This is a genomic window from Parasphingorhabdus halotolerans (assembly GCF_012516475.1).
GTDB lineage: Bacteria > Pseudomonadota > Alphaproteobacteria > Sphingomonadales > Sphingomonadaceae > Parasphingorhabdus > Parasphingorhabdus halotolerans.
This window is the reverse complement of record NZ_CP051217.1, coordinates 3,020,687-3,251,372: the sequence shown is the minus strand read 5'-3', so window position 1 is coordinate 3,251,372 and position 230,686 is coordinate 3,020,687. Positions and strand designations below refer to the sequence as shown.

The following is a 230,686-nucleotide window of genomic DNA, read 5'->3' as shown; positions in this document are numbered from 1 at the left end:
GCCGCCTCTTTGCGGTTTCAGAAAGAAGACTATCGCGCCGAAGCAGACAGCCAGCGCGAGAAAAGCGAAGAGCAGCGCAATATTGGCTACCTGCCAATATAATAGCCCCAGCGAACCGGCGATGGCGAGCACAAGAACAGCAGCGCGCAGCCGCGTTTCGGTTGCCGACTTTTTGGTGCTCGGGCTCAGGAGCGATATATCTTCACGCGCTTTAGTGGCCATTAGCGATTAAACCTGTCTTCATTTTGGCTCGTCGAGAGCAATAGCAATACCCATTTTTCGGAGCCTCGCCTTGCGTTTTCTGGCAATCCACCACCGCCAGCCGAATGAACTTGTTACATAGCCAACGCTTCCAAACACGACTCCCAGAACGACAAAGCCCAAAAAGGTAACGCCGACTTCCATACCAAACCATTGCATCCATTCGCCGGCACTGCTGCCCATCTTATTTTCAAGACCGCTATCGACGGTGATTTTATCAATCCGCAAAACGAATTTTCCGATCTGGTTGGCGATGGCAAACCAGAATGGATAAGTGAAGGGGTTTGTGATCAATGTCGTAACCGCCGCGATCGGCACATTGGCCCGGATTGGTAACGCCAGAAATAACGCAACAAATGTCTGGCCGCCAAAGGGAACGATGAAACCGGCCAGCATACCCAGCGCCACGCCGCGAGGAACCGAACGGCGGTTGAAACGCCATAAATCCGTGAGCAAAAACCTATGGGCAATCGGTTTCAAATATTTGTTTTTTGCCATACCGGCGCGCGTTGGCATCTTACTCTCAAACCAGCGGGCAAAACGCACAATGGCTTTCGCAGCAAATTCCTTGTCGCGAACATCTAATTTCGGATCATCCATGTTCGCGCATCAACCGGCCTTGCTGCCGTTTCCAGTCCCGGTCTTTCTCCGTGGCGCGCTTGTCCGGCGCTTTCTTGCCCTTGGCCAGCGCGAGTTCTATTTTCGCCCGGCCTTTGCTATTGAAGTAAATCGATAGCGGCACAATAGTCATGCCCTTGCGCATAACAGCGCCATAGAATTTGTTAATTTCGCGGCGGCTCAACAGCAATTTGCGCGGCCGTGTGGGCACATGATTGTGCCGGTTGCCATGGCTCCATTCAGGGATATTGGCATTGACCAGCCAGACCTCGTCATCTTTCACTTCGGCATAGCTTTCGGCAATCGTGCCCGCCCCGAAGCGCAGCGATTTCACCTCCGTGCCCGTCAGCATCAGCCCTGCTTCAAATTTCTCGTCGATAAAATAATCATAGCGCGCGCGCCGGTTCTCGGCGACGACTTTCTGTTTATCAAATTCTATCGGGCGCGGTTTTGCCATTAGCTTTGGACCATCAAATCAGTCCTGCGCCCTCAAGCGCCGCATCCACAGCTTTGCGGCTGGCTTCAGATGGCGGCGTCATCGGCAGACGCAGATCTGTCGGGAAGCCTTCGATCACCCTCGACAAGGCGTATTTAACCGGACCGGGAGACGCATCGGAGAATAGCGCTTTATGGAGCGGGTAAAGCACATCATTGAGTTCACGCGCCTTGGCATAGTCACCCGCTGCGCACGCCGCCTGAAACTCTGCGCACAGTTTTGGCGCAACATTGGCCGTCACTGAAATACAGCCCGAGGCGCCCGAGGCATTAGAGGCCAGCGACAATTCATCGACGCCGGACAACAGGCAAAAGTCATCTGCGCACGCCAGACGGTGATCAGTAAACCGATCTATCTGACCGCTCGCGTCCTTGATCGCCACCACAGTCGGGATCTTGGAGAGCGCTGCGACGGTGGCCGGCTGGATATCGGTCACCGTTCTGGCAGGAACATTATAGAGTACTAGCGGCAAATCATTTTTCTCGGTCAGCGTGGTAAAATGCGCGGTGATGCCTTCCTGATTCGGGCGATTATAATATGGCGCCACAACCAGCCCCGCTGCTGCCCCGCATTTCTTGGAAAAATTCAAATGCAGCAAAGCGTTGGTCGTATCATTGGAACCACATCCGGCAATTACCGGCACACGCCCAGCGGCCTGCTCAATGCAGACTTCAATCACGCGGTGGTGCTCGGCATTGGACAATGTAGACGCTTCGCCGGTCGTCCCGCACGGCACCAGTGCACTGCTTCCCTGCTCGATTTGCCAGTCAACCAACGCACGGAATTTCTTCTCCGCAAACGATCCATCGTAAAATGGAGTCACCAGAGCGGGAATTGAACCAGAAAACATCGAATAAACCTTTATGTTTGAGCCGGAAATTGGCAAAGCAATCTTCGAAGCACAATAGTCATGAACAGCTACATAGTTGTTCATTCAGCGCCTGATAAGGAGCCTACCCCCAAAATGTCCAGCATGGTATCAAGATTTATCCCAAAGGCCCAAAATATGGCAACCGCTTCGGTGTCATTGCGTATCGCATCCCGCATCACAATTGCGGCTCTTTTATTGACCCCTGCCGCGTGCATGGCGGCTGAACAGCTCGGGTGGCAAGAAAGCGGCGGAAGCGATTTATCCGATCCGACAGGCGGCAATGCCCAGCTCGCTCTCCAGCGCTGGCGCGTACTCACGGGTTCTGACAATTATTCGTTTGAAGATTATGCCGGTTTCCTCGTCACCTATCCAGGATGGCCGGACGACACCCGGATGCAGCGCAATGCCGAACAGGCGATAAACATCAACAGCTTCTCGCCAGACCGGGTTATTGCCTTCTTCAGCCGCTTTGAACCAATCACCAACGCTGGAGCCGCGAAATTTGCCGTGGCGCTGCAAGCCAAAGGTGATAGCGCGACCGCCAACCAATGGGCCAAAAACGCATGGCGCGGCGGGACATTGACCGATGAGGATGAAGCGGCCTTGATCAGCCGGTTCAGCTCTGCGCTGACCATTGATGATCATGATACGCGGATGGACGCGCTGCTGTGGGCGCGCGCGACCCGCGACGCTGCGCGCCAGATCAGCTTCACTTCCGGTACGCGCCGTCCGGTCTTCGAAGCCCGCCTTGCCCAGCTGACAGAATCTCCAAGCGCCAATGCGCTGGCCAGTGCCGTGGGGGCGATCGCCAACGACGATGCTGGCTATCTTGCCGATCGTGCACGCTATTTGCGCAACCAGGGGCAAAGCGCTTCAGCACGGCAATTGCTCGCCAACCGCCCGGAACTGCGCGTCAAACCGGTCATGCCCGAAACATGGTTTGAGGCCATGTTGCTCAACGCCGAGGCGGCGCAAAACGATAATCAATGGTCTACCGCCTATAATATCGCATCAAAACTTGATGATGCTTACGCAACACCCACCGACATCGCCAAAGAGAACAGCCGGGTTCGCGACAAATATTCCGATCTCGCATGGATCGCGGGAACATCTGCATTGAATGGCCTGCGCCAGCCGGACAAAGCGATTGGCATGTTTGACCGCTATGCGCGCTCATACGATTCGCCCAATATCCGCTCGAAAGGCTATTATTGGGCCGGCCGCGCGGCTGCCGAAGCGGGCCAATCCTCTGAAGCAAATGCCTATTTTGAAAAAGCCGCCCAATTTCCCGCCTATTTCTACGGTCAACTCGCCCATGAACGGCTCGGCCGGGCACTACCAAAATTCAATCGTACTCACCCGGTGGAAATAACGGATCAGGATCGACGCGACTTTGACAATCAACCGCTGGTGGTCGCAGCAAGATCATCAGCCCGCAGCGCGCCGTGGAAAGAGCAAATTCGCTTTTATCGGGCATTGGCTTTTAATGCCAAGACACCCAAGGATTATGCACTGATCAGCGATTTGTCGGCCCGCATTGGTCAGCGCGATATGGGCGTAATTGCCGGGATCAGTAGCATTGGTGCGGTCGAAACCGTTGATGATTCTACGTTGTTTCCCACGCTCCCGGTTCCCTTCGGTTACGAGAATAGCTGGACCACAATCCACGCGATTACCCGTCAGGAAAGCCAGTTTGCCCAAGGCGCGATCAGCCATGCAGGCGCTCGCGGACTGATGCAGCTGATGCCCGGCACCGCGCGCGAACAGGCCGGCAAAAACGGTCTCAGCTATAATATCTCGGCGCTCACCGATGATCCGCAGTATAATATCAAGCTGGGCAGCGGTTATTTTGAGCGTATGCTGGACTATTATGGAGGCTCGCACCCGCTTGCCGTTGCGGCCTATAACGCTGGCCCCGGCAACGTAAACAAATGGCTCCGCGCCAACGGCGACCCGCGCATGGGCGGCATCGACTGGGTGAAATGGATTGAAGACATCCCGATTTCCGAGACCCGCAACTATGTCAAACGCGTGCTGGAAAATGCGGTGGTCTACGACACACTCAACCCGCGCGGCCCGAAATGGCAAACCGATACGCCACTGACCCGCTATATCGGGAAGAATTATAAGGGGTAGCGGATGCTAGACGACTGCTGCAAATGGCAGCAGGTTTGAGGGAAAACGCGCGTTCATTCTTGGATACAGAGATAAAATTGCGATGCCGGCGGGGGTCTCATGCCACTGACCTATGAGGGCGCTTAAGTCGCATAAATCGGCAAGGACAGTCGATATCAAGTGGTGCAAATTTGTAACACGGCGAGTGAATATCCCGACATTCTTATTTTATGCGGCAGACCGTTGGAACCATCGTACCGGTCGTCGCGTTAGCACCATTCATCCGTGAACGGGCCGGTTATTTGCGGCGGTTCATCGGAGAGCAAGCCCCGTGAAGTATCGGGCATTTCCCCCGGTTGTCGCAGTATGACAACCAATAGTAGTAAATGGAGTTTAATAATGAAGTCCCCCTAATTCTGACCCTTCTGGCCGGTAGCATGATTGTGCCTGCAGCCGCTCAGGCGCAGGAGACATCCCCGTTCACAGGCCCTCGCGCCGAAATTCTTCTCGGTTATGATACGCTGCGCTCAGGCAGCGATACGGACATCGACACAAATAATGACGGCATATTCGAGGATAACGGTATCGACCAGTCTGTCGACGGCTTGGCCTATGGCTTTGGTCTCGGCTATGATTTTGACGCTGGCCCAGTCGTATTCGGCATTGAAGGCGAATATATGGATTCTACCGGCGAGCAAGAATCTGACGAGGGTCTGTCTGCGCCTTTTGGTTACCGGATCAATCTGAAGCGCGATCTATATGTTGGTGCCCGCATCGGTGCCCAGGTTGCGCCTACCACGCTGCTCTATGCCAAAGGTGGTTATACCAACACCGCAGTGGAATCGCGTTTTCAGGACAATCTTGCGGCCGACGGCGTGAACTTCAATTTTGATGATAGCCAGCAGGTCGACGGTTATCGTATCGGCGCAGGCGTCGAGCAGTTGATCGGACTCGGACTTGCCGGAATTGGTTCCAGCGGTTTCGTGAAACTGGAATACCGCTATTCCAACTATAGCTCGCTGAAATTCAACGACACATTGTTCAATGGAAATAATGAAATTGGTGTCGATCTCGATCGCCACCAGATCATGGCTGGAATCGGCTTCCGCTTCTAGAAAGGCCACAACTTGAATATTGAGCGCGTCGGCCGAAAGGCTGGCGCGCTTTTTTTGGCACCTGGCGCAGCGATTGACGCGAACCTAAAGGTTCCAGAACCTCTTTATCACCTGATGAGATATCGCAGGCGAAATTATGTTTTGAGCTTATCGCACATCCTATAGTGACCGGCAGGGCAACGCCCGATCCCTAATCTTTTGCCTTATAACCAAATGCCTTTTTCGCCTGCTTCAGAATCTCCGGATCAAGCTCGGGCAATTCCTCCGGCAAGGCCGCTTCCAGCGTATCGGCGATATGGGTCATCGCCGCAATCCGGGCCGATTTCTTGTCGTTGCCGTCGATCACCTGCCAGGGCGCCCAGCGGGTGTCCGTATATTTGAACATGTCCGCCATCGCATCAAGATATTCGCCACGTTTCTCTCTGTTACGGAAATCCTCTTCTGTGATTTTCCAGCTTTTATGGGGGGTGTCGAGGCGCCGGGCGAAGCGCTCGTCCTGCTCTTCCTGTGTCACATGGAAAAACAGCTTTACCAAATTCGTGCCGCCATCTTTTTGCTGTGCCTCAAATTCATTGATCTCGTCGTATCCGCGTTTCCAGTCCGCATCGGTACAAAAGCCTTCCACACGTTCGACCAGCACGCGACCATACCAGCTGCGATCAAACACGGCGATTTCACGGCTGCCCGGTAATTTCTGCCAGAATCGCCACAGGAAATGGCGATCTTTTTCCTCTTTGGTCGGCGCGCCGATCGGCCAGACATCAAAATACCGCGGATCCCATTCGGAGGTCATCCGGCGAATCGAACCGCCCTTCCCAGCCGCATCCCAGCCTTCGCAGACAATGATTGATCGACTGCCATGAATGATATGCTTGAAATGCACATGCGCGAGCCGCTCCTGCAGTGCCTTGAGGGATTCGTCATAATCACCGTCAAATTTGGTGCCGGATTCATAATCTTTCAGGTCAATAGTCATGGACCGATAGTAACCGAAAATTCAGAAAACAGCCAACGAGTTAACCGTGATTATCAGTCTTCGAAAATTAACGCCGCAATCCGTTCTGGATCCTGCATCGGCATGAAATGCGTCAGTTCCGGAATGTAGATGTCCACACCGTTTGCAAAACTGCTGGCCAGCTCCGGCGGTGTCGGTGAGGAGGCGAAATCGAACACGCCATCCTGTTTGATTTGCGGTGCACGGAGCACTTTTACCGGTTGCTCGATCGTATTGATCAATGGCCAGGGATCAATCGATGCACTTGTTGCATAAACCGAAGCCTCGGTTTGCGGCGGACAAGCAAGCTGGTAGCCTCCTTCTCCATCAGCGAGCAGTCCATATTCGCAATAATCGCGCAGCACCGCAGTGTCCCACAGGCTGTAGGGCGGCGGTCCTTGAAACGGTCAAACATCTCGTCCGGCGCTGCCCAGCTGTTGCGGCGCTTTGAAACCATATGGTTTGTCGCGCTGTAATCCGGCGGGTTTTGATAAGCCTCGCGGTTCATGATCACCGGATCAACGAGAACCAGCCGCGCTATCTGATCGGGAAGCGCAGCGGCGGTTTGCACCAGACAATGCCCGCCCATGCTGTGGCCTGCGGCAACGGCAAATTTGATGCCGAGAGATTGCACCAGTTCGGTTGTGGCACCGGCGATGATTGCCCAATCGGTGATTTCGGGTTTGGCACTGCGGCCGTGACCAAGCTGGTCGACCGCTACGACGTGTGTCTCCTTGGGAAAGGCAGCGACCACCTTATCCCAGCAGCGCGCGTGAAAACCCGTGGCATGGAGCAACAGGATTGACGGCCCCTCTCCTGCCTCGCCCCATTCGAAATAGCAGAGGTCGCCTTGAAGCGACGCGAAGTCCTTTTGTTCAGGTTGCGACATAAAAACTCCGTTCGTGCTGAGCCTGTCGAAGCACCGGTTCGCGCACCATGTGTCCTTCGACAAGCTCAGGACGAACGGTGGCCCCGATATTCACCCTTCTTTCGGCGGCTCGACAACGCGAATATGCAGCTCGCGCAATTGCTTTTGCGAGACACCACTTGGCGCGCTCATCATCAGGTCTTCGGCTTTCTGGTTCATCGGGAACAGCACGACTTCGCGGATGTTGGGTTCGTTCGCGAGCAGCATCACGATCCGGTCCACACCCGGAGCCGAACCACCATGCGGCGGCGCGCCATATTTCAGCGCGTTAATCATTCCGGAAAATTCCGTGTCGACCTGCTCCTTGGTGTAACCGGCAATTTCAAACGCTTTATACATGATATCGGGCCGGTGATTCCGGATCGCGCCGGAACTGAGCTCAATGCCATTGCAGACAATATCATATTGCCAGGCGAGAATATCGAGCGGGTCTTTATTCTCCAGCGCGTCCAGTTCGCCCTGCGGCATCGAGAACGGGTTGTGCGAGAAATCAAGTTTCTTGAGTTCCTCATCATATTCAAACATCGGATAATCGACGACCCAGCAGAATTTGAATGCGTTTTCGTCGATCAGATCCAGTTGTACTGCCGTGCGGGTCCGCGCCACACCGGCCAGTTTCGCGGCATCCGCTTCTTTGCCCGCTGCAAAAAACACACCATCATCGGGACCACAGCCGAGGTCTGCGAGCAGCTTTGCCGTGCCTTCTTCCCCGTGGTTCTTGGCAATCGGCCCGCCAGCCGCGCCGTCCTTCATGTTGATATAACCCAGACCCGCAAAGCCTTCGCCCCGCGCCCAATCATTCATCGCATCGAAAAACTTGCGGCTCTTCTTGCCCGCTTCCGGCGCGACAAAAGCCCGCACGGTTCCGCCCGTTGAAGTGATTTTGTCAAACAGTCCGAAGCCCGAACCTTTGAAATGCTCCGACACATCCTGAATGATGATCGGGTTGCGCAGATCAGGTTTATCCGAGCCGTATTTCAGCATGGATTCTTTATACGGAATGCGCGGAAATTCACCGGCTGGAGTCACGCTGCGCCCATCGGCAAATTCTTCAAACACACCGGCCAGAACCGGCTCAAGCGCCTGAAACACATCTTCCTGCGTGACAAAGCTCATTTCCAGGTCGAGCTGATAAAACTCACCGGGAGAGCGATCCGCCCGCGCATCTTCATCACGGAAACAGGGCGCAATCTGGAAATAGCGGTCAAAACCGGCGACCATCAGCATCTGCTTGAACATCTGCGGGGCCTGCGGCAGCGCATAGAATTTGCCCGGATGGACACGGCTTGGCACCAGATAATCGCGCGCGCCTTCAGGAGAGGAAGCCGTCAGGATCGGTGTCTGAAATTCGGTAAAGCCCTGCTCCACCATGCGATTACGCAGGCTGCTGATGACCTTGGAACGCAGCATCATATTGGCATGAACTTTTTCGCGGCGCAGATCGAGGAAGCGATAGCGCAGGCGGATATCTTCGGGATATTCCTGCTCGCCAAACACCGGCATCGGCAATTCCTCCGCTGGCCCTTGCATATCGACGGTATCTGCAACCAGCTCTATTTCGCCCGTTGGCAGATTGGTGTTGATCGTTTCATCCGACCGCGCGGTCACTTTACCGGTCACGGTAATCACCGATTCCTTGCGCGCGCCGTCGAGCAGCTTGAACGCGTCACTACCCTGTTCGCTAACAATCTGGGTCAGACCAAAATGATCGCGCAGATCGACGAACAGCAAATTGCCATGATCGCGTTTGTTATGGATCCAGCCAGACAGACGGGCTTCGTGGCCAACATCCGATTGGCGGAGCTGCGAACAATTATGGGTGCGATATGCGTGCATGATGGGCCTTCAAATCTCAGAAAATATCTAATTGTTAAGTCCTGCGCGTAACACAGGGGAAGCGCGCATTTGTCAAGGGTAGAGATAGGAAGAGCGGTACTTTCCACCCGCTCACCCTGAGCCCGTCGAAGGGTGGTTGTTTACGAGATGCTGCGACAAGCTCGGCATGAGCGGGGGTCGATCCTGCGTGGTAATTAAATCAAACCCAGTTTCACCAGTTCATCGTTGGCAAAAACCTGCCGCTCGGCCGGATCAGGCATCACTTGCGCCTGCGCCCAGCGCCAGTTGGCATAATCCTGCTCATAATCCCGCTTCACCCGGCGTTCGTCGAGATTATTGGTTTTCCCCCAGTGGCGCGTGAACGGGACACCGGCATCATCCAGCGCCTCAACAACTTTCTTGTACCCGCTATGGCTGCTTTCGACATTCGGCCCGTCAAAATCAATCACAACATTGTCCTCCCACCGCGCCGGTGCCAGCAAGCCTTGGGCTTTGTGAACGAACCGCAACGTCACCACCGTCCCACCGCCGCCTTTCCGGAAACTGTCGATAATCAAATCGAAAGCCTCACTGAGAAGGGACCGCTCGATCGTCACTGAACCGTTGAACAGATTGGCGATTGGTGTATGTTCTTCGGTTGTATTGCCCCACGTCGCTATGCGTTCCGGATCATCCACATCCTGATCTTTAGGATATCCGCGCTCCATCGCGACCTGCAATATCTCGGCCTTAAAGAACTCGCTTTCCGCCATCAGATTACCGAGCAATGTCAGTGCATCATAGCCCGCGCCCATTTGCGATGGTGTTGGCGGTTTAATGTCAGGGTTGAATGGCCGCTTGTACAGAAACCGCAACAAAGCATTTTTCCCAAATGGATCAAAGGGATTGAGGATGATTTGCTGAAAATAGGGCTCTTCATTCAACCCGAATTCGCGTGAAAATTTCGTGAACTCGCCCCGGCAGAGCCAATCAATATGCTCGCGCTCAATCTTGGTCGCTTTCTGGATGTTCTGCACCATATAGATAGGATCAGTTTCAATCAGCAGCGCGGTAATGAATCCCATCGCCCCGACATGCACCTGACAGGCGGCAAAAATCCGGTCATCGCGGATTATCTCCGACCCGGTTTGCGTAATAAACTCATCCGACAGAACCGCCTTGTCCGGCGCGATCCAAAATATGCGTTCCGGCGTGACCAACTGGACCGCCCGGACATGATCCTGGATGCCGCCTGATTTCCAGACACTACCGTGGGTTCCCGTAGCGCAGGCGCCGGCAAAGCTCTGGCCGTTGCTTGCTCCGCCGGTGCGCAGTGAACGACCCAATTGCTCAGCACTTTCATAGACTTCATCAACCGTCGCGCCGCATTGCACGAGTAGCAGCGCCTCCGGCGGTATCTCGCAATCCGGGTGCACGGCATCCGCGTCCAGTTTAAACGTCCTGTTGAGCCGCAAAGTTTCTACCAGCCAGCCGTCTTCGACAATATTTATCGGCGCCGGTGACCATCCCGCGCCGATTGGACGCACTGGAATGTTATATTGCTTCGCTTCCTTAAGAAGTTCCAACACGGTTTCGGCAACGCTCTTCAGATAGGCGCGTCCGCCGGATTCTTCACCGTTGGCGATTTCCAGTCGTTCCTTGACGTTACACGCGGCAGTCTTGTGATAATTGGTCCAGATTTGTTGCCCGAGGCGGGTGAGTTTTGCCACTATGCGTCCCCCACATCGCTATCACCGGCATAGCAGCGATAGGCTATGCTGATGGTCCGTACGAAACCGAAGGTGACCAGGCAGATCAGCACGGCCTTTCCGGTCATGAAAAAGCGCATGTCATTTATCCCTAGACCATCACAATCATCAACCTGGATGGAGCGCCCGCGACGCGACGCAAAACCCCAGGCCAATATGGTTATCTCGATTGTTTTTCCGCCAATTGGTCTTGGGTCAGCGATTGCCAGATAGGCATCGCCCCACGTTGCCATTATCTGGCCTATCAACAAGATGGCGAGAACCACTGCCAGAACCAGTGTCCAAAATACCATGCTTTTTCCCCACTTTGAATCGAAATCGATGACGCGCCCATGAAATGTTTGCGAGGTGAGCCGCCCGATGTATAGGATAAAAATGCACATTCATCCCTTACTGACCGAAAGTCAGGACATAGCCGACATTTGCGAACGCTTTAGCAAAGCCGATTTTGTCGCGGTTGACACAGAATTCATGCGGGAAAATACCTATTGGCCGATCCTCTGCCTGATCCAGATTTCCGACGGCAAGGAAGCGGCAGCAATCGACCCGCTGGCGAAGGGCCTTGATCTCCAGCCGTTGCTTGATTTGCTGGTCAATAATGAAGATGTTCTCAAAATCTTCCACGCCGGCGGGCAAGACGTCGAGATCATCCACAATATGACCGGCAAGACGCCGCATCCGATTTTCGATACCCAAATCGCCGCCATGGCGCTCGGCCCCAGCGAACAGATTGGCTATGCCAATCTCGTCGATAGCTGGCTTGGCATCACCCTCGATAAAGGCGCGCGCTTTACTGACTGGTCGCGGCGACCATTGGATGCGCGCCAGATAAAATATGCGATTGGCGATGTCACCCATCTGGCCGAGATTTTTCCGATGATGCTCGAAAAACTCAAAGAAACCGGGCGGGGCATGTGGATTAATGCGGAGATGGAAAAGCTCGCCGATCCGGATAATTATGTTAACGATCCTGAAATCGCCTGGCGGCGGGTGAAATCACAGGGCCGCAATCTGGAAGTGCTCGGGCGACTCAAGGCCCTGGCATCCTGGCGCGAGCAAGAAGCGCAATCGAAGGATCTCCCGCGCGGCCGGATAATGCGCGATGAAACACTCGCGGATATCGCTGCTCATCCCCCTAAAGATCAGGCAAAATTGGGTCAGGTACGCGGACTATCCAATGGCTGGAAGAGCAATGATATTGGCGAGCGGCTAATGGAGACGCTGGCTGGCGCCAAACCATTGGACCGGAGCGAACTACCCTCCAGAAATGATCGTCGCCCCAAATCCGGCAAAGCAAGTGCACTGGTTGCAGATTTACTCAAGCTGCTGCTCAAAATACGGTCTGCGGAGCTGAATGTGGCATCAAAACTATTGGCACGGGCCGATGACCTTGACCGTATCGTCGCTGGCGAGCGTGATGGCGTTCAGCTTCTGGAAGGCTGGCGGCTGGATGAATTTGGCCGCGATGCTATTGATCTCATTGAGGGGCGGGTGAGTTTCACCGTTATGGACGGTAAGCTAAAAATGACCCACCAACCGGAAGTTGAAAACGAGGACGATTAAGGTCAAACCCAAGTAGCCGGCTATTTTGTAGTCACCATCACCGCTTCCAAATCAAGATAACTGGCGAGTTGTGCGTGTCTCTTCGCCACCGAATCGCCATAAAGCTCAACAAGCTCCTTGGCCAAGCTTAGCTCCAATTTTCTACCAACCCGACGCAAGCGGGTGTGCTCCAGCGGATTGCGTGTGCCGCCGCTGAGCCGCTGGGCCAAACGCATGGCCATCCCCCAGCATATTGCGCGCCGTGTCGCTTCTTCACTCGCGAGTTTTCCGCCGCCCGGGAATACACTGGTTCCACCGCCAAAGCTGGTAAAAAGCGCTTGCCCGAGCATCTCGCGTTCGGGACCGGTTATGCCAACCCAGTTTCCGTGCAAACCAATTTCCAGTCCACGTTCAGCCCTGAAATTGGGGTTCGCGCGCCATGCGACGTCGCCAAGATTGCACGCAGCCTGTCGGATCCGGTGCCATTCTGGCGGGTCATCCGAGAAAATATCCGCAATCCATTTACCCAGCAATTTGCTATTGGCCGGAAAGCGCGCCTGCGCAGCGCCTGAATCTTCTGTCGCCAGCAAAAGAGGGTCGCGCTTGGCTTCCGCTTCGCTGATTTTATGAAACAACATGCCTTCGCGCACGCCATAGGCCGATACGATCATCTCGCTGCTATCAAGATATCGCACAATGAATGCGAGCAACCAGGCGGCATCGTCAAGCGTCGGGATACGCGATGTGGAAAGCCCTGGCACAGCCTTCAACTTGGCCTTGTCGAGCCGTGCCAGCTTGCTTACCAGTCGCCGCGCGCGATGCGGTTGCATTTCATAATGATGGATGACGGGCAGCGGGTAACCGCTTGTGTGCATATCGAGCCGGGCCAGTGATCGCCACGAACCGCCGACGAGATAAAAGGGAAGCCCCTTCTCTGCCGAGTCCCATCCGGTCTTCTTCAGCATTTTCCGCACTTGTCGCTTGAGCTTGTCTTTGCCTTTTGCGCGCAAATCAGCAACACGTAGAACACCAAGCGGAAAGCTGTGCTTTTCAAGAACTATGCCATCTTTTACCATTGCAAGCTCAAGGCTGCCGCCGCCAAGATCCCCAACGATACCGTTCGCGCCAGGAATTCCGGACAAAACACCCAGCCCTGCCAATTCAGCCTCTTCTTCCCCTTGGAGTACCAGCGTTTCAAACCCGACTTTTTTGGCGGCTTTCAAAAGCTCCTTGCCATTGGTTGCATCGCGCACGGCAGCTGTTGCAAACGCAATTGTTTCTTCCACCTGCATTTCGGCGCAAAGACGGCAAAATCTTTTCAACGCGCCAATCGCCAAAGCCATGGAGTCTTCTGCAATATCTCCGGTCGTGGCGAGATTCCTGCCCAGACCCGCCATAACTTTTTCATTGAATAATATGGCCGGTACGCGCGCAGGTCCCTGATAAACCACCAGCCGGATTGAATTGGATCCGATATCAATGATCGCGGTGCGCCGGTTAACGTAAGGCGTTTGATGTGCGATCAAATCTCTGGCGCGGTGCTCCATCAAAATGCCGTCAGACCTTTTTCTTGCGGCGACGCAAGCTGAGACGCGGAACCGCGTTGCTCTTCTTGAGCGCCTTGCCTCGCCCGGAAAGAGAGGGATTGGTCATAAAATAGCGGTGCAGATTAAACGGGTTATCCGAAGGCACCACGCGCGTGTAACTGCCATCAGAATTAAGCTCCCAGCTCTGTTCGTCATCGATGAGATTGGCGACCATCACCTGATCGAGAATTTGGTCATGGACGGTTTTATTCTCGATCGGCATCATATATTCAACCCGCCGATCCAGATTGCGCGGCATCCAGTCCGCCGATGAAATATAGAGCTTCGCGCCGTCATTAGGCAAATCCCGGCCATTGCCAAAAGCCCAAATTCTACTGTGCTCGAGGAAACGCCCGACCACTGACTTTACCCGGATGTTATCAGACATGCCCGGAACGCCGGGCCGCAAGCAACATATTCCACGAATTACCAAATCAATCTCGACACCGGCATCGCTCGCCGCATAAAGCTTTTCGATCAAGGCCGGATCAACCAGCGAGTTCATTTTTGCCCAGATCATTCCGGGTTTGCCGGCCCGTTCGCTGGCAATTTCCTGATCAATCAACGCCATAATATCGTTGCGCAAATAACGCGGTGACATCGAAATCATCTCGAGCTTTTCCGGCTCGACATAACCGGTGATATAATTGAATAACTGCGCCGCATCGCGGGCCGCTTTCGGGTCCGCAGTAAAGAAGCTCAGATCGGTATAAATTTTCGCGGTAATCGGGTGATAATTGCCGGTGCCAAAGTGGCAGTAGGTGCGATATCCTTCCGCTTCCTTGCGCACGACCATCGATATTTTGGCATGGGTTTTCCATTCGATAAAGCCATAGACCACCTGCACGCCTGCACGCTCCAACTCGCTGGCCCACACCAAATTTTGTTCTTCGTCAAATCGTGCCTTTAACTCGACGATGGCGGTAACCGATTTACCCGCTTCCGCCGCATCAATCAGCGCACGGATAACCGCTGATTGCTTGCCAGCGCGATAGAGCGTTTGTTTGATCGCCACCACATCAGGGTCTGCAGCCGCCTGCCGCAAAAATTCGATAACCACTTCAAAGGATTCATAAGGGTGATGCACCAATATGTCCTTGTCGCGGATCGCTGCAAAACAATCACCTCCATGTTCCCTGATCCGTTCCGGAAAGCGCGGACTATAGGGGACGAATTTGAGATCGGGGCGATCTTCCTCAACCAGCCGCTCAAGATCACCCAGGCCAACCAGACCATCAATCCGGCTTTCCGCAGTTCCCGCATCAAGCAAATGCTCCCGTAACATCGTAGTGACGGGTTCCGATAAATCCGGTCCGATTTCCAGCCTGATTACATCGCCCCGACGGCGGCGTTTTATCGCACTACGGAAGTAGCGTACGAGGTCTTCTGCCTCTTCCTCGACTTCAATATCACTATCTCGAATGATCCGGAACAGCCCGCCGCTGGAAACTTCATAGCCGGGGAACAGCAAATCGGAATGATATCGAATGACCGACTCGACAGATACATATGTCGCAATGTCGCCGGGCATTCTGATGAAGCGCGGCAATCCGGACGGGATCATCACCAATTCTCTGATACCGCGCTTGTCGGATTTGCGAACAAGATCGAAAACCAGACTGAGTCCCTTGTTTGGAATAAACGGGAACGGGTGGGCCGGGTCTAAAGCTTGCGGCGTCAGGACTGGAAAAATCTGGTCAATAAAGTGGCGACGAAGCCAGGTTCGATCGGTTTCATCAAGCACATCAACCGACTGAACAAAAATATCTTCTTTCGCCAATAGTCCGGTCAGCTCATTCCAGACTTTCTGCTGATTATTCAATAATTTATCGGCCTGTGTTGCGATTGCTTGCAACTGCTGCACCGCAGTTAATCCATCCGCTGAACGCTCCTCGATATTCTGCCGATATTGACCGACCAGTCCGGCAAAGCGAACCATGAAAAACTCATCGAGATTATTGCCCGAGATTGAGAGAAAACGCAGGCGCTCAAGCAGCGGGTGCGAGCTATTCTGAGCCTCTTCAATCACCCGCTCGTTAAAGCCGAGCCAACTCAGTTCACGATTAAAATAGCGTTCCGACCCGTCTGCCAATTGCGCATCACCAAGAAACGGCACGCCATTCCCGCCCTCATTGTCAGCAAGACTGTTTCTTTCTGATGCCAGATTATCCATAGGATTCTCTCAAATGTCCGGTCCTTCGCCGGATTGTTGTTCCGCGAGTGCAGCCCGTGCCACCGCCAGCGTTACGGGTTTTTTCTGCTCTATAGCAATATTATCCATTTTAGCGGCCAAAAGTTCAACAAATCGGTAACTGCGTTGCATTCTCTTGGCCAGATAAGCCAGCGCGTCCTCGGAGATCGAAAGCCCGCGCCGGACAAAATATTGCTGCATCAGGCCCGCTATCATTTCTTCATCCGGCGGCCCCAACTCCAGCAAAAGCGAAGAAGCCAGACGTGATTTTAAATCGGGGAGTACGATGCCCCATTCAGAAACAGGCATTCGCGAAGTCAGCAATAGCGGCTTATGCTCCTCGCGCGCGCGATTCCACAGATGGAAAATAACTTCATCTTCCCTCGAGTCAGCATCATCCATTATGTATCCGCCGCTGTCGTTGGAAAAGCTCTCAAGAATAGCAGATTTACCAGAAGACTGCGGTCCGACCAAAATCGCCGTCATATGTGGCCAAGCTTGCCAGTTTTCCAGTTGATTGCAAACCGCGATATTCGCAGCGGTAACTAGAAAGCCGCTATTCTCCGCCTTCGGGGTTGTATCCAGAGGAAGCGCTATCTGGCTCACTGTTGGGGATCGCCACTCCCGGAATTATCGCTTCCTGCTGGTGGATTGGCCGGCGTTGAACCGCCACCGCGCGTAATTCGCAAAGCACCGGCGCCTTGCTGCACCTGCCAACCACGTGAACGCAGCGCCGCAGCGAGCGTTGCCAAATCACCATTGTAGTTCACGCGCATTACCGAAACACCGCCCAGCGCCAAGCTGGAGGTAGATGCTGAAGAAACGCCCGGGACAGAACGCACCGATGATTCGCCGCGTCCAACAGCCCCGACGTCTGGAGTATTAAACTGTACAGACACTGTTATCGCACCGGCACTGGAGGGCGCAACTTCGCCGCCATCGCTGACGCCATCAGACGACTGCCTTGTGTCACTGGCCCCTGCTGCCGGGCTTGGTGCTTCGGTAGCAATTTCTGCTTCAATCTGCTGTTCCAGCGCTTCAAGATCGAGCGGGTCTTCAATAATCAATGACCGGTCTGTTTTCAAAACACCCCGCGACAAGGCGCTGGTATAAACTCTGTCCAACCGCACAATCGCCTGATCCATCATCTCGGGGATAGCATCGCTGGATTTTACTTTTAGCGTAAAACTGTCGATAAATTTATTGTCGGGCCCATAGCGCGCGGTGAATTTTCCGGTCACCGGGCCGCCCGGATATTCGCGTTGCAGACGCACAATCGGAACAATCACATCGGCCGCCCCGAATTGATCCAGTATCGTGCGCCACCAGCGCCTGTCCCTGCGGTCAGCCTGACCAGCGGTCAAAACCAGCGATTCGCTGTCCGAGCCATAGGGACGCACATAATCAATCGCGCTGTCGCCTGCACGAAAGCGCGCCCAAGCTTTTTGCCACTCGGTTTTATTCTCGAAAACTTGCGGGGACCCGCCACTCCACATGATCGGCAGGACCAAAAGTGGCGGTGAACGCAGGCGGCGTCCGCCGACGCCCAATATGGAACCGGCGCGTGCACGGTCGAACATCACGCCGAGCGTGGCAATATAGCGTTTAGGGCCAATTTGTTCTTTTTCCACGATGATCGCAGAAACCATATTGTTCAGCGCGCTATCCGGCAATCCGGTGGTTTTTCCGCCTTGGGTTCGCGCGTAAAGCATGATCCACGCTTTTCTCTGCGCTTCTTCCCAACCTTTTTTTCGGGCGTCAAAGGCATCATCGCCCTGCACATCCACTTCAACGCCCATGATTTCAAAATCACCGGAGCTCGCAAGTGGTGCAACGCCGCGTTCTCCGCCTTCCAACTGGGCATAGACCACCGCGCCTGCCGCTACGGCGAGCACTGCAAATATCGCTACAATCCGGATTTTTAAATTGGCCAAAAATTTCATTTGCGCTCTTTTGACGATTATGACGTGGAAATCCACCCGTGAGTTGTCTAATCGCCTATTTTATGAGTGAAAAGAAAAATGAGCCCGAATCGTACACTTATGCGAAAGCCGGTGTTTCGATTGAGGCAGGTAACGCATTGGTCAAAGCAATAGCGCCCTTGGCCAAAGCAACGGCGCGTGCTGGTGCTAATGCTGAACTCGGCGGATTTGGCGGGTTTTTTGATTTAAAGGCAGCCGGTTATGATGATCCTCTGTTAGTTGCTGCCAATGACGGCGTGGGAACAAAACTCAAGCTGGCGATCGACCATGACCGCCATGACAGCGTGGGTATCGATCTGGTCGCCATGTGCGTCAATGATCTGATCGTGCAGGGCGCGGAGCCATTATTTTTCCTTGATTATTTTGCGACTGGAAAACTCGAAAATGGCGTGGCCGAGCGGGTCGTTGCGGGCATAGCCGAAGGCTGCAAAATGTCCGGCTGCGCGTTGATTGGCGGCGAAACAGCGGAAATGCCGGGCATGTATGCTGAAGGTGATTATGATCTGGCGGGTTTTTGCGTCGGCGCAGTAGAGCGCGAAAAAGCGGTGACGGGCGCAAAGCTGGAAGCAGGCGATGTTCTGCTTGGCCTTGCCTCCTCAGGCATTCATTCCAACGGCTACTCGCTGGTCCGGCGTCTGGCAGAAGATAAAGACTGGAAACTCAATCGCCCTGCCCTTTTTGATCCGGAAATTCTTTTGATTGAAGCCTTGATTGCGCCGACGCGAATCTATGTGAAATCGCTGCTGCCGCTCATGCAGTCCGGTCGGATTAAAGCGCTTGCCCATATTACCGGCGGCGGACTGCTGGAGAATATCCCGCGCGTCTTGCCCGAAGGCGTTCATGCCCATGTTGATGCAGGAAGTTGGGAGCAACCACGCCTGATGGCCTTTCTCCAGGCGCAGGGTAATATCGAGCCGGAAGAAATGGCGCGCACGTTTAACTGCGGCATCGGTATGGTACTTGCAGTATCACCCGATGAAGCTGCGTTGGTTAAAGCCGATCTGGAAGACTCTGGAGAAACGGTCTATCAGATTGGCGACATTCGTGAGGGCGCGAAAGGCTGTACCGTTTCAGGCAATGCCGATACCTGGTCGGCGATGAGCGACTGGACCGCGACGCATGACGGCTAGCATCGGATGACGCCCAAAGCCAAAATCGCCATCCTGATCTCAGGGCGCGGTTCCAACATGGCGGCTTTGATTTATGCGGCCAAGGCCGAAAGCTGCCCCTATGAAGTCGTTCTGGTGGCGTCCAATGCTGCCAGCGCGCGGGGTCTGGAACTTGCCGAGGCAGAAGATATCGCGACTTTTTCTCATCCTCACAAGGGCCTGTCTCGCGAAGATCATGACGAGATCATGCACCAGGCGGTGATTAACTCCGGCGCGGAATATATCGTGCTCGCCGGTTATATGCGTATTCTCAGCGATGCGTTTGTCTCCAAATGGCAGGATCGGATGCTCAATATTCATCCTAGCTTGCTGCCCAAATACAAAGGTCTCGACACCTACGCGCGGGCGATAGAGGCAGGCGATAAAGTCGCAGGATGCAGCGTCCATCTGGTCACACCGGAACTGGACGATGGACCGGTGCTGGCGCAAACCGAAGTCGCGATATTGCCGGGGGATAACGCCGACCGTCTTGCCAGCCGGGTATTAATTGCGGAACACCAGCTTTATCCCAATACGCTGGCGAAATATGTAACGCGGGAAGCCGATCCCGACTGGATACTGGAGCAAGTGCGCCGGCGGGCACTGGCGTTGACAGAAACCCATGAGCGGATGAGTTTCGGGTCGCCGGGCTGGCGCGTCGGTAGCGAAAAAACCGGCAAATATTTTGCCTATTTCACCCAAAAACTGCACGGCGAGGCCAGCGTTGGGTTGCTTGTCAAAACAACCGGCTTTGATGAGCAATCGGCCCTTCTGGAAGCCGATCCCGAGCTATATTATCTCCCTAAATTCTATGGCAAGGGCGGCTGGATCGCCATTCGTCTCGACATTGGCCGGACCGATTGGGATCATGTTGGCGACTGGCTAGCGAAAAGTTGGCGGATGGTCGCGCCGAAGCGATTGACCAAAATAATAGATATCGCTGATCAATTTTAGAAAAAAGAACATCGCGGAACGTTAATATAAGCAGCGAGGAGGAGGGAGGATTGCCGCTAATATCATCAGGCTTGCGACCCAGATATTAAGTCTGTTCCGCGATGCTTCTTATAGATAGATCAAACAGATTAGACCGGCCATACGGTACTAGGACCGTATGCCTACATCCCCGCTTCCACCGCGATGCGCACCATATCCGCAGCGCTGGGTACATTAAGTCGTTTCATCAATATCGACCGATGCATTTTGATCGTCCGTTCGCTCAAATTAAGCTCGTAGGCGATCTGTTTGTTTAGGAAGCCTTTTGCGATGAAATTCAGAACTTCACGTTGGCGTTTTGATAAATCTTTGACGATCGACACCGCGCGCATTCGCCTTGCTTTAACAAGACTAGGGCCATCGCTCTCCATTTCCACCTGCGAACCAAGGAAATATTCCAGCTCGCCATCATCATCAAACAGCGGGGCCACCAGTACCGCATTTTGAAACGGTGTGCCGTCTTTTTTATAATTCAGGATTTCAACCAGCACGGACTTTCGCTCGCGCACGCCGCGGCGAATTTCTTCGGTAAGCCACGGTTCGGTGGCCTCTCCGGCAAGAAACCGGCAGTTCCGCCCGATAATAAAATCGGCATCATAACCGGTAAGCGCGCTAAATGCTTCGTTGGAGGCAATGATCGGATTATCGGGCAACCGCGGATTGCTGATGACCGAAGCAATCGGGCTATTCTCGATAAGCTTGCGGACAGCGGCCTTGGGCAATCCCACCTCGGATATCTTACGGGGGTCTTCGCTTCGGGAGGTTTCGGTTTCCGACATGCTTGCAACTTAGTCGATTAGAGAGACACAAGGCAAGCTATGCCGCTCGCTTAATTTTACCAGGAGCTTCAACGGCCGATCCAATACACGTCTTGCGGTCTTATCGCCTTCCCATATCATCCAGCCCCGCCAAACGGGAAAATGCTACCCGATGTTGCGCTCAACGACCACCCAGCCGCCGGTCACAATCGCCAGAAGTTTGCCGGTTTCACTATCCATGAACCGCGACTCGATAGCGGCGGTTCGTTTCGAACGATTGTTCACCCGGCTCTCGACCCGCACCACTTTGCCAGCCCGGATCGGGCGCAAATAGCGGGTGTGAAAATCCGTGGTCGAATAGGCTTCGGGCGTTGTGCTGGTCGACCAGAACGCAAAACTTTGCGCAACATCGGCTACCACCACCGTAATGCCGCCCTGAACAAAGCCATCAACGTGGCAAAGTTCCTGCTCAACCGTCCATTCCAGATCAAATTCGCCCACAGCAACCCGGGTAAACCGCATATATTTATCAAAACCCATCCGACGCGTAAACGGAGGCGCGCCATCGCTCATTTCGGGATGATCGATTATCGATTGAATCATGGGTATGGGATCGTGGGTCATGGTGATGCCATATCAGGATTTATTGCTGCAAGGGAGACCGCTTGAAATCGGGAATAACGATTAGCGGAAAATCACCGATTAGCTGCGCGAAACAAAGGACGCCAAGAATGAGATAACCGCCGTTCAGGTATCGCCCCGATTGTGGACATTCAAAGCCGATTTAACTTACCGAAAAGCCGCTGTTCAAATTACTCGCTAATTAGTAAACGGTCGCCGCAATTTGTCACCGTAATCTCAAATATCCTAAGATATTCGCTAGATTTTTGAAAGTGTGCCCGAAGCAATAATAGGCGTAGTTGGTGCTTTGTAAGGCGCGCCGTCCGGATCTTCAATGGTTATCGCGAGCACGGAACCGGCGTCGATAAAGCCGCTATAATTGGGGTCGATTTGCAGGCTGCCGTCCCGATCAGTTGGCAACACTCCGAGCGCACGCGGTGTGCCATCGGCGGGAACGACCCATAATACAGGTGCACCGTTACCAGGTTCGATTCCCTGAATAATAACATGTAACTGGCCACTATCCTCATCATACCGGGTCGCGACCGACAGGCCTTCCTGTTCGCCGGTAAGTTGGGCAATAAGTTGCGGAGCCACCACCTGTTGTTGCGGCCGACTTTCCGTCACGACAACCGGCGAAGGTCTGACCAGCAAAGCCAGGGCGAGCGACGCGGCAACCGTGCCGCCGACAATTGCAGCCGCACGCCAGCGCTTCAAGCGGTCAATAAGCGAATGATCGACGACTTCGTCTGTGGCATCGCTCTGATCGCTTCCATCACGTCTCACATCAAGCCGCGCTTCGATTGCTTGCAAAATTCGATCTGGAGCCTGCTGCTCGGGAACATGGTCAAACAGCGGTGCCAGATGCGCTTCCCATTTCTCGACTGTCTGTGCAAACGCACGATCAGAAAGACGTAAACGCAATGTTTCCGCCAAGTCATCGCCTTCAATCAGTCCAAGCACCAGTTCCGCCGCGAGCAGATCGCGATCATCAAGATCTTTTGGCAGATCAATCATCTTCAAGGCACTTTTTTAGGTTCATCAATCCTCGTCTGATGCGGCTCTTCATCGTGCTGAGCGGGACACCATTCTGCTTGGCAAGTTCGTCATAGGTGAACCCGCCAAAAAATGCCGATCGAATCGGCTTGTTCTGTTCATCACCCAATTGTTCCAGACAGTGCATGATTCGAGCCTTCTGCTGTTTCTCTTCAATTACAGCATCACCCAAAGGCGAATCATCGGCAATGATATCAATCACAGCTTCTTCATTAAATCGCTCGTTGCCGTATTTCCGTCGCCAGTCGATCGCGGCATTGCGAGCGATGACCGAGAGCCAGGAAATCGGGCTATAAGTCCCGGCCTGATATTGATCAGCACGGTGCCAGATTTTTATAAACACTTCCTGAAGGACATCCTCCGCAGCCGACCTATCACCACAGATACGAAGCGAAATGCCAAATAGTTTCGCAGAGGTTAGTTCGTAAAGTTCCGCCAGCGCCGCTCGGTCCCGGTTCGCGACACCTGCCATGACATCAAGCAAATGTTCTTTGCTTTGCCCTGCATTTTTTTTGGCATACTCATCCACACTCATGGACACTAGATGAGAGTAAAATCTCTGGCCTGCAACCGTTTATTATCTACGGTGATTTCTGAACCTTCAACATCGAGAAGCCTGTTTTCGGGATGAAGCGGTCATTGGCAATATTAAAGCTGTCGTTCCGTTTCCCGCCCACTAGCCGCTGTCCAATGCCATCCTAATGCCCCACCTATCAACTTTGCATGGCAAACCCTGTCACCGCGCCATGTAAATCTCTCCTTTCCTACATTTTACCATATCGGTTATTATACAATCAAATACTAACCTAATGTGGAACCTCATATGAATCAACCCGCAGCAGCCGGAGCTATACCCGACTACGAACCCGTTCCCACCAATGGCCGCCATGATGGCTGGACCGCCAACAGGCAAAGGCGTTTTCTGGAAACTTTATCGGAAACCGGATGTGTCGACCACGCCAGTCGGCAGGCAGGAATGTCGGCGCAGTCCGCCTATCGCTTCCGGTTGAAGCCCGAGGCTGATAATTTTCTTAATGCGTGGAATGATGCGCTGCGCTTGGCGAGTACGCGGCTGACCTCGGTTGCTTTTGATCGTGCGCTCAATGGGGTGTGCGAAGAGACGATCAAGGATGGCGAGGTGGTTTCTACCAAACGGCGTTATTCGGACAAGCTGCTGATGTTCCTGCTCAGCCACAGCGATGCGCTGCGCTATGGCAATCTTTCCGGCGTGCAGATTGGCGGGGTGCAGATTGACCCGATGGCCATCTCGCGCAACCGGATGCCAGCGCTGCTGGACGCGATCAAACCGGAAGTGCGCACGGGGTTTGGCGATGATGGTGATATGGCAGCCGATGACAATGACGATCCGGTTTAGGCCAGTGACATTTTCCTTCGAACCAAGAACGTCGTTGCGAGGAGCGGAGCGCAGCGTGGCAATGGCGGACACCCCTTTAATTCTGTGGCTTACGCGATGTTGGGAACGCTTCTTGCTACGCGCGGGCGCGGGCGCGCGCACGAACAGGACTTACTTTCCTAAACTTTGTAATTTTATTACGCGCCTTTTTGATGCGCAAAAGCATTCGCCTTTGCTTCGGCACCAGCCACGGATGTGGACGCGCAGCGAGCGTGAGCGAGCAAAATCAGGCCACGACGCCCTCAACGACCGACTTGGCATTATCCACCCGGATCGCCGCGCCGTTGATGAATTTGCTTTCGTCCGACGCGAGGAAAAGCACGGTGTTGGCGATATCATCCGGTTCGCCCAAAGCGCTTGCTGCTGGCCCTTCGCTATTGGGCCGCAGGTCGTCGCGGCCCATCATCTTCGGGCCAATTTGTTCTACCATCGGCGTCAAAATTCCCGCCGGATGGACGCTGTTGCAGCGGATATTATAACCATTATTCGCACTGTGGACCGCAACGCTGCGGGTCAGGCTTTCCACCGCGCCTTTTGCTGCGGCATAGGCGACCACCACCGGTTCGCCCTGCACCGAAGCGATGGAGGCCATGTTGATAATCGACCCGCCGCCCGATGCTTTCATTGCTGGAACCGCATATTTGCAGCCAAAGAATGTGCCATCGGCGCTCACCGCCATGACGAAGCGCCATTCTTCAGCGGTTTGCGACTCAATAGTGCCGGGCTCGACGACACCGGCATTGTTGACCAGCACATCCAGTTTGCCATGGCGCGTGACCACATCGGCGATCAGATCTTCCCAGCCCTGCTCATCGCGCACATCCTGGACATGGAACTCTGCTGCATCACCGATTTCAGCCGCGACACGGTTTCCATTATCTTCGTCCATATCCGTAAGTATTACAGTCGCCCCTTCTCGGGCAAACATCCGCGCATCGGCCTCACCCAGCCCCTTGGCTGCACCTGTTATTATTGCCACTTTGCCTTCGAGCCTGCCCATGCTTATCCTTCCGGTCGATGTCCTGATGAAGAAGCTAGTCTCGCTTCGAAAGAATGACACTGGCAAAAAGAGGGAGTGGAGAATGTATACACTGGAAGCGCTATCGGCACGCGAAGAAATCCGCGATGTGCTGCACCGCTATTGCAAGGGCATCGACCGGCGCGACTGGGCGCTGGTCCGCTCGTGCTTTGCTGACGATCATGTGCATAAGCATGGCGACTATAGCGGGCCGCCGGATGAATTTATCGGCTTTGCCAGCGACGTATTAAAGTGCATTCCCGGCACGCATCATTCGATTTCAAATGTTCACATTAACCTGTCGGAAGATGGACAAACCGCAGAAACCGAGGCCAATTTTGTCGCCTATCACTACATCGAACCGGGAAACCCGGATTTTGCAGCCTGTGAAACACAAGGCAAAGCAACCGACTGGATCGTAGCCGGGCGCTATTGCGATACGCTAAAAAAACGCGAAGGAAGCTGGATTATCGTCCGCCGCGAAGCGGTCCATGACTGGGAACGCGCCAGCGAAGCCAGCAGCGCGGCGGTCACAAGTTGACTGGAATCATCCCCCCGACTTAAGCCGGGGCGGCGCGGATTGCTTACCCGACGATCTCGTCTTTGCTAAAGAAATGCGCAATTTCGATTTCGGCATTTTCATCGCTGTCCGAACCGTGGACGCTATTTGCTTCAATGCTTTCGGCGAATTCGGCGCGGATCGTGCCTGGCGCAGCATCCTTTGGATTGGTCGCGCCCATGATGTCACGGTTACGCTGCATCGCATTTTCGCCTTCGAGTACCTGAACAACAACCGGTCCGCTGATCATGAAGTCAACCAGTTCGCCAAAGAAAGGACGTTCTTTATGAACGGCGTAAAAGCCTTCCGCCTGATCGCGGGTCATATGAATGCGCTTGGAAGCAATTACACGCAGACCCGCTTCTTCAAGCTTGGCGGTGATCGCGCCGGTCAGATTGCGGCGGGTTGCGTCTGGTTTAATGATCGAAAATGTCCGTGTACCGGCCATGATATTGCTCCGTGAATAAGGGGATAAAATTGAGTTGCGCCGCCCTTAGCGAGTGCATTGCATTGCCGCAAGTTTTTTGGTGGTCTCAGCCGTTCCCGCCAGCAATCACCGTCACCTGTGTGCCGCCGCTGCCATCGTCGGTGGCTGACACATTGACTCCGCTCTCCCTATCCTTGTTGGCTGCGCTAATCATCTTCATTGCGCCGGTGTTGACCTCGGCTTTGACCTCAAGACCTTTGGATTTGACCTGATCCTTGTAAAAATCGATCACTTTGTCTTTGTCGGCATCGGTTTTGAACGTGAGCATCGCGCCGGTAGACCCTTCGCCTGAACCCGTCATGCTGCTTTGAATTTCTGCGCCCGGATATAGCTTGAGGCCCATGGGAAGCGAACCCCTGGCTTTCTCGCCGCCGGAAATGCGGACTTCGCCTTTGTCGGTTTTAATGGTGACTTCGCTATCGCCATCATCGCCTTTGACCGAATAGCTGGCTTTGCCGCCATCACCGTCGTCAAAGGTGCCGGAAGCGACCTCATCGTCATTACTGCCGCAAGAAACGGCGAGGAGTGCGAGGGGTAGGATAAGATATTTGCGCATGCGAAAGGCTCCATCAAGCTATGGCGCGACCGGTGAACAGAATTATCTGCAAAAGCGGAAAAGAGCAAATCTAGGATAATATCATAATTGAAACGGCGAAAACTCAGGGGCCTTCGACCCAGCGACCACCATCTTGTTTCCAGTAGCGCGGCGTAGCATCGTCATTGGTTGTCAGATTGCGCCATGCCGTTCGAGCGTTGTCTATATGATCTGGCGTGAAGAGATAGAACACCCGTTCAAATGCCAATGCTTCATCGCGCCATATGCCGTCCGCCAACGCGATGTAAGTGGCCCCGTTAGCCGCTGCACAATCATCAGAAATCAATATCGGTTGCGCGCTTTCCTCTTCGCTACCGGCAAGACCATGCGCCAGAAAACTCTCCGGCTTCGATTGCCAAAGCGCCGCACTGATTTTTTCAATCTGATCGAAGTCCGCCGACACCACGAGCAGTCGCGAGTCACCGTCCAGCGTCTTTTGCGCGATCATTGGCAATAGTCTATCCGCCGGATCGCGGGTCAAATGATAAAAATCGACCTGCAACGATCAATCCGCTTTATTGTTCGTGATGGTCAATAATATACTGGTTGAGCAACCGCACACCAAAGCCTGTCGCTCCTTTGTCCCACAAGGGCCCAGCCTTATCCGCCCACACCATGCCAGCAATATCGAGATGAGACCATTTCACACCGTCTTTGATAAACCGCTTGAGAAACTGGGCTGCGGTAATCGATCCGGCACCCTTGCCACCAATATTTTGCATATCGGCGATGGGAGAATTGATCATCTTGTCATAGGCTGAGCTAAGCGGGAAACGCCATAGCGGATCACCTGATTTTTTGCCCGCTTCGAGCAAATCTTCAGCCAAGTCATCGTCATTGCAGAAGCAACCGGCATGCTGGTCACCCAGCGAAATAATAATAGCGCCGGTCAATGTTGCGAGATTGATCACAACCTCCGGCTTATATATTTCCTGTGTCCAGTGGAGCGCATCACAAAGAACGAGGCGGCCTTCAGCGTCGGTGTTCAAAACCTCAATCGTTTGTCCGCTCATGCTTGTAACAATATCGCCTGGACGCTGCGCATTACCATCAGGCATATTCTCGACGAGACCGCAAACGCCCACAACATGCGCCTTTGCCTTGCGGCTGGCGAGCGCTTTCATGGTACCAGCAACAGCGCCAGCACCGCCCATATCAAATTTCATATCGCCCATTCCCGGGCCCGGCTTCAGCGAAATTCCGCCAGTATCAAAAGTTACGCCTTTGCCGACGAGCGCCAATGGTGTCTTCTGCTTGCCATCGGTCCCGTCCCAGCGCATCGCAAGAAGCCGCGGTGGCCTTACGGATCCCTGCGAAACACCAAGCAGCGCGCCCATGCCGAGCTTTTCCATTTCTTCCTGACCAAGAACCTGAAATTCAACGCCCAGATCTTTGAGTTCCTCGCAACGCGCTACAAAGCTTTCGGGATAGATGACATTAGCAGGTTCGGAAACCAATTCGCGGGTAAGCGAAACGCCTTCCGCAACAGCAGCAAGATCCGTCCAGGCCTTGGCCGACTCCATATCCGTATCCAGCACGGTGATAGTTTCCAACGTCGGTTTGGTATTCTCCGGCATGGTGGTGCGATATTTGTCAATCCGCCAACTGCGCAGTTTTGCACCAAACATGAAACGTGCCAGATCGTCCTTATTCAGATCCAGCGGGTCAATGGCCAGATGCCTGGCACCGGATGTCAAAATCTTTGCCACGGTTGCGCCACCTGCCGCTTCCAAATTCGCAGACTTGCCCTTGCCAGTGCCGGCCAAAATGACACGCAAAGTTTCACCAGATTCGCTGACGAATGTCTCGAAAATCTCACCGGCCTTGCCTTCAAAGCGCGCCGCTTTGGCCGCTGTCCGAATCAATTCCGATTGCTCCAATCTAATATCCGCATCATCAAGACCATCTTTTTTAATGGCGTAAGCTATGGCATCGATTTTAGCGGGCCGTTTGCTGGCAAATTTAATATTCATGAAAAACGAGTCCTTTTGATTTTTGATTGGAGCGGCACATTACGGATAGGCCTGTCTTAAATCTTGGCTAATCCCTTAAAGATCGGTCAGTTTTTTGCAATCATCTTATAGCTGCCAATGCTTCTATCCATCCTCTGTTCATCTATTTGTGCCAAAGAAAATTTGCAGCCGCGTTATTCTAGTGCAATAGCGGACGGCAGTCGATATCAACCAGCCGACAAAGGGGTCGATATTGTTTTACGTTGGGGCCAAAAGGTAGGTTAAGCCAGTCGATGAAATCTTCAATCGCTCTGATGGCTTTGGCTGCAACAATTGCCCTGCCCTCAACCGGCAATGCGACATCGGCGCAAGATATTGCCGATCCAGCGATCGAGAAAAAAGACGAGATCGAATTCAGCGCGGATACGCTGGATTATGATTTTGAAAACGATATCGTTACCGCCAATGGCAGTGTGAAGCTTGACCGCGAGGGTTATACGCTACGGGCTGATCAAGTTGTCTGGAACCGCAAAACCGGAGCGGTTACGGCGGCGGGCAATGTCAGAACCATCAGTCCGGAAGGTGATGTCGCATATGGCGACAATATTACGCTAACCGACACGCTACGCGACGGTGTCGTCGATAATCTTCTGCTTGTTCTGGAGGATGGCAGCCGTCTTGCTGCACGCAAAGGCGAGCGCTTTGCGGATGGTTCTCTTGCGCTCGACAATGCGGCCTACACGGCTTGCGCGGTTACAAGCGAAGATGGCTGCCCGAAAGACCCAAGCTGGCAGATCAAGGCGGTGAAAGTAAAATATGATCCGATAAAAAAGCGGGTTAGCTACGAAGGCGCGCGGATTGAGATTTTCGGACTGCCCGTTATACCGCTTCCTGGCCTGTCACATCCGGTAAGCAACGAAAATCGCAGCGGGATTTTGGTCCCGGATATCAAATTTAGTTCAGCGAACGGGGCTTCTCTTGCTGTGCCCTATTATTTCAACATTGCGCCAAATCAAGACGCCACTGTGACGACACAGGTTTTTTCCGATGTTGCTCCGATGATAAACGGCACCTACCGTTATCTTGACGAGAAAGGCGCGTTCCAGTTCACAGGCTACGCCACATATAGTTCGCGCATCCCAACCGGTTCAGCTGGGCCTCTGCCGAATTCGACAAGAGATTTTCGGGGCTATTTCGCTACGAGCGGCCGATTCCGGCTGAATGAAAAATGGACAGTGTCCCAATCGGCGCGAATCGTTTCTGATCGTACCTTCTTGCGCCGCTATGACATTAGTGATGACGACAGCTTGCGATCAACGATCAATGCTGAGCGGTTTAGCGACAGCAGCTATTTGTCGATCGCAGGCTGGGCATTCCAAACGCTACGTTCGAATGACCCGCAAAACCGCGTTCCGATTGCATTGCCAGTGATCGATTATCGCAAGCGGTTTGCTGAGCCGGCACTCGGCGGGCGCCTTCAACTACAAGCAAACAGTCTGGCCATCGAACGCGTGGAGGGGCAAGATACACAGCGTGCATTTGCTTCAGCGAGATGGGATTTGCGCAAACTGACTAACATGGGACAGGAGATTACCTTTACCGGGTTCGCTCGGGGAGACGTTTATCACAGTAGCAATAACGCGCTTAATGAAACCGCAATTTATCGTGGCAATGGCGGATGGCAAACGCGGGGTATTGCAACGGCCGCGATCGATGTGAAATGGCCCTTTGTCGGCGAGGCTTTTGGCGGCACCCAAACGATAACCCCACGTTTGCAAATTGTTGCAACACCTGGTCTTAAAAACATCTCTTTACCCAATGAAGACGCAAGAGCTGTAGATTTGGAAGACAGCAATCTGTTCGCTCTGAACCGTTTCCCGGGTTATGACCGCTATGAGGATAACGTCAGGGCGACTTATGGCATCGAGTGGAATCTGGATCGCCCCAATCTGAGTATCAACAGCATCGTTGGGCAAAGCTATAGACTAGCGAACAATAGCAATATTGTACCCGATGGCACCGGTCTGTCGGAGCGCTTTTCGGATATCGTTGGCCGAACCAATGTCGGCTTCAAGGATATCGTAAAATTCACCCACCGCTTTCGGCTGGACAAGCAAAATCTGGCAGTTCGCCGAAACGAGATTGATGCGACAGTCGGCACGCGCAGTACCTATGCGCAAGTAGGTTATTTGCGACTCAACAGAAATATCGGCTCCCAGATTGAGGATTTGCGCGACCGCGAAGAAGTGCGGGTAGGCGGACGATATCAAGTCGATAAATACTGGTCAGTATTTGGATCCGCAATAATTGATCTAACCGATCGTAGTGAAGACCCCATCTCGGTCGCTGATGGTTACAACCCTGTGCGTCATAGATTGGGCGTAGCCTACGACGATGGATGTCTGTCGCTTGGCGTCACTTGGAGATATGACTATGAGGATACCGGTGACGCACAGAGAGGCAGTACTTTTCTGTTCCGGCTAGCGCTCCGCAATTTGGGTGTGTAAGGCTGTCGCCAACGTGCACAGATCACTCATCTTAGGTTCAGCACGATATTGATAATCGGCAAAGCAATATTGGCGTTAAGGTTTGAAAAGAAACAAAAAATGAAATTGAAGAATAAGCATAAGCTGTCAAAGATTCCAAAACTGGCTCTCGTCATTTTGGCGGCGACATTGGCCGCAACACCCTCTTCCAGCCAGACAGTTGCTGACAGCGCAGTACCTAATACCGGATTGAACATCCCGGAAGAATTAACAATTTTTGGCAAAAATGATCCCAATGTTCGGCGGGCAACTGCAGTGGTCAATGGCGATATTATTACCGGTACCGATGTTGGACAAAGACTGGCACTAATTGTAGCTGCCAATGGGGGTGAAGTATCTGAAGAAGAACAGCAGCGACTGCGGTTACAGATATTGCGCAATCTTATCGACGAGACATTGCAAATTCAGGAAGCCGAAGCGAACGAAATTACAATCAGCCCTGAAGAGGTAGAATCCACGTACCGTCAGGTCGCGCAGCAGAATTTCAAACAAGATATTGGCGGGTTTGAAACCTTTTTGCGGTCCAAGGGGTCGTCAGCAAATACATTGAAACAGCAAATTAAAGGCGAGCTTGCTTGGAGCCGATTGCTCCGGCGCAACATCCAACCTTTCATCAATGTCGGCGATGAGGAAGTAAACGCTATTATTGAACGACTAAACGCTTCCAAAGGCACATCGGAATATCGCATCGGCGAAATTTATATGTCAGCCTCGCAGGAAACCGCCGAGCAAGTGGCAGTTAATATGCGGAAGATTCTGGAACAAATTCGTGGAGGTGGTTCTTTCGTAGCCTATGCCCGACAGTTTTCCGAAGCTTCCACCGCAGCAACCGGCGGCGATCTGGGATGGGTTCGCCCTGCCCAGTTGCCGCAAAGTTTGGCAGAAGCGGCTGTTCAGATGCAAGTCGGGCAGGTTGTCGGCCCAGTGTCGGTGCCAGGGGGCTTTTCAATATTATATCTTATTGACCAACGGCAAATTCTGACGGCTGATGCGCGAGACGCCTTGCTGAGCTTGAAGCAGCTTTCCATTGCTTTCCCCGAAGGCACGACCGAGCAACAGGCGACAACTAAAGCAAGCCAGTTTGCTTCAGCTACAGAAGGTATTAAGGGATGCGGCGCTGCAAACGAAGTCGCGGCAAGCATCGGCGCGGCGGTGGTTGACAATGACCAGGTGCGGCTCCGCGACCTGCCCGCTGCCCTTCAGGATACGATCGCAAACCTGCCCATTGGACAAGCCAGCGCGCCCTTTGGATCGATTACCGACGGTGTGCGAGTCCTGATATTATGCGGCCGGGACGATCCTCAAACAGCCAACGCCCCGTCTTTTGATCAAATCATGTCGCAGCTCGAAAACGAGCGGGTTAACAAACGCGCGCAAATATATCTGCGCGATCTTCGCCGTGACGCCATTATAGAATATAATTGATGGTTCAAGGGGCAGACAAACCCTTCGCAATTTCTTGTGGTGACCCGGCGGGAGTCGGTCCTGAAATAATCGGAAAAAGCTGGAAGCAGCGAGAGACTCAAGCTTTGCGTCCCTTTTTTGTTGCCGGGAATATCGCTGATTTTGAGAATTTGGACGGCGTTCAAGCGCAAAAAATAGAAGTCCCGGCAGAGGCTGCTGACATATTCGGAACCGCGCTACCGGTGTTTCATATCCACGACGCCGACGCCGCTATCCCCGGTGAGCCAACTCTCGAAGGCGCGCAATGTGCACTCCATGCTTTAGAAGTGGCTTGCGGGTTAGCGAGATCAGGCGATGCTGGTGCGGTCGTAACGGCACCCGTATCCAAATCGCAACTATATCAGATAGGTTTTCGTTATCCTGGTCAAACGGAGTTTGTGTCCGAACACTGCGGTATTTCCCGCGAGAATGCCGTTATGATGCTCGCCGGCCCATCTCTTCGCGTTATTCCGATGACGACCCATATCGCGTTCAAGGAAGTGCCGGGACAACTAACGCATCAACTCATAGTTGCACGCGCCAAAGCTGCAGAAAAGGCAATGACCCGAAACTTCGGTATTGATAACCCTCGCATTGCGGTTGCCGGCCTTAATCCCCACGCCGGTGAAAATGGTAATCTGGGTGATGAGGAGCGCACAATAATGCAGCCCGCTATTGATGAGCTTCGTGCCGATGGCATGGATATTACCGATCCGTTGCCCGCTGACACCATGTTTCACGAACAAGCCCGTGCCAGATATGATGTCGCGCTCTGCCCTTATCATGACCAGGCACTGGTGCCGATGAAAACGCTGCATTTCTTTGATGGCGTAAATATGACGCTTGGCCTGCCAATCGTCCGGACATCGCCTGATCACGGGACGGCCTTTAATATAGCTGGCCAGGGTGTTGCTGACCCCCGATCCATGATTGCCGCGATCCAGATGGCTGCGGTGGCCGTCGCCAATCGCAAGTTACACGACAATTGAGCACCGATCATTGAGCAACCCGCCAAAGCTGCCACCGCTGCGTGAGGTGATCAAAAAACACGGCCTTTCGGCGAACAAGGCGCTTGGGCAGAATTTTTTGTTCGACACGCAATTGCTGTCGCGTATCGCAGCTGTTCCCGGTGATCTGGCAGGGGAAGATGTATTCGAGGTTGGTCCGGGACCCGGCGGTTTAACGCAGGCATTGTTGCAAGCGGGAGCGGCGGTGACGGCGGTCGAACGGGATGAAAGATGCCTGCCAGCGCTGGCGGAACTCGGCGAATATTTTCCGGATCAACTGAAGATCATCAGCGATGATGCCCTTGCGATCAATACCGACAATCTGTTCGACAAACCTTTTCATATCGTTTCCAACCTTCCCTATAATGTTGGTTCAGCCTTGTTGATCAAGTGGCTGTCTCAACCCAAATGGCCGCCGAAATGGCAATCGCTGACCTTGATGTTTCAGCGCGAAGTGGCGGACCGTATCGTCGCTTCCGAAGGGAGCAATGCTTATGGTCGGCTTTCGATCCTCGCCCAGTGGCGTTGCGAAGCCAGACTGGCGATAAATGTTCATAGATCCGCTTTTACGCCGCCTCCCAAAGTCATGTCCGCGATTGTTCATTTAACGCCCAAGGAACAACCTCAAGGTGTTGATCCGGCTTTGTTGGAACGGCTTACGCAAACGGCATTTCACCAGCGGCGGAAAATGCTGCGACAAAGTCTCAAGGGCTTCTCCGGTGCCACTGAGGCGCTTGCGACAGTCGGCATTGATAGTTCGAGGAGACCCGAGACGGTTAGCGTTGCAGAGTTCGTCGCCTTGGCTCGACAACTCTCTTAACCAGCCGCCTTCAACTTCCGACGATATGCATGAAGCAAGGGTTCGGTATAACCGCTAGGCTGCTCGATGCCTTTGAACACCAAATCGCGCGCAGCCTGAAATGCCAAGCTGCCCTTTGGATCAGAAGCCATCGGACGATAGAGTGGATCAGCGGCATTCTGTCCATCCACTTTCGCAGCCATCCGCAACAGAGCCGCATCAACTTGCTCTGCCGAGCAAACACCATGCAGCATCCAGTTCGCCATATGCTGGGAGGAAATCCGCAAAGTCGCGCGATCTTCCATCAAACCGACGTCGTTGATGTCCGGCACTTTCGAGCACCCGATGCCTTGATCGATCCAGCGCACAACGTAGCCCAATATGCCCTGCGCATTATTGTCGAGTTCACGCTCAATTTCTTCAACCGACCAATTATGGCCATCGGCAAAGGGAATTGTCAGTAGCTTGTCGAGCGAGGCAATCCCCTCGCCAGCGACTTCGTTCTGCCGCGCGAACACGTCTAGTCGGTGATAATGAATAGCGTGGAGCGTCGCCGCTGTTGGGCTGGGCACCCACGCGGTATTCGCTCCGGTCATCGGATGACCGATTTTCTGTTCCATCATGTCGGCCATCATATCGGGCGCAGCCCACATGCCTTTGCCGATCTGAGCCTTGCCGGACATGCCGCAAGCCAGACCGATGGCAACGTTGCGCTGCTCATAGGCCGCAATCCAATCGCTGCTTTTGATATCAGCTTTGGCCAACATCGCGCCGCCCTGCATTGAGGTGTGGATTTCATCCCCGGTGCGGTCGAGGAAACCGGTGTTGATAAATACAATCCGGTGTTTCACGGCATGGATACAAGCGGCGAGATTGGCGGAGGTCCGTCGTTCTTCATCCATCACACCGACTTTAATGGTGTTCCGATCCAGTCCGAGCAGGTCTTCCACAGCATCAAACAGGTCGTTGGTGAACGCGCATTCCTCTGGCCCGTGCATTTTCGGTTTCACAATATAGATCGAACCGGCCCGGCTGTTGCGGAGTTCGCCGAGTCCTTTTATGTCGTGCATCGCGATCAAACTGGTGAACACGCCATCGAGCAAACCTTCAGGAGCCTCTGATCCATCAGTCAGCAACACCGCCGGATTGGTCATCAAATGTCCAACATTGCGAACAAACATCAAACTGCGTCCCGCTAGTGTCGCGGCATTGCCATCCCGATCCTTATATTCACGGTCCGGATTGGCTTTGCGCGAAATGGTCTTGCCGCCTTTGTCAAAAGATGCATCCAGATCACCGCGCATCAGGCCAAGCCAGTTGGTATAAGCCAAAGTCTTATCCTCGGCATCTACCGCCGCGACCGAATCTTCCATGTCGATAATCGTGGTGAGCGCCGCTTCCAAAAGTACGTCGGCAATTCCCGACGGATCGTCCCGGCCAATAGGATGTTCAGGATCGAATATAACTTCAACATGCAGTCCGTTATGGCGGAACAAACGTCCATTTGCGCTGGTACCGACATATTGAGACTCATCAGCAATCGCGATGCCGTCCGACGGATCGCCCAGATCTTCCCATTTCTGACCATCTGTAAGCGGGACAATCTCATCAAGGACCGCCTTGGCCGCTTTGACAACATGCGCGCCACGCTCCGGATCATATCCACCCGGCTTGGCGGGCGGCGCATCCAGCGCATCGGTACCGTAAAATGCATCATAAAGGCTGCCCCAACGGGCATTGGCAGCATTCAGCACAAATCGGTCATTCAGCGATGGCACTACCAATTGCGGGCCAGCCATTGTCGCGATTTCAGGATCGACATTTTCGGTGGTAATCGAAAAAGGCGCTGGTTCTTCGACCAGATAACCAATTTCCCTGAGATACGTCTGATATTCATTCTGATCAATGGACTGTCCCCGGCGCTCTTTGTGCCAGTTATCAATTTGCGTTTGGAGTTTCTCGCGCTTGGCCAACAGTTCGGCATTTCGCGGAGCAAATTTCCCAAGAAGCTGGGCGAAACCGGTCCAGAACTTTTCGCTATCCACTCCAGTTCCCGGCAAAGCCCGGTCATTGATAAAATCAAACAATTCGCTGGCAATCTGAATTCCATTTTGCGCGATATATTCGGACATTAAACTTCCTCTTTCAAAAATAACGATCCGCCGCGCCTCATAGGCACGCCGGAAATAAAAACTGTTCCGGGGAGGAATCGCTGCCGTCTATGGCCGCTCTTTTTTACGCTGTAAATGACAAGCAATCGAAAAATCGGCGGTGTAATTTTATTACAAAGTTTAGGAAGTTTAGCCCTATCCGTGCGCGCCCGCGCCCACGCGCGCGTTGCAAGAAGCGTTCCCAACATTGGGATTATCTTATATTTCCAGTAAGTTATGGGTAAAATCATGATCATATTACCGGTATATCAAATCCGGATATCAGTAGGACAGCGCTTTTTATGTCCGGCGTAGCTTGTAATATCCGGGGTGGCGAAAATGGTATCCTTTGCTATCAGATGCGGATGACACATGGCACTTCAACATTTCGCGAACAATTAGAAGAAGCGGCTAGCTTGCCCCTGCTGGACCGGACGCTGAGTTGGTCAGGGGTCAATAGCGGCACGACCAATCTTGCGGGCATTAAAACCGTTGCCGGAATGCTGGCAGATGCGTTCTCCGCCTTACCCGGTGATGTCTCCCTGGTTGATCCATCCCCTGTTGAAGCCGTGCGCACCGACGGCACAATTGATCAAGTTGAACGCGGACAACATCTGGTGGCATCAATCCGCCCTGATGCGCCGACGCGAATTCTACTGACCGGCCATATGGATACGGTTTTTCCCGCTGACCACGGTTTTCAGAAAATCACTGAGCTGGAACCCGGCATTTTGAACGGCCCTGGACTTGCCGACATGAAAGGCGGAATTTCGGTCATGCTGGGCGCACTGCAATTGCTGGAACAAAGCGATGTCGCAGATCGGATAGGCTATGACATCATGATCAATAGCGATGAAGAAGTTGGATCCGGTTCATCAGCGGCACTTATCGAACAACTAGCTAAGGGAAAGACAGCCGCCCTCACCTACGAACCTGCCCTGCCCGATGGGACTTTGGCAGGGGAGCGCGGCGGGAGCGGGAATTTCTCAATCATTTTCATTGGCAAAAGCGCGCATGCCGGACGCAATCCTGATGAAGGGCGCAACGCATTGATTGCTGCGGCCGACATGGCCTTGCGGTTAAAAGCGATCCACCGTGAAGGCCTAAGTGTAAATCCTGCGAAGATTGATGGTGGCGGCCCCAATAATGCCGTTCCCGATCATTGCATATTGCGGGTGAACTTTCGCCCTAAATCTTTGGAAGATCAAGCGGAAGCCCAGATGAGACTGGATCAGCTGATACCCGCTATCGCCAAAGAACATGATCTGGATGTCCATTGTCACGGCGGTTTTGGTCGCCCCCCCAAACCGATTGATCCACAGGCGCAAAAACTTTTCGGATTGGTCAAGCAGTGCGGTGCAGAACTGGGGCTCGACATAAACTGGCGGGGCACCGGCGGCGTTTGTGACGGTAACAACATCGCGGCTTGCGGCGTTCCCGTGGTCGATACTATGGGCGTCCGCGGTGGAGCTATTCACAGCTCGGACGAATTTCTGATTGTCGACAGTCTGGTCGAACGGACACAATTATCGGCGCTGACCATCATGCGGATCGCTGAACGAGGGGGTTTATGAGTTATAGAATACGCGCGGCGCGATTGGATGATCTGCAGCATATTTATGAAATGGCGAAGCTGACGGGTGGTGGTTTTACAAACCTGCCTGCTGACAAGCAGTCCCTGACAGCGAAACTCGAGCGTTCGCAGCGCGCTTATGACCGGACCAATGATGAACATGGCAACGACCTGTTCGTTATGGTTCTGGAAAATATTGAAACCGGCGTAGTTCGAGGGACATCCCAGCTTTTTACCAAAGTGGGACAAAGCTGGCCGTTTTATTCCTATCGCCTCAGCACCCTATCGCAAACCAGCAAGGAACTGGACCGGACATTCAGCGCGCAAATGCTATCGCTGGTAACCGATCTGGAAGGCTCCAGCGAAGTGGGCGGACTATTTCTGCACCCCAATGAACGTGCTGGCGGACTCGGCATGTTGTTGGCGCGGAGTCGCTATCTGTTTATCAAGGAACATCGTCAGCGTTTTGGCGACAAGATTTTTGCCGAGTTACGCGGCGTGATAGACGAAGCCGGGGGTTCTCCCTTCTGGGACGGGCTCGCCGGTCGATTCTTTGGCATGAACTTTCAGGATGCCGACTATTTCAATGCCATTCACGGCAATCAATTCATCGCCGACCTTATGCCGAAACATCCGATTTACACTGCGATGCTCAGTGAGACTGCGCGGGCCGCAATCGGTGTGCCTCATCCCAATGGCCGCGCTGCGATGCGGATGCTGGAGAACGAGAATTTTTCTTATGACGGCTATGTCGATATTTTTGACGGCGGACCGACGATGATAGCAAAAACCAATGATGTGACGAGCATCAGAAAGTCCAAACTGGCCGTGATTACCGGGATCGATGAAGGCACGGAAAAATCCATTATTTCGCGCGGCAATCTCGGTGAATTTCAGGCAACATATGCGATGATCAGCGAAAATGGTGAAGGCGTTACTATTGATGCCGAAGCGGCCAGCAACATTGGCCTCTCGGTGGGAGATGAAATCCGGTATATCGCGCGATGAGCAAGCCAGTGGAAATCAACTTCGACGGCATTATCGGGCCTAGTCATAACTACGCAGGCCTGAGCCTCGGCAATATCGCATCGTCCACCAATGCCGGGGAAACCGCCTATCCGCGCGAGGCTGCGCTGCAAGGCATTGCGAAGATGCGGCACAATATGGATTTGGGACTGGCGCAGGGCTTTTTTATGCCGCTGGATCGACCGAATACCGGTTGGCTGGACAAACTGGGAACCAGCATCGCTGAAGCGGAGCCTCATATCCGCGCTGCTGCCTTTTCGGCCTCATCGATGTGGGCCGCGAATGCTGCCACTGTTTCACCGACTCCCGACAGCATTGACGGGAAATGCCACTTGACGGTCGCAAACCTGCAAACCATGCCGCACCGCAGCCACGAATGGCCAGGGACTTTTGCGCAACTGCAATTGGCTTTTGCGGACCAGAACTATTTCGCAGTTCACTCTCCGGTGCCGTCGCCTTTTGGCGATGAAGGGGCCGCAAATCATATGCGCTTGTGCAATACCCACGATCAGGCCGGGCTTGAGATTTTCGTTTACGGAAAAGCTGGCGGTCCCTTCCCTGCGCGACAGCATATAGAGGCCAGCAAAGCCATCGCCCGGACTCATGGCCTGGATGAGAATAAAGTCATTTTTGCTCAACAGTCCGAGACAGCAATTGCCGCAGGCGCGTTTCACAATGATGTGGTCGCTGTCGCAAATGAGCGCGTGCTCTTTACCCATGAACAAGCCTTTGCTGAACCTGATGTGCTTTATGCGGAGATTCTCTCAAAACTCCCCGAAGCGGAAATCATCATCGTTCCCGCCAGCAAAGTCAGCCTGGCCGATGCGATCGAATCTTATCTTTTTAATGCACAATTGGTCACCTTGCCTGATGATGGCGGTATGGCGCTGATCTTGCCAACAGAGGCCCAGGGTAACGCTGCAGTGTGGAGCTATTTGCGGGAATTGGTTGCCGGAAATGGACCCATCAGCAAAATATGCCCGGTCGATGTACGCCAATCCATGGCCAATGGTGGCGGTCCCGCTTGCTTGCGTCTACGCGTCGTTGCCGACCCGGAAACAGTCAATCAAAAATTTATAGCCACACACGAAAAACTCGATAAAATTTCGGCGGTTGTAGAAAAATACTGGCCCGGGAGCATTTCCCCCACCCAGTTAACATCAGTTGATCTGCTCAATGAAATCCACGAAGCACGCAGCCAGCTTTTGGCAGCATGCGGACTTTCCAAATTGGCTAGTTAACAACTAACCCAAAGCTGTCGGATTAACTTACAGTTTACCATATTTCACTTGAAGAAATCGCGGTTTTCAAGGGTTGGCACGACCCTTGCGGTATTTAGCACATGTGGAAGAAAATCCGACGCCTGTTCATTATCAAAACCAAGTTTGAGGCCTTCCTCATCACCTACGCACTTGCCACCGGTGCCATTGCCCGCGGTGAAGATTATATCGTGCAATATCCGGGATATGGCGGCGTCCTGCTGTTTCTGGCGTGTACCGGCTCGGTGTTCATGGCCGGGGCAAAAATGATCGAAGCGATTGATTATCACAAAACTTATGGACGTGATTATTAACGGTCAGATGTAAGAAAAGTAGGACGCTTCTGTTGCCCGGTGCGCCCAAAACCGCTGAATTCCCTTCTGTTGCCCGGTGGGTTCAACCGCGCATTAGCTTTCTAACTTATGATCTTGCGATCAATGGGTTAGGCAGCAATAGCGAGTGCTTCATTATCGTTTGCACTTATAGTTTGCGAGCAATCACGGCATACTCAGGCCGGGCAAAAATAATGCTTTTGAACACACGTCGATCCTGGTTCGGCCCCTTCAATTACTTCGCCGAAACGAAATAGATGGTGGAGCCGCCGGGTACTGCCCCCGGGTCCGCTGTGTCTATTGCACATCACAATTTATCACCATAGTCCGCAGAAACGAACAGTCTCTATATAGGCGCAAAATCCTGAATGAACAGTGAGCAGACACAAAAAAGGGCTAACCGGTATCCGGTTAGCCCTCCTCTAGTTCCCCAAAAAGGGAATTCCAGATATTGTTGGCTTACTCGGTAGCAGCTTCAGCAGGTGCAGCAGCTTCGTCTGCAGGAGCAGCTTCAGCAGTTGCTGCGTCTGCAGCAGGAGCAGCTTCTTCGGTAGCCATGGCATCAGCAGCCATCGCATCTTCAGCAGGTGCAACTTCTTCAGCAGCAACTTCTTCGGTCGCAGCTTCTTCAGCAGGAGCACCACAAGCACTAAGTGCCAGAACAGCAGCTGCAGAAGCAGCCAGAACAGTAAATTTACGCATCTTGATTTCCCTAGAATATTCTAAAAGGCCGAATCAACATTCGGCTGGCGGGCCTATAGAGCGACTAAACGGAGAAGTATCACAAAAAATTCATAAAAATGCTATATCACTGTTTTTACATATTTTTTTGCTCTTCGGACCGCTCTCCGTTAAGCAAATCGCAAAATAAAAGGACCAACCGGTTACCCGGTTGGCCCTCCTCTAGTTCCCCAACAGGGAAATCTTTAGCTACTGCGCAAGAACGCCTTCTTCTTCGTCAGCTTTCTCTTCCAGAACGTCCGCCTTGTCTTCCATCGCAGCCGCTTTATCCTCCAAAGCTTCTTCGCCAGCTTCGGTCGTGGCGTTATCAGCGGCTTCGTCAAGACGATCCGCTTCCATTTCGGCTTTCTGTGCTTCCACTTCGGTTGCAGTTTCTGCGCCGCTTGTGTCTTCCTGCGCGCAAGCGCTCAGTGCCAGAGCAGCTGCTGTCGCGGTGAAAATTGTCAATTTACGCATTATATTTTCCCTCATTCCCAGATGAAGGGACAAAAAAAATGCCCCTCTGGGATGTTCAACCCACTGATGGTGTGTCGGTTCCCAAGGGGGCAAATAAAATTTATAAATATTTAATAAATCAGGATTTTTTTAACTCATCCCGAATTTCCGTCAGCAAATCAATTTCACTTGGGCCAGCGTCAGCCTCTTCGGCTTTCTTCATGACTTTATTGGCATAGCGCACAATCATGAAAATGATGAAAGCCAAAATCACAAAATTGATGACAACAGTCAAAAATTGACCCCAGCCGAGCATTGGAACCCCGGCTGCCTTAAGCGCAGCATAGTCGGTCGCGTTGACACCGTCTGGAACAGCACCAAGAAGAATGAACATGTTCGAAAAGTCTGGTGTACCGGCGATCGCGCTCACGAGTGGCATAATCACATCTTCGGTCAGCGAGGTGGTGATGGTCGCAAATGCTGCACCAATGATAACCGCAACGGCCAGATCGAGGACATTCCCCTTTAGAATAAAGTCTTTAAATTCACTCAACATGATTAGCTTCCCTTCCGAATTTAATATAGGGCTGACGAAATGCCTGAAAAGCCGTGCCTTGTCGAGAGAAGTGATTGCAATTGCGTGCTTTGACACCTATTTTTACATCGGTGGCAGTGAAACGCTGCGATGATGGAGGAAATTCAGATCATGCTTAATAGAATAGCGAAATTCTTGCTGGTTCCAGCAATTGCCTTGAGCTTGAGCGCGTGCGGTATCAACAGCGTCCCAACGGCCGAAGAAAATGCCAAAGCCAAATGGGCTGACGTAGAAAGCACCTATCAGCGGCGGGCCGATTTGATCCCCAATCTCGTCGAAACCGTCAAAGGCTTCGCAGCGCAGGAGCAAGACACTTTAACAGCCGTCGTTGAAGCGCGCGCAAAAGCAACATCTATTCAGGTCAGCGCCGATGATCTGGGCGATGCTGCCAAGGTTCAGGAATATGCCGCAGCGCAGGGTGCGCTTTCACAAGGCTTGGGTCGCTTACTGGCTACGGTGGAAGCTTACCCCGAACTGAAATCCAACGAGAATTTTCTGGCGTTGCAAAGCCAGTTGGAAGGGACCGAAAACAGGATCAACGTGGCCCGGCGCGATTACAACGAAGCGGTCCGCCAATATAACACCACCATCCGAACTTTCCCGGATATCATCGGCGCAAAAATCATTCATGGCGCAGAGCCGATGGAACCATTTGCGGCAACCACCGAAGGCGCTGAAGAAGCTCCGTCTGTGAAGTTTTAAATCTGGTGGTAGACATTGTTCGCAGACCATTTGAATTTTTGATAGCCGGGTTGGTTTTCGCGCTGGTCGCGATCACCAGTCCGGTGTCTGCGCAAAACTTCCCTGCCCTTACCGGCCGCGTTGTCGATCAGGCAAATATTCTGGATCCGGCTCAGGAAGCTGCGCTCACATCCCAACTGGAAGCTCTGGAAACCCAGTCGAACCGGCAATTGGTCGTTGCCACAGTCAACAGCCTCGATGGCTATGACATTGCCGATTATGGCTATCAACTGGGCCGGACGTGGGGCATTGGCCAGGACGGCGTGGGTGAAACTGAGAAGGATAATGGCGTAATTTTGCTGGTCGCTCCCAATGACCGCAAAGTACGCATCGAAGTGGGTTACGGGTTGGAAGGCATCTTAACTGACGCTCTGTCGAGCAATATCATTCAGAGCGATATTCTGCCGCGTTTTCGCGATGGTGATATGCCGGCAGGGATATTGGCGGGTGTAGATCGTATTGCCACGCAGATCACCTTGCCCGAAGATGAGGCTCTCGCCATTGCCCAGCAAGCGTCTACCTACCAAAATAGTGCGGACAGCGGAGGAGGATTCCTCGCCATCTTCTGGATCATTGTCATCCTATGGATTATCATTTCCTCAATCCGTTCGGCACGGCGCGGCGGCAAGCGTTATCGCGGTGGCGCTGGTCCGGTTGTCATATGGGGCGGTAGTGATTGGGGCAGCGGTAGCAGTAGTGGTTCCAGTTGGGGCGGCGGTGGCGGCTTCAGCGGTGGCGGCGGCTTTAGCGGCGGAGGCGGCAGCTTCGGCGGCGGCGGCGCTTCAGGGGGCTGGTAATGACAAAAGTGAACCAACTTTCCGAAGCTGACCATAAGCTCGTAACCGCAGCGGTGCGGGAAGCTGAGAAAACGACCGACGGTGAAATCGTAACGATCATTACCGGGCTTTCGGACAAATATCATGATGCCGGCCTGCATTGGGCCGTTGGTATATTGTTCCTGTTCCTCTCATCATTGGCCATCGTTCCAGGTTTTTACCAAAACTTACTGAGCAGCTGGTTTAGTGGCTGGGGGCATGATTTTACCGCTCCCGAGCTTATGTCGATTGTGTTCATAATCAGCGTGATTGTGTTTCTGGCGATGCGGTTTCTATTCGCATGGATGCCACTTAGATTAGCTGTTACGCCCAAGAGCACGAAGCAGCGGCGAGTGAGAAAGCGGGCGATTGATTATTTCAAAGTCGGGGCAGAACACCGCACGGTGGGCCTGACCGGTATTTTAATCTATGTTTCTCTCGGCGAACATCGCGCTGAAATTGTTGCCGATGAGGCAATAGTCAACAAAGTGGCTCCGGAAGTCTGGGGCGAAGCAATGGTTGCATTAATCGACGAAATACGTGCCGGTCGCCCAGGCGAAGGCATGGCTGCCGCTGTTCGTCACGTTGGCGCAGTCCTTCAGGAACATTTTCCAAAATCGCATGAAAATCCTAATGAACTGCCTGATCGGCTGATCGAACTGTAAACACTCCAAATTGCGTTGGTCTCGATCATGATCGAGGGAAGGGTTTCTGATGTCTCGGCTACGCTCCACAAGAACGGAACATCTATGACCGACAAAATAGAAGTCATGTGGGAAGGTCGTTTCATTACCGCGAAACGCGAAGGCAAATGGGAATATGTGTCCCGCAGCCGAGGCATCCGCGCTGCGGTTATTCTCGCTATCGACGACGATCACGTGCTGCTGGTCGAGCAATTCCGCGTTCCGTTAGGCAAAAACTGCATCGAGCTTCCTGCTGGCCTTGTCGGCGATCATGATGATGTCGCTGGCGAGGATGCTTCCATAGCTGCAATCCGCGAGTTGGAAGAAGAAACCGGTTATCACGCCGAAGTCATGGAAGACTGCGGAGAATTTTATTCTTCGCCCGGCATGGTTTCAGAGAGTTTTTCCCTGTTCAAGGCGGGCAAACTCGCAAAAGTGAGCGAAGGCGGCGGTGTAGAGGGCGAGAATATCACCGTTCACCGTGTCGCATTGAATCGGCTGGATGAATTTATCGCAGAGAAACGTCGGGAAGGTGCCGGAATTGACGTAAAGCTGTTGTTACTGCTTGGCCCCTACAATATTTGAGGTAGAAGAACCTACTTGAAGTTATCAGCATAGGCCTGAAGTTTGAGCGTTTTATGCGGCGTGGAAACAAACGCATAGTCGATGCCATATTTATCTGCATAGGCCTTGGCAGCCTCGGCATTCGGGAACTGCAACTGCACCTGGCGCTGGGTATCTCCAGACCCTGCCCAGCCGGTCAAAGGATCAGCTTTGCGCGCTTCCGATGGCTCAAATTCCAAAACCCATTTATCCGTCAGCGCCCTGCCGGATTGCATCGCATTCATCGGATTTTGATATATTCGCGCAGCCATTTGCCAGTTCCTTCGATATAATTTGCGCTAATAAGCGCGGGAGATAGCAAATTCAACTGCTTCAGTCATCGCCGCCCGAGCGTTTCCAGCCGGAAAAGCGCCCAGAGCATCGATCGCCCGCTGGCCGTAATGTCGAGCACGGGACATAGTGTCGTCAATCGCTCCGGTTTGTTTAAGCAATTCGGTTGCATGGAACAAATCGTCGTTCGATGATTTATGACCGATAATCGCATCTTTCCAGAATTTCCGATCCTCTTCGGTCCCGCGCGCATAGGCCAGAATAACGGGCAAAGTGACTTTACCCTCACGAAAATCATCGCCGGCATCCTTGCCCATTGTTTCGCTATCGGACGAATAATCAATCGCATCATCCACCAGTTGAAAAGCGATACCCAGATTACGGCCATAGCTATCAAGCGCTAGTTCTACTTCCTCGTCGCGCTCGGCAACGACAGCCGAAATCCGGCTCGCGGCGGCAAACAACGCTGCTGTTTTTGCACCGATAATATCGAGATAACGATCTTCGCTGGTGTCAATTTTGCGCTGGGCTGTAAGCTGGTTTACCTCACCCTCGGCGATAACGGCCGAGGCGTGGGAAAGGATTTTCAAGACTTTCAAGGATCCGTCTTCGACCATGAGCTCGAACGACCGGCTGAATAGAAAATCGCCCACCAGCACCGTTGCAGGATTTCCGAATATCAAATTCGCAGCGGTCTTGCCGCGCCGCAAATCGGATCCATCAACCACATCATCATGCAGCAAGGTAGCGGTGTGGATAAATTCCACAGCGGCAGCCAGTTTGAAATGGCGATAACCGCTATAGTCGATCAATTTTGCCGCAGCCAAAGTCAGCATGGGCCGCAGGCGTTTGCCGCCGCCAGCGATCAGATGGCCTGCCAGTTCCGGTATCAACGGTATTTCCGACTGCATCCGGTCCAGAATCACGCTGTTGACCTGATTCATATCACTAACGACAAGCGCCATTAGCGGTTCCAGCGAAGGGGCTGAATCTCGCCCCAGATGATGTACAGTCGCAGACATGTTGCGCCCGATGTGGCAAGGGATTAGGGATAAGGCAAGTGAAATCAAAACCGTATCAGTTGCGCTTTGCGAAACTTGCGGCAAAGCGACAAGGCGAGCCGACATGGACGAAAAACTGGAACAATATCGCGAAAGTATCAACAATATCGACGCGGCTTTGGTGTTCATGCTCGCAGAGCGTTTCAAGATCACACAGGCGGTTGGCGAATATAAAGCTGAAAATAGCCTTCCCCCGCCGATCCGAACCGTGAGAAAGAACAAATCGCCCGGCTGCGTCAGCTCGCCAGTGATGCCAATCTTGATCCCGAGTTTTCGGAAAAATTCCTACGGTTCATTATCGATGAAGTGATCCGCCATCATGAGCAAATCAGGGGCGGGGTGGAATAGATTTCAAACGATTGGCCCGATTGCCAATAGTTATACCCAAATGTCCTGATACCGTTCGGGCAATAAGGCTACGAATAATGGGAAGTCTCGCGAAATGGTGGATTGCGAGATCTCGGATGAGAGGCAACAAGCTGCTGTTTGACTGATATAATGGCGTAAATAATCTACTCAACATTTGATAAAGCCCGATGTGAAACGAACGCGACCGTTTGTATCGCTTGGCAACATTCTCCAGCGTTGACTCAACGTCTAATGCTTCCGCCAATGCTGCCGCATCGATCAGCGCCATGTTTGCACCCTGGCCCAACTGCGGACTAGTGCAATGCCAGCTATCGCCGACATGGAATACACGCCGATGGCTACTAGCCCGCCCGGTGCGGTGCACATAAACCGCCATGGTCAACTCTTCCATTGACAGTATTTGTGAAACAAAAGGTTCCGCTTCCGGCCACAAATTGCAATATTCCTTACGGAATTTTTCAATGCCCATGTTTCGTATTTGGCGCACCATTTCCGGTCTCTCGGACCAGAATATTGCGACCCCTTGGTTGCCTGTGGCAGGATTAACTCCAACTGGCATAATTCCCGCCATCTTGCTGGCGCGATAATAACGCTGATCTAGGGCGCGTGGTATAATGCTATGGTTTTCAGGCAAATCAACTGTTGTCCAAAATGCTCCGAATTTTAGTTCTGTCTGCGATCCTTGCCTTAGAACACTGTAGGCACCGCTTGCATCGATCAATAGATCAAAAATCAGGTTATGGTCACCATTCGAAAAATGCGGACTTATCCCCCCTTCCGATTCTTCGACGCCCAACATCTCGTGTCCTACCATGATAGGAATGCCGCGTTCTTTTACGGCGTCCATCAGTATGTCAAAAAGACTGGAGCGATGAATGCCCAATGCACAAACTCCGGCACCTGTATTGGCATATTGCATATCCAGTGCGCGGCGATTGCGGGGAACTGAAAGACCATGCAAGCGATCTACCGGTCCTGCCAAAACCTTGGTTTTATTCAACAGACCAAGAGATTCGAGAACATGCTGACCTGATGGCTGAATGAGCAAGCCTGAGCCAACGGGTTTTGGCGTGGAAAACCGTTCAAATAGAGTAACTTCATTCCCCTGCCGAGACAAAAACAACGCCGAAGCAAGCCCGCCCGGCCCGCAACCGATTACCGCAACTTTCTGACTTTTAAGAGGCAATCTTTACCCAATCATTCCACGATAATAAATCTAGTCACGCAGAGAAAACCTCCGATTTCGGTAACGACAGCCGCACGAGCAGCCCGCCCAAATCCTCGCTCTCTTCCAGCGAAACAGTGCCTTCGTAAATTTCTGCAACGTCGCGAACGATTGCCAGCCCAAGGCCGGTGCCGGGTTTGCCGGTATCCAGTCGCGCACCGCGATCAAATATCCGCTGACGTTCTTCCTCGGGGATGCCCATGCCATCATCCTCAATCAGCAATTCGACAAATTTATCGCCAGATTCTACGGTAACAAATACACTGCCGCCGCCATATTTTGCAGCATTCTCGACCAGATTGCCGATCATCTCGTCCAGATCCTGTCGCTCGACCGAAACCACAGCATCCGCATCCCCGTCAATATCTATGCGGACGTGTTTGTAAAGCCGGCCAACTGCGCGTTCGACCGCTTGCAGGCTGGGCCAAACCTTCGCCCGGCTATGCGCGTGGCCACGGCGGCCCACTGCCCTTGCCCGTGCCAGATGATGATCAACCTGCCGCCGCATAACACCAGATTCACGGATCACCGTATCAGCTAGATCATCAGCTTTTGCGGTTGCGCTGTTCATGATGACAGTCAGCGGAGTTTTTAGAGCATGCGCCAGATTACCGGCATGGCGGCGAGCTTCCTCCGCCTGTTTCTCGTTGTGGTCGAGAAGCTGGTTGAGTTCATCGACCATAGGAGTGACCTCAATCGGCATCGGCTCGCTGACCCTTTTCTGCTGGCCGGTGCGCATCTCGGCGATGGCTTTGCGAATTTTACGTAGCGGCCAGAGACCGTAGAGGGTTTGCAAGGCAGCCATCGCGATCAATCCCAGTGCCAGCAGCAAGAAACTGTTGATCAATATCGAACGAATTTCAGAGGTCTGTGCATCCAAACCATCGCGGCTTTGCGCTACCTGAAATAGCCATTTCGTTGAAGAATCGGGTAAAATTATTGTCCGCTCCAATATCCGCAACTTCTCTTCGGGAAACTGCTCGCTATCGTAGATATGGGTTTCCGGATCGTCGTGCATATTGCCCGATTTCAGGGTACGGTCCCACAGCGAACGGGACGGGAAATCGTCGTGGTCCTTGCCGCTAATCTGCCAATAAAGCCCGCTGTTGGGTTCGAGAAACCGTTGGTCGCCAAGCGGACGATTAAGAAACACCTCGCCATCTGGACCAATTTCCGCTGATGCGATCATCGCGGTCAACACATATTCTAGCTGGTTATCAAAATTGCGGGTGACAGCATCGACCAGCACCCGGTCCAGCGCAAAACCGCCGCCGAGCAACAATACTGCAATCCAGGCCGCCGCAATGCCGATCATCCGGCGGCTCAATGAACCGGTTGTCTGGGTACCTAAACGAGATTTCTGTGGAGATGGCGTAACATCGTCCGGTAAGTCTATTTTGCTATTTTCATTCAGCTGTCGGGATCCTCAAGACTATATCCTAGCCCCCGGATAGTGGAGATGACTTCTGCACCCAGCTTTTTGCGGATGCGAGTTACAAAAACCTCGATCGTATTGGAATCACGATCAAAATCCTGATCGTAAATATGCTCAATCAGTTCGGTTCGCGACACCACCTTGCCTTTGTGATGCATAAGATAGGATAGTAGCTTATACTCTTGGGCTGTCAGCTTCACCGGGCTGCCATCGAGCGTTACCTTGCCCGAACGCGTGTCCAGACGAACATCGCCTGCGGTCAGCTCGGATGAGGCATTGCCAGAAGCGCGACGGATAAGCGCACGCAACCGGGCGATCAGCTCTTCGGTCTGGAATGGTTTTGCGAGATAATCATCGGCACCAGCATCGAGCCCGGCAACTTTGTCAGACCAGCTATCACGCGCGGTCAACACCAACACTGGAAAATTCCGTTCTTCCTTGCGCCAGCGATCAAGCACAGTCAGTCCGTCAATCTCGGGAAGGCCCAGATCAAGGATCACGGCATCATAATCTTCGGTCGAACCCATGAAGTGGCCATCTTCGCCATCGGTCGAAAGATCGATAGCATAGCCATTGGCCTCCAACGTCGCTTTGAGCTGCTGGCCCAATGTCGGTTCATCTTCAACGATCAAAACGCGCATACGTTAACTCCGGAAAACCTGATTTCTAATGCCAATGGTATATCAGCATCATGAAAACGCACAATGATTAAAGGGAATGCATCCCGAAAGATGCGAAGGAAATAGACGATCAGCGTTGATTGATAATTGCGCCCGTACGGCCATCAACATCCACAAAAACAACACGGCCATCACGAATGAACTTCAATCGGTAGACTTGCGCTGTAGAATCGAATTCAGGACCAAGATACTGGCTGCCGGCCATTTTCGGCAGAATATTATTCTCTATCGAGCGTATCGACTTGATCTTGCCGGACATCATCAATGCTCGCGCATCATTCTGCTCGTTGCGCCGTTCCGCCTCAGCGCTTGGCACCGGCAGAATTGCAATCACAAGAGCCACGAGCGGCAGAAAGGTAATTTGTTTCAACATCTACATTGGCTCTAGCTATGTGCCTTTTAACATCAGGTGAATGGATAGTTCAGTCCGCAGCTCACTTGTTTAACGAACCATTTCATAGGTGATGCTGAGGTTAATCGTTGTGCCGACCTGACCGACCGAAATGGGCAAATCCTGCACAGCATCGGCTACCATGCCCCTCATCTGCGGCATTGGTCCTTGCGACACATTGCTTAGCCCCTCGGAAATTGACAGCACGCGTACACCGGCATAGCCCTCCGCATTTGCATAGCTTAACGCCTGCATTCGCGCATTGGCAAGCGCCCGTTCCCGGGCAAGCTTCTTGAGCTCGCTATCATCGTCGACAGAAAAATATGGGCCGTTCAGGTTAGTCGCACCGCCCTGGCTGACCAATGCATCAAGGATCATTCCCAATTTTTCGATATCCCGCACCGTTGCGCTAACCTGATTGGAAACACGATAGCCAACAAATCGATTCTGCTCGCTCGCCCGGTCATACTGGTAGTCTGCATTCAAGCTGATGCCCGTCGTCTGAATGTCTTTGTCCTCGATTCCCAATGATTTGAGCTTGTCGATGACTGTTTTGGCCATGCGGCTATTGTCACGCAGAGCCTGCGTCGCGGTTGGCGCTTTGGTTTCAACACCGGTGCTGAACGATGCGGTATCAGGGGCGCTGTTTACCTGCTCTGATACACTCAACTCAATCACCGGGTTTTGCGCCACAATTTGCACGTCTGCGGCGTGTAATGACGCAACAGGTGCCGCTGCCAATGCGGCGGCCAGAAAGAGTTTTCGATAAATCATAATGTTAACTTCCGTTTTTCAGATGCGCTAACTAGCAGCGGTTCTCTGAACCTCAGATATATAAGACCGCCGTAACTGTTCGGTTATCCCGCCGGGCTTTCCGTCGCCGATCATATGACCATCAATTGAGACAACTGGCATGATGAGCAAGGTCGAAGAAGAAACAAAAGCCTCCGCCGCGTCATAAGCTTCCGCAACCGAGAAGGCGCGCTCCTGTATGGACAGCCCCTGCGCCCCAGCTCGCTCAAACAGTTCAATCCGCGTGACACCCGGTAGCACGCGGTGGTCCAGTTGATGGGAAATCAGAACGCCGTCCTTGGTGATGATATGCGCGTTTTGCGATGTACCTTCCGTCACCATTGCGTCTCGCGTCATCCATGCGTCATCGGCACCGGCATCCCGTGCCTCCATTTTCATCAGCGACGCATAGAGAAGCTGCGTTGTTTTTATATCGCAACGACCCCATCGCATGTCCGGCCGAGTGACTATTCTCATACCCCGCTCGGCCATTGGATTATCAATCAACGCTCGTTCCTGAGTGAAAGCAAATACCGTTGATTTGATATCCGCTGATGGCCAACGATAATCGCGCTCGGGCACTGCGCCGCGTGATATCTGGAGATAAACCAAGCCTTCATCCAGCGCATTCCGCGAGACCAACCCGAGGCAAATCGCGCTCCAGCCCTCATCGGCATTGATCGACAGTTCTCCCAGTGAGCGCATCAGACGCTGCTCATGTCGTTCCATATCGATCAGGCAACCGCCAATCACGGAGATGACTTCGTAAACAGCATCCGAAAACAGCAAGCCGCGATCGAATACGGAGACCTTGGCATCATTCTCAGTTACATAATTACCATTGAGATAAATCAATCGCACCTGCAGACCCTTTTTCCAAAACAAGATATCAAAGGCATAACTTACCCTCCGTCAAATGCTTTTTATCCGACGTCTTATGTCACTCCGGGCTTGAGCCCTAGGCCGGTTCGCCCTAACGCGCTGGATATGTCACAACCACCGATCCTCGCTTATGAAAACCTTTCGCTTCATCAGGGAGAGGGCTGGCTGTTCAAGGACCTTGATCTGCATATCGGCCCACGTGACCGCCTGGCGTTGATTGGCCGCAATGGAGCAGGCAAAACAACATTGCTGAAACTGATTGCAAACCAGATCGAGGCCGACAAGGGCCAGCGGATGATCCAGCCGGGCACCAACATCGTCTATCTCGAGCAGGAACCGGACTTCACACCCTATAAAACGCTGCTCGAATTTGCGATCTCCGGTAGCGATAGGCCGGCTGAACATGATGTGGAAGCGATTGCCGATCAGCTGGGTACCGACCTTTCCATTCTCGCCGCTAAAGCCAGCGGCGGCGAAAAACGGCGGGCGGCGATCTGCCGGGCGCTCGCTTCCGAGCCGGATCTGCTGTTGCTCGATGAACCCACCAATCACCTCGACCTTGGCGCGATCGAATGGCTGGAACAATGGCTCTCCCGCTATAAAGGCGCGTTCATCACGATCTCGCACGACCGGACTTTTCTCACGCGATTGACCAGACAAACCATCTGGCTCGACCGCGGCGGGTTGCGGCGACAAGAGGTTGGTTTTGGCGGCTATGATGCATGGATGGAAAAAATCTATGCCGATGAAGCAAAAGACGCCAACCGGATCGATGCCAAATTGAAACTCGAAGCGCGCTGGCTCGAGCGCGGCGTTACGGCGCGACGCAAGCGCAATCAGGGGCGGTTGACAAAGCTGTGGGAAATGCGCGCCGCGCGGGCGGCAATGATTGGTCCGGCTGGTACGGCAAACCTGAAAGCCCAAAGCGATGACAGCCGCACCAAATCGGTCATCACAGCCGAACATATCGCCAAATCATTCGGACAAGGGGAAGAGAATCGCACCATCATTCGCGATTTCTCCCTGCGTATCCAGCGCGGCGACCGCATCGGTATCGTCGGAGCCAACGGCGCGGGCAAAACGACGCTGCTCAAAATGCTGACCGGTGAACTGGAACCGGACAGTGGAACGGTCACCCTCGCCAAAACCCTCAACGGCGTGTTTATCGACCAACAGCGCAGTCTGCTCTCACCGGAAAAAACCGTTCGCGATGTGCTGGCTGACGGCAGCGACTGGGTCGAAGTGCGCGGGGTGAAAAAGCATATTCAGGGCTATCTCAAGGAGTTCCTGTTTGCGCCGGGTCTTATCGATGCCAAAGTCGGAACATTTTCCGGTGGCGAACAATCGCGGCTGTTGCTGGCGCGCGAATTTGCGCGGATGTCCAATTTGCTGGTGCTTGACGAGCCGACCAATGACCTTGATCTCGAAACACTTGATCTGCTGCAGGAAGTCATCGGGGATTATGAGGGCACCGTCCTTCTGGTCAGCCATGATCGCGACTTCCTTGATCGAACGGTCACGGTCACTCTCGGGCTGGATGGCAGCGGCACTGTGGATATTATCGCGGGTGGTTATGCTGAGTGGGAAGAGAAGCGGAAAGCAGAAAAAGGGGAAAGCCGGAACGACCGGAAAACAGCCAAATCGAGCGGAAATAATACCGCCGGACAGCCAGCACCACGCTCTGCCACACCGGCTAAAAAACTGAGTTATAAAGACCAGCGCGATTATGATCTGCTTCCCGCCCGCATCGCAAAAATCGAACAGCGTATCGCCGAAATAGAAACCGCGTTGTCGGATACCAATCTCTATACCAATGACCATGCAAAGTTTACAATGTTAACACAGGAAAACACGGCGCTCATTGAAGAAAAAGACACCGCCGAAATGCGCTGGCTGGAGCTTGCCGAGGAAGTCGAGGCCTTGGAAGCGGCGAAGAATTAGAATTGTGCCATCCCGAGCAAAGTAAATGTGAAGTTTACAATGGTTACAGTGTCCGAAGGCACAAAATCGAGGGTTTCAGAGCAAGCTTGCTGGACCGTGGGCGGTCAAAACAGATATGCAAATTGTCAAAGAGCCGATGCTGCTTTTAGATCAGCCGAGGCATTGTAGCAAAGCAGTACTGCAACACTCAGCAACGATAGCCAACAGGGTCGCACTCCCGGTTTTTCCCTAACCACCCCTTAACTATATTTCGCTACAGAAAACCGATGGAACTGTGGGGATATAATAATTGCGCTTGAGCGTTAAATCATTGGCCATGCTGTTGCGGTTTCTGGCGCTTTGCATCAGCGCCTGTTTTGCCGTGCCTGCCGCCGCTCAGTCCTGCTCTCCGGCGGGGGCACAAGGCGCGGCACCGGCGAGTTGGCAGAGCTATTGCTGGATCGACTTTACCAGCTATAATGACACAACTGCGCGGTCAGCTTCAGGGCAAAATTTCTCCTTCCCGCTGGCCGACGGCTCGATCCTGAAATTCAACCTGAAAACCACCACCACATCGGCAAGCGGCGCAATCGCGACGACCGCACCTAGCTGGAGCGGCGCGGCGGTTGGCAATACTTCTTTTCTCAATATTCCGGGCAGACCGATCCTCTATAATGTCAATAATGGCGCAACCGTGACCTTCGCGATAACCGGTATCACAGTCACGCCGCCGCCCGGCGTTGCCTCGATTACCGATTATGCGTTCGTGATTGCCGATGCCGAATCGACCGACAATGCCGAATATCTCGATTACACCACCAATGGTCAACCGTGGGTATTGCTCGATACCGTCGCCCCGATCAGCGGCACCCGTTATCCGGTTTTAACCGGTGTCGGCACCACCAATATGCGATCTGCGGGCGGCGGGCAGCCGAGCCATATCGGCGCGCATATTGTCGGGACCAACAAGCCCACGGCTGTAACGGCGGTGATGAAATCTGGCGGGCTCGAGGGCATCATGTTCGCCGTCCGCTTTGCCTCAATCAAACTGAACAAAGTGATACAGGGCGCACGCATCAATGCCGCCGACCAGTTTAAATTCGATATCAAATCGACATCTTCGGGACAGGTCCTGGCAACCGGAACCACCACGGGTACCGGCAACGGGCCGTTTACTGCCGCCGTGATCGCGACCGCATCAGGCATTCCTGTTACGCTGACCGAGGCGATGGCGTCCGGCAGCAGCAGCGCCTTATCCCGCTATCGCGGTTCGCTCACCTGCACCAATGCTACAGCCGGATCACCGACCACCATGCCAACCAATGTCATTACCAGCAGCTACAATTTCGGCGCGCTAGCTTTTGGCGATGTTGTCGCATGTGTCTTTACAAACGCTGCCTATCCGCATGTCACCCTGTCCAAGGCACTGGCGGCAAGTGGGCGGATATTCAACACAGATCAATTCACCGTTCGGGTAAAGGAGGGTGCCACCACTGTAATCGCCAGCCAGACCACCACCGGAACCGGAGCAACTATAACCAATGGCTCGACCGGTCCGGTACAACTGACCAGCGGCACCAGCTACCGCCTCGACGAGATTGCCGCAGGGTCGACCACCTTGTCACGATATACGCCTGCGCTCAGCTGCACCAACGCCAATACTGGTTCGAGCAGCAGTCTGCCGACGACGCTGGATACGGGATTTTCGCTCGCGGTTGGCGATGTTGTATCCTGCGTCATCACCAACACCCGCGACGGCGCAAATGCATTCATCAAGATCGCCAAGACATCCCAGGTGATTTCGGACGGTTTAAACGCCAGCAATCCCAAGGCCATTCCCGGTGCCATTGTCCGATATAATATCACTGTTACCAATGAGGGCGATGCGCCAGTCGATGCTGATAGCATCTTTATTTATGATGTGCTTCCGGCAAACATGACTTATTCAGTCGCGCCTTTTGCGACTTTTACCGATGGACCTACACCGAGTGGTCTGACCAGCCCGCAGCTGCCCGCTAGCCGTGTCCGCTTTTCAAGCCAGCCGGGTGGAGGCACGCCGTTTACCTATACCCCGACAGGCACGTTTGATTCTACCGTCACCGGTATCAGGTTCCGCCCCACAGGGACAATGTCGGCCTCCAATGGTGTCAACCATCCCAGTTTTACTGTCAGTTTCCAGATGCGCGCAAATTGATCTGCAAATTTACAGGCATGCGTTTTCTCTAACCCGGCAACCGATAAAAATCTCCCAGCCGGTCCAGCGCGATCTTCAGCACCAGCTTCCCTGACCGTGCAGGCCAGCCCAAGTTCTTCTCTGCGGCGGGCACCCCCTCACCACCGCAAATAATCCGCCACGCGATATCGGAAAGATCGTTGCCGAGATGGTGCAGCGCTTTGTCAAACCGGTCTTTGGCGACAATTTGTGCTTCCGTCGCGTTGAGCAATTCCGGCGCGGAGCGGCGGGATCCGCTTATCGGAGCCACATCCCAACTCATCGTGATGCTCGGTGCAAGGTTCGCCCGTTCCCAATCGTTGCGCAGTTTCTCGCCCGCATCAAACTGCCGATCACTCAAATGTCCCCGCGCGTGGAGCCAGCCCAGAGGCGATTCCGCCAAGTTGACCGTGACACTGCGCGGGGGCGTTTTGCACTGGCCAGTCCGCCGCCTGTCCTCTCCATCTTGCGGTAGCGGCTTCTCGACCAGGATGCGCGGATCGATATGCTTGGCTTTTTTGGATGGCCGCATGAAATCTCCTTTGATTGCTTCAAAAACACCCTTGCCATTGCGGATAATATGTAGGAAAGAATAAACCATATAGGTTGGAGAATATATTATGATTAGCCGTATCCGGGAAGCGCGCAAGGCCAAATCGCTGACGCTGGACGATGTGGCCAAACGCTGCAAACCGCCAACTACCGCGCAAACCATTGGCCGATTGGAAACTGGGACGCGCACCTTGTCGCTCGATTGGCTGAACCGCATTGCTGATGCGCTTGGTGTTGACAGCGCTGCCTTGCTCGCTCTTCCCGATCAAAATGAACTGCCAGTCGCGGCTGTGCTTGATCACAAAGGCGCGCATGCGCTGGAACGAACGGATAGCATTATGCAGCCGGTGATTGAACCGCAGATGATTGCCATGCGGGTGAAAAGCAGCATCGGCGATTACCGCTCCGGCGATGATGTGTGGCTTTCCCGCAAAACACCTGAGCAATATAGTACTGCGCTTAATCAGGATGTTCTGGTGCCGCGTCCTGCCGGGCGGTTTCTGTTCGGCCGCTTGATTGGCCGCGAAGGCGACAAGTTACAATTATTGCCGCTGGGCAGCGGCGCGAGGCAGCAAATCATTAAAGACCCGGAGTGGATCGGCGTTGCGGTGCGCCTGGTAAGGGAACTTTAGGCGCTGGACGCTAGACAGCAACCATGCCCCGCCCTTTAAACATCCTGACACTTGCGACATTATTCCCCAATGCCTCCGCGCCCAATTTCGGGATATTTGTGGAGCGGCAAACGGCAGAGCTTGCGAGCCGCGCGGAGGCGGATGTTACCGTGGTCAACCCCGTCGGACTGCCACCTTGGCCGATATCGCAACTGGCGCAATATTCCGCTCTCGCGGGGTTACCGGAACACGAAGAATGGAACGGCCTGAACGTCCACCGCCCGAACTTCACGCTCGTTCCAAAAGTCGGTGGATCACGAAACCCAAAGGCGATTGCTGCTGCCGTTTTACCCCTGCTAAAGCACCTGCATGGCAAGCAGCCATTTGATCTGATTGATGCTGAATTTTTCTATCCCGACGGCCCCGCTGCGATGCGCCTTTCCCAGGCGCTGGACATTCCCTTTACAATCAAAGCCCGTGGCGCGGATATCCATCACTGGGGCGTGGACCCTAAATGCCGGGCGCAAATCCTTGAAGCTGCCAACCAAGCATCTGCGCTGCTCGCAGTGTCGCAAGCGCTGAAGCAGGACATGATCAACCTCGGGATGGATGGTGACAAGATCGCGTTACATTATACCGGCCTTGATCAGCAGAAATTCAAGCCGGTCGATCGCGCTGCTGCGAAGGCAAAACTTGATGTTGCGGGGCCATTGTTTATCTGCGCTGGTGCCCTCATTAAACGCAAAAATCAGGCGCTAGCAATCGAAGCGCTGACAGCATTTCCAGGCGCCACCTTGTTAATCGCTGGCAAGGGCGAAGAAGAAGCGTCCTACCGCGCACTGGCCGCCAAGCTCGATGTTGCGGAGCGGGTGCGCTTCCTCGGCAGCGTGCCTCATGATGAACTGCCCGCCCTGGTCGCCGCGTCGGATATTGCCGTTCTGGTCTCGAAGTCGGAAGGCTTGGCTAACGCCTGGGTAGAGGCGCTCTCGTGCGGCACGCCGATCATTATCAGTGAGGCTGGCGGAGCGCGGGAGCTAGTGCGATCTGACATCGCGGGGCGGATTGTGGCGCAGGATGTCGGAGCCATAATCGGCGCGATCAGGAGCGTGTTGGCAGCGCCGCCGTCACAGGGTGATGTCCGGGCAACGGTGAGTCATTTCAGCTGGCAAAATAATGGGGATCAGTTGCTGGAAATTTTCCGCAAGGTCACCACCGCATTCTAACGCAGCGGCATAAGCGCAGCAATAATCCAGCGTTCCTCCGCTCGCAAAAGACCCCATGTTCTCGCAGCAGCACGGCTATCCATGACCTCCATGCCCAGTCCCGCCGCATCCGCTTCCCGCCGAAAAGACGCTGGCGGCTGCAACATCGCCGAGCCGCTACCAAACAACAGAAATTCCGGCTTGGGCGAAAGCTTGAGCGCTTCCAATATCGGCGCTAACGCCAGTGCACTGAAGACAGGCGTTGTCCAAGGGAGCGCTTGTTCCGGTGACAGCAACAGGCCGTCATCAAAGCGCTCGTCCCCAACCTTAAATCCGTTTGCCGTAAACCCGGTGACGACCGGCCCGTGAAATTCAACGTCTTTGCGCAGATCCACGTTCAGCGCCTAACCGACCTGCTCTGGCCCACCAACTTGTTCCGCCTTATCATTGCCAGAGTCTGACGGAACAAAAGTGTCAGGCCCGACCTTGAGCCAGATAAGGATCGGTGCGGCCATATAGACCGAGCTGTAGGTACCGACAAATACGCCAAAGAACATCGCGACTGCAAAGCCGAAGATCACGTCGGGGCCAAAGAATATCAATCCCGCGAGCGCGATCAACATGGTCAAGCTGGTCATCACAGTCCGCGCCAAGGTCTCGTTTACGGAGAGATCAAGCAGCGCGATAATATCCATTTTGCGGTATTTTTTGAGATTCTCGCGAATGCGGTCAAATACGACGATCGTATCATTGAGCGAATAACCGATAATCGTCAGCAGCGCGGCCACAATGTTCAGGTTAAACTCCATCTGGGTCAATGCAAATAGCCCGAACGTGAGCGCAACATCATGCACCAGCGCGAACAGGGCACCGACGCCAAATTGCCACTCAAACCGGACCCAGATATAGATGGAAATCGCGATGATCGCGGCCAGTAGCGAGAACGCGCCTTTCTCAAACAGCTCGGATGATACTTTGCCGGAAACCGATTCCACGCCATCAATCCGCACGTCAGAATGGGTTGATTTGAGCAATTCGACGATCTTTGCAGTCATCTCGTTGGCGGCTTCCGGACGGCTCTCCGCCTCGGCCGGCAGGCGCATTCGAATAGAAATTTCATTCGGCTGGCCAAATCGCTGAATTGTTGCCTCGCCGTATCCGAGGCCTCCAATACTATCGCGCAACTCGCTAATCGGGGCGGTTTCGCTTTGCGTAAAGGTTGCCTGGATCATCTGGCCACCGATAAAATCGACGCCAAAATTAAGGCCGCGCGCACCGACGAGAGCGATGGATGCAATGATCGTCAATATGCTGAATGCCATGGCGATATTCCGCCATTTCAGAAAAGCAAAATTGGTATCGTCCGGCACAAGTTTCAATAGTTTCATATCAGATCACCAATTCCTGAGGACGTGCCCGGCGCACCCAGAGCGCCACCAGCATCCGCGTTACAACCACTGCTGTGAACACCGATGAGATAATGCCGATCATCAAAACGACGGCGAAGCCTTTGACCGGGCCGGAGCCAAAGATGAACAGCAGCAAACCGGCAATCACATTCGTAATATTAGCGTCAAAAATAGCGCGGGACGCTTCTTTATAACCCACTTCAATAGCCTGCAGGACACGCCGCCCGCGTTTTCGCTCTTCCCGTATGCGCTCGTTAATCAGCACGTTTGCATCGACTGCAGCACCCACGGTAAGCACAAATCCGGCGATGCCAGGCAGCGTCAACGTCGCGTTAAACAGCGCCATGACCCCGACAATGATGAACAGGTTCAATGCGAGTGCGATATTCGCATAGACGCCAAAGCGGCCATAGGTGATAATCATGAAGCTGAGCACGGCAACCGTCGCAATGATCGCGGCAATCATGCCCTTGCGGATGGAATCAGCGCCTAAATCCGGCCCGACTGTCCGTTCCTCGACAATTTTCAGTTCAACCGGAAGGGCACCAGAGCGGAGCGCAATCGCCAATTGGTTTGCGCTATCCACGGTAAAGTTTCCGGATATTTGCGCCGAGCCACCCAAAATAGGCTCATTAATATTGGGTGCGGATAAAACCTCGCCATCCAAGATGATCGCAAACGGTCGACCAACATTATTCTGGGTCAACCGCGCAAATTTTGCACCGCCTTCGCTATCAAACGTAATGTTGACCACAGGAGCGTTTGTCTGCTGGTCAAAGCCCTGCCCCGCGTCCGTCAGCTTGTCTCCTGTAATGCCGCCCAGCCGCTTCACCGCGATATTGGGGAGACCGGATGGATTGTCGGGATATGGGAAAATCTGGCTACCAACCGGAGGGCGGCCTTCTGCGATCGCATTGGGATCAGCCTCAAAATCAACCAGCTTAAACTCCAGCTTGGCCGTTTTACCGAGTAGCTCTTTCAACGCCTGCGGATCATCAAGGCCCGGAACCTGCACCACAATCCGCGTATCGCCTTGCCTGATAATGGTAGGCTCGCGCGTGCCGAGTGCGTCAATCCGGCGGCGGATAACATCGGTCGCCGTCTCCATCGCGTTTTCAACTGCAGTGCTCAGGCCTGCATCGGTTTGCGTCAAAACAAACCTCGTGTCATCGCGGATTTCGATTTCCCAATCGCGCTGGCCGGTCAAGCCAGCACCGGTCGTCAGCGGAAGAATAGCCTCGCGCGCCGCGTCAACCTGGGTGGAATCGCGGACCATGAATGATAACACGCCGTCTTTGCGGGAAATATCTCCAATGCCGATACGCGGACTAGCGCGGCGCATTTCTGCCCGCATGGATTCTTCCATTGTTTCCAATCGGGTTTTGCCAACGTCAGAAGGATCTGCTTCCAGCAAAATATGGCTGCCGCCCTGCAAATCGAGCCCGAGATTAATCGTTTCCTCTGGCAGGAAAGACGGCCAATATTTTATAGCGCTTGCCGGTAGCAGACTGGGTATCGACATTAATACGCCAAATGCCAGCAGCAGGGAGATGGAAATAACTTTCCAGCGCGGGAAATCTAACATCGCAAAACTATCCGTTTCCTTGTTTCAACGCTTTTGAGCGCTTAGTCGTTCGCTGGTTTGCCGCTTCCGCGCGGGATCACATCAGAAAGCGTCGCCTTGACCGCTTTTACGCGCACGCCAGTGGCAATCTCGACCTCGACATATTCATCATCAACCTTCACGGCCTTACCCAATAGTCCGCCACCAGTGACAACCTGATCATTTTTCTGAACAGCGGAAATTTTTCCTTGATGTTCTTTCATTTTTTTCTGCTGTGGACGAATGAGCAGAAAATAAAATACCGCAAATATCAGTACCAGGGGCATGACCGTTACAAGAAAACCGCCCGCGCCCCCTGCCCCGGCAGCCGATGCGGAAATTAAAAGTGACGTCATAACCGAATATCCTCAAAGTCCTGATCTGGATTCCAGATCATGTAATGGCCCAAAACCGGAATAAACCAGCCCTCGCTCTTTGCAGCGCGCGCCTATCACGCACCCTGCAGGAAAGCAATCGATTCGGGCTTGTCCCCCGCGTTCCCAAGCAGATGGGTATCGCGCAACCCGGCATCAAGGCATTGCTGAATTTCTAACCCAAAATCGAGCACGAAATTCAACCAGCCAAACCGCTTGCCAAGCCCAAGGCCCAAGCATATATGCAGCGCCTCGGATGGCTTTGGCCAACCGAACGGTCGGGACGTAGCGCAGCCTGGTAGCGCATCACACTGGGGGTGTGGGGGTCGGAGGTTCGAATCCTCTCGTCCCGACCAATTTTTCAATGACTTAGCGAGCACGCCCCAACTTAAACCCGGTTTTAGGTTGAGTTTTAGGTTGAGGAATTTTTTCGCAAATTATTCGAGCATCATGCAGCTTTTTCCAGCTTTTGGACCTCCAAAAGCGTTTCAACTACCAAGGCAGGTGGCAACCAATCTTTGCTAGCCAGGCGGGCAATGCCAAAATAGCGGCAGGCCCTGGCGACGTGTCCTATCTTCTCTGCATGCTGCAATACACGTAATTTGCGCTGTACTTCGCGCTCGCCTTCTTTGGTCATACGATCATCTCCTTCCTGCATCAGGAATTTAAAAAAGATGTCTCACGAGTCCCTACATATCTACCCGCAAGCAATATGGTGCGGAAGAGAAGATACGGATCGTGCTGGAAGGTTTGCGCGGTGATGATACGATCGCCGAGCTGTGCCGCCGTGAGGGTATCGCGCAGGGCGTATATTACAAACGGTCGAAGGATTTCATGGCGCTGATTGCAATATATGGTCCCTTTTGAATCGAGAGCTTTTCATGTCGCTCGACAACGAGGTCTGGTTTTTTAGATATCTCTTCACATATGATTTCTTTCCGTTCTATCGTGATTTTCCACGCGAAGGGTGATCTGGACTTTCCTCAACTCCGCAACATTGCGTATCGCGCTCTAATCATCTGATCTGCAATTGTCATATTGATGTTGCCAACTGTTTCCCCTTTAAACCGGCGGGTCGGTTTCTGGTCGGCGCTATTCTCGGCATTTTTCAGTATCGCATATATTATCGCCCAGTTGGCGGAATGGGCAGGCATTCTGGGATCGGCGGGCGGTCCGGAAAGTAGCAGTACCGCAACCGGAATTGTCCTGCTGCTTACGCCATCGCTGTTCCTGGGTTCCGCCTTCCTCATCCTCATGATCAGTGTCCACCATGTTGCGGCTCCGGCGCGGAAAATATTCGGCCATATCGCGGTAGCTTTCGCGACGGCCTATGTCGTGCTTACCGGGCTCGTCTATTATGTTCAGTTGACGTTTGTTGCACCCCGGATATCAGCGGGCCGGATTGATGGAATCGAGATGTTTCTATTCACCCCGTTCGATTCCTTTCTCTATTCGGTCGATCTAATGGGATATAACTTCATGAGCCTGTCGACCCTGTTCGCTGCACAGATTTTTACGGGCGATGGATTGCCAAAACTCATCAGATTCTTTCTATTCGCCAATGGTCTGTTGCTGCCCTTTCTGGCGCTTCAGATATATTATCATCCGCTAATCTGGGGCGGGTCGCTTTGGGCGATCACCTTTCCGGGCGCCACAATATGTCTGGCATTATTTTTCCGGCGTCTTGGCATAACAACCGAAGCCTGAATGACCATAACGACGCTAATGCTGCCAACTACGCAACATTGCGTATCGCGCCGGTTCGCGTGGATGGGCAAACTCGCGGCATGACCTGGAAAACAATTCGCCTCGAACTCGCCCGGACCGCTGACTATCCCAGCGGCTCCAACGCCCATGCCTATGTGTTTCGCGTACCACTGGATGATGATGGCTTCATCGAACCGAAAAAGCTGAAAGAAGCTGAGAAACGCCCGGTTGTGCGGCGCTTCTGGCGCGGTGAGCCGGACCAGAGCGGCGTTGTGATTGCGACGGAAAACGGCTGGGCATTTTCCTATAAAGTCGGTGATGATGATGACGAAACCATATTCCGACTGAAAGATCATCCGCTGAAAATCGGTGAATATATTACCATCACCGAAACCGATGGCAGTGCACTCCCGTTCAAGGTGATCAGTTGCCACGAATGATTTCCGCGTTCCAATTAGGGAGAGTTACAATGCCCGTTAGCCAGTCTTTTTCAAAATATCTTATGGCAGGGCGGCGGCTTTATGTCTTGCCGCCAGTCCAGCCGCCGCCGAATGCGTGGTGGGTTCGGAGCCGATGTTTGATGTGTTCGCACCCTATAAAGGCGGTTCCTCTATCGTCCATAAAGACAGTGGCTTTGTCTTTCCCGCCGAGATTGCCGGATTTACCCGTCAATGCGAGATGACCACTGATTTCAGCGGAAATAACTTCGAAATTGGCTATGTTCGAACGGTCGATGATCACGAAATCGATGTGCGGATAGTGGTGGTCCATCTGGAGGATCTGGACGCCAAGAACCACTACATCATAATCAAACCCGATCTGCTGTCGCGTTATTCGAGCGCTTCAGTGCTGTCGGAAGGTGATTATTTCGTCTCCGGAAGACCGGATATTGCCGCCTATCAGGGCATATTTGACGGCGATAAAGACAGCATCCCCTGGCATTTCAGCCTGACCGCGATGGATTATGGCTATTGGGATGCGCGGCTGGTTGCTTCCTATCCACAAGAAATTGATGCGGATGCCCAAGAGGCTCTGATGGAACTCATCACAGCTTTCCAGTGGCAGGTGCCAAAGAAATAACGGTCAGGAGAGAATACCATGAAGCGCATCGCGATAATCGATGGCCATCCTGATCCCAGTCCTGCCCGTTTTGGCCATGCCATAGTCGCCGCTTATGCTGACGCCGCCAGAGAGGCTGGGCATGAGGTTCGCGAAATCCGGCTTGCGGGGAAAAATATCCCAATGCTGGAAAGCCGGAAGCAGTGGCTGGAAGAAGATGTTCCGGCGTCAGTCAGACCCGGTCAGGAGGCAATTAAATGGGCGCAACATATCGTGTTTTATTACCCGCTCTGGATGGGTGATATGCCGGCCTTGTTGAAGGCCTTTCTCGAACAAGCGTTTCGCCCCAATTTCGCGCTGGATTATGGCGAAGACGGTTACGCGCAAATGCCGAAGAAATTGCTGCGTGGTCGTTCGGCACGGCTGATTGTCACTATGGGTATGCCGTCGCTATTTTACCGTGCCTATTTTGCATCACATAGTGTCCGAAGCTTCAAGCGCAATATTCTGAAACTGACTGGCGTCGATCCCGTAACAGCATCGCTAATTGGCAATGTCGACGGCGGCGCGAGTCATCGCGAACGCTGGTTGAAGAAAATTGCCGAACATGGAGCCAATGGCGATTAAGGCAAGCAAAATTGCTCGCTCCGTAATATCCCTGATACATGATTATATTCGAACGGCTTAAGCTCCTTTGATTGATGATTTCCAACGCTGGAAATCCTTCTGGACAGGAGAAAAATCGTGAAATCAGTGTTGCTCTATATTAACGATGATACCGGATTGGATGCGCGACTTCAGGCAGCTCTGGATTTGACCCGTGCAGTTGACGGACATCTCCATTGCTTGCGTTCCAACCCCTATAGCCCGCAGATGGCTTTTGATGGCGTGACCGGCATGTCTGTCATGTATGACGTCGCCAAAATGACCCAGGAAGCCGATTTGGCTTTGCGACAGGAAATAGAACAGCGTCTTTCCAGCGAAGATGTCTCGTGGAATTACCGTGAAGAAAACGCAGATTCTGCGCGGGGACTGGCAAAGAACTCTGCACTGACCGACATCATCGTCCTGAGTTCCGCCAGCGGTGACAAAGATAATAATATACCGATCGGGATATTGGGCGATGTACTTTTCAACACGCGCATACCCGTTTTGGTTCAGCCGGACAGTGTGAAAAAATTTGATGCGACGGGTACTGCCCTGATCGCGTGGAATGGCAGCTTTGAAGCGGGCAATGCGCTGCGGGCGTCGGTTCCCCTGCTCAAGCTCGCGAAAGATGTGCATATCCTCACGGTCGATGAGGACAAGGATCATGATCTGCCACCTCTGGATGCATCCGAGTATCTGTCGCGGCATGGGATCAAATCAGAAGTGCATCAGCAAACCGGCAAAAAATCATCGGCCCAGACGGCTTTGCTTGCGAGCATTGATGGCCTGAAAGCCAGCTATATGGTGATGGGTGCCTATGGCCACAGTCGAGCGCGCGAATTTCTGTTTGGCGGCGTAACCCGCAGTCTGTTCAGGGATTGCCCCGTACCCTTAGTTGTTTCGCACTGATTTAAGAGACCTGATCATATGGGGCAAGAAGTTTGAATGAACGAAGTTACTGTTACATTTCACGGCGCAGCGGGGACAGTCACTGGTTCGTGTTTCGAAATCCAGGGAGCGAACAAAACAATCATCGTTGATTGCGGGATGTTTCAGGGAACGCGCTCGCTTGAAAAGCTGAATTATGAAAAACTGCCTTTCGATGCGCGCGACATTGATGCCGTAATCCTGACGCACGCCCATCTCGATCATAGTGGGCGGCTACCTTGCCTGTATATCAATGGCTGCAGCGCTCCAACCTATTGCACGAAACCCACTGCAGATATTTTAAAGCCGCTCTTGCAGGACTCAGCCAAACTACAAGCCGCATCAGTCGAGCGCCGCAACAGGCGGGCCGACCGTGCAGGACTGACGCCGTTTGAGCCGCTATATACCGGTCCCGATATCACCGCGCTGTTCAAGCATATCCAAGCCGTTGATTATTGCGAGGAAATTGATTTGGGCAATGGCGTCTCGTTCCGTTTCTGGGATGCGCGTCATATTGTTGGATCGGCGTCGATTGAAATCAACATTGCCGGGCAGCGGATATTAGTCTCCGGTGATATCGGTACCGGCGCACCAATCTATTGTGCAGATCAGATGCTCGGCGGCTATGATCATGTCATCTGCGAGTCCACCTACGGTGATCGTGATCGCGAAGACATGTTGATCAGCGAGCGACGTGAAGAACTCGCGGCCTTTGTCGAAGACACAGTCAAGGCAGGCGGAAACCTTTTAATACCGGCATTTGCAGTAGAACGCACACAGGCCATACTGGAAGATTTTGCCGCGCTGTTCGACTCCGGCCGTCTTTCACCGGTCAATGTGTTCCTGGACGCGCCATTGGCCCAGAAAATTACCAGGACGATTTTGCGCTACCGCAATAGCGGGCTCGATATCATGAACCGGACGAATATTCGATTCATCCAGTCGGTGGAAGAATCCAAGAAGCTCAACAGAATGACCGGCATGGTGATCATTGCAGGGTCTGGCATGTGCGAGGGTGGGCGGATCCGCCATCATCTGATCCGCAATTTGCCCAATCGCCATTCGCGTCTATTGTTTACCGGCTTTCAGGTCGCGGGCACGCTCGGCTCGGTCTTGCGCGATGGCGCGAAAGCCGTACGCATTTCGGGCAATGATGTTCTGGTGAATGCCGAGATAGCCAATCTCGATGGCTATTCCAATCACGCGGATCGCAAGGGTTTGCTGCAGTGGACAAAGGATCGCGGCCCTGTGTCGGGCACAATTTTTCTGGTCCACGGGGAGGAAAAAAGCCTTCGCAGTTTTGCCGATGGCCTTGCAGAGAGTGGATCATATCCCGCCGCTATAATTCCAGCATTAGGCGAAAAATGGGGATTGCAAGCGGCAACGCTGGCAAACGAATTATCGTCTCCGCGCGCCGATGCCAGACGACTGGTTGCCCCCAGAGACTGGATTTCACAACTGGCTGAGTTGCGCGCGTCAGTTGATCAGAAAATCCACACCCTAAAATCCGACAAGGATCGCGAAAAATTGCTCAGGGGGCTCCGGCGAGCGCTGGAGAGTGTTGGCTGATGACATCTGTCTGAATGTCTCAGGAATGGCACTCATCCCGAAACGGCTCCCTCTCGGCCAGTCTTACTGAATCTCTTCCATAAACATCGGGAAAGAAAGCTACACCTCCCTCAGCGTCCATCCCTGCGGTAAAATAGGTGATGTAGATTGGAATTGTCTGGGTAATTTTTACTGACTTGGTGGTTCTTGAATCCAAGATATTGTCCACCGCGGCTGAAGACATATCCTGCGCCAGTATCGTTTTTGCAAAACCGATGGCGTCGCCGACCCGAACGCAACCGTGGCTTAACGTCCTGACTTGTTTTGTGAACAGACTCCGATTTGAAGTGTCGTGCAATTTGACCGAGTAAGGATTGGGCATGATCAGCTTCATCTGACCCAGCGCATTGCCAGGTCCGGGGCGCTGGCGATATTGGCCGTCTTGCACAACATAACCTTTGCGCCGGGCCGCAGTTGGGTTGTTGCGAACCATAGATCCAATGCCTTCTGCAACAATGCTTGACGGAATTTCCCACCAGGGGTTGAGCGTGACGCCTTCCACCCGAGTATCGAAAACCGGAGTTTGAGATGTGGCCTTTCCGACGATCACCGGCCATCGCCCAACGGGTTTGTGATTTTCCCAAAGCGTGACTTCAAAACTGGCGGCGTTGACGACCAGATATTTCTCGCCAAGATAAAGCGGCATCCAACGCCAGCGCTCCATATTCAACTTCAATATTCGCTGTTTTTCCGGATCGACCTCGGTCTGTAACGCCGCGCGCAAAGCCAGATAATTGGGATTTTGGGGACGCAAGGCACCAAATAATGGGCCCAGTTCGTCGCGTTGCAGGGCCAGCCGCAATAATTTTCCGGTATCGATCAGATTATCCCGGCTTTCGATATGCCAGCGCAAACGGCCTATGCCCCGGTTGCAACCTTCCAGATAAGCGTCCGCCAATTGCTTGGCCACGATCATCAATTGTGCGTCATCCTTGGCAGATGTATTTGAAACATTGCATGCATCGAGCCCTTGGGCGGGCAAGTCGTCAATCAGAGTCTGAAGCTGGGCAATTTGCAGGGCATTCCAACGGGATGCATCTTGCGATTGTACCGGAACCGTCCAAGCCAATACAAAAGCGGCAATCACAGTGATTGTTATTCTCATCCAACCCTTGTTCAGGTCCCGGAAACTTCCCACAATATGTATATCTACCTAGTCCCAAAATATATCGGATTAGGGCAGAAGGAGATTATGAATCGAAGAATTTTTCTATCCGCCGGCGTGATTGGGTTGGGCGCGGCATTTGCGGGCTCCGTCCCGGCATTGGCCAAATCAATTGCAAAGCTTGATCCCGAATTATTGACCCCCGAATTATTGGCCCCCAAATTATTGGCCAAAGCTAGGGCAGCGCTTGATACTCATGGCAAATTGATTGCCCATAAGGACATTATCGGCATTGCCGATTATTCACTCCATTCCTCGAAGAGGCGTTTTCATCTGGTAGACCTGATGAACGGGCGCACAACCTCTCTGTTGGTCGCGCACGGCAAAGGGTCGGACAGAAAACACAGCGGCTGGCTTCAGCAATTTTCCAATGTGCCGGGATCCGAAGCATCCTCGGGGGCAGCTATGTCACGAGCGAAACCTATACTGGAAAACATGGCCTCTCACGCAGACTGACTGGCTTGGAACCGCGCAATGACAACGCCGAGAGCCGTGCCATTGTCATTCACGGCGCATGGTATGTTGATCCGGCGATGGTTGGTAAACACGGGAAAATCGGTCGCAGTCAGGGCTGTTTTGCCTTTTCAGAAACAGATCTGGCGACGGTTTTGCAAAGACTGGGAACTGGTCGCTTGCTTTACGCAGACAAATCCTGACACAGGTTTGATGGTTGGTGGGCTTGATGGTTGGTGCCGTTACTCGCGCACCATCAAAACATCCTGCTTGAGCCAGCCCAGGACCAATCTTGCGTTGGTACCAAGGCTGGTGTGCACGGTGCCGCTCCGCCCGCTGGTTCCCAGAACCACTAGCTCGGATTTTGTTTCCTCGATTTTTTGGAGAATGATCTTGCCCGGTTCGCCTTTTTCGATTGAAGATGACAAGCGATCAAATGTTTCATTGTCGATTGAGGTCTGGGCGAGGAACCGTTCCATCAGCTTCGCTTCCTCGGAATCGACTTCTTTTTCCACCGCATCTGATTTCAACCACCCCGTATAGGGAACGTGGTAAGCATGAACCAGATGGAGCGGGGATTTCGGAAAGAGCGCAGCGGCGGTGTTCAGTGCCTTGAGCGCGCAGCTGGAAAAGTCGGTCGCGATCACGATATTGTCATAGGGCAGGATCGGCTTGCGTTTGACAATCAGGATGGGAATCGGCGCGCTTCGTAAAAGATGATCAACCGGAGTGCCGAGGAAAATATCGCTGATGCCATCATAATGGGCCACACCGGTAACAATCAGACCGCATCCCTCGCTTTTGGCAACACCGAGAATCTCATCACTAATATTGCCCATATGTACGCTGATCCGAACATCGACATCGGTCACCGGAAGCTCTTCCCTGATCCGGATGCTGATATCGCTGGGTATTAGCCCCTTCTTCCCGGCCGTTTTGGGATCGACAACATGGGCGATGATGAGCTGCGTTTCCCAGAGTTTCGCCAGCATCAGTGCACGGTCCAGCGGACGGTCGCAACGGGCTGTCATATCTGTCGCCAGCAGGATTGGCTTATGTTTCATAATGACCATCGATTGTTAAGTGCATTCATGTTGATTTAGCGGCCACAGGCCGCCCTCCTTCCGATACGCGGGGGTCAAGGGCGTTGGGGGAAGAAAAGCGGCCTGCATCGCGAATCAACCCGCCATTTAGGCAGTGTTGATAGGGATCTTGCGTTCTTTCTGGATGGCTTCTGCACTTTTCGGGATATGTACAGTCAGCAGGCCATCCTTGGCTTCGGCGCTGATTTTCTGATGGTCGACGCCGTTTGGCAATTTGATTGCGCGCTCGAAGCTACCATAATGCCGCTCGGAAAACATGAAGCTTTCGCCTTCTTCCTCATGGCTTTCCGATTTCTCGCCCGATACCCGCAGCATGCCGTCGCTGAGCTTGATCTCAATATCGTCGGTGCTCATGCCGGGCACTTCGGCGACCAGTTGATATTCATCCTTCCTGTCCCGCAATTCGACAGCAGGGTCGGCATTGTCATATAGTTTTTGCAGCATCCGCGAGCCAAACGCGTTGCCCGGAGTATCATCAAACATCCGGTCAAATTCGTCGCGTATCCGTGAAAACGGCTCCCAGACATTGCTCGCGGTTACCGGAACATTGAACCGGCTGACCGGGCCATTTCTGACGGATTTGCTCTCAGAGGGGAGATTAGTTTTCTTCTTGCTCATGGTCATTTCCTCGTTCGAATTGAATCTGATTGCCCCAGTGATTTCCAATATTATCTGGTGGACAGAAAATAAATCCGGTCTGTTCCCTACGGGATTCTACGTATTTTCTGGTATCGCTATATGTCCTGTTGTCTTTGGCGGGTTTGCGACTTTGGAATGACGGGAAACCAGCCTATGATTGCGCTGGATTGAACAAGCCTGCATTGCAGGACAAACAACAGAGGTTCTTAGGATTGGGTGACAATATTTCCATAAATACGGACCGACAGGCCTATCTGGAAGCCGTGCTGGCAACCCTGCCCGAATGTGTTGCGATAATTGATCGCAATTTCCGGCTCATTGACATGAACCAGGCCGGTCTTGCAAAAGTTGGTGTGTCCCGATTTGAAGATCTTCCTGACGGTGCGCCATTGACGATTATTTCGGAACAATGTCGCCCGGTGTATGAGGAAGCCTTCCGGGCGATCCTCATCGGTAAAAAGGACGCTATCGGCAAGCCCTTTCGGATCGAACTGGAATCGGTTGATGGGATCATGCGATTGATGGAATGCCGCTTTGCGCCTCTGCATGACGATAAAGGCAATGTGGACTCCGTCGTCGTAACATCGCGCGACATTTCCGAATGGCAAAAGGATCTGGCCGCATCGGAACGGTCAGGCTCCATATTGCAATCCATATTGGCCACTGTTCCTGCCGGGATGGTTGTCATCGATGAGCAGGGCCTCATCACTTCGTTTAGCGCTACCGCTCAAGCGCTTTTCGGATACAGCGAAACCGAGCTGCTGGGTCAAAATGTCAAAATATTAATGCCTGCGCCACATCACGACCGCCACGATGACTATATCAAACACTATCTGCAAACGGGCGAGCAACATATTATCGGGATTGGCCGGAAAGTTGAAGGCCGCAGGAAAGACGGCACGATATTCCCGATGCAGCTCGAAGTCGGAGAGGCGCGAATTGGCGAGGAATGCCTGTTTACAGGTTTTATTGTCGACCTGACCGAACAGACCAGAACAGCGGCCGAGATGCAGGCCTTGCAGGCCGAGCTGATCCACGCATCAAGGCTAAGCGCAGTGGGTACATTGGCGTCAGCGCTCGCACATGAAATCAACCAGCCTCTGACTGCCATTTCCAACTATCTTTCTGCAGCGCGTGACATGGTGGCTGAAGGGTCGGAGATCGATCAGGACATGCTGACGGAAGCCCTTCGTGAGAGCGTTTCGGAAAGTTTGCGCGCCGGAACAATTGTCAGGCGATTGCGCGAATTTGTGGCCAAGGGCGAGATAAACCGGCAGGCTTTGTCGATAGCACAATTGGTCGAGGATGCGACGACGCTCGGGCTTGTTGGCGCTCATGACAAGGGCGTGGAATGGGCAATCGATATCGCGCCGGATACCAATCATGTTTTTGTTGACCGCGTCCAGATCCAGCAAGTGATGGTCAATTTGATGCGCAACGCGATTGAGGCAATGGCCGAAAGCCCGGTCAAACATCTCGGCATTACCGTGCGCTCGGTCGATGAGAATCAAGTTGAAATTCTGGTTAGCGATACCGGTTGCGGCATTGATCCGGAAGTGGGAGATAAGATATTTAATCCGTTCGCCAGCACCAAAGGCGACGGGATGGGACTGGGGCTTTCAATCTGCCGCACGATCATTGAAGCCCATGACGGAAAAATAAGCGTCGAGTCCAATCCCGATGGCGGATCAATTTTCAGGGTTTCATTGCTGAAAGCGAAAAAGGAGCAAACAGATGACGAGTGAGCGTTTGGTCTATGTTGTGGATGATGATGATGCGGTCCGCCGGTCCGCCGCCTTCATGCTGCGCCATGCCGGTTTTCAAGTTCGCCCGGTTGAGTCCGGCGTCACGTTTCTGAAACTGGCCAAGGATGCCGAACGCGGCTGCGTGCTGCTTGATATCCGGATGCCGGAAATGGATGGGCTGGAAGTGCAGCAAGAGATGGTCAAACAGGGCATCGATATGCCGGTGGTCATTCTGACTGGACATGGAGATGTAGAGGTCGCTGTTCAGGCGATGCGCGCCGGGGCGATCAACTTTCTCGAAAAGCCCTATGAGAAGGAAGCTTTGCTGGCCGCGATGGAGGAAGCATTTGAACGGCTGGAAAATAGCGATCTAAAGGAAATGGCATCGTCGGAAGCAAAAGTCCGGCTAGCATGCCTGACCGGGCGCGAGCGTGATGTGCTTGAAGGCTTAATGACGGGTTATCCCAATAAAACCATCGCCTATGATCTGGGGATATCGCCGCGCACGGTAGAGATTTATCGGGCCAATATGATGGAAAAGCTGCGTGTTCGCAGTCTTGCGGAAGCATTACGCATTGGGTTTGCGGCCGAAGAGAATGTGACGAGTAAACCCGGCCCGGTGACAAATTAAACGACGCGGCTTAGGCTCCGTCTCCTAGCCAAAAGCGATGCGTCCTCCAACAAGACCGATGAAAAGCGCCAGTATAAATGACCAGACTGCAAAAATGCCGCCGGTCATCCGCCAGTCTTTCGGCGGCAATCCCTGTATCAAAAACATCGCGATCCCGGCAACGTTGACGCATACCAGATTGGTCATCAGCAGGAACATCGCCTTGAATCCCAACTCAACTTGGCCGCTACCAAAAAACAGTCCGCTGGCAGAAAGCGGGGGGACCAGCGCCACCGCGATCATAACCCCGACCAATGCCAGTGATGCACCCTGGCTGAAGGCAAGCACGCCCGCAGCACCGCAAGCAAGGGCCAAAGCAATGTCGGCTGGCTGCACGATTGTCCGGTTAAGGAGTTCCGGCACGGTTGGATCGACGGTGATCATCGCGCCAAGTAGCATCGTGAAGATAAATCCGATCAACAGACCAACAGTCAGCGTAGTTGCGGCCCGCTTACCGAGTTTGCCATTGCCAACGGTCGCAGCCAGCGCCAATGCCATTGTTGGACCCAGCATAGGCGCAATAACCATCGCCCCGATAACAACAGCTGTCTGCCCGCTGCGCATGCCAAGAGCCGCAATAAGGGCGGACAAAATGACTGTGAGCAAATAATTTGGTTTCAGCGAAAGGCTTGGTTCGATATCTTCATAAAGCTCGTTGGTGCTGATCCGCTCGCGTGTAAAAAAGGACTCCAGCCTGGTGGGCGGCGGCAGATCGGTAGAAGTGGCGATCCGAGTTTCACTGTTTTCCAGAAGCTGTGGCGACAGCGCATCAATCTCGACCGCAATTGCCGAATAGCCGTCGCATTCCAGAAAATGTTCATCCAGTTCCGCAAGCAGTCTTTCGAGATAACGTTGCTGCACAATACAGGAATATTTCTCGCGGCCGTCCGGAACGACCTCCTGCCAGAAACGCCGGCAATGCCGCGTGATAATTTCACCTGCTTGCTGGATTTGGGCGTCGGGAACAATGATTTCAACAAGCCTCGCCGACACTTACATTCCCCCTCGCTGCTGTTCGGAAACAATACAGCGGCCCTGACATCCTCGTCCGGAGCCGCTGCTTTTCATTTTTGGTGCAACTTCGTTTTACCGCTTGGCACCATTTTGTGTGAAGAGCGCCAGTGCGCCCAAAGCAAGACCGGCACTAGCGGCCCCGACAATGCTGGCAATCGGATGCCGCTTTACCTCGGCAACAGCGGCCTGCTTACCGCGTTCGCCTGCCTCACGCAGAACCGCGCCTTTTTCCTTGAGCTGGTCGCTGGCGAATTCGGAGAAATGTTTCATCCGTTCGCCTGCATCTTCGGCCACTTCGTGACCGAGTTTGGTAAAATCACCTTGCAGCCGTTCCAGATCACTGCGAATGACGGCAATCTGGCTGCCATAATCGTGGTCGTGCTGCGGATGGGCGATGGTTGTTTCCTTGTTCATTTGGGGGACTCCTTCGTTGATATTGCGGAACAAAAGTAGGAGCGCGGGAATATCCCGTCATTACGTAATAACCACGAGGCAGCGGAGTGGTTTTTTTCCACTCTACCTGCGGCGTCACACAGACAATCGGACTTAGCTTTGGAATAAATAGCACTAACCGTGTCAGGTGCGATTGCCGTTTTCCTTTCCCAATTTCCGCGACAGAAAAGCGTGACAAGGACTGGCACAATCGCGCTGATCATCGCGCTCATTCTGTTTTTCCAGCGGAATTGCAACCACGCGAACATCTCCGTCGGCAGTGCAAAGCTCCACCAACATGCTTGCGTGCGCCGGAGCCGCCGGCAACAGCACCATAAGAACCAATGCAACGAACGCCGGGAGGAAAGTCCCTAACTCATGCCGGAGCCAGTTAAACACTGTCATCTTCCACCTCCTCATCGATCAAGACGCGCTGTGCTGCTCCGTCCAGATCTTCAAATTGGTCGTTGCGCATCGCCCAGAAGAAAAAGGCGAGACCGCAAAGTCCCATAAAAAGTGCCGCTGGAATCAAGATGGCTAAGCCACTCATTTTGCGGCTCCGTAAAGACGCAGAGCATTGCCAACAACGATGAGCGAAGAGAGCGACATCGCTATTGCGGCGATAAGCGGCGTGACAAGCCCGGCAAGTGCCAAAGGAACCGCCAGGATATTATAACCTATCGCCAGCGCAAAATTTTGTCGCACGGTTTGCATAGTTTTGCGGGCGACCCTGACTGCCAAAGCCACCGGCAGCAGGCTATCGCTGGTAAAAACGGCGTCGGCGGCTTGCTGGCCGACGTCGCTGGCGGAACCCGGGGCGATGGAGACATGAGCAGCAGCGAGTGCGGGGCCATCGTTTAGACCATCACCAACCATTAAAACTCTGTGTCCATCCTTTGCCAATCGATCAATCAGATCAAGCTTATCCTGTGGCAGAGCATTGGCCTGTGCGGTAATTCCCAAGATACCCGAAACCACCGATACAGCTTCAGGGCTGTCGCCAGAAATGATCGAGGAGTTGATGCCGCCTGCTTTCAACTTCTCCAATGTCTCATTGGCGTCAGGGCGAAGATTGTCTTGCAGATGGATATCGAACTGGTCATCGCCAATTTTTAACGTGCAACTTAGCAAGCGACCGGTTTGATCGGATCGACCAAGCGAGACTGGCACGCCGGAAAGGCTGCCCGTCATGCCATAGCCGGAAATCTCAGCCAATCCATCGATCCGCTCGGGCGTCGTGCCTTTGGCGATCAATGCGGTATGGATCGCCCGGCTAATCGGATGCGTGCTGGCCTGTGCCAACGCCAACGCAATTTTCCTCTGCTCCGCAGTCAGCCCATCAAGGTTCACCGGCTCCGGCCGTCCGAGCGTCAAGGTACCGGTTTTGTCGAACAGCGCCATATCGGCTTCGGCCAGTCTTTCCAATGCACTGCCGTCTTTGACCAACACCCCTTTACGCATCAATGCGCCGGACGCCACAACCTGAGCGGCCGGAACGGCGAGGCCCAGCGCGCAGGGACAGGTAATGATAAGTACCGCGACGGAAATCAGCAAAGCCTGATGCCAGCCCACTCCGGCCAGCATCCAGCCAATAAAGGCGAGCAACGCCAGACTGTGGACTGCGGGCGCATAGTAGCGGGCGGCCCGGTCGGCGACGCGCACATGGAAGGAGCGGTGCTGACCCGCTTCGTCCATCAGACGGGCGATATCCGATATGCTGGTGTCCTTGCCCGCAGCCGTTACGCGAACTTGCACAGGTGCAGACAGATTCATTGTGCCCGCCAGAACCTCATCGCCTTCACAGCGCTGTTGCGGATCGCTTTCTCCGGTCAGCATGGAGAGGTCAAAGCCGCTGCGACCCTCTATGATTACGCCATCAGCAGCGAGAATTTCACCCGCTGACACCTGCATCACCATTCCAGCTTCGATGTTCCCCGCTTTGATCCAACGGGTGGTACCATCCGATTGTAAAACCATCGCACCTGGGGCGGTTTGCTTGAGCAATGCAGAAATACCTTCGCGGGCACGGTCGCGCATCATGCCGTCGAGTACACGCCCTGCCAGCAGGAAGAAAATCAGCATGACCACGCCGTCAAAATAGGCATGCTCGCCGCTGGTTGCGGTTTCATAAAGACTCAGCCCTGTCGCGAGGATGATGCCGACACTTATGGGCACGTCCATATTGGTCCGCATGTAACGTAATGCCATAACCGCTGAGGCAAAAAAAGGTCGTCCCGCATAGGCGATAACCGGAATAGCGATAAGCGCGGACAGCCAGTGGAACAGGTCTTTGGTCACGCCCACCGCACCCGACCATACGCTCACCGACAGCAGCATGATATTCATCATTCCGAACCCTGCGACGGCCAGCGCGCGGAGCAACCTCTTGGTATCGCCGCGATCTTCGGACAGCGGATTATCGGCCAATATTTGGGCTTCAAAACCCAGCTGGCCAATAGCGCTTTTCAGTTTGTCTTCGGTCAGTTCGGGAACGTGGGATACGGCGACTTGCTTGGTCGAAAAATTCACCCGCGCATTGATCACTCCAGGCAGATCCGCCAGTCCGCGCTCAATTTTCGATATGCATCCCGCACAGCGCATTGTCGGCACGGCGAAGCGGCTGTCTTCGCAGGCAGCGGCATCGTCGATATGGTCCGAGACAAGGGTTACGTTCACATGACCTCGCCAACCAAGTCAAAGCTGCGTCCACCTTCGGAAATGGAGATTTTAAGTTTCCAACGGCCAGCGGGAAGAGCCTCGTTGCTGGTATATTGGCCGGGCATTTTTTCCTCGAATGTCAGGCTCAAGGCTTCCGTGCGGCCCACGGGATGCTCGGCAATAGCGGTAATAGTGGCGTCGGAAAGTGCAGTGTCGCTAGAGCCAGTCACCGACATTTGTAGGCGATCTGATACTCTGACCGGTTCATTCACCGTCCAGCCATGTGCCGCTTCTTTCCGGCTTTCCTCCAGCCATTGGTTATATTTCTGGCTCGCAACATAGCTATTGTCGACGACGGTCCCGCTGAAAGATCCGAGCGCCAGACCAGCCATCAGGAAATTAACCGCCATGATGACACCAAAAAAGGCGACGAACATCAAGGTCACGTGAAAACCGGTGATTGTCTTTTTGGTTCGGTTCATTTCTCGATCCTCAATCATTCTTTCGGGCGTTCAAAGAAAAGTGCCTCGGTGTCGGTTGGTGCTTCATCATCCACGCCTTGCACGGTCATCTTGAATTCATCACGCTCGGCAGCGGTCGAAGGTGCTGCAATGAACAGCTGCACTTTGGCGACGGTATCTGCGGGTAGGTTTACCCGGAGACTAGTCTGTGCATCAGGCCTTGTCGTCCCGCCTTCCCAGATGGTTGCATTCTGCAATCCGCTAATCGCAATTTCGACCTCGCGGGGACGGTTTTCCATATTGCGGATTTTCGCCGTGTAGGTGTTGCGGATGTCGCCACTGGATAGCTGGACATAGACGGGGTTGCGATCATGCTGAACCGCCAGATCAAGTCGCGTCCGATTGCCGAGCGCGAACAGCATGGCGAGACCGATGGCTGCCCAGACGGCAAAGTAGATAAATACGCGGGGCCGCAGCAGATTCTTCCAGGCAGGAGGAACCTCTTTGCCAGCTTTTTCGGCCTCTGCGTCGTCAGAGGTGACATAGTCGATCAAGCCGCGTGGACGGCCGACCTCTCCCATGACCCGGTCGCAGGCATCGATGCAAAGCGCGCAAGTGATGCAACCGATTTGCGGCCCTTCGCGAATATCAATCCCGGTTGGGCAGACCGCAACGCACTGATTGCAATCGATACAGTCGCCAAAGGCACCGGGCTGCTTTTCCGCCTTCTTGACGCTGCCACGAGGTTCACCGCGCCATTCCTTGTAAGTCACCTGCAGCGATTTTTCATCCATCATCGCAGCCTGTATGCGCGGCCAGGGGCACATGTAGACGCAGACCTGCTCACGCATGAAGCCGCCGAAGATAAAGGTTGTCGCGGTTAGAACACCCACCGTTGCATAGGCAACGAAGGCTGCATTACCCGTCCAGAAATCGACCACCAGCGTGGGCGCATCGGCAAAATACATGATCCACGCACCACCGGTCCAGAAGGCGATGAACAGGTAAATGCCCCATTTGAAAAGGCGCTTGGAGATTTTTCTCGCGGTCCATGGTGCCTTGTCCATTCGCATGCGGGCATTCCGGTCGCCGTCGACAAACCGGTCGACATGCTGGAAAAGATCGGTCCAGACCGTCTGCGGACAGGCATAACCGCACCAGGCACGACCCACTGCCGATGTCACCATGAACAGACCGACGCCCGCCATCACCAGCATCCCGGCGACATAGTAAAATTCATGCGGCCAGATTTCGATGCCGAACATATAGAAGCGCCGGTTGGCCAGATCGACCAGCACCGCCTGATTGGGAGTATAAGGCCCGCGATCCCAGCGGATCCAGGGGGTGATATAATAGACTGCCAAAGCGACAATCATGATCGCCCATTTCAGCCGCCGGAAGGTGCCGTCTATCCGCTGCGGATGGACTGATTTGCGCGCTTCATAGAGCTTGGCTTCAGGTTCAAGAGTTACGTTAGGACTGTTCATCACCTGCGCCTTCACTCTCCACCTGTTCAAGAGTTTCCTGATTCACTTTCTCAAGCGCGGGAAGCGTTTCGCCGCCGCCCAACGAGTGTACATAAGCAGCCAGCATTCTGATGGTCACGGGATCAAGCCGGTTGTTCCAGCGTGGCATAACGCCATAGCGGCTGTTGGTGATGGTTTCGGTCAGAGTGGCCCGATCCCGTCCATAGAGAGCGATCTTGTCAGTCAGATTGGGTGCACCTTGAAGACGATCGCCTTTGCCATTGGCACCATGGCAGATGACGCAATTGGCTGCGTAAACAAGCGCGCCGCGCTGCGATGCTGCACTGGGCTTTTCATCCCCTGACAGGGTTCGCACGTGCGAAACCACGTCCTGTATCTCGTTACTCTGCAATATCCCGTCTCTGCCAAAGGCCGGCATTTGCGAGAAGCGGGTGTCGCTATGATCGGGCTGACGAATGCCATGGACCAGCGTATATTCAATAGCTTCCAGATCACCGCCCCATAACCAGTCGTCGTCATTCAGATTGGGATAGCCTTTTGACCCGGCAGCACCGGAACCGTGGCATTGCACGCAATGCACTTTGAATGCCGAACGACCACCTTCAATGGCTTGCTGCATCAGCTCGGGAGTGCCGTTCAATTTGCGAATATCCGTGGAAATAATGGCCTGACGAATTGGTGCCAGTTCAGCTTCACGGCCTGAAACTTCTTTGGCATATTCCCCGCGGCTGGTCCAGCCGAGCACGCCTTCCGTGGCGCTGTTCAGCATGGGTATTGCCGGGTACATAATGACATAGCCGATAGCCCAGATAATCGTGGCATATAAGGTCCATAGCCACCAGCGCGGCATCGGCGTGTCGAGTTCCTCGATACCGTCCCATTCGTGGCCGACGGTTTCGGTGCCCGTGGCTTCGTCGATATATTTTTTGTCAGACATCTTGCTTGTCCTCATCGAAAATCATGTTCGCGGCATCATCGTGATGACCTTTGGCACCGGGCCGAAAGGTCCAGACGGTGAAAGCTATCCACAAGAAAGCCATGAACATCAGTCCCCAGCTGTCAGCGAAATGGCGGAGTGCCTCATAGCTCATCGCGGCTGCTCCTGCGCTTCACCCGCTTCAAAGTCGACCAACGTGCCGATCATCTGCAGATAGGCGACCAGCGCATCCATTTCGGTAAGCTTGTCCGGGTTTCCATCAAAGTCGCGAACCTGCGCCTTGGGATAGCGTTTCTCGAGTTCGGTCGTGCTGGCCATCGGATCAGCCTGTGTCAGCAAATCTTCATTGGCCTTTTCAATCGCTTCCTTGCTGTAGGGAACACCAACCCGGTACATCGCCCGCAAATGCGCGCTCATATCGCCAGCCTTAAGTTCTTTTTTCGCCAGAAACGCATAAGGCGGCATGATTGATTCCGGAACCACGCTCCGCGGGTCGGTCAGATGCTGGACATGCCATTCATCCGAATAGCGACCACCGACGCGAGCAAGATCAGGCCCTGTCCGCTTGGAACCCCATTGGAAAGGATGATCATACATCGATTCCGCCGCCAGCGAGTAGTGACCGTAGCGCTCCACTTCATCGCGGAACGGACGGATCATCTGGCTGTGGCAGGTATAGCAACCTTCGCGGATGTAGATGTTGCGTCCCGCCAGTTCGAGCGGAGTATAAGGCCGCACGCCCTCAACTTCCTCAACCGTATTGTCGATCCAGAACAAGGGAGCGATTTCGACGATCCCGCCGATGATCACGGTGATCAGGGCTAACACCGCGAGCAGGGTGACGTTGCGTTCAATTCTCTTATGTTTTTGCGTGAGTGTGGTCATGTTCTTGTCTCCCTCACTCTGCCGGTACGGCGGTTGGTTGCGAAACAATTGGTTTGTCCGCCGCCGCGTCGTACGGCGTCTCGGTCATCGGTTTCTCATCGCGAACCTTGCCCGCGATGGTCATCCAGACATTATAAACCAGCACACAGGCACCAGCGAGATAGAGCAGACCGCCCGTTGCCCGAATAACGTACATCGGGAACATCGCAGAAACGACTTCACTAAAGGCATAGACCAGATAGCCATCGTCCCCATATTCGCGCCACATCAGGCCCTGCATGATACCGGCGACCCACATCGACGCGGCGTAGAGAACGATACCCAGCGTCGCGAACCAGAAGTGCCAATTCACCATGCGCAGGCTATAGAGGCGTTGCTTGCCCCACAGACGCGGGACCAGAAAATATATCGCGGCAAAGGTGATCATGCCGTTCCAGCCCAGCGCACCGCTGTGTACGTGACCAATGGTCCAGTCGGTGTAGTGCGACAGGCTGTTTACCGCCTTGATCGACATCATCGGACCTTCGAAAGTACTCATGCCATAGAATGCGAGGCTGAGAACCATCATCCGGATGATCGGATCGGTGCGGATTTTTTCCCATGCGCCGTTGAGCGTCATCAGGCCGTTGATCATCCCGCCCCAGCTTGGCATCCACAGGACGATCGAGAAGACCATGCCCAGCGTCTGTGCCCAATCCGGCAGCGCGGTATAGTGGAGGTGATGCGGTCCTGCCCAGATATAGAGGAAGATCAAGGACCAGAAGTGGATGATCGACAGGCGGTAGCTGTAGACGGGCCGCTCCGCCTGTTTCGGCACGAAATAATACATCATGCCCAGGAAGCCTGCGGTCAGGAAAAAACCAACCGCATTATGGCCATACCACCACTGCGTCAGGGCATCCTGCACACCGGCAAAGGCGCTATAGCTTTTTGCACCAAGCAGGCTGACCGGCATGGCCAGTCCATTGACCAGATGCAGCATCGCAACCGTCAGGATGAACGCCAGGAAAAACCAGTTGGCGACATAAATATGTGGCTCGGAACGTTTTACGATCGTGCCGATAAAAACGGCGGCATAGCTCACCCAGACGATCGTCAACCAGATATCGACATACCATTCAGGCTCGGCATATTCCTTCGATTGGGTAATGCCGAGCAGGTAACCGGTGGCGGCCAGCACGATAAACAGCTGATAGCCCAGAAAACAAAGCGGGCGAGGCCGGGGAAGGCCAACCTCGCCCTGCAAGTGCGCTGGACGATGTAAAAACTCGTCGCGATTAGCGCATTGCCTCCAAAAGCAAAAATAACAGCAGATGTGTGAAGCGGGCGGAGGCGCCCGAATGTCGTATATTCCAGACCCAGATTGAGGACCGGAAAGGCGAGCTGCAATGCTATATAGAGCCCGACAAGAAATCCGGCCATGCCCCAAAATATCGTCGCGATCACACCCCAGCGGATTGGGTCGTCGTCATAGAGGCCTTCCTCCATCGGGGCCTTTAATATGCCCCGCCCAATGGCCTGATAATCAGCCTTGCTGATCGTCACCCAAAGCGCGATAAGACAAGCGATAATGACAATCGCCATGTGCACCGCGAAACCGCTGTCGACCGCCAGAACCATGGCGGCAAATGCAAGCACTGCGAGGACCAGCCAACTGCCAGCCTTCATCAAAAGAGTATCCATAACGTCCTTCCCCGTTTGTGGCCCCGTATGTGGGGAAGGTCAGCGCTAACAGCTTGGCATTGACCGCAACATAAGGAGAAATACGTAGTCGGATATTTGAGGTCGATGCCGAACCGGGATGGTTCCTGTCTTGGAAGTTTCATACCCAAACCACGTGCGCTGATTTGCTCATATTCACTGTGAGCAGCCGCGGTTTCAGGGTGGATTTCTATTTAACGTGCAGTAAATCAGTTAACGGCTTCTTTGATATTTTCCATCCGTTCAATCGAACGTCGCAAGCGGATCGCTGCTTCGGGCATTAGTCGATATTCGAACAGCGTCAGATGCCGCAGCAATGTATTGCGGATTGCGCCGCCGCCCTCTTCAATCGGATCACCCATCTCGCGGAAATATTCCAGACCGTAACGCAAGATGATGGTCGCGTTTATCGCGAGGTCCGGCAGTCGCTCTTCTGGCCAATCGAGTAGTCCTGACTCGACACAGCCTCTGAAATAAGCGCGAAATTGTTCGTGAGTCCGTTCGATCCACCTGCGCGCGCCCTGCTGGACGATTTTATCATGCTCGCCATAATCGGCCTGATCGCGATACAAGAAACGATATTCGCGAAACTCATCGATAATCGCTTGCAACAGCGTCGCATATTCATCGACAATATCACCACCCCCCAATGGAAGCAGGGACAAGCGCTTTTCAATATCTTGCGCGAACTGCTCGCTGATCGCGTGCAAGATCGCTCGTTTCGTTTTGAAATGATACCAGAGATTACCCTCAGCAATGCCGAGATGCTCAGCCAGCGTCGCGCTGGAGACATTTCCATAGCCACGCTGGTTATAAAGCTGCCGCGCACCCAAAACGATCCGGTCGCGGGTTTTCAATTTAGTATTTCTCCAGCTTGACCATCATTTTCTTGTAGCCATGGACGAAGCAGGCAGGAACGCGCTCGGGCTCTTCAAGCACATTCACCCGCAACCGCCGCTTTGCCATTTCCTCGAGCAAAACATGGAGTTGCAACTCAGCCACGCGCGCGCCAACGCAGCGGTGAATGCCATAGCCAAAGGACAGATGCCGCCGTGCATTTTCCCGATCCACCCGGATGCTGTCCGCGTCATCAAAAATACTTTCATCGCGATTAGCCGAGAGATACCAGAGCACAACCTTGTCGCCCTTTTTCATTTTTACGCCTTCCAGTTCGGTATCTTCCATCACCGTGCGGCGCATATGCGCGAGTGGGGTTTGCCAGCGCAGTAGCTCCGCGACGGCATTGGGAATCAGCGACGGATCAGCTTCCAGCTTCGCCCGCTCACCAGGAAATTGACTAAGACCATAAGCATAAGCGCTCATCGAATTGCGGGTCGTATCATTGCCGCCGACGATCAGCAGCACGAGATTGCCGATAAACTCTTCCTGGCTCATCTCGCTCATCGATTCAGACTGCATCATCACAGAGATTAAATCTTTGCCTGGCTCCCCTGCCGCCTTGCGTTGCCATAGTTCGGCAAAGGCCCCGGCCATTTCCATGGCGATCGCATTGCGCCTGGCAATCCCGCCTTCGGCATGAATCAATTCCACATCACCCAGCATATTGGACCAATAGGTCAGCTTGTCCCGCTCTTCCCAGGGAAAATCAAACAGCTTGGCAAGCATCCCCGTGGTGAGTTCGATGGAGACCTTGTCGACCCAGTCAAAAGCTTCTCCCACGGGAAGCGAGTCCAGCAGACCGGCCGTGCGTTCACGCACTTCATCCTGCATCGCTTTAACCTCGCCGGGACCAAAGGCCGGTGCAACCGTCCGCCGCTGCGCCGTATGTTGCGGCGGGTCCATCGCGATAAACTGTGGTTGGCGAAATTCATCTTCCATCAGATGATCGACAAATAACGCAATCGTGATGCCGCCATATTCATACGAGGATGAGAAAATTTTCGGTAATGCCTCAACGTGGACAATCGGCTTGTAGGTGGAAACCGACCAGTAAGGACCAAATTTTGACTCCGGAACATATTGAATGGGCGCTTCTGCGCGCAGTTTCCGGAACGGTTCCTGCCAGCGATCTTCTGCATAAAGTTCAGGCAGTGAAACGTCGATCGGGTCTATTGCTGTTTTTTCGGGTGCTAATGTCATTGCCATGCCTGCTCTCCTCCACGCCGCCCATGCGACTCATCAAGATTAGGGTTATATCCCTATTTTATGTTTTGACAATGCAATTCCGTTGCTGTGCCGTTGCGGTGCCATTGCGATGACAGTGCCAACAATCCATGACGCTCTGACCAGTAATCAAAGCATATGAAAAAGAGCATATTTCATTTATGTTGCGATTATGTCAGATATTCTAAGTTCCAAACAGCAATTGCTCACCAGATATTTCTCGAGGCGGAAATATGCTTCAAAAGAGATGGTTGCCTATCCTGACGACGAGATCAGCCAAAAAGCGTTCGTGGTGACAGAGGGTGTGTTTCGGGTTTTCTTACCATTTGAAGACGGGCAAGAGATTGTTAAAAAATTTCTTCTCCCAGGTGATGCGGGAATTACCCCATACCAAGCTGATGGGACTTTTGTTGTCTCATGTGTAGAGGCAGTGACAGCCGGTGAAATAGCTATTGCTCCCCTCGACGATGTCCTTGTTGCATCGCAATCAGATCCGCAACTGATGCAAATCATTAACTTTCATCGCGAGAATCAAATCTCTGAGAAAGCACAACGTGAAATTGATAGCAGACGGCTAGGCGCAAAGGAACGCTATTTGAAGGTTGTGGATCAACTCGGCCAATGGGCTGATCAGGTTCCGCTATTTGAAATCGCAAGCTTAATTGGAATTTCACCAGTGCATCTCAGCCGAATTCGCAAAGAACTGAGGCAAACGGTCACTAAACAAATGTAAAGGCACATTTGTGAGCACCCTCTTATCTCCGAATATGAACGAAATAAGAGGATATCTAAAATGCGAAAAATAATTATTGCTAGCGCAGCGATGGTTGCACTTTTTTCGAATGCACAGGCTCAGACAGTTGCGCAACTGACCCCGTCAAACACTGCTGTCGTTGTGGTAGAATTTCAAAAGCAATGGACTGAGCCGGGATTCTATAACCGAATGATCAAATCGGAATACGAAAGCAGAAATATCTTCGAAAATACAGTGAACCTGCTCGATTCAGCGCGAGAAAATAATTTCCCAGTTGTGCAGGCACCGCTTGTAATTGATCCTAAAAATAAGAAGGGTTGGTTCGCATGGCTGACTTTCGCTTCCTTTTTCACGAAAGGCACCAAGCGCGCCGAATTTACTGATGGAATTGTTAAAAAATCGGACATAATTGTGAATGGTCGATATGCTTTTGATGGCTTTAAGGGAAGTGATCTCGACGCGAAGTTAAAAAAGGCCGGTTCCAAGAATTTGTTATTCTGCGGTTTTACTACGGAGCATTGTGTGGATATGACCATGAAGGAAGCGGAAGAGCGCGGCTATAACGTGTGGTTGATTTCAGACTGCACCGCGACAAAAAGCCAAAAACTTCAAAAACGCGTTGAGGAAAGTTGGAATGCCAAGGGGCGTCTTCTCAGCATGGCTCAAGCCACCGCAATATTCGAGAAACCGAAATCAACGAGTGGACAGGTCGATAAGTTATTGACTTCAAATAACTAAAATGGAATTACGGGGTTATTGCAACCGTCACTGTAATCAGGGTTAGCATATGAAGACATTTCTTCTCAATTTCATTCTTTTCGTTTGTATCATTGCAATCAATGTTATGATTTGGCATGTTGCATTCAATTACTTCGATAATATATCGACGTTAGTGATATTGATAGTTGGGATCACGGCGGTGGTGGTATTTTATTTGGTCTACTTTAGAAAGCGGCCATGCGGCCATGGAAAAATAACAGATGGCGGTCGGCATGCATGGTGGCCCCACGTAGTTGGGCGATGTCCAGAATGCGATGCGGAACTTTAATTAGAATTACGGGAATTATGGTGGGAATTATGGTGACAGTTGCAATAACCCCTAAACTCTAAACCCATATTTTTGCCTTAGCCTTTCCCTGCGGCGCTCGGCCGCGTTTTGCCGGGGCAAGCTTGTGCCCGGTTCTGGCTTCCATGGCCGCTGCCTCCGCCAGCAAATCGAGATAAAGCGCGTAGTCGCCATCTTCAAAAAATGTCTTCTCGCGCCTATTCCCGCGCTGGGTGACATGATGCGGGATGCCGCGGATAACGATGCGGGGAAGCCGAGCCAAATGCAGGGGCGATAATAGTTTGGGGGTTATTGCGACTGTCACCGTAATTGCTGTCACCGTAATTCCAATTTTCACTTTGGCAAAAAACTGGCGTCATTCACTTTTTTAAGCATAATGATAGGGAGGACAATTTTTTTCCATTTAGCAAATAAATATCCAATATTCGAAATAAATATCTATATGAAAAACGTGTTTTTAATGTGTCTATTTGTTCAATCGAAGAGATTTTTTTACCTTTTAGGTAAATATTATTACCTTCAAGATATAAAAATGATTTTCTGTGAAAAACGCTTATAGAAAATTTTACTAACATATAAATAAAAGTACAATAGACAGCAATAAATGCCAATATATAATTTCCGAAAAAAAATCTAGAATCTGCAAAAAAACTTAGCTTAAATATGTCAATTCCTTCTACAGTATAACCATAGACAAAAATAAAAATAAACACCCCCAGATGGCATAGCAGTGATAAAGTCACATTGACTTTATAAATCACAATTTTTTCCATTTTCATTACTTAGTCACCTAATATTATCAATGCTTCCGATTAGCAGGGTCCACGGCCGACGCAGTTTATGAATTACGGTGACAGTTGGAATTACGGAATTACGGTGACAGTTGCAACAACCCCTGCAATTACGGTGAAAGTGCACTTTTTTCTCCGTTTTTCTTTCGTCCGCGCTTGTCCGCTTTGGGCTTTCGCCCGGTCTGTTTCTCCGCGGCGACAAGAAATCTGTCGTCACCAAGAGGGCGTCCTATCGCCTCCGCTTTGCGAATTAATAGTGACATTTCCAAGTCTTCGCTAGCCCGAACTCCAATTGCGATGTCAGTTGCGACAATCCACGATCTGCGTCCGACACTGGCAAGCGTCCGCCACACAGGAAATCGTGCGCCCGGAAAATCTCTTGCACCGCCACCAACGCAAGCCCCGCCGCACCCTAATGCAAACAACCGCACTTGTTTTCAGCCCCGGAACGCGACGCGAAAACAGCGGAACCGCCAATTTCCGAAGAGGCCGCATCTGCCCCGCTCGCGCTGCGCGGCACTTTTGCAACTTTTGGTTACTTTCAATCCGGGCAAATGCCTCCCGCTCAACCTCCAATGATAGCTACGCGAAAACCACGGCATCATCGAAATAGCACACAGCTTGTCTGGAAAGCCGCTTTGGCCTATAATCTCATCATTCGGAGCAGGATGGGTAACAGATGCCAAAGATATTTAAATCATCGCTATTGCTTGCGGTGCTATTCGCTAGCCCTGGGCTTACCCAAGAAGCTATGGATCCTGAAAACCCGACTTGCCCGGCAGAACCGAACTGGACGGCAAATACAACCATGAAGCTTACCCCGATGGATATGGGTGGCACCAAAGTGTTACTGGCAGAAGGGGCGATTGACAAAGGTCTGCCAGAGCGTTTGAAATCAACTCTTGAGGCCAACCCTGATATTGCGGAAATCTGGCTGCGCTCTCCCGGCGGAGACGCTCGCGCTGGCAATGCGGCAGGCCTTATTATACGCAAAACGGGCGGCGCGGTTATCACCCGCATCCCTTCCGGCTGGACCTGTTTTAGTGCGTGCAATTTTGTATTCATGGGTGGAGAAGCGCGGATCATGGAAGAAGGCGGGCATTTCATGGTGCATATGTTCACCATGACCAATGACCGCAATGCGATAAATTACAGTGTTGAAATGGGGACCGATTCCACAGCAGAACTAATCGGTGAGGTGGAACAGGAAAGCGCTCTGCTCGCGACTGAAGACAATGACTTCCTTATCCGCATGGGTGTATCGCGCAAACTGCTAAAAGATGTGATGTATAAAACCAGTGCAATAAAAAGCGCCGGAAGCAGTACCGAAACCCGCCGCTGCCTTACAACCAAGGAAGCACTGGAATATAACGTGGCAAACGTCACAGAATAAAAGCACCCGCCCACCGACAGCCTATTTCAGTTCCTCAGCCCGCAGCGCTTTGCGATCAAGCTTGCCGATCATTGTTTTGGGCAGGCTTTCCCGCACCACCACATCGATCACCCGTTCATGTTTGCCGAGCTGCGGATTGAGCCAGTTTTTCAGGTCTTCGCCCGTTGCGCTCGCGCCCGCTTCCAAAGCAACATAGGCTTTCGGGCTCTCTCCGCGATATTCGTCCGGTACGCCAATAACCAGCGCTTCTTTTACGGCCTCATGTTTGTAGAGCACTTCTTCCACCTGGCTGGGAAAAACCTTGAAACCGCCAACCGCAATCATGTCCTTTATCCGGTCGACAATCTTGATGTAACCATCCTCGTCAATCTGAGCAACATCGCCGGTGCGCAGGAATCCGTCCACAAAAACTTCTTCATCCGCTTCGGGCATGTTCCAATAGCCCTGCATGACCTGCGGACCTGAAAAAATAAGCTCGCCCGGTTCGCCGTCCGGAACCTGTTTGGTCGGGTCTTCCTTGTCGACCAGCTTGACAAGAGTGGCGGCCACTGGTTGTCCGATAGTTCCCGGCTTGTTAAGCCCTTCGTAGGGATTGGCACTGACCACTCCGGAACTTTCGGTGAGACCATATCCTTCGACCAGTTTTGCTCCGGTTTTTGCTTCGAATTTCTTTTTCAGTTCCTGCGGCAAAGGCGCCCCGCCCGATACGCAGACTTTGAGAGACGAGAAGTTCGTCTTGTCGATATCGGGGTGGTCGAGCAGCGCCTGATACATCGTCGGCACGCCAGGCATAGCGGTAATCTGGTTGCGGGTAATCGCCTTCAGTGTCTGCTTGGCATCAAACCGTGGCAGCATGATAATTTCGCCGCCACGTTCAACCGTGCGATTGAGCACTGCGCTGTTGGCAAACACATGGAAAAACGGCAGCACGCCCATCAGCCGGTCCGCTTCATCAATATAAGGATCAATGCCGTTAATCTGCCGCGCATTGGCGGTGAGGTTCTGGTGGCTGAGCATGGCACCTTTCGGGGTGCCCGTAGTGCCGCCTGTGTATTGCAGCAGCGCGATATCTTTTTCAGGGCGAATATTGGCCGCTTTATAATTGCCATCATTGTTAATCAGATCGGCAAAAGGCGTAATTCGGTCATCATCGGGCTGCGGGGTATTCTCCTTGCGACGGAACAGACGATAAAACAGTGCTTTGCCTTTTGGTAAAGCGCCAGCAACGCTGCCTACTACCAGCCGTTCGAGGCTCGATTGCTGGAGCACTTGATAAGCAGTGGGGAACACCGCGCTGGCAGAGAGTGTAAACAATATTTTAGTGCCGGAATCTTCAACCTGATGGTTGAGTTCCTCCACTGTATACAGCGGCGAAAAATTGACCACGGTCGCACCAATAGCCATCGCACCATAATAGGCGCTGACATAGTGCGGAACGTTCGGCAGAAACAGGCCAATGCGATCACCTTTTTCGACGCCTAGATCCTGAAGTCCCTTGGCAACTCTCGTTACACCCGTTGCGATTTCAGCATAACTATATTTGCGCCCCATAAAATCGAGCAAATTGGCATCACCGCGCCGACCCGCAGACCGGAAGAACATACCCGGCATCGAAAGCGGTTGAAAAAACTGGTCCCACTGGGTCGGGTGGTTATACCGCGATTTCCAAATGGGCGGGTTTTCGTGCGGTGTGGGATTGTCGCTATTGTCAGTCATTAACATAAGTGTAAGTGAATGGCGCACGCGATGCAATGGTCCGATAACTTCTTCTCCCTTAACGATAGATCAGTGTGTATGGCAACATTTGCATGACCGATTCTACTTCTCCACAACCAGCAAAAGCATCTCTTTTGTTCGTCATTCTTGTGGTGATGATCGACATGATCGGGTTTGGCGTGATCATGCCGGTGTTCCCCGAATTGCTCGTCGAGATTACGGGAGATACCGTGGCCGAAGCATCCATAGATGCCGGTTGGCTGGCATTTACTTATGCCGCGATGCAGTTTGTTTTCAGCCCGATCATCGGGAATCTGTCAGACAAATTTGGCAGACGACCGGTGTTGCTCGCCACACTGGCTGGCTATGCGATCAGCTACATGTTGATGGGCTTGGCCCCGACCCTGCTGTGGATTTTCGTCGGGCGCGTTCTCACCGGAATTATGGGCGCAAGCTTCAGTGTAGCCAATGCCTATATTGCCGACGTATCTCCACCTGATAAACGTGCCGCCAATTTCGGTTTGATCGGCATGGCATTCGGTGTCGGCTTTATCATCGGTCCAGCACTCGGCGGGTTCTTGGGCGAGATTGGCACACGGGTACCGTTTTTCTTCGCTGGCGGTCTAGCACTGCTCAATCTGGTCTTCGGCTTCTTCATGCTCAAAGAAAGCTTGCCAAAAGAGAAGCGCCGGACATTCAACATAAAGCGCGCCAATGCTTTTGTAGCAATGAAAGGCTTGAGCCAGCAAAACCGGGTTGTGCTGTGGTACGCGATCACCATCGCCGTTTGGATGCTCGCCCATATGGTCTATCCGATCATGTTTGCATTTTATGCGGTCGAAGCTTTGCAGTGGAGCCCCAAGATGATCGGCTTTGCATTGGCCATGGTCGGCTTGGGTGCGGCTGTTGTCCAAGGCGGTTTGATCCGCGTCATCATCCCCAAGGTTGGTGAAAGAAACGCAGTTATCATCGGTGTATTCGGGATGGTGATCGGGACGTTATTTTATCCCTTTGCCAGAGAATATCCTTGGCTGGTCTTTGTCGCTCTTGTCCCGGGAGCACTACAAGGATTGGTACAGCCCAGTGTTAATGGCCTGATGAGCAAGGCGGTATCCGACACGACCCAGGGTGAGTTGCAAGGGGCAGTATCAAGTCTGTCGAGCATTTCGACAATGATTTCGCCACTTCTGTATCCTGCTATATTCTTCGCATTTACCGCGCGGGACGGTCTGCCCTATTTTCCGGCTGTGCCTTTTGTTGTCGCGGGCGCGATTGCCCTGGTGGCGTTAGCGATTTTTCTGCGCGGTTATGCCCTGCATAATAGTGGTGAAATTGTCCCCGAACCTGACGCCCAAACGACTTAAGCGGCACTATACCAGGCCGTACCGTCTTTCATCGCGTGGACCGCGCGGCCGGTATATTCCAGATGCCGCATCGTCGCCATTGCCTCTCCCGTTGCCATACCAATCACATCGTCGGTAATGGGACGCCGGAATAACAATGGAAAGCTATCCACCACCCGCATCGGCTTTTGCTTCAGCGCGGCCACCACGTCATCGAGCGCCTCATTATGGCGCGCGGCAAGCGTATCCAGCCTTTGATGCACCCCTTTAAAGGGGCGTCCATGCGCCGGCAGGATGAGCAACTCTGGATCAACCTCCGCCCGAAACCGTGCGATGCTATCCAGCCATTCGCCCAGCGGGTCGGCGGTTGGTTCGCTGATCATCGTCGAGATATTGGATGTAATGCGCGGCAATATCTGGTCGCCCGAAATCATCACATGATTTTCGTCATCGACCAGACAGGCATGTTCGGGCGTATGGCCGCTGCCGATCATCACGCGCCATTGGTGCCGAATATCGGCATTGCCGGTCGTAACCCGCGTGCCTTCCTCCATCCGGATATGGCTAATCGGGACATTGGACACGGCGCGGGCAAATCGTCCCCATCCTTTTTTGGCAAAATCATCAATCAGGCGCTGCTCCCAACCGGCAAAGCGCCAGTCATCCAGAATTTCTTCAGGAACTCCGCCTTCTTTGTCGAGCGTCAGCATCCGCGTCATCAGCCACTCGGTGCGGTTCATATGCAGCGGCGCCTTGAAGCGTTTGCACAGCCAGCCTGCACATCCGACGTGGTCGGGATGATAATGGGTGACAATAATCTTGGTCGCGCGCTGGCCTTTTAGCGCGCCGTTTTCAAAAATATCTTTCCACACTTCAATGGTTTTGGGCATAAACAGGCCGGTGTCAGCAATGGCGAAACCATCGGAGCCGTCGTCATGGCTATCCCGCAATATCCAGTTGTTAATATGCCCCAGCGGCCCCGGTACGGGCGTCCGGGTCCAGCTAATCCCAGGCATTAGCTCAAATACCTCGCCATATTCGGGGCGATATTCGCCCAACGGATAGGTCAATCCATCCGATTCAACCGGATCGAAGCCATGATCGGCCAATAGCGCGTCATAGGCAGGTATTTTTCGAGGAGCGTCCATCTGCAGACCATAGGCACAGGCCAGCGAAGGGCGCAACCCGAATTAATCGATTGGTTAATTCTAGTCCTTGAAAAGCGTATCTGCTGTATGCTCTTTCGGCGCTTCCTCTTCGCCCGCTTCGGCAGCAAGGGCGGCATCGGCATCGCGAACGGCTTGCGCACGTTCTTCATGTAGCTCGGCGATCAAAGCTTCCTTGTCGCCTCCCAGTTTGGTGTCTTCGGCAATTTCAGGCTCAATACCCGCTTTCTTGGCCGCTTTGGCGACAACGGCATCAAGCTCGCGCTGGGAACACAGTCCCAATGTCACCGGGTCTTTGGCGAGGATATTGGCAATATTCCAATGTTCCCGCTCGCGGATCGCATTGATCGTGGTGCGCGTGGTGCCAATTAGTTTGCCGACTTGTGCGTCGGAAATTTCCGGGTGGTTTTTGAGCAACCATGCAATGCCGTCCGGCTTGTCCTGCCGCTTGGAAACCGGAGTATAGCGTGGTCCCTTGGTACGACGGACTTGATCCGGTCCTTTTTGCAAGACCATCCGGTAATCGGGATCTGCCTCGGCTTTGGCAATTTCCTCATTGGTCAGCTCGTGCGCCTGAACCGGATCGCGCCCGGTATATTTGGAGCTTGCCAGATCATCCGCCATCGCATTGACTTCAAGAATGTGAATACCGCAAAATTCCGCGATCTGGTCAAAACTCAAAGCGGTGTTATCGACCAGCCAGCTAGCGGTTGCGTGCTGCATAAGCGGTGTCTGTTGTTCGTTAGCCACGGGCCAATCTCCATAAAATAAGGGCCGCCCCCTTTCGGAGACGGCCTGTTGTTAAGCCTTATGTAGGGTGTTTTTGAAGAGTCGGCAAGATGTTTGCGTTTACCCGACTCTCAGCACAATCTTGCCGATATGATCGCCCGCTTCCATGTGCGCGTGCGCCTTTGCCGCGTCGGCGAGCGCGAAACTCTCATCCATTATTGGCTTGAGCTTACCCGCCTCGACATCGGGCCAGACGTAACGATAAATCTCGTCACAGAGTAACGCCTTGCGGTCGGCGGATTGCGGACGCAGCGTGGAACCGGTTAAAGTCAGCCGCTGCATCATGATTTGCGCCATGTTGAGTTCGGCCTTCATCCCGCCCTGCACCGCGATGGTGACATGACGACCATCGGCCTTGAGACAATTGAGATTGCGCGCGACATAATCGCCAGCGACCATATCGAGCACCACTTCGACACCCGCGCCGTCGGTGATTTTTTTCACTTCCTCGACAAAATCCTGTGACTTGTAATTAATCGCATGATCCGCGCCGATGTGTTTGGCGGCGCTGCATTTCTGGTCGCTGCCGCACGTCACGATGACATTAAGACCAAAGAGCTTGCCCAGCATGATCGCCATCGTGCCGATACCGCTGGTGCCACCATGCACCAGTACGGTTTCATCCTCCCGCGCAAATCCGCGATTGAACAGGTTGCTCCAGACTGTGAACAAAGTTTCGGGTAGCGCCGCTGCTTCTTCCATCGTCACGCTGTCTGGCACTGGCAAGCATTGACCTATGGGCGCGACGCAATATTCCGCATATCCGCCGCCGTTGGTCAGCGCGCACACTTTACGGCCAAGGTTCTCGGGTTCAACGCCGTCGCCTATTGCCACGATCGTTCCTGACACTTCCAGACCAGGAAGCGGCGATGCACCGGGCGGAGCAGGATAAAGGCCCATGCGTTGCACCACATCTGGACGGTTCACGCCAGCGGCAGCAACTTTTATCAGCACCTCGTCGGACTTTGGAACCGGCACCGCGGTTGTTTCAGGTTTCAGGACTTCCGGTCCGCCAGGTGCGCTTATCGCAACAGCTGTCATTCGGGTTGGAATCGTCGATTGCAACACTTCTGAATTTGACATTCAATGCCCCCATTGTTTTGGCCGTGCTTTCGCCCAGTATTCCGCATCGCCTTATTGACTCCAATCGGCTGCGGGTCAACATTATCGGACGGTATCAGATCAACACATTCAAGGGTGTAAATTCATGGACGATGACGAAAATCTGCCGCGTGCAAAAAATGATCCGCTCGCAGCGCTGATAAAACAGGATTTGGACCCATTTTCTGTAGACGAGCTGGAAGAACGCATTTCGATGCTCAAATCCGAGATAACCCGTTGCGAAAAAAAGAAACACTTTGCGGTCTCCCACCGGGCTAGTGCAGAAGACCTGTTCAAAAAGTGATAAATGCTGGCATTATGGTAAGCATTTGTTAACCATGTTTAACAATATTCAGGGTTAAGCCGATCCACATTGGACCGTTTAGGAGATGAGACAGAAAAAATTGGCAGCTTTGGCTTGATGCTGGCAGTCTGGACCAACTTGCGACCTTGAAGTTTTTGGCCGCAGGCACGATCTAGATGGAAAGCAATTGGTTAAAGCCCGGAAAGCATTACAACACTAGCTTTTCGGCAACCGGGACCAGTAAAAGGTCTCAATTTTGGAGTTAAGTACATGCCATCATTCGCGGAATCGCTCGAAAAAACCCTGCATCAGGCGCTAAAGAACGCGTCAGACCGCAGCCATGAATATGCCACGCTGGAGCATCTCTTGCTCGCGTTGGTCGATGACGGCGACGCATCCCAAGTGATGAATGCTTGCGGTGTCGATCTTGGCGAATTGGAAGACGCCGTGGTCTTGTATCTTGATAGTGAGCTCGACTCGCTCAAGGTTGAGAAAACAATTGACCCCTCCCCCACTTCCGGTTTCCAGCGCGTTGTTCAGCGTGCGATCTTGCACGTCCAATCTTCCGGCAAGGATGAAGTAACCGGTGCCAATGTGCTGGTTGCACTCTTCTCGGAACGCGAGAGCTATGCGGTCTACTTCCTGCAACAACAGGATATGAGCCGTCTGGATGCGGTCAGCTTTATCAGCCACGGGGTCGGCAAAGGCGGCCAGACAGTGGAGCCCGCCGAGCTGTCGGGCAGCGAAGACACCGACGACAAGAAAGAGAAAAACAAAAAAGAAACCGCGCTCGACCAGTTCACCGTCAATCTGAACGAAAAGGCCAAGGATGGCCGGATTGATCCGCTGATTGGTCGTCAGGCTGAAGTTGATCGCACGGTGCAAATTCTCTGCCGTCGTTCCAAGAATAACCCACTCTATGTCGGCGAGCCTGGCGTCGGAAAAACCGCGATTGCGGAAGGTCTGGCACTGCGTATCGTCGAAGAAAACGTCCCGGATGTTTTGAAGCCAGCCGTAATATATTCGCTGGATATGGGCGCATTGCTCGCCGGAACGCGCTACCGCGGCGATTTTGAAGAGCGGTTGAAGCAAGTCGTTTCCGAACTCGAAAAAATGCCTGATGCGATCCTGTTTATAGATGAAATACACACTGTTATCGGGGCTGGCGCGACCAGTGGCGGCGCTATGGATGCTTCGAACTTACTCAAACCTGCTCTTTCCGGTGGCGTTATTCGTTGTATTGGATCAACGACTTACAAGGAATTTCGGAACCACTTTGAGAAAGACCGCGCATTGCTGCGACGCTTCCAGAAAATCGATATTAACGAACCATCGGTTGAGGACACGATAAAAATTCTCGCCGGCCTTCGCGGTGCATTCGAAGATCATCACAAGGTTCGCTATTCACCCGATGCGTTAAAATCAGCTGTCGAGCTATCCACGCGATATATAAATGATCGCAAGCTTCCTGATAAAGCCATTGATGTTATTGATGAAGTTGGCGCAATGCAGATGCTGCTTCCCCCTTCACGCCGCAAGAAAATGATCACGACCAGAGATATTGAGGCGGTAATCGCGACCATGGCGCGGATCCCGCCCAAATCGGTGTCGAAGGATGACAAGAAAACGCTGGAAAGCCTCGATAAGGACTTGAAACGCGTTGTCTTTGGCCAGGATGAAGCGATTCAAAAGCTGTCCAGCGCAATCAAACTCAGCCGCGCAGGACTGCGTGAACCCAATAAACCAATCGGAAATTATCTGTTCTCCGGTCCCACCGGCGTGGGTAAAACCGAGGTCGCCCGGCAATTGTCATCAATCATGGGCATTCCGCTCCAACGCTTTGATATGTCGGAATATATGGAGCGCCATAGCGTCTCTCGACTGATTGGTGCACCTCCAGGATATGTCGGTTACGATCAAGGCGGATTGCTCACAGATGCGGTTGATCAAAATCCGCATTGTGTGCTGCTGCTCGACGAAATCGAGAAGGCCCACCCGGACCTGTTCAATATCCTGCTGCAGGTTATGGACAACGGTAAACTTACCGATCACCACGGCAAAACGGTAGATTTCCGCAACGTCATTTTGATCATGACAACCAATGCTGGTGCGTCTGATATGGCGCGGGAAGGTATCGGTTTTGGCGATACATCAAAAGAAGATGCCAGTGAAGAAGCGGTGAAACGGATGTTCACTCCCGAATTCCGCAACCGCCTTGATGCGATTGTGCCATTTGCCTATCTTCCACCAGAAGTGGTTTCCCGTGTGGTCGAGAAATTCATTCTCGAACTGGAACTGCAACTGGCTGATCAAAATGTTCATATTACGCTGGACGATGATGCGCAGGAATGGCTAACCAAACGCGGCTATGACAAGCTGTATGGCGCGCGCCCGATGGGACGCCTGATTCAGGAGAAAATCAAACAACCGCTGGCTGAAGAACTGTTGTTCGGCAAGTTGGTCAATGGCGGCGAAGTAAAGGTGCATCTCAAAGATAACGAACTAACCTTTGAGGTGAGCCCAGCTGCGCCCAAGGCAAAAAAGAAAAAGGCACCCAAGAAAAGGACGCCATCAAAAGCAAAATAATTCTCCTGAAAATAAGGGGTCGCAAACCCTGAGAAAATGAAAGCGGCGGGACTGGTCTTACGCCGCTTTTTTTCGCCTACGAACCCCTCGGACTTGTTAAGTTACCGTGGTGTCCGCATGAGGTGGGGCTTGACTCGCGATCACATGTTCCTACTATGTTCTTGAAGTTAATTAGGAGACGCACGATGACCCTCACCTTTTACACTAACCCGATGTCACGCGGCCAGATTGTAAGATGGGCATTGCATGAGGCGGGTGCGGACTATGATCAGGTCTTGCTGGATTATGGTACAACAATGAAGGCCCTTGATTATCTGAAGGTCAATCCTATGGGTAAAGTCCCTGCGATTGTTCACGACGGCAAGACAGTAACCGAATGCGCTGCTATTTGCGCATATTTAGCAGAGGTATTCCCGGCTAGCGGACTGAGCCCCACCGAAAACGAGCGTGCCGATTATTATCGCTGGCTGTTTTTTACGGCTGGTCCGCTGGAACAGGCCATTACCGATAAGCATTTGGGCATAACGCCGACCGAAGATCAGCAACGAATGGCTGGATACGGGAATCTGGAGAGAGCTGTCGATGTCCTCGATGGTGCACTTTCCAATCGCGAATATATTTGCGGCGTCAGGTTCACAATGGCCGATGTTTATGTCGGCTCTCAGGTCGATTGGGGATTGCAATTTGGTACTCTGCCGGAGCGCAACAGTTTCAAAGCCTATGCTGAGCGTTTTAGGGAACGGGACGCTTATAAAGCCGCCAAGGCTATTGATATGGCTTTGATGCCTGAAGCGGAGGATTAGTTGCCGGTCGGCGGCTCGATAATGCCAAGGTCAACGGGATTTTCACGTTCATCCGGTTGCACTAGATTACCCGTCAGGCCTTCGGTGTTAATTGTCTCGTCCCGGGCATCGCGATATTGCTCTGGGGCGTACTGACGGCGCCATGCATCAAGATCACGCTCATATTGCTCGTAAGCCAGATAAAATTCTGTGAAAGGCCGCTCCAGCTCAGCCAGCGCTTGCGCACCAAACGTCTCAAGGTCTCCGGTAGAGGTAGCCACGGCCCGCTCGCTGATCAGCACCGACTGGTCGCAGAACGGACGGCGCAGCGGCGAGAACGACCAGTAATTGTAAAGGCTGGTCTGGTGACGGTCATGTTCGGCTTTATAATCATTGCCGATTTCCCGGCGATATTTGCTGATGATCGAGTTGTTTGCGTTGCGTAAAAATTTTTCGTTTTTATTGATGAATGCGTTATAATCATCCACTATCCGCGCATAAGCAGGACCCGTGCAGCTGAGGGCCGCTACGTTCAGCGCGGCACGAACATGCCATAATGTTTCCAGAGGTCCAATATCGCGGTTGATGGTCTGACGCATACCATCTACCCGCAGTGGCGGAATAAGCGTGTTGCTGCTGGCATTAAATGGCGGTGTCGGTGCACGCGGCGTATAAACAATAGGTGGTGCTACCGCTGGCGGAGGCGGTGCTGCGACCTGGCATCCGGCAAGCACGAAAATCATGCCTCCAATAGCCAGCAAAGGCAATTTTTTCACACGCGACAACATACTCGTCTCCCAAAAACTCGAAGATTGCTCTTATGGTTAGCACTCTGATTTGTCTAGCGGCGAAAAGCTAAACATCTGGTGAAACGCGATAAGAAAAAGCCCAGCAGTTTCCTGCCGGGCTTTTCCAAAATCCATTTGAGTGATCTTAGTCCTGACTGCCCATGAAGCTGAGCAGGAACTGGAACATATTGATAAAGTCCAGATACAGGTTGAGCGCGCTCATGATCACCACTTTGCCGACCATGTCAGTGCCAGCAACATAAGCATACATGCTTTTGATCCGCTGCGTGTCATAGGCCGTAAGGCCTGCAAATATAAGCACACCGATAGCACTGATCGCCAGGTGGAACATTGACGATTGCAAAAAGATGTTGATCACTGAAGCCACAATTAGGCCGATCACTCCCATGATCAGGAAGCTTCCCCAACCGGAGAGGTCTTTCTTGGTTGTGTAGCCATAGAGGCTAAGGCCAAGGAAAGCCGCAGAGGTTGCAAAGAAGGTCTGCGCGATGGAAGCCCCGGTGTAGACCAGGAATATCGTCGACATCGACAGACCCATGAGGGTGGCAAATGCCCAAAACATAGCCTGCAAAGTGAAGGTCGACATTTTGTTCTGGCCAAAGCTCATAGCCAAAACAATTGCCAGCGGAGACAATATGATCACCCATTTGAGCATACCACCGCCCATCATGATGTCCGCTGCCATGCCAGAGCTCGCAAACAGCATCGCAACGATACCCGTGAGCAATACGCCGCTCGCCATGTAATTATAAACTTTGAGCATAAATGTCCGCAGGCCTGCGTCATATGCGACGTCAGTCTGGGTCATTCCGCCAGCACTACCGCGTGCCATGCCTATGCCGGAATTCTGGTTCATTCTAGGATCAGGCCAAGCCATGATAATTTTACTCCTCAAAAAATCGGGTCCTTTAAAACACCCGTTGGCATCAATATCGGTTGATTCCAAAGATTTTTCAAGTGATACCGCATAAAAGCGCATTCGAAATATCTTAAATTTCAATAGATATTTTCTATCGAACATCTGAATGGTGATTTATTAACCAAGGAAGCATCAAAAATTGGCTGGACATGGTCTTTGTGAAAGCCTTTGTGGATGCGCTCCTTCCCGCTCGGCTCAATGCTTGGCGCAATTGAGAATTTTTAAGAAGATAACCGCACAGTTATACTAAATTAGTTTTTGACACAAAATCCGGGCGGCCGCAGTTACTTCTTGCCACGTCTGCTCGAAGGCATCCTCTTTGCCATAGTAGGGATCGGCAATATCGTCCCCCGCCCTGCCCTCGATATAGTCCGAAAGCAGCGACATTTTGGTGTTCGCCTGAGCCGGTTTCATGGCTTCGAGATCCGTCTTGTTTTGATTGTCGAGCGCAATAATGTGATCAAAAGCCTTAAAATCGTCGGCCACAATCTGCCTGGCCCGCAAATGCCCTATTTCAACACCGTTTTGCAATGCGACACGCTGGGCCCGCTCATCAGGAGGTTCGTTAGTATGCCAATCGCCGGTGCCGGCTGAATCCACAATCAGCGACAAACCGCTTTTTGCAGCTTCGTGGCGCAGTGCGGCCTCTGCCAAAGGCGAGCGGCAAATATTGCCGAGACAAACAAACAAAACAGACACAGCCATCAAACTACTCTTTTCAAAAACAACGCAAATTCTTTTAACTCATCAATGAAGTACGATCAGCCGCCCGAAAAAACACCACAGGCTATCCGTCCACCGCTTTCGCCGGACGGGTCAGTTTTCAGATCATCCGGTCCTTCATGAATGACAAACGCTGCGCCATCGCCATCAAGCAAAGCGTTTTCACCGTCTTTCAACGACGCGCCGGCGACCATCGCTTCCATCGAGCCGGTACCATCTTTGCCAATATCCAGATTGAAAAAATCACCCATATGCGCGCCATCGGGATTGTCAAAACCATGCGCCTTCTTTCCCGGGTTCCAGTGTCCGCCGGCTGACTTGAAATCAGGCCCTTCGCATTTGCCGGTCTCGTGAATATGCACCCCATGCGGGCCAGGCTTCATTCCCTGCGCAGTAATTTTTACCAATAAACCCTTGTCACCCTCCGCTACAATGACTTCACCATATTGCGCGTTATCCACGCCGACCAGTGATGCTCGCGAAATATTCTCTCCATCCGGCGGCGTTTCGGCCGGATCGCGCGCACTGCAAGCCGTGGTCACCAAAAGCGTCATACAGCCTGCCAAAATCCAACCGCGCGTCATATTAATTCTCCTTGAGGACCAATGCTATGTAAGGGTTTATAGCAGCCTGGGAAAAAGCTTGGAACTATTTGTTGAAAGCGTTTCAATTTTGCACGATTAGCGGTACTTCGGTTTTTAGAAGTTTTCTGGAAAATTTACTGGCCAAATCCTCCTATCTTATCGCTCTTGGGTCTAACCAGCGTCACGCCCGGATCGGACCTCCGGCGAAAGTGGTAAGATCTGCTTTTGGCGCTCTGAATGATCAGGCCGGCAAATTATGCGCACAATCGCAGATATTATTTTCGAATCCCGTAGGTCCGTCAAGCCGGCGATATGCAAACGCTGTCGCGATAATTGTTTGTCCCGATAATCCGTTGGAATTGCTGGGAACATTACAGAATATCGAAAGTCAATATGGGACCAGACGCGGCCAACGCTGGTCCCGGCGTGTGCTTGATCTGGACATTATTATGTGGAGCGGCGGACCCTTTTTGAACACGAGCCCCGACTTGATAATCCCTCATATCGCGATGCATGAAAGGGCGTTTGTACTCCAACCGGCCAATGAAATTGCGCGGGATTGGCGCGATCCAATAACCGGCTTGGCAATACGTCACTTAGCATCACGTGAAAAACGCGGAAAGCCGCTTGACCGTGAAGCCAACCACCACTAGTGAGGCCCCTTCCAAGCACATGCTGCTTCGCAAAAATAGAAGCGAAGCATGTCGAGGGGCCCTTAGCTCAGTCGGTAGAGCAACTGACTTTTAATCAGTAGGTCGCTGGTTCGAACCCAGCAGGGCTCACCATTATTTATTATTTAGATCAATAATTTATGGTTGCTTCGGAATTCGGATGAAGATGTAATAATTCTGTAGATAACGTTGTACGTAACAAAACATCCACCATGCACCGTCCCGTCAGAAAGTAGGAATCTAATCCATTTTAGAAGATCAATTCTGTTTTTATTGAAATTCTAACCGGCTACCCAAGACCCTCCAACGCATAAAACGGCATCCAGCGCCAACCAGTCCGAAGCGGTGGCTTCCGTAATCCCGCCCGTTGGACAAAATAAACATTGCCCGAATGGGCCTGCTAAAGATTTCAGCGCTGGGATTCCACCACTCGACATAGCAGGGAAAAGCTTGAAATGGGTCAGTCAGAGATCGAGGCCTCGCATGATATCCCTGGCGTTGGCGATACCGGGCAAAAAAGGAATATCCCGTTCAATTGCGGCACGACCCAATGGCTCTGTGAGGCCGGGAGATACTATAAATTCAGCCCCTTCCGAAATCGCTGCATCAAGCATTGTGGTGTTGAGAACAGTGCCCGCACCGACAATGGCACCTTCAACTTGTTTCATTTCACGGATGGCATCCAGTGCACAATCTGTGCGCAACGTTACTTCAAGGACCGGATATCCTTTCGCGACCAGATCTTCAGCCACCGGTTTTGCATCAGCTATGTCATCAATCACCAAAACAGGAATGACGGGCGCAGTGCGCATTATCCGTTCGATTGGCTTCATATCGTCGGTCATATTCCATATTCCTTGATGAAGGCTGCCGCCGCTCCGTAAAGCCCCGGCTCTTCGTGAATGAGCTGTTTCACAGATATTTGTTCCATCATCGACTGAAAGCGCCCCTTGGCAACGAAGCGTTCGCGAAATCCAGATGTGAGAAGAGCAGAACCTATGCGCTGTCCTAGCCCACCAGCCATGATGACCTGCCTTGATCCATGGGCGAGCGCCAAATTGCCGGCCACCGAACCGAGGCACAGGCAGAACCGATCAAAAGCGGCGGCAGCCAAACTATCTTCACCCGAGAACGCCAATGTCCACAAAGCGCGGTCATCCAAATCCTTCGCGGACTGCCCCTCAACTTCTGCAAGCAGGTTGTAGATCACCCTTATCCCGGGACCAGATGCGACGCGTTCGGCAGATACACGACGATGCTGTTCGCGCAGTTTTTTCAGCAATGCGTCTTCAAATTCATCATGGGGCGCAAAATCAATGTGCCCACCTTCGGTCTCTGTGACAAAATAATCGCCGCCTTTACGCAGCACATTTACCACGCCAAGACCTGTTCCGGGACCAAGCACGGTGATTGGGCCGTCCTCTGTCAATGCAGTTTCCGGTCCGCAAATATGACTAAACTGTTCGCTGTCCATATGCACGACAGCATGGCCAACAGCGCCGAAATCGTTGATCAGGCTGAAACGATCCAGTTTCAATTTTTCGGGAACCAGCGCAGGGCGGATCATCCAACTGCTGTTGGTAAAATAGAGGACATCGCCGCCAACCGGACCAGCTACAGCCAAAGCTGCTTCGCGGGGTAGTTCGCGGCCTATTTGTGCTGCATAAGCCTCCCATGCGATTTGCAGGCTGGCATGGTCAGCGCCGCGCATTTTGACCTGGTGATCAAGACTTACAACCCGTCCGGCGTCGATCTCTGCGATAGCAAAGCGCGCATGGGTTCCGCCGATATCCGCAACAACAATCTCTTGCATGGGCTAGAGTCCTGCCTCGGCGAGCATGGCAGAGCCGCCTTTTTCCGCTGGGTCGCTGTGATGGCGCAGAATCGCAAAAAGTTCGCGCCCCGTTCCCATTGCTGGCGGTGGCGGAGCGACCTGTTCGCGGGCGTCCCATATAGTCCCGTCAACTAACGCTGTGAGTTCTCCCGTTTCCCTACAGACCCGGACTATATCGCCATCCTGAAGCTTGCCAAGAGAACCACTATGATATGCTTCTGGCGAGATATGGATCGCGGATGATATCTTACCGCTCGCCCCTGACATACGGCCATCGGTCACAAAAGCAATTTTGAAGCCTTTGTCTTGGAGCACTCCGAGCGGTCCTGTAAGTTTCTGTAATTCAGGCATACCATTGGCCGCCGGTCCCTGGAATCGGACAACAACTACAACATCGCGGTCAAGTTCCCCTGCCTTGAATGCGGTTATCACATCATTCTGGTCGTGGAAAATCGCGGCAGGCACTTCTATGGCCCAGCGGCTTGGATCGACCGCGCTGACTTTCATGGTGGCACGGCCGAGATTGCCTTGTAGCAGTTTCATGCCCCCATCTGCCTGAAAGGGTTTGCTGGCCGAACGCAAAATCGTTTCGTCAACGGAGGCGGCAGGCGCGTCTTCAAAACCCAATTTATCGCCGTCCATTCTGGGTTGTTTTGCGCCATCAGAAAGTGATGACCCATAAACGGTCTTGATGTCATCATGCGCCAGGCCAGCGCCGATCAGTTCGCGGATGACATAAGGCATGCCCTCTGCTGCAGTAAAATGGTTCACGTCACCCGATCCATTCGGATAGACGCTGGCGATGAGCGGTACCGCCGGTGACAATTCATCCGTATCATCCCAATCGATCTGGATCCCAGCGCTGCGTGCAATAGCTGGCAAATGAATAACATGGTTGGTCGAGCCGCCGGTAGCGATACCGGCTGAGCCGCCGCCAATGATGACGAAGTTGAATCGCTTGCTACTCTGCGATGCTTGCGACACCTTGTCCGTTTCGGTTAATCCGTTTATTTTCTTCTCGTTCGTCATACTAAAACCTTCCCAATAGTATGTTTTCAAGTGACCTTGCGGTGGGCAATCATTCCGATGAACATCGCGCCGACAAAGGCTAAAGCTGGCAGAGGATTTATGGCGAGGTCGGCAACGCCCGGTCCAGGGCAAAGACCGCTAATGCCCCAACCAATACCAAACAGCACCGCACCGTTCGCGAGCTTGCCATCTATTATTGTGGTTCCGGGCAGCGAGAACTTTGCGTCTGCAAAAGGCTTGTCCAAGCGCCGCTGAATGAGCCAGGCTATCGCCATCGGAATGATCGCGCCGCCCATTACAAAAGCGAGGGTAGGATCCCAATTGCCAAATAAATCCAGAAACCCTTGCACACGGGCAGGATCAGCCATGCCTGAAAAAGCCAGACCCGCTCCGAAGAGCGATCCGGCGAGGAGGGCGACAAAAACCTGCCTCATAGGAAACCGCCAACGCGCATCAACGCCACCGTCGCAAAACCGCTGGCCATAAAGATGCATGTTGCAATCAAAGAGCGCGGTGAGAGCCGGGACATGCCGCAAACACCGTGACCGCTGGTGCAACCAGAGCCCAACCGCGTACCGACGCCAACCAGCAGGCCGCCGATTAGCAATGGAATGACAGACGATGGGAACCGTGTCTCAACACCACCGGTTAGCAAAGAAGTAGCAAGCGCTCCGAGCGGTAAACCTACCAAGAATGCTAGTGCAATGATGCGCGGTGCGCCACTGTCGGCAATGCCCGTCGCTCTAGCAGCCAAACCGCTGACACCTGCAATTCGGCCAAGACCCAGAAGCATGATTGCAGCAGCGACGCCTATCATCAAGCCGCCAATAAGGCCTTCCAACGGCATCGCATGGGGAAATGCAGAGAGCATCAGACGCCGTTCAACGGAACTTTGAGATAACGCATCCCATTATCTTCTTCGGGCGGCAGGTGGCCAGCCCGCATGTTCACCTGAACTGACGGCAGGATCAGGCGCGGCATGTCGAGCGTCTTGTCACGCTCGGTCCGCATCTTGACGAACTCATCCTCACTCACCCCGTCATGCGCATGAATATTGCCTTTCCGTTCTTCTTCAACGGTGGTTTCCCAGACATATTCGTTCCGGCCCTCTGGCAGATAATCATGGCACATGAACAGGCGGGTGGTATCGGGCAGCGACAATAGCCGCCGCATCGATCGATATAATTGACGCGCATCGCCGCCGGGAAAATCCGCCCGCGCCGATCCATAATCGGGCATGAACATAGTGTCGCCGATAAAGACAGCGTCCCCAATGACATAAGCGATACAAGCCGGCGTATGACCGGGGACGTGCATAACCGTCACATCAAGATTGCCGATGTTGAACGTATCGCCGTCGGCGAAAAGATGATCGAAGTCGGACCCATCACGCTGAAACTCTGTGCCCGCATTAAAGAGTTTTCCAAACACCTCCTGTACCGTCACAATATGCTCGCCAATCGCGATTTTTCCACCAAGCTTTTCCTGCAGATAGGGCGCAGCTGACAGGTGGTCGGCATGGGCGTGCGTTTCCAGCAGCCATTCGACCGAGAGGCCATGCTCCTTCACATAGGCAATAACTTCATCAGCAGAATCGAACGAAGTGCGCCCTGACGCGGGATCGAAATCAAAAACGCTGTCGATGATGGCAGCTTTCATTGTTTCCGGGTCATGCACGGCATAGGTGACGGTGAACGTCTCCTGATCGAAAAAAGCTCTAATCTGCGGCACGTTACGCTGCGTGTCAGAGATTTGCTGGGCAGCATGAGCTAGGGCCGAATCAGTCATGTCGAACTCCTTTATACTCATATTTACATAAATCATGTAATACACTATATGTGTTGCGTCAAGTGGCGGATAGTGCCAAATCGGAGGCGGAGGGAATTCATGATCGAAACACAACAAACTGCTACTGTTATAATGCGGATTGGCGACCAAATACCAGACTTTGAAGCACGGACAACGCAGGGTACTATCAAGCTATCCGACTATCGTGGTCGCTGGCTGATCTTCTTTTCCCATCCGGCCGATTTTACGCCCGTATGCACGACCGAATTTATCGCACTGGCGGACAAGGCAGACCAGTTTGCGGCCATGCGCTGCGCCTTGGTCGGACTATCGGTCGACAGCCTTTATTCGCATCTCGCCTGGATTCGTGTCATTAAGGAACAATACGGGGCAGATATTACGTTCCCGATTGTGGAAGACCCCAGCATGGCAGTCGGAAAAGCATTTGGAATGATCGGCGAGAACGCCGTGGATTCCACCGCAATGCGAACAAGTTATTTTATCGATCCGGAGGGCATCATTCGCGCAACAACCTGTTATCCGCATAATGTGGGCCGCTCGGTAGATGAGATGATCCGCATATTAGCCGCGCTCCAAACGGTTGCCGATGGAACAGTGCTGACCCCTGAAGGCTGGCAACCCGGTGATGATGTTCTTGACACACCTCCGGCTTCGGCCTCTGATATCGGCACGGACGAGGACTGGTTTTGCAAGCGGGTGAAACCGGCATGACCGCAATTTATCAAAGCCGCGAGCTGGCCGACAGGGCCACCGAGAAACTGAAAGTATATGCGCAGCCCCAGCGGCTGATGATATTATCCTATCTGCTTCAAGGAGAGAGTACCGTCAGTGATATCGACAATGCCACAGCAATCGGGCAGCCAGCCCTAAGCCAGCAACTCGCCGAACTAAGACGGGCCAAAGTGGTTAAGACCCGGCGCGAAGGCAAGCAAATCTGGTATGATCTGGCAGACGATACCGCCCGTCTTTGTGTAAAGACTATGGAGGCATTGCTGAAAGACGAACCGGATCACGACAAACTGGTTCAAGCTGCCACTTCGTCACCACCATCGTCCCGCAAAAAAGATAGGCCCGCCAGTGCGGGCGCGGCTGGGTTCGCAAAAATTTTGTAATCAGAGATCACTTAAATCTAACGTCTTCCCATGTTCCGATAGAGACAAACTTATGACCAATACCACTCCCGATAATCCAGAAAATGTTCAAACTGAAGATTGGGCAGGAGAAATGGGCCAAAAATGGCTCAAAAACCTTCCCCGCTTCGAAGGCATGATAGAACCGATCGGAGACGCCTTGCTCGCGCGCGCCAATTACCGCGAAGGCGAAAGCGTGCTTGATATCGGATTTGGCGGCGGCGCTACAACAATAGCGATAGCCGAAGCAGTCGCCCCCACCGGCAAAGTCATGGGCGTGGATATTTCCCCCGACCTTGCCGATGCCGCCAGAGATCGTGCGACAAAAGCTGGGATAACAAACGCGCAATTTACCTGCGCGGATGCAGCCACGGTCCAGTTGAAGGATGCGCCTTATGATCGTCTATGTTCGCGTTTTGGCAGCATGTTTTTTGAAGATCCGGTAGCGGCATTCACAAACCTGCATGGTTTGCTGCGCAGCGGTAGCCGCATTGACCTTGCGATCTGGGGACCACCGCGCGACAATCTCTGGATGATGGAGATGATGAGCGTTGTCAAAAGTCATGTCGAAGTCCCGCCCGCCATTCCCCGTGCACCGGGGCCCTTTGCGTTTGAGGATTTGGAATATCTCAACGAAATTTTGGCAACAGCAGGCTTTTCTGATGTCAGTGTTGACACGTACAAAGGATTGCAACCAATCGGAGGCCCAGAGGCGACACCGCAAGAAGCCGTCGATTTTGTGCTAGGTTCGATGGCGGCGGGCCGCTTGCTAAAAGAAGAAGGCGATGATGTTTTTCGCAACGCTAGCGATGATCTCGTTGCTCTATTTGAAAAGCATCATGTTACCGATAAGGGCGTGATGATGAAAGCGAAGGCTTGGCTGGTTTCTGGCATTGCCGAGTGACGCTTGCGGTTCTGTTATCAGGCTATCGCAGAATACATGCGCGTTAACGGCCAAGCGCGTTTATCGAGTTTCTATCGAGTTTCTGGAAAATATCGCGACTGTTAATTCATGAGGTCACTGCTTTGCGATTTGGGCGTCGATGAAAGGAGCACAAAACGATTCTGGACCAATCCAAAGTGATTTACTTGTATGGCAAAGATTGGGTGATTTTTGGAAGGTCTGCTTTCCAGGTTAGAGCAGATGAACCAGACTATCAAACCCTGACCTCAATTTGATACCAGATAATAGCGTACCGGTTCCCGGGCTTTGGTTTTGACCCGGATAAGAAACCGGTCGGTAAAGAGGGGCAGCCATTCACAGCTGTCGGGCTTTGTCGAAACAGTCCGGTGACAAAGGCGTTTGCCGTCGCCGTTTTCGATACTGATCGACACGATATTCTTGGACACTGGCACAAGCGCAACCGATGCCTTTTTGCCGGCCAGAAAAATCTGCTCCATAGTCACATCAGATCCCGCGGTTACCGTGCCTTTGCGATAGGCCGGACCGAGCGCCCGGCCTCGATATACTGGCAACTTTGCCTCGGGATCCTGACTGGCTGCCAGATCAATCCACTTCCGGGCAATGTCTTCCTCTGATTTTCCGGTAGGTTTGGCGCCCAGTGCATCCAGCATGCTCGCCGCCTGCACAAGCGTCGCCACGTCTTTTGAACGCGCGCCCGCTTCACCCAACGCGATGGCGTTCGCTGTTCGCATAACCGCGCTGTCAACAGCGGCCGAAACGCCTTCATCGGTCGGGCTGTCTGTCTCGATTTCCGCGAGAGGCGCTATGGTCGCGCAGCTTGTGGACAGTAAACAGCCAACTGCCATTATCAATGTGGTTGCTGGACGGATCGTCATATCAGCTTGCTCCTGCCGGTTTGACTTCGAAAAGAGCGCCGGGCGAAGCGTTGCGGCAGACAATGCTCAGGCCATTGCGTTCCGCCAAGGCCTGCGAAAGTGCCAGCCCAAGGCCGTGACCGGGAGTATCGCTGCCGTCCACTCTGGCAAACCGCTCGAAAATTTTCTCATGCAACGCGGTGGCCACTCCGGGTCCATCATCTTGCACGACTATCACCGGGCCAGGCCGGAGGGAAAGGCGAACCGTTCCGCCACGCGGGACATATTTAAACGCATTATCAAGCAGATTCGAAAGGATCCGCTGGATATGCGATGGATCGGCCAGCAATTTCACCCCTGCTGCAATATCGCTTTGGAACTCGATCCCCAGTTCGTCTGCGCTTTCGGCAAACAGGTCCGCCATGGACATCGTTATTACCGACAGATCAATCTCCGAAAGGCCTGACAGATCACCCTTTTTTGCCTGACTGGAAGCGATATCTAGAAGTGAGTCGAGCATCGCGATAATATCGCGAATATCCTGCCGTGCCCGATTCAATGTTTCCACCTGCCGGGGTTCTTTAACTTCGCCCAGCGCTTGCACCAGACGGGTGTCGAGATGTGTCAGCGGGGTGCGCAATTCGTGAGCGGTATTATCTGAGATATCTCGATGGGCTCCGATTAGTGCGGACAGGCGCTCGGTCATGTTATTGGTATGGCGCGAGAGTTCGTCCAGCTCGTCACCGCGGTCGTCCACGGGCACCTGCCGGGTAAGCTCGCCGCTGCTGATGTCGCGAAAAGCGGTATTAATTGCGCCAACACGGCGATTGAGCCGAAGCGTGGCGCCATGGCCGATCATAATAATGACCAGCACCAGCACAGCCCCGGCAGTCGCAAAGGCAGCGCCAATCCGGTTGAGCAGCACCGTCATACCGCTCAAATTCTGCCCGACCACCAGCTTGAGGTCAGGATCGAGCTGGGTCGCACGGGCAAATATTGCCCTGTTGTCTGACAGGACAATCACCGCTGCCTCCGAATTTTCCGAAGACAGCTCCGGCCAGCGCGGAATATTGCCCGCAATTGTTTTTCCGCTGGCAGAAGCGAGCAGATAATAGCGTTCTCCACCTGGCGGCAAGAGTTCGAGCCGGTCTTTGAGCCTTTTGCTTAATTCAGCAGCGCCGCCCGAAATATATATGTCCGCCAGTCCGGCGATATCCGTATCGACCGCACGGGCAATCTGCTGCTCGGTCTCGGTGCGCACGATCCAGTAGGTCATGGCGTAAAGGGCAATGACCGAGACGATGGTGACAACCGCCACCCACAGGCTCAGACGGCCAAATAGCGACGAAAACATATTGCCGATGAAACGCATGATCAGGCGGCCAGCAGGCGGTATCCCGCGCCCCAGATTGTTTCAAGAACCGGGCTGTCAAAACCTTCTTCCAGCTTCCGCCGAAGCCTTCCCACATTAACGTCTATGACGTTTGTCTGCGGATCAAAGTTCAGGTTCCAGACGTCGCGCAAAAGCATTTCACGGGTCACGACTTCTCCGGAATTCTGCATAAAATATCTGAACAGTTCAAACTCTTTCGGACTCAGCGCAATATGTCTGCCCTGGCGATGCGCTGTGCGTGCTTTGATATGACATTCCATATCGCCGAATATGATTACGGCGCTGTGCGACCGACCGGTCGCTCGCCGATGCAACGCCCGGACACGGGCAATCAGCTCCTCCTGCTCAAACGGCTTTGCGAGATAATCATCAACTCCGGCATCCAGTCCCTCGATCCGGTTCTCGGTCCGGCCGAGCGCCGAAAGCATCAAAACCGGAATAGATATGCCGACTGCACGCAATTTGCTGACGATATCAATACCGGTCATATCCGGCAGCATCCGGTCCAGTATGACCAGATCAAACGGCTCTTCGGATGCCAGGCGCAGACCGTCTTTGCCATTTGCCGCATTGGCCACATGGTCACCCACCCGCGACAAGGTGTCGGCGACCATTTTCGCCGCTTGCGGGTCGTCTTCTACGTGCAAAATGCGCAAGTTGGTCATTTCGGGACTTTATCCGCTGTTATTGGCGACGATTGGTAAAGTGTATAGCCATTGTCGACCGCGAAAATACAGTTACAAATGCTGTTAGGTTCCGCGCACATGATTGAGATGCCTTGCATATTCGTGACGCAGGATTATCATCGTTTGCGGGCCGCGCCAGGGAATAGTTTTTAAAGGGGTTTTTGTAATGCGTGTTTGTGCGTTGCCAGTTGCTTTCATCGCGACGTTGCTATCCGGTCCCGCTTTGGCATTGAATGTCGATGCCAATGTGCCGAATTCCAGTGCATCAGCAAATTCCATAGAAGAAGAATTCCGGCTTCTGCTGCTGCGGGACCGTTTCGACAAGCCCAAAATCGAGCGGGATGTCTGGCTGGATTTTACCCGAAAAGTTGAGGCTGACTCTTCAGTTGCACCGACAATTCTCGCGCAATCATACAAAAATCTGGCGGTCGCCTATTTCTATACCCAGGAATTGGACAAGGGATGGCAGAATATCGAGTCAGCCTATGCGGTCGTCAATGCAAACGGGTTGGAAGACGCAGCCTATATCTACGATCTGGAGAGTTACGCCTCGTTGATTTCAACCGATCTGAAGGATGCAGAGCGCGCCAAACTTTATGCGAACAAGGCAATTGCCAGAGTAGCCCGCGTTTTTGGCGAGGAAAGCGGGAAAATGGCTCTGGCGCTCAATGCCCTCGCCTATTCGGGTTTTAAACTTGGAGATCGGGCGGAGGCGATGGCAATCATGTGTCGCGCAGCCGAACTGGGCCGCCGGACCTTGCCTGCAACGGATCGGCTGCGGCATATAAATTCGATCAACTGCGGCGTGCACATGCATTACATGGATGATCCCCGCGCCGGTGATGTACTCGATGAAGCTGCTGTCGCGGCGCTGCAGGCGTTGCCACCGGATCACGCGCTGGTCGGCTATGCCTTGAACGCTTCGGGAGCCGTCTTGTACCGCAATGGTCGATATGCAGATGCGGAACGTATTTTCCGCCGTCAGATGGAAATCGAAACGGGATTGCACGGGCGCAACAGCGCTTCGGTTTATGAACCCCTGTCGATGCTTACCGCAGCGCTCACGTTGCAGGGAAAGTTTGATGAAGCCTATACGTTGCAGCGCGAAGTCGTAAATATCGCCGATATTATGACTGGGGTCGCCGATTTTCGGGAGAAAGGTCAGTCCCGGGTCTTTCTGGCGACATTGATGGATCGAACCGGTCATTCAAAAGACAGCCTACCGGTATATGATCGCGCGATCGAAGAATTCAAAAAAACCCTGGAACCGGGCGAGCAGTCTATCGCCCGTGCCGAAATAGCCCGTGCCTGGCATATTTATCAATATGGCGATCCCGCCGCCGCAGTCGCTGCAGCGCAGGCGCCAATCGCCAGTTTGATCAAATCACTGCCCGACAGCCATCAGGACCGGTTGAAAGACGAATTGCGTTATGCCGCGATGCTGTCATCAGCAGGACAAAAGGCGGAAGCTTTGCAATGGGCCAAAAGCGCGTCCGCGCGGCTCGAAAAGCAGATGTTCAATCTCACCGCAGCACGCCCGGAGATGGTATCACTTTCAGAAGTGATGAAAGTCGGCTTTGGCCTGTTTGCCAAAATAGCCGTTGAATCCGGTGCCAAGGAGGATGCGGTTCGGGCCGCACAGCTCGCGTTGATTTCAGAACTGGCGCAGGCAAATGCTGATATGGCGGTCCGTGCAGCCGCCCAGAATGATGAGGTGTCCGCGCTGCTGGTCAAGCTGAAAACCAAACGGCAGGATGCCAATGCGCTCAGAGCCAAAATCATTGCTGCGGTCACCAAGAATGACGGTGAGGCCAACCACCTCACCGCTGCGTTGACCGATCTTCAGAACGAAATCGATGAAATCGACGATGAAATCTCTGGGCGGTTTCCCGACTATGTGTCGCTCAGCCGCCCATCACCGCTGCCATTGGCAGAATTGCAAGCGCAGCTGACCGATCAGCAGGTCGTCATTTTTCCGTTGGAATTATCGAACGAGATATTGACCATTGCGGTTTCGAGGGATGCCGTCACCTGGGGCAGTGCAAAAGGTTCACCCCGGGAAACCGCCGCGCTGATAAAGCGGATCCGGATGAGCATTGACGATGCGCGGGCAGGCTTGTCAGACGGCACAGCCAGTTTTGATCGCGATGCGGCCCACCAGTTGTTCAAGCGCGTTCTGCCGGAGACGCTCTATCAAAGACTGGCGAACAAAAAAGAATTGCTGTTCCCGGCCAGCGGCCTGCTGGCGTCCATCTCTCCGGCGCTGCTGGTAACCAGCGGCGGGCAAGGCAATGAGACACCATGGCTTGTCCGGGACAAGTCGATCGCCATATTTTCCGGTTTTATAAGTCAGCCAACCGAAAAATCAGATCTGCCATCGGTGCGCTTTGCGGGTTTCGGGAACCCTGCGCTTTCCCAAAAGTATCAGGGCAGTCTGCAGATCGCGAGCCTGTTCCGGGGCGGGGAAGTGAATATTGAATCGATCGCAAATTTGCCCAGCCTGCCTTCAAGCAAGGAAGAGCTGAACCGGCTGAGTGCGGTTTTCGGCAATGATAACTCCATCCTTATTACCGGCTCTGACCTGACCGAAACATCGGCCAAATCGTTCGACTTTTCCAGCTTCTCGGTGGTTGCATTTGCCACTCACGGATTGACCAGCGGCGAAATCGACGGGCTGTCGGAACCAGCGCTAGTGCTGACGCCTCCCGCCACAGCCAGCACCCTTGATGACGGTTTGCTAACCGCCAGCGAAATTTCGCGGCTATCGATTCCGGTTGACTGGGTCATCCTTTCGGCTTGCAATAGTAGCGGAGGCCTCGATGCCAGTGCACCAACATATTCCGGGCTTGCGAAAGCGTTCCGGTTAGCCGGAACCCGGTCGCTGTTGCTCTCCCACTGGCCGGTTCGCGACGATGCAGCAGCGATTCTCTCGGTAGAGACAGTCAAAAATGCCAAAAACGGTATGACCCGAGCTGAGGCATTGCGGCAGGCGCAATTGAAATTAATGGCTGACCCCGCCGTCTCCGGCGCGGCCCACCCAGCGGTTTGGGCACCGTTTATCCTGATTGGTGATTAGACGTTCCAATTATAAACAATCAGTGGAAGGACGCCCTCCGGGGAGGAGGACGCCCTTCCTGATCAGCGATGTCGCTGCGCTCGGGTCGCAATTAGCGCAGGTCTTCGACTGAAACCCATCCCTTGGTGCCGTAATTGTCGGTCACTTCCACAAAAAGGCCTTCTTTGCTGCCCGTCGGGATCAATGTTGTATCGGCCCGCAAATCACGAACCTCAGCGCTTGTTTCTGCCGGGCCGTCCATCATCTTGGTCGCTACCGCTACCTTGTAGCTCGAGATTGGAGCAGCGGCGGGCGTTGCAACCTGCTGGACAGCACCCAACGCGCCAGCCTGTGATGCCAGGCTATTGAAAGCTTCGATGAAAGCGCTGGCAACCATTTTGCCGTCTTTAGACGAGCTATATTGTCCAAATTGACCCTGACTTGCAGCAACCCATCCGGCACCGCTCAACACCTTGATGGTCGATTTCTGGCTTTGGCCACTGCCGGAAATCAGCGTTTGTCCGTTCGACGGATTCATCAGTCGTAAGCCTGCAGTAATGGTTTTCTTTTTGCCACCAAGGCCGCCAAACATGCCGATAAGCGCGCCGCCCATCGGAACGCTGCTAAGCACGGAGCCTGCAGCACCGGAACGGACCAGTCCTTCCGTCAAAGCACCTTTTGCCATGTTCATGGTCTGGTCAATTTCTTCCTGCGAACCGGCAACAGCGGACATCAGGTAATTGGCAGGCCTTCCGTCCACGCCAGTGTGCAACGTGAAGCAGCCTGATTCCTGCACGATCGCTCCGAGCATTCCGCGCGGGGATGACAGGCCAAATTTGGTCCAGCCTTGCGTGTCTCCATCGGTGATCGCGATCGTACCGTGGGAGGCGTCACATTTCATCACCTCGGCTTCGGCGCTACCCTTGGCCGCCAGTGCCGGCGCGGTGGCCAGTGAAGCTATTGTGATCCCGGCGGTTGCCGCTGCGATAATTTTCTTGCTGTTCATGATATCCATACCCCTTGTTTGTGTTTGATCTTGCCAGATCAAAGTGGCGGAAGAGCATGCGGCACTCCAGTTACAGCTTCTGTTAGAGACATTACAAAGCTTGTTATGTTCACTTGCAGGACTTGGCCAAACGCTCGGGTCCGCCCAACACAAGGGGTTGCAATGGACGGACCAAACTGTCTGGCAAGGCTGTCTTATTGGAAAGCGAAATTGGGCCCCAGAGCTTCCCTGATCGCGCGGATGTCGCTGGTAGTTGGAATGCCGAGGCCATTATTGAGCCGATTGCCGGTTTGCGGATCAAAGTTGAAATTGGCTCCGTCACCTACCCCGCCGGCGGTCCAGCCAGACCAATTAGTGGTGCTGGTGACAGTTGGCCCCGATCCCTGCTTGCCGAATGCCGCGACCCCATCAACCCGCTGATCAAACGTTCCGTTACCGAAAGTATAGCTTACACCAATATGACTGGCGCCTTCTCCCGCAAGGAAACCCCGGAAGCTGGCGATACAATCACCGCTGCCGCCGCAAATCGGTCCATTGCCGGTCACCAGGAATTTTTCCTGACCCGAACCAAAGGTCAGTGCAAAATCTCCGGTGGTTTCCACAGGCCTTCCGCCGTTGGTTGGATCAGCGGCACCGCCGGGAGTTCCAAAACCATAGGCATTGCCTTCGATGTTTATCGCAAAATCCATTCCGACCAGCGGCGTTGCCCCGAACGCGACCGCAAGATTCCCGGAAAAACTTCCAGGTGCCAGCGATCCATCCCGGATTGTCGGTGCCGTCGCACCGGCAAGCGCATAAGTAACCGTGCCAGTGGTTGGCAGATTGGTTGCCGGTGTTCCCGTCACAAGGTGGAAGCCCTGATTGGGGCCAAAGTCCAGGCCGTTTTGCTCGCCATAAAAACGTCCGCCGGTCTTGCCGTCAGCCCACCGCGTCCAGCCGATCACCTCGCCGACACTACCCGATTCATTTTCCTTCGCCGTGCCGATATTGGGGCGCTCGTTTTCGGTCGTGAAATCATTAAGTTTCCACACATAGCCAATAGGTGCACCGCTGGTGCCCGCGTAAGTCACATCAACGATTTCCCGCGCGTCAATGCCGACATTAGCACCAGCGGCATAAGCAGCAAACTGGTTCGAACGAACAGTCCCTGTGGGCGGCGTTGAAGCGGGGGCTTGAAATTCAAACCCGGCCACACCCTGAATGGCACCGAAATCCACCGTGCCAATTTCATAAGCAAAGCCGACATATTTTCCGTCTGCTCCGCTCACGAAACCGCTGGCCGACCCGGTACAACCCTGACAGCGCCCGAGCTCGGAAACGACCATCCCGTCACCGGTAAAATTGAAAATCCCGTTGCCAGCATTATTTACGTTTACTGAAAGATTATCAAGGCCGCCGGATGAGAGGAAGTTGAACCGATCATTGCCCATCCCGACAATTGTGTCCCAGCCCATTTTCAGGGTTGCGAAGTTAATCGCTAGTTCGCCTTCAAACGTGCCGGGATCGCCCATGCCGTCAACGCGGGTTGGCCGCGTTCCACCGGACAGCGCATATTCGGCGCGGCCGGTAGGCAGTGTTCCGGTCGTGCGATCACCCCAAATATAATGGATTGATTCGCTGCCAGCCAAAACGCGGTTTCCGCCTTTCAAATTGGCAAACTCACCATCCGTCCATCTCGTCCAGCCGATGACATCGCCAAGTGCCCCATTATCCGCATTTTTGGCAGTGCCAATACTGCGAAAAGCATCGCCAACACCGCTCTTGACCCTTACGGAAGTTAATTCCGTTTTGTTTGTAGAACCAGAATTTGCAAGTCCGTCTATCCTGAAAGCCCGGCCTTCATCGGCTTGAATCTCGCCGCGTGTGAGGAAATTCCGGGTCACATCGAGAAGCGAATTGAAGTTGCCTGCGGTTGGTTGGACGAAGCCGCTATCAATCTTCACTCCACGGAATGTTTTGGTGATCGGATCGGGATCAGTGCCGGTGTTTTCCGCTTTGGAAAAGGCCGCGCTGCCATCGATCCACTTGAATACATTCTGCGCATCATCACGGATCGTATAAGCAAATCCTGCATGGCTAGCGCTCTGTCCGGCGAGAAAACCATTATACACAAACCGGCAATCGCCTACATTACATGCAATGCCTAAGCCGTCTTCAATATCTATCGTGCCGTTAAACCGGCCATCGCTCAATACGCCGATACTAGGTGCCAGAACTCCGCCACTTGACATGATGTTATATACTGAATCCGAAAGTGTAACCGTCGCCTCAAGTCCCGCCAATATCTGTGCAGTCCCGAAATTGACCGAAAATTTGCCACTAAAGACGCCCGGCGCAACGCTATCGTCACGGATTGTTGGGCTGGTGTAGCCGATCAGGTCATACTGGAGCAATCCGCCTGACGGAGCATTTACCATAGGCAAGCCATAGACAAAATGGTCTCCGCTATTGGGTCCGCGCGCTGCACCAAGCGCTTTCGTGCCGCCGACAAGCCTTGACCAACCGATAATTCCTTTATCACCGCCTTTTTCGACCTCGTCGCGCCCGTCAAACTTTATTTCAAACCCGCTGCGGAGCCGATAACCAACAAACTCCCCCGCATCGAAAATCAAAGTTACCGGTGAATCCTGGCCAGTTTCGGTTATCTTCGCAAAGGCAAGGTTGATGTCGCTGCGGCTACCATCGGGCCGAACGCCGTCTGACGCTGCCAGAACAGGGGGCGGTGTGGGTGTCGGCGCTGGCGTAGGCGTCGGAGATGGTGTGGGAGTACCGCCCGTTCCGCCGCCAAATTGCGGCGGTACAGTATAGCCCGCCAACCGGAACAGCCGGGCAATCTCGTTAACATCCAAGCCGGGAGGAAAGGCGTTTGCAAATAATATGTCGACCAGCGCCTGTACAGTCGGGTCACCAGGCGGGATCGTGCCGCCTGCCGCAACAAGAGCAAGCAAATCGGCCAGCGAACCGAAGCTGGGGCCCTGTCCGGCGATTCCGGTAACATTGAAACCGGCTGCGCCCAGCGCCCGCAAAAATTGTTCCAGCTGGAATTGCGATATGCCCGATGGCGCTCCATTGGTCTGCAGGTTGAAGAGCAGTGCCTGAATTTGTGCCGGGGTAAGTCCGGTGTATGAACCAAGCCCGCCGGTCGTCTGCTGGGCTGCAAAAATTTCGTTGATAAACCGCAGCGCCACCGCCGGATCCAGCGGACCGGTTTGGGCCTGCACAACCGCCTGAAATTGCGTCGGGGTAGTCGACGCCTGCAACGTGCCGGGCACAAAGGTTTGGGTTTGTGGAACACCGCCAAAGCCCAGCGAGGTTGGTGTTGTCTGGCTGGGGTTGGCGAGATATAGCGCCGCGCCGGTCTGCGCCTGCTGGATTTGCTGCAACGGTGTTTGCCCGCCGCTGGTCCGGTTTGGCTGCGCCCCTGCCGTCACAACTGCCGATGGTCCTGATCCCGCTCCAGCGCGAAAGGCGCTTCCCGAACGGAAATTACGGCTGCTGCCATTGCTCGCAATCCGGACCGAGCCGGACAGCGCAAAGCCCGCGAAGCTTCCATCACCTGCGATTTTGCCATTGGCACTGCTACCGGGACGAAGTGACACCTGACCGCCATTACCAGCTAAAATCGGGCGCGGAGATGAGCCATTCGGTGCGGACGCGGTGAAGCTGCCTGTCACCACTTTGAGTTGGCCGCCGGGATCGATTGAATAGCTTGCCGGTCCAACAATGCTGACGGTCGTACCGTCGTCCAGCTTTAGCTGCACGATGCCGGAGCCAACCTGCTGCTCGCCTGCACCATTATCTGTCGATGCTGCCGCTGCATCACCGGAAGCAAAAACCCGCTCTGCCGCGAACAAGGGCGATCCGGGGATAAGTAGCGCCGCCAAGGTCGTCGCCAGCGCGCTTGCGCCTGCGAGTTTCACGTCTGTTTTCCAAGTGGTCTGGGTCATTTCATGTCTCCCCTGAATTAAATTATATGTAAAATTAGAAGCTCAACCGAACGCCCACGGAGGCTGTCCAGCGGTCATAATCATAAAGCGCGATATTGCTTTCGTTGTGGGTGTAGCTAACCCGCGGACGGATGCTGACCGTATCTGTGATCCGGTAACGGACGCCCAGGGAAGCATCGAACTGCGTGTCCTTGCGCCCCTTAAGGAACAATGGATCACGACTGTCATAGTTGCGATGTTCAATGCTTGCGCCCGCAATGACAGCAGTTTTTTCGCCCAAGCTCCATTCGCCGCCGAGTTGCGCGTTCGCAAAAGCATAGCTCAACTGGTCCGCCCCGGCGCGGCGGGTTTCTTCCTTGCCGCCACCGAATCCGCCATATATATTTTTATCAGCATAAGTCACTGCGCCCGAGAATCTTTCGGCATCCTGCAGCGGATTGCCATCATAGTTGAGCCGGAAATATTGGCCGCTCACCGACAATGCACGATCACCGGAAAGCCGTTTGGTGTAACGGACATCTCCGCCAACACTGGTTCGGTAACCATTATGGCCCAACCAGAACCGCTGCCCCTGCGCGGACAAGGAAAACACGTCGCCATTAGCAAGGCTGTGAGCGATACCGAGCGTGCCGACTCCCGAGGCCTGATCGACAAACCGGCTATCTATATTGTCGCGCCAGTTGCCGAGCACGGAGCCGAATAAACGTGTCTGACGGCTGAGCGGTGTCGAGCCTGACAAACCGCCCTGTATCTGGTAAAAACCTGCATCTTGTTCGCGGGCAGCGCCATTCAAATTGGCCGGACCGAGGAACGCAAATAACGGCAATGTAATCGAGATTGCATCAGTCGCGGTGTTGATATTGCTGTCGTAGCCGCCTTCGACATCGAAATAGCCAGTTATCTCGGAGGCACCGCCAGCAATCTGCTGATCCATTTTGCGAACCATGCCGTCAATACGATTGCGCACCGGATCTGGGATCGACGGATCACCGCGTACGGTCTCGAATTCCGCTCGCGCCGTATCGATATCACCCGCCGCCGCATAAGCGCGGGCCAGCTCGGCTTGCGCCCGCGCATTATTGGGTTGTTGCGCCACTATCCGCTGAAACGCAATGATCGCCTCGCCATGCCGTCCGCTATCCAATGCAGCCAAGCCGAGGGCCATGTCAAAATCAACATCACCGGCTTGATTCTCTTCCCAAACCTTGAGAGCAGTGTAGGCAGCATTGGCTTCGCCGGCGTTCAGTTGATCCATTGCTCGTTTAACATCATCACTAGTTTGCGCAGCTGCCGGCGTTGCTCCCGCAAACTGAAGAAATATGGCGTTTAGCCCAATAGTTGAAATGGTGATGGCTTTGGAAAAGCACATTCAGGCCCCCTGTGTTTGAAAACTATGGAGACTCGATATATGAGATTGAAATCCGTGACTTGTTACAAGCACCGATATAATGATGACAAAGTCTGTTAGACAAAGGGCAACTGCTACGACAATGCCTCGGTGGAGACATTCTTCAAAACGATCAAGGCGGAGCTGATCTGGCGGCAAAGCTGGCCAACACGCCGTCAGGCTGAGGCTGCCATCTTCCAATACATCAACGGGTTCTACAACACCCGAAGGCGCCACTCATATCTGGGCGGCATAAGCCCCTTGGCTTTCGAAGCTAAGGTGGCATAATGAGAGACAAGTGACCGGAACCAAACCGTTGCAAGTCCATCCTCAGTGAAGTTGTCGTTCAAACCTGCTTCTGTCATAGATGATCGCTTCCCGGTCCCGCCATATGACTTTCACCTTCTGCTCTCAATCAAAAGGTCGCCAAAAGGCGCGTCACGGTAACCCGGGCGGTAACCCCGGGGGTTGGCCCGAGGCCGATAGATCACAAAAGTATTGGGAAAACTGGAGCGGGCGAAGAGATTCGAACTCTCGACCCCAACCTTGGCAAGGTTGTGCTCTACCCCTGAGCTACGCCCGCTCGGCGCTGCCATGACACTGGGTTTCATTGTCTCGTCATCAGCAGTTGAGGCGCGCGGTTAGCATGGGATATATAGCCCGGCAAGCCCCATTTTCACCTTACTCGCACACAATAGTAAAAATATGCTTGGCTTTGGCCAGCCCATCCCCACATAAAGCCCAGAAGTTGAACAATATTTGTGCGATTCTCGGCTTTCCCGGCTTTGCGCAGCAGAATGACAGGAGTTTCCCTTGGCGACAGCAGGACTGACAGTCGAAGAGCAAAAAGCGGTAGAAGAATTTCAGCAGGCTGTGGTTGCTCCCAGTATGGAAAAGCTGGTCATATTGGATTTCTGGGCGGAATGGTGTGGCCCATGCAAGGCATTGACACCAATGCTGGAGAAAGTGGCCGCGCAATATGCGGATAGAGGCGTTATGCTCGCTAAGATAAATGTCGATGAGAATAAGTTCATCGCATCGCAATTTCAGGTGCAGTCAATCCCCACAGTCTATGCGATTTTTCAGGGGAAACCGGTTGCCGATATGACGCAGGCCCGAAGCGAGAGCCAGATCTCTAGCCTGCTCGATCAAATACTGGAAAAACTGCCTATCGGCGGCGAACAACCGCAACAAGATCTGGCGCCTTTGCTGGCCATGGGTGAAGAAGCACTGGCAGGCGGTGACGGCGAGCGCGCTGCCGGTATTTTTGCCCAAATCGCGGATATCGCCCCTGACAATGTAGATGCTGTTGGCGGTCTGATCCGGTCGCTGGTTGCTGCTGAACATCTTGAGCAGGCCGAAGCTGCCTTGGCGGGACTTCCGCTAGAACTCGCAAGTGAGCCGGCAATTGAACGGGCTCGGACGGCGCTGGAGTTAGCAAAAGCCAAGCCAGCCGATGGCGAGCTGGAAAAATTGCAGGCGGCGGTGGCGGCGGATGAAAAAAACCATAAGGCGAGGTTTGATCTGGCCAGCGCACTTATCGCTTCAGGCGATCATGATGGCGCGGCAGACCATCTGCTCACGATAATCGCAGCGGACAAGGAATGGAATGACGGTGAGGCGCGTGCAAAACTGCTGTCGCTGTTTGAAATGGTTGGCCTGGAAGACGAATGGGTTTCCGCCACGCGCCGCAAGCTCTCAGCACTATTGTTCGGGTGATATGACAAAAGATATCAACATAGAAACCGAGCGCCTCTCGATTTTTCCTTTGTCCGGCGCGCTTTTGTTCCCCGGCATGCATCTTCCCCTGCATATTTTTGAAGATCGCTATCGCGCGCTGATCAATGATGCGATGGCGCGCGATCGGCAGATAGGTATGATACAGCCGAAGTCCGGCGGCGATGTTCCCGAGCTGTTTGATATCGGCTGTGTCGGCAAGATTATCGATATCGAGGCGATGGACGATGGTCGATTCAACGTCGTTCTGGAAGGAACAGCAAGGTTCCGGATTATCGAAGAGATTGATGCGAACACAGCGTTTCGCCAAGTGCGCGCAGAGATTGAAGACAACAAGGAAATAGATGAAGTTCTGGCTAGCGCGGAACGGGCAGCGCTGGAAATTGAATCACGAAAATTTGCTGAAATGCAGGGCTATCAAGTGGATTGGGACAGCATCGGGCGGCTTGATGACGCCTCGTTTGTAAACGGTATCGCCCAGATCGCTCCCTTTGATGCGGCTTCCAAACAGGCTTTGCTGGAGGTTGATGGACTCTCCAATCGTGCGGAACTGATTATTCAGTTGCTTCAGTTTTTTGGGCGGCAAGACGGCGATGATGATCGGGTAACGCTACAGTGACTTCACCGTTCCGGACAATCGATCCGAGACTTATTGAAATACTTGTATGCCCAATGACCCGCACCAGGCTTGTCTACGATGAAGACGCCCAGGAACTCATTTCTGAGGAAGCAGGTGTCGCCTATCCAATCAAGAATGGCATTCCGGTGATGCTTATTGAAGAAGCGAGGAAGCTCTAAAAGCTCGCCTTCAACCCATCGACCACAAATTGCACCGCCAGCGCACCAAGCAATACGCCCAGCACACGCGTGATCACAGCCTCAACATTACCGCCCAGAATTTTCATCAATGGGCCTGCCAGCAGTAAACCAGCCAGCGTCAAAACAAGAACCAAACCCAGCGCTCCCATAATAATGAGTGTGCTATTCAACCCTTCATTCTCCGACATCAGCAACATCACTGCGGCGATCGAACCAGGACCGGCGATCATTGGCATTGCCATCGGAAAAATCGACACGTCATCGATTTCCTGCTGATCGATAATTTCCTGCGCCCGGTTTTCGCGGCGCTCGGTGCGCTTTTCAAACACCATTTCGAGCGCGATGATGAACAGCATGATGCCACCGGCAATCCGGAAACTATCAAGGCTGATGCCCAGCGCGCCAAGCAGTTGTTCTCCGAAAGCGGCAAAGACGAGCAGAATCAAAGCCGCGACAATGACAGCGCGAAGGGCCATATTGCGGCGCTGTGCGGCAGGTGCATTGGTTGTCAGACTAGCGTAAATCGGGGCGCAGCCGGGCGGATCAATCACGACAAAAAACGTGATGAAAGCGGAGATAAAGAGTTCGGTCATTCCGAGGCAGATGCTTCGTAAGTAAGAACTTTATTCCAGTTTGAACCATCCCAGAGGCTCACAGATACACTTCTCGATTTGTCGGCGTTTGCAATGGCTTGCCAAGTCAGAGTGCCGTCAATGGACTGGCCACTTGCAGAACCACTTCCGATATCCGTTGCAGAAACCGGCGTCACATTGCCCTTGCAAGACGCCACTTCGGTCTCAATGAAATCCGGCTCTTCCAATGGTTGCTCCAACGGGACCCCATCATCAAACACCCATTTCCACTCGGCATCTTTGCGGAAATCACGCTGGCCAAAACCTTCTTGGCGCCAGATCGTCGTAAAATGCCCTGTATTACCATTTGCAGCCTGCCAGGCTCCTTTTGAAACACCGAGGCTGCCATCGCACGAGACAAATATTTTGTGCGGTTGCCACTCGACTGCTGTTTTCGGGTCAGCCTTGCCTTTGAGCCATGCTTGCGCGTTCACCTTGTTCGGCGTGAACATGACTGCGTCATCAGTCGCCGTTTCCCGAAAAGCGGTCCATTGGCCCTTTTCTTGCGCAAGTCGTGCGAAGGATAACTCTGCCGCCACTATAGCACTGGGATTGGCGACTGCTTTTCCGCGCACCCGGTTAAACTGTTCGCGATCACTGAAAGACCGCCCGCCGGAAGCGCAACTGGCCAGCAACAATGCTATGCCCACGGCCGCAAAAATACGCATTAAAAGCCTCCCGGTTTGGCGAGGCCGGCGCGTGCAGACGCTGCGACCAATGTGTTACGCAGTAGCACTGCTATAGTCATCGGACCGACGCCGCCGGGGACTGGTGTAATTGCGCGAACATGATCCAAGGCCTCGGCCGTCGCGACATCGCCAACCAGACGGCCACGATCTTTGCCGGGTTCGGGGTCAAGCCGGTTAATCCCCACATCAATCACCACCGCGCCGTCTTTCAACCAATCTCCTTTGACCATTTCAGCACGGCCAACGGCAGCGACGACAATATCCGCGCGGCGCACAACGTCGGGCAAATTCCTTGTGCGGCTATGCGCCATCGTTACCGTGCAATTTTCGCCCAGCAGCAATTGCGCCATCGGTTTTCCGACCAAAATAGAGCGCCCAACAACCACAGCATCGAGCCCGGATAAATCGCCAAGCGTATCTTTGAGCAGCATCAGGCTGCCGAGCGGCGTGCACGGCGTTAGCGCTTCTTCGCCATTGGCCAACCGCCCGGCGTTAATGACATGCAGGCCATCGACATCCTTGTTCGGGTCAATCGCCATTACCACCGCTTTTTCATCAAGATGTTTCGGCAAAGGCAATTGCACCAAAATACCATCGACCGTTTCGTCGGCATTAAGTTGCTGGACCAGCGCGATCAAGTCTTCCTGCAAGGTATCCGCTGGTAGCCGATGCTCGAAACTTTCCATTCCGGCGGCGAGAGTCGCTTTATGTTTAGAGGCGACATAGACCTGGCTTGCAGGGTCTTCACCCACCAGCACCACGGCCAGTCCGGGAGCGCGGCCCGCTTGGGTCACAAACGCGGGAACCGCAACCTTGATCCGTTCACGCAATCCTGCGGCAAACGCCTTGCCGTCGATGATATGAGCCCCTGCGCTAGTCATATACTAGGTCAATGCCAGCTGAAGTGGTGGCAAAATGGCGTCTTGCAATATGATGATCCCGATAATCACCACCATCGGTGTCAGATCAATTGATCCGAAATCCGGCATGATCTTGCGGATAGGATTGTAAATCGGCGCGGTCAATGCATCCAGAGTTGTCCAGATCGCGCGAGCAATATCATTTTGCAGATTGATAACATTAAACGCGAGCAACCAGCTCATTATTGCCTGTACGATGATCACCGTGATGGCGACATTAAGCAGGATTGCAATTATTTGAAACAGCGCGAAAACCATGGGGCAAAGCCTTTTTAAGTTGTTAAACAGCCCTTAGCGATCAAGATCGGTCCTAACAAGAACGAAGCCAAGACGATGCCGAGAAACTAAGTGTGTCAACTATATAACACAGCTTGACGATTATTCAACCGGCTCAAAGTCATCCTTGATCAAAGTACCCGCGCCCTTGCTGGTAAAAATTTCAAGCAACATCGCATGCGGAATGCGGCCGTCGAGAACAACGGCGGCATCTACGCCGCCCATAACCGCTTTCACACAAGTTTCCAATTTCGGGATCATTCCGCCCGAAATCGTGCCGTCTTTCGCCAGCGCCGCGATTTTCGTTGGGTCGAGATCCGTCAGCAACGCGCCGCTTTTATCGAGAACACCTGCAACGTCGGTCAACAAAAACAATCGCGCCGCCCGCAGCGCCGAAGCAACCGCACCAGCCATTGTATCGGCATTAATATTGTACGTATGGCCATCTTCGCCGACACCAATTGGCGCGATCACAGGGATCATTCCAGCATCGGAAATTGTGTCGATAATTGTCCGATCGACTTTCTTCGGTTCACCGACAAAGCCAAGATCAATGATCCGCTCGATATTGCTATCAGGATCGCGCGCGGTGCGGCGCAGCTTTACGGCTTTTACAAAACCACCATCCTTGCCGGAAATCCCGATCGCGCTTCCACCTGCCCGTTCAATCCAGCTCACCAGTTCCTTATTGATCGCGCCGGACAAGACCATCTCAGCAATTTCGGCAGTTTCTTTGGTCGTCACCCGCAAGCCATCGACGAATTCGCTTTCCACCCCGACCCGCGCCAGCATCGCGCCAATTTGCGGGCCGCCGCCGTGAACCACCACAGGATTGATACCAACCTGCTTGAGCAGCACAATATCCTCGGCAAAATTGCGCGCCAGCGCGGGATCACCCATCGCATGGCCACCATATTTCACCACGAATGTCTGGCCGGCATAGCGCTGCAAATAAGGTAACGCCTCTGTGAGTGTTTCGGCCTTGGCGAGCATGGCAGGGTCGGGCGCGTGATTTTCGGTCTGGTCGGTCATGGCGGCGTTTGACTAAAGCTGGCGGCGAAAAGCAACAAAATAGTGACTTTCGCGCATGTTGACCGACACGACGAACCTTGGGTCACACAGGGTCACACCCCCTAAAGGAGAATTGAGTTTCTCCCCATTGCACCGATGAAACTGCAAAATTGATCCCATGAATGACGGAGAAATCATTTGCCGAGTTTAACGCGAACGACATTATGTAGGAAAGCCGGAATTTGTAAAATTGGAAATCTGCTTCATGAGTCTTCTCCTGTAACGGAGAAGGTTAACTCTCTTCTTCCACTTGCGCCTTCAACGCATAAAGCTGCTCCAGCGCCTCACGCGGGCTAAGCGCGTCAATATCAAGCGCCTCCAATGCATCACGCAGCTTGTCGGTCGTTTCCTCCGCGTCCCCAAGGCTCGCTGCAAACAGCGGCAAATCACCCAAACCTGCCGCCAGACCGCCGGTTTCGGCCTTGCCTGCTTCGAGTTTGTCGAGCACTGCCTTGGCGCGCCGCAATACCGGCTTCGGAATCCCTGCCAGTTTCGCCACCGCCAGCCCGTAGCTGCGGTCTGCGGGTCCCCTCGCCAACTCGTGCATAAGTACCAGATCGCCTTTCCATTCCCGCGCGCGGACATGGTGGAGCGACAATGAGTCGAGGCGATCGGCGAGGCGGGTGAGCTCGTGATAATGGGTGGCGAACAGGCAGCGGCAGCGATTGGTTTCATGGACCGCTTCAACCACCGCCCATGCCAGAGCGAGGCCATCATATGTCGACGTGCCCCTGCCCACTTCATCGAGAATAACGAAGCTGTTCTCCGTCGCTTGCGAGAGGATCGCCGCGGTTTCCACCATCTCGACCATGAAGGTCGATTGCCCCTGCGCGAGATTATCCGATGCGCCGACCCGGCTGAACAAACGATCGACCAGACTGAGCCGCGCCGAGGAGGCAGGAACAAATCCGCCTGCTTGCGCAAGTATTACGATCAAGGCATTCTGGCGCAAAAAGGTGGATTTGCCGCCCATATTGGGACCGGACACCAGCCATAGGCGGTTATCACTGGCAAGATCGCAATCATTGGCAACAAAGGGTGTGCCAGTGGCCGAGAGGGAAGCTTCGACCACGGGATGTCGCCCGCCATCAATCGCCAGCACGTTGCCATCAACAAATTCCGGTCGACACCACCGCCCTTCCGCTGCGCGCTCTGCCAGGGCTGCAGCAACATCAATGCGGGAGAGGCTGTCGGCGCTTGTCGCAATTGCGTCGGAACGCGAAAGCAGTTTGGCAATCAATTCTTCAAAATGTGCTGCTTCCGCCGCCAGCGCATGCGCACCAGCTTGAGTCACCCGCATCGCTTCTTCATGCAGTTCGGGCGAGTTAAACCGCACCACGCCAGCCAATGTCTGGCGATGGGCAAAACCGGAATCTTGCGTCATCAGCGCATCACCGTGGCGGGCGGGCACCTCGACGAAATAGCCAAGAACCGCATTATGCTTGATCTTGAGCGTGTTGATGCCGGTCGCTTCGCGGTAACGCGCTTCCAGCGCTGCAATTGATTTACGCCCGTCAGAACCAGCACTGCGCAGTTCATCCAGCGCTGCGTCATAGCCAGCGGCGATATAGCCGCCGCTCGCCATTTCGGTTGGCGGCGTTTCGACTAAAGCGCGCTCCAGCAGGTCGACCATCGCGCCGTGCCCATCGAGTGTCGGCAGCAACTGTTCCATCAATCCCGGTAGACCGATTTGCGTCGAAAGTCGTTCCCGCAAATCGCGCGCGCCGGAGAGACCATCGCGGACTTGACCGACATCACGGGGACTGCCCCTGCCCGAGGAAATCCGGCCCAAAGCCCGCCCGATATCCGGCAGCGCTTTGAGCGCACTGCGCACGTCATCGCGCAGGGCAGGATCATCGTGGAACCATTGCACCAGTCCCAGACGCTCGGCGATTTTATCGGTGTCATACAGCGGCGCCGCGATATCTCGCGAGAGCAATCGCGCTCCACTTGCGGTCACCGTGCGATCTATACAGGCCAGCAAACTGCCTTCGCGCTTGCCACCAAGGGTTTGTTCGATCTCGAGGCTGATCCTGGTCGGCCCGTCGATCATCAGGAAATCCGGCGTCCGGCGCTGGACCGGCTTGTGCAAATAGGGCACTTCGCCTTGCGACACATGCTCGACATAGGCGACCAGGCCGCTCGCCGCTGAGAGTTCCGCTCTAGAAAATTGCTTCAATTGATGCCCGGCGTCTTTTCCGAAGAAACGTCCGAGGCGCTCCTCCGCGCGGTTGCTATCAAAGTCCGACTTTTGCCGTTCGGAGGTCACGCTGTTTATGCTGCCCGCCACCAGCGACATAACGGAAGCCGGTCCAACAATCTCCGAAGGACTAATGCGCGCCAGTTCTGCGGAAAGCTCCAGCGGGGTGACATGGGTCAGCTCAAAACTGCCGGTTGAGATATCCACCGTGGCGATGCCGATCTGTCCCTGCGCCTCACTGAGCGCGACCAGCATATTGTCCGATTTCGCATCCAGCAGGCTATCTTCAGTGAGCGTTCCTGCCGTTACAAACCGGATGATGTCCCGTGCCACCAGCGCTTTGTAACCGCCCCGCGCTTTAGCTTCCTCCGGGGTTTCGATCTGCTCCGCAATCGCCACTTTGAAGCCGGCACGAATCAGCTTGGCGAGATAATTTTCTGCAGCATGCACCGGTACGCCGCACATCGGGATGGCTTCGCCCGCATTCTTGCCGCGCGATGTCAGCGCAATATCAAGCGCGGCGGCGGCAAGCTTTGCATCGTCGTAGAAAAGCTCAAAAAAATCGCCCATCCTGTAAAAAAGCAAACAATCTTCCGCCTTTTCCTTCAGCGCAAAATATTGCTCCATCATCGGTGTCAGATTGGGCTTTGCGCCGGAACTGGTGGGCAAATCGACCTTCTTGGCTGCGCTATTTTTTTGCTGAGTCTGTGTCCCCATAGGCTGTGCGATAGACGAGTATCGAGATGCAGAAAAGGGCGTCTGTTTAATCGCCATGCAACGCGCCCTTGCCCAATGCCCCTTATTCGGAGTAGATCGCATGAAGGGACGCGTAGCATATCGGTTTGAGAAGCCATATGCCTATGACACGGAGAGACAATTTGGCCGATAAGAACGAGAGCAACGTAGAATTTTCCGAACGCGAAGCGCTATTATTCCATTCCCACGGTCGACCCGGCAAAATTGAAATCATCGCGTCCAAACCGATGGCCACCCAAAGAGACCTCAGCCTGGCATATTCGCCAGGTGTAGCGGTTCCGGTTCGCGCTATCGCAGAAGACCCGTCCAAAGCCTATGACTATACCGCCAAAGGTAATCTGGTCGCGGTTATATCGAACGGAACGGCAATATTAGGCCTCGGCAATCTCGGCGCGTTGGCCTCCAAACCGGTGATGGAAGGCAAGGCCGTTCTGTTCAAGCGCTTTGCTGACGTTGATGGCATCGACATTGAACTGGATACTGAAGATACGGATGCATTCATCAATGCGGTCCGCATTATGGAACCGAGCTTTGGCGGTATTAATCTGGAAGATATTGGCGCGCCTGCCTGTTTCATTATCGAGCAAACCTTGCGCGACCAGATGAATATTCCGGTTTTTCATGACGATCAACACGGCACGGCGATTATCGCTGCTGCAGGCATTATCAATGCTTGCCTGCTGACTGACCGGAAGATTGAAGACATTAAGGTCGTTGTGAACGGTGCCGGTGCGGCCGCTATCGCATGCGCATCATTGATCAAGTCCCTCGGTGTCCCACATAACAATCTGACGATGTGCGATCGCAGCGGGGTTATCTATCGTGGCCGCGAAGGTGTCGATCAATGGAAATCCGCTCATGCTATTGATACCGATGCACGGGACTTAACCGAAGCCCTGAACGGGGCAGACGTATTTCTCGGCCTTTCAGCTGCTGGCGCGTTAAAACCGGAAATGGTGAAAGACATGGCTGACAAGCCGATCATCTTCGCCATGGCCAATCCCGATCCTGAAATTACGCCACCTGATGCCAAAGCCGCGCGGCCAGATGCCATAGTGGCTACAGGACGGTCGGATTATCCCAACCAAGTCAATAATGTCTTAGGATTCCCGTTTATTTTCCGCGGGGCTCTCGACGTTCGAGCGACGCGAATTAATGAAGAAATGAAGGTTGCTGCAGCGCAAGCGATTGCCGAATTGGCGCGCGAACAGGTACCGGAAGAAGTCGCCGCAGCTTATGGTGGCGCAGCGCCGACATTCGGTGTTGATTATATTATTCCGGCTCCCTTTGACCCGCGCCTGATGGACGTAGTTTCCGCAGCGGTCGCCAAAGCGGCAATGGATAGCGGCGTTGCGCAAAAGCCTATTGAGGACCTGGATGCCTATCGTCAGAGCCTAAGGGCGCGGCTCAATCCTACAACCTCGGTGCTTACACAAGCATATGAATCCTGCCGCCAGCATCCTAAACGAATCATTTTTGCCGAAGCGGAGGAAGATGTCGTCCTGCGCGCTGCTATCCAGTTCCAGGATGGTGGATATGGTACGCCAGTATTGGTTGGGCGCGACGACCGGGTGCGCAAAAAACTTGCCGAACTGGGTGTTAGCGACCCTGACCGTTTTGAAATCCACAATAGCCGCAACAGTCCGCTTGTTCCGGACATGGTCAACATGCTCTATGACCGACTAAAGAGGCGGGGATATATGGAGCGAGACATCAAGCGGATGGTGAACCAGGATCGGAACATTTTCGGTTCCGCCCTGCTAGCGATGGATCAGGGCGAAGCAATGATCACCGGGGTAACGCGCCCCTATTCGCAAACGTTCCGTGATGTTGCCAAAGTAATTGATGTGGAAAAAGGCCGTACACCTTTGGGCATCCATGTCATGATCGGTCAAAGCCATACGGTGTTCATGGCGGACACGACGGTGAACGAACGACCATCCTCGATTGAACTGGCTGATATTGCTGAACAAACAGCCGCTGTCGCCCGTAAAATGGGTCACGAACCGCGCGTCGCCTTTTTGAGCTATTCTACATTTGGGAATCCCGAAGGCCGCTGGCTCGACAACATCCGGGAAGCGGTGGCATTACTAGATGAGCGGCGGGTCAATTTCGAATATGAAGGTGAAATGGCACCAGATGTCGCGCTCAATCCGAAACTCATGGGCAACTATCCATTCTGCCGGCTTTCCAGCCCCGCCAATGTGCTGGTCATGCCTGGCCTGCAATCAGCCAACCTCTCGGCGAAATTACTGCGCGAACTGGGCGGTGATGCGGTTATCGGGCCCATGCTCGTTGGATTGGAAAAATCTGTGCAGATCGCGACCATGGCATCCACGGCATCGGAACTGGTCACACTAGCAGTATTGGCGGCAAGCGGAATCGCAAAATAACGCTGGCAGTGCCAGACACTATGGCTGTGTAGGATCGTTTCCTCTCTGGGTGCCTGTACCAGGAGCACCCACCGCACCGATGTTGCCAAACAGCTCTTGAAAGAAGCTGCGGTTGCGGCCCAGCGTTGGCGTCTTATCGCCATCAGGGTTGATGCTGGCGACCAGTTCAAGTCCAGTTCTGTCAACGGCTGTCACATTGCCAGCGGGGTCAAATGTAATCCGCATGACCTCCTGCTCTTTGGGCGTGGGAGAGTTAAACGCATATTGATGGGTACTGCGTGAGACATAATACCAGGTATTTTCATCAAATTGTCCAGTGAAAGTGGGCCTTCCGAGAGAGGCCTCAACCGACTGACGATTATCGAGGCCTGGTTGCACCGCAGACATTAACACACTGTCGGAAATATAGCCCTGATGCCCGCGCACCCGCGTACAGCCGGAAACTATCAAGCTTGCGGCAATCAGGCCGGTAACAGCAAAACCCATTCTCAACGTGCTGGTCATTCAAAAATTCTCCAAAACAGACTGCAACAATTCGACACATTCGATTTGGGCAGAATATTCAATCGCCCATTGCATCTCGCTGCAGAAATATCAATATGCCCTGTACCTAGTCTTAACATAGGTGACCAAGCATATCATAGCTCCTCCAGCATTTTGGGTGGTAAAAAGCGCGCCCTGACCGAAAAGCATCCGTAACTATAAAGGCCAATGTAAAATCATGTCGATCTTGAAAAGGCTTTTCTCGAATGAGAACCCCAACATTATCATGCAGCCGCTCTATGCTGCCATTATCGGGGAAGGACGGCGGCCTTTTTGGTACGAAGAAGGAGAAGTGCCGGATACCATAGATGGCCGGTTTGACATGATCGCAGCGATATTATCGCTCGTGCTGATCCGGCTGGAAAGCGAAGAAAGCACAGCGCAGGAAACAACCTGGCTCACCGAATTATTTATTTCCGATATGGATGGCCAACTGCGGCAAATTGGTATTGGTGACATGGTTGTTGGCAAGCATGTCGGACGTATGATGGGCGCTCTGGGCGGGCGCATGGCAGCCTATCGAGACGGGCTTGGCGGCCAAGCTGATCTTGGCGAGGCACTGACGCGCAATTTATATCGCGGAGAGGCACCCGCCGAGCAAGCGCTGAAACTTGTTGTTGATGCGCTGCGAAATTTTGGCGATGGTCTTGCCAGGACAAAAACCACAAATATTCTCGCCGGAGAAATTCCGGAGACCTCGGCATGAGTGATCTGGCACCACCCGAGCTATCGCGAATTGTCAAACTCTCCGATCTCGGCGAAGCACCCGTAAATGGCGAGATTATTGCCAACGCGGACGAGTGCACGAAATTGGCCAATCGCTTTGATCTACCAAAAGTCTCTTCGCTTGTGGCAGAATATGAATTGGTCTCCGACGGCGAGAAAATCAAAGCCTATGGCCTGTTAAAGGTACAGCTAACGCAATTTTGTGCGATAAGCGGTCAGCCGTTCCCCGTGAACATTCGGGAAGAATTTCAAATCGCCTTCGTTAAAAAACAAGCAGAAGCACTAACACCGGAAGCCGAGATTGAGCTGGCATCGGAAGATTGCGATGTCATGGAATTTCAAAACGCGCAAATCGATATCGGTGAGGCGGTCGCACAAAGTCTGTACCTCGCTCTTGATCCCTATCCACGCGGTCCGGACGCCGAAAAAATCGCCAAGCAACAGGGGCTGAAAAGCGAAGAAGAAGCGGGCCCATTCGGGGCACTGTCAGCGCTTAAAGATAAGCTGGGCTAAGCGGCCTCCTTGCCTACTGGTTGAAAAGTCGCGGCAACGGTCAGCTTTTTCTTCAAACTATTGAGCCTAGCCTTGCTCTCGATCTTCGATCCCAACAGATCGGTGATGTAGAATGTATCAACCGCCCGCTCTCCGTAGGTTGAAATATGCGCACTATGGACCGTCACTTTGGATTCAAACAACGCATAAGCCAGCGCGTTTAACAGCGCTGGTCGATCTTGGGCATTGACCTCGATAACCGTGAAACGATTGGAGGCCTCATTATCAACAAGCGCCATCGGCGTAATTTTAAACGCATCAGCCCGGGAATGAGCCAAGGGCCTCGCTTCGAGCTTCGGCGCTAGCTTTGCGCGATTGGCGAGCGCATCTTCCACCGCCTGCTTCAAACGCTCCAGTTGTGAGGCTTCCGAAAAAGCACGGCCCTTTTGATCCTGCACCAGAAAATTATCCAGCGCCATGCCATCACGCGTCGTGTGAATACGGGCATCGATAATATTGCCGCCGGCTACATGAATGCCGCCGGCAATCCGGAAAAACAATCCCGGATGATCTGCGGCATAAATTGTGACCAGCGTCGCACCCCGCTCAGGATAGGCCTCGGCAGAAATCGCCAGATTATCCTCACCTGCAGCGATCATCAACCTTGCATTTTGTTCGATGATGTCACTCTGTTCGGCAATCCAATATGGGTCATTCAGACGCTTGGCGAGTTTATCAAATTGCGCTTTGGACAAATCCAGTGCTTCGGCCAATATCGTCTTTTTCTGGTCAATGCGTTCTTTGCGGCCACGCTGTTTATGGCCAAGCAACAGCATTTCTTCCGCCGACTCAAACAAGTCGGTTAGCAATTGCCGCTTCCAGCTGTTCCAGACACCTGGGCCAACGGCGCGAATGTCTACGACGGTTAACACCGTTAGCAGCCGAAGTCGTTCCATGCTTTTTACTTGGCTGACAAAATCCTGGATGGTCTTGTAATCTGAAAGATCGCGTTTGAAGGCCATCGCCGACATCAACAAATGCGAACGAACAAGCCAAGCGACCAGTTCCGTCTCATAGGGTTCCAGACCCAATCTCGGACAGAGCTTCATCGCCACTTCTGCGCCTAAAATACTGTGATCACCCCCGCGCCCCTTCGCGATATCATGGAGCAGTGTCGCGACAAAAAGCACACGCCGGTTTTTGAGTTTTTTCATTGTCTCGGTGGAGTTGGGATGGTCGTCAACCAATTCGCCGCTGCCGATTTTCGCTAACAGACCAATTGCCCTGATACTATGCTCGTCCACCGTGTAGTGGTGATACATATCAAATTGCATCTGCGCGACAACGCGACCAAAATCAGGAACAAACCGGCCAAATATTGATGCTTCATTCATCCAGCGGAGCACCAGTTCGGGATCACGCGGCGAGCATAATACTTCCATGAACAGTTTGTTGGCGCGCTTGTTTTTGCGGATATTGTTGTCAATGAACTTAGCATCCCTCCGCGCGGCTCGCATAGCCATTGGGTGAATTTCCAGCTCATATTTGTCAGCGAGCTGGAATATCTCAATCAACCTGATCGGGTCTTTTTCAAAGAATTTCTCGTCTGGCAGTGCCAGCCGCCCACGATCCAGTATAAAGCCTTTCAGCTTTTTTGGCCGGCGTATAATATTTGGAATGAACCGCCGGACCCCGGCGTTATGGGTTTCATCAAGATGCGCGAGAAACACGCCGGTCAGATTGCCAACGACTTTCGCGTTCAGGAAATAATATTGCATGAAGCGCTCGACCGAGGATTTACCCTTACGGTCTGCAAAGCGCATCCGGCGCGCAACCTCTGGTTGCAAGTCAAAAGTCAATCGATCTTCCGCGCGGCCAGTAATATCGTGCATATGGCAGCGCACGGCCCAAAGAAAATTCGCGGCCTTGCGAAACCTTAGAAATTCGCCGCGTGTCAGCAATCCAACCTCGATCAGGTCTTCGGCGGATGCGACGCGATGAATATATTTGCCAATCCAGTAGAGCGTCTGCAGATCACGCAGGCCGCCTTTGCCTTCTTTGACATTTGGTTCGACGACGTAGCGACTATCACCCATTTTGTGATGGCGAGAGTCTCGTTCCGCCAGTTTTTCGGACACAAAAGTCCGATGAGTACCCTCAACCACATCACTGAAAAATCGAAGCTTCGCCTCTTCATAAACGCCGGTGTCACCCCAGACATATCGCCCTTCCAGCAAAGCCGTACGGATAGAGAGATCATCTTTTGCCATATGCACCATCTCGTCGATGGAACGGCTACTTTGTCCGACTTTCAGGCCCAAATCCCAAAGCCAATAGAGCATCGCTTCGACGATCTGCTCGGTCCAACTGGTTTGTTTCGAGGGCGTGATAAAGGCGATATCGACATCGCTATGCGGTGCCATTTCGCCCCGCCCATAGCCGCCGACGGCCATCAGTGCGATGCGTTCACCGGACGACGGATTGCTGACCGGATATTGATATTTAACCGCAATATCGTGAATGATCCGGATCAGTTGATCGACCAGAAAAGACTGCGCCGCAGCCGCGTCATGGCCAGCCGAAGGGTTTTCGACAAGCCTTTTGCCGATTTCCTCCCGGCCTTGGTTTAAAGCGCCCTGCAACAATGCCAATATCTGTGCACGGGCTTTGGCCACGCCATGTTCGGCGAACAGCCGATCAATTTCTTCCGTCAGCGCGCGCCGATCAATAATATCCCTTTGCCGACTAACCCGTTTTTCAGGTTCGGGTGCCGGCTCCGGAATATTTGCCTTTATATTCATGCAGTATTGGCCAGCATTTCACGGTGCTTTTTGGCCAAAACTATCTTTGCTATTTTCGCCGTGCCCAATTTAGGTAATGGCTCGTCATATTCCCAGATATGAACGGGCATCTTGTACGGCGCCAGTTTTCCTTTGAGATAATCCAATAGCGCATCTTGCGGCAGACTCTGGCCTTGCTTCACATGATATACCAACGCTGGTACTTCGCCAAAACGCTCGTCTTCCACGCCGAAAATACAGGCTTCGGCGATAGCGGTATTGCCGTAAATAGCCGCTTCCACTTCCTGACAGCTGATATTCTCACCGCCGCGAATGATGATCTCTTTTTTGCGGTCGACGATATAGAGAAAGCCCTCTTCGTCGAGATAGCCGATATCACCCGAGCGGAAAAAGCCATCTTTAGTAAATGCCGCTTTGGTCGCTTCCTCATTGTTCCAGTAACCGCTGAAATTAGCCGCCGTGCGAATACAAACCTCGCCGCGTTCGCCCTGCGGAACCGGCATGCCATCATCGTCGAGCATCTGCACTTCGACAATTGGCGGAGTGGCGCGACCCGTGCTGTTCGGGCGTTCCAGGTAATTCTCATTGGTGTTGGAGCAGCCAACGCCGTTGGTTTCGGTCAGGCCATAGCCGATGATCGGGAAGCCTTTTTCACCCATACCTTCCTTGATCCGCTTAACATGTTCAACCGGACGCGGCGCGCCTCCGGCAGCCATGGACACACAGCTGGACAGGTCATATTCCTTAACCTTGGGATGCGAATAAATTTCCATGCTCATCAGAGGAACACCAACGAAATAAGTAACCTTTTCTTTCTCAATCAGCTTCATTGCCTCTTCAGCATCCCATTTATTGAGCATCACCAGCTTGCGGCCAATCGCATAACTGACCAGCACCAGAGGCACCGATGCTGTAACATGGAACAACGGAACACAGACCAGTGCGGTGGGCTGACCCTCTGGCATACCGCCAGCTTTCTCCATAATATCAACCATGACTGCAAAGGCGCCTACAAAACTCATGGCGCCCTGCACCACGGCGCGGTGCTCGGAATATGCGCCTTTCGACCGGCCTGTTGAACCGGAAGTAAATAATATGGTTGCAAGGTCTTCTGCGCCCAGTTTCGGCAGCGGTGTTTCTGCACTACCACCTTTTTCCAGACAGGCTTTAAGACCTTCCATCGGCAATACATCATGCTCGAAAATGATGAGCTCGGCCCCGAAATCGCGATCCAGTTCTCTTAGGCGCGCACCACGCTGTCCATCGGCGAAGACAATTGAGCAGCTGACATCTTCGATGCCATCGGCGAGTTCATCGCCCTGCCACCAGCCGTTTAATTTGGTGCAGACGCCGCCCGCCATTGTGATCGCCATATCCAGTATGATCCAATTGGCTGAATTCCGGGCCGCAATTCCGATGCGATCCCCCGGTTTTACGCCGTGCCCTTCAATCAGACCACCGGCCAATACCCGTGCAGCGGCATAGGTTTCACCAAATGTCAGGCGGATATCGCCATCGACCAGAAATTCCTTGTCGCTGTGCTGCGCACTAAAATACGCCATATAGTCGGCGACATTGTCCGGAGCCTGTTTAAAGATCGGCATTTTCACACCGAATTTTTCAATCTCGTCCAGTTCAAGCAGCTGACCGGGGGCCGTCATAGCTTCAAGGGTTGCTCGCAGTTTTAGGTCTAGTGCAGATGGCATTTTTATTCTCTCTCCCGAATGTGGATACCAGATATAGATTGGAATCCCGTTGTTTCCCTCTTGGTATAGGGGAATTTCCCTTTATATGGACACGAAACATAGTGGGGAAAAGAGTTGATTGATATAATCTTGGCCAATGCGGCCCAATTTACGCGATTTGAGGAGCTGGGCCTGTCACCCACTGCCCTTGATCTCGGCTTTTTCCAGTTAAAATGGTATTCACTCGCATATCTGGCGGGCATTTTGATCGGCTACTGGTATCTGACCAAGCTCATTGCGCAACCCGGAGCGCCAATGGCACGCCGCCACGCGGATGATTTTATCTTCTGGGCAACGCTCGGCATCATTATCGGCGGACGATTGGGTTACATAGTCTTCTATAACCCATCCATTCTCGCCAACCCGCTGGATATCTTCAAAGTCTGGCAGGGCGGCATGTCCTTGCATGGCGGAACCTTGGGCGTAATTATCGCTATTTGGTGGCTGACCCGCAAAGAGAAGATCAATTTCCTGCGGTTCTGCGACTATGTCGCTTGCGTAATCCCGTTCGGATTATTCTTCGGTCGCCTCGCAAACTTCGTCAACGGCGAGCTTTGGGGCCGTGCAACCGATGTATCATGGGCAGTGGTTTTTCCCATGGGTGGAGAAGTCGCCCGTCACCCCAGCCAGCTTTATGAAGCAGGCCTGGAAGGTGTTTTGATGTTCGCCGTACTCTGGTTCCTGTTCTGGAAAACAGACGCCAGATATAAACCGGGCCTGCTGGTCGGCGTTGCGGCCCTAGACTATGGAATCGCGCGGTTCATAATCGAGTTTTTCCGCCAACCGGATCAACAGCTGCAATGGCTGGTTGAACAATCGGGTTTGAGCATGGGTCAATGGCTATCATTACCCATGATCCTTCTCGGCCTTTATCTGGTATTCACCGCCAAAGGTCGCAGGGTTCGCATAGAGCCCGTATCCGGAGATACTAGCGTTGCCTAAAAACATAGGGCCTGAAACCGATTCTGCCGAACATTTGCTAGCCGCGAAAATTGACAAAAATGGGCCAATCACGCTCGGCGAATATATGGGTATCGCCAATACGGCCTATTATGCCAGCAAAGATCCGCTTGGGGAAGCAGGCGACTTTATAACAGCGCCCGAAATCAGCCAGATGTTTGGCGAGATGATCGGGATATGGCTCGCCGATATCTGGTTGCGTAAAGGTGCGCCGAGTCACTGTCATTATGTTGAGCTTGGCCCTGGTCGGGGCACGCTCGCCGATGACGCCTTTCGTGCCATGGCAAAATTCGGCTGCGATCCGGAAGTTCATTTTGTTGAAACCAGCCCCGTTCTCAAAGCCAAACAGGCGGAATTGCACGCGCATGCATCTTGGCATGATACCGTGGACACATTGCCGGAAGACGGGCCGCTGCTGATCGTCGCCAACGAGTTTTTTGACGCGCTACCTATCGAGCAATTTGTCTCCACGCAGGCCGGTTGGCGGCGAAACATGGTCGCACGCGAACGCAATAAGTTCATCGCCATTGCCGGCACGCAAACCGTTGCCGATAAAATTTCCGTCAAAAACGAATTTCCGATCGGAACGATATTGGAAAGCTCACCCGCGAGTATTGATATCTTGAGTACGCTGGGCAACCGCCTAGCCAAACAAGGCGGTGTTTTGCTGTTGATCGACTATGGCTATGATGAGCCGGGCACTGGCAGCACGTTGCAAGCGGTTAAAGACCATCTGCCGATCAGTCCTTTTGAAAGCCCCGGCAGATCCGATCTCACCGCACATGTCAATTTTCTTGAACTCGCAAATGTCGCGCGGACCCGTTTGCTCAATGTTCACGGGCCGACTGGTCAGGGACAATGGCTCAAAGCAATCGGCATTGATCATCGCGCAAAATCGCTGGCCCAAGCCGTGCCTAAAGAAGCGGAAACAATTGAAGCAGCGTTGCACCGCCTTACTCATTTTGATGAAATGGGCCGCTTATTTCGGGCCATGGCCATGACCTCAATGGACTGGCCGGAACCGGAGGGTTTTGGCTACGCCGATGATGAGAGCGCGTAAATCGCAACCCGCTTCATCTTCGTAGCAGTATCTTAATAGCAGTTCCCTCAGATAGTCTCCGGTGCGACGGCAACCACGCATTTGCCAATATTCTCGCCGCGCATCAATTTTTCGAACAGGATGGGAGCTTGGTCGAGACCTTCCACGCGATCTTCGACATAATGGAGTTTCTTCTCCGCAATCCATTCGCCGATTTTTTTGGTCACCGCATCTTGCTCCTGCGCAAAATCATAAACCACAAGGCCCATGACTTTGGCGCGCTTAACGATATAGGTTCCCGGATTGGGACCGACGGGACGCTCGTCGGCATGATATTGCGAGGCCAACCCGCAAAGCACGACGCGGCCATAATTGGCCAGATTATCGAGCGCGGTATCGAGCAGTTCACCGCCGACATTGTCATGATAGACATTAATACCCTGAGGCATGGCCGCTGCCAGCCGTTCCTTCCAGTCTGCTTGTTTGTAATTGATGCAATCATCAAAACCGTATGCGTCCTTCACCAGAGCACATTTTTCGTCCGAACCTGCGATACCGACAACATTGGCCGCGCCCATGATGCGAGCAATCTGACCCACAGTCCCGCCAACTGGTCCGGCGGCAGAAGAAACCAGCACATGGTCTCCGGCTTTTACCTCAGCCAAATGATGAATGCTGGCATAGGCGGTTAGACCTGGCATGCCTGCAACACCGATTTGCGCCGATAGCGGCGCCGCTCCGGCATCAATCTTGCGCATAGTGGTCGCTTCTACAACAGCGTGATCGCGCCAGCCGATTTCGCCAGACACATAATCTCCAACGGAGAAATCTGGAGATTTGGATTCAACGACCTGAGCGATCCCCCACCAGGGACAACATCTCCCGGGCTCGGTTGCGGCGTCATATGCCGTCCACGCAACGCAGTGCCAATATAAGGATCAAGCGAAAGATATATCACCCGCACCAGCAGATCGCCATCGATCAAGGCTGGCAAGTCTGCCTGTTGTAACGAAAAATCCCCCGCAACCGGCTTTGCTTCAATAAGATGTGGCAGGACAATCGCTTGAGACTGCGTCATTCGTGGTTCTCCAAATATTTCAAGCCGGACAGGGTTGAATCACAATAGTAATGCCATATATTTGTCCGGACAACTTTAACAGCAATATTGTGGAACCGCGATCAACGCAGCCTCAAATAGCGATTTGAGCCTCCATCTATTCCATCTCAGGCGGGAATCCCGCTGATGGATTTCATTTCCATAAAGTCGCGAAGGCCATAAATGCCGCCTTCCCTGCCGTTGCCCGATTGCTTGTAACCGCCGAAAGGCGCGCCCGGTGCTGGGCCCCAATTGTTTATAGCGACCATACCTGCGCGCAGTCGCGGAGCCACTTTCGCCGCTTCCGCTGGATCACCGGATATCACTGCGGACAATCCATAGTCGGTATCATTGGCAGTGGTCACCGCATCATCAATATCATCGTAGCTCATCACCGTAATAACGGGTCCGAATATCTCTTCCTTCACGATCCGCATGGTGGAATTCACGCCGCTGAAAACCGTTGGTTTGACATAGTAGCCACGATTAACATTCGTCGGTAAACCGGTGCCGCCAGTTTCCAGCGTCGCGCCTTCGTCAATCGCCGACTGGATCAGGTCCTGGATTTTGTCATATTGTGCCTTGTTCACCACCGGCCCCAAATGCCCGCCTTCGGTCATCGGATCGCCAACTTCCTGGCTAGCAAATATATCGGTGATCTTTTGGGTGGCTTCCTGCGACTGGCTGCTGTGGACCAGCACTTTAGTCGGTGCGATACAGCTCTGGCCGGAATTGATTAGCACACCGCTGACGGTTGGCGGCAAAACGGTTTCCAGATCGGCACCCGGCAAAACAAGGTTCGGCGATTTTCCACCAAGCTCCTGATGGACACGTTTGACGGTATCGGCAGCCGCCTTGGCAACCAATATGCCGGCGCGGGTTGAGCCGGTGAAGCTCACCATATCAATGCCGGGATGCGCTGAAATAGCCGCGCCGACGCCCGGTCCATCGCCCTGCACCAGATTGAATACGCCTGCTGGTACACCTGCAGCATCCATGATCTCCGCCAATATGGCAGCATTGCCGGGGCATTCCTCGGATGGTTTGAGGATCATGCAGTTCCCGCCTGCCAGCGCCGGAGCAACCTTGAGCGCGATCTGGTTTAGCGGCCAGTTCCAAGGCGTTATCATTCCGACGATACCGATGGGTTCATAAACAATGGTGTTGGGGCCAACGACCTCGGAGAATTGAAAATTCTTTAGCGCTTCAATCGTGCCCATGAAACCACCGAGTCCTGCCGGCGCTTGCGCTGCTGCGCCCAGACTTACCGGAGCACCCATTTCCGCCGCCATGGATTGGGCAATATCCGGCATGCGTTTCTGATATTCTTCAACAATCCGGCCAAGCAAAGCCAGCCGCTCCTCGCGCGTTGTCTGGCTATACGTTACATAGGCTGCTTTCGCAGCAGCAACTGCAGCGTCAACATCAGCTTTGGTTCCCAGAGTGATTTGCGTACACGCTTCTTCGGTTGACGGGCTGATTACTTCATGCACCGTTCCTCCGATGGAATCGACCCATTGACCATTGATATAATGTTGCAGATATTTTTCCATTGCACTCTCCAGTAGAATATTTTGATTGAAACTTTGAGGTGCTAGATCGGCTTTTGTGATCGTCAGGTCAAGCTGTCACTATGCCTAGCGAACAGTCCTCACCACCAGCAAAACGTCCTACGATGCCGGATGGTACATCTATGTTACCAATTGCAAGCTAGCAGATAGAATAATAGAATTCTGGGAAAACCAATCTAAAAGGCACTTTATGAAATATCCAAAACTGCTTGAACCGCTTGATCTCGGCTTCACCACCATCAAAAATCGCTCAATCATGGGCTCCATGCACACCGGTCTGGAAGAAATGGACGGCGGGTTTGAACGTATGGCGGCCTATTTCGCCGAACGTGCGGCCAATAATATCGGCATGATCATCACCGGCGGCATTGCGCCAAATGAGGAGTCTTCTGGTCATGGCGCGAAAATGTCCAGCGAAGAGGAAGCCGATAAACACCGGATGGTTACTGACGCAGTGCATAAGGCCGGGCCTGAAGTTAAAATCTGCATGCAAATCCTCCATCCCGGGCCGCTTGCTCCAACGTCAAAAGCAGTAGCACCCTCAGCGGTCAAATCGCGGATCGCCAGAAACGTTCCGATTGAGCTCGACAAAGCAGGCGTGCAAAAGCAGATTGATGATCATGTAAAATGCGCCGTGATGGCCCAGAAAGCAGGCTATGACGGCGTTGAGATCATCGGTTCTGCTGGATATCTCATCTCAACATTTCTGGTGCAAAAAACCAATTTGCGCGAAGATGAATATGGTGGTTCCTATGAAAACCGCATGCGCTTCGCGCTTGAAATAGTCGAGCAGACCCGCGCTGCTGTCGGCGATGAATTCATCATTATTTTCCGCATTGCCGCGATGGACATGCTGGATGGTGGCATGAGCTGGGAAGAAATTACGACGCTTGGCCAATCACTGGAAAAAGCTGGCGTTACAATTATTTCTACCCATTTCACCTGGCATGAAAGCGCAGTGCCAACCATTGCTACGATGGTCCCGCGCGCTGCCTTTACCTCGGTCACCGGACGCTTGCGCAAAGAGGTAAATGTACCCGTGATTACCTCCAACCGCATCAATATGCCCCATGTCGCCGAGGAAGTTCTGGCGCGTGGCGATGCTGATCTTGTATCAATGGCGCGGCCCCTTTTGGCGGATAGTGAATTCATGCGCAAAACGGTCGAAGGCCGCGAGGATGAAATCAACACCTGCATCGCCTGCAACCAGGCCTGCCTTGATCACACATTTTCTGGCAAGTTGACGACCTGCCTTGTCAATCCGCGCGCTTGCCACGAGACCATCCTGAACTACGAACCCGCACAGGCACCTCAAAAAATAGCGGTTGTCGGAGCTGGACCGGCAGGTCTGGCCTATGCCACGGTTGCTGCTGGGCGCGGCCATGATGTGACGCTGTTCGAGGCATCATCGGAGATTGGCGGCCAATTTAACCTCGCCAAAAAAGTTCCCGGCAAAGAGGAATTTTACGAGACTCTGCGATACTATGGACGGATGATCGACGTGCTCGGCATAGATCTGCGCTTACAAACCCGCGCCGATACCGCCATGCTGAAAAATGAAGGTTTTGAAAAAATCATCATCTCGACCGGCATCAAACCCCGCACACCGGAGATTGATGGCATTAATCACCCCAAGGTGGTCAGCTATATTGATGTGATCAAAGGCGAGGCGGAAGTCGGGCAGAAAGTTGCGATCATAGGAGCAGGCGGCATCGGTTTTGATGTCTGCGAACTGATCAGCCACTCGGGCCCATCAGGCGCGCTCGATCGGGATGTGTTTGCCGCTGAATGGGGCGTGGATTTCGAGAACCATCCTCGTGGTGGTGTCACTGGCGTTGAACCCGTCGTCGCGAAATCGGATCGGGAGATCACCTTGCTCCAGCGCAAAGACAGTCGCGTTGGTGCTGGGCTCGGCAAAACGACTGGCTGGACCCACCGCATCACTCTGACGCGGCGCGGCGTGAATATGATCAACGGCGTGGAATATGTGAAAATCGACGATGATGGCTTGCATATTCTGCAAGGTGGGCAGCCCGAAATCATCGCGGCTGATACCATCATAATTTGCGCGGGACAGGACCCGCTGCGCGATCTCTTCGATGATTTGATCTCCGAAGGCCTATCCGCCGAACTCATCGGTGGCGCGTTTGAAGCCAAGGAACTGGACGCAAAAGCTGCGATCAACCAAGCGTCCTACCTGGCAGCGGCGGCCTGAGACTGTCGCGTCAAAAAACTGGCTTCCAAATGATTTTTAATTGACCTATGCCCAGCCACTAAAGGGCAAGCACGCTAACGTGCCGCGAGGATAATAATAAGGGAGCAGATATGATCAGAGCGGATTTCAAAACACATTTAAGAACAATCGCAACCCTTATTGCAGCATCCGCTTTGGCCTCCGCCTGCTCTGGCGGCGGATCAGACTCCAGCGATACTGGGGGAAGCACTACCGAAAGCGCGGCAGCTGAAGCGACGGCTGAAGCGGCACCAGTGACTTTCGCCAGCCTGACCGGCGACCCGGCCAAGGGAAAAATGGCATTCGCCCAGTGCCGTACTTGCCATGTAACCGATCCGGGCGTCAACATGGTCGGTCCATCGCTCGCTGGCATTGTCGGCGCAACGGCCGGCTCTATCAAAGGTTATAAATATTCTCCGGCCAATGCCAGCAGCGGCATCACGTGGACCGAAGAACAGCTTTTCGAATATTTGGCAGACCCGCAGGCCGTAATTCCCAAAACGAAGATGATCTTCGCCGGCATGCCCGATGCCCAGCAGCGCGCAGATGTGATTGCGTACCTGAAAAATCCAAATTGATCTGTAGGGTGATAAATTTCTTCACTCCCATTTGATAGGGAGATTTATTGCGTCTTGTGAATTAACAGCCAAGAATCAACCGCACGCACTGCCCGCTTGTCTTTCTCAGCGGCGGACATTTTGATTTCGTGCCCATAGCGAAGGAAAAAATCCGTTCTCCCCATGACCAGCGCCGGGAACATTTCCGCTGAGGCGGCAACATCATCGCTGTGAATTTCTCCCTTGTCGATTGAAGCCTGCAAAAGCTTGGTCAACTCATTGAGCAAAATACGCGGTCCGTTGTCCAGAAAATATTCTCCAATCCTCGGATCACGATTGACTTCCGCAGCTAGGATACGTTCAAACCTTACCATCTCGCTACGTGTCAGAAAATCGAGCATGCCATGGGCTGCATGCAGCAAAATATCTCGCAGATCCCGGTCTTCCAGATTATCGACAACAAAATTTTCTCGCATATGAGCACATTCCGACTGCACCAGCTGCGCAAACAGATTTTCCTTGTCCTTGAACCAGCTATAGATGGTGACTTTGGATACCTCAGCGCGGGCAGCAATTGCCTCTATTGTTGAGGCAGAAAAACCGTTGGTAAAAAATTCAACGCGCGCAGCATCTAGTATTTTATCAATTTTGCGCTGACTCGCTGGTCTATCGGTTTTCGGGTGAACCATATTGTCGTTCGTGCCTGCCATGCCTTTATTCCCGTGAAGAAGCGACCTCTTCAAATGCCCTACTAAATTGAACACCATCGTACATTTAAACGTTGACGTTCAATTGCAGCAATGGCACTTTGCAACGGCTTGGTAAAGTCCAAGTCGTTTCAATGGCGGTTCAACTCGTGACTCACAGCATCCATAGCGGTATTATCTGGCTCTTCGCCGCCGCACTGATGACCAGTGGCTGCATGACTATGGCCCCTGACTCCAAAGCACCCGAAATCGCCGCGAGCGTCCCACAAGCATATAACAAGATAGATGGCGCCGGAAGCTACAAACCTGAACGTTGGTGGACCTATTTTGAAGATCCAGTACTCAACAGTTTGCTCGATGAAGCGCTGGCAAAAAACCTCGACCTTGCGGAAGCATCGGCAAGATTGCGGGCCGCAGAGGCACAGGCGCGCATATCTAGGAGTGGGCTTTTTCCTCAGATCAACGCCGGTGTCGATGGCAGCTATTCGGATTCTCCATCGGCAGGAACCGCTTTTGGCTCTGTTCCCGGCGCCGGAACGCAGCGGATCGAGATAGAAAATTATTCCTCCAGTCTCGCGTTTTCCTACGAACTCGATATCTGGGATAAGTTGCGCAATGGCGCTCGAGCAGGCCGGGCCGATGCCTTTGCAGCCGCTGCCGATCTCCAGGCCGTTCGCCTCGCGGTGCAAGCAGAAACAATCACCAGCTATTTTGATATTGTCGATGCACGTCATCAAATTGAGCTGACCGTAAAAATTATCGATATATTGGGTGACCGCGTTGAGCAGACCGAAAATCGCTATCAACGGGGTCTCGCCAGTTCGTTTGAACTTTATCAGGTCCGGCAGGATTTTAGGAATATTCAGGCCGGATTGCCTCAACGTGAAAGCCAGTTGGCCGCTACCGAAGGGCAGCTAGCAGTATTGGTTGGACGCTATTCCGATAACATGGACCAGTTTTTGGCGCAAAAACTGACTCCTAAACTGATTTTCAGACCCATTCCTTCCGGACTTCCCATTGCATTGCTTGAGCAACGACCGGACATCTATGCAGAAGGACGCAGACTCGATTCAGCGCGCTATAATCTCGGCGCAAGACGCGCAGAGCGTTTTCCATCTCTCAGCCTGTCTGCGGCATCCGGTTCGCAAGCCGGAAGTCCTGCCGGGTTGTTCGATATTTTTGATAAATGGGTCCTCAACTTGGGAGCAAGCCTCACCGCACCCTTGTTTCAAGGTGGAAGGATAAGAGCAAATATCGAAATTGCCGATGCGCAATATGCTCAGCAAACGGCGGTTTATGCGCGCACTGTTCTCACAGCCTATCAGGAGGTAGGTTCGGCTATGGAACGATATGAAGAGGAGCGACAGCGCTACCGGTTCCTTTTCTCGCAACTGGACGAAGCGTCAAGCGCGGCGCAGCTGCAATCGCGCCGCTTTGCTAGCGGTGTTGGCAGTTATGTTGATTATCTTGATGCCTTGCGGGCGCAATATCAGGTACAATCTTCGCTGTCATCGGCGGCGCGCGATGTCGCTTTGGCAAGGCTCGCGGTTCATCGCGCTTTGGGCGGCAGCTGGAATGATGGTTCCAGCGTTCCCGACACCAATCCAGTCATTCAGGGAGACAAATAAGTGCATCGGCAACGCATTATCGGCGGACTGGTATTACTTGCAGCGATTATAATTGCTGCATTGCTCATCTTTTCGCGCACCGAGCCTGAAGAAAAGGCGCCGGAAGCGCTTGTCCCGCTGGTGCAGGCTATTCCTATTGAAATTCGCTCCGGCAATTTGATGATCAGAGGAGCCGGTACAGTCCGCGCTAGTGAAGAACTGACTTTATCATCGGAAGTTGCAGGCAAGCTTGTCTATGTGAACCCAAATCTGCGCGAAGGCCAACGGATTGCGCGCGGAGCAACCTTGTTTCGTATTGATCCGTCTAATTATAACAACGCTGTACAAACAGCACAGGCCGATGTCGCATCGCAAAATGTTGCGGTGATGGAAGCGCGAGAAGAGGTCGCGCTGGCTAAAGCTGAACTCGCCCGTTTTCAGCAGCGCATTAACGGCAGCAGCGGAAAATATGCCAACGTCGATGACAGCGATTATGCTGCACGGATATTGCCGCCGGACGAATTGATCAAAAATCAAACGGCAAGCAATATCCCGCAACAACAAACGAGCACAAACCGGCTCGCGACCCGCCAGCCCCAATTGCTGTCTGCACGCGCCACCTTGCGGCGCGCACAGGCACAATTGGCCGACGCGCAAAAAGCGCTGCAGCGCACGGTTGTCCGTGCTCCTTTTTCCGGGGTCGTACGTTCGGAAGAAGTAGCCTTGGGCAGCTATGTTGCCCCCGGGCAATCGCTTGGATCAATAGTCGGGACCGGCACATTTGAAGCGGTTATACCATTATCAGAAAGGGAAGCAGCGTTGATCCCCTCGTTGTGGCAGCCGGGGCTAAATCGCATCGAAGCATCGATATATTCGGTCTATGGCGGCACACGTTACCGCTGGCAGGCCTTTGTCGATAGAGCCAGCAGCGTCCTCAATCCGCAAACACGGACTATTGACGTTTTTCTGCGTATTCCCAACCCGACACGCGGCGGTGCGCCCGCTGCAAACCAACCAGACCGAGAAGTTTCAGGAGGCGCTTCGGGCGCGCCGCCTTTATTCGTCGGCAGTTTCGTTGATGCAGAAATCACCGGCAAAGCTTTGGGCCAATATGCTACGCTTCCACTGGCAGCCTTGCGACCCGGTAACAAAATCTGGCTTGTCCGCGAAGGCCGGCTTCGCAGCGTAACGGTGGAAATATTGCAGCGTACCGACACGGAAGCGCTGATAACCACGAACAATTTGGACGAAAAACCGGTTGTTGTGGTCAGTAGCTTGAAATCAGCGACAGATGGACAACGGGTCAGGATCGCAAAACCGAGAACAGAAAAAACAGCGGCTTCAAAACCAAACGACAAGGCAACCACCAAAAAGATTTCCGGTCAAGCGCAATGACGTCTCTGCCGGAGCCTCTCGACTCGCCGCAACCGGGTCCTGAAATACCCAGCAAGGCGATCATGGAACAACGCGGGGTCGTTGCCTTCATGGCGCGCAACGGCGTTGCAGCCAATCTGCTGATGATATTTTTCCTGATCGCCGGCATCGTATCTTTCAATACTATTGTGCAGGAAGTCTTTGCAGAAAATAGCCTCGATACAGTTCAGATAAGCGTCGCTTTTCCCGGCGCGACGCCTGATGAGATCGAAGAATCGATCGTTCAAAAGATCGAAGAAGCGGTTGAGGCTGTCGACAATATCAAACAGATCAAATCCAATGCGGCCGAAAACACCGGTTCCGTATTAGTAGAACTGAAATTGGGTGCGGATATCGACCGGGCGCTCGATGATATAAAAGCTGAAATTGACCAGATTCAGACTTTCCCCGACGAAGCGGAAGAGCCGGATGTCCGCGAGCTGACATCACGACAAAGCGTGGTACGCATAGCCATTTTCGGCGATGTTTCAGAAGCGGCGCTGAAAGAAACGGCTTCGCGTTTGGAGGAAGCATTAGCTGCGCTACCTGAAATATCTTATGTCGATACCAGTTCCATCCGCGATTATGAAGTCTCAATTGAAGTGCCGCAAAATACTTTGCAGGCTTTGGGCCTGTCTCTCAACGATATCTCTCGCACGGTCGCGGCCAGCAGTCTGGATAGTCCTGCCGGTTCTATTAACACTGACAGTGAAGAAGTGCGCGTAAGGACAATTGGTCAAAACTACAACCAGCAAAATTTTGAAGACATCGTGCTGGTCAGCAATTCCGATGGCGCGTTGATCCGGCTTGGCCAGGTTGCAGACATCCGCGATGAATTTCAGGATTCAGATCTGGTGTCGCTATACAATGGCAAGCCAGTCGCTTTTGTCGAGGTCTTCCGAACCAGCGATGAGCGCGTGCTGGACGTCTCCAAAGCGACCAAAGACTATCTCACCAGTGAATTTGCGGCTTCACTCCCGGAGGGTATATCTTACGCTATCTGGAGCGATGACAGTGATTTGCTTAATGATCGCCTCAGTCTGTTGCTGAAAAATGCCGCCATCGGACTATTTCTGGTTCTGCTCGCTCTAACCTTGTTTCTGGATATCCGGCTTGCAGCGTGGACAGCGCTGGGCATTGGCGTAACTTTTATCGGCGCCATTTTTCTACTCGATATCGCCGGATCGAGTATCAATATGTTCTCGCTCTTCGGTTTCATCTTGGCACTGGGACTGGTGGTTGATGATGCCATTGTTGTGGGAGAAAGTGTTTATGCCCGGCGGGAAAGTGGCCGTACCGGAATGGGCGCTGCGGTAAGTGGCGCGCGCCGGGTCACGGTACCGGTTATCTTCGCTGTGCTCACAACCGTCGCGGCATTTTCACCGCTGTTCGCAATCGGCGGCATCATCGGGAAAATATTGGCCGATATTCCATTGGTCGTCGTCGCCGTTCTTTTCCTCTCGTTGGTCGAGTGCTTGCTGATCCTGCCTAATCATCTGAGCCACTTACCCGCACCTGGAACACCAACACGCAATCCGGTCATCAAATTTTTTGAACGCATTCAGGCATGGGTGGATTTTTACTATCAAGCCTTTGTGAACGGTCCACTCGACCGGGCGCTAAAATTTGCGGTTCAAATGCCTTTTGTCATTTTATCGGGCGGCGTTGCACTTCTCATTATTTTTGCATCCTTAATTCCAGCAGGCATCATCAAGATTTCATTTTTCCCGGCAATCGAAGCGGATATTGTTACCGCCAGTCTGGAAATGCCGGCTGGTACTACAATCGAAGATACTGAAGAAATTGCGCGATTGATCGAACAGCGGGGTCGGGAAACCTACGCCAAGTTTGAAGATCATCAGGACGAAAGCGAGCCTTCCCCATTAACCGGAATATTCACGCTGATCGGCCAGCCCCCTAGAACCAACGGTCCCGGTTCTCTTCTTGGCGGCGGCTTTGCATCTAATATTGCCAGTATTGAATTTAGTTTCATTCCAGGCGACCAACGCGAACTTGCTTCTAAAGATTTCGAAAATGCATGGCGAGAAGCGGTCGGTCCTATCGTCGAAGCTCGCTCCCTGATTTTCGCATCCGATCTTCTCTCTGTCGGCGCTCCGATTGATGTCCAGATTTCTGACCCTGATCCGGAAATCGTAGATGCCGCATCTGCCAGACTTATGGAAAAACTGAGCCGTTATGCCGGTGTCTTTGACATAGAAACCGATCAGGATGAGGGCTTGAAAGAAATTCAGCTTAGATTGAAGCCAGAGGCACGGTCGCTGGGCGTGACGTTGCAAGATGTAGCTTTACAAGTAAGGGCGGCGTTCTTCGGCAATGAGGCGCTTAGGGTCCAGCGCGGGCAGGAAGATATGCGCGTCTACGTCCGGCTACCTGAGGAAGAGCGTAATTCGATAGTCGACGTTGAGCGGTTCCGCGTTCGCGTTCCAGGCGGGGAAGTCCCCTTGGCAACTTTGGCCGAGGTCTCCTTTGGCCGAGCGCCTGCAGTAATCCGTCGGACAGATGGCCGAAGGGTTACTGCCATTACTGCCGATATTGATGACAATATCGTCACCGGGCAGGAAATTGCCGATGCGCTGCAAAATGAAATCATGCCGGAGTTGCAGGCCGACTACCCGCAATTGCTGTACAGCTTTGGTGGGGAACAGCAGGAACAGCAGGAGTCTTTCGGTGATCTCGGCTTGGCCTTTCTCGCGGCTCTGATTGCAATTTATGCGTTGCTGGCCATCCCATTCCGTTCCTATATCCAGCCGCTCATCATCATGGCCGTTATCCCCTTTGGCATTATTGGCGCGTTAATCGGTCATCTGGTTTTAGGCCTGCCGCTGGGAGTTCTCAGTATGTTCGGTATTATCGCGTTGTCGGGCGTAATCGTAAATGGTTCGCTGATTTTAATTGATTTTATCAACGAAAATCTCAGTAACGGCATGCCGATTGAGGACGCGATATTAGACGGTGCCAAATCGCGTTTCCGCCCGATCATGCTGACCTCACTCACCACATTTCTCGGCGTTGCGCCGATCACCTTTGAAACCAGCCTTCAAGCCCAGTTTTTAATCCCGATGTCGGCCAGTCTCGGCTTTGGCGTGCTGTTCGGCGCGATCATCTTGCAACTGCTTATTCCGGCGCTTGTTCTGCTAGAATATCGCGGCAAGCGACGGATCAAAAGAATGTGGAGTAGCGTTGAACGGGAGCCCCTCAATATGTAGCGATCCGCTTAATCTTATGCGCAAGGCAAAAGAAGGGAGCCAAATGGCCCCCTTCTTTCTTACCGAATTTCGTCAGCAAGCCTATTTGCTCGCGTCACCCTTGCCGCCGATGCCCACATCGGTGCTTTCACCTGGTACCGGGAAACCGCGTTTCTTGAGGATATATTTAACCTCTGGATCGCGGCCACGGAATTTGCGGTACGCTTCCTTGCGGTCGGTTTCGTTGCCGGTGGCAAGCAAAATCGTGCGGAACCGCTCGGCGGTTTCCTTGTCCCACGGGCTGCCCGCTTCTTCAAACGCGGCCCAGGTATCAGCGTCCATCGTTTCCGACCAGAGATAGCTGTAATAGCCCGCTGAATAGGCGTCCGACGAGAACAGATGGTTGAACTGCGGGAGGCGGTGACGCATCGCAATTTCCTTCGGCATGCCGATGGCGGTCAGCGTTTCCCGCTCGAACTTGTCCGGATCGGTAACTGGCAATTCGCGGTTGTGCAGCATCATATCAATAATCGCGCTGGACAGATACTCGACGGTGGAGAAACCTTCATTGAACGTCTTCGACGCCTGAATTTTGTCCACCAGAGCTTTCGGGATCGGTTTGCCGGTCTTGTAATGGCGAGCGTAGGTCGAGAGAATATAAGGCGTCATCAACCAGTTCTCATTCACCTGGCTAGGATATTCGACAAAGTCGCGCGGCGTGCCGCCAAGGCCTGGATAGGTGATGTCATAGTTGAGATAGTGCAGCGCATGACCAAATTCGTGGAAAAGGGTTGAGGCATCATCGAGGCTGATCAGCGTCGGCTCGCCGTCACCGCCCTTGACGAAATTATTGTTGTTCGAGGTGGCCGAATAATTGTTGTGACCGCCTAGCTTGTACTTGTCCTTATAAGTAGTCATCCACGCACCCGAGCGTTTGCCGTTGCGGGCATAATTGTCGAAATACTGGACACCGATAACCTGGTCGCCGCGCTTGACTTCAAAGGTGCGGACTTCCGGATCAAATACCGGAATGCTGCCGGTGGTTTCGGTGAAGGTCAGACCGTATAATTTTCCTGCGGCATCGAACAGCGCATCCATCATCTTGTCGAGCTGGAAATAGGGTTTGATCTCGGCGGAATCGAGGTCATATTTCGCCTTGCGGACTTTCTCCGCATAGAAACGGTAATCCCACGGCTCGATGGTGATGGCCGCACCTTCCTGATCGGCAATCGCCTGCATGTCGGCAACTTCCTCCTTGACCCGCGCAACCGCTGCTGGCCAGACTTTCATCATCAGGTCCATCGCCGCTTCGGGTTCTTTCGCCATCGTGTCGGCCATCCGGTAATGAGCATGGGTCTTGAAACCCAATAGCTTGGCGCGATCAGCCCGCAATTTCAGGATTTTTGCGATCGTCGCATTGGTGTCATTATCGTCACCATTGTCGCCGCGATTGACATAAGCGGTATAGACTTTTTCGCGCAGGTCCCGGCGGGTACTGTTTTCGAGAAATGGCTGCATCACCGAGCGGGTGTTCTTGAGCGCCCAGCCGGTTTTACCCTGTGCCTCGGCAGCGGCCTTGATCGAGGCCACAAAACTGTCCGGGAGTCCCGCCAGATCGGCTTCGTCGGTCACGAAGATAAAGGTTTCCTCATCGGCGAGAACCTTGTTTGAAAAATCGTTAAAAGCCTTCGCCAGTTCGGTATTATAGGCGATTAGCTGTTCCTTTTTGGCACCGTCAAGCAGCGCACCGTCCCGGACCAGCTGTTCGTAGCTGCGCTCGACGAGCCGCTTTTGCATGGCATCCAGCCCAGCGGATTCCCGGCTGTCATAAACCGTCTTGGTCTTGGCGAGCAATTTGGGATCAAGAGTCAATTGATCAAAGAAAGCCGATACCTTGGGCAACCACTCGCCCTGAATCTTGCGGACTTCGTCATTCGAAAGGTTGCTGCTATGCACACCCCAGATCGAAAACAGGTTATTGGCTTCATTGCCAACCAACTCCATCGGTGCAGTGAAATTTTCGAATGTCGCCGGTTCAGGATTGTCGCGAATGGCGTTCACATCGGCCTGTATCTTGTCCATTGTCGCCTGGAATGCAGCCGGAAAATCGGAAACCTTCACTTCATCCCAGGGTGGCACGCCGTCATACGGGCCGGTCCATTGTTGGAGGATCGTATTGCCCGCAGCATCGTTATCGGCTGTTTCCGTCAGACTCATCTTGTTCAGTTCGGCTGTCGTCATTTTCTTTCCGTGATTATCGGCCAAGGCAGGGGAAGCAGTCGCTCCCAATAGGGCAGCACTGGAAACTCCAAGAAAAAATTTCCGGCTAGAAATGATGAATCGCATATTTTGTCTCTCCAAATAACTGGCCCCTGTTGCGGGCCAAATTCTTCGCGCGCTGCGCCAATGCCGACTTGTTACAGAAACGGCGACGAAAACGCAAAGAAGGTTGCATAAGAAATCAGATTTTAGACAAACGGCGCTTTCACATCGATGAACGACCATGTTGGGCTGGAAAAACCTACTCGGGGCGCTCTGCCAACAATGCACGCACCAGCGGTTGCAGATTTTTGTCGTATCGCGCGAGCATGACATGCTCTTCCGCCGTTTCGAAGTGGCTAACTATCTGCTTTCCATTCCACCAATGCAGCGCAATAGCCGGTGGATCAGCGACGATCATATTGCGACCATCGGGGTTCTCAGGGTCAATAGGCTCCAGATCAAATGCGACTTGCGGCGCTGTCGAGGCACATATTGAAAGACTCGTTCCTGCAAACGAAGTTGAAATATTGCGGTGTAAATGGCCGGTTATCATCCCGACCACCTGATCATGACCAGAAATTGTGTCAGCAAGCCGGTCTACCCAAGGCTCATCGGGATGGGTGTTCATCCAGGCGATGCCTGATTCCACCGGCGGGTGATGCAAAATCAAAACTGTCGGTTTATCTTGTTTTTCTGTTAGTCGGTCAGCAAGCCATTGGGCGCGGACCTCACAAAATGCGCCACCATGACGGCCTTCTTCTAATGTATCTAGGAAAATAAGTCTAAGCGCCCCGTCATCTACCTCATACTGCACAAAGCCGTCAGCTGTTGGCACATCGGGAAACTGCCGTTGGAACGGCGCGCGCAAATCATGATTACCCAAACACATATAGACAGGAAACGGGACCACTGAGAAAGCATTTTCCAGCCGCCGATAACTGTCCTGATCACCGCGATCAACGAGATCTCCGGTAGCCAGAAGCACATCTGGCTGTGGTATCATATCGCAAATTGTTTTAAGCGCCTGATCCAGTCGCTTTCGATTAAATTCAGCCGGATTATCCGGGTCAAATCCCAGATGGATATCCGTTACCTGCGCCATTAACATGGGCGCCCTCCCCTTTTTGCGATCTGTCTAGCGCGCCGCAATTTTCTTATCCGGCTTTTTCCTTTTGTCCTTCTGCTGCTCTTTGATCAACCAAGGAGCGCCATCATCGGCATGATAGTCATGGCACATAGCGCATGTCGATGGAACATCTGATGTTTTCTGGAATTCACCACCATGACATTCGCGGCAGGTTTTAATGCCCGGTAACAACAAATCGCGCGCATCGTCGGATTTCGTAGCGTTGTGGCACGAGGTACAATCCTCATCATTATGCGCTTCGTGGCTGAACCAGCCCTTTTGCATATACCGGTCCGTTTGAGTAACCGGCTGGATGCTGTAATCAACCCGTCCACGCGCGGTTGGCGGGTTAACACCATGGCAATCAAAACAGGCACCACCCCGCGAAAAGACTTGGCTGATAGCCATGTTTGCGCGGCTTGGGCGGAATTTAACAGCGCGAGCATAATCGCTGGCTACACGCGTTTGGTTAATTTCTCCGGGGCGCCGTCGCGCCATTCCGCCCAGATTAATCGGACGTTTGGGCCCAGTGGAGCGATAATAAGCTTGCAGGTCCGCGCGCACCTGCGCAGGCTCGCCATGTCGCAGAGTTCTGACCGTTCCGCCGATTTTGTCAAAAGCCAGACTGTGACACATGCTACAATTTTCTTCCATATCGACAGCCTCAAATCGCACGCCTTTCGGATCTGGCGTATGGCAATCTTTACAGGCTAGCGAATCGCCAAAATCAAATTTGCGCGAGAGTCGCCGCCCCATTTGCGCGACTCCGCCGGTTTTCGACAAATGCAGATCATGCGGGAATTTCAGCCCGTTATATTCTGTCGGTTTATCATCCAGAGAGATGCGCTTACGCGGCGGATTTTTGCCACCGGGACGAATCAACACGGCAGGCCGGAACTGCGGGTGCTCGATGCCAAAATCTGACGCATTTTCAAGCTTGGTATCAGTCAAACGTCCGTCCATTCCTTGGTGGCAATCAGCGCAGAATTTTTGCGCAGTGGGTTCCATAGCACCAGCGCCCTCATGCTCGGTGTGACATTCGACACACCTCCCACGTGGTTTGTTAAAGGCAGCAGCAAAAGCAGCACCAACTTTTTCAAATCCTTCGGGGTCGCCAACCGCAGTTAGCAGCCGCTTTGGATCGGCGTGATCATGGGCGTCATCTTCATGGCAATTCAAACAGGTTTTATCCTGCACCGTCACAAAAGCGTCAACATGGCAGGCCTGACAATCGCCTTCCAGGCTATGATGGGCCTGGCTTAATGCGCCTGATGACCACATCGTATCAGCATGGAATTCTTTCGGCCGTTCTTCTATACCGCGATAGGTTGCCCACGTATAAATCGGCCAAACAAGAAACGCGGCCAGCACCAGTGCGATAAAGCTCCAAGCGCTAATACGCTTGCCAGGGAGCAGGCCTTTTAAGGTATAAAGCGCACCCTCTTCCCGCTCTTCAGCCGAATCCGAGACCGCTGCCGCACGCTTGACCGTGAAGATTGTACCTTCTTCGTCTTGCGACACCGAAATAAGATGCCCGCCAAAACCGAGTTCTGCGCCTTTGGCAGGGTTGAAGGTGACCGATATTCGCGAACGTCCATCATGGGTAAAGTTTTGGCCTGAAATGCTTTTAACAACGATCTGACCATCGTCCCGCCGCTGGATAACGGCATGCTCGGGATGGACAGCAAGATCGGGAAGGTGAATCGCGTTTTCCGAGTTGCGACCAATACCAATCTCGGGCGCATCAAACGGATTGGAGCGGATAATCTCGCGACCATCAGCGGTAACAGCAATCTGGCGGACGATAAAAGTCATGCGTCTATCTCCATCCTACCAGTAAAAGAATACGCTGATGATATGCGCCGAGAGCGACGCGATCAGAGCAAAAGTTATGGGAACATGAACGAATAGCCACACCTGTAATGTAGCCTTGAGCTTCAAGTGTCGCCGCACGCGCGCGAGCGTGGCTTCTTTTTTCTCGAGAAGTGCATCCACTTTGTCGAGAGGGTCTTCCCCGCCCATGCGCGGTTGATAGGCACGCTCACGTCGCAAATCAGCCTGCGCTTGCCGGGTCGCGCAATTGGGATATTTGCCGGAAATCCGGCGGAAGAAACCACCGCCAAAAGGATCTTGCTCGAGCGATTGCAAAACCAGTGCGGCATGTTCCGCTGACAAGGGCTGTGCCGATTCATGCAGTTGCCGGTCTAACGAACGTAAGCTTTCAAGCATTTGCGTTTCGGTCATTTCATCGCGGTTGTCCGAGAGCGCTTGGGGTAGCGTTGCGTAATAATAAATGCCGAAAATGCCAGAAATAATCACGATCATCATAAAGGCATAGGCAGCCGTGTGGATGTTCCATCCAAACTGGAAACCGGTATGCAAGGTGCCAATTACAACCAGACTCAAACCAAGATAGATATGCGCCGAAGTCCAAGCCTTGAGCGACCATCTGCCAGAAGTCATCGCCCGTTTGCGCACACCGAGCATCGTCAGCCACAAGATCAGCAGAGCCCCGATTGTGCCCAAAGTGTAGCCATACCAACTACCACCATTATGGCGCGGCGAGACGTCGACGAAAAAATAACTGACAATACAAACGAGCATTATCGCCGACGAGATCTTTAACCAGCGATAGCCAGCATGCCCCAAAAAACCGTCATGCATCGCGACTTTCTTTTTGGCAGGAGCACCGGGAGCGGGAACAGAAGCCATTAGACATCCTCCCCTTCAAGTTTGGATACTGTCAAAAATTCCTCTGGCGCGACGCGGATGGCAGCGCCCGTCGGGCAAGCGCGTACACAGGCCGGGCCACCCTTAATCCCCGAACACATATCGCATTTGATCGCCTTTTTGGGCTTTTCGACGGTCGGATCGCTATTGGCATAGGACCATTTCTTGTCGGGTTCACCCGGGCCGGGACCGAAACCAAAAAGCAGCCAGTTGAGCAGGCCAGGCTTCTTGGGCGGCACCTTGTCCATGCGGATCACACCGTAAGGACAATAACGCTGGCAATTGCCGCAGCCGATACACGTATCGTCGATGAACACCTCACCGTCCTGCCCGCGATGGATCGCATCGGGCGGACAATCAGACATGCAGTGTGGATGCTCGCAATGACGGCAGCTCGTCGGCACATGCAAATGTGCGTAGGTGCGTCCTGCCTCACGGTCGAGGCGAGACAGCCCTTCATGACTATCCGCGCAAGCTTTTTCACAATTATCACAACCGACACAAAGGTTTTCGTCGATCAGCAAAACATCGGTCGCTTCGCCGATACCATTATCAACAAGGAAATTCGCGATGCCGGAATACATGTCGACCACGCCGGAGAAGCTGTCTTTCTTTGCTTCGACAAACGCATTTACATCTTGCCGCGATGCCATTTCCTGCTTGGCTTTTTTCATCAATGCCGGATTTGCATCCAGCACCTTCTTGAACGCATCACCGTTAATCTTGATCACTTCGGACTTGATCGCCGCTTTCACCGTTGCGGTCCGCATACCGCCAGCGATCAGCGTCATCTCGCCCACATAGGAACCGGCTGGAAGATAAGACAGGAAGACCGGTTTGCCTCCAATCATCTTCTCGACCACCATCGAGCCGACGCGAATGACGAAAATGTCATTACCCTCGCTGCCTTCCTCGATAATCGCTTCGCCCGCGCGGACATTGACGATTTCACTGGATTCAACGACCTCCGCTATATCTTGTTTGGTGAGGCCAGAACCAAACATCTGGAGCAATTGGCGCTCGGTCGAAATTCTGGTGATCGCCCGTTTGGCAGCGGGAACGGAGGCTTGCAATTTCAGCGCAGCGGTGCGCGAAATCTCGATTGCGATCATGTCCTCAGCCGCCTTGATCGTGGCACCCCGACGACGTCCCGAGATCAGGCCAACCTCGCCGAAAATGGAACCCTCTTCAATGCCAACCACTTTCGAACTATCCTTGGGATCAATCTCGACTTCGACGGAACCCTGCGCAATCGCAAACAGCGAGCTTCCGGGGTCATTGCGCTCAAAAATCACCTCGCCGCGCCGGAACGGCATCGGATCGCTATCAAGCATGAACTCTCGCATTTGCAGCGGCGATAATTCGTTGAGAATGGTCACCCGTTCGCGGAAAAACTCCAGCCATTCGTCGACCGATTTGCCCTTGGGAAGATCGGCAAATTTCTTTTCGAGGATCGGCTCATCAGCCGGTTTCAGGTCCTCATTGCCATTGATAAATTCAATAACATCATAGCCCTGATTCATACAGTGCTTGATCAGTGGATAACCGGCGAGCGCGCCAATGACATAAATACCGGGAGCGGTGGTTTCAAAAACCGGTGACAATTTGGGAAAAGCCAGACGTTCATTACTTGAAAATTCAATGCCGCATTTTTCCACAAAAGCGCGGGGCGGAGCGGAACCGATGCGCGCTATGATCCGGTCGCATTGTGCTTTTTCTTCGCCGTCGCGCGTATTGAACGTAATCCAGCCCGGCTCAATGGACGCCGTTTCGGTTTCCAGCCGAACGATTAGTTTTCCCGCATCGCGGTCCGCCAGCAGCGCCTTGACATTTGCGTCTTTCGCAGTGGCAAAATCGGTGCTTCGGTTGACGATGGTGACGACATTACCTTGAGCCGCATCCTCCGCAAGGCCGCGGGCGTTTTCAATTCCCGCATCACCGGCTCCAATTATCACAATATGCTCATCGACATATTCCGTCGGATCATCGAGCTGATACTGGACATGGGGTAAATCACCGCCGGGGCAGCGCATCAAATTCGGATTGCCTTGCGTCCCGATCGCAAACACAACAGTATCGGCGATGATCTTTTCGCCATTGGTCAGCTCTAGCTCGTAAGGCGGGGCATGGCGCTGAACTTCAGTTTTGGTGACCGTGCCATCACGCGCGCGATTCTCGATAATCTGGACGCTGCCAGGTATCGCCTCGCCTGTTCCTTTGATCGCCTTTACTTCGGCGTTATATTTGACGTTCACCCCGTGACCGGCAACTTGCTCGTCCCAAGTCCCCAGTATCGCTTCCCGCTTCCCTGCATCAAATTCGAGATCGGATCGCAAAACGAGCTGGCTGGGCGTTGCCATCACATGCTTGCCTTTTTGATACTTATAGATCGTGTCGCAAAGATGGTCGGTTTTTTCGAGCAATATATGTTTGAGCTTCAGTTGCGCAGCGCGGCCAGCCGCGCTCATCCCTGCCGGTCCAGAGCCGATTATTGCTACTCGATAGTTATCCGACACGCGCTCAAATCCCCCTAGTCCTGCCAATCAAACGCCCCCTCAAGCGTTGTAACGATTAGCCCGGAACACAATTCCGGTAGTAGTAGCGCGACCCCAAAAAGACTTAACTTTCCATCATCTTACCAAAAAGCAACTTCAATGCTAGTGCAAAAAATCACAAGCCATTCGCGGAAACATGCGACATATGATGGTTAACGCCAATCGTTGCGTTTGACACTTGATGTGAATGCAGGACCGGTTAGAGTGCGCCGCCGCGACCAATTGCCAATATAGAGGGACTAGATGACCGAAACCGCCACCGAAAAAAAGCAACCCAATATGGGTCGTATCGCCTTGATTTTAGCTGGTTTACTAGCTTTAGGAGCGATCGGCGTGCAACTTTATCGCACTTATGCCGGCGATGAACCAGGCACGCCCGAAATTGCCGCTTCCGAAGCAGAGCAAGCGCCCAGTGTGAACGAAGTGATCGCGGGGTTGGAAAAGAAACTGCAAGAGAATCCGGATGATGCAGAAAGCTGGCGGATGCTCGGCTGGAGCTATTTTGAAACCCAGAAATTTGCCGAATCGGCCACCGCGATGAAACGTGCGACCACACTGGATCCAAAAAATCCCGAATATTGGTCAATGCTCGGCGAGGCCCTGGTCATGTCAAGCGACGGAACACAGGTTCCTGCGGATGCTGCTGATGCGTTCAAAAAAGCACTGGCATTGGACAAGGCTGATCCCCGCGCACGTTATTTTCTGGCGGTGCAGAAGGATATCTCGGGTGATCACAAAGGCGCAATTGAAGACTGGTTTGCGCTGCTCGAAGACACACCATCCGACGCGCCCTATGCTGCCGATATTCGCCGGGTTATCAGTCAGGTGGCGGAAAAGGAAGGCATTGATGTTGCGGCGCGCCTGGCAAAAGCGGCTCCCGCCGCTCCCACCGGTGGCATTTCCACCGATGGCCCTGCCAAAGCAACGGCGGCGATCCCCGGACCTTCCCAACAACAAATGAAAGAAGCGGCCGCATTGCCGCCAGGCCAGCAGGAAGCCATGATTCAGGGCATGGTTGATGGCCTGGATCAACGGCTACAGAAAAACCCCAATGATGCCAACGGCTGGATCATGCTGATGCGCAGCCGCCAGCAACTGGGGCAGACGGTGAAAGCCAAAAAAGCGCTGGCCGATGGACTGGCGGCGTTCAAAAATAATGGCGCGGAGGCGAAACGGATTCGGGAAGCGGCGATGGCGCTGGGTGTTGGGACTTAAACCACTGCGTTTAAAAGCTCTGGATAATTGTTGCGGACATTTCCAACTTCGTTGCTACCCGGCAAAACGGATAACGATCCGGCGAAGGGATTGAGAAGTTTTTCTGCGGTTCTCCAGTCAGCTTCCATCCAAGTATCAATCGCTTCTCCCTGATCCAGAATAACTGGCATCCGGTGATGTATCGCCGAAAAGCTATCACTCGAACTGGTCGTGACCACGGTATAACTTGATATGCCCAGGTCTCCGTTTTGCGCCCACAGACCAGCCATCATCATGATGCGACCGTTTGCCAACTCGATCTTGTGCGCCTGTTTTTCGGATCCTTGAAGCTTCCATTCGTAAAATCCCGATACAGGCGCTACACAGCGTCGCGATTTCAAAAGATTGCGAAAGGATGGCTTTTCTCCAAGTGTCTCGGCACGCGCGTTGAACATCGAGTACCCAAGTTTGGTTTCTTTGGCCCAAGTCAGTACCAACCCCCATTGCAATAGTTCCAACCTCCTTTTCCCCAGTTCAGAGACACAAACGGGGACATAATGAGTTGGTGCAATATTGTAATTGGGCTCGATATTGGTTGCCGGAGGCGCTTGCAAAATATTGAGCGCGTCTCGATATTCCGCCCAATTCAGTTCTTCTGTTGCATATTTCCGTCCACACATAATATCACCGGAACAAAGGCTCTCCAAAGCTCCGCAATTTCCGCGAATGCAATGTCCCAGCATCCGCCTCTTTAGCCAGCAGATCGATCGCGCGCAGGCCGATGGCGAGATGCTGGCCCACCCGTTCCTGATAAAAGGCATCGGCCATACCGGGCAACTTGATCTCGCCGTGAAGCGGCTTGTCAGAGGCGCAGAGCAATGTTCCATAAGGCACGCGGTAACGATAGCCATTGGCTGCCACGGTTGCGCTTTCCATATCGATCGCGATGGCGCGCGACTGGTTGAGCCGTACGGCGATTTGCTCGAACCGCAATTCCCAGTTACGGTCTCCGGTGGTGACGACCGTGCCGGTACGCAGTTGCTGTTTCAGCTTGGAGGCATCAATGCCGGTTTCTTCCTGCACCGCCCGGGTTAGCGCCTGTTGAACCTCGGCAATCGTCGGCAATGGAATGGATGGAGGCAAGACTTCATCCAGCACATTGTCATCACGCAGATACGCATGGGCCAGCACATAATCGCCGAGCCGCTGGGTCCGGCGGAGCGCCCCGCAATGGCCGATCATCAGCCAGACATGCGGGCGCAGCACCGCGAGGTGATCGGTGATGGTTTTCGCGTTGGATGGGCCGACACCGATATTTACCAAAGTCACGCCGGGCCGCCCGTCTTTGCGCACCAGATGATAGGCCGGCATTTGCGGTGGCTTGGCGATTGGCGGTGCAGACGGTTTCCCGTCGCGCTCGGTGATCCGGTTCCCCGGTTCAACCAGCCGCACAGATTCGCCTGACTTTACTTGTTCCAGACTATATTCAATAAATTCATCAACATAGCGCTGATAGTTAGTGAATAGTATAAATGGCTGGAAGTGCTCCGGGGCACTGGCGCAATAGTGGCGGATACGGTGCAACGAATAATCCACACGCTCGGCGGTAAACAACGACAAGGCCGAGGGTTCGTCGGTCTGGAAAATCTGGCCGCCATCGACAATCTCGTCGTTGGTTTTTACCAGATTGGGCGTGTGAAAATAGTTCGGTAACTTCTCTTTCTTCGCCCGGTCGAGGCCCGCGGCGGCATCTTCCAGCGCAAAGGCAAGCGGGATTGGCGTATCGGATAATCCAACAGAGATTTTGGCCGTAAATGTCTCATTTATACGGGAAAGTTGTTCCAGCAAATATCGCCGGTAAAGCGTTGGCTCGGTGATCGTGGTACTGTAGCGATTGATATCCGACAATTGTCCGGAGGCCAAATGGCTGGTTTCCGTGGCCTGGCTGGCAGGAATTTCGACCGTGATCTGGGGATAAAGGCCTTGCTGCCGGTCATCGCTCTCCAATTTTTGCGATGCATATCGGCCAAAACGGGCGGCGGTCACTTCTATTTGCTGGGCGTATAATTTCTCAAGCAATGCAACCGCTTCAGCGGGGCCTGCGCATACCCTGGTTTCAACTGTCATGTATTCTCCGTTATCAGTTGCAAGCCTGTAACGGAAAACCGGCGAAAAGGGAAAAGCTAACTGCGCGCAAGTTCAAGAAATCGAACCGCCGCTTCAAACTCTGCTCGTTTGATTTCACGCGTTGCTACCGCCAGATCATCGCGGCCCCATTGTTCTTCCTGCCAAAGCTCCTCCAGATTGGCGAGCGACCAAAGGGTTTGCGCGTCATAAGCCGTTTCGACCAACGCCAGAGTCGCCACTAGAGACCCGCTCAAGCCAACCAGAGAAAGCATGGCTGCAATGGTGAAATCATCCTGTGCTTCAACCGCCTGCCCCAGCCGGATGATGGTTTCATCTGGCTGTGACTCGTGCATAATGCCGCGCACCAAGTGAAAGCTCACATCAAATCGGGCGCGCGCCCATTCGAGCAGCGGATCCCATTTTTCGGCTTGATGGTCCGCCAGAGCCTGCTGTGTTTCTTCAGCGCGAAAATAGAGCATATCGCTGTCGGCAAAACCCGCGATCCGCGACACGATGCGTTCCCGTTCTCGGACCACCTGATCCAGCGCGCCCTGCGCCAGCGCGGTAAGCGGCATTGTGGCCGGATCAATATCTTCGCCCTGCGCCTCCCACTCTGCTGCAATGGCACCAGCGAGCGCTTTGGTCGGTAATATCAGAAGATTGCGCGCAGGTGTTTTGACCGGACGGCCATCCAGCTGGATTGCAAATCCCTTAACTTCAGAAGCTATCTGAACTTTGTTGTAGAAGCGCTTCATTAAAAAGTTTTATCGTCCATCTTTATTACCCGGCCTGGCACCCTCTAGAAAATTATCACTTTTGCTATTTTGCACGTTGCGCAAGATCGCCGGAACAGCAAGAAATTCGATCACGCCCATAACCAGAATGATAATTCCAGCTTCTGGAGGGAGGATGTTGCTCCATCCTGTTATGATAACAATGCCGCTAACGATCATTGCGATGCCAAGCACCTGAATAATCGGGATCGCCAATCTAAAGATATGCTGCGGCCCTGAATTTTCCCGATCATTCATCGTTTTTTGATCCGTCGCGTTTGGCGATTTCTTCTTCCGCCACCCGAGCTTTGACATATTGCCGGATGATCCAGATCGGTATGAAAAGCACTTGCAACAGCCCGAGCGCGATTAGCACATAACCGGCAAACGGCGGCGTTGGCGGCAAACGATCCATTGCAATCGCGATGCCGAGCATCAGCAGGGCAAGGCCTAACAGCCGAATGATGCTGACTGTGAAGTGCACCGCCTTGGCTTGCTTCTCTTTTACCGGATCAGGCACATATTCCTGTTCTTTCGGCGTTTCGGGAACCTCATTCATCGGTTGAGCACCTTGTTTAGTTCATCCATATCGGCCGCCACAACTTCTGCTCCCGATGTAATCAGCTCGTCGGGATCATGATATCCCCAATCCACGCCAATAGCGCGGACGCGGGCATTTATCGCCATTTCCATATCGAAAGTCGTGTCACCAATCATCGCGGTTGTTTGCGTTGTTGCGCCTGCCTCTGCAATCGCCAGTTCCACCATTGCCGGGTGTGGTTTGGACGGATGCCGGTCAGCGGTTTGCAAGGTCACGAACCGCCCGGTCAAGCCATGCGTTTCCAGCACATGGTGGAGCCCGCGATCAGATTTTCCGGTGGCGACACCAAGCACCCAGCCTGCATTTTCCAGTTGATCGAGCAATCCCAGCAATCCGTCATATAAAGGCTCGTGAACGCTGCCCGCTTGCCGCAACTCAAAAAAACCATCTTTATAGGATTGCGCAATCTCGCGGATTAAACCTTCTTCGTGGCTCGGCAGCAACTGACGCACTGCCTCCTGTAAACTTAGCCCAACGATCCGCCGCGTCAGGTGATGATCGGGTGGCGCCAGGCCGTGTTTGATGAACGCTTGATCCATGGAGGCGCAGATATTCGCCTGACTGTCGACCATCGTACCATCGCAGTCAAAGAGCGCGGGCTTATTCATCGCGGCTTGCTCATTTTATGCCAAATTCCCGCATCATATGACCCATCGCCTTCCGGCCGATGGCATCCAGCGCATCCGCCGCTTTATGGCGCGCTTCATCTGGCTTATTCTGACTCAGCTTGGCGGTGGGTCGCCATGCCTGAATTTTCATCTCGAACCCGACGATCGCATCGCACATTTTGCGGAATTTACCCTCGTCCATCTTGTCGCGATGCCAAGGTTCCTTGGGCGCGAGTTTAGCTTCATTCTGGGCGGTCAGATCATCAAGCAGCGCGATCAAACCGGTTCGATCCATTTCGCGCACTTTGCCTTCCAGCTCCAGAGTCAGATAATTCCATGTCGGCACCTGATCAGCAACACCGTACCAGTCAGGGCTGACATAGGCATCCGGGCCGTTGATAACGCATAGTGCTTTCTTTTTGGTGATGTGCTTGGCGAGAGCATTGCCGCGAGACAGATGAAATTGCAGTGCGCCATCTCCGGTTGAGAAAACCGGCACATGGGCAACGCGCGGACCATCCGGTGTCGCCGCAAATATCATTCCGAAACCGATATTGACGATCATGGATTCCAGCGCGGCGCGCTCGTCCGCATCATTATGATCATTGGCCGATCTGGGCCAGCGGAACGCGGGATTGGGGTGCATTAGCGGGTCTTCTTACTCGATTTTGGGCCAGTCTTTTTCGGTGCCGGCTTTTTGCCAGCCTTGTTCAGTGCGGTTTTCACCTTCGCCTTGTGCGGCATATTTTTCTTGTGCGTCGCTTTACCGGCATTGGGCCGCTCGCGCTTGGTCGGCTTGCCTGCCTTTACCGGCTTGCCCTCGTTTTCACCGCGCGCGCGCCGCTCCCCGCGTTTGTCCTTGCGGATTTGCTTTGCGTGGTGTTTTGCCTGTTGCTTGCGCACCATTTTACCGCCGGGCTTCTTCTCGTCGAGCGGAAGATCGCCAAGTTCCATATCAAACCCGAGATTTGCAATGGTATCTGCAAAATGATGCGGCAGGTCTGCCGACACATCAAGGTTATGGCCATCGGGATGCTCAATGCGAAGCCGGCGTGCATGCAAATGCATTTTACGGCTGATCGCGCCGGTCAGAAAAGCGTCCTTGCCGCCATATTTGCCGTCGCCCAGAATGGGATGGCCAATCGCTGCCATGTGCACCCGCAATTGATGGGTGCGCCCGGTAAACGGTTGCAATTCGACCCAGCAGGCGCGGTTGCCCGCACGCTCGATGATCCGGTAGCGCGACTTGGCCGCTGCGCCGTTTTCTTCGTCGACGTGCATTTTTTCGCCGCCGGAACCGGGCTGTTTGGAGAGCGGCAATTCGATCATACCATCAGCAATTTCGGGCACGCCCATCACGATTGCCCAATAGACTTTGCGCGCCGTCCGCCCGGAGAAGCGTTTGGAGAAAAACGCAGCAGCACCGGGAGAACGGGCCAGCAGGATCACGCCGCTGGTATCCTTGTCGAGCCGGTGCACCAGCTTGGGCCGCGATTTGGCATCGTAAGTGAGCGCATCGAGCAGGCCATCGAGATGGGTGTTCGTTTTGCTGCCACCCTGCGTCGCGAGGCCCGGCGGTTTATTCACAATGATCGCGGCTTTGTCTTTGTGGATTACCAGTTCCTGCGCGAAATCAATCTGGTCTTTTGACAGATCGATGCGTGGCTTGGCGACGCGGCCAGGACGTTCGATTTCAGCGGGCGGTACCCGCAGCACCTGACCTGCATTAATTCTGTCCCCGGGTGAAACGCGTTTGCCATCAAGCCGCAACTGCCCGGTCCGCGCCCAGCGTGACACGATATTGAACGGCACATCTTCCATATGGCGCTTGAACCAACGGTCGACGCGGATATCTTCATCATCTGCCGACACGGTAAATTGCCGTACATCAAGAACCTTCAGCGCCTGCTTCTGGTCCTTCAGCGTCCCCTTTGGCGCTTCTTCTTCAGAACCGCTCTCTGCTGTCGGGTCAAAGCCACTCATGTCACCATTCTCACTGCCATTAATCCGGCGAACAGCGCCAGCACCGAACCAATTACCGAGACCAGAGCATAGCCGACCGCCAAACCCCAATCGCCACGCTCTACCATATTCACAACTTCCAGACTGAAGGCCGAGAAGGTGGTAAATCCGCCCAGCAGCCCAACGCCAAGCAACAACCGCCAAGGTTCGCTCACAAAATCACTTCTCGCCAGAAACCCGACGAGCACGCCCATCAGCAACCCGCCCAGCAAATTGGCCGCCAGCGTTCCATAAGGAAAACCGGTGCCGCCCAGATGGAAAGCCAGTCTACCAAGATGGTAACGCCCCGCCGCGCCCAGCGCGCCGCCAGCCATGACAAGAAGGGTTGCGTTCATGGATGCGCTTTAGTCGGAAGCGGCGGATTTTCCAAGCAGTGTGTTTTTGGGGCGGGATTGGTGGCGGATTTATGATCCAGATGATTTGGTCATTCGTCGACGCTGATACTGAACAGACATAAAGCCAGAAGTAACGTGGCCAAAACACCAGAGCCTCCAGCGACAGGCGAAGGCAAAAAGCCCTGCAAGCCGAACATCATAGCCAAGGAGTTGGCAACAAACGCCACTGCGCCAATCAAAACCGCGGTGCCGCCCAGAACTTTACTGCCTTCAATCATCCTAGCCATTCCAAAAACTACGGCTGCTAAACCTAACAGAATTTTGGCGGCATTATAGCCAAAAAAAGAGAACGCAACGACCGAGGAGGCGACATCGCTAAGGTCAGCATTCACCGCGGCAGCCATACGAAATGGGCCGAATTGCGTTAAGCCTACACCAACCTGTACGACATTAAGCACAGCGCTGAACACAATTGCGGAAAAGCCCAAAGCGTAGCGTTTTGCCATCACCAGAGCAGAACCTGCAAAGGCAGTCAGCAGCACAAATATCAGCGCTTCCAAACCCCACAGGAATTGACGGTCAACCTCGGGCGCGGCGAGATACAGAGCTGTATAAATTGGTTGCGAAATGGCCGCCAAAAGCAGCAATGTGGCAATAATTTTAACTGTGCGGCTTAGCGTGAATTCCATATTAGCTTCCTTTGACGAACTTGAACATTCCTGGCTATTCGCTGGTGGAAACGCAAAGGTTACGGGCCGCTAAGAAATAGCTATGTGAGAACCAAACCTACTCAATCACCCAGCACCCTCACCCGCCATCAAATCCTGCACCAGCCAAAGGCGGATGGCCGTCGCCAGTCCCGGCGGTTCGTCGGCCTCCAGCCGCAGGACATCAATTTGCGCGACCAGCGCATTAAGCGGCAAATCGCGCTGTTCCGAGGCTGCCTTGAGCAAGTCCCAGAATAATGGCTCCAGCGTGATTGAGGTCTGATGGCCCGCAATGGTGATGCTGCGCTTGACCGGCGGGTGGAAAATATCGGGATCTTTTAGATCCATCCGGCGAGTTCCCGCCGCAGTAAAACTTCCAGCATGTCGATACTCGCCTCGCTTTCGTTGAGACATTCCAGATACGCAAAGTGCTGCCCGCCCGCCTCCATAAATTGCTCTTTGCCCCGAATGGCCAATTCTTCGCAGGTTTCCAGACAATCGCTGGAAAAGCCCGGCGCGAAGATAACGACTTTTTTTGTGCCCTGCCCCGGCATGGCTTCCAGCACCATATCGGTGGCAGGCTCCAGCCATTTCGCCGGACCAAAGCGCGATTGAAACGCTATCGTCAATTCCCGCCCCATGGCTTCGGAGAGCAGCCGCGCGGTTTTCTGGCAGTGGCAGTGGTAGGGATCGCCCAGCTCCAAAGTCCGTTTCGGCATCCCGTGAAAGCTCGCGATAATCGCGTCCGGTTCAAAGTCCAGCTTTGCCAGCCCCGCTTCCAGACTGGTTTTCAGCGCGTTTATATAAGCTGCATCGTCGTGATAATAGGGCATGGTGCGCAGGGCCGGATGCCAGCGCATCGCCTTGATCGCATCAAACACAGCATCATGGACACTGGCGGTCGTCGCTCCGCTATGCTGCGGGTAAAGCGGCGCGACCAATATACGCTCGCAGCCCGCATCTTTCATGGCCTGTATCCGGCTTTCGACGCTGGGATTGCCATAGCGCATCGCCCAATCGGTCATCACGCCATCACCCAGCCGTTCACCAATCGCAGCGGCCTGGTTTTTGGTATGAACCGCCAAGGGTGATCCTTCGTCTGTCCAGACCAGCGAGTAGGCATGAGCGGATTTTTTCGGGCGGGTGTTCAGGATTATCCCGCGCAAGATTGGCTGCCAGATGATCGAGGGAATTTCGACCACGCGCTTGTCGGATAGAAACTGCTTCAAATAGCGTTTCACGGCACCCTTTTCCGGTGCATCAGGAGTACCCAGATTGACCAGCAACAGACCGATCCTGCCAGTTTGCACCAGCGGATGATCTTGTGGGAACTTCATGGGAGCGCGCATGGTTCAACTTGCCTCGGAAAATAGGGGTAAGCGGCGAAACCGGACACCGGTTGCCGAAAAGAGCGCGTTGGCTATGGCAGGGGCGACTGCAGGTACACCTATTTCTTCTACGCCAACGGGTTCTTCCTCACTTTTAATAAATTCTATCTGGATTGGGGGCACTTCGGCAAGGCGCGGCAGGGATAAATCCCGCAATCTTTTCGCCGTTGGCAAGCCGTCTTCAAAGCGCGTTGATGCGCCCATCGCCATGGCTAGGCCGAAGACTATTCCGCCCTCAATCTGCTGCCGGGCAATATCGGGATGAATTATCCGCCCTACATCCACGGTTGCTGAAATCCGGAGCACTTTCAGCCCGGTGTCGCCGCGCGCAGCGCGCACAACTACCGCAATATAACCACCGCGCATCGCGTGACAGGCCAGCCCCATACCGCTGCCATCAACACCGCCGTCCCATCCTGCCATCGCCGCGACACCGCTAAGGCAGCGCGCCAACCTCGGCTGTCCTGTCATCATCGACATGCGGTAAGATAATGGCTCAATACCAGCTTTTGCGGCCAGTTCATCAATGAACGATTCCACAAAAAAAGCATTGTAACTATGTGCGTTGCTGCGCCAATTGCCGGTTGGAATGCCGACATAGGCCGGGTGATGATCAAGCGTGAAATTCTCCAGCGCGTAGGGAATATCGGCACCTTCAACCGCCTTGCTGTCCGCCTCGCCATTGCTGGCTTGCATTGCCGCAATGGCATCCAGACCATCAATCAATCGTTTGCTTTGTTCGCGCGCCGCCGCCGGTGCCGCGATTTTCACTTGAAGCCCTTTCATTCGCCCCGCCTTGTCCGTTGCCGCATCCAGCCGGGCGATTGCCGGCGCCCGGTATATATCGTGCATAATCTCTTCTGCGCGGGACCAGACAAGTTGCAGTGGACGGTTCAGTTTTTGCGAAATCAATGCAGCCTGCACGGCAGCTTCATTGTCCAGCGCCCGACCAAAGGAACCGCCAGCAAGCATCGGGTAAAGCGTCACATTGTCTTTGGATAATCCTGTCGCTTTGGCGATGGCCTGGACGGCGGCGGCGGGCGACTGGGTCGCTGCCCAAACCTCCACGCTCCCATCCTTGTAATCAGCGGTTGCCGAACGAGTTTCCATCGGGGCATGCAGCGCGGCTTCGGCATGATAGATAGCGCGGATATTTCGGTATTCCTCGAATGCGGCTTTATTGTCGCCCCGTGATGCAAAGCGGGTGCCCTCGCCCTTTTCGAGCGCTGTGTTGAGGGCGACGTCCATTTTTCCGCTGTCGGGCAGCAAGCCTGCTGTCTCAAAGACCGGACTCATTTTATCGAGAGCGCTGTTTGCCGCCCACCAATTTGTGGCAACCGCAGCGATCCAGCCATCCTGTTCGATGACATCAATCAGGCCAATAATCTTGCTCGCACCTTCGCGGTTAAACGACTTTAGTGTGGTTTCGCCAATCGGGCCTTGGCGGATAGAGGCATAGACCATGTCTGGCAGGCGAACGTCACCAGCGAAATTGGCGCTACCATCGAGTTTCGCCGGGAGATCAAGGCGTGGCACATCCTGACCGACGAGATTATTCACCGGGCTAGGACGCAAAGGAACAGGATCGGGCAATTCCTGGTTGATAGCTTCGGCCAGCAGCGCGCCGAAGCGCAGTTCCTTTCCGTCATGAGAAACAATTCCGTTTTCGACCGAGCAGGCTTCCCAGTTCACTTCCCATCGGTCAGCCGCCGCTTTGGATAGCAAAACGCGCGCCGCCGCCCCAGCCTCGCGAAACCGCTCGGCATAAGCAGGAACCGACGTGGAATCAGCGGTCACGATAAAATCATTCCGGGTCGCAGCTTGATCGGCTAGCCAATCCGCAACGGCCTTGGCCCTATCCCGGTCGGACAATAGAGCGCTGCCCGAAGGCAACATGGTGTCCATCCAGTTCTCTGCCAGCAAATCATTGGCGTAGAGTGGATTAATCGGAGCCGGTTCAACCGCAATTGTGCGCCAATCTGCGCCTAGCTCATCAGCGAGAATTTGCGGCAACACCGTGTAGACGCCCTGCCCCATTTCACATTGCGGGACGATTACGGTTACCAGACCTTCTTTCGAGATCTTGAGAAACGCACCAAAAATCTCTTCATTCTCGGTTGCAGGAATATTGGCTTCATAATCACGCGGCCATATCGCCCATGCAATGACAAGACCAGTTGCTGCGCTGCCACCGATCAGGAAATTCCGGCGAGTTAACATGTTTTTCAATCCGCTGGTTTTCTCAGTATCTGTTCCAGCTTTATCCTGAGGCTCCACATCAACCGTCATGTGTTTCTTTCAATAAGCCAAGCCGGGGAATATCAATTTTTGGGCAACGATCCATAACCACCTTCAAGCCAGCCGTTTCTGCGCGCGCTGCCGCCGCTTCGTTGATCACACCCAGCTGCATCCAGATTGACTTGGCGCCAACCGCTATCGCCTGATCAACCACCGGGCCAGCCGCGTCGGAATTTCGGAAGATATCGACCATATCCAAATCGCCTTCAATATCGTCCAGCGACTCGATCACCTCCACGCCGTGCAATTGTTGACCAGCCAAGCCGGGGTTCACCGGAATGACGTCATACCCCTGATCCAGAAGAAATTTCAAAATTCGATTGCTCGCGCGTTCCGGCTTTGCCGAAGCGCCGACCAGCGCAATCCGTTTGGTTTCCGTTAAAAGCTGGCTTAGTTCTGCTTCGCTTTGCAGCGGCATGTGCGATCCCCTTTAGACTATTGCTCATCCAACCATGTTGCCAGCTTTTTGGCAATATCGCGAAACGCCTGCCCCTGCGGTCCATCACTCAAAGCCACCGGCGTGCCGCCGTCGCTGGATTTGCGAATTTCAATGTCTAGGGGAATCCGTCCCAAAAAAGGCATACCCATGGATTTCGCTGCCGCTTCTGCCCCGCCAGCTCCAAATGGGTCACTGACCTCGCCACAATGCGGGCATTCATAGCCTGCCATATTTTCCACCATGCCGATGACCGGAATTTTGGCCTGGTTGAACAAATCGACCGCGCGGGTCGCGTCCATCAATGCCAGATCCTGCGGCGTCGATACGATGACCGCACCAACCGGCTTGTGATTTTGCATCATCGATAATTGCACATCACCGGTGCCGGGCGGCATATCGACAATCAATTCTTCAGCGCCACCCCAATGCGCATCAATCAGTTGATCGAGAGCTTTTCCGGCCATTGGTCCGCGCCATGCAATTGCCTGCCCTGGCTCCACCAGATGGCCCATGGAAAGCAATGGCACGCCATATTCATTGGGCACCGGAATCAGCTGCTTGCCTTCAGCCTCCGGCCTTTGGCCTTCACAGCGCAGCAGTCGCGGTTGGGACGGACCATATATATCCGCATCGACCATACCGACCTTGCGACCCAGACCATGCAGAGCAATTGCCAGATTCGTCGAAAGCGTCGATTTACCAACGCCGCCCTTACCGCTGCCGACAGCGATCAAGCGGCGCTGGACTTTCTCGGCGGTCATAACGACGTCAACCTTGTCGACGTCATCAAGCGCGAGCAATTTGCCTTTCACACCGATCTCGACTTGCCCCCGGTCCCGCACATCCAGTCCGGATACATTGAGTACCAGCGAAACACGCCCATCCTCAAAACGCACAGCGCTGAATCGTCCCTTGGCGACTTCATCGAGCGCCGCTTCAATCATTGAAATATCGGTCATTTCATTCGCATAGTTACACTTTTATCGGATTGACACTGTTTTTCTGGCCACACGCTACCTATAAAGAACGTATGGACAATAACTTTGAAGACGCAAACCAGCGCAAATCCTTCTGGGGCGCGATTTTAGGCATGAGTAGCCCTTGGGGCAATGGCAACGGCGGCGATGATGGTGGCTCCGGAAATGGTGGCGGCCCACGCAATCCATGGGGTGGTAGCGGTGGCAGTTCTGGCGGCGGCGGGCGCAAAGGCGCAAGTTCGCTCGAAGAACTTTTCAAAAAAGGTGCGGGCGGCGGATTTAAAGGCGGCTTGCCAAAACGTTCGGGCGGGCGCCCATGGTGGCCTATCCTGCTGATTGGTTTCATCATATTATGGGCCGCGCTCACCAGTATCCACCGGATCAGCCCGCAGGAACGCGGCGTGGTGACTCTGGTAGGCTCTTATTATAGCACTTTGACTCCAGGACTTCACTTCACAGCACCTGCTCCCATTATGAGTGTTGCGAGGCTGGACGTGGAAGAAATTCGTACGGTCGATATTCCCACCGGAGATACAGAGAAGCTTATCCTCACCGGCGACCAGAATATCGTTGATCTCGCCTATTCCGTACGGTGGAATATCAAGGCACCTGAACTTTTCATGTTCCAGCTTGCCGAGCCAGAAGAAACCATCAAGGAAGTTGCCGAATCCGCAATGCGTGCAGCCGTAGCCAATTTCACACTGGATGATACCATCGGCGCCGAGCGGACGGAAATCGAACAGCAGGTCGAGGAAAATATGCAGGAAATCCTCGACGAATATAAAGCTGGCGTGGTCATTCGCGGTATCGCAATCAAAAAGGCCGATCCGCCCGCTGCGGTCAACGATGCGTTTAAGGAAGTGTCGGCCGCGCAGCAGACGGCGCAAACCTATCTCAACGAAGCGCGCGCTTATGCACAGCAGCTGACGGCGCAAGCACAGGGCGAATCAGCAGCCTTCGACAAAGTTTATGCCGAATATAAGCTGGCCCCCGGGTGACCCGCCAGCGGATGTATTATGAAACAATGGAGCGTGTCTTGTCACAAGTGGACAAAACTATCGTCGAGCCGCGCGGCGTAACGCCTTATCTCGCGTTGCCTGAAATCAAGAAGCGCTCGCAAGCGCCAGCCGTTGAAGCAGGAGCAGCGAAATGATCGACCGTCTATTTCGAAATCCTGTCGCGCTCGGCATCATGGCCATCGCGGTTCTTCTTGTCCTCGCCAATACTTTGGTAGCGGTTCCTGAAACCAAACAGGGCGTCATCGTTCGTTTCGGTGAAGTTGTCCGCCTGACCAATCGCTACGAAGAAGGTCAGGCCTTTGGCCAAACCGGGGCCGGGTTGATCGCAAAAGCGCCTTTTCTTGAGCAGGTTGTCTGGGTCGACAAGCGCATCCTCGATGTCGAAATGGAGCAGCAGCAAGTGCTCTCCACCGATCAGCTTCGCCTTCAGGTTGACGCCTTTGCCCGCTTCCGGATCACCAAACCGGAAATCATGTATATCACGGCTGGTTCGGAAGAACGGGTTGCAGACGAGTTGCGACCTATTTTGGGCTCAGCCCTGCGTAACGAACTCGGCAAGCGGCCATTTGCGGCTTTGCTCAGCCCGGAGCGCGGTCAGGTGATGGATAATATCCGTACTGGCCTTAACCGGGTCGCACGCCAATATGGCGCAGAAATTGTCGATGTACGGATCAAGCGTGCCGATCTGCCTGATGGCACACCACTGGAAAGCGCTTATCAGCGGATGCGGACCGCCCGTGAGCAGGAAGCCCGCACAATAAAAGCGCAAGGTGCGAAACAGGCTCAGATCATTCGGGCGGAAGCGGACGCTAGCGCGGCGCGCACTTATGCCGAGAGTTTCGGCAAGGATGCCGACTTTTATGATTTTTATCGCGCGATGAAAAGCTATGAAACAACTTTCCAGAAAGGTGCCGCAGAAGGTGATCCTCAGTCATCGTTCGTCTTGTCGCCCGACAACGAATATCTGCGTCAGTTTCGCGGGCAGTAAAATCGGGTAATTTGGTCAGGTCTGATCACTGAAATAACGATGTGTGCGCGTTTGCGACTACATTTGTCGTTTTTTCTTTAGAATACAAATTTTTTTCGATAAAGTGGCGCTTGATGGCTTGCGAACGGGGCTTTTCGCTCCCAGATGTTATAACAGTGGCTATTAAACCTGCCGTTTATGAAAACCTTTGATGTTGTGCTATGATGACATTCAAATTCGGTTCATAAATATTACGGCAATGTTTTTGGAACTTGAAGGTTTTTGGAACTTGAACGATTTTGACGACGAATGACAATCGGCCATACGGCGATTTTAGACTGATCGCCCACCATCCTGTTGCCAACGTCGGTTGATTGAGAGGAATATGATAGTGCGTTACGCTTACGGAATTTCAGCAGCATTGCTTTTGGCTGGTAGCGCAGCAACCCTGACCGGCATCGGGCCAGCTGGCGCGCAAACGGCAGTGAATGACGCCCCGGTCATGCGGGCATCGGCTCCGCGTGCAGGCGCGCCGATGAGCTTTGCTGATCTTACAGAACAATTGCAGCCCGCAGTGGTCAATATTTCGACGAAACAAAAAGTGCGCGTCAGCAACAATCCCTTCGCCGGAACGCCATTTGATGGCCTGTTTGGCAATCGCGGTGGCAATGGCGGCGGCGCCCAGACCCGCGATGCGCAATCGCTCGGCTCCGGCTTTATTATTTCGGCTGACGGATATGTGGTCACCAATAATCACGTGGTTGCGCCCGGCGATCGCAACGCGACAATCGAATCGATCACCGTGATCATGCCTGATCGCACCGAATATGATGCAAAGCTTGTGGGTCGCGATGCCGCTTCCGACATCGCCGTACTAAAAATTAGCGCGAAAAAACCGCTGCCATTCGTAAAATTTGGCGATAGCACAAACGCGCGCGTTGGTGACTGGGTAATTGCTATCGGCAATCCGTTCGGACTTGGCGGTACCGTAACGACCGGTATCCTCTCGGCCATCCATCGCAACACTGGCCAGGGCGGTGCTTATGATCGCTTCCTGCAGACCGACGCTTCGATCAACCGGGGCAACAGCGGCGGCCCGATGTTTGACCTTAACGGCAATGTCATCGGCATCAACAACGCGATTATATCACCCACAGGCGGCAATGTCGGCATCGGCTTTGCGATCCCGGCAGATGTCGCCGCACCGATTGTGGCGACACTGCGCAAAGGTGAAAAAATTGAACGTGGCTATCTCGGCGTTCAGATCAGTCCGTTGACGGAAGATCTGGCAGATTCGCTTGGTATCGAGAAAAATCGGGGTGAGTTTATCCAGAGTGTTGTTCCCGGCGAAGCAGCTGCAAAGGCGGGATTACAGGCTGGCGACGTGGTCGTTAAGGTCAACGGTAAATCAGTAACGCCGGATCAGAATCTATCCTATCTGGTAGCCAATCTTCCGGTGGGCGCCAGTGTGCCGCTTGAAGTTTTGCGCAACGGCAAAACGGTGAAGCTCAACGCAAGTTTGGGCAAGCGCCCGTCAGAAGAAGAATTGGCGACCAACAGCTTCGACCCTGATGCAGAAGAAAATGCCATGGGCGAAGATGATAGCGGTGAAAGCGCGCAGGCAACTGCCGAAGCGCTTGGGCTATCTGTCGTTGATCTCACTCCCGCAATCGCCCGCCAGATCGGCGTTTCATCGACCGAAAAAGGCGTGGTGGTGTCGACAGTCAATCCTAACGCTGATGCAGCGCAAAAAGGTATCCGCCGCGGGTTTTTGATCACCAGCGTCAACCGCCAGCCGGTTACCACGATTGCCGAACTCGACAAAGCCATTGGCAGCGCCAAACGGGCCAATCGCTCAGCCGTGTTGCTTCAGGTAAAGCGCGGCGGGCGTGATCCGCAATTTATCGCGGTGCGCCTCAACGACAGCTAGGTTATTTTACAATCGGGAAAACGAAAAGGCTGGCTTCGCGCTGGCCTTTTTGTTGTGCGCACGATAACCATCGGTGAGACAAAAAAGGGGATTCGCGAGTGGCTGATGCAACGGAAATTTTTCTTGGACTGGGCGGCGGAGAGCGCCAGAGCCTCAACCTGCGGCGCGCCAACCGCCACGGATTGATTGCAGGCGCAACCGGCACCGGTAAAACGGTTACCTTGCAGAGTCTTGCAGAGAGTTTTTCAGCAAATGGTGTTCCGGTTTTTGTTGCCGACGTGAAGGGTGATCTCGCGGGTATTTCCATGGCAGGTTCCCCCACCTTCAAACATGCGGACAAGCTTGAAGAACGCGCAAAAGAACTGGGCATGGATGATTACGCCTATTCCGATAATCCTGCCGTCTTCTGGGATTTATACGGAAAACAGGGCCACCCCATCCGCACCACGATATCCGAAATGGGGCCACTTCTGCTCTCCCGATTGATGGACCTCAATGATACGCAGGAGGGAGTTCTCAACATCGTCTTCCGCTATGCTGATGAACAAGGCTTGCTGCTGCTGAATCTCGAAGATTTACAGGCGATGCTCGCCCACACTGCCGACAATGCCAAAGAGCTGTCAACCAAATATGGCAATGTCAGCCGCGCTAGCGTTGGCTCCATCCAGCGGCAAATATTGCAACTCGACAGCCAGGGTGCCGGCCAGTTTTTCGGCGAACCTGCACTCGAAATTGATGATTTCATCAAATGTGATGACCAGGGCCGCGGCTACATCAACGTGCTGGCAGCTGACCAGTTGATGCGCAGTCCCAAGCTCTATGCGACGTTCCTGCTTTGGTTGCTGGCCGAGCTGTTTGAAACACTGCCCGAGGTTGGTGATCCTGAAAAACCCAAGCTCGTGTTCTTTTTTGATGAAGCCCATTTGCTGTTTGAAGATGCACCCAAAGCGCTGGAGGACAAGATCGAGCAAGTCGTTCGCCTGATCCGCTCCAAAGGCGTCGGCGTCTACTTCGTAACACAGAACCCTGTTGATATTCCTGAAGAAGTCGCCGGTCAGCTCGGCAACCGGGTGCAACACGCGCTGCGCGCTTTCACGCCAAAGGACAAGAAGGCAATCAAGGCTGCTGCGGATACCTTCCGGATCAATCCGGATTTGGATGTCGAGCAGGCGATCACCGAATTGCGAACGGGTGAGGCGCTGGTTTCAACACTGCTCGAAGACGGGGCGCCTTCTATTGTCCAGCGAACGCTAATCAAACCGCCGCGCTCCCGGCTGGGCCCGGTTACCGAAAAAGAACGTGCGTTTACCGTATTCGCTTCACCCTATAAGGACAAATATGATGAAGAGATCGACCGCGAATCAGCAGAAGAAGTGTTGCTCCAGAAAGCAAGCGATGCCGCAGAAGTCGCAGTAGAAGTCGAGAAAACAAGCAAGGAAGAAGTCGCCAAAAATCCACGCAAAACCAAAAGCATCTGGGAAAAGGCGCTTAGTCGCGGAACCAAAGTTGTCGCTGGATCCGCTGCTGCCATGGCTGCGTCAGCGGTATTGGGTAAAAAATCGCGCGCTAGTCCCGTGCAGTCCGGCGTGACGTCTATAGCCGGATCAATCGCGACCGATCTGGCCGGACCGGTCGCAGGCCGCTTTGTCCGCAATCTGATCGGTGGGCTGATGCGTTAAGTGTTCAGTCTTTCGATGCGAAAAACTGGCTGACCATATCTTTGGCGATCCGCATAGGCCGCATTGTGCCTGCGTCAATGCAGCACCAGCTGGATTCGACCTCGGCCAGCACTTCTTCACCCCGGCGAATGATGGTGGTGTAAAACGCGCGTGCGCCATGCACTTTTTCAAGCAGCACATCGGCAATCACCTCATCATTGAGAAACGCCGGTTTCCGATAGGTAATCTCATGTTTTAGCGCGACCCACAAATGGGTTGCCAGCGCTTCGCTTGGCGCGATTTTCTGCCAGTGTGCAATCACGGCTTCCTGAACCCATGTGAGGTAATTGGCGTTATTCACATGCCCCATGAAATCAATGTCGTCTGCGGCAATCGCGATATTATGCTGAAAAATTGGACCCATCTGCTGACGATAGTGTAAGTTTGTGACCTTGCAAAGACAAATGACCAACCGATCAACTGCGCGCTGTCAAAACAATGGCTTCTCGATTTTTTCCGGTAGCGGATTGCCACAAAACTCGAATCATGACATCATCGGCATCGGGGAGAAGAAGGCATGATAATCGAAACAATATTGGCAGCAGCTGCGGCGACTGGGCCGGTTCCAAACGACTATGGTCTTGCCCAAAACTGGCTTTGCCGCCCGGACCAGCGTGATGCCTGCACCATCTCTCGAGACATTACCGCGATTGCGCCCGATGGCACATTGACCGTCACAAAATTTGAGCCCGCGAAAGCGCCGGACGCCGATTGCTTTTACGTCTACCCCACCGTTTCCTTCGACGAAACCGGTAATAGCGATATGGTTGCCAATGAGGAAGAACGTAAAGTTATCGAGGCGCAATTTGCCCGCTTTGGCGCGCAGTGCCGCACCTTTGCGCCACTCTACCGCCAAGTCACTCTGACGGCGTTGCGCGCGCTGATGACGGGGCAACCGATCGCGGCAGACCGTGAGCTAAATTACAGCGATGTCCGCGATGCATGGAAGCATTATCTGGCCAACGACAATGACGGACGCCCGTTTGTTATCATCGGCCATAGTCAGGGCACCGGCTTGCTCAAGCGGTTGCTCGCCGAGGAAATTGATGGGAAACCAATCGCGACAAAGATGCTGTCCGCGATGCTGATTGGCAGCAACATATTGGTCGCGAAGGGCAAAGATGTTGGCGGTGATTTCCAATCCACGCCGCTTTGCCAAAAAGCCGAGCAGAGCGGTTGCGTTGTGACTTATGTCAGTTTTCGCGAAACCGCACCGCCGCCAGCCAATTCGCGATTTGGCAAGACGGATCAAGCGGGAATGGAAGTCGCCTGTACCAACCCGGCAGCACTGGGTGGTGGCCGCGCGCCGTTACGTAGCGCCTTTGCGGCAAGCCGGTCTTGGGAAATGGCCCGCGACACCGGGCCGTGGGTCAAGGATGCGAATATTTCGACCGGCTATGTTGCCCTACCCGGCCTGCTTAGCGCCCAGTGCGTGAATGAGAACGGAGCAAGCTATTTGTCGGTGTCGGTCGACGGTGTAGCTGACGACCCTCGCACGGATGACGTGCCGGGAGACGTGGTGGTTGGCAGCACAGTGTTGCAGGATTGGGGATTGCACCTCATTGACGTGTCACTCGCCTATGATGATCTTGTCGCGCTGGTGCCGCAGCAGTTGAAAGCATGGAAGGCCGGTCGGAAATAGAGCCGCCTTCAGGCAAGTCTTAGCCGGAAATTCTCGAACAACAATTGTGGTCCTGCAGCAAATTGCTGAAACGCTTCTACGCCCGCTGTTGATGACAACATCCCGTCGACGGCTTGCTTATCCTTTTCGCCAAGGTTCTCGTAAAAGCCCAGTGCGCGTGCCAGCATCCATAGGCTGAACGGCGGTGCCATCCGCTGCCCAGTGACACCCTCTACGGTAAATTCCGCCATACCAACAGCGCGCGGGATGTCTGTATCCGGGTTGGCATCGACCCATGCCGCAAACATATTTGCAGTGGTTTGCAGAAACGGCATCTGTTCCAACATCATCCGCTCCAAAACCGGAATGAGCGTCGCTGGCACTTCATCATCGGGCAGGAAATCTCCCGATAACGGCGTTTTGACATCCACCATCCGCTCAACCCAGGCAGCCACACGGGGAGCCAACCGCTTCATAATCTCGCCAGAAGCCGGATCACGATAAAGATGCGCATAGAGCGGCCCAATCAAGCCATAGTCGCCAATCGAAGGCCGTGATCCGAGCAGAAAGTCATGCGCCGTAAAATGCGCGTCCAGATCAGCGAGCAGCTCCTCATAACTCGCTTCAATCGCGGGGATAGTCTGTTCATTAATCCCCAATATCGGGCAAAAACCCTTGAAGTTCTGACCGCGCTCACGGCCAATGACCAGCTGCTCCTCCTTGCTGGCTTCAGGCGCGGCGACCGCACCAAATTCGCCGTAAACCCATTCTTCGTTATAGTTCCAGCGATAGTGCATCGCCGGAATCACCAGCCATTCGTCTCCAAAAACCTCCATAAGCAAAGCAACAAGCCGCTGCTTGGGTGTGTCCGGATAGACCGACTGCCCACCCAGTTTTTCTTCGAAATGATCGATGATCAGGGTGGTATCTTGCAGCGTTTCATCATCGTCGGTGACCATGACCGGAATAACGGGTCGGCCAACTCTTGGTAGGATGATGTCTTTATAGACTTCGGTCGAACTCAGGATTTCTTCGTAATCCACGCCTTTCCAGTCGAGATAGGCGCGCGCCTTTCCCGAGTAGAGCGAAAGCGGGCCGCCGTAAAGTTTATGCGTCATATCAACCTCTTCCTCTGTAGGGTGCAACGCCTTGATCGGGCAGCCAAAGCCCCTTGGGTGGCTCGCCCGACTGCCAGAAGACATCAATCGGAATACCTCCGCGCGGATACCAGTAACCGCCTATACGCAGCCATTTCGGTTTCATTTCGTCAAACAACCGTTTGCCGATACCGACCGTGCAATCTTCGTGAAAGGCGGCATGATTGCGGAACGCGCCGAGGAACAGCTTCAGCGATTTGGATTCGACAATGGTTTTGTCCGGCGCATAGTCAATCACCAGATGGGCAAAATCAGGTTGCGCTGTTACCGGGCAAAGCGACGTAAATTCAGGTGCCGCGAAGCGCGTGAGATACAGCTCTCCGGTGCGTGGATTGGCAACATAGTCAAGCACGGCCTCTTCCGGAGAAGCTGGTGTCGCGCTTTGCTGACCAAGAAATTTCGGTGCAGGCTTAGAGTTTTGTTGATCGGTCATGCAGATCATCTAATGCACAGGGCAGCTGATGTCATCCCAAACACTATATTCATGGCCAGTTCAGTGATAAAAGCAACAGATGGCGCGAGAAGACCAGAGGGCAATGATCAAAAATCATCGAAACAGTTCGACCCGTTCAGCGAATATAGCGGCCAAGGTGATTGCCGCTGTGCTTTGCTGTGCCTTCACCGCCGTTCCGGCTTTTGCACAAAACGAATTGCCGGGCGAGGTTATCGATCTACCATCGGTCAGCGAATATAGGCTGCCACCGGCCGAACAGAGACCGGGCACACCGGCTGCCGAGGGTCCGGTCGATGAAGGGACTCCGCCGCCGCAACCGTCTACGTCTACGTCTACCGCCCCTCGGCCAACGGTGCCAGCGTCTTCACGCTCGAGCACGCCCCAAGTCGTTGCTCCAACGGCGCGTGTCCCGGCAGAACGACCTCCTTCAACCACGATACGATCGCCCCAACAAAACCCAGCAAGGTCAGCACCGCCCCCGCAGCGGCCCGTCTCTGTTGAACCGGCACCTGACCCAATCCCGCAAAGTGCTCCGCCAGCTAGCAACACTACTGAACCCGTCGTTTCGCCTGAAGACGATAGTGGCGCAATTCCAACCACTGATACGCTGCCATCCAGCATGCCAGAGCCGGAAAATAATGTCGTTCCGGAACCAGCGTCGAACAATATAAACATATTGTTGGCTGCGGCAGCGGTTTTGATTGCCATGCTCGCAGCTCTTGCGCTCTTCTTTTGGCGCAAAAAGAAGAGTAATAATGTCCAGATTGCAGAGCCAGCTATCAAAGACCTCCCAGCGCCGAAACCGGCTACAGCCAAGCCAAAGGCTCGCAAACCTGCACCCAAAATATACTCCCCGCCGGATCCGGCACAACAGAAAGAACCGGTTGCAGGAAATACAGGTGGTTTCATCACTTCCAAAATTGGGACCATACCGCCCGCTCAACCGAGTCCAGTTCCCGCGCCCGACAAGCCGGCACCCAATGGTGTAAAGAAAGCGATTGCGCCCGACACAGACCAGGTGCTGAAGATTGAACTCACGGCCAATGGCGCCTCGTCCACTTTGCTCAACGCTGTGCTCAATTATAGCGTAACTTTGACCAACACCAAAGACACGCCGCTCAGGAATATTGCGTTGTCCGGGACCATGATGCAGGCCAATGCCAAGCTCGTGCAGGGCGCAGAAACACCCGAGCCCGACCTGTTGCACGAAGTGGAAAATCTGGCGGCGGGCGAAGCGATTACCCTTTCAGGCGAAATCCGGTTGCCGCTCTATGCTATTGAACCGATTGCGTTTAACTCACAAAAATTATTCGTGCCGCTCACACGTTTTGTGGCAACATATAACAGTTCCGAAGATGATCTCGTGGATAAAATTTCTTCGCAGTCGGCCGCTTTCATTATCGGCAAGGAACATGAACCACCCCGGCCGAAAATGGCTCCTTTCCGGCTCGATCTAGGCCCGCAGATATTCAAGCCCGTCGGCCAGCGACCGGTTACTATTTGAATTGACTTTGTGAACCTCTCCCTTTTTGGCGTATGGAACTGAATCGTCATTATGGCATTGTTTCCCAATGACCTCAAAAACTCTCATCCCGATATTAGGCGATCAACTGTCTTTTGCACTGTCGTCGCTGGAGGATCAGCAGCAAAAAGACTGTATATTGCTTCTCATGGAAGTGGGCGAAGAGACCACCTACGTCAAACATCATAAAGCCAAAATCACCTATATTCTCTCTGCCATGCGGCATCATGCAAAGGCTTTAAGCGAACGCGGCTGGACGGTCGATTATGTTCGATTGGACGATGAAGACAATTCCGGCAGCTTTACCGGTGAAATTGCCCGGGCGCTAGAACGTCATGATATTGCTTCCATCCGCGTCACCGAGGCTGGAGAATGGCGGGTGATGGCAATGATCGAAAATTGGGAGGACCAATTCGGTGTGCCCGTGGAGATATTCCCAGATACGCGGTTTATTGCCACTCATCAGGAATTTGCGAACTGGGCCAACGGCAAGAAACAATTGCGGATGGAGTTTTTCTATCGCGAGATGCGGCGCAAAACGGGGTTGCTGCTCGACGATGACGGCAAGCCGGAAGGTGGCAAATGGAATTACGACAGCGAAAATCGCAAGCCGGCCCAACGCGACCTGATGATGCCGCAACCGGTTCGGTTTCGACCCGATGACATCACCCGGGAAGTAATGGACATGGTTGAAACGCGCTTTGCAGACCATCCAGGGTCACTGGATCATTTCCACTTTGCTGTCACTCATGATGAAGCTTTGCGACAAAGACGCAATTTTCTGGACAATGCTCTGGCGCAATTTGGTGACTATCAGGATGCGATGCTATCTGGTGAGCCGTTCCTCTGGCACGCGATCCTTTCGCCCTACATTAATTCCGGTCTGCTTGATCCCTTGTCACTATGTAAGGAAGTTACTGCGCTCTATGCTGACGAAAAGGTTCCGCTCAATGCCGCCGAGGGCTTTATCCGCCAGATAATAGGCTGGCGTGAATATGTACGCGGCATCTATTGGCGTGAAGGACCTGATTATGTGAACCGCAATTTTCTGAAGGCGGATCGGGCACTGCCGGATTTCTATTATACTGGTGACACCGATATGCATTGTCTCAGCCAAGCCATCGGCCAAACGCTGAATCACAGCTACGCCCATCACATCCAGCGATTGATGATTACCGGCAATTTTGCGCTTATCGCCGGGATTGATCCGCACGCAGTTCACCGCTGGTATCTGGAGGTATATGCCGATGCCTATGAATGGGTGGAACTGCCAAACACGCTGGGCATGAGCCAGTTCGCCGATGGCGGGATAATCGCGTCAAAGCCCTATGCTTCTTCGGGAAATTACATCAACAAAATGTCCGACTATTGCGGAAACTGCTACTATGATGTGAAACAGCGCACCGGCCCCGACGCCTGCCCTTTTAACGCCTTGTATTGGGATTTTCTGGCGCGAAATGAGGACAAGCTAGGCGATAATAACCGTCTGGCGATGCCCTACCGGACTTGGCAAAAAACGGCTGAGCACGACCAGAAAGCGCTTCGCACGAGCGCTGCGACATTTCTGAAAAGCCTTTATCGCCAATGATTTGCACAAAAAGCACATAAGCGGTGGATTCTCCTTGCGATGCGTTATAGCCTCGACTGCTTGAAATCGAATCGCTAGACGATAGAAATTCACGTGACAATTGCGGCAATCGCTGCCGCACATAAGGAGCATATAATGGAACTGCTGGTAACCACCGACTGGCTTGCAAATGAACTCGGCGCGTCGGACTTGCGCATTGTTGATGCAACAAAATTTATGGCTGACACAGGGCGAAATCCGCAAGCAGAATATGAAGCCGGGCATATTCCCGGGGCCGTTTTCATGGACCTTGGCGAGCTTGCAGACAGCAATAGCGATTTTGAAAACATGTTGCCGCCAGCAGAAAAATTTGCCAGCCGGATGCAGTCGTTGGGCCTTGGTGATGGCAGCCGGATCGTGCTCTATGACGATAGCCCTCTAAAAAGTGCGGCGCGCGCATGGTGGATGTTGACGATATTTGGTGCTCACGAAGTTGCCATACTTGATGGCGGAATAGCCAAATGGAAAGCGGAAGAAAGACCACTTGAAACGGGCAAAGAAGCTTTGCGTCACCGCCATTTCACCGTCTGGAAAGATGAAAAGGACATTCGCGACAAAGCGGCAATGCTTGCCAATTTACACAGCAAGGATGAGCAAGTCGTTGATGCCCGCCCGGCAGACCGGTTTAGCGGCGAAGCGGATGAACCACGCGAAGGGATGGGCAAAGGCCATATTCCGGGATCGTCAAATATTCCGCACAGCAATTTCTTCAATGCCGATGGCACCTGGAAATCTGCGGACGAAATCAAGGCTTTGTTCAATGACGCGGGCGTTGATCTGTCGAAGCCCATTGTTTCTACCTGCGGGTCCGGCATGACCGCCGCCGTAGTATCTTTTGCGGCGACTCTCGCAGGCGCGGACAAAGTGGCGCTTTACGATGGCAGCTGGTCCGAATGGGGCGCAGACTCCGATACGCCCAAAGAAACCGCGTGATCCGGTTGCTCGCCTGCTAGGATATCATGGTGGGGGGCACTTCAGATAAAAGCAGCAAACCGGCGACACAGGCGGTAAACTCCGGTCGCCGGAAAGAGTGGACCGGCGCGGTTGTTAACCCGCCCGTGTGGCGCGGTAGCACGCATCTTTATGATGATGTGGCGGACCTGCGCGTCGGTGTAAAATCCAACGAAGACGGAAAGTTTTTTTACGGTCGACGCGGTTCACCGACCCAATGGTCTCTTGCTGACGCACTGACGGAAATGGAGCCCGGAGCGGAAGGCACTATGCTTTATCCATCCGGTGTAGCGGCTATATCGTGCGCAATGATTGCGGTACTCAAGCCCGGCGATGAAGTTCTGCTGACCGACAGCAGCTATGATCCAAGCCGGAGCTTTGCCGATGCTTTCCTGAAACGCATGGGGATAACAGCGCATTACTATGACCCAATGATCGGGGCGGATATTGCGTCACTGTTCACTGACAAAACCAAAGCGATCCTATTGGAAAGTCCGGGCAGCCTGACTTTCGAAGTGCAGGACGTCCCCGCAATCTGCGTAGCAGCCAAAAAAGCAGACATCGTTACGTTGCTCGATAATACCTGGGCAACATCACGCTTTTTTCCGGCGCTCGAACATGGCGTTGATATTTCGATTGTCGCCGCGACCAAATATATCGTGGGTCACAGCGATGTGATGCTGGGCGCAGCGACGACGCACCAGAAATATTGGACACAGCTGCGACGGACGGCCCAGCAATTGGGTCAGGTTGCCTCTCCTGACGATGCTTATCTGGCGGCACGAGGATTACGCACCCTGGAAGTGCGATTGAAGCGGCACGAGCAATCTGCACTGAAAATCGCCCATTGGCTCAAAGAACGACCAGAAGTCGGTGTGGTTCTTCACCCAGCCTTGCCCGATTGCCCCGGCCATGAAATCTGGAAGCGCGATTTCAAAGGCTCGTCTGGCCTCTTTTCTTTCCAGCTGCCGGATGCCGATGAGCAATCACGCGCTGCATTTATCGACGCCCTTGACCTATTCGGCATCGGTTATAGCTGGGGCGGGTTTGAAAGCCTTGCGCTCCCGGTCGATCCAGAAAAATACCGGACGGCGAACCCCTGGAGCCAAGCCGGCAAGCTGGTCCGCTTGCAAATTGGTCTGGAAGATGTGGATGATTTGATCGCCGACCTTGCCAAAGCGTTTGAACACTATAACAATCAACCATCATGATCGATACGCTGCTCAAAAAGATTGAATCCTTGGTTCCGGAAACGACGAGCAATGTGCAATATGTTGAAGGTGCGGTAGCTGCCGGAATCGTAGTTTTGGCGCTAATCGCAGGATGGTACGTCAGCAAATTTTTCGGCCCCAAACTACTCCATATCTGGGAGGAGAGAGCGGGTTATGAAAGCGAATTAGCCGGTCGGCGCATCCGCGATATGACGCGGCGCGCGACGACATTCATATTATGCGGGATCTTCCTCGCCTTTTGGCCGTGGACGCTTATCGCAAAAGTGGTCTTCGCGCTAACCATCGCCATCACTTCGGGGCTATTCACCAATGACCTGATCCGCGGCGTTCGAATGCCGGACTGGATTGGAAGCCTAATGGGTCTGACCGTATTCGGTTCAGTCGCGCTCGGTCTGGTCGGCAATATCGACCGCATAACCATCGCGATGGAACGCGTGGGCGTCGATATCGGGACGCACCGCATTTCGCTGCTCTGGGTCGTGACGATCGCGATGACGGCCGTTATCTTGCTCGCAGTCGCCCGCGTACTGATGAAGCTGATAAATTATGTTATTGGCAACAGCGAACTTGACGGGGCACAAAAGGTTCTGGGGCAAAAACTGGCAACCGTCGCCATTCTCGTCGCCACGTTCATGCTTGGCCTTGATGTATTGGGCATAGATTTTACCGCTCTCGCCGTATTCTCCGGTGCTTTTGGTCTGGCCATCGGCTTCGGCATGCAGAAAACCATCGGCAACCTGATCGCCGGTATTATTCTGCTAATGGACCGCTCGATAAAGCCAGGTGATGTAATCGTGGTGGGTGACACTTATGGCTGGGTGAATAAAATCGGCGTTCGCGCGGTGTCAGTGCTCACCCGCGAGGGTAAAGAACATCTGATTCCGAACGAAAACCTGATGACGCAGGAAGTTGAAAACTGGTCCTATTCCAACAAGAATGTCCGGATCAGCATCCCCGTCGGCGTGTCCTACAACACCGATATGGATCACGCGATTGAGTTGATGAAGCAAGCCTGCGTTGACGTGCCCCGCGTCCTTAACCACCCTAAACCGGTGGTGTGGATGCTGGAATTTGGCGACAATAGCGTGAATTTTGAAATCCGTTGCTGGATAAATGACCCGCAATCCGGCGTGGGTAATTTCAAGGCGGCGGTGCTTAAGCGGGTGTGGGATTTATTCAAGGAACATGGCGTGGAGATCCCGTTCCCGCAACGCGATGTGCATATTAGAACCATGCCCGACGCAGCATCGGCGGTCATCAAAACAGAACCGCCGGAAACAAGACCTGCCGAAACGGATTAGTGCCGAACTATCCGGAGCAACTCAGCGCTTTTTTTGTCAATCTCGAGCAACAGCCTTTGCGCTGCCACACCGAGATTATTCCGGCCTGCCGATTTGAGCTGCAGTAGCGCCTGAGCTCCTGAACGGGCCATCGCCGCAAGCTCATCGCAAATGCTATCGAAGCGCTTTTGTGCGAGGCGCAAAGCTTTTGCATAGGCTGCCTCCAGCACTTCCCGTTCCGGGAGATTGAGCGAATAGCCTTGTTTCTCCGCCATATCGGCGATCAAAACCACTACCGAATCGACAGCCCGCAGACGTGCAAAACTGTCATCAAAGCGGCTATTGGCATCTGCGGACTTTATCAAGGGATCAAATTTGGACATCACCATAGTTTAGAAAATCATGGTTAAAATCGTCTAAACACCAGCTGTGTCCGTGATAATTGTGGCCAATTGGCAACGCTTTCCCATTTATGTCACCTATGCTGACATTAATTGTTGTGCGCCGCAGCAAAGTGATGCAGTTTTCTTTTGCATGTTTTGAGATTGTCCGCTGCCAGCCTCGCTGGCGCAATAAAAAGACAACCGAAACGAATTCCAGGAGGGGCGATACGCATCTAACCAGAAAGGAATTTCCATGCGCACGTCCTATACAAAAAAAACCATTCTCGGCCTTGGCGCAGTGCTTTTGTCATCTGTTGCCATGCCTGCTTTCGCTCAAGATGCAGCGGAAGAATCGTCCAGCGGTATCACCGTATCCGGCAATGCAGCAATTACCTCCGATTACCGTTTTCGCGGAATATCATTCTCCGATGGTGATATTGCTGTGCAAGGCGGTATTGATATCGGTCATGAAAGCGGCTTTTATATCGGTACCTGGGCATCATCAATCGAAGACAGCCCTACCTTTGGCCATACCGAACTTGATATCTATGGCGGCTGGTCCGGCGAAGTTGCGTCCGGTATTACTGTTGATGTTGGCTTGCTCTATTACATCTACCCCAACGGCGAAGATGGTTTGGCAGGTCCTAGCGATTATTTTGAGCCCTATGCTTCTATTTCCGGCACATTGGGTCCAGTCGAAGCCAAACTGGGCGTTGCTTACGCACCGGATCAGGCAGCGATTGCGAATGATGATAATATTTACATTTATTCCGACCTGTCATCTGGCATCCCGTCGACGCCGATTACACTGAATGCCCATCTTGGCTATACCGATGGCAGCTTGGCGATTTCGGCTGATGGCGACACGTTTGACTGGTCCGTCGGCGCGGATTGGGCAATTACCGAAAATCTAACCGCAAGCTTGCTGTACGTTGGCATGGGCGGTCCAAAGGTGAATGATTTTTCAGACGATACCGTCGTTTTCACCCTCGGCGTTTCGTTCTAAATTCGGAATTTCGTCAACGAAACAGGCCGCTCTGGAAACAGGGCGGCCTTTTTCGTTTCTAACTGGCAGCAATCAGCTTTCGCGTGACCTCTGCCTGCGGGTGCTGAGTCACTTGCGCCATATCACCAGTTTCGACAATTCTACCGTCCTCCAGCACTGCGATACGATGACATAGCCTGCGTGCAGATGCGATATCATGCGTAATGAACAATATGCTCAAGGCATTTTCGCGCTGCAGTCTCACGAGCAAATCCAGTATCGAAGCCCCGACCAACGGATCGAGCGCCGATGTCGCTTCATCCAATACCAGCAATTTGGGTTTGGCAATCATTGCACGCGCAATCGCAACGCGCTGGGCCTGACCTCCAGAAAGGCTGGCTGGAGAGCGCGCCAGATAGTCGGCATCCAAGCCTACATCTTCCAATGCTTGCCGGACCAACTCAATACGTTCCAGTTTTATAATATCCGGTCGTAAATTTTTCAGCGGTTCCGCAACGATATTCGCGACTTTCCATTGCGGATCTAGACTGGCGATCGGGTCCTGAAAAACCGGCTGGATAAGCGCGCGCATCCCCGCAGTGCGCGCCCGCCGTTGTGGCAATAATTCTCCATGCCAAGATACCGTTCCCAAAGTGACCGGCCCGATCCCCGCAATCGCCCGCCCCAAGGTGGATTTACCGGAACCGGACCCGCCGACCACCGCCAAGGCTTCGCTCTCACGCACAACAAGGGTGACATCGTCAACGGCTTTGATCTGGCCGCGTCGCCAACCGGGACGCGGAAATGAAACGCTTATATTTTTAGCTTCCAGAAGGATTTCGCCAACAACCGACAAATGTGGCGCGGGTTCATCGAGTCGCGGCGTCGCAGCTATCAAACGCCGTGTATAATCTTCTTTGGGTTGGGCAATGATGGTGGTGGTTGGTCCGCTTTCCACCACGCGTCCCTTTTCCATCACCACCAGATGATCGGCATGGCCTTCCACCGAAGCCAGATCATGACTGACCAGCAAAACGCCCAGCCCTTGCTCGGCGCGTAATTCATCCAGCAAATCCAAAATCTCGCCGCGCAAGGATGCATCCAGCGCGCTGGTCGGTTCGTCAGCTATCAGCAACTTGGGATGGTGCGCGATGGCGGCAGCGATCATCACCCGCTGACGTTCGCCGCCCGATAGTCTATGCGGAAATTGATCCAGCTTTTCATCGGCACGCGACAGCCCGACCCGCTCCAGTTTTTGCTCCAGTTCATGCCGTTCCAGCGGCGAGCCGCCTGCCTGTGCAGCTGCTTCCCGAAGCTGTGCGCCGATGGTCAGGTGCGGCGTCAATGCCGTTAGCGGTTGCTGGAATATGAAGCCGGTTAACTGGCTTCTTGCCCTGCGCGTTTGATCGGCGTCAGCACTGGTCAGTTCCACGCCATCAAGAATTGCAGAACCCGAAACTGCGCCGGGCGTCAAACCAAATGGCGAAAGACAGGACAGACTTTTGCCCGAACCCGAAGCGCCAATAATGGCCGTGCATTTACCAGCCTCCACATCAATATTCACGCCTTCGACCAGCCGCTGACCGGCTATTTCGATTGTCATATCCCGTATGCTGTAAAGGCTCATCTGAAGCGCCTCACGAATAGACATCCCGCAGCCGCTCACCCTCGATGGTCAGGCAAACCAGAATGAGTACGAGCAGCCCGCCGGGTAACAAAAGCCCGAGCGGCGTCATATCCATATCATCGGCGCCTTCCTTCACGAGGATGCCAAGAGAGGTTAGAGGCTCCTGCACACCCAAGCCAAGGAATGAAAGGAAGCTCTCAACCATTACCACCTGAGGCACAGTTAGCATCAAATAGGCGAGCGCGACGCCAGCGATGTTGGGCAGGATATGTTTGAGCAGGATCATCGGTCCCGAAGTTCCCGCCGCCTCGGCTGCAAGAATGAACGGACGTTCTTTGAGGCTCATCACCTGCCCGCGCACAACCCGGGCCATAGTGAGCCATTCGACCAGCCCGATACCAACAAACACGAGCAGGATCGAGCGCCCGAATATCACCATCAGCAGAATGACAATGAACATAAAGGGTAGCGCGTATAGGGCATCAACAAAGCGCATCATCGCTTCGTCCACCCTGCCGCCAATCCAGCCAGCGGTCGCGCCCCAGGCAATTCCGACTACGAGAGAAACCAAAGCAGCTGCCATCGCAACCATCAATGTAATCCGTGTACCCGCCGCCAATCTAGCCAGTCTATCGCGGCCAATTTCATCCGTGCCAAATACATGCGAGCCGGAAAACGCCGGCGCGCGAACAGCGTCCCAATCGATCTGATCATAGGTCCACGGCAAGATGAACGGCAGGACGAAGGCTGCGCCCACGAGCAACAGCACAACCCCAAGCGGCCAGTGCTGACGTGTCAAAGTGCCCTTCACCCGTCCCGCATCCTTGGATCAAGCCAGCCGTAGATCAGATCAGCAAACAGGTTGAACAATATGATCAGCGACGCGTAGAGCGTCACTACACCCAGAACCAAGGGATAATCCCGGTTGAGCGCGCCCTGGACAAAATAACGCCCTAGTCCCGGCAACCCGAATACGGTTTCAACCACTACGGCACCGGTCAGCAAACCCGCTGCTGCTGGGCCAAGATAGCTCGCCACCGGTACTAGTGCCGGACGCAGCCCGTGCTTGAACAGGATTTTGGTTTCGGGCAGTCCTCGCGCTATGGCGGTGCGGATATGGTCTTGCTTGAGCACCGTCGCCAACCCCGCCCTCGTCAATTTGGCAATTGCGCCGGATACGGGCAGTGCCAGAGCGAAAACCGGCATGACCAGCCACAGTACGCCATCGCCCTTTCCTGACACTGGCAATAAGCCGAGCCAAAGTCCAAGCAACAGCGCCAGAGCGGGTCCGGTAACGAAAGTCGGCAATGCTGTTGCGACCGTAGCCGCCATCATGATAATCTTGTCAGCCGCTTTACCGGCCCTAACTGCCGCGAATAAACCCGCAGACACGCCTATTGCCAACGCCAGAACTATCGCCAAGCCACCGAGCATCAGTGATATCGGTAGCCCCTGCGCCACCAGTTCGGACACCGTAAAATCGCGGTACACCAGTGAAGGCCCGAAATCGCCATGCACCAGCCGCGATACATATATCCAAGCTTGCTCCCAAAGCGGTTTGTCGAGGCCGTAAGCCGCCTGCAAAGCTTCCCGCGTTTCGGGCGGAAGCGGCCGTTCTCCATCAAATGGGCCACCCGGTGCCAACCGCATAAGGAAAAAAGACGCCAATATGATGCCGAGCAATGTCGGGATTGCGGTGGTCAAACGGCGGAAGATAAGCGCGAGCATGCGGCGATTCATGGCGCAAACGCCAATATCTGTCCAGCGTTCAAAAATAGGCTTGAAGTTGACGCCGCGTAAACTGGTAGAAGCGGTTTATGACTGATTCTCTGACCATCAATGAAGTTGTTCGCCAGACCGGACTGACGAGCCGTGCATTGCGATTTTATGAAGCGCGTGGGCTTTTGTCCCCGCTGCGCACGGCCTCCAACCGGCGCTATTATAGCGCGCCTCAACTGGAGCGTATCCACCAGATTGTCACGCTCAAGAAAGCAGGCCTCAGTCTAAGCCAAATTGGCCGGTTGCTGAGCGGAAAACCACTTGATCTGGCACAGTTATTCAAAGGTCAGCTGACCCAATTATCTGCGCAAGCGAAGGAACTCGAAAACGCGCAGAATAATCTGAAAGCCGCTTTATCTCGCATCGAAAATGGCGAACTTCTTGATGCCGCGACCCTTTGTTCGCTGATTAAAGACGGAGATCGGACGATGGCCGAGGAAAACTGGAAGAAAGTGATTGATCGTTATTACACGCCGGACGAGCAAGCCGAATGGCAAGCCAATGTTGGCGACAAGATGGATATGTTTCAAAAGAGAGAATATCAGGATCAATGGAAGGCGCTGAGCGCCCGGATAGAGGCGGCGCTACCGCTAGACCCGGCAAGCGACAAGGCTTTGGCATTCGTCCGTGAATGGTTCACCTTGCTCGAACCGTTTAGCAAAGTCGCGACGCCGGAAATGTGGGAAGGGTCGCACAGGCTATACGACAAAATGCCCGAATGGGAAAATGACGTGGATACCGGATTTTCGTCCACAGTCTGGACGTTTATTTCAGAAGCGGGCAAGATCGCGCGCGATGCCGGCAAGGATATTGGGCCAGTGCCGGACTGGATGAAACAATGAACGGCTTAAAGGCTTCCCGGAGCAACGCCATTATTGGGTTTTCTGGTGCACTTCTGCTCCCCATATTATTGGTACTGCTTTCCAAAGGTCTCCCGGATAGCGATGGCTGGCTATATTTCCGGGAAATCATCTGGTGGCTATTCGCTGCTGTGATTGCGTTTTGGGCATTGCGTGTGGAGGGACTTTTCCCGGCTGGCTTTGGGTTTCGCAAACCAGCTGTCAAATCGGTTTTGCTGGGCGTTGGCGTTGGTTTGGCTGCAATGTTCACCATAGGTCTTTGTTACGCTTTGATCATCCCGGCCTTGGGCGGAGACAGTGATCCTTCAAAAATGCAAGAACTAGCCAAAAGACCTATTCCACTGCTCCTGTTTTTATCGTTGACCGCTGGCGTGGTCGAAGAATGGCTGTTTCGCTTTTATGCGATTGACCGTCTGCATTTTCTATCCAAAAATAAATGGCTGGCTTCGATTATTCCCGGAGTTGTGTTTATTGGTCTCCATGCTCCCGGGTGGGGTCTGAGTCACTTAATTCCAGTCACATTATTGACCGTCATTTTCACAGCCTACTATTGGTGGAAGCGCGACTTCTGGAGCAGTGCCTTGGCCCATTTTATAACCGATGCCATACCGTTCGTGATGTTCGCTTTGGCGTTGCAATATGGACGGTAACCTAAAACTCCATCACCCTGAAACACTTGCGCACTTCTTGCACAAACAACTCCGGCACTTCCATCGCCGCGAAATGGCCACCACGTTCTGGTTCGCCCCAATATTGGATATTTTTAAAACGTTGTTCGGCCCATCGACGCGAAGGTGCGATAATTTCATTGGGGAAAACACTGCATCCCGACGGGATTTCAATCGGTTCAATATTAGGATTGCTAAAACTCTCACGGTACAACCGCGCCGAACTCGCACCGGCGTTGTTAAGCCAGTAAATCATGACATTATCCAGCAACTGATCCGCATCAAACGCGCCATCGGGCGTTGTCGCACCGTCGGACCAGCCCTGAAATTTCTCCATGATCCATGCCATCTGGCCCACAGGTGAGTCGGCGAGCCCATAACCCAGAGTTTGCGGCTTGGTGCGCTGGATTTCCCCATAACCGGCGCCTTGCTCCCGGTAGTCAAGAAGGTGCGCCATAGCAGACTGCTCTTTAGGCGTTAAATCCTTCATGATCTCTGCAGATGGTGGGCCGACGACGACAAAATTCACATGTATGCCCGCGCAGTGCCCAAGATTTTGTACGCCAATAACCGAGGTTGTCATCCCGCCCCAGTCGCCGCCTTGAGCGAAATAGCGATCGTAGCCGAGGCGTACCATGAGTGTATCCCACGCTTTTGCGATCCTCTCGATACCCCATCCCGTTTCGGTGGGTTTGCCCGAAAATCCATATCCGGGGAGCGACGGCACCACCAGATGATAGGCGTCCTTCGCCTCTCCGCCGTGTGCCACCGGATCGGTGAGCGGGCCAATGACGTTCATAAATTCAATGATCGAACCGGGCCAACCGTGGGTCATAATGATCGGGCGCGCATCAGGTTCCGGCGAGCGAATATGCATGAAGTGGATATCCACGCCATCAATCTCGGTTCGATGGTGCGGATATTGATTAAGCTCCGCCTCACATCGCCGCCAGTCATATTCGGTCCGCCAATGGTCGGCGACTATTTTCACATATTCGAGCGGAATCCCCTGTGACCAGTCATCCACCGGCTCGGGATCGGGCCAGCGCACATGGCGCAGGCGAATGTCGAGATCGTCCAATGCTGTTTTTGGAATATCGATTTTAAAATCACGTATGGCGTCGGTCATGACTGGTAACCCTCTCTTAATTTGCAACCCCGCTCACATCGTCGGAACCGGCACTTCGCCGGAATAGTCATAAAAGCCCTTGCCGGTTTTGCGGCCTAACCAACCAGCTTCAACATATTTGCGCAAGATTGGTGCAGGCCGATATTTGGGATCGCCAAAATCATTTTGTAACACCGCCAAAATTTCCATCAATGTGTCGAGCCCGATCAAATCAGCCAGCGTTATGGGTCCCATCGGGTGTCCCAGACCCAGCTGCACGCCGCGATCAATATCTTCCATCGAGGCCGTACCCTCACCCAGTGCGAAAAATGCTTCGTTGAGCATGGGTAGCAAAATGCGATTCACCACAAAGCACGGAGAATCTTTAGCCACCACCGGCTGTTTGCCGACCGCTTTGGCAAAATCTGTTGCTACGGAAACCGTACGGTCGTTCGTCGCCAACCCCCGAATGATTTCCACCAGACCCATGAGCGGCACCGGATTAAAGAAATGCACCCCGATAAACCGCGACGGGTCTTTCACCGCCTGCGCCAGACGGGTGATCGAAATTGATGAGGTATTGGAGGCGAGCACGGCTTGGTGTCCCAATATGGCAGACGCAGCTGCGAAAATCTGGCGCTTGATTTCTTCTCGCTCCGTCGCTGCCTCGATAATCATGTCGGCAGTGGCCATCGGGTCCAGCGACCCCACCGGCTCGATCCGGCTCAACGTTGTTTCGGCGGCTTGCTGCTCGATTTTCTCTTTCTCGACCAACCGCGCCAATTGTTTGGCAATTGCGGCCTTGCCCTGCTCAGCAATCTCCAAATTCATATCGGAAAGATAGACATGCATGCCTGCCTGAGCAGAGACTTGCGCGATGCCGATTCCCATTTGGCCTGATCCGATAACACCCAGTGATTTCATAAATCGTCCTTCTTTACATCTTGGTTTTACTTCGCAAGCAGCCATCTAGCGCCAATGTTGTTTGCAAAGGCACTAGCGATTCTGATGCAAACTGGCTAGACTTCCCTGCATGTGGTCGCTTGCATCCCTTTTTCCGCTTATTTTCGGTGCTTCTGCGCTGGCTGCAAGTGTCCCGCAACCTTCGGAAATCAAAATATTCAAGGACTGGGCCGTTGGCTGTGACAATGGCGGTGACTGTCAGGCGGTATCGCTGGAGCCGGAAAATGACAGCGGTGGAATTGGCAATGGCGAAGGTTTGCTGACCATGATTCGAACTGCGGGCAATGATGATATTTTCAAAATCCATGTACTGATTCAATCCGGCGACTTTGACCGCTATAAAATGATGGTCGATGGCCGGTTGGTCGATACCGGACCGATTGCCAAGGGCGATAATCCGATCGAGATCGTTGGCGAAGATGCGCGAAAAGTATCGAAAGCCCTGGCGCGCGGTATGCGTATGGAGATTACCGGACCAAATGGTGAATCGCTGACAAGCATCTCCCTTTCCGGTTCCACCGCCGCAATGCGCTACATGGATGCCCGCCAGAAGCGCGCTGGCACAAACACCGCTCTGGTCGCTAAAGGCCGGCGTATGTTCAGGCCTCTAGAAGCCAGCATCCCGGTAATCACGGTTGATCAGTGGGAAGCGTCGAAACTTATCCCGGAAACCGGCGAGATCGTATCATTGGTTGAAAATTCTGCCTGCAAGAATGAGCGCTATGGCGTTGTCGAAGATCAGGTTTTTCCAATGGGTAAGCGCGGCAACAAAAATCGCGCCCTGGTACTGATATCTTGTGGATCTGGTGCCTATAATTTCTCCAGTGCAGTTTATATTGGCGAATATATTAGCCCGGCCAAGGGCGGCGGCAAAACCGCTACGGGCTGGCAGTTCAAGCTCGCGAAATTTGACAAACCACCCAGTTGGGGCGGCGATGGCGGACCGCCACTGCTGGTCAATGCCGATTGGGACGAAACCAACCAGCTACTTGGCAGCTATGCCAAGGGTCGCGGTCTCGGCGATTGCGGCACGGCGGAGCGCTTCGTCTGGGACGGGGAACAATTTCGTCTGGTTGAAGCAAGTCAGATGAACGAATGCCGCGGCGGTTACGAGTGGATCACGACCTGGCGCGCCAATTATCAGAAGCGCGAAAATCTGGTCGAACAGGCTGCCGCAACAGACCAATAATCCGGGTGAGTATCGCTAAGGCGCATGCTTATACGGATGCGCCTCGGCCAATATCAGCGAGAAGTAATCGCTCTCATCGCTCCACTCCTGCACCGGTGTCCAGCCGCCTGCCCGCAACATCAAGCGCGCGTCCCTGATGCCGTATTTATGACTGTTCTCAACATGGAGCCTATCGCCTTTTGACAGGCTGAAGGCGCGCTCTTCTATTGGAAACGCCACATCGGCCTGCGCTTCCAGATAAATCTCGATCCTAGCATAGCGATCATTCCAGGTTGCGACATGGCGGAATTGATCGACGGGAATATCACCCTCCAGCTCGCCGTTGATCCGGTGCAGCAGATTGAGCGAGAATTGCGCGGTGACACCAGCGCTATCATCATAGGCCGCGATCAGCAAATCCTTGTCCTTGATCCGGTCAAAGCCAATCAGCAATTGCGAGCCGACACCCAGTGTTTCGCGCATTGATCGCAGCAAATCAACCGATGTCCGCGCAATCATATTGCCTATGGTTGAACCCGGAAAAAAGCCAATCTTGGGCTGGTCCAGCACTTCTTCGGGCAACCGCAACGGGTGCATGAAATCAGCCTCGAGCGGGTAAATCGGCAAATCAGGAAATACGGGTTTCAGCTGCGCCGCGCTGTAAGCCAGAAATTCGCCCGAGATATCAATCGGCACATAGGCCGCAGGATGTATCGCTTCCAGCAAATGGGGCGTTTTGGTGGAACTGCCCGAACCAAATTCAATCACGGCCCGGCCCTCACCACCCAGTGCGCCAACTTCGCTGCAATATTTTTTCAGCAAAGCGGTCTCGGTACGGGTTGGATAATATTCCGGAAGCTCGGTAATCTGTTCGAACAATTCCGAACCGGCCCGGTCATAAAGCCAGCGCGCCGGAATGGCGTGACTGCCATCTTCAAAACAGCGCAGAACGTCCTTGCGAAAAGCCGGATCAACCGGGATGGTGTTCATATCCATGAGTAAAAAGCGTCCTTCGGCGCTCAAATATCTTTTGCGAGCCTCAGTCCGGTGAACTGCCAGCGCTGGTGGGGGTAAAAGAAATTGCGGTAGCTTGGTCTGCTATGACCGGGTGACGTTATTGAGCTGTTGCCCTTTAAAACAAATTGTCCCGACATGAACTTGCCATTATATTCGCCAACCGCGCCTTCTGCCGTTTTGAAACCGGGATAGGGTCGATAGGCGCTGCCGGTCCATTCCCAGACATCGCCTGCGTTTGGAAGCCCGTTTTGCGCGGCAACTTCCCATTCCGCTTCCGTCGGTAATTTCGCGTCCGCCCAGCTTGCATAAGCATCGGCTTCATAGAGACTGATATTGCGCACCGGCGCATGGGGATCGATTTCCTGCCAGCCGGCAAAACCAAATTGCTCCATCTGGCCATCCCGGTCTCGCCAATAGAGAGGCCCGACAATCCGCTCATTCTGCACCCACGTCCAACCGTCTGACAGCCAATATTGCGGATCGGAATATCCGCCATCGGCAATGAACTGCTGCCACTCAAAATTATTCACTGGACGGCTAGCCAGCGCATGAGGATGGAGCATTTGCGGGTGGCGCGGACCTTCGCAATCGAAAGAAAAACCGCTGCCGTCACAACCAATTTCCTGGATACCGCTTTTGCCCTTCACCCATTCCAGAGGCATTTCTGCCGTTTGCTCAGCTTTGGTAGGCCGCAGCGCTGGTCCCAGCGGATTGCACGAGAATAAGTGCAGAATATCGGCCTGCAACAATTCCTGATGCTGCTGCTCGTGGTGCAGACCAAGCTCCAGCAAATCGCATTGTTCCGCCGAAAAACGGTCCATCGCAGCGAGCATGGCGGCATCCACATGGCCGCGATAATCCAGTATTTCAGCGAGGTTGGGCCGGGTCAACAAACCACGCTGGGGTCGCGCATGACGTGCGCCCTCTGCTTCGTAATAGCTGTTGAATAGGTAACCGTATTCGGGATTAAAAGCGCGATAACTCTCGTCATGTCCGCGCAGCAAAAATGTTTCGAAAAACCAGCTGGTATGCGCCAGATGCCATTTGGCAGGTGAGGCATCATCCATCGATTGCACCGTGGCATCTGCATCGCTCAAACCAGCAACCAGGACGATGCTATGATCGCGAACGGCCTTAAAACGGTCAGCCAGCGAAAGCGAGGTTCCAGATATTTGCGCTTCGGCAGACAGGTTTTCGGGTTGGCTAGCGATCTGTCTTACTCCGGCGGGTGTTGCGATTCTTTAGAACATAGAGCGAACGAGGGTCAGGTCAACATCGGATATTTGCGCCACCGCTAAGCGAATTTGCAAGTTCCCACGTAAAAATGCAGACTAGCGGGAGGCCCCTGGAACCCACAAAATATCCGCTTTTCCGCTATTGTTCAGCGCTCTGCCCAATACAAACAGATAGTCAGACAAGCGATTGATATAAGCCAGCGCATGCGCGTTAATCGCCATCGACTGTGCCGCGCTAACGGCAGTCCGTTCCGCTCGTCTGGCAATAGCGCGGACAACATGAATGGCTGCAGCCGCCTTGTTGCCACCGGGCAATATGAAGCTGGTCAGCGGATCGAGCGCTCCGTTGACTTCGTCAATCTGGTGTTCCAGTCTCGCAACTTGTGACGCGGTCACCCGCAGCACCATTTCCGATGGCGCAAAATCATCGCCTTCTGCTGCCGGTGTTGCCAAATCAGCGCCCAGATCAAACAGATCATTCTGGATCACCCGCAAAACGGCAACCAAAGTTTCATCGGATATTTCACAAATGGCCACGCCTATCGCGCTGTTCAGCTCATCGACATCACCAATGGCCGCCATACGCGGATCATCTTTGGATATGCGGGAACCATCAACGAGGCCGGTTGTGCCATCATCGCCGGTTTTGGTATAAATTTTGTTGAGCTTGACCATCAGGGCGCGGTCTTAGCTGCCGCTGCCTGCAATCACCAGCATCAGGATAACCAGCACAACCGCGATCGCCTGATATTTAACCCGCGCAAACATCATTTCGTTCTGTTTTTTGTGGGATGCGGTAATGCCGTCGGCATCGACATCGCCGGGCTCCATATTGGCAAAGGCAATCAGCCCGCGCGCCAATGCATATACGACGGCACCGACGGCCGCGATGATCATAATTATCAAAATATAGTTCATGTATACTACCTAGACGTTTGAAAGTGTGATTCCAAGAGGAAGCTTTTTTGCTCTCAGTTCGTTGATCAAGCTCATGCCGTCATCATATGTTCCCCGCAATACGGCCAATGAGGCAGAAGCACGGCTTTTCGAGAGCTTTTCGCTGGTTTCATCCAGCAGCAATGCATGATGCAAATAACGGGGTGTCGGCAAATCTAGCAATGCTTGCAGTAACCGGTGGATGTGGGTGGAGGCAAAGAGATCCTCGCCGCGCACGACATGGGTTATCCCGTCACGAGCATCATCGAGCGTCACCGCAAGATGATAGCTCACCGGCATTTCTTTAGGGACAACGACGACATCGCCAAGCGCACCCGGATCGGCCTCTTGCACGCCACGCCGCTCGTCATGCCAGCCCAGTGCACCGGTTTGGGCCAACGCCTTTTCTATATCAAGCCGCCAGCAGACAGCCTCGCTTTGCATTCTCGATACCGCCTCATCTGACGCCAAATCGCGACATGTTCCTGGGTAAATCGGCCCATCGGGACCCTCCTCCTGTGGATTGTCTGTCTGTAATTCCCGCATTTCCGACCGTGTACAAAAGCAGGGATAGAGCAATCCCATCACCTTCAAGCGCGCCGTGGCGGCGGAGTAATCATCGAAGCGCTGCGATTGAAAAATCGCGTCGCCATCCCAGTCCAGGCCCAGCCAGCGCAGATCGTCGAAAATAGCGGTAACAAATTCAGGCCTGCTGCGCGCAATATCAATGTCTTCAATACGCAGCAGAAACTCCCTTGATGCGCTCGCGCATAGTCGTGGGCGACCATTGCGGCATAGGCATGGCCCAGATGTAGTAGGCCGTTGGGGCTGGGCGCAAAGCGCACCACAACATCTTGGCGCAAATCCCCTCTTGACGTCACGGGCGCGATAATGTTGTTTGTGTCATGATCATGTCATGTTCTTGCGGATAAAGGACCGGGCAGTAAAGACGTAACGGGGTTTTTGTCCCCGGGGGAGAACGAGTAATATGTATCACCCAGACCTGATGCGGCATCCGGAAAGCTGCCCGTCACTGGTGCTTAACGCCGATTACACCCCATTATCTTATTACCCCTTGAGCCTATGGCCCTGGCAAACCGCGATCAAGGCGGTGTTCCTTGATCGGGTAAATATTGTCTCCAGCTACGAACGCCATGTTCACAGCCCCAGCCTCGATATGAAAATTCCCTCGGTTATTGCGCTGAAAAAATACGTCCGGCCTTCGGAATACCCAGCGTTCACACGGTTTAATCTGTTCCTGCGGGACAAGTTTTGCTGCCAATATTGCGGATCGCCTGACAACCTCACCTTCGACCATGTTATCCCGCGCCGCATGAAAGGCCGCACCACGTGGGAAAATGTTGCGACCGCCTGCCTGCCCTGCAACCTGAAAAAAGGCGGTCGGACACCGCAGCAAGCCCATATGCAATTGCACCAGCGCCCGATCAAACCAACCAATTGGCAGTTGCAGGAACACGGCCGCGCCTACCCTCCCAATTTCCTGCACGATACCTGGAATGACTGGCTGTACTGGGATATCGAGCTGGAGGGTTAGGCAAACCCGGGCCGATCACATAATTGTGACGGATAACAAGCTCGATTTCAGTGAAGCGCAAGGCGTGATGCCAAAACGTTTGGCGAGACGGTCGATCTGTCTTTGATGCGCTTCACTTGAACATTGAATGTTCATGAATTTCGCCAAGCGATTGCCCCGGTAAATTGGCAATTGATAAGAATTGTTCATTATTGCATCTCCGTAATGTACATGGAACAGTTGGTGTAATTGGATTCTGCATCGCAAGATGTCTTTGTAATCTGCGCTGCGAAAAGAGTTCCCTCAGAACGGTCAGTCTGCGCGCGACCGCCGGTTGTGGCAAAACCGCTTCTGATGACGGCGCTTGCAACGGCCTGAACGTGCGCACCGTTCGAGTGACTGGACTGCATGTCTGTCGAGGTAGCTGCTTGCGCTGCCGGAGACGGAAGCGAAATCAGCAGGGCTGTGCCGACAGCCAAAGCGCTCAAAAGCATCCAGTGAATTGTCTCGTTCCGCTCAATGGCGCTATTCAATGGCTTGATCACGATTATGTCTCCTTTTCCGTTTACGATTAACAAAGCTCTCCCGATCGCTGAAACGCGATGTTTGAGCACCAAAACCTGTCTTTTTACTGGATCATTTCCGGGCCGGCCAAGGCCGTGGGCAGCATTGAACCGACCCGAGTATGATCGTTGGATACGGAGCAGACAGGTGCCTATTTATTTGGTTGTGGTGACCCCGATGCAGAGCAATATTTGCGGCAGGCGATCGCGCTCGATCCGCAGGGTTCGCTAATCGCGCAAACCGCTTTGGCGCTGACCTTGCTGGAAAAAGGCAAAAAAAGCGAAGCGCTCGACGTGGCAGAACGCATCGTGCCGTCAAACGTTGGCGTTGGTCCCTATTACGATATGACGATGGCGATGGTCTATGCTGCAAACGGAATGATACCCCAATCGAAGGAAGCATGGAATAATTTGATGGAGAAATACGCAACCGACGACGCTCTGGATCCCGAGGAGCTATTGTTCAACGTAATGAACAATCGCACGGTGGCCAAACGGGCGATAGCTCTGCTCAGGAAATCAAGGGTTATCAGCACCGTGGAACCAAAAACGCCTCCAATGGTGGAGTAGACTTGATTGGCTCGTTAAATTTGCTCGCTAATCCTGATCGGCTTCTGGTTAAATTGGTATGATACTTTGGTATATGTAATTGGTAATATGCTATTGACCTTTTTGCGGTTGCAGTGCAGCACGTCAAGATGACAAACACTCCTTCCCTTACCGTCCGTCAAAATCCTGACATTAAATATCTCGGCAAATTGCTCGGCGATGTCATTCGCAGCTATGGCGGGGATGAGCTGTACCGCCGCACGGAATATATCCGCTCGACTAGCGTCGATCGCCACCGGGGCCTGGCGGATGCGGACGCGATTGATCCGGGGCTGGATGCGCTGTCGCTGGACGAGACGCTTGCCTTTGTGCGCGGATTCATGCTGTTTTCCTTGCTCGCCAATCTCGCTGAGGACCGGCAGGGCGTGGCGGCGGAAGAGGGAGCGAGCGTTGTTGAGGCGGTTCAGTTGCTCGCCAGCGAAGGCGTCGACAAAGATGCGATATTGGCCTTGCTGGATAATGCGCTGATCGCGCCTGTATTGACCGCCCACCCCACCGAAGTGCGCCGCAAGAGCATGATCGACCACAAGGCCCGGATTGCCGAATTGCTGCTGATGAAAGACGATGGCGACGCGGAGACGACCGAGGGTGATGATCTGGACGAGGCGATCATGCGGCAAATTGCATTGCTCTGGCAAACCCGGCCGCTCCGCCGCGAACGGCTGTTTGTCACCGATGAAGTGCAGATATCCCAAAGCTACATGAAGGACGTGTTCCTGCCGGTGCTGCCAAAGCTTTACGGCAAATGGGAGAAAGTGCTCGGCCACCGCCTGCCCAATTTCCTGAAACTCAACAGCTGGATTGGCGGCGACCGCGATGGCAATCCGTTTGTCGATGCCGATGCGATGCGCGAGGCGCTGTCCCGCGCGGCTGAAACCGTGATCGGCTATTATCTGTCGCGCGTTCACGCGATGGGGGCGGAACTTTCCATTTCCACGGAACTGGCCGAAGTGCCGGACGAGGTCGAAGCGCTTGCTGACGCAAGCGGCGATGATGCGCTCAGCCGCAAGGACGAACCGTACCGACGGGCGCTATCGGGGATTTACGCGCGGCTCTCGGCGACTCACTTGAAACTGTGCGGCCATGTTCCCGGGCGGCCGTCGCCAATTCAGGCTGAGCCTTATGACAACCCCCAGCAACTGCGCGACGAACTGGCGGTTCTTGCCCACGGTCTGCGCGGTGGCGGAGCAAAAGGGGAAAAACAAAGCGTATTCGCAACCTCTGGTGCCTTGGGCCGCCTAATCCGTACAGTCGAGCTTTTCGGCTTCCACTTGGCGACATTGGATATGCGCCAGAACAGCCGCTTTCACGAGCGTGTTGTTGCAGAATTGCTGAAAGAAGCCGGTGTCGCGGATGATTATCTCGCGCAGGACGAAGCCCGCCGGGTCGAAATCTTGCGCGGCGAGCTGGCGAATAACCGCCCGCTGGTGAGCCCGTGGGCCGACTACAGCGAAGAGACCGCCAAGGAACTTTCGATCATCCGCGCCGCTGCAGAAGCACATCAGAAATATGGCCCCGAGGTCATCACCAATTACAATATCAGCAACGGCGAAAGCGTGTCGGATATATTGGAGGTTTACGTGCTGCTGATGGAGGTTGGCCTGTATCGCGCGCCGGAAAATGAAAACGCAGCGCCCATCTGCCCTGTCATGGCCGTACCGCTTTTTGAAACCGTTGCCGATCTGGAAAATGCTCCAGATGTAATTACCGAATTTTTCGCGATCCCCGAAATGCTCGCACTGGCCAAAACGCGTGGCCATCAGGAAGTGATGATCGGCTATTCGGATAGCAACAAGGATGGCGGCTATCTCACTTCAACGTGGAGCCTGTTCAAGGCCAGTGATGCGCTGACGCCGATATTTGCCAAAGCCGGCGTCAAGATGCAGCTATTCCATGGGCGCGGCGGCGCTGTGGGGCGCGGCGGCGGCTCTGCTTTTGGCGCGATCAAAGCCCAGCCCAAGGGCACAGTGGCCGGGCGCATCCGCATCACCGAACAGGGCGAGGTTATCGCCGCGAAATATGGCACACAGGCGGGCGCGGAATCCAATCTGGAAGCGATGACCTCTGCGGTGCTGCTCAACTCGCTCGAACCCGATAAAAGCGATCAAGCGGTTCAGGCGGATTTCGCCGCTGCGATGGAAAAAATCTCGCAGGTCGCCTTCACCGAATATCGTGATCTGGTTTACAGTGACGATGCATTCCGCACGTTCTTCCGCCAGATGACACCGCTGACCGAGATTGCCAAACTCAAAATCGGTTCGCGCCCCGCCAGCCGTACGCAATCAGACAAGATCGAAGACCTGCGCGCCATTCCGTGGGTGTTTAGCTGGGCACAAGCCCGGGTGATGCTGCCCGGCTGGTACGGTGTCGGGCAAGCGTTGGCGGCGTTCGATGACAAGGCCAAGCTTAAGGAGATGGCGCAGTCATGGCCGTTTTTTCAGGCGACGCTTTCGAACATGGAAATGGTTCTGGCAAAATCCGATATGGGCATTGCCGCACGCTATGCTGAACTCGTCGAAGACCGCGATATGGGGCAGAAGTTTTTCAACCGCATCCGCGCCGGTTGGGATCAGACACGGGACATATTGCTCGAAATCACCGACCAGCCGCATTTGCTGGCGAAATCCCCTTCGCTATTCAACAGCATCGAACTGCGCCTGCCCTATATCGAGCCGCTCAACCACCTCCAGATAGAGTTGATGAAACGCCTGCGCGCCGGAGAAGATGACCCGCGGATTGGCGAAGGCATACAGTTATCGCTCAATGCCATAGCAACCGCGCTGCGCAATAGCGGGTGAGAACAAGCTTCCAGAATACTGGTTCGCAGCAAAGTTCCGGCGGCATCGTCCCACCCTGAAGTCATCTTGCCTGCCAATTCGATAGCGTACCCGCGAATTAGCTATTGACGCAAAAGAGCTGATTGAGGATCAAATTGCTCGCTGTCGGCAAGCGCCCCGATTGCCGTCGTTCAGCGTCAAACCAAGTTCTCCCAAGCGTTCAATCATAAAGCGCTATGATACCAATCTATGACGGTGACCCGGCTAGACATTCGGCTCAATTGGATGCTCCAAATCCTCACTTATTGCCAGCTTGGCCCTTCTATACAGAAAAATTGTCCGATTTTCGCCACTCTTTGCGCCTTGCTTAACAAGGCCACAAAAATGCTGGATTTTACCTGTGGGGAAAGTTTTGATTTTGCCATTCCATATTGCAACACTTTTTCGCGCACTTTCATTCCGGTCCGCTCACCCAATCGCAGCGTCTTCGGCATGCGGCACATCGTCTCTGACAAGTATACCGCCGGGTCTTTACTATGTTTAAGGCATGCAAAAACGACAGGGTAAGGTTTCCGTCTCAATATCTCTCCCTTCAGTCCTATTCCCTTTGTCCGGGTATGCGACCCGCCTGGACAGGCCGTGCAATCGAGGTTGCACGGCCACAAATTTCGCGCCGTTCAAATTTGTTTTCCGGTAAATATTGGCGATACAATGTAAATCGCTGGTACATCTTCACAAAAAATCATATTGGAAATGCAGTTAAGGAGTATTACTTGGCTGGGGCAATTGATCACACCGACCTGATGGCAAACTGGCAATCGGGCGACCGCGTTGCCGGAAACCTCTTGCTGAAGGATCTGGATCGGGAACTAAGGATTATTGCGTATGCGAAGCTGGCGCAGGAAAGCAATTCGTCTCTTTCGACCGGAGATTTGATCAACGAAGCAGTGATCAAGATTTCAAGACTGAAAAAAATGCAGCTGACCAGCAAGGCGCATATCCTGGCAATAGCATCGCGGATTATGCGTCAGGTGCTGGTCGACCATGCGCGTGCCAAAAAAAGTAACAAACGGGATCACCAGAAAGTCACGTTGGTCACCAACATCGCCGAATGGAAATTGCCGATTGAGCTGATGGAATTGGACCTGCTCCTTATGGAGCTGAAAGATATCCATCCCCAGCGCGCTGACATCGTTGAAATGCGATTTTTTGGCGGAATGTCTATTTCGGACATTGCGGTTGTGCTTGATATCTCGGAAAAGACTGTACAACGCCGTTGGGCATCGACCAGGGCGTGGCTGCAAGATCGGCTGAGCGGATGAAACGCGCGATCCCGGCAGCGATCGAACTGGCGGCAATGGAGCTGCTGGAAACCGCGATGGAACAACCTAAAGCCAGCCGCGAAGAATTCATCAAAAATTATCTAGACGCACCGGACGAAGTTTGCCAGCGCGCTTTGCAACTGCTTACTGCGGATCACCATTCGTCTGCTGCGCTTAGAACGGGCGGTGCCGCTGACCATGAATACGATGAGGTTCTGCCAAAGCAGATTGGCGCCTACCGTATTTTGCGCCTGCTCGGTCGCGGTGGCATGGGTGCCGTTTTTCTCGGAGAGCGCGCTTCCGATGACTTTGAACATGTCGTCGCGATTAAGGTAATTAAGCAAGCGCTGATATCGGAAAGCCTTATCGGCCGTTTTCGGCGAGAGCGGCAGATACTCGCGCAGCTCAACCATCCGCACATTGCCCATTTCTATGATGGGGGCGAGACCGAAAATGGGTCTCCCTATATCGTTATGGAATATGTCGATGGCATCCCCGTCACAACGTGGATCAAGCAACAAAACCCCGATTTTGATCGCCGGTTGAGGTTGTTCCTGCAAATTTGCGATGCGGTTGAATTCGCCCACCAGCATCTTGTGATTCATCGCGACCTTACTCCAAGCAATGTTCTGGTTGCCGAGGGGGACCAGGCAAAGCTCATCGATTTTGGCATCTCCCGTCCACAGACTGCACAAGGAGAGGATAGTGCGGCTTCCACATTCAGCGGATTGAGTCTGACACCGGGATTTGCCGCACCCGAGCGCATGGCGGGCGTCGAGGCCAACACACTGATCGATATTTTCTCGCTGGGTTCGCTTCTCAAGGCGTTACTGGGCGACGAAATGCCCGCAGAGCTGACTGCCATATCGGAAAAGGCGCAAGAACCCGATCCGGCGGAACGGTATCCGACGGTTTCGGCGCTAAAAGAGGCTGTGATCGACTGGCAGGAGCAGCGCCCTGTCGCAGCTTATTCCAGTTCCGCATGGTACCGGTTTCGTAAATTTGTTCGCCGCGAGCGCATTATAGTCGGTGCAACAGCGGCAATCTCGTTAGCATTGCTTGGCGGAATAGGCGGAATAGGATGGGCTTATAATCAAGCTGAAAATGCGCGCGCAGAGGCAGAACAACGATTTCGCGAGACCCGCTCAATTGCAAACATCATGATGTTCGAGGTTTATGATACGGTCAACGCCGTGCCGGGGTCGACCTCTGCTCGCCGTTTACTCGCAGAAACTGCCCAGAAATATCTCGATACTCTGGCCGCAGATCCCAATGCGCCCGATGCGGTAAAGCTGGAGGCGGGACTTGGCTATATGCGCCTTGCTGATGTCATTGGGGGTACCGGCGGCGGGACGCTAGGTTTGCGTGATGAGGCCCTACGCAACTATGGACGATCTGACGAAATCCTGACCGCTCTCCATAGAGCAAATCCTGCCAGCGAAGCTAACGCCCTTGCGCTCGCAGAACTCCGTTTCAAGCGATCCGGCACGATGGTGCACATAACCGAAGACTATGAGGCAGGCATAGTCTTCGCGCAGTCCATCGGGAAAATCCTGGATCGTGATTGTGCCGACAAGGATCAATGTACTCTGGGACGTGCGAAAGCTTTTCTGGCCGAAGGAGAAAACTTCATGTGGCTGGAACAGCCAGACACCGCCCTTGCCAATTTTGATCGCGCATTGGATGCATTTAGAGAACTGGGTCCGGCAATCCGTAAAACCGAAGACGCTATCCGGACGGAAGCCCAAGTCTACCGCCAGAAATCCAAAAACTACCATTTTATGGATGATAAAGAAAAGACAGTAGAGCAAGCTGATATTGCCAGAAAATTGCTCGAAGGTGCGATTGCACGCGGTATTGCATCGGTAGCAATGGAGCGCGATCTGGCTGGTGTCGAGTTTATGCGCGGAGGCACTCTGGATGAACTCGGGCGGACCAAAGAAGCAATACCGGCGCTTGATACGTCCTATGCAATCATGCAACGGCTAGTGGCTCATGATGCCCAAGATCTCGGGAGCCTGCGCCTGCTTGCCATAGCTGGAGGACAACGGGCGTTGACACTGGCCTCTGCCGGGCGGTTTGGAGAAGCGATCGAAAATGGGCGGGCTATGCTGGCTATTCGTCAGCAGCTTTCAACCGACCATCCCGACCAGTCAGGCTATTTTCGGGACGTCGCGATCCAGTACAAGGACCTTGGCGACATCTACAAACGGTCGGGTCAACAGACAGAAGCCTGCCGGTATTTCAAATTATCTGTTGTGCAGTTTGAAGCATTGGATAGCCGCTGGGAAATGAGCGACTTTGATCGCAACCGGCCCTATGCCTACGCTCAGCATGCATCGAAGAATTGTTGATACTGGAGCGATCAGCTTCTTTACTGGTTGTATCCCTCTTAGTGACTGCCAAATGCCAGCAAGCCAGCAGCCTCGGTAAAAGCCTTCGGGTTGATTGCCAGAGTCCTGTTTTTTTTCTCTGTCGCCTTTTGATCCATACCGACTGCCTCATAGGCGTTCGCCATAGCCGCAAATAGCTCAACCGAGCGCCATCCTGCTTTTTCCTGCTTTTCGAGCAAGCTGATCGCCTGCCCCGGTTCGCCATTTGCGACCAGTCCCCGCGCCAGGCCTATCGCAGCATCGCCATAGGGTCGGGCGGTGTAGTTCTTTTGCGCCAGCGCCAGAGCCAGTTTTACATCTCCGACACCCATCGCATGGTCAAACGCGTGGTCATAATAGGTTTCGGGAAGCAGGTTGACCCGCTTGTCCCATATCGCCCCGGCGCGCTTGGACCATACCGTCGCTTCGCGATCGCGGCCCTCGTGCTTGTACAGCGTGATCAGCGCCGCCATCACGTCAGGATTATCTGTTCTGGCAATAATATCGAGATACGCTTTTTCAGCTTTTGCGAAATTGCCCTGTGCAGCATCCATTTGTGCAACATGCGCCTGCGATAGCCAGTAGCCAGGAAAAACCGCATCAGCCCGTTCAAAATAGCGGCGCGCTATATCCCAGTTGCCTTGCTGCAATTCCAAAGCGCCAATTTGCAAAAGATAAACGGCAAGACGTTGTGGTGTACGCGAGCGGACGATTTTCGCGCCATCGTTATACAGCGCAATGGCTTGGTCGAATTCGCCACGGTATTTGTGCCAGTTGGCGAGTCGAAACAATGTCCCGGCGTCCTTCAACTGCGCCGTCGCTCTTTCGAAATGTTCAAAAGCCACGGAATAATAACCGCCATATATTGCGATGTCACCACGCATGGCCTCGAGTTCGACAAGATCACCGACATCCGGCTTGACAACCGAAGCTGCTGCCAACTCGATGCCTTCCGCCGCTTTCCGGTTGCGATGGAGACTAAGATTGACGACGCCGATTGCCAATCCCGGTCCAGCGCCTTCCGGTGCCAGTGAAGCCGCACGATCTATAGACTTGGCGGCCAGAAGATAATCTTCAAATTCAGCTGACAATTGGGCGCGGGAGAGGGCAGCTAATGCCAACCCTTCCTGGTAGGACCATTGTTCGCCGTCACGTGCCACGCGTTCCTTGTTGAGATCGACCCGCTGGTCTAGTTTTTCAATCGCGGCATCGAAATTTTTTGGCCCGAATGCGAGCGGCAAATTTTCGTCGAGCGGGTCAAATTGTTCCGCCTCGGATTTTGTCAAAAAAATGGTCAGGAAAGCGATCAGCAAACCGGCAAGCAAAATCAATAACGCCATCGGCAGCTTGCGCGAAACAGGTTTTGACGCTGATGGCGGATGAGCTATTGCGGTCATGGAGGATAGGCGCTTTCTGTTGTCAGTAAGAGGCGCGTCAAGGTGATGACGCGCCCCAACCTTTTTATCCAAGGCCGGATTTAACCGGCCAAAAGTTTTACGTTCTTGGAACCGCGCAAGGTGTCAACCCGAGACCTGTCAAATCATCGGCCAGAGCGTTGGTCAGCCCCGTCAATGTTCCTCCAAGGTCAGGCACAAACTGACCGGCGACATCGTCGGCAGGGTTAGCATCATTATATGCATTCCTTCTGCTGGCACCGATCAGCGCGGTCGAAACCGCCGGCATCCCTGCCCGATCTACTCTGGCAAAGGCCGCGGCCGGGCTGTTATTGAAGTTGAAATTCACCCCCGATGTGCCGCTGAGTGGCGGCGTCCCCTGGGGTGCAGCAAGATAAGGAAAGCTTGTCCGAAAGGGCCTGTCATTGGCTGCCGGATTGACCGGAAGACCTGCGAAAAGCGCCGGACTATGCACACCCAGATTGAGGAAAATGACTGCCAGCGTCACATCAATCACGGGATCTTGCAGGCGACGCCCATTTGGGAAGCCAGACGGCGCAGCAAGGTTCAGCGTTAACGTGTCAGGGATAACGGCACCCGCAACAGTGGTACCACCAGTGCCCGGAATAACCTGGTCAAGGCATGGCTGAACGTTAAAGCCGGTTGGCGCCGGAGTCGGCGCTGGTGCCGGCGCAGGAGACGGCGTCGGTCCGGGAAGAGATACCGGCGGTGGCACTGCGGTGTTATTACTGTCCCCACAGCCAACCATCAGTATGGCTAATGCTAATGGAGTTACCTTGATTGCGGATTTTATATTGAGTTTTGTCATTAGAGTTGTCCTCCAAATCTCGCTGTTGTCGCCCATATGTCGACAGGATTCGTGCCGTTGGCTAGCCGGCTGGTGGGGATTTCAATGATGACCGCACTGATGTTCTGGCCAGCAAAAAAGTCGCGTTGATTGTTAAAGCTCAGCGTGCCGGTACTTACAGTTTCACGGAAACCCTGGGAATCGAAAAAGAACGGGTCATCAAACAGCCCTGCTCGAACCCTGACGCCGTCTTTCACCAAATCGGTTTCAACCGCTCCCGTAATGTCTCCGGTAACGCCGGGCAAATTGCGGACCCTGATACCAAATTGCGAGCCGTTAGCACCCATGTCCTGTCCAAACTGGAAGGTTATCGGGAAGTTCGCTGTCGTCCGCGGTGTAGCGTTTGAGACGTTAAGCGTATAAAGCACATCGCGGTCATATACTGCCGGGCGGTCAGTAGCCTGTGGACCTGCAAAGGTCAGGATCAGGATTGTTGATGCGCCGTCCTGAAATGCATAAATGTCGGCAATATCGGCAGCAGCATCGGGGGTTGTATCCGAAGCGGGATTAGTCCGCGCCGGAGGATCAAGATGATCCGCTGCCGGAGCGCGTTGCTCTGCAAACTGCAGGGCCAGCGGGATCGCCAGTATTGCGGCCCCTCCTGCAAAAAGCGCTTTGAGATTGATTTTCATATTATCCCTTCCTTCCTTAATTTCCGGACATTTTGTCCGATGATTGACGGGAGCAAAAACGAACCAGAGGATCTTTCCAATAGAGATTCCCTGACTGGTAATCAGCAGCGATATGCTCCCGCAAAACTTTACCTGATTTCAAAAATTTACTTCCTCAGTGGAACCTCCGGTTGAATTTTAGCAATGCTCTCTTGTCCAATGGAAACGCCGTAAAGCCGCCAACGGCCTTGCACCCACTGATAATAGAGGTCGAAAGAAATAGCTGTCGGACGCAGCCCAAAATAACCTTGCACGCGGATAACGTCTCTTTCCACGACCGTTGGCGGCGCCGAATACATTGGTGCGAGCAGCAGCGTGTTCGACAGATCTATACGGCTTTCGCGGATGCTGGTAAAAATTTGCGATAGATTGGAAGCGTTATTGAGCATCTGGAAACCGGGTGCCGCGTTGTCCCGCAGCACCGAATAATTCCCGGATTGGTTAGCATGATCAATCGCGGCCATCGTGCTCCAGATGAGTTTGGAGAGTTCCAGACCATTGGGGACCGGCTGACTGGCAACCGGCGGTTCAGTACTTTGCGCATTTGATGGCGCAGGTGCTGCGAAGACCAATAGTGCCAGAAGAAAAAGTACCGAAACAAAATGCCCCGGTACTTTGTTCATAAGTTTATGAGCTGTGCTTACCATGCAAATTGGAAGCCTGCACGGGCGCCAACTTCACCGCTATCAAAACCGATGCCAACGCCGCCGGTAAAGGCCGCATTGTCACCAATGCGCGCAGCGAAGGATGCTGACCCGGCAACGCGCTCTTCAAAATAGCCGAAGCCGCCAGCAACACCGAACGTATTGCCCGGCAGCAGAACTGGCGATTCCATTGCCAGCGCCATCGCAACACCTTCGTTGGCCTTGCGAATACCCTGACGGTTGACTTCAGAGAGGTTGAACAATGCAGTCGTTTGCCCCTGTAGGGCGTTTATTGCAGCGCTATTTCCACTTATCAAACCACGGTTGGCATTAATCTGTGCGGTATTCGCTGCAACCAACGCGCTGCTGGCAAATCCCGTGCTCAACCCGAGCGTTCCGTTGGCATCGGCTGTCACAACCGACAAGGTTCCGGCTTGCGCCGCAGTGCTGGTGCCAAGATTGGAGATAACTACCTGCCCGTCCCGGGTGGCGCTGGCACCATTGCCGATAGCAATGGAATTGACGCCAGCAGCTGAAGACTGATTCCCCAGCGCAATCGCGCCATTACCGCCGGCATTGGCCGCCTCACCTACTGCGATCGAACGAATCCCTCCGGCAGTGGCCAGATGGCCCAGCGCAGTGGCTCGCTCTGCCAGCGCGGCCGAACGCCAGCCGAAAGCAGTCGTCGCAATACCAACAGCCCTTGCTTCTCCGCCAACCGCAGTTGTCGAATTACCGGCTGCCACCGTCTGGTCACCGATTGCGATAGCATCGCTGCCGTCGGCAAAGGACAAGTTACCCATTGCAACCGATGTCTCGCCGTTCGCCTGTGCGGCTTCACCGACCGAGGTAGACCGCAAACCGTTTGCCTGCGCTAGATGCCCCAATGCCGTTGCGCGTTCCGCTGTCGCCCTTGAGCGCCAGCCAAAGGCCGTTGCAGCTAAAGCATTAGCGGACGCCTCGCCGCCAACCGCCGTTGTAGAATTGCCGTTGGCTATTGTTTGATCACCAATGGCAATAGCATCAATGCCGGTTGCAGAAGACTGATTGCCGATTGCCACAGATGTTTCACCGATAGCCTGTGCTGCTTCGCCAACAGAGGTAGAGCGCACGCCGGTCGCCTGCGCCAGATGTCCTAGTGCCGTAGCCCGTTCAGCCGTTGCCATTGAGCGCCAACCAAAGGCCGTAGCTGCAAGCGCATTGGCCATTGCCTCGCCGCCCACAGCTGTGGTCGAATTGCCGCGCGCAACAGTTTTGTCGCCAATCGCAACCGCATCAACGCCATCAGCAACCGACAGGTTACCCATTGCAACCGATGTCTCGCCCATCGCCATAGCCGCTTCACCAACTGCCGTTGATCGCAATCCTGTAGCCTGCGCAAGATGTCCAAGCGCGGTTGCGCGTTCGGCGTTGGCAACCGATCGCCAACCCAGAGCCGTCGCGCCGGGGCCCATAGCGAGTGCCTCTCCGCCGATTGCAGTCGTGGAATTACCGATCGCGCGCGCTGGAGCACCTCCAGCATTGTCGCTACCCACGGCAACGGCATCTACGCCATCAGCGACGGCCCCGCCGCCAACAGCAACTGATCCATCTCCAGGGCTGGAAGAGCCAACGCCGCATTCCAGTGTATTAACCGGGTCATCCGCATTGCCCAATATACCATCAGGTCCCGCATTTTCGTTACACGGCGCGGTCGCGTCAGCCCAGGCTGGTGTCGCTATGGCGATGGCGCCCAAACCAGCACCAACCATCACGGCACGGCTTATTCTTGCATTTATCCTGTTCATTAATTCAGCTCCCTGTAAGTCAGATCGACGAAGTGGACTTGCCACCAGGTGACATAACCACAACAAAAGCAACGAAGCAGAATCGGAAATAGATGCAATTCAAGACAAATATCATCGCGCCTGCTTGCGCTGTCTATATTATTGCGACCCAAACAAAATAATATCACAGCCCGTAACTAAGTGTCAAACAGTGAAATACAGTACTAAAATTTGCTCTGGTATTTCTCATTCGTAACTCTCCGTTGCTTACCAAACGGCCTGCCCGGCCGTTGCCAGGTCGGGCAGAATCCACGTCTACAATATTCACCAGGTTTTGAATGGAAGTCGCGATTGAAACATTGACTGCCCGGCTTAGCGCACAGACTGGCAAAATGATCATTACCCCCACAGATAAAAACCCAAATTTTTCGCGACCTCATTACGCAAAGCGCGAAAACGCGAAAAAGTAGGTCAGAATTTTCTGGATTTTTATTTCCGTCGGTTAATCATCTCTATTATGTGATAATAATATGACTGGAAAATGGGGATTTATCGTTCTCTGGCATGCCCGCTTTAAATGCCATGCTTTGAAAACTCTCCCGCCGACATGGGTCGCGGGAACCCAGAAAAACTAACGGTGGGAGCAAAGGCCACAGAAAACAAAAGCGCCAGTTGGTGTAAACTATGGATAGCGCGGGATAGCGCGAAACGACTTGATCAACGGATCTTTTACCCAGCCTTTGAACGCTACAGACGCTCGAGCCGCACAGGCAGGCCATCTTTTGGTTGGGGTATGGGGAACACTTGCCATTTGGGTTCGTAATCCGGGCCGCCGCTCAGCATGATGCGGTTGGTTGTCAGCATCGCATGCATCAAAATCTTGATCTGCATATAGGCAAAATGCAACCCCAGGCACATATGCGCGCCACCGCCGAAAGGCACCCAGGCGTATTTGTGGCGACCGGCGCTGTTCTCGGGCGTGAAGCGCAGCGGATCGAATTTTTCCGGGTCTGGCCAGTGTTTTTCCATCTTGTGGACAAATTGCGGCGCAATTCCGATATTGGTACCGGCGGGAATGGTGAAGTTTCGGAAGGTGAAATCCTTGATCGCCCGACGCGGGATGCTGGGCACAGGGGGATCAGACGCAGCGCTTCCTTGAACGCCATTTCAGTCAGTGGCAGCTGGTCCAGATCGGAATAGGACAAAGGCCGGCCGGCGGGCGCTACGGACAGGCATTCCTCCCGCAATTTCTCCTGCCACTCAGGATGCTTGGCGAGCAAATAGGTCATGCTGGTCGCCGAAGAGGTGATCGTGTCATGCGCCGCCATCATCAGGAAGTTCATGTGATCGACAACTTCATCTTCGGTCAGCAAGTCTCCATTTTCATGGGTCGCGAGACAAATCTGGGTGAAGATATCCTCGCCACCTGTTTCGCGGCGCTTCTTCACTTCAGGGGTAAAATAACTCAGCAGATATTCCCGCCCTTTCACGCCGCGCCACATCTTGGTGAACGGAATGGGCTTGCGCGCAACGCCGACTGACGCCTGCACTTCATCGACAAAAGCCTTGTTAATCTTGTCCGCTTCCGGTCCCCAGGGAATACCAAGGATCGACGATGCCGCGGTATCAAGGGACAGCGATTTAATCGCCGGATAGAAATTAAAACTGCTATCACCCCATTCGGCGACGCGCTCGATAATGCCTTCGTTCAGCACCTTGCAGTGATGCTTCATCGGGCCGGGCTTGAAAGCGACCGACAGCGCCTTGCGATCGGCGCGATGGCGTTCGAAATCCATCAGCATCAGACCGCGCGGAAAGAGATTATTGAGCACCGGTCCCCAACCCTGTTCGCTGGAGAAAATCTTGTCCTTGTTAAACATCACCAGCTCGTTCGCATCGGCGCCTAGCAGCATGACATTCCATTTTCCGAACGCATAGCTGCGATAAACCGAACCATATTTCTCGACCATCTTTTGGCCGACTGCAATCGGGTCTTTCACAATGGCGAGCGTATTACCCAAGATGGGCAGGCCCGCTTCACCCGGAATATGAGCCAGTTGTTCTGTGCTCGGCGATTTCACCCAATGGGGGTTGGCGGATTCTTCAAACGGGTAACCATGGGGTTTGATCGCTGCGCTGGCCAAGGTAAAAGCTCCTGAAAGGGTTGCATTAATAAGTGTTGTAGCTACTTTCATGAATGTCAGCAAGACACTCCATTCATAAGCTATTCAATCGCGAATCGTTACATATTGCGACAGGCTGAAAATAATCGGGACTCGGCAGCAAGTGAAGCGCTAGGCCCTGATAACAGGGGAATAGACATGGCAAAATTCAATATCAAACGTGCGTTCAGACCAGCATTGCTGGCCGGATTGGTCGCAGGACTAAGCGGCTGCGCTTATGGCGGACTGGGCGTGGGAGCCGGATATTATGGTGATGGCTATGTGAATGGCGGTTATGCCAATAGTTATGGGGCGGCTATGATTGCGATCCTTATGCGCCCTTTGACGATTATTATACCTGCGATTATGGCTACGGTTTCTCCAATATCGGCTTTGGCGGCGGATGGTATGATAATTACTATTATCCTGGCTACGGCTATTATATTTTTGACCGGGTTGGTTCGCGGTACAAGATGCAGAACAACCACCGGCGCTACTGGGCTCATCGCCGGGCGCAATATGGCACGCAACACGCCCGTCGCGGGGGCCGCAATGACGGAATGAATCGCGGTGAACGTCGCGCCGAATATCGCCCCGAATATCGCGAACGTGGGCGCGATTTAACCCCGGAACAGCGCACTGAACGGCGGGAACGCAGAGAAGAGCGACGCGGATATTCAGGAACAACTGATCGCTCAACTATCGGCCAGGCTAACACGGTACCACAAAGAGGCAATCGCGATGGCGCGGGCCGGGGCAGAGCCGGAAACGGCGGCAATCAGGTCGGGCGAGGGAATCGCCCGGTTGGAGCGGAGAGGCCCGGACGGCCAACAATGGCGCAACAGCAGCCACAACGGGTCCAGCAAGACCGTCCGTCAGCAGCAGCTGTTTCCCGTCCTGCAGCCAGACCGGCAGCAGCAAGTCAACTGCCGATTGAGCGCTCCGTTCGCCCGGCACCACGTTCGGCCGAAAAAAGCAATACGGGCAATCCGATAGAATAGACTTTTACCAGTAGCCGGGTGGAGCACAGGGCGCCCCACCCGGCTGTTTCACCCTGTCAAAAGGGATTAATTGCCAACGGTTACGCGACCAACACGATATCCGCGTTCACGCATTTCCTTGCGATAATCTTTGTTCGCATCGGCGATCTCGTTGCGATATTCCTCATAGGCATCGCGACGATCTTCTTCATCGGTTGCGCGTCGCAGATCCTTCGTAAGCTCATGTTCAGCCTCGCGAATATCGGAGAGATAATCAAACCAGTAGTTATTTTCGACGTTAGCTATCGGCTGCGTTAAAATTGGTTCATGGTTGCCGTGCTTGGACCTATGTGCAGACGCTTCCGAAACCGGAACGGCAATGAGCGTTGCAACGGAAATCGAAACGATAAATTCACGATATTTCATTGATTTTCTCCTTATCGAATGATCGATACCGCAATAACAAGCGAGACAGCGTTGCCGGTTCATGAACGGCGCCGATGACACGCCGAACTGCACTACCAGAGCGATGAATGTGCTTTTGGGTCAGCAGCACTTGCCGATATCTGACGCGAAATTGACATTAAAGGCCGATTCAGATTCGCGAAGTCATTTAAAGGTTAAGATAATTGTAATCTGCTATAAAACGCGGTAAGCATCCTATTAGTAAATTTAGTAAATGGGGCACGACCATGGCGACTGCGTTTCGAGACATCCAGCCTGAATCTTACGAGCCAGAACAAGCCCACCCGCAACACGGTGTAATCATCGGCGGGCCGGCGGCACGCGCCAAGAGAATTGAATATGGCATCCTGCTATCCTCAATGGTGCTTGGCTCGCTTGGCGCGCTCTACTGGACACTGACCCATGCTACAGGATGGGTCGAATGGTCGGCATTTCTCTTCGGTTATATTCTGATCAACATGGGCGTCGGCATTGGCTATCACCGTTTCTATACGCATCGGGCGTTTGAAGCCGGACCCAAAATGCGGCTCGCGATCGGTATCATGGCGCAAATGGCCTGTCAGGCCTCAGTGCTGAAATGGGCGGCCGATCACCGTCGGCACCACGCTTTTTCTGATCGGGTTGGTGACATTCACAGCCCCTATATTGACGGCCACGGCAAAAAAATGTCCAAATGGAAAGGCCTCGGCATCGCGCATTTTGGCTGGCTATTTGACAATACGACCTCGGATATGAATGTGTACGGCAAGGGCCTGATTGATGACCCGCAGGTGCTGTGGTGTCACAAACATCGTTGGGGCATTGCCATATTCTCGAGCATTATCTTTCCCGCGATCTGGGCGCTGATGTTTGGCGGTCCGGAACATATTATCGGAACCATCCTAATCGGTGGATTTTTTCGCAATTTCTTCTTCCTGAATTTTGTTATGGGTGTGAACAGCATCGGCCATGTATTTGGTTCCCAACGCTTTCCAGGCAAAGACGGCAGCCGCAACAACTGGTTCATGGCTTGGATGACCTTTGGCGATGGCTGGCACAATAACCATCACCAGCACCCGCGCAGCGCTTATGCCGGGATGATGTGGTGGGAAGTGGATGTGAACGGTTATATCATCTCGCTTTGGGAAAAAATGGGTCTGGTCTGGAACGTGCAGCGCGCTCCCAAATATGTGCGCGATTCAACGGGCAACTGGGTTCAGGAAAAGAAGCTGGCCGCAAAACAAGCGTCGCGCGAACCGGAAGAAATGTCGCAGGCTGATGGTGGCTTAATGTTTCAAGACGCAAAAAATGATAGCGGCAGCGAAACGACGGAAGCGGCGCTGACAAAAGCCTGATCACAACTCCTCGGCTATGTGGAAGCTCCACATTGCTCCGAAATGAAGCGGCGGTTGTTCTAAACTCCCGGTAACCCGGTCGTGAGTCCCAGTCAATTTATTGGCGTTACCATTTTCGATGAAACCTCCACTGCATATTCTCGTCACGCATTTTACGCCGATGCATGGCTCGATTCATTCATACATGGCTAAAAAGTTCCGTCATTCTATGCCTGCTTTCGCCTCAGACAGCTGTAAGCGCGCCGGATAAATCATTTGTGCAATTCCAACTTTGCAGTTCTGCACCAAGGATAAACTGCGTTGTCGATGGAGATACATTCTGGCTCAATGGCGAAAAAATCCGTCTTGCGGACATTGATACGCCAGAAACATTTCAACCCCGATGCGAGCGCGAGCATATTCTTGGGAAACGGGCGACCAGTGCCTTCATCACCCTACTCAATCTCGGACCGGTTCAACTTCAGCAAAAGGGTCGTAATCAAGATCGTTACGGCCGTTCATTGCGGATAGTCGAGCGCAATGGCCAGTCCCTGGGGCGGCAATTGATCGACAAGAAACTTGCTATGGCATGGACCGGAAGACGCGGCAATTGGTGTGACTAATAAGTCTTCAAAATCATCCCGCAGGACGGAATAAAACCAGATTGGCGCTCACGACATTGTTAGGCGCAGCCATCACATTGAGCTCGCTAACAACGATTCCCTGAGTTTCGAGTCTGGCAAGCCAGCCAAATAAAGCCGTGGGTTTGGCCGAACCAATAGTCATCATTATGCGTCCATCAGTTTGCGCATTAATTGTATCAACCGGAAAGCCTTCCTCGCCAGCGCTCTGACTTAGAAACGCGTCCAACGGCTGGTTGCCCGTAACCGGTTTAATATCTAACGGCGCCTTGAGCACTGCCACCTTCGTTTCTATTCGCAGCTGGCGTTCGATCGCTAGCTCATAGCGTTGTTCCGCAGATTCTATTCCTGCATAAACGGGACGTATAACGCCATAAAACAGCCCAGTGATGACCAGCAAGACGGCCAGAAACCCGACCAGTATCTGCTCGCGGCGGCTCAATGCCAAAAACCAGTCTTTAATCGAGAATGTCATGGTGCTCTCAACGTAATATCGGCCTTAGCCATGCCTGTTGCATCAGTGGTGGGCGTTGCCGTCAGTTGGAAACCGTTTTGCTGAAGCGCAATCAAAACCGGGTTTATCTCTTCGTTGCGGCTGGCTGAGAGCCGCGCGGACAACGTCCCGTCCTGTCTGTATCCCAGCCTGTCCACAGCGACCGCTGGAGCCATCTGAACAGCGGAAAAAAGAGCCGAACTCGGTGCCGAATATATCCGGTTTCCCCGACTTTCGTTGGTCATTTGTTCATCAAGCCGCCGCTCGGCTTCCTCGATATTGGCAACTTGCCCGAGTTCCGTTTTTGCTGCGACCAAAGCGGCTTCATCCGCTGCATCTGCAGCCCGGGCATATCTGATCCACTGGACAATCGGAATAGCTAGCGAAATCAGCAATAGAGCAGCAATCATCCCGGCCAAAATCCGTTTCTGCCGTGCCGAAACCGTCGCGCGGGTCTTCTTCGCGAATAGCCCCGAACGAAAATTCACCAAGCGCTGTGATGGTGTGTCGACCAGAGCCACGTCGACAATGGTGTTATCAAGATTATGAATATCGCCCTGCCCGGCCAGCTGATCGATCAATGCTGGTTCCGCGGGTGCGATGAGTTGCTTCGCGCGGAGAATTTTTTCAAAACCCAGATCTGCCTGAATGATATGTTCGCTATCAAAAGAAATGAGAAAGCCAGAGGGCGTAATGATATCCGGATCAATATGCAGCGATTTCAAATGCGCCAATCCGCTGGCCATCAAGCCCCGCTCAATCGCTGAGGTAATGATCTGGCCGCCTTCATCAACGGTTGCTGCAAAGTGCAGAATATCACTATTCAAACTTCGGCTTTTTGCGTCGATCATCGCGGCAGCAAGTGCCTGTTTTTCAGTGATGCCGCCAGAAAGGTCGTGCCACCGCACCGTGGAATGTGTGGAGGGGACCAAGGCAATCTGCTTGTAATCCGCCATCGATAATATCGTCTGCTCTTCCATCGAGACAGCCGGGATTCCAGCCGCAGCGATGGGATCGGGGTCACGCCCGCGCTTGATTATCTCACTGCCATTCACAAGCCACCAATGCAGCGCTTGTTGCTCAGCGGTCGGAAATTCCAAAAGGAATATGGTGGTGTCCACAGCTAGCGACGCTGGCCTAGAAAACGGGACATTTGCAGCTGCGCGGCGAGCTCACTCAGCATAAATATCAGCGGCATCATCTTCGCCCCCCGGCGCGCCATCAGCACCCAATGAGTATAGATCAAAACCGGGACCGTTGCGTCCGGGGTTGTCATATTGATAAGGCCGACCCCAAGGATCATCCGGCAATTTCTTGATGTAGCCGCCCTGACGATAACGGTTTGTTGATGGCAAAGACGATGGTGCCGCGACCAGGGCATTAAGCCCCTCGGCAGAGCCGGGATAGCTCAGATTGTCCAGCCGGTACATTTCCAGCGCTTGCCCCAAAGTCGCGATATCAGCGCGGGCCTTTTCCACCATCGCCCGGTCTTGACTGGGCAGGACGTTGATCACCACGATCGTCGTCAACAAACCAAGAATGAAGATCACGACCATCAGTTCCACCAACGTAAAACCGTTAGGCGCAGGGGCGTTTTTTTTGATGTTCCCTGATTTCTTGCCAAGGCTACGACGAAGCATTTTCGATAGTTTCTGCATGATATTCCTAATGATGTTCCTATAGGCCAGCAAGGTTCTGGAGTTGCAAAATCGGAAGTAAAATGGCCAATATGACCAGAGCTACCACACCGCCCAATGCTACAATAATCAACGGTTCCAGAAGTGACAATGTTGTTGAGCTGAAATTATCAAACTCCCGTTCGAGATAATCTGCCGCATGAGCGAGCATTTCGTCAAGATTACCCGACGCCTCGCCGCTGGCGGTCAAATAAATCAGCATCGGCGGAAAAACGCCTGTATCTTTCAGTGATCTGGAGAGGCTCCCGCCACCGCGAATGGCTTCCACCATATCTTGCGATGCCTTGCGCAATACGCTGTTGTTTATCGTTTCGGTCGTGAGCCTGAGGCCTTCCATAATCGGCAAGCGGCTGGCAACCATGGTCGAGAGTGTCCGCGACAGGCGCGCTGCGTGAAGGTCTCTTACGAGGCGTCCGAAAAAAGGGAGCCTTAAAACAAAGCCATCATAGCGATATTTGATATCAGGGTTTTTGAGCGCCTGCCAGCTTGCCAATGCGGCGACAAACATTACCGCCAAAATCAGCCACCACCAGCTAGACAGAAAATCGGATATCCAGATGACCGCGCGGGTGATCGGCGGCAATTGCTGGTTCACATCGTCAAACTGCTCGACGATTTTGGGGACCACGGCGATCATCAGCAATGCCACGACCACGATTGAAACCAGTGCCAACACAATGGGATAAGCCAAGGCGCTGATCAGTTTGCCACGCATTTCCGCCTGACGTTCCAGCAGACCTGCCAATCGCGCGGTAATATCCGGCAATGTGCCCGAGCTTTCGCCGGCGGAGATCATCGCCCGGTAGAGCGGAGGAAAGCTGCTTGGTTCCCGGCGCATCGCTTCAGCCAGGCGCTGCCCCTCCACAACACCGCCGTGAACCGAGGCAATGCGCTCGCGGACATAGGCCTTTTCGTTCTGCGTGCCGATAGTGCGCAACGCCTCTTCCAGCGGCGTGACCCGCACCAGTGACGACAATTGCCGGGTGAAAAGAGTCAGTTCTTTTGCCCCAAGCTTGCGACGACCGAACAGGCCTGTTTCCGGCTTGGCATTTGAAATCTGGGCGGTATCGACCTTCACCACGTAGAAATTGCGCTCAGCCAGTTTTGCCCGCGCAGCCTCATTGCTGCTTGCCACCAGCCGTCCGGTTTTCTCCCGTCCTTTCGGGTCAATCGCGGTGTAGGAAAAATCAGGCAATGACCGGTTCCTCCATATCATTTTTGCCCGATAATCTAATGGCTTCCTGCGGTGTGGTCAGTCCCTGTCGAACCATATCGCGAGCGGCGACAGCAAGCGTTTTGCTTTTCCGGAAAGCATGAGCCGAAATGCTCGCTTCATCGCCATCCTCGTTGATCAGCCTGCGTAAGGTCTCATCAATTCGGATGGCCTCGAAAACGCCAATACGGCCTTGATAGCCTGTCTGCTTGCAATGTTCGCAGCCCGCCGCTTCATAAACCACGGTACCGCGTTCAAATCCCAAAATGGAAGCGAGGGTAGCATCCGCCTCTGATGGCTTTCTGCAATGCTCGCAAAGCTTGCGAACCAAGCGCTGCGCAATGACGGCGCGTACAGTGGAGGCCAACAGAAACGGCTCAATCTTCATATCCCGCAATCGGGTTATCGCTCCGACCGCATCATTTGTGTGCACCGTCGAAAGCACCAGATGGCCCGTAAGCGCAGCCTGCACAGCAATATCAGCGGTTTCCCTGTCGCGGATTTCACCCACCATCACCACGTCGGGATCTTGTCGCAATATGGCGCGCAAACCGGCAGCAAAACTCAGCCCGACTTTGGAATTCACTTGTGTCTGGCCGATGCCTTCAACCGCATATTCAACCGGATCCTCGACGGTGAGAATATTGCGGCTGCCATCGTTGAGCTGCTTCATACCTGCATAAAGCGTGGTGGTTTTGCCCGACCCGGTCGGCCCTGTTACCAGAATAATGCCGTTGGGTTCGCGCAGTGCTTCCTGCAATATGGCATGGGTGCCGGGCGCGAGGCCGAGCATTTCCAGCGAAATACCTGCACTTTCCTTGTCCAATATACGCATCACCACGCGCTCATTTGCACGGTTCGGTAGCGTGGAAACTCGCACATCCAGAAGCTTGCCGCCCAATGTCAGGCTGATCCGGCCATCCTGGGGATACGTCGCTCGGCAATATCAAGCCGCGCCATCACCTTAATCCGGTTCACGATAACACCAGCGACATGTGGCGGCATCCGCAGCTTTTCCTGCAACATCCCGTCAACCCTCATCCGCACGACGAGGCCGGTCTCATAGGGTTCTATGTGAATGTCGGAAGCACCCTGCCGCGCCGCTTCGGCGATAATACCATTGATCAACCGGATCGTCGGGGCATCGTCAGCGCTATCGAGCAAATCCTCCGCGCTCGGGATGTCCCCGGCAATATCATCCAGCGCTTCATCACCGAAACTATCAGCCATTGCAGCGGCACTGCCGTCCATCGCGTAATGTTCGGAGAGTAGTTTTTCGAACGCCGGCGCTTCGACTTGTTCTACCGCAAGAGGCATCGCAAAATGTCGACGGAGTTCAAGAAGCGCTGCAGGATCGGAACCAGCGCGCAAGGCTATATTGCAACTCTCATCGCCAACGGACTGGAGCAAAACACCGTGATCGCGGGCAAAAGCATAAGGAATATTAGTTGGCACAGAGACGGGCGCTGAAACATCTGCTTCAACGCGTTCGACTTGATCTGATCCTTTCGCGATCTTCACATTGTGCCTCTTGTTTCTAGTTGTTCCCGGCTTCACTTGGTGGGAGTTCTGATTGCTCAATAACCGATGGAGCAGTCGGCGCAGTTCCCGGAGCATAGATAATCTCATCGCCCGGACGCGACGCGGAGCTTGGCGGAATCGTGCCCAGATAATCGCGCACCAATGCATCTATACTCGGCTCTTCGTCCGGACTCTGTAGCAGTTGGCGGCCGCGGATATAATCATAACGCCGTCCGGAAAACGCGCGGGCATCACCTGGGCCACGCAAAATGGTCGGCCGGATGAACACCATCAAATTGGTCTTCACCCGCGATCTTCCGCGCGATTTAAACAGCTCGCCAATGAAAGGAATATCGCCGAGCAGCGGTATTTTCTGGATTGTACGACGTTCATTGTCGTCCAGCAAACCGCCCAGCGCAATAATCTGCCCGTCGCCGACCGTTACGGTCGTGTTGATCTCGCGTTTGTTGATTATCAGTTCATTAAAATCATTGGAGACTGGGCCGACGATTGAACTCACCTGTTGC

General features: G+C 53.5%; 216 protein-coding genes, 3 tRNA genes, 1 other RNA gene and 12 pseudogenes (2 of these 232 cut by a window edge). 86 read left to right on the top strand and 146 right to left on the bottom strand.

Annotated elements, in window-relative coordinates; all coding sequences use genetic code 11:
- The 4 genes in view from HF685_RS15960 to dapA are tightly spaced (at most 18 nt apart) and all read right to left on the bottom strand, a layout consistent with a single transcriptional unit that may run on beyond the window.
- On the bottom strand, positions 1–222 hold the 5' portion of the coding sequence (locus HF685_RS15960; RefSeq protein ID WP_168821018.1) for a response regulator. Its footprint begins 2,217 nt before the window's first position; 222 of the gene's 2,439 nt are visible here — the first part of the coding sequence; its start codon is at positions 220–222; the stop codon falls past the left edge of the window.
- An 18-nt stretch (positions 223–240) separates the two neighbouring features.
- Positions 241–861 (bottom strand): DUF2062 domain-containing protein, encoded by a 621-nt coding sequence (locus HF685_RS15955; protein ID WP_246218669.1) that lies wholly within the window; start codon positions 859–861, stop codon positions 241–243.
- Positions 854–1,336, bottom strand: a complete 483-nt coding sequence (smpB, locus tag HF685_RS15950; protein ID WP_168821016.1) for an SsrA-binding protein SmpB — start codon at positions 1,334–1,336, stop codon at positions 854–856. The genes HF685_RS15955 and smpB overlap by 8 nt, the downstream gene beginning before the upstream one ends.
- A gap of 13 nt (positions 1,337–1,349) precedes the next feature.
- Complete coding sequence (gene dapA, locus HF685_RS15945) at positions 1,350–2,225, bottom strand: 4-hydroxy-tetrahydrodipicolinate synthase (RefSeq protein WP_168821587.1); 876 nt, start codon at positions 2,223–2,225, stop codon at positions 1,350–1,352.
- Positions 2,226–2,381: 156 nt separating this feature from the next.
- Here dapA and HF685_RS15940 point away from each other — a divergent pair, with 156 nt between their 5' ends.
- Together HF685_RS15940 and HF685_RS15935 are read left to right on the top strand one after the other, a co-directional pair.
- Positions 2,382–4,382: a lytic transglycosylase domain-containing protein gene (locus HF685_RS15940; protein WP_168821013.1), complete on the top strand. Its 2,001-nt coding sequence runs from the start codon at positions 2,382–2,384 to the stop codon at positions 4,380–4,382.
- Positions 4,383–4,798: 416 nt separating this feature from the next.
- Complete coding sequence (locus HF685_RS15935; protein ID WP_246218668.1) at positions 4,799–5,476, top strand: outer membrane protein; 678 nt, start codon at positions 4,799–4,801, stop codon at positions 5,474–5,476.
- Positions 5,477–5,666: 190 nt separating this feature from the next.
- Here the strand turns inward: HF685_RS15935 and HF685_RS15930 are convergent, their stop codons facing one another.
- The 6 genes from HF685_RS15930 to HF685_RS15905 all read right to left on the bottom strand — a co-directional run bounded on the left by HF685_RS15930 (position 5,667) and on the right by HF685_RS15905 (position 11,275).
- Positions 5,667–6,452 (bottom strand): polyphosphate kinase 2 family protein, encoded by a 786-nt coding sequence (locus HF685_RS15930; RefSeq protein ID WP_168821009.1) that lies wholly within the window; start codon positions 6,450–6,452, stop codon positions 5,667–5,669.
- A 53-nt stretch (positions 6,453–6,505) separates the two neighbouring features.
- Entirely contained in the window at positions 6,506–6,712 is a 207-nt protein-coding gene (locus HF685_RS15925; RefSeq protein WP_168821007.1) for a hypothetical protein, read from the bottom strand.
- The gene (locus HF685_RS15920) at positions 6,709–7,359 is read right to left on the bottom strand and encodes an alpha/beta fold hydrolase (protein ID WP_168821005.1); all 651 of its coding nucleotides are present in this window, start codon (positions 7,357–7,359) and stop codon (positions 6,709–6,711) included. Before HF685_RS15920 ends, HF685_RS15925 begins: the two co-directional genes overlap by 4 nt.
- 90 nt (positions 7,360–7,449) lie before the next feature.
- Positions 7,450–9,234, bottom strand: coding sequence for an aspartate--tRNA ligase (gene aspS / locus HF685_RS15915; RefSeq protein WP_168821003.1), 1,785 nt, complete (start codon positions 9,232–9,234; stop codon positions 7,450–7,452).
- Between the two features lie 194 nt (positions 9,235–9,428).
- Positions 9,429–10,943, bottom strand: a complete 1,515-nt coding sequence (locus tag HF685_RS15910) for an FAD-binding protein (protein WP_168821001.1) — start codon at positions 10,941–10,943, stop codon at positions 9,429–9,431.
- Complete coding sequence (locus HF685_RS15905; protein WP_168820999.1) at positions 10,943–11,275, bottom strand: hypothetical protein; 333 nt, start codon at positions 11,273–11,275, stop codon at positions 10,943–10,945. Before HF685_RS15905 ends, HF685_RS15910 begins: the two co-directional genes overlap by 1 nt.
- 82 nt (positions 11,276–11,357) lie before the next feature.
- Between HF685_RS15905 and rnd the strand changes: the two genes are divergently transcribed.
- Positions 11,358–12,545, top strand: a complete 1,188-nt coding sequence (gene rnd, locus HF685_RS15900; protein ID WP_168820997.1) for a ribonuclease D — start codon at positions 11,358–11,360, stop codon at positions 12,543–12,545.
- A gap of 20 nt (positions 12,546–12,565) precedes the next feature.
- Here rnd and HF685_RS15895 read toward each other — a convergent pair whose 3' ends face one another.
- Genes HF685_RS15895 through HF685_RS15880 form a run of 4 tightly spaced genes read right to left on the bottom strand, consistent with a single transcriptional unit; the run spans position 12,566 to position 18,244 of the window.
- Positions 12,566–14,050, bottom strand: coding sequence for a Ppx/GppA family phosphatase (locus HF685_RS15895; RefSeq protein WP_246218667.1), 1,485 nt, complete (start codon positions 14,048–14,050; stop codon positions 12,566–12,568).
- Between the two features lie 31 nt (positions 14,051–14,081).
- Complete coding sequence (locus HF685_RS15890) at positions 14,082–16,283, bottom strand: RNA degradosome polyphosphate kinase (protein ID WP_168820992.1); 2,202 nt, start codon at positions 16,281–16,283, stop codon at positions 14,082–14,084.
- A gap of 9 nt (positions 16,284–16,292) precedes the next feature.
- Positions 16,293–16,907, bottom strand: a complete 615-nt coding sequence (locus HF685_RS15885; RefSeq protein ID WP_168820990.1) for a P-loop NTPase family protein — start codon at positions 16,905–16,907, stop codon at positions 16,293–16,295.
- Positions 16,904–18,244, bottom strand: a complete 1,341-nt coding sequence (locus HF685_RS15880; protein ID WP_211051254.1) for a heavy-metal-associated domain-containing protein — start codon at positions 18,242–18,244, stop codon at positions 16,904–16,906. The genes HF685_RS15885 and HF685_RS15880 overlap by 4 nt, the downstream gene beginning before the upstream one ends.
- A 62-nt stretch (positions 18,245–18,306) precedes the next feature.
- On the opposite strand from HF685_RS15880, the gene purM reads away from it, so the two are divergent.
- Together purM and purN are read left to right on the top strand one after the other, a co-directional pair.
- Positions 18,307–19,413 carry a phosphoribosylformylglycinamidine cyclo-ligase gene (gene purM / locus HF685_RS15875; RefSeq protein WP_168820988.1) on the top strand — a complete coding sequence of 369 codons (1,107 nt, stop codon included), beginning with the start codon at positions 18,307–18,309 and terminating at the stop codon, positions 19,411–19,413.
- 6 nt (positions 19,414–19,419) lie between these two features.
- Entirely contained in the window at positions 19,420–20,385 is a 966-nt protein-coding gene (gene purN / locus HF685_RS15870) for a phosphoribosylglycinamide formyltransferase (RefSeq protein WP_168820986.1), read from the top strand.
- Positions 20,386–20,546: 161 nt separating this feature from the next.
- Here purN and HF685_RS15865 read toward each other — a convergent pair whose 3' ends face one another.
- From HF685_RS15865 to HF685_RS15850, 4 genes are all read right to left on the bottom strand, one after another.
- Positions 20,547–21,203 (bottom strand): LuxR C-terminal-related transcriptional regulator, encoded by a 657-nt coding sequence (locus tag HF685_RS15865; RefSeq protein WP_168820984.1) that lies wholly within the window; start codon positions 21,201–21,203, stop codon positions 20,547–20,549.
- Positions 21,204–21,347: 144 nt separating this feature from the next.
- The gene (locus tag HF685_RS15860) at positions 21,348–21,806 is read right to left on the bottom strand and encodes a PaaI family thioesterase (protein ID WP_168820982.1); all 459 of its coding nucleotides are present in this window, start codon (positions 21,804–21,806) and stop codon (positions 21,348–21,350) included.
- A gap of 255 nt (positions 21,807–22,061) precedes the next feature.
- A complete protein-coding gene (locus tag HF685_RS15855) occupies positions 22,062–22,820 on the bottom strand; it encodes an anti-sigma factor (RefSeq protein WP_168820980.1) in 759 nt (252 codons plus the stop codon).
- Positions 22,813–23,394, bottom strand: coding sequence for a sigma-70 family RNA polymerase sigma factor (locus HF685_RS15850; RefSeq protein WP_168820978.1), 582 nt, complete (start codon positions 23,392–23,394; stop codon positions 22,813–22,815). Before HF685_RS15850 ends, HF685_RS15855 begins: the two co-directional genes overlap by 8 nt.
- 288 nt (positions 23,395–23,682) lie before the next feature.
- On the opposite strand from HF685_RS15850, the gene HF685_RS15845 reads away from it, so the two are divergent.
- A complete protein-coding gene (locus HF685_RS15845; RefSeq protein ID WP_168820976.1) occupies positions 23,683–24,234 on the top strand; it encodes a hypothetical protein in 552 nt (183 codons plus the stop codon).
- A gap of 265 nt (positions 24,235–24,499) precedes the next feature.
- Here HF685_RS15845 and HF685_RS15840 read toward each other — a convergent pair whose 3' ends face one another.
- Positions 24,500–25,273, bottom strand: coding sequence for an SDR family oxidoreductase (locus HF685_RS15840; protein ID WP_168820974.1), 774 nt, complete (start codon positions 25,271–25,273; stop codon positions 24,500–24,502).
- A gap of 82 nt (positions 25,274–25,355) precedes the next feature.
- Here HF685_RS15840 and HF685_RS15835 point away from each other — a divergent pair, with 82 nt between their 5' ends.
- Positions 25,356–25,832, top strand: coding sequence for a nuclear transport factor 2 family protein (locus HF685_RS15835; protein ID WP_168820972.1), 477 nt, complete (start codon positions 25,356–25,358; stop codon positions 25,830–25,832).
- Between the two features lie 43 nt (positions 25,833–25,875).
- On the opposite strand, the gene ndk is transcribed toward HF685_RS15835, so the two are convergent.
- The 4 genes from ndk to HF685_RS15815 all read right to left on the bottom strand — a co-directional run bounded on the left by ndk (position 25,876) and on the right by HF685_RS15815 (position 28,905).
- Positions 25,876–26,298, bottom strand: coding sequence for a nucleoside-diphosphate kinase (gene ndk, locus HF685_RS15830; RefSeq protein ID WP_168820970.1), 423 nt, complete (start codon positions 26,296–26,298; stop codon positions 25,876–25,878).
- A gap of 85 nt (positions 26,299–26,383) precedes the next feature.
- The gene (locus HF685_RS15825) at positions 26,384–26,893 is read right to left on the bottom strand and encodes a hypothetical protein (protein WP_168820969.1); all 510 of its coding nucleotides are present in this window, start codon (positions 26,891–26,893) and stop codon (positions 26,384–26,386) included.
- Between the two features lie 103 nt (positions 26,894–26,996).
- Positions 26,997–27,434 carry a DNA polymerase III subunit chi gene (locus tag HF685_RS15820; protein ID WP_168820967.1) on the bottom strand — a complete coding sequence of 146 codons (438 nt, stop codon included), beginning with the start codon at positions 27,432–27,434 and terminating at the stop codon, positions 26,997–26,999.
- Positions 27,435–27,447: 13 nt separating this feature from the next.
- On the bottom strand, positions 27,448–28,905 hold the full coding sequence (locus tag HF685_RS15815; protein ID WP_168820965.1) for a leucyl aminopeptidase: 1,458 nt from the start codon (positions 28,903–28,905) through the stop codon (positions 27,448–27,450).
- Between the two features lie 272 nt (positions 28,906–29,177).
- Between HF685_RS15815 and HF685_RS15810 the strand changes: the two genes are divergently transcribed.
- The 4 genes from HF685_RS15810 to rsmA all read left to right on the top strand — a co-directional run bounded on the left by HF685_RS15810 (position 29,178) and on the right by rsmA (position 34,700).
- On the top strand, positions 29,178–31,391 hold the full coding sequence (locus tag HF685_RS15810; protein ID WP_168820963.1) for an LPS-assembly protein LptD: 2,214 nt from the start codon (positions 29,178–29,180) through the stop codon (positions 31,389–31,391).
- Positions 31,392–31,490: 99 nt separating this feature from the next.
- Positions 31,491–32,855, top strand: a complete 1,365-nt coding sequence (locus HF685_RS15805) for a peptidylprolyl isomerase (RefSeq protein ID WP_168820961.1) — start codon at positions 31,491–31,493, stop codon at positions 32,853–32,855.
- Positions 32,855–33,862 (top strand): 4-hydroxythreonine-4-phosphate dehydrogenase PdxA, encoded by a 1,008-nt coding sequence (gene pdxA / locus HF685_RS15800; RefSeq protein ID WP_168820958.1) that lies wholly within the window; start codon positions 32,855–32,857, stop codon positions 33,860–33,862. The genes HF685_RS15805 and pdxA overlap by 1 nt, the downstream gene beginning before the upstream one ends.
- A gap of 10 nt (positions 33,863–33,872) precedes the next feature.
- The gene (gene rsmA / locus HF685_RS15795; RefSeq protein ID WP_246218666.1) at positions 33,873–34,700 is read left to right on the top strand and encodes a 16S rRNA (adenine(1518)-N(6)/adenine(1519)-N(6))-dimethyltransferase RsmA; all 828 of its coding nucleotides are present in this window, start codon (positions 33,873–33,875) and stop codon (positions 34,698–34,700) included.
- On the opposite strand, the gene HF685_RS15790 is transcribed toward rsmA, so the two are convergent.
- Positions 34,697–36,811: a malate synthase G gene (locus HF685_RS15790; RefSeq protein WP_168820956.1), complete on the bottom strand. Its 2,115-nt coding sequence runs from the start codon at positions 36,809–36,811 to the stop codon at positions 34,697–34,699. The two genes, rsmA and HF685_RS15790, sit on opposite strands and share 4 nt — an antisense overlap.
- Positions 36,812–37,188: 377 nt before the next feature.
- On the opposite strand from HF685_RS15790, the gene HF685_RS15785 reads away from it, so the two are divergent.
- From HF685_RS15785 to HF685_RS15770, 4 genes are all read left to right on the top strand, one after another.
- Complete coding sequence (locus HF685_RS15785) at positions 37,189–38,403, top strand: hydrolase (RefSeq protein WP_425500193.1); 1,215 nt, start codon at positions 37,189–37,191, stop codon at positions 38,401–38,403.
- Positions 38,400–39,410 (top strand): arginine N-succinyltransferase, encoded by a 1,011-nt coding sequence (locus tag HF685_RS15780; RefSeq protein ID WP_168820954.1) that lies wholly within the window; start codon positions 38,400–38,402, stop codon positions 39,408–39,410. Before HF685_RS15785 ends, HF685_RS15780 begins: the two co-directional genes overlap by 4 nt.
- Positions 39,407–40,669 carry an N-succinylarginine dihydrolase gene (locus HF685_RS15775; RefSeq protein ID WP_168820952.1) on the top strand — a complete coding sequence of 421 codons (1,263 nt, stop codon included), beginning with the start codon at positions 39,407–39,409 and terminating at the stop codon, positions 40,667–40,669. Before HF685_RS15780 ends, HF685_RS15775 begins: the two co-directional genes overlap by 4 nt.
- A 101-nt stretch (positions 40,670–40,770) precedes the next feature.
- On the top strand, positions 40,771–41,001 hold the full coding sequence (locus HF685_RS15770) for a hypothetical protein (protein ID WP_168820950.1): 231 nt from the start codon (positions 40,771–40,773) through the stop codon (positions 40,999–41,001).
- 55 nt (positions 41,002–41,056) lie between these two features.
- Here the strand turns inward: HF685_RS15770 and ssrA are convergent.
- The 4 genes from ssrA to mscL all read right to left on the bottom strand — a co-directional run bounded on the left by ssrA (position 41,057) and on the right by mscL (position 42,751).
- Positions 41,057–41,398: a transfer-messenger RNA gene (ssrA, locus tag HF685_RS15765) on the bottom strand.
- An 80-nt stretch (positions 41,399–41,478) separates the two neighbouring features.
- Positions 41,479–41,721, bottom strand: coding sequence for a hypothetical protein (locus HF685_RS15760; protein ID WP_168820948.1), 243 nt, complete (start codon positions 41,719–41,721; stop codon positions 41,479–41,481).
- Between the two features lie 228 nt (positions 41,722–41,949).
- Positions 41,950–42,216 (bottom strand): hypothetical protein, encoded by a 267-nt coding sequence (locus HF685_RS15755; RefSeq protein ID WP_168820946.1) that lies wholly within the window; start codon positions 42,214–42,216, stop codon positions 41,950–41,952.
- A gap of 118 nt (positions 42,217–42,334) precedes the next feature.
- Positions 42,335–42,751 carry a large conductance mechanosensitive channel protein MscL gene (gene mscL, locus HF685_RS15750; RefSeq protein WP_168820944.1) on the bottom strand — a complete coding sequence of 139 codons (417 nt, stop codon included), beginning with the start codon at positions 42,749–42,751 and terminating at the stop codon, positions 42,335–42,337.
- Positions 42,752–42,901: 150 nt separating this feature from the next.
- Between mscL and HF685_RS15745 the strand changes: the two genes are divergently transcribed.
- From HF685_RS15745 to HF685_RS15730, 4 genes are all read left to right on the top strand, one after another.
- Entirely contained in the window at positions 42,902–43,492 is a 591-nt protein-coding gene (locus tag HF685_RS15745; protein ID WP_168820942.1) for a LemA family protein, read from the top strand.
- A 14-nt stretch (positions 43,493–43,506) separates the two neighbouring features.
- Positions 43,507–44,328, top strand: coding sequence for a TPM domain-containing protein (locus HF685_RS15740; protein ID WP_168821584.1), 822 nt, complete (start codon positions 43,507–43,509; stop codon positions 44,326–44,328).
- A complete protein-coding gene (locus tag HF685_RS15735) occupies positions 44,328–45,011 on the top strand; it encodes a TPM domain-containing protein (protein WP_168820940.1) in 684 nt (227 codons plus the stop codon). Before HF685_RS15740 ends, HF685_RS15735 begins: the two co-directional genes overlap by 1 nt.
- Before the next feature lie 84 nt (positions 45,012–45,095).
- Positions 45,096–45,614, top strand: a complete 519-nt coding sequence (locus HF685_RS15730) for an NUDIX hydrolase (protein WP_246218665.1) — start codon at positions 45,096–45,098, stop codon at positions 45,612–45,614.
- Positions 45,615–45,625: 11 nt separating this feature from the next.
- On the opposite strand, the gene HF685_RS15725 is transcribed toward HF685_RS15730, so the two are convergent.
- Positions 45,626–45,904 carry an ETC complex I subunit gene (locus HF685_RS15725; RefSeq protein WP_168820938.1) on the bottom strand — a complete coding sequence of 93 codons (279 nt, stop codon included), beginning with the start codon at positions 45,902–45,904 and terminating at the stop codon, positions 45,626–45,628.
- A gap of 27 nt (positions 45,905–45,931) precedes the next feature.
- The gene (locus HF685_RS15720; protein WP_168820936.1) at positions 45,932–46,945 is read right to left on the bottom strand and encodes a polyprenyl synthetase family protein; all 1,014 of its coding nucleotides are present in this window, start codon (positions 46,943–46,945) and stop codon (positions 45,932–45,934) included.
- A gap of 103 nt (positions 46,946–47,048) precedes the next feature.
- Between HF685_RS15720 and HF685_RS15715 the strand changes: the two are divergent.
- Positions 47,049–47,332: pseudogene (locus HF685_RS15715) on the top strand (chorismate mutase).
- Here HF685_RS15715 and HF685_RS15710 read toward each other — a convergent pair.
- The 6 genes from HF685_RS15710 to HF685_RS15685 all read right to left on the bottom strand — a co-directional run bounded on the left by HF685_RS15710 (position 47,313) and on the right by HF685_RS15685 (position 52,737).
- Positions 47,313–48,470, bottom strand: a complete 1,158-nt coding sequence (locus tag HF685_RS15710; RefSeq protein WP_246218845.1) for an FAD-dependent oxidoreductase — start codon at positions 48,468–48,470, stop codon at positions 47,313–47,315. The pseudogene HF685_RS15715 and the gene HF685_RS15710 overlap by 20 nt on opposite strands.
- 103 nt (positions 48,471–48,573) lie before the next feature.
- Entirely contained in the window at positions 48,574–49,893 is a 1,320-nt protein-coding gene (locus HF685_RS15705) for a sensor histidine kinase (protein WP_168820932.1), read from the bottom strand.
- Between the two features lie 95 nt (positions 49,894–49,988).
- On the bottom strand, positions 49,989–50,654 hold the full coding sequence (locus tag HF685_RS15700) for a response regulator transcription factor (protein ID WP_168820930.1): 666 nt from the start codon (positions 50,652–50,654) through the stop codon (positions 49,989–49,991).
- A gap of 109 nt (positions 50,655–50,763) precedes the next feature.
- Positions 50,764–51,066 carry a PepSY domain-containing protein gene (locus HF685_RS15695; protein ID WP_168820928.1) on the bottom strand — a complete coding sequence of 101 codons (303 nt, stop codon included), beginning with the start codon at positions 51,064–51,066 and terminating at the stop codon, positions 50,764–50,766.
- Positions 51,067–51,135: 69 nt separating this feature from the next.
- Positions 51,136–51,858, bottom strand: coding sequence for an SIMPL domain-containing protein (locus HF685_RS15690; protein ID WP_168820926.1), 723 nt, complete (start codon positions 51,856–51,858; stop codon positions 51,136–51,138).
- 27 nt (positions 51,859–51,885) lie between these two features.
- Positions 51,886–52,737, bottom strand: a complete 852-nt coding sequence (locus tag HF685_RS15685) for a D-amino-acid transaminase (protein WP_168820924.1) — start codon at positions 52,735–52,737, stop codon at positions 51,886–51,888.
- 126 nt (positions 52,738–52,863) lie between these two features.
- On the opposite strand from HF685_RS15685, the gene HF685_RS15680 reads away from it, so the two are divergent.
- Positions 52,864–54,699, top strand: a complete 1,836-nt coding sequence (locus HF685_RS15680; protein WP_168820922.1) for an ABC-F family ATP-binding cassette domain-containing protein — start codon at positions 52,864–52,866, stop codon at positions 54,697–54,699.
- Positions 54,700–54,994: 295 nt separating this feature from the next.
- Entirely contained in the window at positions 54,995–56,872 is a 1,878-nt protein-coding gene (locus tag HF685_RS15675; protein ID WP_168820920.1) for a CshA/CshB family fibrillar adhesin-related protein, read from the top strand.
- Positions 56,873–56,900: 28 nt separating this feature from the next.
- Here the strand turns inward: HF685_RS15675 and HF685_RS15670 are convergent, their stop codons facing one another.
- Positions 56,901–57,422: a DUF6456 domain-containing protein gene (locus HF685_RS15670; protein WP_168820918.1), complete on the bottom strand. Its 522-nt coding sequence runs from the start codon at positions 57,420–57,422 to the stop codon at positions 56,901–56,903.
- Positions 57,423–57,510: 88 nt separating this feature from the next.
- On the opposite strand from HF685_RS15670, the gene HF685_RS15665 reads away from it, so the two are divergent.
- On the top strand, positions 57,511–58,074 hold the full coding sequence (locus tag HF685_RS15665) for a helix-turn-helix domain-containing protein (protein ID WP_168820916.1): 564 nt from the start codon (positions 57,511–57,513) through the stop codon (positions 58,072–58,074).
- Between the two features lie 23 nt (positions 58,075–58,097).
- Entirely contained in the window at positions 58,098–59,276 is a 1,179-nt protein-coding gene (locus HF685_RS15660; RefSeq protein ID WP_168820913.1) for a glycosyltransferase, read from the top strand.
- On the opposite strand, the gene HF685_RS15655 is transcribed toward HF685_RS15660, so the two are convergent.
- From HF685_RS15655 to yajC, 4 genes are read right to left on the bottom strand one after another with little or no spacing between them, the layout of a single operon-like run.
- A complete protein-coding gene (locus tag HF685_RS15655; protein WP_246218664.1) occupies positions 59,273–59,650 on the bottom strand; it encodes an MTH938/NDUFAF3 family protein in 378 nt (125 codons plus the stop codon). The genes HF685_RS15660 and HF685_RS15655 overlap by 4 nt on opposite strands.
- A 9-nt stretch (positions 59,651–59,659) precedes the next feature.
- Positions 59,660–60,643, bottom strand: a complete 984-nt coding sequence (gene secF / locus HF685_RS15650; RefSeq protein ID WP_168820911.1) for a protein translocase subunit SecF — start codon at positions 60,641–60,643, stop codon at positions 59,660–59,662.
- Position 60,644: 1 nt separating this feature from the next.
- On the bottom strand, positions 60,645–62,249 hold the full coding sequence (secD, locus tag HF685_RS15645) for a protein translocase subunit SecD (protein WP_168820909.1): 1,605 nt from the start codon (positions 62,247–62,249) through the stop codon (positions 60,645–60,647).
- Positions 62,250–62,290: 41 nt separating this feature from the next.
- Entirely contained in the window at positions 62,291–62,623 is a 333-nt protein-coding gene (gene yajC / locus HF685_RS15640) for a preprotein translocase subunit YajC (protein WP_168820907.1), read from the bottom strand.
- Between the two features lie 297 nt (positions 62,624–62,920).
- Here yajC and HF685_RS15635 point away from each other — a divergent pair.
- Positions 62,921–62,997 (top strand) — tRNA-Pro (locus HF685_RS15635).
- Positions 62,998–63,089: 92 nt separating this feature from the next.
- Here HF685_RS15635 and HF685_RS15630 read toward each other — a convergent pair.
- Positions 63,090–63,278 carry an RNA methyltransferase gene (locus tag HF685_RS15630; RefSeq protein ID WP_168820905.1) on the bottom strand — a complete coding sequence of 63 codons (189 nt, stop codon included), beginning with the start codon at positions 63,276–63,278 and terminating at the stop codon, positions 63,090–63,092.
- An 80-nt stretch (positions 63,279–63,358) separates the two neighbouring features.
- Here HF685_RS15630 and HF685_RS15625 point away from each other — a divergent pair.
- The 7 genes and pseudogenes from HF685_RS15625 to HF685_RS15595 all read left to right on the top strand — a co-directional run.
- Positions 63,359–63,478: pseudogene (locus HF685_RS15625) on the top strand (transposase); the annotation flags it as partial.
- A gap of 204 nt (positions 63,479–63,682) precedes the next feature.
- A complete protein-coding gene (locus tag HF685_RS15620) occupies positions 63,683–64,348 on the top strand; it encodes a hypothetical protein (RefSeq protein ID WP_168820903.1) in 666 nt (221 codons plus the stop codon).
- Positions 64,300–64,788, top strand: a complete 489-nt coding sequence (locus tag HF685_RS15615) for a hypothetical protein (protein WP_246218663.1) — start codon at positions 64,300–64,302, stop codon at positions 64,786–64,788. Before HF685_RS15620 ends, HF685_RS15615 begins: the two co-directional genes overlap by 49 nt.
- Positions 64,789–64,921: 133 nt before the next feature.
- Entirely contained in the window at positions 64,922–65,428 is a 507-nt protein-coding gene (locus HF685_RS15610) for a hypothetical protein (RefSeq protein WP_168820901.1), read from the top strand.
- 18 nt (positions 65,429–65,446) lie between these two features.
- Positions 65,447–66,034 (top strand): NAD(P)H-dependent oxidoreductase, encoded by a 588-nt coding sequence (locus HF685_RS15605; protein ID WP_168820899.1) that lies wholly within the window; start codon positions 65,447–65,449, stop codon positions 66,032–66,034.
- A 117-nt stretch (positions 66,035–66,151) separates the two neighbouring features.
- Positions 66,152–66,964 carry a universal stress protein gene (locus HF685_RS15600; protein WP_168820897.1) on the top strand — a complete coding sequence of 271 codons (813 nt, stop codon included), beginning with the start codon at positions 66,152–66,154 and terminating at the stop codon, positions 66,962–66,964.
- Positions 66,965–67,000: 36 nt separating this feature from the next.
- The gene (locus HF685_RS15595; protein ID WP_168820895.1) at positions 67,001–68,551 is read left to right on the top strand and encodes an MBL fold metallo-hydrolase; all 1,551 of its coding nucleotides are present in this window, start codon (positions 67,001–67,003) and stop codon (positions 68,549–68,551) included.
- A gap of 19 nt (positions 68,552–68,570) precedes the next feature.
- Here the strand turns inward: HF685_RS15595 and HF685_RS15590 are convergent, their stop codons facing one another.
- A complete protein-coding gene (locus tag HF685_RS15590; protein WP_168820893.1) occupies positions 68,571–69,695 on the bottom strand; it encodes a L,D-transpeptidase family protein in 1,125 nt (374 codons plus the stop codon).
- Positions 69,696–69,731: 36 nt separating this feature from the next.
- On the opposite strand from HF685_RS15590, the pseudogene HF685_RS16765 reads away from it, so the two are divergent.
- A pseudogene (locus tag HF685_RS16765) lies at positions 69,732–70,411 on the top strand (murein L,D-transpeptidase catalytic domain family protein).
- Between the two features lie 39 nt (positions 70,412–70,450).
- Here the strand turns inward: HF685_RS16765 and HF685_RS15580 are convergent.
- Positions 70,451–71,272 (bottom strand): universal stress protein, encoded by an 822-nt coding sequence (locus tag HF685_RS15580; RefSeq protein WP_168820891.1) that lies wholly within the window; start codon positions 71,270–71,272, stop codon positions 70,451–70,453.
- 126 nt (positions 71,273–71,398) lie between these two features.
- Positions 71,399–71,929: an Hsp20/alpha crystallin family protein gene (locus tag HF685_RS15575; protein ID WP_168820888.1), complete on the bottom strand. Its 531-nt coding sequence runs from the start codon at positions 71,927–71,929 to the stop codon at positions 71,399–71,401.
- Positions 71,930–72,162: 233 nt separating this feature from the next.
- Here HF685_RS15575 and HF685_RS15570 point away from each other — a divergent pair, with 233 nt between their 5' ends.
- Both HF685_RS15570 and HF685_RS15565 read left to right on the top strand, forming a co-directional pair.
- Complete coding sequence (locus HF685_RS15570) at positions 72,163–73,695, top strand: PAS domain-containing sensor histidine kinase (RefSeq protein ID WP_211051251.1); 1,533 nt, start codon at positions 72,163–72,165, stop codon at positions 73,693–73,695.
- A complete protein-coding gene (locus tag HF685_RS15565) occupies positions 73,685–74,326 on the top strand; it encodes a response regulator transcription factor (protein ID WP_168820884.1) in 642 nt (213 codons plus the stop codon). Before HF685_RS15570 ends, HF685_RS15565 begins: the two co-directional genes overlap by 11 nt.
- A gap of 24 nt (positions 74,327–74,350) precedes the next feature.
- Here HF685_RS15565 and HF685_RS15560 read toward each other — a convergent pair whose 3' ends face one another.
- The 13 genes and pseudogenes from HF685_RS15560 to HF685_RS15500 all read right to left on the bottom strand — a co-directional run bounded on the left by HF685_RS15560 (position 74,351) and on the right by HF685_RS15500 (position 86,046).
- Entirely contained in the window at positions 74,351–75,358 is a 1,008-nt protein-coding gene (locus HF685_RS15560; RefSeq protein WP_168820883.1) for a TIGR00341 family protein, read from the bottom strand.
- A 93-nt stretch (positions 75,359–75,451) separates the two neighbouring features.
- Positions 75,452–75,793 (bottom strand): hypothetical protein, encoded by a 342-nt coding sequence (locus HF685_RS15555; RefSeq protein ID WP_168820881.1) that lies wholly within the window; start codon positions 75,791–75,793, stop codon positions 75,452–75,454.
- Between the two features lie 162 nt (positions 75,794–75,955).
- Positions 75,956–76,216, bottom strand: a complete 261-nt coding sequence (locus HF685_RS15550; protein ID WP_168820879.1) for a hypothetical protein — start codon at positions 76,214–76,216, stop codon at positions 75,956–75,958.
- Positions 76,203–76,361, bottom strand: a complete 159-nt coding sequence (gene ccoS / locus HF685_RS15545) for a cbb3-type cytochrome oxidase assembly protein CcoS (protein ID WP_168820877.1) — start codon at positions 76,359–76,361, stop codon at positions 76,203–76,205. The genes HF685_RS15550 and ccoS overlap by 14 nt, the downstream gene beginning before the upstream one ends.
- A complete protein-coding gene (locus HF685_RS15540) occupies positions 76,358–78,412 on the bottom strand; it encodes a heavy metal translocating P-type ATPase (RefSeq protein ID WP_168821580.1) in 2,055 nt (684 codons plus the stop codon). The genes ccoS and HF685_RS15540 overlap by 4 nt, the downstream gene beginning before the upstream one ends.
- Before the next feature lie 71 nt (positions 78,413–78,483).
- On the bottom strand, positions 78,484–78,951 hold the full coding sequence (locus HF685_RS15535; RefSeq protein ID WP_168820875.1) for a FixH family protein: 468 nt from the start codon (positions 78,949–78,951) through the stop codon (positions 78,484–78,486).
- A gap of 14 nt (positions 78,952–78,965) precedes the next feature.
- Complete coding sequence (gene ccoG / locus HF685_RS15530) at positions 78,966–80,417, bottom strand: cytochrome c oxidase accessory protein CcoG (protein WP_168820873.1); 1,452 nt, start codon at positions 80,415–80,417, stop codon at positions 78,966–78,968.
- On the bottom strand, positions 80,404–81,354 hold the full coding sequence (gene ccoP, locus HF685_RS15525) for a cytochrome-c oxidase, cbb3-type subunit III (RefSeq protein ID WP_168820870.1): 951 nt from the start codon (positions 81,352–81,354) through the stop codon (positions 80,404–80,406). Before ccoP ends, ccoG begins: the two co-directional genes overlap by 14 nt.
- On the bottom strand, positions 81,347–81,508 hold the full coding sequence (locus HF685_RS15520; protein WP_168820868.1) for a cbb3-type cytochrome c oxidase subunit 3: 162 nt from the start codon (positions 81,506–81,508) through the stop codon (positions 81,347–81,349). Before HF685_RS15520 ends, ccoP begins: the two co-directional genes overlap by 8 nt.
- Positions 81,505–82,239 carry a cytochrome-c oxidase, cbb3-type subunit II gene (ccoO, locus tag HF685_RS15515; protein ID WP_168820866.1) on the bottom strand — a complete coding sequence of 245 codons (735 nt, stop codon included), beginning with the start codon at positions 82,237–82,239 and terminating at the stop codon, positions 81,505–81,507. The genes HF685_RS15520 and ccoO overlap by 4 nt, the downstream gene beginning before the upstream one ends.
- Positions 82,240–82,252: 13 nt before the next feature.
- Positions 82,253–83,922: pseudogene (gene ccoN, locus HF685_RS15510) on the bottom strand (cytochrome-c oxidase, cbb3-type subunit I).
- A 227-nt stretch (positions 83,923–84,149) separates the two neighbouring features.
- Complete coding sequence (locus HF685_RS15505; protein ID WP_168820864.1) at positions 84,150–84,797, bottom strand: TetR/AcrR family transcriptional regulator; 648 nt, start codon at positions 84,795–84,797, stop codon at positions 84,150–84,152.
- Between the two features lies 1 nt (position 84,798).
- Positions 84,799–86,046 (bottom strand): cytochrome P450, encoded by a 1,248-nt coding sequence (locus HF685_RS15500; protein ID WP_168820862.1) that lies wholly within the window; start codon positions 86,044–86,046, stop codon positions 84,799–84,801.
- Between the two features lie 190 nt (positions 86,047–86,236).
- Between HF685_RS15500 and HF685_RS15495 the strand changes: the two genes are divergently transcribed.
- Complete coding sequence (locus HF685_RS15495) at positions 86,237–86,797, top strand: Crp/Fnr family transcriptional regulator (protein ID WP_168820860.1); 561 nt, start codon at positions 86,237–86,239, stop codon at positions 86,795–86,797.
- Between the two features lie 60 nt (positions 86,798–86,857).
- Positions 86,858–87,556: a cysteine hydrolase family protein gene (locus tag HF685_RS15490; protein WP_168820858.1), complete on the top strand. Its 699-nt coding sequence runs from the start codon at positions 86,858–86,860 to the stop codon at positions 87,554–87,556.
- A gap of 368 nt (positions 87,557–87,924) precedes the next feature.
- On the opposite strand, the gene HF685_RS16165 is transcribed toward HF685_RS15490, so the two are convergent.
- From HF685_RS16165 to HF685_RS15475, 3 genes are all read right to left on the bottom strand, one after another.
- Positions 87,925–88,146 (bottom strand): hypothetical protein, encoded by a 222-nt coding sequence (locus HF685_RS16165; RefSeq protein ID WP_211051249.1) that lies wholly within the window; start codon positions 88,144–88,146, stop codon positions 87,925–87,927.
- Between the two features lie 97 nt (positions 88,147–88,243).
- Positions 88,244–88,663 (bottom strand): hypothetical protein, encoded by a 420-nt coding sequence (locus tag HF685_RS15480; protein WP_168820856.1) that lies wholly within the window; start codon positions 88,661–88,663, stop codon positions 88,244–88,246.
- 122 nt (positions 88,664–88,785) lie between these two features.
- Complete coding sequence (locus HF685_RS15475) at positions 88,786–88,938, bottom strand: hypothetical protein (protein ID WP_168820853.1); 153 nt, start codon at positions 88,936–88,938, stop codon at positions 88,786–88,788.
- 416 nt (positions 88,939–89,354) lie between these two features.
- Between HF685_RS15475 and HF685_RS15470 the strand changes: the two genes are divergently transcribed.
- Positions 89,355–90,068 (top strand): COG3904 family protein, encoded by a 714-nt coding sequence (locus tag HF685_RS15470; protein ID WP_246218662.1) that lies wholly within the window; start codon positions 89,355–89,357, stop codon positions 90,066–90,068.
- A gap of 21 nt (positions 90,069–90,089) precedes the next feature.
- On the opposite strand, the gene HF685_RS15465 is transcribed toward HF685_RS15470, so the two are convergent.
- The gene (locus HF685_RS15465; protein WP_168820851.1) at positions 90,090–91,784 is read right to left on the bottom strand and encodes a long-chain-fatty-acid--CoA ligase; all 1,695 of its coding nucleotides are present in this window, start codon (positions 91,782–91,784) and stop codon (positions 90,090–90,092) included.
- A gap of 92 nt (positions 91,785–91,876) precedes the next feature.
- On the opposite strand from HF685_RS15465, the gene HF685_RS15460 reads away from it, so the two are divergent.
- Positions 91,877–93,148, top strand: coding sequence for a TCR/Tet family MFS transporter (locus HF685_RS15460; RefSeq protein ID WP_168820849.1), 1,272 nt, complete (start codon positions 91,877–91,879; stop codon positions 93,146–93,148).
- On the opposite strand, the gene HF685_RS15455 is transcribed toward HF685_RS15460, so the two are convergent.
- The 3 genes from HF685_RS15455 to HF685_RS15445 form a co-directional block, all read right to left on the bottom strand.
- Positions 93,145–94,275, bottom strand: coding sequence for an MBL fold metallo-hydrolase (locus HF685_RS15455; protein WP_168820847.1), 1,131 nt, complete (start codon positions 94,273–94,275; stop codon positions 93,145–93,147). The two genes, HF685_RS15460 and HF685_RS15455, sit on opposite strands and share 4 nt — an antisense overlap.
- 60 nt (positions 94,276–94,335) lie before the next feature.
- Positions 94,336–95,016 (bottom strand): DUF1013 domain-containing protein, encoded by a 681-nt coding sequence (locus HF685_RS15450; protein WP_168821578.1) that lies wholly within the window; start codon positions 95,014–95,016, stop codon positions 94,336–94,338.
- A 126-nt stretch (positions 95,017–95,142) separates the two neighbouring features.
- Positions 95,143–96,165 (bottom strand): NAD(P)H-quinone oxidoreductase, encoded by a 1,023-nt coding sequence (locus tag HF685_RS15445; protein ID WP_168820845.1) that lies wholly within the window; start codon positions 96,163–96,165, stop codon positions 95,143–95,145.
- A gap of 124 nt (positions 96,166–96,289) precedes the next feature.
- Between HF685_RS15445 and HF685_RS15440 the strand changes: the two genes are divergently transcribed.
- From HF685_RS15440 to HF685_RS15430, 3 genes are all read left to right on the top strand, one after another.
- Positions 96,290–96,487: a DUF1192 domain-containing protein gene (locus HF685_RS15440; protein ID WP_168820843.1), complete on the top strand. Its 198-nt coding sequence runs from the start codon at positions 96,290–96,292 to the stop codon at positions 96,485–96,487.
- A gap of 270 nt (positions 96,488–96,757) precedes the next feature.
- A complete protein-coding gene (gene clpA / locus HF685_RS15435) occupies positions 96,758–99,073 on the top strand; it encodes an ATP-dependent Clp protease ATP-binding subunit ClpA (RefSeq protein ID WP_168820841.1) in 2,316 nt (771 codons plus the stop codon).
- A gap of 185 nt (positions 99,074–99,258) precedes the next feature.
- A complete protein-coding gene (locus HF685_RS15430) occupies positions 99,259–99,876 on the top strand; it encodes a glutathione S-transferase family protein (RefSeq protein ID WP_168820839.1) in 618 nt (205 codons plus the stop codon).
- On the opposite strand, the gene HF685_RS15425 is transcribed toward HF685_RS15430, so the two are convergent.
- The 4 genes from HF685_RS15425 to HF685_RS15410 all read right to left on the bottom strand — a co-directional run bounded on the left by HF685_RS15425 (position 99,873) and on the right by HF685_RS15410 (position 102,890).
- Positions 99,873–100,643: a hypothetical protein gene (locus HF685_RS15425; protein WP_168820837.1), complete on the bottom strand. Its 771-nt coding sequence runs from the start codon at positions 100,641–100,643 to the stop codon at positions 99,873–99,875. The two genes, HF685_RS15430 and HF685_RS15425, sit on opposite strands and share 4 nt — an antisense overlap.
- Before the next feature lie 145 nt (positions 100,644–100,788).
- Positions 100,789–101,544 carry a Bax inhibitor-1/YccA family protein gene (locus HF685_RS15420; protein ID WP_425500192.1) on the bottom strand — a complete coding sequence of 252 codons (756 nt, stop codon included), beginning with the start codon at positions 101,542–101,544 and terminating at the stop codon, positions 100,789–100,791.
- Between the two features lie 285 nt (positions 101,545–101,829).
- The gene (locus HF685_RS15415) at positions 101,830–102,288 is read right to left on the bottom strand and encodes a low molecular weight protein-tyrosine-phosphatase (protein WP_168821576.1); all 459 of its coding nucleotides are present in this window, start codon (positions 102,286–102,288) and stop codon (positions 101,830–101,832) included.
- Between the two features lie 56 nt (positions 102,289–102,344).
- The gene (locus tag HF685_RS15410) at positions 102,345–102,890 is read right to left on the bottom strand and encodes a superoxide dismutase family protein (RefSeq protein WP_168820835.1); all 546 of its coding nucleotides are present in this window, start codon (positions 102,888–102,890) and stop codon (positions 102,345–102,347) included.
- Between the two features lie 71 nt (positions 102,891–102,961).
- Here HF685_RS15410 and folK point away from each other — a divergent pair, with 71 nt between their 5' ends.
- Together folK and HF685_RS15400 are read left to right on the top strand one after the other, a co-directional pair.
- Positions 102,962–103,543, top strand: coding sequence for a 2-amino-4-hydroxy-6-hydroxymethyldihydropteridine diphosphokinase (gene folK, locus HF685_RS15405; protein ID WP_246218661.1), 582 nt, complete (start codon positions 102,962–102,964; stop codon positions 103,541–103,543).
- A 56-nt stretch (positions 103,544–103,599) separates the two neighbouring features.
- Positions 103,600–103,675: transfer RNA gene (locus tag HF685_RS15400), tRNA-Lys, on the top strand.
- Between the two features lie 167 nt (positions 103,676–103,842).
- On the opposite strand, the pseudogene eda reads toward HF685_RS15400, so the two are convergent.
- The 6 genes and pseudogenes from eda to HF685_RS15370 form a co-directional block, all read right to left on the bottom strand.
- Positions 103,843–104,394 (bottom strand): annotated as a pseudogene (gene eda / locus HF685_RS15395) (bifunctional 4-hydroxy-2-oxoglutarate aldolase/2-dehydro-3-deoxy-phosphogluconate aldolase).
- An 8-nt stretch (positions 104,395–104,402) separates the two neighbouring features.
- Complete coding sequence (gene glk, locus HF685_RS15390; RefSeq protein WP_168820833.1) at positions 104,403–105,374, bottom strand: glucokinase; 972 nt, start codon at positions 105,372–105,374, stop codon at positions 104,403–104,405.
- Between the two features lie 3 nt (positions 105,375–105,377).
- A pseudogene (locus tag HF685_RS15385) lies at positions 105,378–106,313 on the bottom strand (dihydroxy-acid dehydratase domain-containing protein); the annotation flags it as partial.
- A gap of 137 nt (positions 106,314–106,450) precedes the next feature.
- Positions 106,451–106,858 carry a DUF6691 family protein gene (locus HF685_RS15380; protein WP_168820829.1) on the bottom strand — a complete coding sequence of 136 codons (408 nt, stop codon included), beginning with the start codon at positions 106,856–106,858 and terminating at the stop codon, positions 106,451–106,453.
- The gene (locus HF685_RS15375) at positions 106,855–107,295 is read right to left on the bottom strand and encodes a YeeE/YedE family protein (RefSeq protein WP_168820827.1); all 441 of its coding nucleotides are present in this window, start codon (positions 107,293–107,295) and stop codon (positions 106,855–106,857) included. Before HF685_RS15375 ends, HF685_RS15380 begins: the two co-directional genes overlap by 4 nt.
- On the bottom strand, positions 107,295–108,212 hold the full coding sequence (locus HF685_RS15370; protein WP_168820825.1) for an MBL fold metallo-hydrolase: 918 nt from the start codon (positions 108,210–108,212) through the stop codon (positions 107,295–107,297). Before HF685_RS15370 ends, HF685_RS15375 begins: the two co-directional genes overlap by 1 nt.
- Before the next feature lie 99 nt (positions 108,213–108,311).
- Here HF685_RS15370 and HF685_RS15365 point away from each other — a divergent pair, with 99 nt between their 5' ends.
- Genes HF685_RS15365 through HF685_RS15355 form a run of 3 tightly spaced genes read left to right on the top strand, consistent with a single transcriptional unit; the run spans position 108,312 to position 110,267 of the window.
- Positions 108,312–108,944 carry a peroxiredoxin gene (locus HF685_RS15365; RefSeq protein ID WP_168820823.1) on the top strand — a complete coding sequence of 211 codons (633 nt, stop codon included), beginning with the start codon at positions 108,312–108,314 and terminating at the stop codon, positions 108,942–108,944.
- Positions 108,941–109,345: an ArsR/SmtB family transcription factor gene (locus tag HF685_RS15360; protein WP_168820821.1), complete on the top strand. Its 405-nt coding sequence runs from the start codon at positions 108,941–108,943 to the stop codon at positions 109,343–109,345. The genes HF685_RS15365 and HF685_RS15360 overlap by 4 nt, the downstream gene beginning before the upstream one ends.
- Positions 109,346–109,397: 52 nt before the next feature.
- Positions 109,398–110,267: a class I SAM-dependent methyltransferase gene (locus HF685_RS15355; RefSeq protein WP_168820819.1), complete on the top strand. Its 870-nt coding sequence runs from the start codon at positions 109,398–109,400 to the stop codon at positions 110,265–110,267.
- A gap of 266 nt (positions 110,268–110,533) precedes the next feature.
- Here the strand turns inward: HF685_RS15355 and HF685_RS15350 are convergent, their stop codons facing one another.
- From HF685_RS15350 to HF685_RS15340, 3 genes are read right to left on the bottom strand one after another with little or no spacing between them, the layout of a single operon-like run.
- Positions 110,534–111,163 (bottom strand): hypothetical protein, encoded by a 630-nt coding sequence (locus tag HF685_RS15350; RefSeq protein WP_168820817.1) that lies wholly within the window; start codon positions 111,161–111,163, stop codon positions 110,534–110,536.
- Between the two features lies 1 nt (position 111,164).
- A complete protein-coding gene (locus HF685_RS15345) occupies positions 111,165–112,514 on the bottom strand; it encodes a sensor histidine kinase (protein ID WP_168820815.1) in 1,350 nt (449 codons plus the stop codon).
- A 2-nt stretch (positions 112,515–112,516) separates the two neighbouring features.
- Entirely contained in the window at positions 112,517–113,200 is a 684-nt protein-coding gene (locus tag HF685_RS15340) for a response regulator transcription factor (RefSeq protein ID WP_168820813.1), read from the bottom strand.
- Positions 113,201–113,387: 187 nt separating this feature from the next.
- Here HF685_RS15340 and HF685_RS15335 point away from each other — a divergent pair, with 187 nt between their 5' ends.
- On the top strand, positions 113,388–116,297 hold the full coding sequence (locus tag HF685_RS15335; RefSeq protein WP_168820811.1) for a CHAT domain-containing protein: 2,910 nt from the start codon (positions 113,388–113,390) through the stop codon (positions 116,295–116,297).
- A 91-nt stretch (positions 116,298–116,388) separates the two neighbouring features.
- Here the strand turns inward: HF685_RS15335 and HF685_RS15330 are convergent, their stop codons facing one another.
- The 3 genes from HF685_RS15330 to HF685_RS15320 all read right to left on the bottom strand — a co-directional run bounded on the left by HF685_RS15330 (position 116,389) and on the right by HF685_RS15320 (position 122,598).
- A complete protein-coding gene (locus HF685_RS15330; protein WP_168820809.1) occupies positions 116,389–117,282 on the bottom strand; it encodes an SH3 domain-containing protein in 894 nt (297 codons plus the stop codon).
- A gap of 194 nt (positions 117,283–117,476) precedes the next feature.
- Positions 117,477–121,229, bottom strand: coding sequence for a hypothetical protein (locus tag HF685_RS15325; protein ID WP_168820807.1), 3,753 nt, complete (start codon positions 121,227–121,229; stop codon positions 117,477–117,479).
- 34 nt (positions 121,230–121,263) lie between these two features.
- Positions 121,264–122,598 (bottom strand): surface lipoprotein assembly modifier, encoded by a 1,335-nt coding sequence (locus HF685_RS15320; protein WP_168820806.1) that lies wholly within the window; start codon positions 122,596–122,598, stop codon positions 121,264–121,266.
- 102 nt (positions 122,599–122,700) lie between these two features.
- On the opposite strand from HF685_RS15320, the pseudogene HF685_RS15315 reads away from it, so the two are divergent.
- Positions 122,701–122,904, top strand: a pseudogene (locus HF685_RS15315) (IS3 family transposase); the annotation flags it as partial.
- Between the two features lie 220 nt (positions 122,905–123,124).
- On the opposite strand, the gene HF685_RS15310 reads toward HF685_RS15315, so the two are convergent.
- A tRNA-Gly gene (locus tag HF685_RS15310) sits at positions 123,125–123,199 on the bottom strand.
- Between the two features lie 230 nt (positions 123,200–123,429).
- Between HF685_RS15310 and HF685_RS15305 the strand changes: the two genes are divergently transcribed.
- From HF685_RS15305 to HF685_RS15295, 3 genes are read left to right on the top strand one after another with little or no spacing between them, the layout of a single operon-like run.
- Entirely contained in the window at positions 123,430–124,335 is a 906-nt protein-coding gene (locus HF685_RS15305; RefSeq protein WP_168820804.1) for a tetratricopeptide repeat protein, read from the top strand.
- A 1-nt stretch (position 124,336) separates the two neighbouring features.
- A complete protein-coding gene (locus tag HF685_RS15300) occupies positions 124,337–124,972 on the top strand; it encodes an LON peptidase substrate-binding domain-containing protein (RefSeq protein WP_168820802.1) in 636 nt (211 codons plus the stop codon).
- Between the two features lie 53 nt (positions 124,973–125,025).
- Positions 125,026–125,151, top strand: coding sequence for a Trm112 family protein (locus HF685_RS15295; protein WP_168820800.1), 126 nt, complete (start codon positions 125,026–125,028; stop codon positions 125,149–125,151).
- Here the strand turns inward: HF685_RS15295 and HF685_RS15290 are convergent.
- The 6 genes from HF685_RS15290 to mutS all read right to left on the bottom strand — a co-directional run bounded on the left by HF685_RS15290 (position 125,148) and on the right by mutS (position 131,590).
- The gene (locus tag HF685_RS15290) at positions 125,148–125,765 is read right to left on the bottom strand and encodes a MarC family protein (RefSeq protein ID WP_168820798.1); all 618 of its coding nucleotides are present in this window, start codon (positions 125,763–125,765) and stop codon (positions 125,148–125,150) included. The genes HF685_RS15295 and HF685_RS15290 overlap by 4 nt on opposite strands.
- Positions 125,762–126,472, bottom strand: coding sequence for a hypothetical protein (locus HF685_RS15285; RefSeq protein ID WP_168820795.1), 711 nt, complete (start codon positions 126,470–126,472; stop codon positions 125,762–125,764). The genes HF685_RS15290 and HF685_RS15285 overlap by 4 nt, the downstream gene beginning before the upstream one ends.
- Positions 126,472–127,374, bottom strand: a complete 903-nt coding sequence (folD, locus tag HF685_RS15280) for a bifunctional methylenetetrahydrofolate dehydrogenase/methenyltetrahydrofolate cyclohydrolase FolD (protein ID WP_168820793.1) — start codon at positions 127,372–127,374, stop codon at positions 126,472–126,474. The genes HF685_RS15285 and folD overlap by 1 nt, the downstream gene beginning before the upstream one ends.
- Positions 127,375–127,377: 3 nt before the next feature.
- Positions 127,378–127,671, bottom strand: a complete 294-nt coding sequence (locus tag HF685_RS15275; RefSeq protein ID WP_168820792.1) for a YggT family protein — start codon at positions 127,669–127,671, stop codon at positions 127,378–127,380.
- Positions 127,672–127,791: 120 nt separating this feature from the next.
- On the bottom strand, positions 127,792–128,721 hold the full coding sequence (argB, locus tag HF685_RS15270) for an acetylglutamate kinase (RefSeq protein ID WP_168820790.1): 930 nt from the start codon (positions 128,719–128,721) through the stop codon (positions 127,792–127,794).
- 271 nt (positions 128,722–128,992) lie between these two features.
- A complete protein-coding gene (gene mutS / locus HF685_RS15265) occupies positions 128,993–131,590 on the bottom strand; it encodes a DNA mismatch repair protein MutS (protein ID WP_168821574.1) in 2,598 nt (865 codons plus the stop codon).
- A gap of 248 nt (positions 131,591–131,838) precedes the next feature.
- Between mutS and HF685_RS15260 the strand changes: the two genes are divergently transcribed.
- Positions 131,839–134,109 carry an NADP-dependent malic enzyme gene (locus HF685_RS15260; protein WP_246218660.1) on the top strand — a complete coding sequence of 757 codons (2,271 nt, stop codon included), beginning with the start codon at positions 131,839–131,841 and terminating at the stop codon, positions 134,107–134,109.
- Positions 134,110–134,127: 18 nt separating this feature from the next.
- Here the strand turns inward: HF685_RS15260 and HF685_RS15255 are convergent, their stop codons facing one another.
- On the bottom strand, positions 134,128–134,613 hold the full coding sequence (locus HF685_RS15255) for an outer membrane protein assembly factor BamE (RefSeq protein ID WP_168820788.1): 486 nt from the start codon (positions 134,611–134,613) through the stop codon (positions 134,128–134,130).
- Between the two features lie 217 nt (positions 134,614–134,830).
- On the opposite strand from HF685_RS15255, the gene HF685_RS15250 reads away from it, so the two are divergent.
- Together HF685_RS15250 and HF685_RS15245 are read left to right on the top strand one after the other, a co-directional pair.
- Positions 134,831–135,358: a ubiquinol-cytochrome C chaperone family protein gene (locus HF685_RS15250; RefSeq protein ID WP_168820786.1), complete on the top strand. Its 528-nt coding sequence runs from the start codon at positions 134,831–134,833 to the stop codon at positions 135,356–135,358.
- Complete coding sequence (locus tag HF685_RS15245; RefSeq protein WP_168820784.1) at positions 135,355–135,891, top strand: YceD family protein; 537 nt, start codon at positions 135,355–135,357, stop codon at positions 135,889–135,891. Before HF685_RS15250 ends, HF685_RS15245 begins: the two co-directional genes overlap by 4 nt.
- Here HF685_RS15245 and HF685_RS15240 read toward each other — a convergent pair.
- Complete coding sequence (locus HF685_RS15240; RefSeq protein ID WP_168820782.1) at positions 135,888–138,671, bottom strand: [protein-PII] uridylyltransferase; 2,784 nt, start codon at positions 138,669–138,671, stop codon at positions 135,888–135,890. The two genes, HF685_RS15245 and HF685_RS15240, sit on opposite strands and share 4 nt — an antisense overlap.
- The gene (locus HF685_RS15235) at positions 138,668–140,377 is read right to left on the bottom strand and encodes a class I adenylate-forming enzyme family protein (RefSeq protein WP_168820780.1); all 1,710 of its coding nucleotides are present in this window, start codon (positions 140,375–140,377) and stop codon (positions 138,668–138,670) included. Before HF685_RS15235 ends, HF685_RS15240 begins: the two co-directional genes overlap by 4 nt.
- A gap of 114 nt (positions 140,378–140,491) precedes the next feature.
- Between HF685_RS15235 and lgt the strand changes: the two genes are divergently transcribed.
- A complete protein-coding gene (lgt, locus tag HF685_RS15230) occupies positions 140,492–141,358 on the top strand; it encodes a prolipoprotein diacylglyceryl transferase (protein ID WP_168820778.1) in 867 nt (288 codons plus the stop codon).
- Positions 141,351–142,436, top strand: a complete 1,086-nt coding sequence (locus HF685_RS15225) for a class I SAM-dependent methyltransferase (RefSeq protein WP_246218659.1) — start codon at positions 141,351–141,353, stop codon at positions 142,434–142,436. Before lgt ends, HF685_RS15225 begins: the two co-directional genes overlap by 8 nt.
- A 47-nt stretch (positions 142,437–142,483) precedes the next feature.
- Here HF685_RS15225 and HF685_RS15220 read toward each other — a convergent pair whose 3' ends face one another.
- From HF685_RS15220 to HF685_RS15215, 3 genes and pseudogenes are all read right to left on the bottom strand, one after another.
- Complete coding sequence (locus tag HF685_RS15220; protein ID WP_425500191.1) at positions 142,484–142,993, bottom strand: zinc-binding dehydrogenase; 510 nt, start codon at positions 142,991–142,993, stop codon at positions 142,484–142,486.
- A gap of 228 nt (positions 142,994–143,221) precedes the next feature.
- Positions 143,222–143,493: pseudogene (locus tag HF685_RS16160) on the bottom strand (hypothetical protein); the annotation flags it as partial.
- Positions 143,494–143,639: 146 nt separating this feature from the next.
- The gene (locus HF685_RS15215; protein WP_168820776.1) at positions 143,640–145,064 is read right to left on the bottom strand and encodes an aldehyde dehydrogenase family protein; all 1,425 of its coding nucleotides are present in this window, start codon (positions 145,062–145,064) and stop codon (positions 143,640–143,642) included.
- 208 nt (positions 145,065–145,272) lie between these two features.
- Between HF685_RS15215 and HF685_RS15210 the strand changes: the two genes are divergently transcribed.
- Positions 145,273–147,297: an oxidoreductase gene (locus HF685_RS15210; protein WP_168820774.1), complete on the top strand. Its 2,025-nt coding sequence runs from the start codon at positions 145,273–145,275 to the stop codon at positions 147,295–147,297.
- Between the two features lie 110 nt (positions 147,298–147,407).
- Positions 147,408–147,893 carry a c-type cytochrome gene (locus tag HF685_RS15205; RefSeq protein ID WP_168820772.1) on the top strand — a complete coding sequence of 162 codons (486 nt, stop codon included), beginning with the start codon at positions 147,408–147,410 and terminating at the stop codon, positions 147,891–147,893.
- Between the two features lie 44 nt (positions 147,894–147,937).
- Here the strand turns inward: HF685_RS15205 and HF685_RS15200 are convergent, their stop codons facing one another.
- Complete coding sequence (locus tag HF685_RS15200) at positions 147,938–148,582, bottom strand: TetR/AcrR family transcriptional regulator (RefSeq protein ID WP_168820770.1); 645 nt, start codon at positions 148,580–148,582, stop codon at positions 147,938–147,940.
- 131 nt (positions 148,583–148,713) lie between these two features.
- On the opposite strand from HF685_RS15200, the gene HF685_RS15195 reads away from it, so the two are divergent.
- From HF685_RS15195 to HF685_RS15185, 3 genes are read left to right on the top strand one after another with little or no spacing between them, the layout of a single operon-like run.
- The gene (locus HF685_RS15195; RefSeq protein WP_168821571.1) at positions 148,714–150,207 is read left to right on the top strand and encodes an efflux transporter outer membrane subunit; all 1,494 of its coding nucleotides are present in this window, start codon (positions 148,714–148,716) and stop codon (positions 150,205–150,207) included.
- Positions 150,208–151,581, top strand: coding sequence for an efflux RND transporter periplasmic adaptor subunit (locus HF685_RS15190; RefSeq protein ID WP_246218658.1), 1,374 nt, complete (start codon positions 150,208–150,210; stop codon positions 151,579–151,581).
- A complete protein-coding gene (locus HF685_RS15185) occupies positions 151,578–154,826 on the top strand; it encodes an efflux RND transporter permease subunit (protein ID WP_168820768.1) in 3,249 nt (1,082 codons plus the stop codon). Before HF685_RS15190 ends, HF685_RS15185 begins: the two co-directional genes overlap by 4 nt.
- 81 nt (positions 154,827–154,907) lie before the next feature.
- Here the strand turns inward: HF685_RS15185 and HF685_RS15180 are convergent, their stop codons facing one another.
- From HF685_RS15180 to HF685_RS15160, 5 genes are all read right to left on the bottom strand, one after another.
- On the bottom strand, positions 154,908–157,046 hold the full coding sequence (locus HF685_RS15180) for a M3 family metallopeptidase (protein ID WP_168820767.1): 2,139 nt from the start codon (positions 157,044–157,046) through the stop codon (positions 154,908–154,910).
- Positions 157,047–157,326: 280 nt separating this feature from the next.
- Positions 157,327–158,175, bottom strand: coding sequence for a phosphodiesterase (locus HF685_RS15175; protein ID WP_168820766.1), 849 nt, complete (start codon positions 158,173–158,175; stop codon positions 157,327–157,329).
- 27 nt (positions 158,176–158,202) lie between these two features.
- Positions 158,203–160,008, bottom strand: coding sequence for a cytochrome c3 family protein (locus HF685_RS15170; protein ID WP_168820765.1), 1,806 nt, complete (start codon positions 160,006–160,008; stop codon positions 158,203–158,205).
- A gap of 15 nt (positions 160,009–160,023) precedes the next feature.
- Positions 160,024–160,905 carry a hypothetical protein gene (locus HF685_RS15165; protein ID WP_168820764.1) on the bottom strand — a complete coding sequence of 294 codons (882 nt, stop codon included), beginning with the start codon at positions 160,903–160,905 and terminating at the stop codon, positions 160,024–160,026.
- Complete coding sequence (locus HF685_RS15160) at positions 160,905–163,391, bottom strand: cyclic nucleotide-binding domain-containing protein (protein ID WP_246218842.1); 2,487 nt, start codon at positions 163,389–163,391, stop codon at positions 160,905–160,907. The genes HF685_RS15165 and HF685_RS15160 overlap by 1 nt, the downstream gene beginning before the upstream one ends.
- A gap of 330 nt (positions 163,392–163,721) precedes the next feature.
- On the opposite strand from HF685_RS15160, the gene HF685_RS15155 reads away from it, so the two are divergent.
- Positions 163,722–164,693, top strand: coding sequence for a tetratricopeptide repeat protein (locus tag HF685_RS15155; RefSeq protein WP_168820761.1), 972 nt, complete (start codon positions 163,722–163,724; stop codon positions 164,691–164,693).
- Here HF685_RS15155 and HF685_RS15150 read toward each other — a convergent pair.
- The 15 genes from HF685_RS15150 to HF685_RS15080 all read right to left on the bottom strand — a co-directional run bounded on the left by HF685_RS15150 (position 164,690) and on the right by HF685_RS15080 (position 176,929).
- Positions 164,690–165,352 carry an SOS response-associated peptidase gene (locus HF685_RS15150; protein WP_168820760.1) on the bottom strand — a complete coding sequence of 221 codons (663 nt, stop codon included), beginning with the start codon at positions 165,350–165,352 and terminating at the stop codon, positions 164,690–164,692. The genes HF685_RS15155 and HF685_RS15150 overlap by 4 nt on opposite strands.
- A gap of 4 nt (positions 165,353–165,356) precedes the next feature.
- The gene (locus HF685_RS15145) at positions 165,357–166,799 is read right to left on the bottom strand and encodes an AMP nucleosidase (protein ID WP_168820758.1); all 1,443 of its coding nucleotides are present in this window, start codon (positions 166,797–166,799) and stop codon (positions 165,357–165,359) included.
- A gap of 56 nt (positions 166,800–166,855) precedes the next feature.
- Positions 166,856–167,554: an ATP12 family chaperone protein gene (locus HF685_RS15140; protein ID WP_168820756.1), complete on the bottom strand. Its 699-nt coding sequence runs from the start codon at positions 167,552–167,554 to the stop codon at positions 166,856–166,858.
- Positions 167,555–167,563: 9 nt separating this feature from the next.
- Positions 167,564–167,830, bottom strand: a complete 267-nt coding sequence (locus tag HF685_RS15135; RefSeq protein ID WP_168820754.1) for a hypothetical protein — start codon at positions 167,828–167,830, stop codon at positions 167,564–167,566.
- The gene (locus HF685_RS15130) at positions 167,823–168,131 is read right to left on the bottom strand and encodes a hypothetical protein (protein WP_168820752.1); all 309 of its coding nucleotides are present in this window, start codon (positions 168,129–168,131) and stop codon (positions 167,823–167,825) included. The genes HF685_RS15135 and HF685_RS15130 overlap by 8 nt, the downstream gene beginning before the upstream one ends.
- Positions 168,128–168,781 (bottom strand): HAD-IA family hydrolase, encoded by a 654-nt coding sequence (locus tag HF685_RS15125; RefSeq protein ID WP_168820750.1) that lies wholly within the window; start codon positions 168,779–168,781, stop codon positions 168,128–168,130. The genes HF685_RS15130 and HF685_RS15125 overlap by 4 nt, the downstream gene beginning before the upstream one ends.
- Before the next feature lie 10 nt (positions 168,782–168,791).
- Positions 168,792–169,427 carry an FMN-binding negative transcriptional regulator gene (locus HF685_RS15120; protein ID WP_168820748.1) on the bottom strand — a complete coding sequence of 212 codons (636 nt, stop codon included), beginning with the start codon at positions 169,425–169,427 and terminating at the stop codon, positions 168,792–168,794.
- On the bottom strand, positions 169,427–170,764 hold the full coding sequence (locus HF685_RS15115) for an RluA family pseudouridine synthase (RefSeq protein WP_168820746.1): 1,338 nt from the start codon (positions 170,762–170,764) through the stop codon (positions 169,427–169,429). The genes HF685_RS15120 and HF685_RS15115 overlap by 1 nt, the downstream gene beginning before the upstream one ends.
- Positions 170,761–171,138 (bottom strand): fluoride efflux transporter CrcB, encoded by a 378-nt coding sequence (crcB, locus tag HF685_RS15110; RefSeq protein WP_168820744.1) that lies wholly within the window; start codon positions 171,136–171,138, stop codon positions 170,761–170,763. Before crcB ends, HF685_RS15115 begins: the two co-directional genes overlap by 4 nt.
- Positions 171,139–171,227: 89 nt before the next feature.
- A complete protein-coding gene (locus HF685_RS15105) occupies positions 171,228–171,776 on the bottom strand; it encodes a thiamine biosynthesis protein ThiC (protein ID WP_246218657.1) in 549 nt (182 codons plus the stop codon).
- Positions 171,777–171,932: 156 nt separating this feature from the next.
- Positions 171,933–172,193, bottom strand: a complete 261-nt coding sequence (locus HF685_RS15100) for a ribbon-helix-helix domain-containing protein (protein ID WP_168820741.1) — start codon at positions 172,191–172,193, stop codon at positions 171,933–171,935.
- On the bottom strand, positions 172,184–173,182 hold the full coding sequence (gene hemH, locus HF685_RS15095) for a ferrochelatase (RefSeq protein ID WP_246218656.1): 999 nt from the start codon (positions 173,180–173,182) through the stop codon (positions 172,184–172,186). Before hemH ends, HF685_RS15100 begins: the two co-directional genes overlap by 10 nt.
- A 15-nt stretch (positions 173,183–173,197) precedes the next feature.
- Complete coding sequence (locus tag HF685_RS15090; protein WP_246218655.1) at positions 173,198–175,522, bottom strand: xanthine dehydrogenase family protein molybdopterin-binding subunit; 2,325 nt, start codon at positions 175,520–175,522, stop codon at positions 173,198–173,200.
- Complete coding sequence (locus HF685_RS15085) at positions 175,512–175,949, bottom strand: CoA-binding protein (protein ID WP_168820737.1); 438 nt, start codon at positions 175,947–175,949, stop codon at positions 175,512–175,514. Before HF685_RS15085 ends, HF685_RS15090 begins: the two co-directional genes overlap by 11 nt.
- 17 nt (positions 175,950–175,966) lie before the next feature.
- Positions 175,967–176,929: an Mrp/NBP35 family ATP-binding protein gene (locus HF685_RS15080; protein WP_168820735.1), complete on the bottom strand. Its 963-nt coding sequence runs from the start codon at positions 176,927–176,929 to the stop codon at positions 175,967–175,969.
- 131 nt (positions 176,930–177,060) lie between these two features.
- Here HF685_RS15080 and hflK point away from each other — a divergent pair.
- The 4 genes and pseudogenes from hflK (at position 177,061) to HF685_RS15060 (ending at position 182,542) form a co-directional block, all read left to right on the top strand.
- Positions 177,061–178,100, top strand: a pseudogene (hflK, locus tag HF685_RS15075) (FtsH protease activity modulator HflK).
- A complete protein-coding gene (hflC, locus tag HF685_RS15070) occupies positions 178,100–178,954 on the top strand; it encodes a protease modulator HflC (protein ID WP_168821568.1) in 855 nt (284 codons plus the stop codon). Before hflK ends, hflC begins: the two are co-directional and overlap by 1 nt.
- Positions 178,955–179,318: 364 nt before the next feature.
- A complete protein-coding gene (locus tag HF685_RS15065) occupies positions 179,319–180,863 on the top strand; it encodes a Do family serine endopeptidase (RefSeq protein ID WP_168820733.1) in 1,545 nt (514 codons plus the stop codon).
- Positions 180,864–180,961: 98 nt separating this feature from the next.
- Positions 180,962–182,542 (top strand): helicase HerA-like domain-containing protein, encoded by a 1,581-nt coding sequence (locus HF685_RS15060; protein WP_168820731.1) that lies wholly within the window; start codon positions 180,962–180,964, stop codon positions 182,540–182,542.
- A 4-nt stretch (positions 182,543–182,546) separates the two neighbouring features.
- Here the strand turns inward: HF685_RS15060 and HF685_RS15055 are convergent, their stop codons facing one another.
- Positions 182,547–182,945 (bottom strand): acyl-CoA thioesterase, encoded by a 399-nt coding sequence (locus tag HF685_RS15055; protein WP_168820729.1) that lies wholly within the window; start codon positions 182,943–182,945, stop codon positions 182,547–182,549.
- A 153-nt stretch (positions 182,946–183,098) separates the two neighbouring features.
- Between HF685_RS15055 and HF685_RS15050 the strand changes: the two genes are divergently transcribed.
- Positions 183,099–184,223 (top strand): DUF3089 domain-containing protein, encoded by a 1,125-nt coding sequence (locus tag HF685_RS15050; protein WP_168820727.1) that lies wholly within the window; start codon positions 183,099–183,101, stop codon positions 184,221–184,223.
- Positions 184,224–184,231: 8 nt separating this feature from the next.
- Here the strand turns inward: HF685_RS15050 and HF685_RS15045 are convergent, their stop codons facing one another.
- The 3 genes from HF685_RS15045 to HF685_RS15035 form a co-directional block, all read right to left on the bottom strand.
- Positions 184,232–185,320 (bottom strand): glutathione S-transferase family protein, encoded by a 1,089-nt coding sequence (locus HF685_RS15045; RefSeq protein ID WP_168820725.1) that lies wholly within the window; start codon positions 185,318–185,320, stop codon positions 184,232–184,234.
- A gap of 1 nt (position 185,321) precedes the next feature.
- On the bottom strand, positions 185,322–185,792 hold the full coding sequence (queF, locus tag HF685_RS15040) for a preQ(1) synthase (RefSeq protein ID WP_168820723.1): 471 nt from the start codon (positions 185,790–185,792) through the stop codon (positions 185,322–185,324).
- Between the two features lie 114 nt (positions 185,793–185,906).
- Entirely contained in the window at positions 185,907–186,521 is a 615-nt protein-coding gene (locus tag HF685_RS15035) for a hypothetical protein (protein WP_168820721.1), read from the bottom strand.
- On the opposite strand from HF685_RS15035, the gene HF685_RS15030 reads away from it, so the two are divergent.
- The 5 genes from HF685_RS15030 to HF685_RS15010 all read left to right on the top strand — a co-directional run bounded on the left by HF685_RS15030 (position 186,520) and on the right by HF685_RS15010 (position 192,446).
- Positions 186,520–187,317 carry a hypothetical protein gene (locus HF685_RS15030; RefSeq protein WP_168820719.1) on the top strand — a complete coding sequence of 266 codons (798 nt, stop codon included), beginning with the start codon at positions 186,520–186,522 and terminating at the stop codon, positions 187,315–187,317. The two genes, HF685_RS15035 and HF685_RS15030, sit on opposite strands and share 2 nt — an antisense overlap.
- A gap of 67 nt (positions 187,318–187,384) precedes the next feature.
- Positions 187,385–188,923, top strand: a complete 1,539-nt coding sequence (locus HF685_RS15025; RefSeq protein ID WP_168820717.1) for a cryptochrome/photolyase family protein — start codon at positions 187,385–187,387, stop codon at positions 188,921–188,923.
- A gap of 135 nt (positions 188,924–189,058) precedes the next feature.
- On the top strand, positions 189,059–189,895 hold the full coding sequence (sseA, locus tag HF685_RS15020; protein ID WP_168821567.1) for a 3-mercaptopyruvate sulfurtransferase: 837 nt from the start codon (positions 189,059–189,061) through the stop codon (positions 189,893–189,895).
- A 29-nt stretch (positions 189,896–189,924) separates the two neighbouring features.
- A complete protein-coding gene (gene metC, locus HF685_RS15015) occupies positions 189,925–191,124 on the top strand; it encodes a cystathionine beta-lyase (RefSeq protein ID WP_246218654.1) in 1,200 nt (399 codons plus the stop codon).
- Positions 191,121–192,446, top strand: coding sequence for a mechanosensitive ion channel family protein (locus tag HF685_RS15010; RefSeq protein WP_168820713.1), 1,326 nt, complete (start codon positions 191,121–191,123; stop codon positions 192,444–192,446). The genes metC and HF685_RS15010 overlap by 4 nt, the downstream gene beginning before the upstream one ends.
- On the opposite strand, the gene HF685_RS15005 is transcribed toward HF685_RS15010, so the two are convergent.
- On the bottom strand, positions 192,443–192,808 hold the full coding sequence (locus HF685_RS15005; RefSeq protein ID WP_168820711.1) for a hypothetical protein: 366 nt from the start codon (positions 192,806–192,808) through the stop codon (positions 192,443–192,445). The genes HF685_RS15010 and HF685_RS15005 overlap by 4 nt on opposite strands.
- Positions 192,809–192,904: 96 nt before the next feature.
- Positions 192,905–193,063 carry a hypothetical protein gene (locus HF685_RS16155; protein ID WP_211051244.1) on the bottom strand — a complete coding sequence of 53 codons (159 nt, stop codon included), beginning with the start codon at positions 193,061–193,063 and terminating at the stop codon, positions 192,905–192,907.
- On the opposite strand from HF685_RS16155, the gene HF685_RS15000 reads away from it, so the two are divergent.
- Positions 193,062–193,814: a TorF family putative porin gene (locus tag HF685_RS15000; protein ID WP_168820709.1), complete on the top strand. Its 753-nt coding sequence runs from the start codon at positions 193,062–193,064 to the stop codon at positions 193,812–193,814. The two genes, HF685_RS16155 and HF685_RS15000, sit on opposite strands and share 2 nt — an antisense overlap.
- 58 nt (positions 193,815–193,872) lie before the next feature.
- On the opposite strand, the gene HF685_RS14995 is transcribed toward HF685_RS15000, so the two are convergent.
- The 3 genes from HF685_RS14995 to HF685_RS14985 are packed head-to-tail and all read right to left on the bottom strand — an operon-like array spanning position 193,873 to position 197,160.
- Positions 193,873–195,396 carry an ATP-binding cassette domain-containing protein gene (locus HF685_RS14995; RefSeq protein WP_246218653.1) on the bottom strand — a complete coding sequence of 508 codons (1,524 nt, stop codon included), beginning with the start codon at positions 195,394–195,396 and terminating at the stop codon, positions 193,873–193,875.
- A 34-nt stretch (positions 195,397–195,430) separates the two neighbouring features.
- Positions 195,431–196,231, bottom strand: coding sequence for an ABC transporter permease (locus tag HF685_RS14990; RefSeq protein ID WP_246218652.1), 801 nt, complete (start codon positions 196,229–196,231; stop codon positions 195,431–195,433).
- Entirely contained in the window at positions 196,228–197,160 is a 933-nt protein-coding gene (locus tag HF685_RS14985; RefSeq protein ID WP_246218651.1) for an ABC transporter permease, read from the bottom strand. Before HF685_RS14985 ends, HF685_RS14990 begins: the two co-directional genes overlap by 4 nt.
- Positions 197,161–197,237: 77 nt before the next feature.
- On the opposite strand from HF685_RS14985, the gene HF685_RS14980 reads away from it, so the two are divergent.
- Both HF685_RS14980 and HF685_RS14975 read left to right on the top strand, forming a co-directional pair.
- On the top strand, positions 197,238–198,041 hold the full coding sequence (locus HF685_RS14980) for a MerR family transcriptional regulator (protein WP_168820705.1): 804 nt from the start codon (positions 197,238–197,240) through the stop codon (positions 198,039–198,041).
- Positions 198,038–198,709, top strand: a complete 672-nt coding sequence (locus tag HF685_RS14975; protein ID WP_168820703.1) for a CPBP family intramembrane glutamic endopeptidase — start codon at positions 198,038–198,040, stop codon at positions 198,707–198,709. Before HF685_RS14980 ends, HF685_RS14975 begins: the two co-directional genes overlap by 4 nt.
- Position 198,710: 1 nt before the next feature.
- Here the strand turns inward: HF685_RS14975 and HF685_RS14970 are convergent, their stop codons facing one another.
- Entirely contained in the window at positions 198,711–199,856 is a 1,146-nt protein-coding gene (locus tag HF685_RS14970) for an epoxide hydrolase family protein (RefSeq protein WP_168820701.1), read from the bottom strand.
- A gap of 33 nt (positions 199,857–199,889) precedes the next feature.
- Positions 199,890–200,759, bottom strand: a complete 870-nt coding sequence (locus HF685_RS14965) for a 3-hydroxyacyl-CoA dehydrogenase family protein (protein WP_168820699.1) — start codon at positions 200,757–200,759, stop codon at positions 199,890–199,892.
- Between the two features lie 109 nt (positions 200,760–200,868).
- Here HF685_RS14965 and HF685_RS14960 point away from each other — a divergent pair, with 109 nt between their 5' ends.
- Positions 200,869–201,987, top strand: coding sequence for a DUF1176 domain-containing protein (locus HF685_RS14960; protein WP_168820697.1), 1,119 nt, complete (start codon positions 200,869–200,871; stop codon positions 201,985–201,987).
- Positions 201,988–202,002: 15 nt separating this feature from the next.
- On the opposite strand, the gene egtD is transcribed toward HF685_RS14960, so the two are convergent.
- The 5 genes and pseudogenes from egtD to gluQRS form a co-directional block, all read right to left on the bottom strand.
- Entirely contained in the window at positions 202,003–202,962 is a 960-nt protein-coding gene (egtD, locus tag HF685_RS14955) for an L-histidine N(alpha)-methyltransferase (RefSeq protein WP_168820695.1), read from the bottom strand.
- A gap of 23 nt (positions 202,963–202,985) precedes the next feature.
- Positions 202,986–204,173 (bottom strand): ergothioneine biosynthesis protein EgtB, encoded by a 1,188-nt coding sequence (egtB, locus tag HF685_RS14950; RefSeq protein WP_425500190.1) that lies wholly within the window; start codon positions 204,171–204,173, stop codon positions 202,986–202,988.
- 141 nt (positions 204,174–204,314) lie between these two features.
- Positions 204,315–204,893, bottom strand: coding sequence for a cob(I)yrinic acid a,c-diamide adenosyltransferase (locus HF685_RS14945; protein ID WP_168820693.1), 579 nt, complete (start codon positions 204,891–204,893; stop codon positions 204,315–204,317).
- A 12-nt stretch (positions 204,894–204,905) separates the two neighbouring features.
- The gene (locus tag HF685_RS14940) at positions 204,906–205,136 is read right to left on the bottom strand and encodes an HIG1 domain-containing protein (RefSeq protein ID WP_168820691.1); all 231 of its coding nucleotides are present in this window, start codon (positions 205,134–205,136) and stop codon (positions 204,906–204,908) included.
- Positions 205,137–205,145: 9 nt separating this feature from the next.
- Positions 205,146–206,017, bottom strand: a pseudogene (gene gluQRS / locus HF685_RS14935) (tRNA glutamyl-Q(34) synthetase GluQRS).
- 125 nt (positions 206,018–206,142) lie between these two features.
- On the opposite strand from gluQRS, the gene HF685_RS14930 reads away from it, so the two are divergent.
- A complete protein-coding gene (locus HF685_RS14930) occupies positions 206,143–206,709 on the top strand; it encodes an HNH endonuclease (RefSeq protein WP_168820689.1) in 567 nt (188 codons plus the stop codon).
- Between the two features lie 188 nt (positions 206,710–206,897).
- On the opposite strand, the gene HF685_RS14925 is transcribed toward HF685_RS14930, so the two are convergent.
- Complete coding sequence (locus tag HF685_RS14925; protein ID WP_168820687.1) at positions 206,898–207,233, bottom strand: hypothetical protein; 336 nt, start codon at positions 207,231–207,233, stop codon at positions 206,898–206,900.
- 147 nt (positions 207,234–207,380) lie between these two features.
- Here HF685_RS14925 and HF685_RS14920 point away from each other — a divergent pair, with 147 nt between their 5' ends.
- Complete coding sequence (locus tag HF685_RS14920; protein ID WP_168820685.1) at positions 207,381–207,821, top strand: tetratricopeptide repeat protein; 441 nt, start codon at positions 207,381–207,383, stop codon at positions 207,819–207,821.
- 128 nt (positions 207,822–207,949) lie between these two features.
- Entirely contained in the window at positions 207,950–210,658 is a 2,709-nt protein-coding gene (gene ppc / locus HF685_RS14915; protein WP_168820683.1) for a phosphoenolpyruvate carboxylase, read from the top strand.
- A gap of 281 nt (positions 210,659–210,939) precedes the next feature.
- Here ppc and HF685_RS16150 read toward each other — a convergent pair whose 3' ends face one another.
- Positions 210,940–211,095, bottom strand: coding sequence for a hypothetical protein (locus HF685_RS16150; RefSeq protein ID WP_211051243.1), 156 nt, complete (start codon positions 211,093–211,095; stop codon positions 210,940–210,942).
- Positions 211,096–211,410: 315 nt separating this feature from the next.
- Between HF685_RS16150 and HF685_RS14910 the strand changes: the two genes are divergently transcribed.
- Positions 211,411–211,959, top strand: coding sequence for an ECF-type sigma factor (locus HF685_RS14910; RefSeq protein WP_168820681.1), 549 nt, complete (start codon positions 211,411–211,413; stop codon positions 211,957–211,959).
- The gene (locus HF685_RS14905; RefSeq protein ID WP_168820679.1) at positions 211,956–214,313 is read left to right on the top strand and encodes a serine/threonine protein kinase; all 2,358 of its coding nucleotides are present in this window, start codon (positions 211,956–211,958) and stop codon (positions 214,311–214,313) included. The genes HF685_RS14910 and HF685_RS14905 overlap by 4 nt, the downstream gene beginning before the upstream one ends.
- A 38-nt stretch (positions 214,314–214,351) precedes the next feature.
- On the opposite strand, the gene HF685_RS14900 is transcribed toward HF685_RS14905, so the two are convergent.
- From HF685_RS14900 to HF685_RS14875, 6 genes and pseudogenes are all read right to left on the bottom strand, one after another.
- Positions 214,352–215,728 (bottom strand): tetratricopeptide repeat protein, encoded by a 1,377-nt coding sequence (locus HF685_RS14900; RefSeq protein WP_168820677.1) that lies wholly within the window; start codon positions 215,726–215,728, stop codon positions 214,352–214,354.
- A 97-nt stretch (positions 215,729–215,825) separates the two neighbouring features.
- Positions 215,826–216,554 carry a DUF4331 family protein gene (locus HF685_RS14895; protein ID WP_168820675.1) on the bottom strand — a complete coding sequence of 243 codons (729 nt, stop codon included), beginning with the start codon at positions 216,552–216,554 and terminating at the stop codon, positions 215,826–215,828.
- Positions 216,554–217,225, bottom strand: a complete 672-nt coding sequence (locus HF685_RS14890) for a DUF4331 family protein (RefSeq protein ID WP_168820673.1) — start codon at positions 217,223–217,225, stop codon at positions 216,554–216,556. Before HF685_RS14890 ends, HF685_RS14895 begins: the two co-directional genes overlap by 1 nt.
- A 146-nt stretch (positions 217,226–217,371) precedes the next feature.
- The gene (locus HF685_RS14885; RefSeq protein ID WP_168820671.1) at positions 217,372–217,887 is read right to left on the bottom strand and encodes a hypothetical protein; all 516 of its coding nucleotides are present in this window, start codon (positions 217,885–217,887) and stop codon (positions 217,372–217,374) included.
- Positions 217,888–217,904: 17 nt separating this feature from the next.
- Positions 217,905–219,695, bottom strand: coding sequence for a YadA-like family protein (locus HF685_RS14880; protein ID WP_168820669.1), 1,791 nt, complete (start codon positions 219,693–219,695; stop codon positions 217,905–217,907).
- A gap of 876 nt (positions 219,696–220,571) precedes the next feature.
- A pseudogene (locus HF685_RS14875) lies at positions 220,572–221,869 on the bottom strand (cytochrome P450); the annotation flags it as partial.
- Between the two features lie 126 nt (positions 221,870–221,995).
- Here HF685_RS14875 and HF685_RS14870 point away from each other — a divergent pair.
- The gene (locus HF685_RS14870; RefSeq protein ID WP_168820667.1) at positions 221,996–222,400 is read left to right on the top strand and encodes a hypothetical protein; all 405 of its coding nucleotides are present in this window, start codon (positions 221,996–221,998) and stop codon (positions 222,398–222,400) included.
- Entirely contained in the window at positions 222,397–222,837 is a 441-nt protein-coding gene (locus tag HF685_RS14865; RefSeq protein ID WP_168820664.1) for a hypothetical protein, read from the top strand. Before HF685_RS14870 ends, HF685_RS14865 begins: the two co-directional genes overlap by 4 nt.
- A 66-nt stretch (positions 222,838–222,903) precedes the next feature.
- Here the strand turns inward: HF685_RS14865 and HF685_RS14860 are convergent, their stop codons facing one another.
- Positions 222,904–223,242 (bottom strand): hypothetical protein, encoded by a 339-nt coding sequence (locus HF685_RS14860; protein WP_168820662.1) that lies wholly within the window; start codon positions 223,240–223,242, stop codon positions 222,904–222,906.
- Between the two features lie 266 nt (positions 223,243–223,508).
- Here HF685_RS14860 and HF685_RS14855 point away from each other — a divergent pair, with 266 nt between their 5' ends.
- Positions 223,509–224,615 carry an acyl-CoA desaturase gene (locus tag HF685_RS14855; RefSeq protein WP_168820660.1) on the top strand — a complete coding sequence of 369 codons (1,107 nt, stop codon included), beginning with the start codon at positions 223,509–223,511 and terminating at the stop codon, positions 224,613–224,615.
- Between the two features lie 257 nt (positions 224,616–224,872).
- Positions 224,873–225,217: a thermonuclease family protein gene (locus tag HF685_RS14850; protein ID WP_246218649.1), complete on the top strand. Its 345-nt coding sequence runs from the start codon at positions 224,873–224,875 to the stop codon at positions 225,215–225,217.
- Between the two features lie 13 nt (positions 225,218–225,230).
- Here the strand turns inward: HF685_RS14850 and gspM are convergent, their stop codons facing one another.
- The 6 genes and pseudogenes from gspM to gspD all read right to left on the bottom strand — a co-directional run.
- Positions 225,231–225,710, bottom strand: a complete 480-nt coding sequence (gene gspM, locus HF685_RS14845; protein WP_168820657.1) for a type II secretion system protein GspM — start codon at positions 225,708–225,710, stop codon at positions 225,231–225,233.
- On the bottom strand, positions 225,707–226,849 hold the full coding sequence (gspL, locus tag HF685_RS14840; RefSeq protein WP_211051242.1) for a type II secretion system protein GspL: 1,143 nt from the start codon (positions 226,847–226,849) through the stop codon (positions 225,707–225,709). The genes gspM and gspL overlap by 4 nt, the downstream gene beginning before the upstream one ends.
- A 51-nt stretch (positions 226,850–226,900) precedes the next feature.
- On the bottom strand, positions 226,901–227,368 hold the full coding sequence (gspG, locus tag HF685_RS14835; protein ID WP_168821563.1) for a type II secretion system major pseudopilin GspG: 468 nt from the start codon (positions 227,366–227,368) through the stop codon (positions 226,901–226,903).
- Positions 227,369–227,405: 37 nt separating this feature from the next.
- Positions 227,406–228,620 carry a type II secretion system inner membrane protein GspF gene (gene gspF, locus HF685_RS14830; protein ID WP_168820653.1) on the bottom strand — a complete coding sequence of 405 codons (1,215 nt, stop codon included), beginning with the start codon at positions 228,618–228,620 and terminating at the stop codon, positions 227,406–227,408.
- Positions 228,613–230,093: pseudogene (gene gspE, locus HF685_RS14825) on the bottom strand (type II secretion system ATPase GspE). The gene gspF and the pseudogene gspE overlap by 8 nt, the downstream one beginning before the upstream one ends.
- Before the next feature lie 82 nt (positions 230,094–230,175).
- Positions 230,176–230,686 carry the final stretch of a type II secretion system secretin GspD gene (gene gspD, locus HF685_RS14820; RefSeq protein ID WP_168820651.1) on the bottom strand. Its footprint extends 1,673 nt past the window's final position, so only the last 511 of its 2,184 coding nucleotides appear in the window; its start codon lies beyond the right edge, outside the window; the stop codon is at positions 230,176–230,178.

What these genes read in the sequence shown, in the direction of transcription:
- HF685_RS15955 (WP_246218669.1), bottom strand. Translation starts at nt 861, where the DNA reads ATGGATGATCCGAAATTAGATGTTCGCGACAAGGAATTTGCTGCGAAA.
- smpB (WP_168821016.1), bottom strand. Translation starts at nt 1,336, where the DNA reads ATGGCAAAACCGCGCCCGATAGAATTTGATAAACAGAAAGTCGTCGCC.
- dapA (WP_168821587.1), bottom strand. Translation starts at nt 2,225, where the DNA reads ATGTTTTCTGGTTCAATTCCCGCTCTGGTGACTCCATTTTACGATGGA.
- HF685_RS15940 (WP_168821013.1), top strand. Translation starts at nt 2,382, where the DNA reads ATGGCAACCGCTTCGGTGTCATTGCGTATCGCATCCCGCATCACAATT.
- HF685_RS15935 (WP_246218668.1), top strand. Translation starts at nt 4,799, where the DNA reads ATGATTGTGCCTGCAGCCGCTCAGGCGCAGGAGACATCCCCGTTCACA.
- HF685_RS15930 (WP_168821009.1), bottom strand. Translation starts at nt 6,452, where the DNA reads ATGACTATTGACCTGAAAGATTATGAATCCGGCACCAAATTTGACGGT.
- HF685_RS15920 (WP_168821005.1), bottom strand. Translation starts at nt 7,359, where the DNA reads ATGTCGCAACCTGAACAAAAGGACTTCGCGTCGCTTCAAGGCGACCTC.
- aspS (WP_168821003.1), bottom strand. Translation starts at nt 9,234, where the DNA reads ATGCACGCATATCGCACCCATAATTGTTCGCAGCTCCGCCAATCGGAT.
- HF685_RS15905 (WP_168820999.1), bottom strand. Translation starts at nt 11,275, where the DNA reads ATGGTATTTTGGACACTGGTTCTGGCAGTGGTTCTCGCCATCTTGTTG.
- rnd (WP_168820997.1), top strand. Translation starts at nt 11,358, where the DNA reads ATGCACATTCATCCCTTACTGACCGAAAGTCAGGACATAGCCGACATT.
- HF685_RS15890 (WP_168820992.1), bottom strand. Translation starts at nt 16,283, where the DNA reads ATGGATAATCTGGCATCAGAAAGAAACAGTCTTGCTGACAATGAGGGC.
- HF685_RS15880 (WP_211051254.1), bottom strand. Translation starts at nt 18,244, where the DNA reads ATGAAATTTTTGGCCAATTTAAAAATCCGGATTGTAGCGATATTTGCA.
- purM (WP_168820988.1), top strand. Translation starts at nt 18,307, where the DNA reads ATGAGTGAAAAGAAAAATGAGCCCGAATCGTACACTTATGCGAAAGCC.
- purN (WP_168820986.1), top strand. Translation starts at nt 19,420, where the DNA reads ATGACGCCCAAAGCCAAAATCGCCATCCTGATCTCAGGGCGCGGTTCC.
- HF685_RS15865 (WP_168820984.1), bottom strand. Translation starts at nt 21,203, where the DNA reads ATGTCGGAAACCGAAACCTCCCGAAGCGAAGACCCCCGTAAGATATCC.
- HF685_RS15860 (WP_168820982.1), bottom strand. Translation starts at nt 21,806, where the DNA reads ATGACCCACGATCCCATACCCATGATTCAATCGATAATCGATCATCCC.
- HF685_RS15855 (WP_168820980.1), bottom strand. Translation starts at nt 22,820, where the DNA reads ATGATTGATCTGCCAAAAGATCTTGATGATCGCGATCTGCTCGCGGCG.
- HF685_RS15850 (WP_168820978.1), bottom strand. Translation starts at nt 23,394, where the DNA reads ATGAGTGTGGATGAGTATGCCAAAAAAAATGCAGGGCAAAGCAAAGAA.
- HF685_RS15845 (WP_168820976.1), top strand. Translation starts at nt 23,683, where the DNA reads ATGAATCAACCCGCAGCAGCCGGAGCTATACCCGACTACGAACCCGTT.
- HF685_RS15840 (WP_168820974.1), bottom strand. Translation starts at nt 25,273, where the DNA reads ATGGGCAGGCTCGAAGGCAAAGTGGCAATAATAACAGGTGCAGCCAAG.
- HF685_RS15835 (WP_168820972.1), top strand. Translation starts at nt 25,356, where the DNA reads ATGTATACACTGGAAGCGCTATCGGCACGCGAAGAAATCCGCGATGTG.
- ndk (WP_168820970.1), bottom strand. Translation starts at nt 26,298, where the DNA reads ATGGCCGGTACACGGACATTTTCGATCATTAAACCAGACGCAACCCGC.
- HF685_RS15825 (WP_168820969.1), bottom strand. Translation starts at nt 26,893, where the DNA reads ATGCGCAAATATCTTATCCTACCCCTCGCACTCCTCGCCGTTTCTTGC.
- HF685_RS15815 (WP_168820965.1), bottom strand. Translation starts at nt 28,905, where the DNA reads ATGAATATTAAATTTGCCAGCAAACGGCCCGCTAAAATCGATGCCATA.
- HF685_RS15810 (WP_168820963.1), top strand. Translation starts at nt 29,178, where the DNA reads ATGAAATCTTCAATCGCTCTGATGGCTTTGGCTGCAACAATTGCCCTG.
- HF685_RS15805 (WP_168820961.1), top strand. Translation starts at nt 31,491, where the DNA reads ATGAAATTGAAGAATAAGCATAAGCTGTCAAAGATTCCAAAACTGGCT.
- pdxA (WP_168820958.1), top strand. Translation starts at nt 32,855, where the DNA reads ATGGTTCAAGGGGCAGACAAACCCTTCGCAATTTCTTGTGGTGACCCG.
- HF685_RS15790 (WP_168820956.1), bottom strand. Translation starts at nt 36,811, where the DNA reads ATGTCCGAATATATCGCGCAAAATGGAATTCAGATTGCCAGCGAATTG.
- HF685_RS15785 (WP_425500193.1), top strand. Translation starts at nt 37,189, where the DNA reads ATGCGGATGACACATGGCACTTCAACATTTCGCGAACAATTAGAAGAA.
- HF685_RS15780 (WP_168820954.1), top strand. Translation starts at nt 38,400, where the DNA reads ATGAGTTATAGAATACGCGCGGCGCGATTGGATGATCTGCAGCATATT.
- HF685_RS15775 (WP_168820952.1), top strand. Translation starts at nt 39,407, where the DNA reads ATGAGCAAGCCAGTGGAAATCAACTTCGACGGCATTATCGGGCCTAGT.
- HF685_RS15770 (WP_168820950.1), top strand. Translation starts at nt 40,771, where the DNA reads ATGTGGAAGAAAATCCGACGCCTGTTCATTATCAAAACCAAGTTTGAG.
- HF685_RS15760 (WP_168820948.1), bottom strand. Translation starts at nt 41,721, where the DNA reads ATGCGTAAATTTACTGTTCTGGCTGCTTCTGCAGCTGCTGTTCTGGCA.
- HF685_RS15755 (WP_168820946.1), bottom strand. Translation starts at nt 42,216, where the DNA reads ATGCGTAAATTGACAATTTTCACCGCGACAGCAGCTGCTCTGGCACTG.
- mscL (WP_168820944.1), bottom strand. Translation starts at nt 42,751, where the DNA reads ATGTTGAGTGAATTTAAAGACTTTATTCTAAAGGGGAATGTCCTCGAT.
- HF685_RS15745 (WP_168820942.1), top strand. Translation starts at nt 42,902, where the DNA reads ATGCTTAATAGAATAGCGAAATTCTTGCTGGTTCCAGCAATTGCCTTG.
- HF685_RS15735 (WP_168820940.1), top strand. Translation starts at nt 44,328, where the DNA reads ATGACAAAAGTGAACCAACTTTCCGAAGCTGACCATAAGCTCGTAACC.
- HF685_RS15730 (WP_246218665.1), top strand. Translation starts at nt 45,096, where the DNA reads ATGACCGACAAAATAGAAGTCATGTGGGAAGGTCGTTTCATTACCGCG.
- HF685_RS15725 (WP_168820938.1), bottom strand. Translation starts at nt 45,904, where the DNA reads ATGGCTGCGCGAATATATCAAAATCCGATGAATGCGATGCAATCCGGC.
- HF685_RS15720 (WP_168820936.1), bottom strand. Translation starts at nt 46,945, where the DNA reads ATGTCTGCGACTGTACATCATCTGGGGCGAGATTCAGCCCCTTCGCTG.
- HF685_RS15705 (WP_168820932.1), bottom strand. Translation starts at nt 49,893, where the DNA reads ATGATCGGCATTGCGGCGGCCTGGATTGCAGTATTGTTGCTCGGCGGC.
- HF685_RS15700 (WP_168820930.1), bottom strand. Translation starts at nt 50,654, where the DNA reads ATGCGCGTTTTGATCGTTGAAGATGAACCGACATTGGGCCAGCAGCTC.
- HF685_RS15695 (WP_168820928.1), bottom strand. Translation starts at nt 51,066, where the DNA reads ATGTTGAAACAAATTACCTTTCTGCCGCTCGTGGCTCTTGTGATTGCA.
- HF685_RS15690 (WP_168820926.1), bottom strand. Translation starts at nt 51,858, where the DNA reads ATGATTTATCGAAAACTCTTTCTGGCCGCCGCATTGGCAGCGGCACCT.
- HF685_RS15680 (WP_168820922.1), top strand. Translation starts at nt 52,864, where the DNA reads ATGTCACAACCACCGATCCTCGCTTATGAAAACCTTTCGCTTCATCAG.
- HF685_RS15670 (WP_168820918.1), bottom strand. Translation starts at nt 57,422, where the DNA reads ATGCGGCCATCCAAAAAAGCCAAGCATATCGATCCGCGCATCCTGGTC.
- HF685_RS15665 (WP_168820916.1), top strand. Translation starts at nt 57,511, where the DNA reads ATGATTAGCCGTATCCGGGAAGCGCGCAAGGCCAAATCGCTGACGCTG.
- HF685_RS15660 (WP_168820913.1), top strand. Translation starts at nt 58,098, where the DNA reads ATGCCCCGCCCTTTAAACATCCTGACACTTGCGACATTATTCCCCAAT.
- secF (WP_168820911.1), bottom strand. Translation starts at nt 60,643, where the DNA reads ATGAAACTATTGAAACTTGTGCCGGACGATACCAATTTTGCTTTTCTG.
- secD (WP_168820909.1), bottom strand. Translation starts at nt 62,249, where the DNA reads ATGTTAGATTTCCCGCGCTGGAAAGTTATTTCCATCTCCCTGCTGCTG.
- yajC (WP_168820907.1), bottom strand. Translation starts at nt 62,623, where the DNA reads ATGACGTCACTTTTAATTTCCGCATCGGCTGCCGGGGCAGGGGGCGCG.
- HF685_RS15630 (WP_168820905.1), bottom strand. Translation starts at nt 63,278, where the DNA reads ATGACCAAAGAAGGCGAGCGCGAAGTACAGCGCAAATTACGTGTATTG.
- HF685_RS15620 (WP_168820903.1), top strand. Translation starts at nt 63,683, where the DNA reads ATGTTGCCAACTGTTTCCCCTTTAAACCGGCGGGTCGGTTTCTGGTCG.
- HF685_RS15615 (WP_246218663.1), top strand. Translation starts at nt 64,300, where the DNA reads ATGTCTGGCATTATTTTTCCGGCGTCTTGGCATAACAACCGAAGCCTG.
- HF685_RS15610 (WP_168820901.1), top strand. Translation starts at nt 64,922, where the DNA reads ATGTTTGATGTGTTCGCACCCTATAAAGGCGGTTCCTCTATCGTCCAT.
- HF685_RS15605 (WP_168820899.1), top strand. Translation starts at nt 65,447, where the DNA reads ATGAAGCGCATCGCGATAATCGATGGCCATCCTGATCCCAGTCCTGCC.
- HF685_RS15595 (WP_168820895.1), top strand. Translation starts at nt 67,001, where the DNA reads ATGAACGAAGTTACTGTTACATTTCACGGCGCAGCGGGGACAGTCACT.
- HF685_RS15590 (WP_168820893.1), bottom strand. Translation starts at nt 69,695, where the DNA reads ATGAGAATAACAATCACTGTGATTGCCGCTTTTGTATTGGCTTGGACG.
- HF685_RS15580 (WP_168820891.1), bottom strand. Translation starts at nt 71,272, where the DNA reads ATGAAACATAAGCCAATCCTGCTGGCGACAGATATGACAGCCCGTTGC.
- HF685_RS15575 (WP_168820888.1), bottom strand. Translation starts at nt 71,929, where the DNA reads ATGAGCAAGAAGAAAACTAATCTCCCCTCTGAGAGCAAATCCGTCAGA.
- HF685_RS15565 (WP_168820884.1), top strand. Translation starts at nt 73,685, where the DNA reads ATGACGAGTGAGCGTTTGGTCTATGTTGTGGATGATGATGATGCGGTC.
- HF685_RS15555 (WP_168820881.1), bottom strand. Translation starts at nt 75,793, where the DNA reads ATGAACAAGGAAACAACCATCGCCCATCCGCAGCACGACCACGATTAT.
- HF685_RS15550 (WP_168820879.1), bottom strand. Translation starts at nt 76,216, where the DNA reads ATGACAGTGTTTAACTGGCTCCGGCATGAGTTAGGGACTTTCCTCCCG.
- ccoS (WP_168820877.1), bottom strand. Translation starts at nt 76,361, where the DNA reads ATGAGTGGCTTAGCCATCTTGATTCCAGCGGCACTTTTTATGGGACTT.
- HF685_RS15540 (WP_168821580.1), bottom strand. Translation starts at nt 78,412, where the DNA reads ATGCGCTGTGCGGGATGCATATCGAAAATTGAGCGCGGACTGGCGGAT.
- HF685_RS15535 (WP_168820875.1), bottom strand. Translation starts at nt 78,951, where the DNA reads ATGAACCGAACCAAAAAGACAATCACCGGTTTTCACGTGACCTTGATG.
- ccoG (WP_168820873.1), bottom strand. Translation starts at nt 80,417, where the DNA reads ATGAACAGTCCTAACGTAACTCTTGAACCTGAAGCCAAGCTCTATGAA.
- ccoP (WP_168820870.1), bottom strand. Translation starts at nt 81,354, where the DNA reads ATGTCTGACAAAAAATATATCGACGAAGCCACGGGCACCGAAACCGTC.
- HF685_RS15520 (WP_168820868.1), bottom strand. Translation starts at nt 81,508, where the DNA reads ATGAGCTATGAGGCACTCCGCCATTTCGCTGACAGCTGGGGACTGATG.
- ccoO (WP_168820866.1), bottom strand. Translation starts at nt 82,239, where the DNA reads ATGACCACACTCACGCAAAAACATAAGAGAATTGAACGCAACGTCACC.
- HF685_RS15500 (WP_168820862.1), bottom strand. Translation starts at nt 86,046, where the DNA reads ATGGCAATGACATTAGCACCCGAAAAAACAGCAATAGACCCGATCGAC.
- HF685_RS15495 (WP_168820860.1), top strand. Translation starts at nt 86,237, where the DNA reads ATGTCAGATATTCTAAGTTCCAAACAGCAATTGCTCACCAGATATTTC.
- HF685_RS15490 (WP_168820858.1), top strand. Translation starts at nt 86,858, where the DNA reads ATGCGAAAAATAATTATTGCTAGCGCAGCGATGGTTGCACTTTTTTCG.
- HF685_RS15480 (WP_168820856.1), bottom strand. Translation starts at nt 88,663, where the DNA reads ATGAAAATGGAAAAAATTGTGATTTATAAAGTCAATGTGACTTTATCA.
- HF685_RS15475 (WP_168820853.1), bottom strand. Translation starts at nt 88,938, where the DNA reads ATGTCACTATTAATTCGCAAAGCGGAGGCGATAGGACGCCCTCTTGGT.
- HF685_RS15470 (WP_246218662.1), top strand. Translation starts at nt 89,355, where the DNA reads ATGCCAAAGATATTTAAATCATCGCTATTGCTTGCGGTGCTATTCGCT.
- HF685_RS15465 (WP_168820851.1), bottom strand. Translation starts at nt 91,784, where the DNA reads ATGACTGACAATAGCGACAATCCCACACCGCACGAAAACCCGCCCATT.
- HF685_RS15460 (WP_168820849.1), top strand. Translation starts at nt 91,877, where the DNA reads ATGACCGATTCTACTTCTCCACAACCAGCAAAAGCATCTCTTTTGTTC.
- HF685_RS15455 (WP_168820847.1), bottom strand. Translation starts at nt 94,275, where the DNA reads ATGGACGCTCCTCGAAAAATACCTGCCTATGACGCGCTATTGGCCGAT.
- HF685_RS15450 (WP_168821578.1), bottom strand. Translation starts at nt 95,016, where the DNA reads ATGCAGCACGCAACCGCTAGCTGGCTGGTCGATAACACCGCTTTGAGT.
- HF685_RS15445 (WP_168820845.1), bottom strand. Translation starts at nt 96,165, where the DNA reads ATGTCAAATTCAGAAGTGTTGCAATCGACGATTCCAACCCGAATGACA.
- HF685_RS15440 (WP_168820843.1), top strand. Translation starts at nt 96,290, where the DNA reads ATGGACGATGACGAAAATCTGCCGCGTGCAAAAAATGATCCGCTCGCA.
- clpA (WP_168820841.1), top strand. Translation starts at nt 96,758, where the DNA reads ATGCCATCATTCGCGGAATCGCTCGAAAAAACCCTGCATCAGGCGCTA.
- HF685_RS15430 (WP_168820839.1), top strand. Translation starts at nt 99,259, where the DNA reads ATGACCCTCACCTTTTACACTAACCCGATGTCACGCGGCCAGATTGTA.
- HF685_RS15425 (WP_168820837.1), bottom strand. Translation starts at nt 100,643, where the DNA reads ATGTTGTCGCGTGTGAAAAAATTGCCTTTGCTGGCTATTGGAGGCATG.
- HF685_RS15415 (WP_168821576.1), bottom strand. Translation starts at nt 102,288, where the DNA reads ATGGCTGTGTCTGTTTTGTTTGTTTGTCTCGGCAATATTTGCCGCTCG.
- HF685_RS15410 (WP_168820835.1), bottom strand. Translation starts at nt 102,890, where the DNA reads ATGACGCGCGGTTGGATTTTGGCAGGCTGTATGACGCTTTTGGTGACC.
- glk (WP_168820833.1), bottom strand. Translation starts at nt 105,374, where the DNA reads ATGCAAGAGATTGTTGTTGCGGATATCGGCGGAACCCATGCGCGCTTT.
- HF685_RS15380 (WP_168820829.1), bottom strand. Translation starts at nt 106,858, where the DNA reads ATGAGGCAGGTTTTTGTCGCCCTCCTCGCCGGATCGCTCTTCGGAGCG.
- HF685_RS15375 (WP_168820827.1), bottom strand. Translation starts at nt 107,295, where the DNA reads ATGCTCTCTGCATTTCCCCATGCGATGCCGTTGGAAGGCCTTATTGGC.
- HF685_RS15370 (WP_168820825.1), bottom strand. Translation starts at nt 108,212, where the DNA reads ATGACTGATTCGGCCCTAGCTCATGCTGCCCAGCAAATCTCTGACACG.
- HF685_RS15365 (WP_168820823.1), top strand. Translation starts at nt 108,312, where the DNA reads ATGATCGAAACACAACAAACTGCTACTGTTATAATGCGGATTGGCGAC.
- HF685_RS15360 (WP_168820821.1), top strand. Translation starts at nt 108,941, where the DNA reads ATGACCGCAATTTATCAAAGCCGCGAGCTGGCCGACAGGGCCACCGAG.
- HF685_RS15355 (WP_168820819.1), top strand. Translation starts at nt 109,398, where the DNA reads ATGACCAATACCACTCCCGATAATCCAGAAAATGTTCAAACTGAAGAT.
- HF685_RS15350 (WP_168820817.1), bottom strand. Translation starts at nt 111,163, where the DNA reads ATGACGATCCGTCCAGCAACCACATTGATAATGGCAGTTGGCTGTTTA.
- HF685_RS15345 (WP_168820815.1), bottom strand. Translation starts at nt 112,514, where the DNA reads ATGCGTTTCATCGGCAATATGTTTTCGTCGCTATTTGGCCGTCTGAGC.
- HF685_RS15340 (WP_168820813.1), bottom strand. Translation starts at nt 113,200, where the DNA reads ATGACCAACTTGCGCATTTTGCACGTAGAAGACGACCCGCAAGCGGCG.
- HF685_RS15335 (WP_168820811.1), top strand. Translation starts at nt 113,388, where the DNA reads ATGCGTGTTTGTGCGTTGCCAGTTGCTTTCATCGCGACGTTGCTATCC.
- HF685_RS15330 (WP_168820809.1), bottom strand. Translation starts at nt 117,282, where the DNA reads ATGAACAGCAAGAAAATTATCGCAGCGGCAACCGCCGGGATCACAATA.
- HF685_RS15325 (WP_168820807.1), bottom strand. Translation starts at nt 121,229, where the DNA reads ATGACCCAGACCACTTGGAAAACAGACGTGAAACTCGCAGGCGCAAGC.
- HF685_RS15320 (WP_168820806.1), bottom strand. Translation starts at nt 122,598, where the DNA reads ATGTGCTTTTCCAAAGCCATCACCATTTCAACTATTGGGCTAAACGCC.
- HF685_RS15300 (WP_168820802.1), top strand. Translation starts at nt 124,337, where the DNA reads ATGACAAAAGATATCAACATAGAAACCGAGCGCCTCTCGATTTTTCCT.
- HF685_RS15295 (WP_168820800.1), top strand. Translation starts at nt 125,026, where the DNA reads ATGACCCGCACCAGGCTTGTCTACGATGAAGACGCCCAGGAACTCATT.
- HF685_RS15290 (WP_168820798.1), bottom strand. Translation starts at nt 125,765, where the DNA reads ATGACCGAACTCTTTATCTCCGCTTTCATCACGTTTTTTGTCGTGATT.
- HF685_RS15285 (WP_168820795.1), bottom strand. Translation starts at nt 126,472, where the DNA reads ATGCGTATTTTTGCGGCCGTGGGCATAGCATTGTTGCTGGCCAGTTGC.
- folD (WP_168820793.1), bottom strand. Translation starts at nt 127,374, where the DNA reads ATGACTAGCGCAGGGGCTCATATCATCGACGGCAAGGCGTTTGCCGCA.
- HF685_RS15275 (WP_168820792.1), bottom strand. Translation starts at nt 127,671, where the DNA reads ATGGTTTTCGCGCTGTTTCAAATAATTGCAATCCTGCTTAATGTCGCC.
- argB (WP_168820790.1), bottom strand. Translation starts at nt 128,721, where the DNA reads ATGACCGACCAGACCGAAAATCACGCGCCCGACCCTGCCATGCTCGCC.
- mutS (WP_168821574.1), bottom strand. Translation starts at nt 131,590, where the DNA reads ATGATGGAGCAATATTTTGCGCTGAAGGAAAAGGCGGAAGATTGTTTG.
- HF685_RS15255 (WP_168820788.1), bottom strand. Translation starts at nt 134,613, where the DNA reads ATGACCAGCACGTTGAGAATGGGTTTTGCTGTTACCGGCCTGATTGCC.
- HF685_RS15250 (WP_168820786.1), top strand. Translation starts at nt 134,831, where the DNA reads ATGTCGATCTTGAAAAGGCTTTTCTCGAATGAGAACCCCAACATTATC.
- HF685_RS15245 (WP_168820784.1), top strand. Translation starts at nt 135,355, where the DNA reads ATGAGTGATCTGGCACCACCCGAGCTATCGCGAATTGTCAAACTCTCC.
- HF685_RS15240 (WP_168820782.1), bottom strand. Translation starts at nt 138,671, where the DNA reads ATGAATATAAAGGCAAATATTCCGGAGCCGGCACCCGAACCTGAAAAA.
- HF685_RS15235 (WP_168820780.1), bottom strand. Translation starts at nt 140,377, where the DNA reads ATGCCATCTGCACTAGACCTAAAACTGCGAGCAACCCTTGAAGCTATG.
- HF685_RS15220 (WP_425500191.1), bottom strand. Translation starts at nt 142,993, where the DNA reads ATGGGCGCGGCCAATGTTGTCGGTATCGCAGGTTCGGACGAAAAATGT.
- HF685_RS15215 (WP_168820776.1), bottom strand. Translation starts at nt 145,064, where the DNA reads ATGGAAAAATATCTGCAACATTATATCAATGGTCAATGGGTCGATTCC.
- HF685_RS15210 (WP_168820774.1), top strand. Translation starts at nt 145,273, where the DNA reads ATGAAATATCCAAAACTGCTTGAACCGCTTGATCTCGGCTTCACCACC.
- HF685_RS15205 (WP_168820772.1), top strand. Translation starts at nt 147,408, where the DNA reads ATGATCAGAGCGGATTTCAAAACACATTTAAGAACAATCGCAACCCTT.
- HF685_RS15200 (WP_168820770.1), bottom strand. Translation starts at nt 148,582, where the DNA reads ATGGCAGGCACGAACGACAATATGGTTCACCCGAAAACCGATAGACCA.
- HF685_RS15195 (WP_168821571.1), top strand. Translation starts at nt 148,714, where the DNA reads ATGGCGGTTCAACTCGTGACTCACAGCATCCATAGCGGTATTATCTGG.
- HF685_RS15185 (WP_168820768.1), top strand. Translation starts at nt 151,578, where the DNA reads ATGACGTCTCTGCCGGAGCCTCTCGACTCGCCGCAACCGGGTCCTGAA.
- HF685_RS15180 (WP_168820767.1), bottom strand. Translation starts at nt 157,046, where the DNA reads ATGACGACAGCCGAACTGAACAAGATGAGTCTGACGGAAACAGCCGAT.
- HF685_RS15175 (WP_168820766.1), bottom strand. Translation starts at nt 158,175, where the DNA reads ATGTTAATGGCGCAGGTAACGGATATCCATCTGGGATTTGACCCGGAT.
- HF685_RS15170 (WP_168820765.1), bottom strand. Translation starts at nt 160,008, where the DNA reads ATGACTTTTATCGTCCGCCAGATTGCTGTTACCGCTGATGGTCGCGAG.
- HF685_RS15165 (WP_168820764.1), bottom strand. Translation starts at nt 160,905, where the DNA reads ATGGCTTCTGTTCCCGCTCCCGGTGCTCCTGCCAAAAAGAAAGTCGCG.
- HF685_RS15160 (WP_246218842.1), bottom strand. Translation starts at nt 163,391, where the DNA reads ATGAGCGCGGCTGGCCGCGCTGCGCAACTGAAGCTCAAACATATATTG.
- HF685_RS15155 (WP_168820761.1), top strand. Translation starts at nt 163,722, where the DNA reads ATGACCGAAACCGCCACCGAAAAAAAGCAACCCAATATGGGTCGTATC.
- HF685_RS15150 (WP_168820760.1), bottom strand. Translation starts at nt 165,352, where the DNA reads ATGTGTGGACGGAAATATGCAACAGAAGAACTGAATTGGGCGGAATAT.
- HF685_RS15145 (WP_168820758.1), bottom strand. Translation starts at nt 166,799, where the DNA reads ATGACAGTTGAAACCAGGGTATGCGCAGGCCCCGCTGAAGCGGTTGCA.
- HF685_RS15140 (WP_168820756.1), bottom strand. Translation starts at nt 167,554, where the DNA reads ATGAAGCGCTTCTACAACAAAGTTCAGATAGCTTCTGAAGTTAAGGGA.
- HF685_RS15135 (WP_168820754.1), bottom strand. Translation starts at nt 167,830, where the DNA reads ATGAATGATCGGGAAAATTCAGGGCCGCAGCATATCTTTAGATTGGCG.
- HF685_RS15130 (WP_168820752.1), bottom strand. Translation starts at nt 168,131, where the DNA reads ATGAATGAGGTTCCCGAAACGCCGAAAGAACAGGAATATGTGCCTGAT.
- HF685_RS15125 (WP_168820750.1), bottom strand. Translation starts at nt 168,781, where the DNA reads ATGAATAAGCCCGCGCTCTTTGACTGCGATGGTACGATGGTCGACAGT.
- HF685_RS15120 (WP_168820748.1), bottom strand. Translation starts at nt 169,427, where the DNA reads ATGCACCCCAATCCCGCGTTCCGCTGGCCCAGATCGGCCAATGATCAT.
- HF685_RS15115 (WP_168820746.1), bottom strand. Translation starts at nt 170,764, where the DNA reads ATGAGTGGCTTTGACCCGACAGCAGAGAGCGGTTCTGAAGAAGAAGCG.
- crcB (WP_168820744.1), bottom strand. Translation starts at nt 171,138, where the DNA reads ATGAACGCAACCCTTCTTGTCATGGCTGGCGGCGCGCTGGGCGCGGCG.
- HF685_RS15100 (WP_168820741.1), bottom strand. Translation starts at nt 172,193, where the DNA reads ATGGATCTAAAAGATCCCGATATTTTCCACCCGCCGGTCAAGCGCAGC.
- hemH (WP_246218656.1), bottom strand. Translation starts at nt 173,182, where the DNA reads ATGAAGTTCCCACAAGATCATCCGCTGGTGCAAACTGGCAGGATCGGT.
- HF685_RS15090 (WP_246218655.1), bottom strand. Translation starts at nt 175,522, where the DNA reads ATGACGGTTGATGTGGAGCCTCAGGATAAAGCTGGAACAGATACTGAG.
- HF685_RS15085 (WP_168820737.1), bottom strand. Translation starts at nt 175,949, where the DNA reads ATGCCGCTGCAAAGCGAAGCAGAACTAAGCCAGCTTTTAACGGAAACC.
- HF685_RS15080 (WP_168820735.1), bottom strand. Translation starts at nt 176,929, where the DNA reads ATGACCGATATTTCAATGATTGAAGCGGCGCTCGATGAAGTCGCCAAG.
- HF685_RS15065 (WP_168820733.1), top strand. Translation starts at nt 179,319, where the DNA reads ATGATAGTGCGTTACGCTTACGGAATTTCAGCAGCATTGCTTTTGGCT.
- HF685_RS15055 (WP_168820729.1), bottom strand. Translation starts at nt 182,945, where the DNA reads ATGGGTCCAATTTTTCAGCATAATATCGCGATTGCCGCAGACGACATT.
- HF685_RS15050 (WP_168820727.1), top strand. Translation starts at nt 183,099, where the DNA reads ATGATAATCGAAACAATATTGGCAGCAGCTGCGGCGACTGGGCCGGTT.
- HF685_RS15045 (WP_168820725.1), bottom strand. Translation starts at nt 185,320, where the DNA reads ATGACGCATAAACTTTACGGCGGCCCGCTTTCGCTCTACTCGGGAAAG.
- queF (WP_168820723.1), bottom strand. Translation starts at nt 185,792, where the DNA reads ATGACCGATCAACAAAACTCTAAGCCTGCACCGAAATTTCTTGGTCAG.
- HF685_RS15030 (WP_168820719.1), top strand. Translation starts at nt 186,520, where the DNA reads ATGCTCGCAGCTCTTGCGCTCTTCTTTTGGCGCAAAAAGAAGAGTAAT.
- HF685_RS15035 (WP_168820721.1), bottom strand. Translation starts at nt 186,521, where the DNA reads ATGGCAATCAAAACCGCTGCCGCAGCCAACAATATGTTTATATTGTTC.
- HF685_RS15025 (WP_168820717.1), top strand. Translation starts at nt 187,385, where the DNA reads ATGACCTCAAAAACTCTCATCCCGATATTAGGCGATCAACTGTCTTTT.
- sseA (WP_168821567.1), top strand. Translation starts at nt 189,059, where the DNA reads ATGGAACTGCTGGTAACCACCGACTGGCTTGCAAATGAACTCGGCGCG.
- HF685_RS15010 (WP_168820713.1), top strand. Translation starts at nt 191,121, where the DNA reads ATGATCGATACGCTGCTCAAAAAGATTGAATCCTTGGTTCCGGAAACG.
- HF685_RS15005 (WP_168820711.1), bottom strand. Translation starts at nt 192,808, where the DNA reads ATGTCCAAATTTGATCCCTTGATAAAGTCCGCAGATGCCAATAGCCGC.
- HF685_RS15000 (WP_168820709.1), top strand. Translation starts at nt 193,062, where the DNA reads ATGCGCACGTCCTATACAAAAAAAACCATTCTCGGCCTTGGCGCAGTG.
- HF685_RS16155 (WP_211051244.1), bottom strand. Translation starts at nt 193,063, where the DNA reads ATGGAAATTCCTTTCTGGTTAGATGCGTATCGCCCCTCCTGGAATTCG.
- HF685_RS14995 (WP_246218653.1), bottom strand. Translation starts at nt 195,396, where the DNA reads ATGACAATCGAAATAGCCGGTCAGCGGCTGGTCGAAGGCGTGAATATT.
- HF685_RS14985 (WP_246218651.1), bottom strand. Translation starts at nt 197,160, where the DNA reads ATGAATCGCCGCATGCTCGCGCTTATCTTCCGCCGTTTGACCACCGCA.
- HF685_RS14980 (WP_168820705.1), top strand. Translation starts at nt 197,238, where the DNA reads ATGACTGATTCTCTGACCATCAATGAAGTTGTTCGCCAGACCGGACTG.
- HF685_RS14975 (WP_168820703.1), top strand. Translation starts at nt 198,038, where the DNA reads ATGAACGGCTTAAAGGCTTCCCGGAGCAACGCCATTATTGGGTTTTCT.
- HF685_RS14970 (WP_168820701.1), bottom strand. Translation starts at nt 199,856, where the DNA reads ATGACCGACGCCATACGTGATTTTAAAATCGATATTCCAAAAACAGCA.
- HF685_RS14965 (WP_168820699.1), bottom strand. Translation starts at nt 200,759, where the DNA reads ATGAAATCACTGGGTGTTATCGGATCAGGCCAAATGGGAATCGGCATC.
- HF685_RS14960 (WP_168820697.1), top strand. Translation starts at nt 200,869, where the DNA reads ATGTGGTCGCTTGCATCCCTTTTTCCGCTTATTTTCGGTGCTTCTGCG.
- egtD (WP_168820695.1), bottom strand. Translation starts at nt 202,962, where the DNA reads ATGGATATGAACACCATCCCGGTTGATCCGGCTTTTCGCAAGGACGTT.
- HF685_RS14945 (WP_168820693.1), bottom strand. Translation starts at nt 204,893, where the DNA reads ATGGTCAAGCTCAACAAAATTTATACCAAAACCGGCGATGATGGCACA.
- HF685_RS14940 (WP_168820691.1), bottom strand. Translation starts at nt 205,136, where the DNA reads ATGAACTATATTTTGATAATTATGATCATCGCGGCCGTCGGTGCCGTC.
- HF685_RS14930 (WP_168820689.1), top strand. Translation starts at nt 206,143, where the DNA reads ATGTATCACCCAGACCTGATGCGGCATCCGGAAAGCTGCCCGTCACTG.
- ppc (WP_168820683.1), top strand. Translation starts at nt 207,950, where the DNA reads ATGACAAACACTCCTTCCCTTACCGTCCGTCAAAATCCTGACATTAAA.
- HF685_RS16150 (WP_211051243.1), bottom strand. Translation starts at nt 211,095, where the DNA reads ATGAAAGTGCGCGAAAAAGTGTTGCAATATGGAATGGCAAAATCAAAA.
- HF685_RS14905 (WP_168820679.1), top strand. Translation starts at nt 211,956, where the DNA reads ATGAAACGCGCGATCCCGGCAGCGATCGAACTGGCGGCAATGGAGCTG.
- HF685_RS14900 (WP_168820677.1), bottom strand. Translation starts at nt 215,728, where the DNA reads ATGACCGCAATAGCTCATCCGCCATCAGCGTCAAAACCTGTTTCGCGC.
- HF685_RS14895 (WP_168820675.1), bottom strand. Translation starts at nt 216,554, where the DNA reads ATGACAAAACTCAATATAAAATCCGCAATCAAGGTAACTCCATTAGCA.
- HF685_RS14890 (WP_168820673.1), bottom strand. Translation starts at nt 217,225, where the DNA reads ATGAAAATCAATCTCAAAGCGCTTTTTGCAGGAGGGGCCGCAATACTG.
- HF685_RS14885 (WP_168820671.1), bottom strand. Translation starts at nt 217,887, where the DNA reads ATGAACAAAGTACCGGGGCATTTTGTTTCGGTACTTTTTCTTCTGGCA.
- HF685_RS14880 (WP_168820669.1), bottom strand. Translation starts at nt 219,695, where the DNA reads ATGAACAGGATAAATGCAAGAATAAGCCGTGCCGTGATGGTTGGTGCT.
- HF685_RS14870 (WP_168820667.1), top strand. Translation starts at nt 221,996, where the DNA reads ATGGCAAAATTCAATATCAAACGTGCGTTCAGACCAGCATTGCTGGCC.
- HF685_RS14865 (WP_168820664.1), top strand. Translation starts at nt 222,397, where the DNA reads ATGAATCGCGGTGAACGTCGCGCCGAATATCGCCCCGAATATCGCGAA.
- HF685_RS14860 (WP_168820662.1), bottom strand. Translation starts at nt 223,242, where the DNA reads ATGAAATATCGTGAATTTATCGTTTCGATTTCCGTTGCAACGCTCATT.
- HF685_RS14855 (WP_168820660.1), top strand. Translation starts at nt 223,509, where the DNA reads ATGGCGACTGCGTTTCGAGACATCCAGCCTGAATCTTACGAGCCAGAA.
- gspM (WP_168820657.1), bottom strand. Translation starts at nt 225,710, where the DNA reads ATGACATTCTCGATTAAAGACTGGTTTTTGGCATTGAGCCGCCGCGAG.
- gspG (WP_168821563.1), bottom strand. Translation starts at nt 227,368, where the DNA reads ATGCTTCGTCGTAGCCTTGGCAAGAAATCAGGGAACATCAAAAAAAAC.